The sequence below is a fragment of the Dyella sp. KRB-257 genome (assembly GCF_049445995.1).
In the GTDB taxonomy this organism is placed as follows: domain Bacteria; phylum Pseudomonadota; class Gammaproteobacteria; order Xanthomonadales; family Rhodanobacteraceae; genus Dyella_A.
The window spans coordinates 57672-239606 of the sequence record NZ_JBMSDZ010000005.1 but is presented as its reverse complement, the minus strand read 5'-3'; the positions used below and the strand labels follow the sequence as shown (position 1 = coordinate 239606).

The 181935-nt window shown below is 66.0% G+C and carries 170 protein-coding genes, 9 tRNA genes, 1 other RNA gene and 2 pseudogenes (1 of these 182 cut by a window edge); 89 read left to right on the top strand and 93 right to left on the bottom strand.

Annotated features, from left to right (window positions below; genetic code table 11):
* Positions 1–298: 298 nt before the first annotated feature.
* The 10 genes from ACO2Q2_RS06130 to cmk form a co-directional block, all read right to left on the bottom strand.
* The gene (locus ACO2Q2_RS06130; protein ID WP_423254873.1) at positions 299–649 is read right to left on the bottom strand and encodes a tRNA-binding protein; all 351 of its coding nucleotides are present in this window, start codon (positions 647–649) and stop codon (positions 299–301) included.
* A 71-nt stretch (positions 650–720) separates the two neighbouring features.
* On the bottom strand, positions 721–2010 hold the full coding sequence (locus ACO2Q2_RS06125) for an NAD(P)/FAD-dependent oxidoreductase (protein ID WP_423254872.1): 1290 nt from the start codon (positions 2008–2010) through the stop codon (positions 721–723).
* Between the two features lie 95 nt (positions 2011–2105).
* Positions 2106–2984, bottom strand: coding sequence for a UTP--glucose-1-phosphate uridylyltransferase GalU (gene galU, locus ACO2Q2_RS06120; RefSeq protein ID WP_423254871.1), 879 nt, complete (start codon positions 2982–2984; stop codon positions 2106–2108).
* The gene (locus tag ACO2Q2_RS06115) at positions 2985–4880 is read right to left on the bottom strand and encodes a polysaccharide biosynthesis protein (RefSeq protein ID WP_423254870.1); all 1896 of its coding nucleotides are present in this window, start codon (positions 4878–4880) and stop codon (positions 2985–2987) included. It lies immediately after the preceding gene.
* Positions 4867–5907 (bottom strand): MraY family glycosyltransferase, encoded by a 1041-nt coding sequence (locus ACO2Q2_RS06110; protein WP_423254869.1) that lies wholly within the window; start codon positions 5905–5907, stop codon positions 4867–4869. The genes ACO2Q2_RS06115 and ACO2Q2_RS06110 overlap by 14 nt, the downstream gene beginning before the upstream one ends.
* 1 nt (position 5908) lies before the next feature.
* Positions 5909–7081 (bottom strand): lipopolysaccharide assembly protein LapB, encoded by a 1173-nt coding sequence (lapB, locus tag ACO2Q2_RS06105; RefSeq protein ID WP_423254868.1) that lies wholly within the window; start codon positions 7079–7081, stop codon positions 5909–5911.
* Positions 7078–7329, bottom strand: a complete 252-nt coding sequence (locus tag ACO2Q2_RS06100; RefSeq protein WP_423254867.1) for a DUF1049 domain-containing protein — start codon at positions 7327–7329, stop codon at positions 7078–7080. Before ACO2Q2_RS06100 ends, lapB begins: the two co-directional genes overlap by 4 nt.
* A gap of 123 nt (positions 7330–7452) precedes the next feature.
* The gene (locus ACO2Q2_RS06095) at positions 7453–7752 is read right to left on the bottom strand and encodes an integration host factor subunit beta (RefSeq protein ID WP_423254866.1); all 300 of its coding nucleotides are present in this window, start codon (positions 7750–7752) and stop codon (positions 7453–7455) included.
* 81 nt (positions 7753–7833) lie between these two features.
* Positions 7834–9507: a 30S ribosomal protein S1 gene (gene rpsA, locus ACO2Q2_RS06090; protein ID WP_423254865.1), complete on the bottom strand. Its 1674-nt coding sequence runs from the start codon at positions 9505–9507 to the stop codon at positions 7834–7836.
* Positions 9508–9675: 168 nt separating this feature from the next.
* Complete coding sequence (gene cmk / locus ACO2Q2_RS06085; protein ID WP_423254864.1) at positions 9676–10356, bottom strand: (d)CMP kinase; 681 nt, start codon at positions 10354–10356, stop codon at positions 9676–9678.
* A gap of 256 nt (positions 10357–10612) precedes the next feature.
* On the opposite strand from cmk, the pseudogene ACO2Q2_RS06080 reads away from it, so the two are divergent.
* The 4 genes and pseudogenes from ACO2Q2_RS06080 to ykgO form a co-directional block, all read left to right on the top strand.
* Positions 10613–10768, top strand: a pseudogene (locus ACO2Q2_RS06080) (acyl-CoA-binding protein); the annotation flags it as partial.
* A gap of 87 nt (positions 10769–10855) precedes the next feature.
* Positions 10856–12874, top strand: a complete 2019-nt coding sequence (locus ACO2Q2_RS06075; RefSeq protein WP_423254877.1) for an FAD-dependent oxidoreductase — start codon at positions 10856–10858, stop codon at positions 12872–12874.
* A gap of 241 nt (positions 12875–13115) precedes the next feature.
* The gene (locus ACO2Q2_RS06070; RefSeq protein WP_423254863.1) at positions 13116–14027 is read left to right on the top strand and encodes a LysR family transcriptional regulator; all 912 of its coding nucleotides are present in this window, start codon (positions 13116–13118) and stop codon (positions 14025–14027) included.
* A gap of 61 nt (positions 14028–14088) precedes the next feature.
* On the top strand, positions 14089–14214 hold the full coding sequence (ykgO, locus tag ACO2Q2_RS06065) for a type B 50S ribosomal protein L36 (protein WP_423254862.1): 126 nt from the start codon (positions 14089–14091) through the stop codon (positions 14212–14214).
* A 135-nt stretch (positions 14215–14349) separates the two neighbouring features.
* Here the strand turns inward: ykgO and greA are convergent, their stop codons facing one another.
* Genes greA through carA form a run of 3 tightly spaced genes read right to left on the bottom strand, consistent with a single transcriptional unit; the run spans position 14350 to position 19179 of the window.
* The gene (gene greA, locus ACO2Q2_RS06060) at positions 14350–14826 is read right to left on the bottom strand and encodes a transcription elongation factor GreA (protein ID WP_423254861.1); all 477 of its coding nucleotides are present in this window, start codon (positions 14824–14826) and stop codon (positions 14350–14352) included.
* On the bottom strand, positions 14823–18050 hold the full coding sequence (gene carB / locus ACO2Q2_RS06055) for a carbamoyl-phosphate synthase large subunit (protein WP_423254860.1): 3228 nt from the start codon (positions 18048–18050) through the stop codon (positions 14823–14825). Before carB ends, greA begins: the two co-directional genes overlap by 4 nt.
* 1 nt (position 18051) lies before the next feature.
* A complete protein-coding gene (gene carA, locus ACO2Q2_RS06050) occupies positions 18052–19179 on the bottom strand; it encodes a glutamine-hydrolyzing carbamoyl-phosphate synthase small subunit (RefSeq protein ID WP_423254859.1) in 1128 nt (375 codons plus the stop codon).
* A 215-nt stretch (positions 19180–19394) separates the two neighbouring features.
* On the opposite strand from carA, the gene ACO2Q2_RS06045 reads away from it, so the two are divergent.
* A complete protein-coding gene (locus ACO2Q2_RS06045) occupies positions 19395–20090 on the top strand; it encodes a 2OG-Fe(II) oxygenase (protein ID WP_423254858.1) in 696 nt (231 codons plus the stop codon).
* Positions 20091–20096: 6 nt separating this feature from the next.
* Here ACO2Q2_RS06045 and dapB read toward each other — a convergent pair whose 3' ends face one another.
* The 6 genes from dapB to hrcA all read right to left on the bottom strand — a co-directional run bounded on the left by dapB (position 20097) and on the right by hrcA (position 26004).
* Positions 20097–20897 (bottom strand): 4-hydroxy-tetrahydrodipicolinate reductase, encoded by an 801-nt coding sequence (dapB, locus tag ACO2Q2_RS06040; protein WP_423254857.1) that lies wholly within the window; start codon positions 20895–20897, stop codon positions 20097–20099.
* 64 nt (positions 20898–20961) lie between these two features.
* Positions 20962–22086 (bottom strand): molecular chaperone DnaJ, encoded by a 1125-nt coding sequence (gene dnaJ, locus ACO2Q2_RS06035; protein ID WP_423254856.1) that lies wholly within the window; start codon positions 22084–22086, stop codon positions 20962–20964.
* Positions 22083–22253, bottom strand: a complete 171-nt coding sequence (locus ACO2Q2_RS06030) for a hypothetical protein (protein ID WP_423254855.1) — start codon at positions 22251–22253, stop codon at positions 22083–22085. The genes dnaJ and ACO2Q2_RS06030 overlap by 4 nt, the downstream gene beginning before the upstream one ends.
* 16 nt (positions 22254–22269) lie before the next feature.
* Positions 22270–24192, bottom strand: a complete 1923-nt coding sequence (gene dnaK, locus ACO2Q2_RS06025) for a molecular chaperone DnaK (protein ID WP_423254854.1) — start codon at positions 24190–24192, stop codon at positions 22270–22272.
* A 126-nt stretch (positions 24193–24318) separates the two neighbouring features.
* The gene (gene grpE, locus ACO2Q2_RS06020) at positions 24319–24861 is read right to left on the bottom strand and encodes a nucleotide exchange factor GrpE (RefSeq protein ID WP_423254853.1); all 543 of its coding nucleotides are present in this window, start codon (positions 24859–24861) and stop codon (positions 24319–24321) included.
* A gap of 81 nt (positions 24862–24942) precedes the next feature.
* Entirely contained in the window at positions 24943–26004 is a 1062-nt protein-coding gene (hrcA, locus tag ACO2Q2_RS06015; RefSeq protein ID WP_423254852.1) for a heat-inducible transcriptional repressor HrcA, read from the bottom strand.
* A 152-nt stretch (positions 26005–26156) separates the two neighbouring features.
* Here hrcA and recN point away from each other — a divergent pair, with 152 nt between their 5' ends.
* A complete protein-coding gene (gene recN / locus ACO2Q2_RS06010) occupies positions 26157–27830 on the top strand; it encodes a DNA repair protein RecN (RefSeq protein WP_423254851.1) in 1674 nt (557 codons plus the stop codon).
* Positions 27831–27884: 54 nt separating this feature from the next.
* On the opposite strand, the gene ACO2Q2_RS06005 is transcribed toward recN, so the two are convergent.
* Positions 27885–28520, bottom strand: a complete 636-nt coding sequence (locus ACO2Q2_RS06005) for a response regulator (RefSeq protein WP_423254850.1) — start codon at positions 28518–28520, stop codon at positions 27885–27887.
* Positions 28521–28587: 67 nt separating this feature from the next.
* On the opposite strand from ACO2Q2_RS06005, the gene ACO2Q2_RS06000 reads away from it, so the two are divergent.
* A complete protein-coding gene (locus tag ACO2Q2_RS06000; RefSeq protein WP_423254876.1) occupies positions 28588–30198 on the top strand; it encodes an MASE1 domain-containing sensor histidine kinase in 1611 nt (536 codons plus the stop codon).
* Positions 30199–30480: 282 nt separating this feature from the next.
* Here the strand turns inward: ACO2Q2_RS06000 and fur are convergent, their stop codons facing one another.
* Positions 30481–30903: a ferric iron uptake transcriptional regulator gene (gene fur / locus ACO2Q2_RS05995; RefSeq protein ID WP_423254849.1), complete on the bottom strand. Its 423-nt coding sequence runs from the start codon at positions 30901–30903 to the stop codon at positions 30481–30483.
* A 74-nt stretch (positions 30904–30977) separates the two neighbouring features.
* On the opposite strand from fur, the gene ACO2Q2_RS05990 reads away from it, so the two are divergent.
* A complete protein-coding gene (locus tag ACO2Q2_RS05990; RefSeq protein ID WP_423254848.1) occupies positions 30978–31421 on the top strand; it encodes an outer membrane protein assembly factor BamE in 444 nt (147 codons plus the stop codon).
* Positions 31422–31424: 3 nt separating this feature from the next.
* On the opposite strand, the gene ACO2Q2_RS05985 is transcribed toward ACO2Q2_RS05990, so the two are convergent.
* Entirely contained in the window at positions 31425–31733 is a 309-nt protein-coding gene (locus ACO2Q2_RS05985) for an RnfH family protein (protein WP_423254847.1), read from the bottom strand.
* Complete coding sequence (locus tag ACO2Q2_RS05980; RefSeq protein WP_423254846.1) at positions 31726–32157, bottom strand: type II toxin-antitoxin system RatA family toxin; 432 nt, start codon at positions 32155–32157, stop codon at positions 31726–31728. Before ACO2Q2_RS05980 ends, ACO2Q2_RS05985 begins: the two co-directional genes overlap by 8 nt.
* 84 nt (positions 32158–32241) lie before the next feature.
* On the opposite strand from ACO2Q2_RS05980, the gene smpB reads away from it, so the two are divergent.
* Positions 32242–32739 (top strand): SsrA-binding protein SmpB, encoded by a 498-nt coding sequence (gene smpB / locus ACO2Q2_RS05975; protein ID WP_423254845.1) that lies wholly within the window; start codon positions 32242–32244, stop codon positions 32737–32739.
* A 108-nt stretch (positions 32740–32847) separates the two neighbouring features.
* Positions 32848–33202: a transfer-messenger RNA gene (gene ssrA / locus ACO2Q2_RS05970) on the top strand.
* A 324-nt stretch (positions 33203–33526) separates the two neighbouring features.
* Here ssrA and ACO2Q2_RS05965 read toward each other — a convergent pair.
* From ACO2Q2_RS05965 to ACO2Q2_RS05935, 7 genes are all read right to left on the bottom strand, one after another.
* Entirely contained in the window at positions 33527–34621 is a 1095-nt protein-coding gene (locus ACO2Q2_RS05965) for a hypothetical protein (protein WP_077144379.1), read from the bottom strand.
* A 172-nt stretch (positions 34622–34793) separates the two neighbouring features.
* Complete coding sequence (locus ACO2Q2_RS05960; protein ID WP_213149016.1) at positions 34794–35222, bottom strand: LacI family transcriptional regulator; 429 nt, start codon at positions 35220–35222, stop codon at positions 34794–34796.
* The gene (locus ACO2Q2_RS05955) at positions 35219–36574 is read right to left on the bottom strand and encodes a recombinase family protein (RefSeq protein WP_077144378.1); all 1356 of its coding nucleotides are present in this window, start codon (positions 36572–36574) and stop codon (positions 35219–35221) included. The genes ACO2Q2_RS05960 and ACO2Q2_RS05955 overlap by 4 nt, the downstream gene beginning before the upstream one ends.
* Entirely contained in the window at positions 36571–37068 is a 498-nt protein-coding gene (locus ACO2Q2_RS05950; RefSeq protein WP_077144377.1) for a DUF2924 domain-containing protein, read from the bottom strand. Before ACO2Q2_RS05950 ends, ACO2Q2_RS05955 begins: the two co-directional genes overlap by 4 nt.
* Positions 37065–37283: a hypothetical protein gene (locus ACO2Q2_RS05945; protein ID WP_077144376.1), complete on the bottom strand. Its 219-nt coding sequence runs from the start codon at positions 37281–37283 to the stop codon at positions 37065–37067. Before ACO2Q2_RS05945 ends, ACO2Q2_RS05950 begins: the two co-directional genes overlap by 4 nt.
* Before the next feature lie 131 nt (positions 37284–37414).
* The gene (locus tag ACO2Q2_RS05940) at positions 37415–38308 is read right to left on the bottom strand and encodes an ImmA/IrrE family metallo-endopeptidase (RefSeq protein ID WP_423254844.1); all 894 of its coding nucleotides are present in this window, start codon (positions 38306–38308) and stop codon (positions 37415–37417) included.
* A gap of 17 nt (positions 38309–38325) precedes the next feature.
* Entirely contained in the window at positions 38326–38646 is a 321-nt protein-coding gene (locus ACO2Q2_RS05935; RefSeq protein WP_236213217.1) for a helix-turn-helix domain-containing protein, read from the bottom strand.
* Between the two features lie 222 nt (positions 38647–38868).
* Between ACO2Q2_RS05935 and ACO2Q2_RS05930 the strand changes: the two genes are divergently transcribed.
* From ACO2Q2_RS05930 to ACO2Q2_RS05855, 16 genes are all read left to right on the top strand, one after another.
* Positions 38869–40080, top strand: coding sequence for a hypothetical protein (locus tag ACO2Q2_RS05930; RefSeq protein ID WP_423254843.1), 1212 nt, complete (start codon positions 38869–38871; stop codon positions 40078–40080).
* A complete protein-coding gene (locus ACO2Q2_RS05925; RefSeq protein ID WP_423254842.1) occupies positions 40043–41047 on the top strand; it encodes a hypothetical protein in 1005 nt (334 codons plus the stop codon). Before ACO2Q2_RS05930 ends, ACO2Q2_RS05925 begins: the two co-directional genes overlap by 38 nt.
* Positions 41048–41229: 182 nt before the next feature.
* Positions 41230–41442, top strand: a complete 213-nt coding sequence (locus tag ACO2Q2_RS05920) for a helix-turn-helix transcriptional regulator (RefSeq protein WP_009521743.1) — start codon at positions 41230–41232, stop codon at positions 41440–41442.
* Complete coding sequence (locus ACO2Q2_RS05915; RefSeq protein ID WP_009521742.1) at positions 41439–41909, top strand: hypothetical protein; 471 nt, start codon at positions 41439–41441, stop codon at positions 41907–41909. The genes ACO2Q2_RS05920 and ACO2Q2_RS05915 overlap by 4 nt, the downstream gene beginning before the upstream one ends.
* Positions 41910–41914: 5 nt before the next feature.
* The gene (locus tag ACO2Q2_RS05910) at positions 41915–42286 is read left to right on the top strand and encodes a hypothetical protein (protein ID WP_423254841.1); all 372 of its coding nucleotides are present in this window, start codon (positions 41915–41917) and stop codon (positions 42284–42286) included.
* On the top strand, positions 42283–43158 hold the full coding sequence (locus tag ACO2Q2_RS05905; RefSeq protein WP_200174415.1) for an ATP-binding protein: 876 nt from the start codon (positions 42283–42285) through the stop codon (positions 43156–43158). The genes ACO2Q2_RS05910 and ACO2Q2_RS05905 overlap by 4 nt, the downstream gene beginning before the upstream one ends.
* 2 nt (positions 43159–43160) lie before the next feature.
* A complete protein-coding gene (locus tag ACO2Q2_RS05900; RefSeq protein WP_009521739.1) occupies positions 43161–43766 on the top strand; it encodes a hypothetical protein in 606 nt (201 codons plus the stop codon).
* Positions 43767–43779: 13 nt separating this feature from the next.
* Positions 43780–45456 carry a DEAD/DEAH box helicase gene (locus ACO2Q2_RS05895; protein WP_296844201.1) on the top strand — a complete coding sequence of 559 codons (1677 nt, stop codon included), beginning with the start codon at positions 43780–43782 and terminating at the stop codon, positions 45454–45456.
* Between the two features lie 155 nt (positions 45457–45611).
* Positions 45612–45875 (top strand): DUF6511 domain-containing protein, encoded by a 264-nt coding sequence (locus tag ACO2Q2_RS05890; protein ID WP_423254840.1) that lies wholly within the window; start codon positions 45612–45614, stop codon positions 45873–45875.
* Positions 45875–46630: a hypothetical protein gene (locus ACO2Q2_RS05885; protein ID WP_423254839.1), complete on the top strand. Its 756-nt coding sequence runs from the start codon at positions 45875–45877 to the stop codon at positions 46628–46630. The genes ACO2Q2_RS05890 and ACO2Q2_RS05885 overlap by 1 nt, the downstream gene beginning before the upstream one ends.
* Positions 46627–48816, top strand: coding sequence for an AAA family ATPase (locus ACO2Q2_RS05880; RefSeq protein WP_423254838.1), 2190 nt, complete (start codon positions 46627–46629; stop codon positions 48814–48816). The genes ACO2Q2_RS05885 and ACO2Q2_RS05880 overlap by 4 nt, the downstream gene beginning before the upstream one ends.
* A complete protein-coding gene (locus ACO2Q2_RS05875; protein ID WP_423254837.1) occupies positions 48813–49592 on the top strand; it encodes a crossover junction endodeoxyribonuclease RuvC in 780 nt (259 codons plus the stop codon). Before ACO2Q2_RS05880 ends, ACO2Q2_RS05875 begins: the two co-directional genes overlap by 4 nt.
* Before the next feature lies 1 nt (position 49593).
* Positions 49594–49806: a hypothetical protein gene (locus ACO2Q2_RS05870; protein WP_423254836.1), complete on the top strand. Its 213-nt coding sequence runs from the start codon at positions 49594–49596 to the stop codon at positions 49804–49806.
* The gene (locus ACO2Q2_RS05865; protein WP_324566918.1) at positions 49799–50203 is read left to right on the top strand and encodes a DUF6362 family protein; all 405 of its coding nucleotides are present in this window, start codon (positions 49799–49801) and stop codon (positions 50201–50203) included. The genes ACO2Q2_RS05870 and ACO2Q2_RS05865 overlap by 8 nt, the downstream gene beginning before the upstream one ends.
* 378 nt (positions 50204–50581) lie before the next feature.
* Positions 50582–51994 (top strand): site-specific DNA-methyltransferase, encoded by a 1413-nt coding sequence (locus tag ACO2Q2_RS05860; protein ID WP_423254835.1) that lies wholly within the window; start codon positions 50582–50584, stop codon positions 51992–51994.
* On the top strand, positions 51991–53256 hold the full coding sequence (locus ACO2Q2_RS05855; RefSeq protein ID WP_423254834.1) for a site-specific DNA-methyltransferase: 1266 nt from the start codon (positions 51991–51993) through the stop codon (positions 53254–53256). The genes ACO2Q2_RS05860 and ACO2Q2_RS05855 overlap by 4 nt, the downstream gene beginning before the upstream one ends.
* On the opposite strand, the gene ACO2Q2_RS05850 is transcribed toward ACO2Q2_RS05855, so the two are convergent.
* The 3 genes from ACO2Q2_RS05850 to ACO2Q2_RS05840 form a co-directional block, all read right to left on the bottom strand.
* Complete coding sequence (locus ACO2Q2_RS05850) at positions 53220–53588, bottom strand: hypothetical protein (RefSeq protein ID WP_325436985.1); 369 nt, start codon at positions 53586–53588, stop codon at positions 53220–53222. The genes ACO2Q2_RS05855 and ACO2Q2_RS05850 overlap by 37 nt on opposite strands.
* A gap of 97 nt (positions 53589–53685) precedes the next feature.
* Entirely contained in the window at positions 53686–54204 is a 519-nt protein-coding gene (locus ACO2Q2_RS05845) for a DUF3489 domain-containing protein (RefSeq protein WP_423254833.1), read from the bottom strand.
* A gap of 83 nt (positions 54205–54287) precedes the next feature.
* A complete protein-coding gene (locus ACO2Q2_RS05840; protein ID WP_423254832.1) occupies positions 54288–54476 on the bottom strand; it encodes a DUF6900 domain-containing protein in 189 nt (62 codons plus the stop codon).
* 118 nt (positions 54477–54594) lie between these two features.
* Here ACO2Q2_RS05840 and ACO2Q2_RS05835 point away from each other — a divergent pair, with 118 nt between their 5' ends.
* The 29 genes from ACO2Q2_RS05835 (at position 54595) to ACO2Q2_RS05695 (ending at position 76794) form a co-directional block, all read left to right on the top strand.
* The gene (locus ACO2Q2_RS05835; RefSeq protein ID WP_324566907.1) at positions 54595–55131 is read left to right on the top strand and encodes an elements of external origin; all 537 of its coding nucleotides are present in this window, start codon (positions 54595–54597) and stop codon (positions 55129–55131) included.
* On the top strand, positions 55131–57092 hold the full coding sequence (locus ACO2Q2_RS05830; protein WP_423254831.1) for a phage terminase large subunit family protein: 1962 nt from the start codon (positions 55131–55133) through the stop codon (positions 57090–57092). The genes ACO2Q2_RS05835 and ACO2Q2_RS05830 overlap by 1 nt, the downstream gene beginning before the upstream one ends.
* Positions 57093–57109: 17 nt before the next feature.
* Positions 57110–57601, top strand: coding sequence for a hypothetical protein (locus ACO2Q2_RS05825; RefSeq protein WP_296844189.1), 492 nt, complete (start codon positions 57110–57112; stop codon positions 57599–57601).
* Positions 57601–57993 carry a hypothetical protein gene (locus ACO2Q2_RS05820; RefSeq protein ID WP_423254830.1) on the top strand — a complete coding sequence of 131 codons (393 nt, stop codon included), beginning with the start codon at positions 57601–57603 and terminating at the stop codon, positions 57991–57993. Before ACO2Q2_RS05825 ends, ACO2Q2_RS05820 begins: the two co-directional genes overlap by 1 nt.
* A complete protein-coding gene (locus ACO2Q2_RS05815) occupies positions 57993–58214 on the top strand; it encodes a phage head-tail joining protein (RefSeq protein WP_324566900.1) in 222 nt (73 codons plus the stop codon). The genes ACO2Q2_RS05820 and ACO2Q2_RS05815 overlap by 1 nt, the downstream gene beginning before the upstream one ends.
* Positions 58214–59698, top strand: a complete 1485-nt coding sequence (locus tag ACO2Q2_RS05810) for a phage portal protein (protein ID WP_423254829.1) — start codon at positions 58214–58216, stop codon at positions 59696–59698. Before ACO2Q2_RS05815 ends, ACO2Q2_RS05810 begins: the two co-directional genes overlap by 1 nt.
* Before the next feature lies 1 nt (position 59699).
* On the top strand, positions 59700–61019 hold the full coding sequence (locus ACO2Q2_RS05805) for a S49 family peptidase (protein WP_423254828.1): 1320 nt from the start codon (positions 59700–59702) through the stop codon (positions 61017–61019).
* Positions 61020–61022: 3 nt separating this feature from the next.
* The gene (locus ACO2Q2_RS05800) at positions 61023–61400 is read left to right on the top strand and encodes a head decoration protein (protein WP_239901885.1); all 378 of its coding nucleotides are present in this window, start codon (positions 61023–61025) and stop codon (positions 61398–61400) included.
* Between the two features lie 14 nt (positions 61401–61414).
* A complete protein-coding gene (locus ACO2Q2_RS05795) occupies positions 61415–62416 on the top strand; it encodes a major capsid protein (RefSeq protein ID WP_423254827.1) in 1002 nt (333 codons plus the stop codon).
* Complete coding sequence (locus tag ACO2Q2_RS05790) at positions 62416–62700, top strand: head-tail joining protein (RefSeq protein WP_423254826.1); 285 nt, start codon at positions 62416–62418, stop codon at positions 62698–62700. The genes ACO2Q2_RS05795 and ACO2Q2_RS05790 overlap by 1 nt, the downstream gene beginning before the upstream one ends.
* 12 nt (positions 62701–62712) lie before the next feature.
* Positions 62713–63138 carry a hypothetical protein gene (locus ACO2Q2_RS05785; RefSeq protein ID WP_423254825.1) on the top strand — a complete coding sequence of 142 codons (426 nt, stop codon included), beginning with the start codon at positions 62713–62715 and terminating at the stop codon, positions 63136–63138.
* A gap of 6 nt (positions 63139–63144) precedes the next feature.
* The gene (locus tag ACO2Q2_RS05780; RefSeq protein WP_423254824.1) at positions 63145–63324 is read left to right on the top strand and encodes a DUF7210 family protein; all 180 of its coding nucleotides are present in this window, start codon (positions 63145–63147) and stop codon (positions 63322–63324) included.
* 2 nt (positions 63325–63326) lie between these two features.
* Positions 63327–64079, top strand: a complete 753-nt coding sequence (locus ACO2Q2_RS05775) for a hypothetical protein (protein ID WP_423254823.1) — start codon at positions 63327–63329, stop codon at positions 64077–64079.
* Between the two features lie 8 nt (positions 64080–64087).
* Positions 64088–64486 carry a hypothetical protein gene (locus tag ACO2Q2_RS05770; protein ID WP_423254822.1) on the top strand — a complete coding sequence of 133 codons (399 nt, stop codon included), beginning with the start codon at positions 64088–64090 and terminating at the stop codon, positions 64484–64486.
* Positions 64483–64674, top strand: a complete 192-nt coding sequence (locus tag ACO2Q2_RS05765) for a hypothetical protein (RefSeq protein ID WP_296844179.1) — start codon at positions 64483–64485, stop codon at positions 64672–64674. Before ACO2Q2_RS05770 ends, ACO2Q2_RS05765 begins: the two co-directional genes overlap by 4 nt.
* The gene (locus ACO2Q2_RS05760) at positions 64664–65305 is read left to right on the top strand and encodes a DUF6441 family protein (RefSeq protein ID WP_296844178.1); all 642 of its coding nucleotides are present in this window, start codon (positions 64664–64666) and stop codon (positions 65303–65305) included. Before ACO2Q2_RS05765 ends, ACO2Q2_RS05760 begins: the two co-directional genes overlap by 11 nt.
* The gene (locus tag ACO2Q2_RS05755; protein ID WP_423254821.1) at positions 65305–67812 is read left to right on the top strand and encodes a phage tail protein; all 2508 of its coding nucleotides are present in this window, start codon (positions 65305–65307) and stop codon (positions 67810–67812) included. Before ACO2Q2_RS05760 ends, ACO2Q2_RS05755 begins: the two co-directional genes overlap by 1 nt.
* 32 nt (positions 67813–67844) lie before the next feature.
* On the top strand, positions 67845–68675 hold the full coding sequence (locus tag ACO2Q2_RS05750; protein ID WP_423254820.1) for a hypothetical protein: 831 nt from the start codon (positions 67845–67847) through the stop codon (positions 68673–68675).
* Entirely contained in the window at positions 68675–69607 is a 933-nt protein-coding gene (locus tag ACO2Q2_RS05745) for a hypothetical protein (RefSeq protein ID WP_423254819.1), read from the top strand. The genes ACO2Q2_RS05750 and ACO2Q2_RS05745 overlap by 1 nt, the downstream gene beginning before the upstream one ends.
* A gap of 33 nt (positions 69608–69640) precedes the next feature.
* Positions 69641–71332, top strand: a complete 1692-nt coding sequence (locus ACO2Q2_RS05740; protein ID WP_423254818.1) for a hypothetical protein — start codon at positions 69641–69643, stop codon at positions 71330–71332.
* On the top strand, positions 71329–72138 hold the full coding sequence (locus ACO2Q2_RS05735) for a phage BR0599 family protein (protein ID WP_296844173.1): 810 nt from the start codon (positions 71329–71331) through the stop codon (positions 72136–72138). Before ACO2Q2_RS05740 ends, ACO2Q2_RS05735 begins: the two co-directional genes overlap by 4 nt.
* A gap of 9 nt (positions 72139–72147) precedes the next feature.
* Complete coding sequence (locus tag ACO2Q2_RS05730; protein WP_296844172.1) at positions 72148–72381, top strand: hypothetical protein; 234 nt, start codon at positions 72148–72150, stop codon at positions 72379–72381.
* The gene (locus ACO2Q2_RS05725; protein ID WP_296844171.1) at positions 72378–72596 is read left to right on the top strand and encodes a hypothetical protein; all 219 of its coding nucleotides are present in this window, start codon (positions 72378–72380) and stop codon (positions 72594–72596) included. The genes ACO2Q2_RS05730 and ACO2Q2_RS05725 overlap by 4 nt, the downstream gene beginning before the upstream one ends.
* Positions 72586–74772: a phage tail protein gene (locus ACO2Q2_RS05720; protein WP_423254817.1), complete on the top strand. Its 2187-nt coding sequence runs from the start codon at positions 72586–72588 to the stop codon at positions 74770–74772. The genes ACO2Q2_RS05725 and ACO2Q2_RS05720 overlap by 11 nt, the downstream gene beginning before the upstream one ends.
* On the top strand, positions 74772–75125 hold the full coding sequence (locus tag ACO2Q2_RS05715) for a DUF2793 domain-containing protein (RefSeq protein ID WP_296844169.1): 354 nt from the start codon (positions 74772–74774) through the stop codon (positions 75123–75125). The genes ACO2Q2_RS05720 and ACO2Q2_RS05715 overlap by 1 nt, the downstream gene beginning before the upstream one ends.
* 65 nt (positions 75126–75190) lie before the next feature.
* On the top strand, positions 75191–75490 hold the full coding sequence (locus tag ACO2Q2_RS05710) for a DUF6127 family protein (RefSeq protein WP_423254816.1): 300 nt from the start codon (positions 75191–75193) through the stop codon (positions 75488–75490).
* Complete coding sequence (locus ACO2Q2_RS05705) at positions 75487–75963, top strand: hypothetical protein (RefSeq protein WP_423254815.1); 477 nt, start codon at positions 75487–75489, stop codon at positions 75961–75963. Before ACO2Q2_RS05710 ends, ACO2Q2_RS05705 begins: the two co-directional genes overlap by 4 nt.
* A complete protein-coding gene (locus ACO2Q2_RS05700; RefSeq protein ID WP_423254814.1) occupies positions 75960–76427 on the top strand; it encodes a lysozyme in 468 nt (155 codons plus the stop codon). Before ACO2Q2_RS05705 ends, ACO2Q2_RS05700 begins: the two co-directional genes overlap by 4 nt.
* Positions 76428–76503: 76 nt before the next feature.
* Positions 76504–76794: a hypothetical protein gene (locus ACO2Q2_RS05695; protein ID WP_423254813.1), complete on the top strand. Its 291-nt coding sequence runs from the start codon at positions 76504–76506 to the stop codon at positions 76792–76794.
* A gap of 8 nt (positions 76795–76802) precedes the next feature.
* On the opposite strand, the gene ACO2Q2_RS05690 is transcribed toward ACO2Q2_RS05695, so the two are convergent.
* From ACO2Q2_RS05690 to ACO2Q2_RS05650, 9 genes are read right to left on the bottom strand one after another with little or no spacing between them, the layout of a single operon-like run.
* Positions 76803–77744: a COG2958 family protein gene (locus tag ACO2Q2_RS05690; protein ID WP_423254812.1), complete on the bottom strand. Its 942-nt coding sequence runs from the start codon at positions 77742–77744 to the stop codon at positions 76803–76805.
* 18 nt (positions 77745–77762) lie between these two features.
* A complete protein-coding gene (brxL, locus tag ACO2Q2_RS05685) occupies positions 77763–79811 on the bottom strand; it encodes a BREX system Lon protease-like protein BrxL (RefSeq protein WP_423254811.1) in 2049 nt (682 codons plus the stop codon).
* 3 nt (positions 79812–79814) lie between these two features.
* Positions 79815–82160: a BREX-1 system phosphatase PglZ type B gene (pglZ, locus tag ACO2Q2_RS05680; protein ID WP_423254810.1), complete on the bottom strand. Its 2346-nt coding sequence runs from the start codon at positions 82158–82160 to the stop codon at positions 79815–79817.
* Positions 82151–83983: a DUF262 domain-containing protein gene (locus ACO2Q2_RS05675; RefSeq protein WP_423254809.1), complete on the bottom strand. Its 1833-nt coding sequence runs from the start codon at positions 83981–83983 to the stop codon at positions 82151–82153. Before ACO2Q2_RS05675 ends, pglZ begins: the two co-directional genes overlap by 10 nt.
* The gene (locus ACO2Q2_RS05670; protein WP_423254808.1) at positions 83980–87336 is read right to left on the bottom strand and encodes an Eco57I restriction-modification methylase domain-containing protein; all 3357 of its coding nucleotides are present in this window, start codon (positions 87334–87336) and stop codon (positions 83980–83982) included. Before ACO2Q2_RS05670 ends, ACO2Q2_RS05675 begins: the two co-directional genes overlap by 4 nt.
* Positions 87337–87349: 13 nt before the next feature.
* Positions 87350–90790, bottom strand: a complete 3441-nt coding sequence (gene brxC / locus ACO2Q2_RS05665; RefSeq protein ID WP_423254807.1) for a BREX system P-loop protein BrxC — start codon at positions 90788–90790, stop codon at positions 87350–87352.
* A gap of 14 nt (positions 90791–90804) precedes the next feature.
* Positions 90805–91356, bottom strand: a complete 552-nt coding sequence (locus ACO2Q2_RS05660; RefSeq protein WP_423254806.1) for a BREX protein BrxB domain-containing protein — start codon at positions 91354–91356, stop codon at positions 90805–90807.
* Positions 91343–92143, bottom strand: a complete 801-nt coding sequence (locus tag ACO2Q2_RS05655; RefSeq protein ID WP_423254805.1) for a hypothetical protein — start codon at positions 92141–92143, stop codon at positions 91343–91345. The genes ACO2Q2_RS05660 and ACO2Q2_RS05655 overlap by 14 nt, the downstream gene beginning before the upstream one ends.
* A 20-nt stretch (positions 92144–92163) precedes the next feature.
* On the bottom strand, positions 92164–93078 hold the full coding sequence (locus ACO2Q2_RS05650; protein ID WP_423254804.1) for a transcriptional regulator: 915 nt from the start codon (positions 93076–93078) through the stop codon (positions 92164–92166).
* 279 nt (positions 93079–93357) lie between these two features.
* Between ACO2Q2_RS05650 and ACO2Q2_RS05645 the strand changes: the two genes are divergently transcribed.
* The 7 genes from ACO2Q2_RS05645 to ACO2Q2_RS05615 all read left to right on the top strand — a co-directional run bounded on the left by ACO2Q2_RS05645 (position 93358) and on the right by ACO2Q2_RS05615 (position 101236).
* On the top strand, positions 93358–94305 hold the full coding sequence (locus ACO2Q2_RS05645) for a patatin-like phospholipase family protein (protein ID WP_423254803.1): 948 nt from the start codon (positions 93358–93360) through the stop codon (positions 94303–94305).
* A gap of 14 nt (positions 94306–94319) precedes the next feature.
* Positions 94320–95213, top strand: coding sequence for a nucleotidyltransferase domain-containing protein (locus ACO2Q2_RS05640; RefSeq protein ID WP_423254802.1), 894 nt, complete (start codon positions 94320–94322; stop codon positions 95211–95213).
* Between the two features lie 12 nt (positions 95214–95225).
* The gene (locus ACO2Q2_RS05635) at positions 95226–95972 is read left to right on the top strand and encodes a DCL family protein (protein WP_423254801.1); all 747 of its coding nucleotides are present in this window, start codon (positions 95226–95228) and stop codon (positions 95970–95972) included.
* 366 nt (positions 95973–96338) lie between these two features.
* A complete protein-coding gene (locus ACO2Q2_RS05630) occupies positions 96339–98090 on the top strand; it encodes a phage integrase central domain-containing protein (protein WP_423254800.1) in 1752 nt (583 codons plus the stop codon).
* Positions 98091–98363: 273 nt separating this feature from the next.
* Positions 98364–98660, top strand: coding sequence for a hypothetical protein (locus ACO2Q2_RS05625; protein ID WP_423254799.1), 297 nt, complete (start codon positions 98364–98366; stop codon positions 98658–98660).
* A gap of 786 nt (positions 98661–99446) precedes the next feature.
* Entirely contained in the window at positions 99447–100433 is a 987-nt protein-coding gene (locus ACO2Q2_RS05620; protein WP_423254798.1) for an aldo/keto reductase, read from the top strand.
* On the top strand, positions 100430–101236 hold the full coding sequence (locus ACO2Q2_RS05615; protein ID WP_423254797.1) for an SDR family NAD(P)-dependent oxidoreductase: 807 nt from the start codon (positions 100430–100432) through the stop codon (positions 101234–101236). The genes ACO2Q2_RS05620 and ACO2Q2_RS05615 overlap by 4 nt, the downstream gene beginning before the upstream one ends.
* 439 nt (positions 101237–101675) lie before the next feature.
* Here the strand turns inward: ACO2Q2_RS05615 and ACO2Q2_RS05610 are convergent, their stop codons facing one another.
* The 3 genes from ACO2Q2_RS05610 to ACO2Q2_RS05600 all read right to left on the bottom strand — a co-directional run bounded on the left by ACO2Q2_RS05610 (position 101676) and on the right by ACO2Q2_RS05600 (position 102537).
* Positions 101676–101894: a hypothetical protein gene (locus tag ACO2Q2_RS05610; RefSeq protein WP_423254796.1), complete on the bottom strand. Its 219-nt coding sequence runs from the start codon at positions 101892–101894 to the stop codon at positions 101676–101678.
* Complete coding sequence (locus tag ACO2Q2_RS05605; protein WP_423254795.1) at positions 101891–102475, bottom strand: recombinase family protein; 585 nt, start codon at positions 102473–102475, stop codon at positions 101891–101893. The genes ACO2Q2_RS05610 and ACO2Q2_RS05605 overlap by 4 nt, the downstream gene beginning before the upstream one ends.
* Positions 102448–102537 (bottom strand) — tRNA-Ser (locus ACO2Q2_RS05600). The genes ACO2Q2_RS05605 and ACO2Q2_RS05600 overlap by 28 nt, the downstream gene beginning before the upstream one ends.
* A gap of 114 nt (positions 102538–102651) precedes the next feature.
* On the opposite strand from ACO2Q2_RS05600, the gene ACO2Q2_RS05595 reads away from it, so the two are divergent.
* Entirely contained in the window at positions 102652–103353 is a 702-nt protein-coding gene (locus ACO2Q2_RS05595) for a PP2C family protein-serine/threonine phosphatase (protein ID WP_423254794.1), read from the top strand.
* A 6-nt stretch (positions 103354–103359) separates the two neighbouring features.
* On the opposite strand, the gene dnaQ is transcribed toward ACO2Q2_RS05595, so the two are convergent.
* Genes dnaQ through ACO2Q2_RS05580 form a run of 3 tightly spaced genes read right to left on the bottom strand, consistent with a single transcriptional unit; the run spans position 103360 to position 105226 of the window.
* The gene (dnaQ, locus tag ACO2Q2_RS05590) at positions 103360–104079 is read right to left on the bottom strand and encodes a DNA polymerase III subunit epsilon (RefSeq protein ID WP_423254793.1); all 720 of its coding nucleotides are present in this window, start codon (positions 104077–104079) and stop codon (positions 103360–103362) included.
* Positions 104076–104519, bottom strand: a complete 444-nt coding sequence (rnhA, locus tag ACO2Q2_RS05585; RefSeq protein WP_423254792.1) for a ribonuclease HI — start codon at positions 104517–104519, stop codon at positions 104076–104078. The genes dnaQ and rnhA overlap by 4 nt, the downstream gene beginning before the upstream one ends.
* Before the next feature lie 26 nt (positions 104520–104545).
* Positions 104546–105226, bottom strand: a complete 681-nt coding sequence (locus ACO2Q2_RS05580; protein WP_423254791.1) for a methyltransferase domain-containing protein — start codon at positions 105224–105226, stop codon at positions 104546–104548.
* Between the two features lie 192 nt (positions 105227–105418).
* On the opposite strand from ACO2Q2_RS05580, the gene gloB reads away from it, so the two are divergent.
* Together gloB and ACO2Q2_RS05570 are read left to right on the top strand one after the other, a co-directional pair.
* A complete protein-coding gene (gene gloB / locus ACO2Q2_RS05575; RefSeq protein WP_423254790.1) occupies positions 105419–106186 on the top strand; it encodes a hydroxyacylglutathione hydrolase in 768 nt (255 codons plus the stop codon).
* 143 nt (positions 106187–106329) lie between these two features.
* Positions 106330–107367 (top strand): LysM peptidoglycan-binding domain-containing protein, encoded by a 1038-nt coding sequence (locus ACO2Q2_RS05570; protein WP_423254789.1) that lies wholly within the window; start codon positions 106330–106332, stop codon positions 107365–107367.
* An 88-nt stretch (positions 107368–107455) separates the two neighbouring features.
* Here the strand turns inward: ACO2Q2_RS05570 and ACO2Q2_RS05565 are convergent, their stop codons facing one another.
* From ACO2Q2_RS05565 to rlmE, 16 genes are all read right to left on the bottom strand, one after another.
* Positions 107456–109360, bottom strand: a complete 1905-nt coding sequence (locus ACO2Q2_RS05565; RefSeq protein WP_423254788.1) for a SurA N-terminal domain-containing protein — start codon at positions 109358–109360, stop codon at positions 107456–107458.
* 86 nt (positions 109361–109446) lie between these two features.
* A tRNA-Asp gene (locus ACO2Q2_RS05560) sits at positions 109447–109523 on the bottom strand.
* A gap of 10 nt (positions 109524–109533) precedes the next feature.
* Positions 109534–109608, bottom strand: a tRNA-Val gene (locus tag ACO2Q2_RS05555).
* 20 nt (positions 109609–109628) lie between these two features.
* Positions 109629–109901 carry an HU family DNA-binding protein gene (locus tag ACO2Q2_RS05550; protein ID WP_017461157.1) on the bottom strand — a complete coding sequence of 91 codons (273 nt, stop codon included), beginning with the start codon at positions 109899–109901 and terminating at the stop codon, positions 109629–109631.
* Between the two features lie 345 nt (positions 109902–110246).
* Positions 110247–112757, bottom strand: a complete 2511-nt coding sequence (lon, locus tag ACO2Q2_RS05545; RefSeq protein WP_423254787.1) for an endopeptidase La — start codon at positions 112755–112757, stop codon at positions 110247–110249.
* Positions 112758–112913: 156 nt separating this feature from the next.
* Positions 112914–114206: an ATP-dependent Clp protease ATP-binding subunit ClpX gene (gene clpX, locus ACO2Q2_RS05540; RefSeq protein ID WP_423254786.1), complete on the bottom strand. Its 1293-nt coding sequence runs from the start codon at positions 114204–114206 to the stop codon at positions 112914–112916.
* Between the two features lie 106 nt (positions 114207–114312).
* Positions 114313–114942, bottom strand: coding sequence for an ATP-dependent Clp endopeptidase proteolytic subunit ClpP (gene clpP, locus ACO2Q2_RS05535; RefSeq protein ID WP_423254785.1), 630 nt, complete (start codon positions 114940–114942; stop codon positions 114313–114315).
* Between the two features lie 52 nt (positions 114943–114994).
* A complete protein-coding gene (tig, locus tag ACO2Q2_RS05530; protein ID WP_423254784.1) occupies positions 114995–116287 on the bottom strand; it encodes a trigger factor in 1293 nt (430 codons plus the stop codon).
* Positions 116288–116378: 91 nt separating this feature from the next.
* A tRNA-Leu gene (locus tag ACO2Q2_RS05525) sits at positions 116379–116465 on the bottom strand.
* A gap of 259 nt (positions 116466–116724) precedes the next feature.
* A tRNA-Lys gene (locus ACO2Q2_RS05520) sits at positions 116725–116800 on the bottom strand.
* A 15-nt stretch (positions 116801–116815) separates the two neighbouring features.
* Positions 116816–116892, bottom strand: a tRNA-His gene (locus ACO2Q2_RS05515).
* Between the two features lie 15 nt (positions 116893–116907).
* Positions 116908–116984 (bottom strand) — tRNA-Arg (locus ACO2Q2_RS05510).
* Between the two features lie 25 nt (positions 116985–117009).
* Positions 117010–117086 (bottom strand) — tRNA-Pro (locus ACO2Q2_RS05505).
* Between the two features lie 186 nt (positions 117087–117272).
* A tRNA-Arg gene (locus tag ACO2Q2_RS05500) sits at positions 117273–117349 on the bottom strand.
* Positions 117350–117593: 244 nt separating this feature from the next.
* Complete coding sequence (gene ftsH / locus ACO2Q2_RS05495; protein ID WP_423254783.1) at positions 117594–119525, bottom strand: ATP-dependent zinc metalloprotease FtsH; 1932 nt, start codon at positions 119523–119525, stop codon at positions 117594–117596.
* The gene (rlmE, locus tag ACO2Q2_RS05490) at positions 119522–120172 is read right to left on the bottom strand and encodes a 23S rRNA (uridine(2552)-2'-O)-methyltransferase RlmE (RefSeq protein WP_423254782.1); all 651 of its coding nucleotides are present in this window, start codon (positions 120170–120172) and stop codon (positions 119522–119524) included. Before rlmE ends, ftsH begins: the two co-directional genes overlap by 4 nt.
* Positions 120173–120253: 81 nt before the next feature.
* Here rlmE and yhbY point away from each other — a divergent pair, with 81 nt between their 5' ends.
* Both yhbY and ACO2Q2_RS05480 read left to right on the top strand, forming a co-directional pair.
* Positions 120254–120550, top strand: a complete 297-nt coding sequence (yhbY, locus tag ACO2Q2_RS05485) for a ribosome assembly RNA-binding protein YhbY (protein ID WP_423254781.1) — start codon at positions 120254–120256, stop codon at positions 120548–120550.
* Positions 120551–120554: 4 nt separating this feature from the next.
* On the top strand, positions 120555–120962 hold the full coding sequence (locus ACO2Q2_RS05480) for an Mth938-like domain-containing protein (RefSeq protein ID WP_423254780.1): 408 nt from the start codon (positions 120555–120557) through the stop codon (positions 120960–120962).
* Between the two features lie 9 nt (positions 120963–120971).
* Here the strand turns inward: ACO2Q2_RS05480 and ACO2Q2_RS05475 are convergent, their stop codons facing one another.
* On the bottom strand, positions 120972–121256 hold the full coding sequence (locus ACO2Q2_RS05475) for a hypothetical protein (RefSeq protein ID WP_423254779.1): 285 nt from the start codon (positions 121254–121256) through the stop codon (positions 120972–120974).
* A gap of 36 nt (positions 121257–121292) precedes the next feature.
* Complete coding sequence (gene gltX / locus ACO2Q2_RS05470) at positions 121293–122693, bottom strand: glutamate--tRNA ligase (protein WP_423254778.1); 1401 nt, start codon at positions 122691–122693, stop codon at positions 121293–121295.
* Between the two features lie 223 nt (positions 122694–122916).
* On the opposite strand from gltX, the gene ACO2Q2_RS05465 reads away from it, so the two are divergent.
* The 3 genes from ACO2Q2_RS05465 to ACO2Q2_RS05455 all read left to right on the top strand — a co-directional run bounded on the left by ACO2Q2_RS05465 (position 122917) and on the right by ACO2Q2_RS05455 (position 126031).
* The gene (locus tag ACO2Q2_RS05465; protein WP_423254777.1) at positions 122917–124080 is read left to right on the top strand and encodes a glycosyltransferase family 4 protein; all 1164 of its coding nucleotides are present in this window, start codon (positions 122917–122919) and stop codon (positions 124078–124080) included.
* Entirely contained in the window at positions 124046–124630 is a 585-nt protein-coding gene (locus ACO2Q2_RS05460; RefSeq protein ID WP_423254775.1) for a phosphatase PAP2 family protein, read from the top strand. The genes ACO2Q2_RS05465 and ACO2Q2_RS05460 overlap by 35 nt, the downstream gene beginning before the upstream one ends.
* Positions 124631–125338: 708 nt before the next feature.
* A complete protein-coding gene (locus tag ACO2Q2_RS05455) occupies positions 125339–126031 on the top strand; it encodes a class I SAM-dependent methyltransferase (RefSeq protein WP_423254774.1) in 693 nt (230 codons plus the stop codon).
* A 187-nt stretch (positions 126032–126218) separates the two neighbouring features.
* Here the strand turns inward: ACO2Q2_RS05455 and ACO2Q2_RS05450 are convergent, their stop codons facing one another.
* The 3 genes from ACO2Q2_RS05450 to ACO2Q2_RS05440 all read right to left on the bottom strand — a co-directional run bounded on the left by ACO2Q2_RS05450 (position 126219) and on the right by ACO2Q2_RS05440 (position 128719).
* Positions 126219–126797: a TetR/AcrR family transcriptional regulator gene (locus ACO2Q2_RS05450; protein ID WP_423254773.1), complete on the bottom strand. Its 579-nt coding sequence runs from the start codon at positions 126795–126797 to the stop codon at positions 126219–126221.
* The gene (locus tag ACO2Q2_RS05445) at positions 126794–127471 is read right to left on the bottom strand and encodes a cupin domain-containing protein (protein WP_423254772.1); all 678 of its coding nucleotides are present in this window, start codon (positions 127469–127471) and stop codon (positions 126794–126796) included. Before ACO2Q2_RS05445 ends, ACO2Q2_RS05450 begins: the two co-directional genes overlap by 4 nt.
* Positions 127472–127861: 390 nt before the next feature.
* Positions 127862–128719, bottom strand: a complete 858-nt coding sequence (locus tag ACO2Q2_RS05440; protein WP_423254770.1) for a DUF3014 domain-containing protein — start codon at positions 128717–128719, stop codon at positions 127862–127864.
* Between the two features lie 236 nt (positions 128720–128955).
* Between ACO2Q2_RS05440 and ACO2Q2_RS05435 the strand changes: the two genes are divergently transcribed.
* From ACO2Q2_RS05435 to ACO2Q2_RS05415, 5 genes are all read left to right on the top strand, one after another.
* Positions 128956–131115, top strand: a complete 2160-nt coding sequence (locus tag ACO2Q2_RS05435; RefSeq protein ID WP_423254769.1) for a putative bifunctional diguanylate cyclase/phosphodiesterase — start codon at positions 128956–128958, stop codon at positions 131113–131115.
* A 197-nt stretch (positions 131116–131312) separates the two neighbouring features.
* Entirely contained in the window at positions 131313–132707 is a 1395-nt protein-coding gene (locus ACO2Q2_RS05430) for a diguanylate cyclase domain-containing protein (protein ID WP_423254767.1), read from the top strand.
* Positions 132708–132810: 103 nt separating this feature from the next.
* Positions 132811–133347 (top strand): hypothetical protein, encoded by a 537-nt coding sequence (locus ACO2Q2_RS05425; RefSeq protein ID WP_423254765.1) that lies wholly within the window; start codon positions 132811–132813, stop codon positions 133345–133347.
* 41 nt (positions 133348–133388) lie between these two features.
* Positions 133389–134429, top strand: a complete 1041-nt coding sequence (locus ACO2Q2_RS05420) for a cytochrome-c peroxidase (protein ID WP_423254763.1) — start codon at positions 133389–133391, stop codon at positions 134427–134429.
* Positions 134430–134446: 17 nt separating this feature from the next.
* A complete protein-coding gene (locus ACO2Q2_RS05415; RefSeq protein ID WP_423254762.1) occupies positions 134447–134983 on the top strand; it encodes a cytochrome b in 537 nt (178 codons plus the stop codon).
* Positions 134984–135007: 24 nt separating this feature from the next.
* On the opposite strand, the gene ACO2Q2_RS05410 is transcribed toward ACO2Q2_RS05415, so the two are convergent.
* The 12 genes from ACO2Q2_RS05410 to ACO2Q2_RS05355 form a co-directional block, all read right to left on the bottom strand.
* A complete protein-coding gene (locus tag ACO2Q2_RS05410; RefSeq protein WP_423254761.1) occupies positions 135008–135352 on the bottom strand; it encodes a zinc ribbon domain-containing protein YjdM in 345 nt (114 codons plus the stop codon).
* Between the two features lie 41 nt (positions 135353–135393).
* A complete protein-coding gene (gene panE / locus ACO2Q2_RS05405) occupies positions 135394–136338 on the bottom strand; it encodes a 2-dehydropantoate 2-reductase (RefSeq protein WP_423254759.1) in 945 nt (314 codons plus the stop codon).
* Between the two features lie 18 nt (positions 136339–136356).
* A complete protein-coding gene (bglX, locus tag ACO2Q2_RS05400) occupies positions 136357–138600 on the bottom strand; it encodes a beta-glucosidase BglX (RefSeq protein WP_423254758.1) in 2244 nt (747 codons plus the stop codon).
* Positions 138601–138939: 339 nt separating this feature from the next.
* A complete protein-coding gene (locus tag ACO2Q2_RS05395; protein WP_423254757.1) occupies positions 138940–139866 on the bottom strand; it encodes a DMT family transporter in 927 nt (308 codons plus the stop codon).
* Between the two features lie 147 nt (positions 139867–140013).
* Positions 140014–140238 (bottom strand): hypothetical protein, encoded by a 225-nt coding sequence (locus tag ACO2Q2_RS05390; RefSeq protein ID WP_423254756.1) that lies wholly within the window; start codon positions 140236–140238, stop codon positions 140014–140016.
* A 690-nt stretch (positions 140239–140928) separates the two neighbouring features.
* Positions 140929–143313 carry a glycoside hydrolase family 3 N-terminal domain-containing protein gene (locus ACO2Q2_RS05385; protein ID WP_423254755.1) on the bottom strand — a complete coding sequence of 795 codons (2385 nt, stop codon included), beginning with the start codon at positions 143311–143313 and terminating at the stop codon, positions 140929–140931.
* A gap of 234 nt (positions 143314–143547) precedes the next feature.
* Positions 143548–143814 carry a DksA/TraR family C4-type zinc finger protein gene (locus ACO2Q2_RS05380; protein WP_423254754.1) on the bottom strand — a complete coding sequence of 89 codons (267 nt, stop codon included), beginning with the start codon at positions 143812–143814 and terminating at the stop codon, positions 143548–143550.
* Positions 143815–143913: 99 nt separating this feature from the next.
* Positions 143914–145176 carry a diguanylate cyclase domain-containing protein gene (locus ACO2Q2_RS05375; RefSeq protein WP_423254753.1) on the bottom strand — a complete coding sequence of 421 codons (1263 nt, stop codon included), beginning with the start codon at positions 145174–145176 and terminating at the stop codon, positions 143914–143916.
* A gap of 200 nt (positions 145177–145376) precedes the next feature.
* Complete coding sequence (locus ACO2Q2_RS05370; protein ID WP_423254752.1) at positions 145377–146672, bottom strand: MFS transporter; 1296 nt, start codon at positions 146670–146672, stop codon at positions 145377–145379.
* Between the two features lie 154 nt (positions 146673–146826).
* Entirely contained in the window at positions 146827–148605 is a 1779-nt protein-coding gene (locus ACO2Q2_RS05365; protein WP_423254751.1) for a GGDEF domain-containing protein, read from the bottom strand.
* A 32-nt stretch (positions 148606–148637) separates the two neighbouring features.
* Complete coding sequence (locus ACO2Q2_RS05360) at positions 148638–148880, bottom strand: hypothetical protein (RefSeq protein WP_423254750.1); 243 nt, start codon at positions 148878–148880, stop codon at positions 148638–148640.
* Positions 148881–148986: 106 nt separating this feature from the next.
* Positions 148987–149802 (bottom strand): SAM-dependent methyltransferase, encoded by an 816-nt coding sequence (locus ACO2Q2_RS05355; RefSeq protein ID WP_423254749.1) that lies wholly within the window; start codon positions 149800–149802, stop codon positions 148987–148989.
* Positions 149803–149875: 73 nt separating this feature from the next.
* On the opposite strand from ACO2Q2_RS05355, the gene ACO2Q2_RS05350 reads away from it, so the two are divergent.
* Positions 149876–151003, top strand: a complete 1128-nt coding sequence (locus tag ACO2Q2_RS05350) for a PilT/PilU family type 4a pilus ATPase (protein WP_423254748.1) — start codon at positions 149876–149878, stop codon at positions 151001–151003.
* A gap of 189 nt (positions 151004–151192) precedes the next feature.
* Here the strand turns inward: ACO2Q2_RS05350 and ACO2Q2_RS05345 are convergent, their stop codons facing one another.
* Positions 151193–152758: a glucosyltransferase domain-containing protein gene (locus tag ACO2Q2_RS05345; protein ID WP_423254747.1), complete on the bottom strand. Its 1566-nt coding sequence runs from the start codon at positions 152756–152758 to the stop codon at positions 151193–151195.
* A gap of 166 nt (positions 152759–152924) precedes the next feature.
* On the opposite strand from ACO2Q2_RS05345, the gene ACO2Q2_RS05340 reads away from it, so the two are divergent.
* Positions 152925–153932: a zinc-dependent alcohol dehydrogenase family protein gene (locus ACO2Q2_RS05340; protein ID WP_423254746.1), complete on the top strand. Its 1008-nt coding sequence runs from the start codon at positions 152925–152927 to the stop codon at positions 153930–153932.
* A 3-nt stretch (positions 153933–153935) separates the two neighbouring features.
* Here ACO2Q2_RS05340 and ACO2Q2_RS05335 read toward each other — a convergent pair whose 3' ends face one another.
* From ACO2Q2_RS05335 to ACO2Q2_RS05325, 3 genes are all read right to left on the bottom strand, one after another.
* Entirely contained in the window at positions 153936–154580 is a 645-nt protein-coding gene (locus ACO2Q2_RS05335; protein WP_423254745.1) for a glutathione S-transferase N-terminal domain-containing protein, read from the bottom strand.
* 149 nt (positions 154581–154729) lie between these two features.
* Complete coding sequence (pbpC, locus tag ACO2Q2_RS05330; RefSeq protein ID WP_423254744.1) at positions 154730–157102, bottom strand: penicillin-binding protein 1C; 2373 nt, start codon at positions 157100–157102, stop codon at positions 154730–154732.
* 135 nt (positions 157103–157237) lie between these two features.
* On the bottom strand, positions 157238–162238 hold the full coding sequence (locus ACO2Q2_RS05325) for an MG2 domain-containing protein (protein WP_423254743.1): 5001 nt from the start codon (positions 162236–162238) through the stop codon (positions 157238–157240).
* A gap of 185 nt (positions 162239–162423) precedes the next feature.
* On the opposite strand from ACO2Q2_RS05325, the gene ACO2Q2_RS05320 reads away from it, so the two are divergent.
* On the top strand, positions 162424–163083 hold the full coding sequence (locus tag ACO2Q2_RS05320) for a glutathione S-transferase family protein (RefSeq protein ID WP_423254742.1): 660 nt from the start codon (positions 162424–162426) through the stop codon (positions 163081–163083).
* A 10-nt stretch (positions 163084–163093) separates the two neighbouring features.
* Here ACO2Q2_RS05320 and ACO2Q2_RS05315 read toward each other — a convergent pair whose 3' ends face one another.
* The gene (locus ACO2Q2_RS05315; protein ID WP_423254741.1) at positions 163094–163642 is read right to left on the bottom strand and encodes a hypothetical protein; all 549 of its coding nucleotides are present in this window, start codon (positions 163640–163642) and stop codon (positions 163094–163096) included.
* 173 nt (positions 163643–163815) lie between these two features.
* Here ACO2Q2_RS05315 and ACO2Q2_RS05310 point away from each other — a divergent pair, with 173 nt between their 5' ends.
* The 3 genes from ACO2Q2_RS05310 (at position 163816) to ACO2Q2_RS05300 (ending at position 166882) form a co-directional block, all read left to right on the top strand.
* A complete protein-coding gene (locus ACO2Q2_RS05310; protein ID WP_423254740.1) occupies positions 163816–164115 on the top strand; it encodes a hypothetical protein in 300 nt (99 codons plus the stop codon).
* Between the two features lie 100 nt (positions 164116–164215).
* Positions 164216–166024: a DUF885 domain-containing protein gene (locus ACO2Q2_RS05305; protein ID WP_423254739.1), complete on the top strand. Its 1809-nt coding sequence runs from the start codon at positions 164216–164218 to the stop codon at positions 166022–166024.
* Positions 166025–166423: 399 nt separating this feature from the next.
* Positions 166424–166882, top strand: coding sequence for a hypothetical protein (locus ACO2Q2_RS05300; protein WP_423254738.1), 459 nt, complete (start codon positions 166424–166426; stop codon positions 166880–166882).
* A 283-nt stretch (positions 166883–167165) separates the two neighbouring features.
* On the opposite strand, the pseudogene ACO2Q2_RS05295 reads toward ACO2Q2_RS05300, so the two are convergent.
* A pseudogene (locus ACO2Q2_RS05295) lies at positions 167166–167843 on the bottom strand (FAD-dependent oxidoreductase); the annotation flags it as partial.
* Positions 167844–167962: 119 nt separating this feature from the next.
* Between ACO2Q2_RS05295 and ACO2Q2_RS05290 the strand changes: the two are divergent.
* A complete protein-coding gene (locus tag ACO2Q2_RS05290) occupies positions 167963–168805 on the top strand; it encodes a class I SAM-dependent methyltransferase (RefSeq protein ID WP_423254737.1) in 843 nt (280 codons plus the stop codon).
* 44 nt (positions 168806–168849) lie between these two features.
* Here ACO2Q2_RS05290 and ACO2Q2_RS05285 read toward each other — a convergent pair whose 3' ends face one another.
* Both ACO2Q2_RS05285 and ACO2Q2_RS05280 read right to left on the bottom strand, forming a co-directional pair.
* On the bottom strand, positions 168850–169575 hold the full coding sequence (locus ACO2Q2_RS05285) for an anti-sigma factor family protein (protein ID WP_423254736.1): 726 nt from the start codon (positions 169573–169575) through the stop codon (positions 168850–168852).
* Positions 169572–170078 (bottom strand): RNA polymerase sigma factor, encoded by a 507-nt coding sequence (locus ACO2Q2_RS05280; protein WP_423254735.1) that lies wholly within the window; start codon positions 170076–170078, stop codon positions 169572–169574. The genes ACO2Q2_RS05285 and ACO2Q2_RS05280 overlap by 4 nt, the downstream gene beginning before the upstream one ends.
* Positions 170079–170186: 108 nt before the next feature.
* Between ACO2Q2_RS05280 and ACO2Q2_RS05275 the strand changes: the two genes are divergently transcribed.
* The 7 genes from ACO2Q2_RS05275 (at position 170187) to ACO2Q2_RS05245 (ending at position 176132) form a co-directional block, all read left to right on the top strand.
* Positions 170187–171458 (top strand): S8 family serine peptidase, encoded by a 1272-nt coding sequence (locus ACO2Q2_RS05275; protein WP_423254734.1) that lies wholly within the window; start codon positions 170187–170189, stop codon positions 171456–171458.
* Positions 171459–171559: 101 nt separating this feature from the next.
* A complete protein-coding gene (locus ACO2Q2_RS05270) occupies positions 171560–172384 on the top strand; it encodes a hypothetical protein (RefSeq protein WP_423254733.1) in 825 nt (274 codons plus the stop codon).
* A gap of 290 nt (positions 172385–172674) precedes the next feature.
* Positions 172675–173022 carry a PadR family transcriptional regulator gene (locus ACO2Q2_RS05265; protein WP_423254732.1) on the top strand — a complete coding sequence of 116 codons (348 nt, stop codon included), beginning with the start codon at positions 172675–172677 and terminating at the stop codon, positions 173020–173022.
* Positions 173019–173921, top strand: a complete 903-nt coding sequence (locus ACO2Q2_RS05260; protein ID WP_423254731.1) for an HAAS signaling domain-containing protein — start codon at positions 173019–173021, stop codon at positions 173919–173921. The genes ACO2Q2_RS05265 and ACO2Q2_RS05260 overlap by 4 nt, the downstream gene beginning before the upstream one ends.
* A gap of 88 nt (positions 173922–174009) precedes the next feature.
* Positions 174010–174564: a peroxiredoxin gene (locus ACO2Q2_RS05255; RefSeq protein WP_423254730.1), complete on the top strand. Its 555-nt coding sequence runs from the start codon at positions 174010–174012 to the stop codon at positions 174562–174564.
* A 23-nt stretch (positions 174565–174587) separates the two neighbouring features.
* The gene (locus ACO2Q2_RS05250; RefSeq protein WP_423254729.1) at positions 174588–175052 is read left to right on the top strand and encodes an NUDIX hydrolase; all 465 of its coding nucleotides are present in this window, start codon (positions 174588–174590) and stop codon (positions 175050–175052) included.
* Positions 175053–175340: 288 nt separating this feature from the next.
* Entirely contained in the window at positions 175341–176132 is a 792-nt protein-coding gene (locus ACO2Q2_RS05245) for a YiiX/YebB-like N1pC/P60 family cysteine hydrolase (protein ID WP_423254728.1), read from the top strand.
* 280 nt (positions 176133–176412) lie between these two features.
* On the opposite strand, the gene ACO2Q2_RS05240 is transcribed toward ACO2Q2_RS05245, so the two are convergent.
* The 4 genes from ACO2Q2_RS05240 to ACO2Q2_RS05225 all read right to left on the bottom strand — a co-directional run.
* On the bottom strand, positions 176413–178920 hold the full coding sequence (locus tag ACO2Q2_RS05240; RefSeq protein ID WP_423254727.1) for a heavy metal translocating P-type ATPase: 2508 nt from the start codon (positions 178918–178920) through the stop codon (positions 176413–176415).
* Positions 178920–179339: a heavy metal-responsive transcriptional regulator gene (locus ACO2Q2_RS05235; RefSeq protein WP_423254726.1), complete on the bottom strand. Its 420-nt coding sequence runs from the start codon at positions 179337–179339 to the stop codon at positions 178920–178922. The genes ACO2Q2_RS05240 and ACO2Q2_RS05235 overlap by 1 nt, the downstream gene beginning before the upstream one ends.
* Before the next feature lie 303 nt (positions 179340–179642).
* The gene (locus ACO2Q2_RS05230) at positions 179643–180749 is read right to left on the bottom strand and encodes a mannuronate-specific alginate lyase (protein ID WP_423254725.1); all 1107 of its coding nucleotides are present in this window, start codon (positions 180747–180749) and stop codon (positions 179643–179645) included.
* A gap of 5 nt (positions 180750–180754) precedes the next feature.
* Positions 180755–181935, bottom strand: partial view of an alginate O-acetyltransferase gene (locus tag ACO2Q2_RS05225; RefSeq protein WP_423254724.1) — the 3' portion only. 304 nt of this gene lie beyond the right edge of the window; the window shows 1181 of its 1485 coding nt (coding positions 305–1485); its start codon lies off the right edge, out of view; it ends in the stop codon at positions 180755–180757.

The following is a 181935-nucleotide window of genomic DNA, read 5'->3' as shown; positions in this document are numbered from 1 at the left end:
CAACGCCGGCTTGCGCCCGCGCTTTACGTCACTGCGCTTCTTTTGTTCCATGAGAACCGTCCGCTCGTGAGACCTACGGCAGATTCTACAGGTTTGTTTTATTTTGTCGACACCCTCTCAGAGGCTGAGAAAAATTCGACCGCCGTAGCGAGAGCGCCGCCAAGCGTTCGTGACAAGGTGCGTTGGGCGCCAATCCGGGGAGTTTGGTGAGCCAAATGACCCGGATTGGCGCCCAGCGCGCCGCCGGCACGGGCGTTTGGCGGCGGTCGCAGTAGGCGGGCGATTTTTTCTCGGCCTCTCAGCTCAGCCGCGCACCGTTCGGCACCGGCCGCTCGACCGTGGTGATCACCACGCCCTCGTCGGTGTGGAACCCGGTCAGCAGGAACTGCGAGCGGAACGGACCGATCTGCTTCTCGGGAAAATTGATCACCCCGACGATCTGCCGGCCCACGAGATCCTCGGCGCGATACAGCGCGGCAATCTGCGCGCTGGTCTTGCGCTCGCCGTACGGGCCGAAGTCGGCCCACACCTTCCACGCCGGTCGTCGCGCTTCGGGAAACGCTTCGACCCGGGTGACGGTGCCGGTGACGATGAGGACTTTCTCGAAATCGGACCAGGCGATTTCGGCAACGGGAGCGATGTCGGTCATGCAGGTTCGGTTGCGCCGTGGGAAGGCCGCACGTTAACCGCAATCGCGCCGGTCGCCCAGCTGGAATCGGCTCAGCCTTCCAGGCGCGTCTTCAGCCAGTCGTTGAATTCGTGCCACCAGTAGGTGGCCTGCGCGGCGGCGAAACCGGCGGGGCGACGGGTACTCGGCAGGCCGTAGCCGGCAAACTGTTTCCAGCCATCGTCGCCCTCGCCGATCGCCGCGGCCAGCAGTTCGCCGGCCGCACAGGTCGGCGCCACGCCGTGGCCACCGAATGCCTGCGCCCACCACAGGCCGCTGCCGGCGCTGCCGATCTGCGGCATCTGGTGTCGCGCATAGCTCATCAGGCCGGACCAGGCGTAATCGATGCGCACACCCTTGAGCTGGGGAAATACGCGCAGCAGGTCGCGCGTCAGCAGGCGCTGCACCGCCCGCGGCGAGCGGTTGAGCACCGAAATGCGTCCGCCCCACAGCAGCCGGCGGTCGGGCAGCGAGCGGTAGTAATCGAAGGCGAAACGGCTGTCGTAGATTGCCGCGCGGGTGTGCAGGCAGTCGTCCAGCCGCTCGCCCAGCGGCTCGGTGACCATCACGTAAGTGGCGATCGGCAGCACGGCGCGGTCGATGGTTTTCTGCAGGCCGGCCAGATAGCCGCCGCAGGCCAGCACCACCTGATCGGCCAGCACCTCGCCCCCGGCAGTGGCGATGCGCCAGCGCAGGCCCTCGCGCTCCAGCCGCCGCACGCCGCTGCCCTCGTGGATCGCCACGCCCTGCGCGGCGGCCGCCTGCGCCAGGCCGATGGCGTAATTGAGCGGATGCAGGTGCAGCGCATCGCGCTCGTACAGACCGTCGAAATAGCGCGTACTGCGCACACACTCGCGCAGCTCGTTCTGCGCCAGCCAGTCCCAGTGCACGCCGTAATGCTCGGCGAGCAACCGCTGGCGCCGGTGCAGCACGCCGGGATCGCGGAACCAGTTGGCCCAGATTACGCCCTCGTCGACCGCATCGCAGGCGATCGCATAGCGGGCCACACGTTCGCGGATGCGCTGCACCGCAGCGGTGGTGAGCCCGAACAGCGCGCGCGCGCGCGGCTCGCCGAGTTGATCGAGCAGCGACTGCTCGCCCAGCGAATAGCCGCCGAACACGAATCCGCCGTTGCGGCCGGAGGCGCCGAAGCCGACCTGTTCGCGCTCCAGCAGCACGACGTCCTTGACCCCGCGCTCGGCCAGCCCGAGCGCGGTGTTCAACCCGGCATAACCGCCGCCGACGATGGCGACCCGTGCCTCGCGCCGCCCCTGCAAGGGGGCGAAGGCCGGGTAAGCGGTGGCCGTGGCGCGGTAATACGAAGGTGCCGAGGACGGGTGCATGCGGGACGCCGAGCCGGAAACCGGAAAGGCGGCGAGCATAGCGCCGAGTGGGGACGGGCGCGACCGGAGGGCCGCGATCCGGTCGTGGTAATCGCTCAGTGCGTGGCGACGAATTCCCGCACCACCGTCGCCAGCCCGGGATCCTGCATGGCCATGTGCATGGTGGCGCGCACCAGACCGGCCTTGTTGCCGCAGTCGAAGCGCGTGCCTTCGAAGCGGTACGCCAGTACCTTGCCCTGCTCCTTCAGCAGCGCCTCGATGGCATCGGTGAGCTGGATCTCGCCGCCGGCGCCGGGCGTGGTCTGCTCCAGCAGCTGGAAGATGCGGCCCGGCAGCACGTAGCGGCCGACCACCGCCAGGTTGGACGGCGCGTCGGCCGGCTTGGGCTTCTCGACCATGTGACGGATGGCGGCGCTGCGCTCGTCGACCGGGGTGGCGGCGACGATGCCGTACTTGTCGGTCTCGTCGTGCGGGACTTCTTCCACGGCGATGACACCGGCAGCCTGCTGCGACAGCGCCAGATCGGCCATCTGACCCAGCGCACCGCGGCGGGTGCCGTTCCAGATCAGGTCGTCGGGCAGGATCACCCCGAACGGCTCGTCGCCCACCACCGGCCTGGCGCACAGCACCGCATGGCCCAGCCCCAGCGCTTCGGGCTGGGTCACGAAGATCGCGCGCACGTGCCTGGGCAGCGTGCCCTGCACCATCGCCAGCAACTCGGCCTTGCCCTTTTCCTGCAGCTTGGCCTCCAGCTCATAGGCCTTGTCGAAGTAGTCGGCGATGGCGTGCTTGTAGCGATTGGTGACGAAGATCAGCGTGTCGGCACCCGCGTCGACCGCCTCGTCCACGGCGTACTGGATCAACGGGCGATCCAGCACGGGCAGCATCTCCTTGGCCACCACCTTGGTGGCGGGCAGGAAACGCGTGCCGAGTCCGGCGACGGGAAACACGACCTTGCGCAGCGGCTTGCTCACTTACTTCTCTCCTGTTTCCTGGCGACGAATCGACACTACGTTGACCGGCTGCGCCGTATCGCTCCAGCGGAACGACGGCAGCAGGCTCGACACACAGCGGCGCAATTCTTCCTCATCGAATCGATCGACGGCTTCGGCCGCCCTGTTGATCACAGCCTGCAGCAGCTCCCACGGGACCTCGCGATGTTGCGCGAGGAAGATCTTGGCGTGGGCGGTCTCACTATAGTTTTCCAGCGCGTGGAACAGCTCCTCGAACAATTTCTCGCCGGCGCGCAGGCCGGTGTAGACGATCGGGATCTCGGTGCCCGGCTTCTTGCCGGCCAGGCGGATCATCTGCTCGGCGAGGTCGCGGATCTTGACCGGCTCGCCCATGTCCAGCGCGAAGATCTCGCCGCCCCGGCCCAGGCTGGAGGCCTGCAGGATCAGCTGGCAAGCCTCGGGGATGGTCATGAAATAGCGCGACATCTCCGGATGGGTGACGGTCACCGGTCCGCCGTCGCGGATCTGCTGGCGGAACAGCGGCACCACCGAACCGGCCGAGTCCAGCACGTTGCCGAAGCGCACGGTGATGAAGCGCGTGGTCGAGCGCGCGCCGAGGTTCTGGCACCAGATCTCGGCGATGCGCTTGCACGCACCCATCACGCTGGTGGGGTTGACCGCCTTGTCGGTGGAGATCAGCACGAAGCATTCGACGCCGTGCTCGTGCGCCAGCTCGGCGACATGGCGCGTGGCCAGCACGTTGTTGCGAAAGCCCGTGCGCAGCTGGTTCTGCAGCAGCGGCACGTGCTTGTAGGCGGCGGCATGGAACACCACCTGCGGGCGGTATTCGGCAAAGGCATGCGCCATCGCCACGCGATCGCCGCAGTCGGCCAGCACGCCGTCGAGGATCAGCTCCGGATAATCGGCCGCCAGCTCCCTGTCGATGCGGTAGAGGTTGTACTCGCTGTTTTCCACCACGGTGAGCGACTGCGCGCCCAGCCGTGCCACCTGCCGGCACAGTTCCGCGCCGATCGAGCCGCCGCCGCCGGTGACCAGCACCCGTCGCCCGGTAAGATTTTCGCGAATGGCCGTCCAGTCGAGTTCCACCGCATCGCGCCCGAGCAGGTCCTCGATCGCGACTTCCTTGATCTCGTTGAAATGCGCGCGGCCGGCGACCACGTCCTCCAGCCGGGGCACGGTACGGTAAGGCAGGCCGGTGCCGTCGCACAGTTCCACCACGTGGCGCATCTGCGCGGTCGAGGCACCGGGCAACGCGATGAGCAGCATTTCCACGCCGGTTTCGCGCGCCACGTCGGGCAGCTGGTCGAGCGTGCCCAGTACCGGGTAGCCGCCGATCTTGGCGCCGCGCAGGTTGCCCTGGTCGTCGACGAATCCCACCACCGAGTAGCGGCTGTCGCGGCGCAGGTCGCGCAGCAGTGCTTCGCCGGCGCGGTCCGCGCCCACGATGAGCACGCGCTTGACGGCCTTGGACTCGAACAGGTCCACGCGGCTGTCTTTCCAGAAGCGATACAGCAGGCGCGGACCGCCCAGGAACATCGCCAGCACGACCGGATACAGCAGCAGCACCGAGCGCGGCACACCCTCAAGGCGGTTGTAGAGAAACAGCACCAGGCCGATGGCAAAGCTGCCGAGCACCGACGCACGCAGGATGTTCCACAGGTCGGGCAGGCTGGCGAAGCGCCAGACCCCCTTGTACAGGCCGGTCCAGGCGAACAGCACCCCCTGTACCAGCAGCACCAGCGGAAATTCGAAGGCGAAGAAGGTCACCGCCACATCCGGCATCAGCGCGTAGCGCAGGGCCTTGGCGATCCACCAGGCCAAAGCCGTCACGGACAGGTCGTGCACGGCCACGGCTACGCGAGGGTGGATGGCGGCGATGGTCTTACGCATTGACATGTCGATCCCCGGTCGGCACACGACGCAGGCAGCGCCGCTTGAGCCTTGCCCATGCGGCAGCAGTCAGCGCGTACGCTGCGATGCACGGCCACCAACCCTTCCCTGACTCGCACCAAGCGAGCGCGGCCAGCGGCGCGCACACCGCCAGGTTCCACATCGCGTAGCCGATGCCCACCTGCCGGTGCGTCGCCCCCTTGCGCACCAGCCACTGGTACAGATGCTCACGGTGCGCACTGTACCAGCGCCGACCGCGCCAAATCCTGACTGCGAGGGTCAATCCCGCATCCGTGATGAAACTCGCGCTGAGCGTCGCCAGCGGCCACGCAAGGGCCGTGCGCTCGCGCCAGAGCAAGGCCGCCAGTGCGAACACGAAAAACCCGAGGGCGCCGCTGCCGACATCGCCCATGAAGATGCGCGCCGGCGGTCGATTGAACAACCAGAAGCCCAGGCACGCCGCCAACATGACCAGCGACGCCCCGGCCAGCGCCCAGGCCTGCACACCCATGGCCAGCAGGGCCGCTCCCGCGAACACGAACAGCGCCTGCTGCGCCAGCAGGCCGTCGATGCCGTCCATGAAATTGTGCAGGTTGGTGCTGCCTACGCCGGCAGCCAGCAGCAGGGGCAGCCACAAGATCGGCAGGCCATCGGCGACCATCGCCATGCCAAGGATCAGTACGGCCAGCGACTGGATGGCCAGCCGGGGCAACACCGGCAGTGGCCGGTGGTCGTCCCACCAACCCGTGCCAGCCACCAGGGCCAACCCGATGCAGAGTGCGAGCGTTTCGGCAGATGGCAGCGGCGCCGGCAGCAGGCGCAGGCAGACCGGCAAGAACACGAGCGCCGCCAGAATGATGCCGATACCGCCGCCGCGCGGCGTCGGTGCGATGTGCGAGCGGCGCTGCCCGGGTTGATCGAGCATGCCGCGTCGATGCGCGTAGCCGATCGCCCCGCGAACGACCAGGCCGGAACACAGCAGCGACAGCAGTGGGAGGATCAGCAAGGCCAGCCGTGGCACGTCCGTCGCCATGCTATTCGTTCGCCACGCCATGGATCGGGCGGATCGTGCTCCAGTTCTTGCAGCTCGGGCACTGCCAATGGTGTGCCTTGGCACCAAAGCCGCAGCGGCTGCAGCGATACATCGCCTGCCCTTCGAGCAGCTTCCTGGTGAGGTCGCGCAGGATCAGGAAATTGTCCCGCGCCTCGCCGTGAATCTTGTCCATGGTGGCGTCGATCAACGCCATCAGCCCGCGCACGGACGGACGCTGGCGCAGTTGGCCGGTGAGGAAATCCACCGCCGCGCGCTCGCCGTCGCGCTGCCGGTACAGGCGCGTCAGCGCCAGCACCGGCGAGATGCCGTGGTAACGGCCCAGCATGTCTTGCAGGAAGTGTTCCGCGCGCTCCATCTGCTGGGCGCAGGCGTAGCTGTCGAGCAGCGGCGGCAGGATATCCGGCACGAAGGCGATGTCCGCCTCCACCGCGGCCTCGTAGGCGACGATCGCCGCGGCGTGTTCGCCCTGCTCGGCGTGCAGGCGGCCGGTCAGCATGAAGGCACGCACGCAATCGGGCTGGCAATCGAAAGCCTGCTTCAGGTAGTCGGCGGCATCCTTGTGCGCGCCGTGCTGGCGCGATCGCTCGGCCAGCTCGCAGTAGAACTGCGCAACCATGGCGGACTCGTCCTCGCCGGTCATCGCCTCCAGCCGGCGCGCGTGCTCGATCGCCTTGTTCCAGTCACGCTCGTGCTGGTAGATCGAGATCAGATGGCGCAAGGCGGATGGCGCGTGAGCATCCATCGCCACCAGGTCGCAGAACAGCGCCTCCGCGCGATCCAGCAGGCCGGCACGCATGTAGTCCTCGCCGAGTTCCAGCAGCGCGACAGTCTTCATCGTGTCGGACAGGCCCGGACGCGAGACCAGATGCTGGTGCAGGCGGATCGCCCGGTCCACCTCGCCGCGCCGGCGGAACAGGTTGCCCAGCGCGAGGTGGGTTTCGACCGTGTCGCGGTTGTATTCGGCCAGCTTGAGGAATACCTCGATGGCCTTGTCCTGCTCTTCGTTGAGCAGGTAGTTCAGGCCGCGGAAATAATCTGACGACAGCTCGCTTACCTTGGCGCCGGAACGGCGCACGCCGGCGCGCCGCGCGGTCCACCAACCGCTGAGGAAAGCCACCGGCAGGAGCAGCAACAACGCGTACAGCGGATTCATGGACGATTCGCGGCCGGCCTGGAGTCGCGCCCCCGCGCCTTCTCACGCTGACGCCAGCGCATGCCCCACCAGGCGGTCAGCCCACCCAGCAGCCAGCCGATCAGCAGTGCCGCCAGCCATGCCGCCCCCTTGGGCAGAGTCAGTCGCGCGAAGGCGAAATCGTAGGTGACCAGATCGGCGTTGAGCGCCCCGAGCAGGACGCCAAGGGCAACGAAGACCAGCACGATGAGCAGGGATAGCAGGCGCATCGCGTGACTTTAACCGATCGCCCATGACCGGCACAGGCTCTCGATCATCGGATGCTCCGCCCACAAAAAAGGCAGGACCGACTTGTCGTCGCCTGCCTTCGTCCATTGCGGGTAAAGAGCCGCTCAGTCCTGCTCCAGCTCCAGCTGTTGGTTCACCCGTTCGCGCAGCTCCTTGCCGGGCTTGAAATGCGGAACGTGCTTGCCCGGCAGCGCCACCGCTTCGCCGGTCTTGGGGTTGCGCCCCATGCGCGGCGGCCGGTAATGCAGGGCGAAACTGCCGAATCCGCGAACCTCGATGCGTTCGCCGTTGGACAGGGCATGGCTCATCTGTTCGATGACGCTTTTCACCGCCAACTCGACGTCACCGAACGCAAGATGGGTCTGACGCCGTGCCAGCGCCTCGATCAATTCGGATTTGGTCATGGTCCCCAGTGTCCGCGACGTGAAACGGCGGGGCGGCCATGAAGCCGCCCCGCGTCCTGCTTGCCGACTGCTCGCCGGATTTTAGTCAGCCTTGTTGAGTTGTTCCTGCAGCAGCGCGCCGAGCTTGGTGGTGCCGGTGCTGGCTGAACCGTAGTCGGCCATCAGGTCCTGCACTTCCTCCTCGTCCTTCGCGCGGATCGAGAGTTGCAGCACACGACCCTTGCGATCCATGCCGGTGAACTTGGCCTCGACCTTGTCGCCCACCTTCAGGTGCTGGGTGGCATCGTCGATGCGCTCCTTGGCGATGTCGTTGGCGCGCAGGTAACCCTCGACGCCCTCGCCCAGATCGATCGTGGCGCCCTTCGCATCGACTTCCTTCACGGTGCCGTTGACGATGGTGCCGCGCGGATTGCTGGCCATGAACTGGCCGAACGGATCCTGCTCCATCTGCTTGATGCCCAGCGAGATGCGCTCGCGTTCCGGATCCACCGCCAGCACCACGGCCTCGATCTCGTCGCCCTTCTTGAAGTTGCGCACCAGATCCTCGCCCGAGGCCTGCCAGGAGATGTCCGACAGGTGGACCAGGCCGTCGATGCCGCCGTCCAGGCCGATGAAGATGCCGAAGTCGGTGATCGACTTGATCTGGCCGGACACCTTGTCGTTCTTCTTGTGCATCGCTGCGAACGCTTCCCACGGATTGGAGCGCGTCTGCTTGATGCCCAGCGAGATGCGGCGACGCTCTTCATCCACGTCCAGCACCATGACCTCGGTCTCGTCGCCGACCTGCACCACCTTGGCCGGGTTGACGTTCTTGTTGGTCCAGTCCATCTCGGACACGTGGACCAGGCCCTCGACGCCCGGCTCGATCTCGACGAAGCAGCCGTAGTCGGTGACGTTGGAGACCTTGCCGAACAGGCGGCTGCCGACCGGATAGCGGCGGGCGATCGCGACCCACGGGTCGTCGCCCAGCTGCTTGAGGCCCAGCGAGACGCGGTTGCGCTCCTTGTCGTACTTGAGCACGCGCACATCGAGCTCGTCGCCGACGTTGACCACCTCGGACGGGTGCCGCACGCGCTTCCACGCCATGTCGGTGATGTGCAGCAGACCGTCGATGCCGCCCAGGTCCACGAACGCGCCGTAGTCGGTGAGGTTCTTGACGGTGCCCTTGACCACCGCGCCCTCGGTCAGGCGCTCCAGCAGCTTCTCGCGCTCCTCGGAGAACTCGGTCTCGACGACGGCGCGGCGGCTGACCACCACGTTGTTGCGCTTGCGGTCGAGCTTGATGATCTTGAACTCGAGTTCCTTGCCCTCGAGGTAGACCGGATCGCGCACCGGGCGCACGTCGACCAGCGAGCCGGGCAGGAACGCGCGGACGTCCTTGATGTCGACGGTGAAACCGCCCTTGACCTTGCCCGAGATCATGCCGGTGATGGTCTCTTCCTTGTCGAACGCCTGCTCCAGGTCGTCCCACACCATCGAACGCTTGGCCTTCTCGCGCGACAGCTTGGTCTCGCCGAAACCGTCTTCCAGTGCGTCGAGGGCCACCTTCACCTCGTCGCCCACCTGCACTTCCAACTCGCCCTTCTCGTCCTTGAACTGCTCGATCGGGACGATGCCTTCGCTCTTCAGGCCGGCGTTGATCACGACAACGTCGTTGCGGATCTCCACCACGATGCCCGTGACGATGGCGCCCGGCTTGAGCTTGGAAATGGCCTGCTGGCTCTGTTCAAACAGCTCGGCAAAACTTTCAGTCATGTTGATTCCAGAAAATAAGAAAGGCCGTTGTCCCGAGCGCGCCGTCGGATGTAATGCGCAGGGAACGGATGGGCCCACCGGTTGTGGGTGATTCGGAGGAAAACCCCTTGCCACCGTTGACCAAAACCCCATGCCGCGGCTGGGGCGCTGAAGCCGTCGTCCGACCCGTTACGGTCGGACGACGGCGAGTACTTTGGCGACGACGTCGGCGATCGGCATGCCGGTGGTATCCACCAGAACCGCATCGGCGGCGGGCTTGAGCGGTGCGACGGCTCGCGAGGCATCGCGGGCGTCACGCGCTTCAATTTCGCGCTGAAGGCCCGAAAGTGTAACGCTGAGTCCCTTTTCCTTCAACTGCTTATAGCGTCTTTTTGCCCGTTCGGCGGCGCTTGCAGTGAGGAACACCTTGTGTGCGGCATCCGGGAAGATCACGGTGCCCATGTCGCGCCCGTCGGCGACCAGCCCCGGCGCCTTGCGGAACCCCAGCTGCATGTCCACAAGTGCCTGACGCACCGTGGGAATCGAGGCAATCGCGGAAGCCGCGGCGCCGGCCGTCTCGGTACGGAGCTCGTCCGTCGCATCATGGCCGTTCACCAGCACCCGGGTGTCGTGTCCGTCCGCGGAGGGCTGGAAGCGGATCCTGGTGGACTGGGCGCAGCGCGTGACCGCCTCGACGTCGGACAGGTCCAGCCCCGCCGCCCCGGCCGCGTAACCCACCGCTCGGTAGAGCGCCCCCGAGTCGAGCAGGCGCCAGCCCAGTTGTTCGGCCACCAGCCGGCTGATGGTGCCCTTGCCCGATCCCGACGGCCCGTCGATGGTGAGTACGGGCACGGTGACTGGGCGGCTCATGGACGGTTCCTGTAGGGAATCAAACGCGCATGGTACCGCGCGTTGACCCCTGCCGGGTGCGTGCCGTCAAGCCGCGCACGGTCCGTCCCGGGCCTCGGGGCAGCCATCCATGAGCGATCTGCAGCGCGCGTTCGAGCAAGCCGCGGAGGGTTTGCAGCCCGAATGGCTTCTACGGCCCACGCTCCTATAGATCCGGCCGTAAATACATCATCTCCACCGTTCGCCCTGAGCGTAGCGAAGTGAAGTCGACGGGCAGATGTCCCTCGTTATTACGGGCCCGATTTATAGGCTCTACGCCCTGTTCAAGCAGGATTTCGAGGGCGACGTGCAGGACCCGCGACCGGGTTTCTTCGATTTCGTCGGCACGGCCAAATACGGGGCATCGGCGCGGCTGCGCGGCACAGAACGCGACGAGGCCCGGCGCCGCCGAGCGCCGGCGCTTGCTTTTGGGCGGTGCTTGCAGGCAGATTCATACGATCGTTTGATCGGATTGCCACTCATGCCCTATCCGCACCTGCTGGCCCCCCTCGACCTGGGCCACGTCACCCTGCCCAACCGGGTGCTGATGGGCTCGATGCATACCGGCCTGGAAGACCGCGCGGCCGACTACGACAAGCTCGCTGCCTACTTCGCCGAGCGTGCGCGTGGCGGCGTCGGCCTGATGGTGACCGGCGGCATCGCGCCCAGCATCGAAGGCTGGCTCAAGCCGTTCGGCGGGCGCCTGTCGATGCCCTGGCACGTCGCGCGCCATCGCAAGCTCACCCGCGCCGTGCATGCGGAAGGCGGACGCATCTGCATGCAGATCCTGCACGCGGGCCGCTACGGCTATCACCCGCTCTCCGTGGCGCCATCGAAGATCAGGTCGCCGATCACCCCGTTCACCCCGCGTGCCCTGAGTGCCCGCGGGGTGGAACGCACCATCGGCGACTTCGTGCGCAGCGCACAACTGGCCCGCGAGGCCGGTTACGACGGCGTGGAAGTGATGGGCTCGGAGGGCTACCTGATCAACCAGTTCATCGCCGAACGCACCAACCATCGCAGCGACGCCTGGGGTGGCGACGCGGCAAGACGGATGCGCCTGGCGATCGAGATCGTGCGCCGCACGCGCGAGGCGGTCGGCCCGGATTTCCTGCTGATCTATCGGCTGTCGATGCTGGACCTGGTCGAGCAGGGGCAGGACTGGAGCGAGATCGTCACGCTGGCCAAGGCGATCGAGGCGGCCGGTGCCAGCCTGATCAATACCGGCATCGGCTGGCACGAGGCGCGCATCCCCACCATCGTGACCTCGGTGCCGCGCGGCGCCTTCGCCTGGGTGACCCAGCGCCTGAAAGGCGAGGTCGGCATTCCGCTGATCACCACCAACCGCATCAACATGCCCGAAGTGGCCGAGCAGATTCTCGCCAGCGGCCAGGCTGACATGGTGTCGATGGCCCGTCCGCTGCTGGCCGATCCCGACTGGGTACGCAAGGCCGTCGCCGGGCGCTCCGACCGGATCAACACCTGCATCGCCTGCAACCAGGCCTGCCTGGATCACGTGTTCCAGAACCGGCGCGCCAGCTGCCTGGTCAACCCGCGCGCCTGCCACGAGACCGAACTGGTGCTGGCGCCGACTGCTGCGGCCAGGCGCATTGCCGTGGTCGGCGCCGGGCCGGCGGGCATGGCCTGTGCCGCCACGCTGGCGGAGCGCGGTCACGCGGTGACCCTGTTCGACCAGGCCGACCGCATCGGCGGCCAGTTCAACTACGCCAAGCGGATTCCGGGCAAGGAGGAATTCCACGAGACGCTGCGCTACTTCGGCCACCGCTTGGCCGATGCCCGCGTCACGCTCTCGATGGGGACCCGCGTGAGGGCAGCGGCACTCATCGACGCCGGCTTCGACGACGTGGTGCTGGCCACCGGCATCACGCCACGCAAGGTCAGCTTCCCCGGCAGCGACGATCCTCGCGTGCTGAGCTATCTCGACGTGCTGGCGCACGACCATCCGGTCGGGGCGCGGGTGGCGATCATCGGTGCCGGGGGCATCGGCTTTGACGTTGCCGAGTTCCTGGTCGAATCGGGACCGTCGACCAGCACCGATGTCTCGCGCTGGAGCCGCGAGTGGGGCGTGGACATGCAGATGGCACATCGCGGAGGTCTGCAACCGCCGCATCCGGAACCGCCCGCGCGCCAGGTATGGCTGCTGCAGCGTAGCGAAGGCCGCCCCGGCGCGCGACTCAACAAGACCACCGGCTGGGTGCACCGGGCCACGCTCAAATCCAGGCAGGTGCAGATGCTCGGTGGCGTCGGCTACGAGCGCTTCGACGACGAGGGCCTGCATGTGCGCATCGACGGCACGCCCCGGGTGTTGCCGGTGGATCACGTGGTGGTCTGCGCCGGCCAGGAGCCGAATCGGACCCTGCTCGACGCCCTGCTCGCGGCGGGCGTGACCGCCCACGTGATCGGCGGCGCGGATGTGGCGGCCGAACTGGACGCCAAGCGCGCGATCGATCAGGGCACCCGGCTGGCAGCGCGCCTCTGATCGTTGTCGCGGGGAAGCCCGTTGGACGCACGCCGGCACGAGCGCAGAAAAGAAAGCGCCCCGCGAGGCGACGCGTCGACGGTGGCTCAGGAGGGGAAGCCGAAAGTCGCGGGATAGCGTCGCTGCGGGGCGGGGCCGCGCCACCCGGGGGGAGGGGTAGGTGACGGACATGAGCATCATAGGCTCGCCGAATACACGCTTCCAATATATATTTGGCGCTTGATTTATCGGGTTTGCCTATATGTTCGATTTCCGCCAGCTGCGTTATTACGTGGCGGTCTGCGAGGAGCTCAGTTTCACGCGGGCGGCCCGACGCCTGCATCTGTCCCAGCCGCCGCTCTCGCAGCAGATCCAGGCGCTGGAGCAGGATCTGGGCGTGCGGTTGCTGGAGCGCACCAAGCGCTCGGTGGCGCTGACCGAGCCGGGGCGGATCTTTCTCGACCACGCCAGGCAGATCCTCGCCAAGGCCGATGAGGCGCGCACCCAGGTGGCCGCGGCGGCGGCCGGGCACAGCGGCCAGCTCCGCCTCGCCTATACCGTATCGGTCTCGTTCCACCCTTCGCTGCCACGGGTGCTGCTGCGCTACGGGCAGGTGGCGCCCAACGTGCGGGTGGAGCTGTGCGAGCTCTACACCGAGCCGCAATTCGAGGCCTTGCTGGATGGCGCGATCGACGTCGGCTTCGTGCGTGACGAACCCCAGCGTCCCATCGATGCCAAGGCCCTGCGCATGACCGTGCTCGATCGCGAGCCGCTGCTGCTCGCCCTGCCCTCCGGCCACCCGCTGTCCGGGCGCAGCAGTCTGCGCATGGACGAGGTCGCCCACGAATCCTTCGTGGCCCAGCCGCACGGGGTCGCCGCCACGCTTTACGACCGGCTGGCGCTGCTGGCCAACAAGGCGGGTTTCCAGCCGCAGATCCGCCGCCATGCCCAGCAGGTCAACGGCATGCTGATGATGGTGGCGGCGGGACTCGGCCTGGCGCTGGTGCCGGCAACCATGCGCACGGTGCGCCTGGCTGGCCTCACCTACGTGCCGGTGGAGGATCCCGATGCCTACATGCTGCTGGCCGTCGCCAGCCGGGCGAACGATGACTCGCCGGTGCTGGCCCAGTTCCTGGCCGTGGTCACGGAAACGGTGGTCTCGGGCGGCTTGTGATGCCCGTGCGGGCCGGCTACACTTGCGGACTTGAATTTTCTTTTTGTATCAGGAGCTGGCCGTGAAGGTGCTTTCCTCTTTGAAGTCCGCCAAGCTGCGGCACCGTGACTGCAAGGTTGTGCGCCGTCGCGGCAAGGTGTTCGTGATCTGCAAGAGCAACCCTCGTTTCAAGGCCCGTCAGCGCTGATCGACCCGCGCTGCGTGTCACGCGAAAAGGCCGCGCAAGCGGCCTTTTTTGTTGTCTGGATTCCAGGCGCGACCCGTGCTGCCTCGTCATCCCGTGACACCTGTGGCACCGGCGGCACCACGGGATGGCGGCTGATCAGCCGTAGCGCACTGCGATGATCTCGTAGTGCTTCACGCCGTTGGGTGCGGTGAACTCGAAGCTGTCGCCGGCGCTCTTGCCGATCAGCGCGCGGGCGATCGGCGAGGAAACCGCGATCAGGCGCTTCTTGATGTCCGCTTCCAGGTCGCCGACGATCTGGTAGGTCACCGCCTCGCCGCTGTCTTCGTCCTCCAGGTCGACGGTGGCGCCAAACACCACGCGGTTACCGGCACCGAGCTTGGTGATGTCGATCACTTCGGCGGTGGACAGGGCCGCCTCCAGCTCGCCGATGCGCCCCTCGATGAAGCTTTGCTGTTCGCGTGCGGCGTGGTACTCGGCGTTTTCCTTCAGATCGCCGTGCGCACGCGCCTCGGCGATCGCCGCGATGATCTTCGGACGGTCCTGCGACTTCAGCCGGTCCAGTTCGGCGCGCAGGCGCTCGGCGCCTGCCTTGGTCATCGGTGCTCGGCTCATGCGTTCAACTCCCTGTGCAGTTCCTGCAGGCTGTGCACGTCGCCGGCGCCATGGAAATCCAGCGAATGGACGAGCGCGCGCGCGCCGGCAACGGTGGTGGAATAGGTAACGCGATGCTGCAGCGCCTCGCGCCGGATCGAGAACGAGTCGGCAATCGCCTGCTTGCCCTCGGTCGTGTTGACGATATAGACGATCTCGCCGTTCTTGATCAGGTCGACGATGTGCGGCCGGCCCTCGAGCACCTTGTTGATGCGCTCGCACGACACGCCATGCTCGCTCAGGAACGCCGCGGTACCGGCGGTGGCGACCAGGCTGAAACCGCGCTTGATCACGTCCTGTGCCACCGGCAGCAGGCGATCCTTGTCGGCGTCGCGCACCGACACGAATACCTTGCCCCTGGGCGGCGTCTTGATCCCGGCGGCGTCATGGCCGCGCGCGAACGCGGCACCGAAACTGCGGCCCACCCCCATCACCTCGCCGGTGGAACGCATCTCCGGACCGAGGATGGGATCGACGTTCTGGAACTTCAGGAACGGGAAGATCGCCTCCTTCACCGAGTAGTACGCAGGGATCACCTCGCGCGTCGCACCCTGATCGGCCAGCGAACGGCCGGCCATGCAGCGCGCCGCAATCTTGGCCAGCGGCACGCCGATCGCCTTGGACACGAACGGCACCGTGCGCGACGCGCGCGGGTTCACTTCGAGAATGAACACGGTGTCGCCCTGGATGGCGAACTGGGTATTCATCAGGCCGACGACCTTGAGCTCCCTGGCCATCGCGGTAACCTGGCGGCGCATCTCGTTCTGGATCTCGCCGGAGAGCGAGTAAGGCGGCAGCGAGCAGGACGAGTCGCCCGAGTGCACGCCGGCCTCCTCGATGTGCTCCATGATGCCGCCGATCAGCACGTTGCCCTCGGCGTCGGCAATGACGTCCACGTCCACCTCGACCGCATGGTCGAGGAAGCGGTCCAGCAGCACCGGCGAGTCGTTGGAGACCTGCACCGCCTCGCGGATGTAGCGCGCCAGATCCGCATCGTCGTAGACCACTTCCATGGCGCGGCCGCCGAGCACGTAGCTAGGGCGCACCACCAGCGGATAGCCGATCTCGCGCGCCAGCGCGAGCGCCTCGTCGGCGTTGCGCGCGGTGCGGTTCGGCGGCTGGCGCAGTCCGATCTTCTCGATCATCTGCTGGAAGCGCTCGCGGTCCTCGGCCAGGTCGATCGAGTCCGGCGAGGTGCCGATGATCGGCGCGCCGGCCGCCTCCAGCGCGCGGGCGAGCTTCAGCGGGGTCTGGCCGCCGTACTGCACGATCACGCCCTTCGGCTGCTCCAGGTCGACGATCTCCAGCACGTCTTCCAGCGTCAGCGGCTCGAAGTACAGGCGGTCGGAGGTGTCGTAGTCGGTGGAGACGGTCTCCGGGTTGCAGTTGACCATGATGGTTTCATAGCCGTCCTCGCGCAGGGCAAGCGCGGCATGCACGCAGCAGTAGTCGAACTCGATACCCTGGCCGATGCGGTTGGGGCCGCCGCCGAGCACGATGATCTTCTCGCGGTCGGTCGGCGCCGCCTCGCACTCTTCCTCGTAGGTCGAGTACATGTAGGCGGTGGTGGTGGCGAACTCGGCCGCGCAGGAGTCTACGCGCTTGTACACCGGGCGCACGCCCAGCGTGCGGCGCAGGTGGCGCACGGCGGCCTCGTCGGTGCCTACCAGTTCGGCCAGGCGCGCATCGGAAAAGCCCAAGCGCTTGAGCGCGCGCATGCGCGCTGCGTCGAGGGCGGTGATGCCCTGCGCCTGCACCTCGGCCTCGATCAGCACGATGTCCTCGAACGCGGCCAGGAACCAGGGATCGACGCGGCTGAGTGCGTGGACTTCTTCCAGCGTCATGCCGGCGCGGAACGCATCGGCCAGGTGGAACACGCGGTCCGGGCGCGGCTCGCGCAGTTCGCGCTTGAGCGTGGCCAGGCCGTCTTCGGTGCTGATATCCAGTCCGGTCGGGTTGAGGCCGTTCTTGCCGATCTCCAGGCCGCGCAGCGCCTTCTGCAGCGACTCGTGAAAGCTGCGACCGATCGCCATCACCTCGCCCACCGACTTCATCTGGGTGGTCAGGCGCGCATCGGCCGAGGGGAACTTCTCGAACGCGAAGCGCGGAATCTTGGTGACCACGTAGTCGATGGTCGGCTCGAACGAGGCCGGGGTCAGGCCACCGGTGATGTCGTTCTTCAGCTCGTCCAGCGTGTAGCCCACCGCCAGCTTGGCGGCGATCTTGGCGATCGGGAAGCCGGTAGCCTTGGACGCCAGCGCCGACGAGCGCGACACGCGCGGATTCATCTCGATCACCACCACACGGCCGTTCTCGGCGTTGATGCCGAACTGCACGTTGGAACCGCCGGTGTCCACGCCGATCTTGCGCAGCACGGCGATCGAGGCGTCGCGCAGGCGCTGGTATTCCTTGTCGGTGAGGGTCTGCGCCGGTGCCACGGTGATCGAGTCGCCGGTGTGCACGCCCATCGGATCGAGGTTCTCGATCGAGCACACGATGATGCAGTTGTCCGCCTTGTCGCGGACCACTTCCATCTCGAATTCCTTCCAGCCCAGCACCGACTCTTCCACCAGCACTTCGTGCACCGGCGAGAGCTCGAGGCCGCGCTTGACGATCTCCTCGAACTCCTCGACGTTGTAGGCGATGCCGCCGCCGGAACCGCCCAGCGTGAAGCTGGGGCGGATGACCGTGGGGAAGCCCACGGCAGCCTGCATCTCCACCGCCTGCTCGTAGGTCCGGGCCACCGCGGCCCTGGGGCAATCGAGGCCGATCTCGGCCATCGCCTGCTTGAACAGCTCGCGGTCCTCGGCCATGCGGATCGCCTCGCGCGAGGCGCCGATCAGCTCGACGTCGTATTTCTCCAGCACGCCGTTGTCGGCGAGGTCCAGCGCGCAGTTGAGGCCCGTCTGGCCGCCCATGGTTGGCAGCACCGCGTCCGGGCGCTCCTTGGCGATGATGCGCTCCACCGTCTGCCAGTTGATCGGCTCGATGTACACCGCGTCGGCGGTGTCCGGGTCGGTCATGATGGTGGCGGGGTTGGAGTTCACCAGGATCACCCGGTAGCCCTCTTCCTTCAGCGCCTTGCACGCCTGCGCGCCGGAGTAGTCGAACTCGCAGGCCTGGCCGATCACGATCGGGCCGGCGCCGATGATGAGGATGGACTTGATATCGGTACGCTTGGCCATCTCAGCGGGCCTCCTGCATCAGGGCGGCAAATCGATCGAACAGATAACCGATGTCGTGCGGTCCGGGGCTCGCCTCGGGATGCCCCTGGAAGCAGAACGCCGGGCGGTCGGTCAGGGCAAACCCCTGCAGCGAACCATCGAACAGCGAGCTGTGGGTGACGCGCACGTTGGGCGGCAGCGTCGCCGGGTCCACCGCGAAGCCGTGGTTCTGGCTGGTGATCAGCACGCGGCCGTCGTCATGGTCCTTCACCGGATGGTTGGCGCCGTGATGGCCGAACTTCATCTTCAGGGTCTTCGCGCCGAGCGCCAGGCCCATGATCTGGTGGCCCAGGCAGATGCCGAACAGCGGTAGCTTCGCATCCAGCAGCTCGCGCGTGGCGGCAATGGCGTAATCGCAGGCGGCCGGGTCACCGGGGCCGTTGGAGAGGAACACACCGTCGGGCCGCATCGCCAGCACCTCGGCGGCGGGCGTCTGCGCCGGCACCACGGTGATGTCGCAGCCCTGCTCGGCCAGCAGGCGCAGGATGTTCTGCTTCACGCCGAAGTCGTAGGCGACCACCTTGAAGCGCTTCTCCGGGCGGTTGAAGGCCGTGCGGTCCAGGTCGTAGACGCCCTCGTTCCACTCGTAGTGCTTGGCGGTGCTGACCACCTTGGCCAGGTCCATGCCGCTGAGACCGGGGAAGGCGCGGGCGGCGGCGATGGCGGCGTCCACATCGATCGATGCGCCCGCCACGATGCAGCCGCCCAGCGCCCCCTTGTCGCGCAGGATGCGCGTCAGGCGACGGGTGTCGATGCCGGCGATCGCCACGATGCCGTGGCGCCTGAGGTAATCGGGCAGGCTCTCGCTGCCGCGCCAGCTGCTCGCGCGGCGCGGCACGTCGCGCACGATCAGGCCGGCGGCGTGCACGGCGGTGGATTCGGCATCCTCGGCGTTGCAGCCGGTGTTGCCGATGTGCGGATAGGTCAGCGTGACCAGCTGCCGGGCATAGGACGGATCGGTGAGGATTTCCTGGTAACCGGTCATGGCGGTGTTGAACACCACCTCGCCCACCGTCTGGCCGGTGTCACCCACGGTGTGGCCGTGAAAAACGCTGCCGTCTTCGAGAGCAAGCAGTGCAGGAATAAGCATGGGGAAGGCCGCCTTTGGGTGCAGCAAAGCCCGCAAGCCGCAGTGAAGCTGGCTTGTGGACCTTAGGTCGTGGATGGGTCTGGGCGGGTCGCAATGATAGGCTCCGCGGCCTTTGCTGTCCACAGATCCGGGATGAACAGACGCTTCGCGCGAGTGTGCCGGTGGCCGCGACGCGGCGCTACACTGCGCCGCTGCCCGAAGGAGATTTGCCGGCCATGAACGCTGTCGTGCTGCTCGATCCCGCCCGCCTCGACCGTCCGGATACCGAGGTTCGGCTTGAGCCGTTTCCGTTCATGATCGCTCACGGCCAGCTGCCGGACGACGCGCGCGCCGATCTGGAGCGTGACTTTCCGCGCTACACCAGCGCCGGATTCTTTCCGTATGACCCGACCGACTGCGGGCCGTCGATCAACGCGCTGATCGAACACCTCACCGCGGCGGATTTCGCCCATGCGGTGGGCATGCGCCTGGGAATCGAGAACCTGGGCCAGTACCCGACCCTGGTGACGCTGTGCCGCTCATTGAACAAGCGCCACGGCACCATCCACACCGACAGCCGATCGAAAATCGCCACCGCCCTGCTCTACCTCAACGCGCAGTGGCCCGACACCAGCGACGGCTGCCTGCGCTTTCTGCACCGCATCGACAACATCGACGACGTGGTGGTGCCGGAACTCAAGCCGCTGTTCGGCGAGTTCGCGGTGTTCAAGCGCTGCGAGAACTCCTTCCACGGCCACCTGCCCTACGAGGGCGAACGGCGGGTGATCCAGGTGGCGTGGTTGACCAGCGAAGAGGAGAAGCTGCGCAAGACCAGGCGCGGCAAGTTCTCGCGCGCGTTCAAGAAGCTGTTCGGCAAGCTCGATACCCGCCTCGGCGCCGGTCGCGCACGCGACGCCTCGCACCGCGACTGACGCCGTTCAGCGTCCGCTGCGCTCGGCCAGCATCGCATCCAGGCCGTAGGCGCCGGCCGGCTTGCCGGCCAGCCAGTGTGCCGCCTCGATCGCGCCGCGCGCGAAGATCGAGCGATCGGTCGCCCGATGCGACAGCTCCAGTCGTTCACCCTGCCCGATCAGCATGGCGGTGTGCTCGCCGACGATGTCGCCGCCGCGCACGACGGCGAAACCGATCGTCCCCGGCTGGCGCGGCCCGCTGCGCCCCTCGCGGGCATACACCGCCTGTGCGTCGAGCGAGACGCCGCGCGCCGCCGCCGCGGACTCGCCGAGCAGCAAGGCCGTGCCCGAGGGCGCGTCTTCCTTGCGCCCGTGATGGGCCTCGACGATCTCGAGATCCCAGTCGGCCAGTGCAGCCGAAGCTTCCCGCAACAGGCGCGCCAGCACGGCTATGCCGAGACTGAAGCTGGCCGACCGCAGCACCGCGATACGCACCGAGGCAGCGTCGATCCGCCGAGCCAGCTGGTCGCCGTATCCGGTGGTGCCGACGACCAGTGCGACGCCGTTCGCCTCGCAATGCGCCAGCGCGGAGGCAAGCCCGTCCGGGCCGCTGAAATCGATCACCACGTCGATCGGCCCGGTGGCCGACCAGTCATGGCTGAAACACAGCTGGCTGCCGTGGGCTACCGGCGCGCCCATCTCCGGCGCATCCGGCGCGGTGATGGCCGCCACCAGGGCAAAGCGGCGATCGCGGCGCAGCAGTTCCAGCAGCGCACGCCCCATGCGGCCGGTGGCGCCGTTGACGGCAACGCGAACGATCTCACCCATCTGTCCATCCCCTTTTACGTAACGATTGCCCCGGCATTGTGCCGCCGACGTTGCAACACGCGTGTCAGGAGGTGACGCGCGACCAGAACTGCTTGACGCCGTCGACCCAGTTCTTGGCCTGCGGCGTGTGCTTCTCCGCCTCGCAGCCGGCGAAGGTGGCTTCGAGCTGCTCGAACAACTCGCGCTGCTCGCGCGTCAGGCGCACCGGTGTCTCCACCACCACGCGGCAGATCAGGTCACCGTGGCGGCCGCTGCGCACCGACTTCACGCCGCGCCCGCGCAGGCGAAGCTGATGGCCGGTCTGCGTCTCCGGGGGGATCGTGATCTCCACCTCGCCCTCCAGCGTGGGCACCGCCAGCTGCGCACCGAGCGCGGCCTGCGAGAAGCGGATCGGCACTTCGCAATACAGGTCGTTGCCGTCGCGCTGGAAGATGGCGTGTTCGCGCACCCGCACTTCCACGTACAGGTCGCCAGACTCGGCGCCGGCCGGACCGGCCTCGCCCTGCCCGGCGAGGCGGATGCGATCGCCGTTGTCCACGCCCGCGGGAATGCGTACCGCCAGCTTGCGCGTCTCTTCCAGGCGTCCTTCGCCGTGGCAGTGCCTGCAGGGCCTCTCGATGGTCTGGCCGCTGCCGCCGCAGTGCGGACAGGCCTGCTGGATCGAGAAGATGCCGTTCTGCATGCGCACCCGGCCGTGGCCGCGACACGTACGGCACTGCACGGTCCGGCCGTCGGCCGAACCGGAGCCGTTGCAGTGGTGGCAATTCACCTGGGTCGGGATCTCAATGGTGCGCTCGATGCCGAACACCGCCTCTTCCAGATCGAGCTCCATGACGTAGCGCAGGTCGGCGCCTCGGCGGGGGCGCCCGCGTCCGCCGCCACCGCCGAAGATGTCGCCGAAAATGTCGCCGAAAATGTCTCCCATGTCGCCGAAGCCGGCGCCGCCGCGGCCGCCCATGCCGGCCTCGAAGGCGGCGTGGCCGTGCTGGTCGTACATGGCGCGCTTGTGCGCGTCGGAGAGCACCTCGTAGGCCTCCTTGGCCTCCTTGAACTTCTCCTGCGCGGTGGGATCGTCCGGGCAGCGGTCGGGGTGGTACTTCATCGCCAGCCGGCGAAAGGATTTCTTCAGCTCCGCCTCGGTGACGCTGCGCTCCACGCCCAGCACTTCGTAGTAGTCACGCTTGCTCATTGCTTGATCCGCGATTCGATGCGCCGGTCGGAGATGAACCAGATCGCGGCCACCGTGGCATAAAACAGACACGACACCCACGGCGCCACGAACGCCAGCAGGATGCCCAAAAGATACATGGCGGCGGCCCCATGCACGGCGACGGCCCGCACGCCCTTGCGGGGCATGCGGGCCGCAAGGCCCTTACTTCTTGTCGCCGTCCTTGACCTCGGTGAACTCGGCGTCCACCACGTCATCGGGCTGGGCCGAACCGCCGCCCGGTGCCGACTGCCCAGTGGCGTCGCCGCCGGCGGACTGCGCCGCCGCGTAGAGCGCCTGCGCGGCCTGCTCCAGCTTCTCGACCTTGGTCTCGATGGCGGCCTTGTCATCGCTATCCTTGGCCTTTTCCAGATCCGACAGTGCGCCTTCGATGGTCGACAGCTGGTCGGCCGGAATCTTGCCGCCGTGCTCCTTCAATGCGGTGCGGGTGGCGTGCACCAGCTGGTCGGCCTTGTTGCGGGTGGCGACGAGCTCGTGGAACTTGCGGTCCTCTTCCTTGTTCGCCTCGGCATCGGCGACCATCCGCTGGATCTCTTCCTCGGACAGGCCCGAGCCGGCCTTGATCTCGATCCTCTGCTCCTTGCCGGTCTTCTTGTCCTTGGCCGACACGTGCAGGATGCCGTTGGCATCGATGTCGAAGGTGACCTCGATCTGCGGTATGCCGCGTGGCGCCGGCTCGATGCCGGCAAGATCGAACTTGCCCAGCGACTTGTTGGCACTGGCGCGCTCGCGCTCGCCCTGCAGCACGTGCACGGTCACCGCGGTCTGGTTGTCGTCGGCGGTGGAGAAGGTCTGCGAGGCCTTGGTAGGCACCGTGGTGTTCTTCTCGATCAGCTTGGTCATCACGCCGCCCATCGTCTCGATGCCCAGCGACAGCGGAGTGACGTCGAGCAGCAGCACGTCCTTGACCGAACCGCCCAGCACGCCGCCCTGGATCGCCGCGCCCACGGCCACGGCCTCGTCCGGGTTGACGTCCTTGCGCGGCTCCTTGCCGAAGAAGTCCTTCACCGATTCCTGCACCTTGGGCATGCGGGTCTGGCCACCGACGAGGATCACCTCGTTAATGTCCGACACGCGCAGGCCGGCATCATTCAGCGCGGTGCGGCACGGCTCGATGGTGCGCTTGACCAGGTCGTCCACCAAGGATTCCAGCTTGGCGCGGGTCAGCTTGATGTTGAGGTGCTTGGGACCGGACGCGTCGGCCGTCACGTATGGCAGGTTGACGTCGGTCTGGTGGCTGGAGGACAGCTCGATCTTCGCCCGCTCGGCCGCATCCTTCAGGCGCTGCAGCGCCAGGGCGTCCTTGCGCAGGTCGATACCCTGCTCCTTCTGGAACTCCTCGACGAGGTAGTCGATGACGCGCATGTCGAAGTCCTCGCCGCCGAGGAAGGTGTCGCCGTTGGTGGCCAGCACCTCGAACTGCTTCTCGCCGTCGACTTCGGCGATCTCGATGATCGAGATGTCGAAGGTGCCGCCGCCGAGGTCGTAGACGGCGATCTTGCGGTCGCCGCCCTTCTTGTCCAGGCCGTAGGCCAGTGCGGCCGCGGTCGGCTCATTGATGATGCGCTTGACCTCGAGGCCAGCGATCCTGCCGGCGTCCTTGGTGGCCTGGCGCTGACTGTCATTGAAGTAGGCCGGCACCGTGATCACCGCCTCGGTGATGGTCTCGCCGAGATAGTCCTCGGCGGTCTTCTTCATCTTCATCAGTACCTTGGCCGAGATCTCCTGGGGTGCCATCTTCTTGCCGTCGGCGGTCTGCACCCAGGCGTCGCCGTTGTCGTGCGCCACGATGCCGTACGGCACGATGTGGAGATCCTTCTGCACCTCGGCGTCGGTGAACTTGCGGCCGATCAGGCGCTTCACCGCGTAGAAGGTGTTCTTCGGATTGGTCACGCTCTGGCGCTTGGCCGAGGCGCCCACCAGCACTTCGCCATCCTTGTTGAAGGCAACGATGGACGGCGTGGTGCGATCGCCCTCCGAGTTCTCGATGACCTTGACCGAGGTGCCGTCCATCACGGCGACGCACGAGTTGGTCGTGCCCAGGTCGATGCCGATGATCTTGCCCATGTCTATGCTCCGAATCTTCCGAGCGGCTCCGCGGCCGCGAACTGGTTTTCAGAATGGGGCCCGGCCTGGGCGATTCAATGCCGACGGACCCACGGGTTTGGCAGCTGTTGCGGTCGATTGCCCGGGTCAGTCCTGGGCTACCGCCACCAGCGCCGGTCGCAGCAGGCGGTCGTTGAGCACGTAGCCCTTCTGCAGCACGCTGACCACGGTGCCCGGCGCCTGCCCCGGCGCGGCGACCATGCTCACCGCGTGGTGGCGCTCCGGATCGAGCGGCTGGCCGAGCGGATCGACCTGAACCATGCCGTTGCTCTCGGCCACCTTGAGCAGGGACTTCAGCGTCAGGCTGATGCCCTCGCGGATCGCCGCGATGTCGCCGCCTTCCACCGCCAGGCCGCGCTCCAGGCTGTCGTACACCGGCAGCAGGTCGTTGAGCAGCTTCTCGTTGGCGAAGCGCCGCGCCTGATCCAGATCACGCTGTAGCCGGCGACGCTGGTTCTCCAGGTCGGCGCGCTCGCGCAGCACCGTCTCGCGCAGCTCGGCGTTGCTGGCCTCGAGCTCGGCGATGCGCGCCTCCAGGGCCGCGGTGTCGGCGGCGTCATCGGCCGCGGCATCGCGCGGCTGGACGTGTTCGCGGCCCTGTTCCGGCGCCTGCGGATCATTGTTCTGCATACATCCACTCCAACAGAAAACCCGGGCCGGCAAGACTTGCCGGCCACCGATATGTGCGGGGAACCCCGCCTCCCGGGGCGGTTATAGGGTCGTCGCGGCCCTATTCAAGGCGTCGCTGAGCAATCCGGCAGTGGCCTGCACCACGGGAATGACCCGCTCGTAGGCCATGCGGGTCGGGCCGATCACCCCGATCGCCCCGAGCACACGGCCCTGCGCGCCGTAACTGGCGGTGACCACGCTGCAGCCATCGAGCGCGGTAAAGCCCGACTCCTCGCCGATGAACAGTCGCACGCCCGGCGCGCGGGCGCACACCTCCATCAGCTGGAGCAGTTCGCTCTTCTTCTGGAACGCTTCGAACAGCTCACGCAGGCGGTCGAGGTCGGCCAGCTCCGCGTATGCCATCAGGTTGGTCTGGCCGCTGACCAGCACGTCCTCGCCCCCGGCGTGCGGCGTGAACGAGGCGGCGGCCAGCTCGACCGAGCTGGCCAGCAGCCGGTTGAGCTCGCTGCCCGCCTCGCGGATCTCGTGCAAGAGGTGGGCACGGATATCGTCCAGCCGCAGGCCGGCGAAATGGGCATTGAGGTAATTGGCCGCCTGTTCCAGTTCGCGCGCGTCCAGCGGCTTGGCCAGGCGCACGATGCGGTTCTGCACCTGGTTGTCGGAAAACACCAGCACCACCAGCACCTGGGCATCCGGCAGCGCCACGAAATCGATGTGGCGCAACGGGAAATCGCCCTGCCGCGGCACGCTGACGACGCCCGCGAAATGGGTCATCGCCGACAACAGCGTGGACACGTTGCCAAGCAGGTCGCGCGTGGTCGACGGCTGCGGCGGCAGCTCGCGCTTGAGCCGCGCCATGTCGTCGCGCGCCACCGGCTGCAGCTCGATCAGGCTGTCGACGAACAAACGCAGGCCGCGCGGCGTGGGGATGCGACCGGCCGAGGTATGCGGCGACACCACCAGGCCGGCCTCTTCCAGATCGGCCATGATGTTGCGGATCGTGGCCGGGCTCACGTCCAGCCCCGACGAGCGCGACAGCGTGCGCGAGCCCACGGGTTCGCCATCGGCCAGGTACTGTGCGATCAGCGTGCGCAGCAGCCGCCGGGCGCGGGCGTCGAGTTCGTGGCCGTGGAGAAGAGGCATGCGCTGTGGCAATCCTTGAGACAGGCAAGAAATAAGGTGTCGCGCCCTGCTTTGCAAGCCGGCTGCGCCAGACTGCCCCGTCCTGAGACGGGGCCTCGCCGGCACCGGCGGCGCTCCCTACAATCCCCGTACTCGCCAGACACCAGGCCACCATGCTCACTTCGCTTTACGTCCGACATTTCGCCGTCGTAGAAGAAGCCGAGATCACCCTCGGCCCCGGGCTGACCGTGGTCAGCGGGGAAACCGGCGCCGGCAAATCACTGCTGGTCGACGCGCTGATGCTGCTGGCCGGGTCGCGTGCCGACAGCGGCATGGTGCGTGCTGGCAGCGACCGCGCCGAGCTGGCCGCGGAATTCGACCTGGGCGACCTGTCCGAGGCGCGTGCCTGGCTGCAGCGCGAGGAACTGGACGACGGCGGCGCCTGCCAGTTGCGCCGCGTGATCCGCGCCGAGGGCAGCTCGCGCGCCTGGATCAACGGGCGTCCGGCCAACGCCAGCCAGCTCGGCGAGCTGGCCACGCTGCTGGTGGAAATCCACGGCCAGCACGAGCATCAGGCGTTGCTGTCGCGCACCCACCAGATGACCCTGCTGGATGCCTATGCCGGCCATGAGGAAACGCTGGGCCAGGTCCGCGAGCTGGCGGTGCAGTGGCGCGAGCTCGGTGCGCGCATCCGCAAGCTCAGCGGCGGCGATGATCGCGACCGGCGTCTGGAACTGCTGCGCCACGAAGTCGGCGAACTGGAAAAGTGGGCGCTGCCGGCGGCCGAACTGGCCGAGCTGGAAGCCTCGCACAAGCGCCTGGCCAATGCCGGGCGACTGGCCGAAGGCGCTTCCGGCGTGGTCGAACTGCTCGACGGCGACAGCGAATTCGCCCTGCGCCGCGCCCTGGGGCGGGCGCATGCGGAGCTGACCCGGCTGGCCGCGCTGGACGAGCGGCTCAATCCGCTGCTGGAACTGGTCGACAATGCCGGCATCCAGCTCAGCGAGGCCTCCGACGACCTGGCGCGCTATGCGCAGGACGTCGACCTGGACCCGGATCGCTTCGCCCAGGTGGACGCCCATCTCGCCCGCCTGCACGAACTTGGCCGCCGCCACCGCCTGCCGCCGGCCGAACTCCACGACAAGCTGCTGTCCATGCGCGAGGAACTGGCCGAACTCGAAGGAGCCGGCGAGGCGCTGCAGGCCCTGGCAGCGAAGCAACAGCGGCTGCGCGCCGACTACACCGAAGCGGCAGCCCGCCTGGGCCGGCAACGCCGCGCCGCCGCCGAACGCCTCGGCGGCGAGGTGAGCGCACTGATGGGCGAGCTGGGCATGGCCGGCGGCATATTGCGGGTCGAGCTGGAACCCCTGGACGGCGACGAGCCCGACCCACAAGGGCTTGAACGCTGCGAGCTGCTCGTCAGTGCCAATCCGGGCCAGCCGCCGCGGCCACTGCGCAAGGTGGCCTCGGGCGGCGAGCTGGCGCGCATCAGCCTCGCCATCGAGGTAGCCACGCTGGGCAAGGACAGCGTGGGCACCATGGTCTTCGACGAGGTCGATGCCGGCATCGGCGGGGCGGTCGCCGAAGTGGTCGGACAGAAGCTGCGCGCGCTGGGCGCCACCCGCCAGGTGCTGTGCGTCACCCACCTGCCCCAGGTCGCCGCGCAGGGGCATGCCCACCTGCTGGTCAGCAAGCACAGCGACGAGGCTTCCACCCACACCCGCATCGAGACACTGGACGCCAACGGCCGCCGCGCCGAGCTTGCCCGCATGCTCGGTGGCCTGGAGATCACCCAGGCCACCCGCGCCCACGCCAGGCAGATGCTGGAACGCGCGCAGGCCGGCTGAACTCGGAGGCCGAGAAAAATTCGACCGCTGCAGGCGGGCGATTCTTTCTCGGCCTCAGCCGGGACCCTGCAGCAGGCCGCGCTCGGCGGCCATGCGATAGAGATCGAGTTCCGAACCGGCGCCGAGCTTGCCCATCAGGCTGCCGCGGTGGATGTAGACCGTCTTCTGGCCGATGCCCAGCTCGGCCGCCACCTGCTTGGGGGCCCGGCCGGCCGCGAGCAGCAGGAACACCTCGCGCTCGCGGGCGGTCAGGCGCTGGATCGGATCAAGCGCCTCGGCCGGCCGCTCGGCGCGGCGACGACGCAGGTCGGAGCTGAGATAGCACTCGCCGTTCATCACGGCACGCAGCCCGGCCACCAGTTCCTCCGGTGCCACGCCCTTGGTCACGTAGCCGCTGGCGCCACGGCGCAGCGCCTCGGACACATACGGCTCGCCGTCGTGCATGCTCAATACCACGATGCGACTGGACGGCGACACGCTCAGCAGGTGCTCGATCAGCGGCAGACCGCTGCCATCGGGCAGGGACAGATCCAGCGCCACCAGGTCCGGCGCGCGCCGGTTGACGGCGTCGACCGCATCGTCGGCACAGCGGCATTCCGCGACCACTTCAAGATCCGGCTCCATCTCGATCAGACGCTTGAATCCCTCGCGCACGATGGCGTGGTCATCGACCAGAACGATGCTGTACATGCCTATCTCCTGGCCGCGATGCGGCCGGCCTCATCCCGCCAAAGCATCGCACATGTACCATGCGCCGATGCGGACCCAGACCACCCGTCTCCTCACTTCAGGCCCGTTTCTCGGCGCGTGTTACCTGATGGCGTGGCTGGCGTTGTGGCCGACCGAACAACCTTACTGGATGCTGCCCTTCGGGCTGCGCTTCGGCGCACTGCTGCTTACCCCGACCCGACAATGGCCGTGGCTGCTGGGACTCGAGTTGGGCGCCAGCGCCATGCTGGAAATCCACCGCGATGCCGCCATGGGGTGGCTGGGTTTTCTGCTGGGCGATCTGCCCGACCCGCTGATCGTGGCCACCGGACTGTGGCTGCTGCGCAAGGCCAACCTGCACCCGAGCCTGCGCGTGCCCGAGGACGTCACGCGCCTGCTGCTCTCGGCGGTGCTCATCGTGACGGCGACCACCGCCATCGATGCCGCGCTGCTGGCCCTGATGCACCAGACCGCTCCGTCTACCCCGATGGTGGAGGCGCTCGGCCTGGACCTGCTGAGCAATTATCTCGGCGTACTGCTGATCGTCCCGGTGATGATCATGCTGGCGCGCGCGCGCCCTGCCCGCCGGATGTTGGCGCACCTGATCATGGACGGTCTGCTGGTGATGCTGCCGTCGATGGCAATCCTGCTGATGCTGTCCCAGCACGCCGCACCGCAACCGCAGTTCGCGCGTGTGCTGTCGCTCGCGCCGGTGATGTTCTTTGCCTTCCGGCACGGTTGGCGCGGCGCCAGCCTGGCCATGCTCACCACCAGTATCGGCATGAGCCTGGTGGATGGCGTCGTGGGCCAATCGATGCCCAGCGCCTCCGGCTACCTGTTCCTCGCGGTGGCAGGCACGGGCGCCCTGATGCTCGGCTCGGCCACCGATGCCCTGCGCCGCAGCAGCGAACGGGTCGCCGAGCAGAATGTCTACCTGGCCGCAGTAAACCGTCGGCTCGACCAGCTTGCGCGCCAACTGCGCGATGCCGCACGCGGCAACCTGCAGGCCGAGGAAAGCCAGCGGCGCTACATGGCCGCCGAACTCCACGACGAGCTGGGGCAGAACATCACCGCCATCCAGACCCACATCAAGCTGGCCCAGGACCGCCTGAAGTCGGTCGGCATGGAGGATGTGGGCCATTCGGTCAATACCATCCTGGGGCACATGCGGCGGGCCCTGCACCGCCTGCTCGACGACCTGCGGCCGGCCGTGCTGGACGAGTTCGGCCTGCTTCGCGCCCTGGAGGAAGGCCCGATCCGCGACCTGCTCGATGCCGCCGGCATCGTCTACGTGACGGACATGTACGGCGATCCCCGCCTGCTCGACGACGACACGCGCACGGCGATCTACCGTCTGGCGCAGGAAAGCGCCACCAATACCGTCAAGCATGCGCAGGCGAAACATTTCCGGTTGCGGCTGCGCATCGGCGAGCGCCATGGTGCGCCGCTGGCCCTGCTTGACATCCGCGACGATGGCGTTGGGTTGCCCAAAACCGTCCCCCGCGGCGGCCGTGGTCTGCAAGGCATGCGCGACCGGGTCACCTCGCTGGGCGGGTTGTTCCGCCTGCGGCAATCGTCCTCGGGCGTTCACCTGCGCATCTTGCTGCGTGGCAGCAATCCGCCCTCTCCCAAATCGGCGCCCTCCATACGCTTGACCTAGGAATTTTTCCAATACACGGTTCGTGAAGGCTTCGTTAGGATCATGCCCATCGATGTGGGGGAGCCGCCATCGCAAGATGGCGTGCCGAAGTCACCGTGGGGACGGTGACTTCGAAGGGTGGCAGGGATGGCCGCTCGGCCGGTACCAACGGGGTTCAGGGTCAACGCGAGCAATTCGCCCTTGATCCGGACGCCACCTGGTAACGGATAAACCGTGGGTGGACAGGAGTCCTCCTGCGGTTTTTTTTGCCCCAAATCCGTCGACTGGGCCCAGGCTGCTCTGCTAGACCAGCTTGCGGGCGCCCTTGGGCCGTACGTAGAGTACCAGACTGTGGTCTTCCAGCTCGTAACCGTGCCTGGCAGCAATCTCCTTTTGCAGCCGCTCGATCTCCTCGCTGACGAACTCGATCACCTTTCCGCTGTCCACATCGATCATATGGTCGTGATGCTTGCCGCGATCGAGCTCGTAGACCGCCTGGCCGCCCTCGAAGTTGTGCTTCATCAGGATCCCGGCGGCCTCGAACTGGGTCAGCACGCGGTAGACGGTGGCCAGCCCGATGTCCTCCTGGGAGGCGAGCAGTTTTCGGTAAATGTCCTCCGCGGAGAGGTGCTGGACGCCCTCCTCCTCGAAGATCTGCAGGATGCGCATGCGCGGGTGCGTGACCTTGAGCCCTGCCTTGCGCAGCTCCCGGGTTTCCTGATCCATTGCAAGCTCCACGCGCGGTTATCCAAGGCCGTTAGTGTATCATCCACCACCTTTACGTTCGGGACGCAACACGCATGCAAAAACTGATTCGCACGCTGGGTTTCGCCACGCTGGCGCTGTCCCTGGCCAGTTGCCGCCTTGTGTATACCCCCGACGTGCAGCAGGGCAACATCCTCACCAAGGAAGCGGTTTCGCAGCTGAAGCCCGGCATGACCAAGCGTCAGGTTCTCGTCCTCATGGGTTCCCCCTCGGTCGCCAGCCCGTTCGACCAGGACCGCTGGGACTACGTCTCCACCCAGCAGCATCGCGGCGGCGAGATCAAGGTGCGCACCTTCACCCTCACCTTCAACAACGACACGCTGGTGCGCACCGAAGGCAACTTCTTTGCGCAGGACGATCAGCAACTGCTGAACGACACCAAGAAGTACAAGGTGAATTATCCCGTCAACGAAACCCGCGGCGACAAAAGCGGCTCGCCCCCGGACGCGAGCGCCGGCGACAAGCCCTCGGGTGAGTGAGCTTCATCCATCCGCGGATCGGCGCGGATACGCGGCACGCCGGCGGCGGGCCTCCTTCGGATCCAGCTGCAGCGGCGGATAGATTTCCAACCGGTCCCCGTCGCGCAGAACATCGCCAGGCTCGATACGCCGGGAAAAGACGCCAAGCGGCCACCCTTGCAAGGCGTCCACCGGCCACCCCTCCGACCGCACGGCACGGGCCAACGCGTCGGCGGCCGTCGAACCGGCCGGCAAATGCAGCAGGCAGCGAAGCACACCCCCCGGGCGGGGCCATGCCAGTTCGATTCGGATGCCGTCGTCGCACTCAGCCATGGATGCGCTTCGCCTCGCGGCTGAAATCCTCGACCATGCGACCGGCGAGCCCCTGGAAACCGAGCTTCACAGCGCTGGCGCCGAGCCATCCGGCGTAGTCGATGTCCAGCGCGAATTCGATCTTGCATCCGCTGTCGCCCAACGCGGTAAACGACCACACGCCTTCCAGGCTGCGGAACGGGCCATCGACCAGGCTCATCTGCAGGCGATGCGGACGATCGAGCGTGTTGCGGGTGGTGAAGCTCTGGTTGAAGCCAGCCATCTTGAGATCGAGGCGCGCCACCAGCATGTTCTCCCCGCGTTCGAGAACCTGCGAGCCGGAACACCAGGCAAAGCGCTTGGGGTATGCTTCGACATCGTTGACCAGATCGAACATCTGCGCGGGCGTATACGGCACCAGCGCGCTGCGGCGAATCTCGATCACGGTAGCCTCTTCAAGAAAACATCCAGGTACGGCCCGATATGCGGCCAAGCCGGCACAGGGCAAGCGCCCGGAAGTCTAGCGGACATGGCCAAGAGCAAGGACAAGGACAAGGACACCAAGGGCGGCGGCACCATCGCGCTCAACAAGCGCGCACGCTTCGAGTACCACATTGACCAGCGCTACGAGGCGGGCATCGCCCTGCAGGGCTGGGAGCTGAAGGCGCTGCGCGCTGGGCGCATCCATTTCGGCGAGAGCTTCGCCATGATCCGCGATGGCGAGATCTTCCTGCACGGTGCATCGATCCCGCCGCTGATCAGCGCCTCCACCCACGTCATCGCCGAAGACCGCCGCACCCGCAAGCTGCTGCTGCACAAGCACGAGATCGACCAGCTGATCGGCGCGGTTGAACGCAAGGGCTACACCATCGTGCCCACCGCCATGTACTGGAAGGGCAACAAGGTGAAGGTCGAGGTCGGGGTGGCGCGCGGCAAGCAGGAGCACGACAAGCGCGATACCGAGAAAGAGCGCGACTGGCAGCGCGAAAAGCAGCGCACGATGAACGCGCACAATCGCCACGGCTGAGCGACGAAGGCTGAACAGGGTGCACTCGCGCCGCGCGGCCGGTGCGGCCGCTCATTGATGTCCGCGAAGCCGGCACCATATACTTCGTCGGCTGTCACAAGTTGCCCCGGGGGTGTCCTGGCTTCGACGGGGGTAGTGAGATGGCTTGATGCATGCCGAGGGGGCAGCTTTCCTCGTTAATCCAGCAGCAAACTCATAGTTGCCAACGACGACAACTACGCTCTCGCCGCTTAAGGCGTAAGCCCCGAACCCACTTGTGCTCGTGCTCGTCGGTGTAGGGTCATTATCACGGGATCGCCAAAGACTGCCGCCTGTCGGTCCTAGGTCAAATCAAGCAGGCTGGTTTCGCGGTGCGCCTTGCTCATCGTGCTTGTCGCGGAACGAGATCGAACGTTGAGCTACGCATGTAGATTCAGGCGTTGAACACCTTCGGACGCGGGTTCGACTCCCGCCACCTCCACCAATACTTAAGCCCCAACTGTTATCAGTTGGGGCTTTTTCTTGTCTATTTGCGCCAGTTCCCGCGTGTTGTTGGGGGTTCCTGCGGAAGCCTGCGGACTTCGCCGGCCGCCCGAATTGGCCGTTCCGGGCCACATTCCACTCTCTCCTGGCCATTCCTCGCTCCGACCTCGCTCCCTGGAACTGGCCCGAAGTCCGCAAAGGCCGCAACGCAGGCCCATACAGATCAAAGGGTTACGCGCGGACGAATCAAGCGGTTGGATTGCAGCATTGGCTACCGGAGTGGGCAAACGTCCCTAGCGCAAAGCCAGCAGTCTTACCGTGCGTTCTATTCGATCTGGTCAAACAGTTTCTGCGCAGCGAGCCTGGCAGCGGCGTCTTGCGCCGGAGCAAGCGGTTCAAGATCTACCCCGTCACGACCTGCGACATAGGCTGGACCGCCGACGTCATCGTCGTAGTCCGAACCGTCCTCGTTGATGGCGTAGTGCGCGTCCCGAGTCAGATCCGTTCCGACCAACTGCGAGAGATACACCCACGTCCAGCATCGCTGTAGGTCACCTTGATCGTGTTCCTCAATGAGCTGGAGCATGGCGTCCGTATCTCCCCTCTCGGCAGCCAGCGTCAGCCAATGCTTGGCGTCTGAAGTGCGGCCCATGCGTTCTGCGATCGCCGCAATCGCTGCTGGGTCAGCATCGACGCCGTGGCGCGACTGCTCGAAGAAGGACGGATCGTCAAATCGATCCGCCAAGTCGAGAAGTGCATCCTGATTCCCCAGTCGACTGGCCTCCCTCAGGTGCCGCGAGTACTTCTCGGCTTGAGCGAGACGAGCCTCGTGGGCTTCGGCCCACTCCTTTTCCACCCCCGTCAGGACACGGCCCTGCTGCCCCTGGGAGTACCAATAGGAACTTCCAGCGTCCGGGTCGTCTTCATCGTCAGGGGCGTGTATCAGCGCCAGCGCGTAGTGAGCCAGGGCATTGCCCTTACTAGCCGCCGCAGCCAATCCATCTAGAAGGATCGGTCCGAACGCCTCGTCGGTAGGGTCGAATAGCTCATCCTCGTCGTATTCGAGCTCTTCGTCTTGGCTGGACGACTCCCCTCTCAGGCGACTGACCAATGACGAGATGCTGGCGACACCGATCTGGCGCTCTGCCAAGAAAGATTCCAACGCCGACGACGCCAGAATCACGGTGTCAGGTTGATACCCAAGCTCGATGCAACGCCGCTTGATGAGCGCACTTTGCGGGACCACCCGCCGGTCGTTCTGGCGAAGCTCCGTGAGCACAGTGTCAACGCCAAACGCGGCGTGAGAGTTGAAGCCGAAGGAAGCTGCCAACAGCTCGTAGACGTGGGCTCGCTTGAATGAGCCACCAGTGCTGGCCTGAAGGTGCTGCTGCGCGGAATACGCGAGTTCTTTGATTGTCATGACAAACCTTTCCTCAATGCCACGCCGATTTCGGGTCAGGCGCACACGTTTAAGTCCCCGACGACGAGGCTCAAAGAGAGGTTTTCAGTGACAGTGAGGCAACGCCTTTTTTTACTCGTGTGCAAGTAAGGTGGGCACCTGGGGCAATTTTACCCCTGTGCCCCCGCTCGGTCTACATGAGCCTGGCCCGCTGTTCATCCCACAGCGCTGGCGGATCAACCGCCAGATCAAACAGCGTGACGTGGTTCGGCAATACGTCGTCCAGGATGGCGGCCACGATGTCGGGGGCCAGCGTGGTCAGGTTGACCATCCGGCTGACGTAGCTGTTGTCGATTCCTTCCCGCGTAGCGATCTCCTTCAAGGACTTCGCCTCTCCTGACTCCAGCATCGCCAGCCAGCGGTGGCCCCTGGCCAGCGCCAGTTGGATGGAGGTCGGTGCTACGTCCCACGGTCTAACCGGCGCGGTTTCGCCGTTTGGCAAGGTGACCAGCTTGCGGCCGCTGCGGCGTTTGATCTGGATCGGCACGGACAAGGTCAGCCTGCCGTCGCTGGTCTGCAGGATGTCGGGCTCGCCTGTCTTCTGGATGCGGATGTCGCTCATGCCAGTGCTTCCACTTGTTGCTCGACCGGCTCGGGGCGCAGCTCCAGCACCAAGCGTTCGATGCCATTTGCGCGAAGCCGCACTTCGAGGTCGTTGGGTGACACGATGACTTTCTCGACCAGCAGTTTCACGATCCGGGTCTGCTCGGCCGGGAAAAGTTGATCCCAAATCGCGTCGAGCCGGGTCATGGCCACGGTGATCTTCGCCTCGTCCAAGGTTGGATCGAGCTTGATCGCCTGCGGCAGCATGTCGCCGAGTAGATTCGGGGCACGCAGGATCGCGCGCAGTTGGTCGAGTACCGCCGACTCGAGTTCGGCGGCCGGCAAGCGCGGCAGGCCTGAGGCGCCCGCGTGCTCCTTGGCGTCACGCTGAGGCACGTAGTACCGGTACCGACGGCCATTCTTCTTGGTCGTGTGCCACGGCGACAGTGCTCGACCATCGTTGCCGAACACGATGCCCTTGAGCAGATACGCCACGGTTGCCCGAGTCGCGTTGCCTCGCACCCGGCCATTGGTGGCCAGGATCGCGTGGACGCTATCCCACAGTTCGCGGCTGATGATGGGCGGGTGCTCCGCCTGGTACCACTGGTCCTTGTGCCGCAACTCGCCAAGGTAGGTCCGGTTGCTGAGGAGCTTGTAGATGTGGCCCTTGTCGATCGGCCTGCCCTCGCGGGTCTTGCCGTCTTGCGTGGTCCACGCCTTCGACGTCACGCCATCCAGTTTCAGCTCCTTGACCAGCGCCGTACTGGAGCCGAGTTCAACGAAGCGCTGGAATATGTGCCGGATCAGTTTGGCCTCGCGTTCGTTGGGCACCAGTCGGCGGTTCTCGACGTCGTAGCCCAGCGGTGGCACGCCGCCCATCCACATGCCCTTGCGCTTGCTGGCTGCGATCTTGTCGCGGATGCGTTCGCCGGTGACCTCGCGCTCGAACTGGGCGAAGGACAGCAGGATGTTCAGCATCAACCGACCCATCGAGGTCGTCGTGTTGAACTGCTGGGTGACCGACACGAACGACACGCCGTAGCGCTCGAACACCTCGACCATCTTGGAGAAGTCCGCCAGGCTGCGCGTAAGGCGATCGATCTTGTAGATGACGACCACGTCGATCTTGCCGGCCTCGATGTCCGCCATCATGCGGCGCAGCGCCGGACGTTCCATGTTGCCGCCCGAGAAGGCGGGATCGTCGTAGTCGTCGGCTACTGGAATCCAGCCCTCGGCGCGCTGGCTGGCGATGTAGGCATGACCGGCGTCGCGCTGGGCATCGATGGAGTTGTATTCCTGGTCGAGTCCTTCGTCGGTGGACTTGCGCGTATAGACCGCGCAGCGCATGCGGCGCTTCAAAACGTCGCTCATCGTCCACCTCGCTTCTTGGTGGACGGCTTGGTCTTGGCATTGGATGGCGGCCTGAGCCCAAAGAACAACGGCCCCGACCAGCGCATGCCAGTGATCTCACGGGCGATCATCGAGAGGCTCGGGAACATGCGGCCGTGGAAGTCGTAATGGCCATCGGCGGTTGCGATCACCCGGTACTCGACGCCTTTGTATTCTCGGACCAGCACAGTGCCGGCGGCCGGACGGTAATCGCGGTCGCGCTTTTTCACCTTGCCGGTTTCCACCAGGGATTCGATGCGGCGCTGATTGCGATCCAGCAGGTTCGCGTCGACTTTGCGGAACTCTGCCTCCTGCAGCCGGTAGGCAATGCGGCGTTCTAGGAACTGGCGGTTGTGGGTGGGCGTGTCGCCGCCGACCAACTTCTGCCAGAGGGCCCGGATCTCTGCCATGGGTAACTCGGGCAACCTGGCGATTTGTGCTGCCACCGATGGCGGCGTTGAAAATGACGTGCTCATTTGGACTCCGTAGTTGTCTTGTTGACGGGGTCTGAATGAACGCGCTGGTTGCCAGATAAGCCAAGCTCAAACTCGCTCGCTTCGGCGATGTGTGCGGACTGTTCTGCACCGCTGATACGCAGACGGGCCAGGCCGTTGGCCAGCAGTGACGCGATCTCGTGGCGACGCTGCTCCGGCGTCATCCGCTCGGGCGGTAGATGGTTGATTTGATGCATGGGTAGCAGTCCTTTCCGTCAAAATCACATGCAGTGAAATTGTCCGGATGGACCGCCGCCGACACCATGAGGGAGTTTCGGACGCGTGCGGGCTGGTGCGGGTTGGCGCGAAAACTGAAGCGCGGTAACGCCTACTTTCTAACCGGATACTGGCCGTTGCGGATGAACCGGTCGTAGGTGTCTTCCTCCGGCTCCTCGTCGTCGTGGCGCGCTCCCTGCCACTCGGCTTCAGGCAGCAGTAGCAAGGTCAGGGTGTAGTCGTATTGGCCGGCAACCCTGATCATTTCATTGACCTGCATGCTCTCCGGTTCGCGTGGAAACCAGAGCTGCGCCTGTGCCGTCTGTTGCTGGCTGCCGACCCAGCCGTTGTTGCTGTGCGCCAGCGCATCACCCGGCAGTTCGATGGTGTTCCTGCGGGTCGCAAAGTAGGCGCCAGACTTCAGCGCCGCCTTGTTCGACTTGGCCCACAGCATGTGATCGTCGCGACTGGCCACGAGCACCGCTCGTTTGGGTGCAATCTCGGTCCAGCGCAAGGCGGCGGCCGTGAGCGATACACCATAGCGGTCTGCGCAGTGGCCCAGCAGATCGAAGCTGATCGGCTGGCCGTCGACTTGGCGCCGGAAGTCGTCCAGCGGCATCAGCAGGGTCGAAGCAAACAAGTCCGCCTCTGCCTCGATGTCGCGCTCGTTGTTGTCTCCCGTTTCGATGTCGCCGTCGCCGCACTCGAAAATGTCCTGCTGGTGACGGTGAAGGATGTAGTGACCGAACTCATGCGCAATCGTGAAGCGCTTGCGACCCTCCGACGGGGTGGCACTGTTGTAGAGGACCAGCCACTTCGACCGCGACTTATTGGCTTTCAGCAGACCATCGAAACCGTCGAGATCTTCGCCCTGGACCTTGTCGATCGGCGAGTCTGAGAAGCACTGGCGGGAATACTCCAGCGCCAGCTCATCAACCTTGACCGGAAAGCGATCCGCACCGAGAACCGTGTTGAGCATGGACGAGATGCGATTGGCCTCGGCCATGGGCTTCTTCGCATCCGTCATTCATCTTCCCAGGCATCGAGGATCTTGCGGATCTTCTTCTTGTCCGGCTCCGACATGGTTTTGTACTTGCGGAAGAAGGCCTCATCGAGCACTTGCTCGTCCGGCGTGGCGGCCGACTCGGTCAACAGGAACTCCGTGGTGACATCGAGGACGGCGGCGATCTTGCCGATCTTGTCGGCCGATGGTTTCGGATCGTCCTTGTTCTCCAGCTCCCAGATGTAGCTCTTGCTGGAGTCCGTCAGCTCGGCCAACTGCTCCAGGCTGAGCTTCTTCTGCTTCCGCAATGCGCGGATCTTGTCCCCCAGGGGCGATGGCACCGTTATCTCCTCATGTGTTCGCGTCAGGCCGAAAATAATACCACTACGCCGAACGAATTCGTACCTGCTTGACAAACCCCTAACCCCTCCGAGACAATCACAATCGTTCGGTACACCGAACGCCATCGGTCTGCACACCCCAACAAGAAGAAGGGGCCGTCGGGGCTGATACCAAGCCAATCCAAACCTTTGAGGGGTATGTAGATGAATGATGCAGAGAACTTGACCAAGCTCCTGGGACACCTGCCGCCGGCAGTGTTCCGTGAATTCATGGTGGACGAGTTCAGCCTGGCCATGCCGGACCTGGACACCAAGAAGCCGAAAAAGGAGCAGCGTGAACAGATGGAGGCCGTGCTGTCCGCCCTTGGGGTGAGTGAGCGGCAGCGGATCGAGGAAGTGGCCGAACGAATCGTGCTCTTGTCGGACGGCGCCGGCCAGGACGTCATCGACGGCTTCAAGGACGATATTTTCGATGACGCCGCCCGGGAAGCCTTCGCTGCGATCCCGAACCAGTACCAGCGGGCGCTGTGGCTTCATATCAACGAGCCCGCGCTCTTCGAGGAAGCGCTGAACGCCCGGCAGGCCGACGTGTTTCGGCAAAGCGCCTCTTGCTACTCGGGCTTCATGGCGCCCGCCAACCTTGCTGTACTCGACGATGCAGCTGCCAAGACGGCGTTCCACCAGACCGTGGCCCAACAACTCGGGTGCTCCGATGACGCCGTCGCGATCCAGATCTTCAAGCGCCTGCGGCCCGATACGCCGACCGGCGAAGACGTGGACCTCTACCAGATCAGCATCCACCACAACCGCCCACCGGAAATCATCGACTGCGTGCAGGCCAGCGAACTGGTGCCACAAGAGGTGATCCGTGCGGTTTCATCGCACATCACCTATGAGCCGGCCAATGGACACCTGGAGGTGCTGTCAAAGGATACGGGTGGGCGCGAAGCGCTGGCCCGAATCGTGGCCGACTCCCTGCTGCAATCGCCCATCACCGGCGAGAAGATCCCGCTCAAGCAGTACGACTACCAGAGCCTGGCGGCGCCGCGAAACTTCGACTCGGCTGGCGAGCCCGTGGCTCACGTCAAGGTCGTCGAGCTTGGCTACTCCGCTGCCAATGGTCGGTCGCTGCTGGTGAAGATCTGGACCAAGGACGTCGACGACATCTACGCCGCTGCTCGGTCGTTGATCAGCCCCACCTTCGACTTCCGCGATCACCACCTGAACTACGCCAAGCTGTCCATCAAGCTGAAAAAGGTCGGCAAGGACCGCGCGCGGACGATCACCGTGATCCTGCGTGACGACAACAAGTGCAACATCAAGACGAAGCGGGAAAAGGACCGGGCGCTGTGCGACCGACTGCTGGCCAAATGGCATCTGGTGAAGGAGATCGGTCATGTCGTCGAAGCCCCTGCCGACGCAGTCGCTGCTTGAACTGATCGATCTGTTCGAGCAGTCAGGGCAGCCGATTGCCGACGGTGATGGGCAGCGCCTGCACGGTGTTCCCGGCTGGGACCTATCGCGCAAACTGAGTCTTTCTGACCATGATTTGGCCGCCTGGACTGAGTGCGTCGGCTACGCGGGTTGCTACCCGGCACCTTGCCGCGACGAGCGAATCCTGGTCGATATCGAGGAGGACGCTGATCCTGCGCGGTACCGCTACCGCTGCCCGGAAACCTTTCGCGTGAAATATATCTCCGCCGAGATGGCCGCCGTCCGCGCAGTCATTGCCACGAAGCTGCTGAACTACTTGGCAGATCTCATGGAAATCCCGCAGGCGCTACGACGCGGTATCACCACCGCAGCCATCGAAGATGTCCTCTGGCATCTCGGGACGATGCGCATCGGTCAAGTCCATGTCGATACGTGGCTGGTCCGGGGCTTGGCGAATTCGATCGATGACGTATACCGGTACTTCGACCAACTATCTCTGCCCAACACCGGCGTCATTCTCACCACCGGGTCTGCGCAGCCCGCGATAGTGCGACCACCCAGGAACTATCGGCTCATCCCGCTCAACAGCGTGTTGAGCCCGAACAGCGCCAGCCCGGTGGTTGATACCGATTTGATCCACCGACTGTTGCTTGCATCCCCAGGCGGAACGATTGAGCGCTCGCCCGTTGTGAGATTCGATCATTTCAACAGCACGCTACACATCACCACTCGATCGATCGCTCCTTGGACGGTCACCGGACCTAAACAGGCAGCAGTGGTGAAGTATCTGGTCGAGCAGTTCGAGAATGGACGCCAACGAGTTTCTGCTGGCGACATCCTGGTCGCGGCACACGGATCGCGCGAGGCCGCACGCGGCAAACGGGTCCCGAGCATCTTCAGCGGGAACAGCCAATGGCTCGACTACATCGAGCATGACGATGCTGGATACGGCATCAAGCTGGAATGAGCCAACACCAATATCCATGAGCACGCACAACCGCCTTCGGGCGGTTTTTTGCTTTCTGGGCCCCGCTTTTCCCCGCAGAAGCTGCGCCCGTACATCAGCCCGTACATGGCGGCGGCAGACGCCCGCACAGGCCGACTTCGAAACTGACCTCACGAATTCGCAACAACCAGAAGGAGTGCATCGTGAGTGTCAAACATCTGAATCAAGGCCAATTGGCCGAACGTTGGGGAGTCAGCGAAGCAACGCTTGAACGCTGGCGCTCCGAAGGTATCGGCCCGGTATTCCTGAAGCTGCAGGGTCGCGTCGCTTACCGCATCGAGGACATCGAAGCCTACGAGTCCGAGAGCCTGCGCAAGAGCACCTCTGAACGCGTCAATGCGGGAGGTGCGCTGTGAACCGCATCTCCCCCGACGAAGTCCTGACCACCCCGGCCGGCGAACTGGCTGCGCTTGCCAGCGAGTCCCTGTTCCAGCTCAAGAACGACGCTGCTGATCTTCTCGCCGCTGCCAAGGCGATCGTCGAGCACGTCGATCGCGCACTGGATCTCAAGTATGCCGACCGCGCACACCAGCTCCGCCTGGCGGCAGGCAAGGACACCGGCGTCGTCCATTTCGACGACGGCCATGTCCGCATCACCGCAGATCTGCCCAAGAAGGTCGACTGGGATCAGACGCGGCTCGCCGAGATCACCCGTCGCATTGCAGCCAACGGCGACGACCCGTCCGAGTACGTGGACATCAGCTACCGGATCTCGGAAACCAAGTTCAACGCGTGGCCCGAGTCGCTGAAGAGCGCCTTCGCCCCGGCACGCACCCTCAAGACCGGCAAGCCGGGCTTTCGTCTCGCTCTGCTTCAGGAGTAATCGCCATGACAACAAACGAAGTGAAGTTGCGCGAACCGCAGGCGAGAGGTCGCGAAGCGACCGGCAAAACCAAACCTACGCTGCTCGAACTGCTGCGCAAACAACCGGAGATGTACCTCCGGGATCTGCCCGAAACCATTCGCATCCCAGCGCTGGACGGCAACCGCCCCGACGAAGTTGTGCGTCGCCTTGAGGACGCCACCATCGATGACGTGGCATTCGCGATCCAGGGCCTGGAGTCCGAAACCCGCGTTATCCATAGGCGCCTGAGTGGTCTGCGCGATCTGTACGAAATGGCCCGCAAGCGTGGCGCGCTCGGTATGACCACCGTTGCTGACGCGTTCGCCAGCATCAGCACTGAGGAGGCATGCAAATGAGCCTCCCCATCATTACTGCAGACCAGCGTCTGGCCGAGCGCCGTGGCGTGAAGGGTGTGCTCGTCGGCAAGAGCGGCATCGGCAAGACCTCGCAACTCTGGACGCTGAAACCCACGGCCACGCTGTTCTTTGATCTTGAGGCTGGTGATCTCGCGGTCGAGGGCTGGGCCGGCGACACGATCCGTCCGCGCACCTGGCAGGAGTGTCGTGACTTCGCGGTGTACATCGGCGGGCCGAACCCGGCGCTGCGCGACGACCAGCCGTTCAGCCAAGCCCACTTCGATGCCGTATGCGCGCGCTTCGGTGATCCGACGGTCCTGGACAAGTACGACACCGTGTTCGTCGACTCCATCACCGTGGCCGGTCGCCTGTGCCTGCAATGGTGCAAGGGCCAGCCACAGGCCTACTCCGAGAAGACGGGCAAACCCGACAGCCGGGGTGCATACGGGCTGATGGGCCAGGAAATGATCGCCTGGCTGACCCACCTGCAGCACACGCGCGGCAAGAACGTGTGGTTCGTCGGCATCCTCGATGAGCGGCTGGACGACTTCAATCGCCGCGTGTTCTCCCTGCAGATCGACGGCTCCAAAACCGGCCTGGAACTGCCCGGCATCGTCGATGAGGTCGTCACCTTGGCCGAGCTGAAGGCCGATGACGGCGCCAGTTACCGCGCCTTCGTCTGCCACACGCTGAACGCATGGGGCTACCCCGCCAAGGACCGCTCCGGGCGGCTCGATCCGATTGAGGAGCCGCACCTCGGCCGCCTCATGGAAAAGATCGCCGGCCCGGCCAGGCCCGCTACCGAACGGCTCGATTTCGCGCGCCCCGCGCCCGCTGCCATCCCCGAATCCACTTCGACTCAGGAGTCCTGATCATGACCTACTTCGATTTCAATTCCGCTTCCGAACAGACCTCTTTCGACCTTATCCCCAAAGGCACGCTCGTGCGTGTCCGCATGACCATCAAGCCGGGTGGCTTCGATGATCCGTCGCAGGGATGGACCGGCGGCTACGCCACCCGCAACGACAACACCGGCTCGGTGTACCTGAACTGCGAGTTCGTCGTGATGGAGGGTGAGTTCGCCCGTCGCAAGATGTGGTCGCTGATCGGCCTGCACAGCCCGAAAGGCCCTGAGTGGGCCAACATGGGCCGCACCTTCGTCAAGGCGATCCTCAACTCAGCGCGCGGCGTTCATCCTGGCGACAACAGTCCTGCCGCGCAGAACGCGCGCCGCATCAGCGGGTTTGCCGATCTCGATGGCATCGAGTTTCTCGGCAAGGTCGACTGGGACAAAGACCAGAACGGCCAAGACAAGAGCGTGATCAAGGCCGCGATCACGCCAGACCACAAGGACTACGCCGCCCTCATGGGTGGCGCGCAGGGAGCGGCGAAAGCGCCAGCACCCGCAAACGGGTCGAACGCGTATGCCCAGGCCACGGGCCGTGCCTCCGTGCCGGGTCGCCCGAGCTGGGCACAGTAAGGGGGACGCCGCCATGATGCTCCGCCCCCGCCAAGCCCTGCTGGTCGAGCGCTCTTTGGCGGCGCTCGCCCAACACGGCAACACCCTATCTGTTGGCCCCACCGGGTCGGGCAAGACCATCATGCTGTCGGCGGTGGCCGGCAGCTTGTTGGCCGAGCCAGATGCCAAGGCCTGCATCCTCGCTCATCGCGATGAACTGACCGGCCAGAACCTATCCAAGTTTGCACGGGTGAATCCGGGCGTCAGCACCTCCGTGTTCGATGCCAAGGACAAATCCTGGTCCGGGCGCGCCACGTTCGCGATGGTGCAAACGCTGTCGCGCGACAACCATCTCGCTGCCATCCCGATCCTCGATCTGCTGGTGATCGATGAAGCGCATCACGCAGCCTCGGCCTCGTACCGCCGCGTAATCGACCGGGTGCTGGACAAGAACTCGCGCGCCCAGATCTTCGGGGTGACGGCGACGCCTGCCCGCAGTGACGGCAAGGGACTGCGGGAGGTCTTCAGCAACGTCGCGGATCAAATCACCCTCGGCGAGCTGATCGCCTCCGGCCACCTCGTGCCGCCACGCACCTTTGTCATCGATGTCGGCGCCCAGGAGCAGTTGACGCGGGTCCGGCGCACGGCCACTGACTTCGACATGACGGAAGTCGAGGCGATTCTCAACAAGACTCCCATCACCGATGCCGTGATCCGTCATTGGCGTGAGAAGGCCGGCGACCGCAAGACGATCGTGTTCTGCTCGACCGTCGCCCATGCCGAATGTGTGCGCCAGGCCTTTCAGGATGCCGGTGTATCCGCCGTGATCGTGCACGGCGAGCTCTCAGAATCTGAGCGAAAGACACGCCTGGCCGAGTACGAATCCGGTACCGCGCAGGTCGTGGTCAATGTGGCTGTGCTCACGGAGGGCTATGACTTCACGCCTACCTCCTGCGTGGTTCTGCTGCGACCCAGCTCGCACAAGTCGACTCTGACCCAGATGATCGGGCGTGGCCTGCGCACCATCGACCCATCGGAGCATCCGGGCGTCATCAAGACCGATTGCGTGGTCCTGGACTTCGGCACCGCGACCTTGATGCACGGATCTCTGGAACAGGACGTAAATCTCGACGGACACCAGCATCACGGCGAAGCGCCCACCAAGGACTGCCCGTCCTGTGAAGCCACCGTCCCGCTCGGCTGCCGCGAATGCCCGCTGTGCGGCTTCGTCTGGGAGAACGAGAACACCGAAGAAGGAGATGCGCTGGCCGATTTCGTGATGACCGAGATCGATCTCCTCAAGCGCTCCAACTTCCGCTGGTGCGACCTGTTCGGCTGCGACGACGCACTGATGGCGACTGGCTTCAACGCCTGGGGTGGCGTCTTCTTCCTGAACGGCCGCTGGCACGCCGTGGGCGGAGGTAAGGATCTGCAGCCGCGCTTGTTGGCTGTCGGCGACCGCACGGTTTGCATGGCCAAAGCTGATGACTGGCTGAACGACCGCGAGTCGGCTGACTCCGCGCACAAGACCCGTCGTTGGCTGAACGAGCCGCCGACCGCGAAGCAACTCCAGTATCTGCCGCAGGCGCTGCGCGCCGACTTTGGCATGACGCGCTATCAGGCCTCGGCGCTGCTGTCCTTCCAGTTCAACAAGTCGTCGATTCAGCGCCTTGTGGTGGCTGCCAACGATGCCCACCGGGAGGCCGCGTGAAATGTGCAGTCTGCTCACGAAAGGCCAAGGGCTTCGGCTACTTCAATCCACGCCTGCCGCGCAGCGATCCACGACGTTACTCGGACCGCTGGGTGTTCTGCTCCATGCGCTGCCAGAACGCATTTTCGCGACTCATGGAGAAGACGGGAGGTCACATGATCGATCCCAGTGATATGGAGCTCGCCGCCATGGCGTCCTGCCTGGCGCCGCTTGGCGAGTATGTCGGCTCCATCGGTATGCAGAGACCGCTGGCGGACTACAGCAAAAACGAAGTGCTGATGCTGATCGACGTGGTGGTGACTGCCTACCAGGAACACATGCTCGTCGAGCACGAGCGGATGGCAGAAAAGGATCGCGCCTTTCTTGAGGAGCGGCTCGCCCGGCAAGGCAAGCCGGCTTCGACGGGAGTGCCGTTCTGATGCTGGATTTCAATCACCGTCCCAAGATCCATGAGCTGATCGGCGTGCTCATCGACGCTGCACTAAGCGCCGACCGTGACAACCAATCCCGTCGCAACTACCTCGGTGCGTCGCGATTGGGCGTCGCCTGCGAGCGCGCGCTGCAATACGAGTATCTCCAAACCCCTGTCGATCCTGGCAGGGACATCCCGGGTCGCGTGTTGCGCATCTTCGAGGTGGGACACGCTCTCGAAGATCTGGCCATTCGTTGGCTGCGCATGGCCGGATTCGATCTTTACACCCAAAAGGCCAGCGGCGGTCAGTTCGGCTTTTCCGTTGCAGGCGGCCGTATTCAAGGGCACGTCGATGGCGTCCTGAACGGCGGCCCCGCAGAGCTAGGAATGGGCTATCCGGCCCTGTGGGAGTGCAAGACCATGAACGACAAGTCCTGGCGAGATACGGTCAAGCACGGCGTCAGCAAATCCAAACCGGTCTATGCCGCGCAGATGGCCATCTATCAGGCCTACATGGAAGCCAGCATCCCGGGCATCTCCACGAACCCGGCGTTGTTTACCGCGATCAACAAGGACTCCGAGGAGATCTGGTTCGAGCTGGTGCCGTTCGACGGCGGCCTGGCGCAGCGGATGTCCGATCGCGCGGTACGGGTCATCACGGCGACAGACAGCCAGGAACTGCTGCCGCGCCATGCAACCACCCCAACGCATGTCGAGTGCAAGTTCTGCCCCTGGCAGGACCGCTGTTGGAGTTCGACATGATGGCCGACAACATCATCTGGCTCGACTTCAATGACGCGCCTGAGCAGCGCGACGAACTGACCTCTGACACCGATGCCTTGCGCGCTGGCTTGCTGGATCGACTTGAGGCGATCCTCCACTACCTGTTTCCGCAGGGGCGCATCCGGGGTGGCAAGTTCTACGTCGGTGATGTCGATGGCAACCCGGGCAAGAGTCTGGTGGTTGAGCTGGACGGACCACGGCGCGGCCTGTGGAAAGACTTCTCCACCGATGAGGGCGGCGACATCATCGATCTGTGGGCGCGCTCGCAAGGTCGATCCGCCCGCAGCGACTTCCCACGTATCGCCGCAGAGATCCGGCAGTGGCTCGGCATTGCTACCCCGGTTGGCACGCCGATGCGCCGTGATGTTCGCAGCGTGCAGATGGATGACCTCGGCGCCTACACCGGCAAATGGGATTACCTGACTCCCGATGGCGAGCTGATCGCCTGCGTCTACCGGTATGACCCGCCGACAGGCAAAGAGTACCGCCCATGGGATGTGCGAGCCCGCATGTGGCGCGCCCCCGACCCGAGGCCACTCTACAACCAGCCGGCCATCGGGAAAGCGCGAGAGGTCGTCCTGGTCGAAGGCGAGAAGTGTGCGGCTGCATTGATCGCTTGCGGTATTGCGGCCACCACCGCGATGAACGGCGCCAAGGCTCCTGTCGACAAAACCGACTGGCATCCGTTGGCGGGGAAATCCGTGGTCATCTGGCCGGACCGGGATGCACCCGGCTGGGACTACGCCGAGAGCGCAGCGCGTGCTTGCGTGGCTGCGGGCAGCACATCCGTGGCCATCCTGGTGCCGCCCACCGACAAGCCACCCAAGTGGGACGCCGCAGACGCTGTCGACGAAGGGTTCGACTGCGCCGCATTCATCGCCCAGGGCGAACGCCGCGTGGTCAAGGCGGCGGCTCCCTCCCTGCCCACCTTCACGCTCGGCGAACTGCTCGACGATAACTCACCGCTGCCACCCGATCTGATCTCTCCGCGCGTGCTGACGCCGGCTGGCATGTTGGTGTTCGGCGGTGCGCCCAAGGTCGGCAAGAGTGACTTTCTGTTGTCGTGGCTGGCGCACATGGCGGCTGGCGCTGCTTTTCTGGGCATGCATCCACCCCGTCCGCTACGTGTGTTCTACCTGCAGGCCGAGGTCCAGTACCACTACCTGCGCGAGCGCGTGAAGGATGTCCGCCTGCCGTCCCATCGGCTTCTGGACGCCCGCGCCAATTTCGTGGCCACGCCGCAGTTGCGGCTGGTGCTCGATGACGCCGGTCTGGCGCAGGTGATCCCAGCGATCGCGAAGGCTTTTGGCGGCGAGCCTCCTGACATCATCGCCATCGATCCGATCCGCAACGTGTTCGACGGCGGCGATGCCGGTGGAGAGAACGACAACGGCGCCATGCTGTTCTTCCTCTCGCAGCGGGTGGAGCGGATTCGCCAGGCGGTCAATCCCGACGCCGGGGTGATCCTCGCTCACCACACCAAGAAGCTAGGCAAGAAGCAGTTTGAGGAGGACCCGTTCCAGGCACTAGCCGGCGCAGGAAGCCTGCGCGGTTACTACTCGACCGGAATGCTGCTGTTCCGACCCGATGAAACGCGCACCACTCGCCAGCTCATCTTCGAGCTGCGCAATGGCGCGGGTATCCCGCAACGGCACGTCGACAAGATCAACGGTGAGTGGCGGGAAGTCGACGCCAACGAGCGGTTGGTGATGAAGGACTACGGCCAGCGCTTGGATGCCGAGCGCCGCCGCAAACGCGACGCGATCCTTCAGATCCTGTTCGAGGAGGCCGGCAGCGGGCGCTGCTACACAGCCAACCAGTTCGCCGAATCTTTCGAGGGCAAGGCCGGTCTGGGCGGCGAACGCACCATCCGCGAACGCGTCTCCGCGCTCTCGACGCAGGGCTACATCAAGTATTTCCGCAACGCGGCTGACTACGGTCTGCCCTCCAGCGGCCGCACCAAGTTCGGCTATCTCTGCGTCGAAGGCATGGTGCTGCGCATGCCAGCGGGCGATGTCGACACGGCCACCGGCGAGCTGCCGATGCGCGAGCACACGGTGCTCCCCACCCACTACAAGTGCCCGCATTCCGGCGCCTCGATGCCCGTCGAGAACCCAGATGTGTGGGTCTATCACGACGAACTGAACGATCCGGAGGCCCCATGAATATTGCCCAATCGGCAGTTGGCAGCGCCGTTGCCAACTGCACTCATTTCCTTGCCAACTACCCGCAGTTGGCAAACCCCTGCCAACTGGAAGTCCAGTCAGATCAAGGCATTGCAGGGAATGACCCGCAGTTGGCAGTTGGCATCGCTGCCAACTTGCCAACTGGCGCAAACCCGCGCCATTGCTGGACTTTCTCCCTTTCTCCAGTTGGCGAAAACTCCCCCTCCTACTACGTAGGAGAGGGACCAGAGGGTCCCTCTGCCCTACGTCAGGGACTTGCCGGCCAGCCGGGCTCAGATCATCGGCGGCCATCCGTGCCCTCGATCCTGGCACTGGACCTTGGCACACAGACCGGCTGGGCAGTACGCGATCGCGACGGCGCCGTGACCAGCGGAACGGAATCCTTCAAGCCGCAGCGATTTGAGGGTGGCGGCATGCGCTACCTGCGCTTCAAGCGCTGGCTCACCGAGATCAAGCAGTCCTGCGATGGCATCGAAGTGGTGTACTTCGAGGAAGTCCGCCGCCACGCCGGCGTCGATGCAGCACACGCCTACGGCGGGTTCATGGCCCACCTCACCGCATGGTGCGAGCACCACCAGATCCCGTACCAGGGCGTTCCGGTGGGCACGATCAAGAAGCACGCCACCGGCAAAGGCAATGCGAGCAAGGACCAGATGATCGGCGCCGTTCGTCTGCGTGGCCACGCGCCTGCCGACGACAACGAAGCCGACGCCATTGCCCTCCTGCACTGGGCGATCGAGACGCAGGAGGTGTGACATGAAGGTTCCGACTCCCGCATACCGCTGTGCCCTGGCTCGACTGCAACCCGATCCGCGACCCGATCCGGAGCAGATCAAGCGCGAGGGCTGGCGCGACCAACAGATCCTGGTGATATCGCCCGACGACATGCGGCTCGACTGGGTCGAACGTGAACTGCTTCGCCGTATCGGCGATCGGCTGTACGGGCCGAAGGAGCGTCGCCATGGCTGAGTGGACGATCGAGACTGTGGCGGACCGATTCATCGAGGCCGCACGAACCGCCCACCGCCTTCCTCCGGTTCGGGTGCAGGGCTACTTCAACTGCTGGCCGGCGATCAAACGCATGCCCTGGGAAAACCTGGGAGCTGAGCCACGGGTCTACCGCTTTCCTCCCGACCCTGCTGCCATCGACCGGATGCTGGAGACCATGCGGTGGGTTCAGTGGCTGGAAGAAGAACAGCGACACCTCGTCTGGATGCGAGCACAACGGTATCCGTGGAAGGATATCTGTTGCCGCTTTGCCTGTGACCGAACAACCGCCTGGCGTCGCTGGCAGACGGCACTGGAACTGGTCGCCGTGCACCTGCGGATGGAAAAGAAAACTGGGGCAGCCGGCAATTGCCGCTGACGTTGGGTGTAGTTGCGAACAGTCGCGAAGTCGTTGGGAATCCTGCGTGTCGATGCGGGTTTCAGTCACTTTTTCGCGTGCAACATCCTGAGGTTTTTTCGCTAGTATTACGGCTAATCTTGCTAGCATTGGGTGCGTGAAGGCCACGGAGCGATCTGTGGCCTTCGTCGTTTCTGGCTCGCGATGGCCACGACCCGTTGCGACGGGTCCTTCCCGGCCAGAAAGCAATGCGGGGGGCGCGAGCGCGGCGCTTTTTTAGCGTCAGGGTGCGAACCAAGGTTCGCACGGTTCGCAGTTCGCACCCCGTCAGTTCGCACCAACCCCAAAAACCCGCCCACGGTTGTCGTCGGCGGGTTTTCTATTTTCAGGACACCATCTTTGAATACGCTCAACGTCGAGTACCGCAAGGTCGAGGCGCTGATTCCCTACGCCCGCAATCCGCGCACACATTCCGATGCGCAGATCACCAAGATCGCCGCCAGCATCGTCGAATATGGCTGGACGAACCCGGTCCTGGTTGATGGCGACAACGGCATCATCGCGGGCCACGGTCGTTTGGCTGCTGCACGCAAGCTGGGGCTGGATCAGGTGCCGGTGATCGAACTGGCCCATCTCACCACCGCGCAAAAGCGCGCCTTGGTCATCGCCGACAACCGGCTGGCGCTTGACGCTGGCTGGGATGAGGAGATGTTGGCGCTCGAACTGGCGGAGCTTTCCGAAGCGGGTTTCGAACTGGCGCTGACCGGCTTCGAGAACATCGAGATCGATGCGCTGCTGGCAGATGCCCCGTCGACTGAAGGTGAACCGGCGGCGCAGGATGGTGTAGACGCCGATGAACCCGATACGACTGATGACATACCTGATACGCCAGTGGTGGCGGTGTCGCGCGAGGGCGATGTCTGGGCCATCGGCTCGCACCGGTTGATCTGTGGCGACGCCACCGACCCAGCCGTGGTCGCCACGCTGATGCAGGGTGACACCGCGCAGCTTTGCTTCACCTCGCCGCCGTATGGCAACCAGCGCGACTACACCTCCGGCGGCATTGCCGATTGGGATGTCCTGATGCGCGGTGTGTTCGCACATCTGCCGATGGCGGGCGACGGACAGGTGCTGGTCAATCTTGGGCTGATCCACCGCGACAACGAAGTCATCCCCTATTGGGACGGCTGGCTGTCCTGGATGCGTCAGCTAGGGTGGCGGCGCTTCGCGTGGTACGTCTGGGATCAGGGGCCAGGCATGCCCGGCGACTGGCAGGGCCGATTGGCTCCCAGCTTCGAGTTTGTTTTCCACTTCAATCGCAGCACCCGCAAACCCAACAAGATTGTTCCTTGCAAGCACGCAGGCCAGGAATCGCACCTGCGCGCTGACGGGTCGTCCACGGCGATGCGCGGTAAGGATGGCGAGGTCGGCGGCTGGACGCACAAGGGTCAGCCGACGCAGGACACCCGAATCCCCGACTCGGTGATTCGCGTGATGCGCCACAAGGGCAAGATCGGGCAGGACATTGATCACCCGGCCGTGTTCCCGGTCGCATTGCCTGAGTTTGCCATCGAGGCGTACACCGATTCGGGTGACGTCGTGTTCGAGCCCTTCGGTGGCAGTGGCACGACGATGCTGGCCGCGCAACGCACTGGTCGTATCTGCCGCAGTGTGGAAATTGCGCCGGAGTACGTGGACGTGGCCATCAAGCGTTTTCAGCAAAACCACCCCGGCGTGCCGGTCACGCTCATCGCCACCGGCCAATCTTTCGACGAGATCGCCACTGAACGCGAAATGGAGGTGGCGGCATGAACTGGCTGGCCGACAAGATCGAGCAGTGGCCGACGGCCAAGCTGGTGCCATACGCCCGCAATGCGCGCACCCACTCGGACGATCAGGTGGCACAGATCGCCGCGTCGATTGCCGAGTTCGGATTCACCAATCCGATTCTGGCCGGCAGCGATGGCGTCATCGTCGCCGGGCACGGACGGCTCGCCGCCGCACAGAAACTCGGGTTGGACGCAGTGCCGGTGGTCGTGCTCGATCATCTGAGCCCCACGCAGCGCCGGGCCCTGGTGATCGCGGATAACCGCATCGCCGAGAACGCCGGCTGGGATGATGCGATGCTGCGCATCGAGATCGCCGCTCTGCAGGATGATGACTTCGATCTGTCGCTGACCGGCTTCGATGCCGATGCGTTGGCGGAGCTGATGGCCGGCGACGAATCGGATGGCCAAGGCCAGACCGACGATGACGCCATGCCCGAGATGCCAGAGACGCCAGTCTCGCGTCCTGGGGATGTCTGGCTGCTCGGTGGTCACCGCCTGTTTTGCGGCGACTCTACGGTCGCCGACAGCTACGACCGCCTTCTCGATGGCGCGCCGGTGGACATGGTATTTACCGACCCGCCGTACAACGTGAACTACGCCAACAGCGCCAAGGACAAAATGCGCGGCAAGGATCGTGCGATCCTGAACGACAACCTCGGCGACGGCTTCTACGACTTCCTACTGGCGGCGCTGACGCCGACCATCGCGCATTGCCGGGGTGGCATCTACGTGGCGATGTCTTCCAGCGAACTCGACGTGCTGCAGGCAGCGTTCCGCGCCGCCGGCGGCAAGTGGTCGACCTTCATCATCTGGGCAAAAAACACCTTCACGCTGGGCCGCGCCGACTATCAGCGCCAGTACGAGCCGATCCTGTACGGATGGCCCGAGGGCGCGCAGCGTCACTGGTGCGGCGACCGCGACCAGGGCGACGTCTGGAGCATCAAGAAGCCACTGAAGAATGATCTGCACCCGACGATGAAGCCGGTGGAACTGGTTGAGCGCGCGATCCGCAACTCGAGTCGTCCTGGCAACGTGGTACTTGATCCTTTCGGCGGCTCTGGCACCACGCTAATTGCAGCCGAGAAGTCAGGCCGCATCGCGCGGCTGATCGAACTCGATCCTAAGTACGTCGATGTGATCGTGCGCCGCTGGCAGGGCTGGACCGGAAAGCAGGCCACGCGTGAGTCGGATGGCGCGTTGTTCGATGATCAGGCGACGAGCGATTCCTCGACGATCTCGCAGTGAATCACAAAGCCTGTGAGGTAAGGCAGGCCGCGCGGGATGCCGTAGTCCTTGCTGGTCTGGCGGCCAATCGTCCAGCCCATCCAGCGCTGGGTGGCGGCGTTGATCGCATCCTGCAAGGCCTGGCCTTGGTACAGGCCGTTCTGGACGTCGTCGGCAAAGTGGCGACCGTGGCGGCTGTCGAGGAAGGTCCGTACCGATTCAAGGGGCTGGTGTGTGGCGTCCGAGACGGCGGTCATCGCCAAGGGCCACGCGGCGCTGGCGTGCTCGTTCATCGTGCCCCAAAAGCCCCAGGCATCGTTCTGAGTGGCGGGAATCTGGCTGGCGGTGGTCATCGTGGCTCCTTGGGGTCTGATCTTTGCGACACCCGTAGTAACGCGCTGTTCGATTGAGAAGCCAAGCGAGTCTTGGCCTCTTTCTCGATCTTTTTGATCAGGCAATCCGGTAGATCCGCTCACCGCCCGGCGCCTTGTCCGAAACGATGGTCAGACCGAGTTTTCTCTTGAAGGCGCCGGCGAAGGTGCCGCGCACGGTGTGCGCTTGCCAGCCGGTCACGCCGCAGATCTGAGCAATCGTGGCGCCTTCGGGACGCTGCAGCATCCGGAGCACTTCGGCCTGCTTGCTGTTCTCGCGCGTGCGCGGCTTGGTCTGCTCGATGGCGTCCTTGGCCCACTCAGCCTCGGCCGACGACACGGCGGCCTCGATTTCGGGGTCTGCATCCATGGGCGCATGCGCGGGACGGGCGCGACCCATTGCGTCGTAGCCCTCGGCGGCGACGAACCAGTCGGTGCCGTTGGTGGTGATCAAAGCGCGATTGAAAAGCCCGTCGAGCACCTTCTTGCGTGCGCCGCCTTTGATGTTGTCGGGGAACCAGTCGATCTTGCCGCTGGAGTGTTCGAGTGCGTAGGCCAGGATCGCGTGCTGGGCCGGGGTGAGTTGGGTGCTGGTCATGTGCTGCTCCTTGGCAGTGGTTGATGGGGTGACGTGATGAACGCGCTGTTCGCGATTGAAGCCAAGCGTTCTCGGCTTCTTTTTCAGTCCGCCTTGGCGGCCTGTCGACCCGCCTCGTAAGCGGCCATCAGGGCACTTTTGACGGCCCATACGCTGACATCGTGGAAGTCCAGTTGGTCGCTGTTGCGGGTCTCCAAGGACTCGATGAACAGGTGGTCCAACGCTATTTTCTGAAGCAGGTTTTCCATGGCTTTGTCGGCTGGTTTAGTCATGTGCGTCTCCTTGTGACGTCGTGGATGGTGATGGCATGAACGCGCTGTTCCAGAGGGAAGCCAAGCTCAATCCAGAGGAATGACGATCAAATGATTGAAGGGGCCACCGGTTCTCACCATGGGCATTTCGATACGCGCTTACGCCCGGCACCGTGGCGTGACCGACACTGCTGTTCACAAGGCGATTCGCGCCGGGCGCATCACGCCGGAGGCTGACGGAACCATCGATGCCGACCGGGCGGATCGCGAGTGGGCGCGCAACTCCGATGTGCCCAAGGCAGGTACCCGCGCCAAGGCGGCCAAAGTGGTCGTGCCGGACGCCAGCACACCGCCGAACGATGGGCCTGCCGCCTTACCCACTGGTGGCACGTCGTTGCTCCAAGCCCGCACGGTCAATGAAGTGGTCAAGGCGCAAACTAACAAGGTGCGACTGGCCCGCCTGAAAGGTGAACTGGTCGATCGCCCACAGGCCATCGCGCATGTGTTCAAGCTGGCGCGCTCCGAGCGCGATGCCTGGCTCAACTGGCCCGCGCGAATTTCGGCGCAGATGGCTGCCAGGCTCGATGTCGATCCGCATGCCATGCACGTGGCACTGGAAGCCGCAGTGCGCGAGCACCTGCAAGAGCTGGGCGAATTGCGTCCTCGGGTGGACTGATGCTGGACGTGGATTACGAAGGCGCGGCGGAAATCGAGCGCGCCTGGCGAGAAGGACTGACGCCAGACCCACTGCTGACCGTATCCGAATGGTCGGATCGGCACCGGATGCTTTCCAGCAAAGCGTCCGCCGAACCGGGCCGCTGGCGGACCAGTCGCACGCCGTACCTAAAGGCGATCATGGACTGCCTGTCGCCGACATCCCCGGTCGAGCGCGTTGTGTTCATGAAGGCTGCTCAGCTCGGCGCGACCGAGATGGGATCAAACTGGATCGGCTACGTCATCCACCACGCGCCCGGCCCGATGATGGCGGTCTGGCCGACAGTCGAGATGGCCAAGCGCAACTCCAAGCAGCGGATCGATCCCCTGATCGAGGAGTCGGGCGTTCTTGCAGAGCTAATCGCACCGGCCAGGAGCCGGGACTCGGGCAACACCATTCTCGCGAAGGAGTTCCGGGGCGGCGTCCTGGTGATGACGGGCGCCAACAGCGCAGTCGGACTGCGGTCGATGCCAGTGCGTTACCTGTTCCTCGACGAGGTGGACGGCTATCCGCTTGACGTTGAGGGTGAAGGCGACGCGATTTCACTGGCCGAAGCGCGTACCCGAACCTTCGCGCGACGCAAGATTTTCATCGTCTCGACGCCAACAATCTCGGGCGCGAGCGCCATCGAACGGGAATATGAGGCATCCGATCAGCGCCGCTACTTTGTGCCCTGCCCACACTGCTCGCACCGGCAGTGGCTGCGCTTCGAACAACTGCGGTGGGAGAAAGGCCAGCCGGAAAGCGCCGCCTATGTTTGCGAATCCTGCGATGCGCCGATTTCCGAGCACCACAAGACCTGGATGCTGGAACACGGCGAGTGGCGCGCATTGGCACCAGAGAATGGCGCCAAGACGGCTGGCTTTCACTTGTCGTCACTCTACAGCCCGGTCGGCTGGCGCGGTTGGCGCGAGATCGCCGTCGCCTGGGAACTGGCTGTGAGCAAGGAGTCGGGTTCTGCGGCGGCCATCAAGACGTTCAAGAACACCGAACTGGGTGAGACCTGGGTCGAGGAAGGCGAAGCACCGGATTGGCAACGCCTCGTCGAGCGGCGCGAGGACTACCCGGTCGGTTCGATTCCTCCCGGTGGACTCCTGCTGGTGGGCGGCGCGGATGTCCAGAAGGATCGCATCGAAGCCTCCATCTGGGCCTTCGGGCGCGGCAAGGAATCATGGCTGATCGAGCATCGCGTCTTGATGGGCGACACCGCGCGGGATGCGGTTTGGAAACAACTGGCGGATCTGCTCGCGGAGAACTGGACCCATGCGTCCGGCGCGGCGATGCCGCTGGCACGGTTCGCCTTAGACACTGGCTTTGCCACCCAAGAGGCCTATACCTTCGTGCGGGCCAGTCGCGACCCGCGCGTCATGGCCATCAAAGGTGTCGCGCGCGGCGCGGCACTGATCGGGACCCCCACCGCCGTGGATATATCCAAGGGCGGCAAGAAGCTGCGCCGAGGCATCAAGGTGTTCTCGGTCGCCGTCGGCATTGCCAAGCTCGAGCTCTACAACAACCTGCGCAAATCGGCGGATGTGGCCGAGGACGGTATCACCGCGATCTATCCGGCCGGATTCATCCATCTGCCGCATGTGGACGCGGAGTTCATCCAGCAGCTCTGCGCGGAACAACTCATCACCCGACGCGACCGGAATGGCTTTCCCATCCGGGAGTGGCAAAAGATGCGCGAGCGTAACGAGGCGCTGGACTGCTACGTCTACGCCCGCGCAGCCGCTTCAGCGGCGGGACTGGATCGCTTCGACGAACGCCATTGGCGCGAGCTGGAGCGACAACTGGGGATGGCAGATCCGCCCGACCCCGTGACCACCACAACGACTGACGAGGCCACCCAACGCGGTGGCCTCGCCGTTTCTGGGCCAGGTCGCCGCGCACGCCAGTTGGTGCGCAGCCGCTGGCTCTCCTGATCGACAAAGGACATCCCATGAGTTTGCAGACCCGTATCGAGAGCCTGGTGATTCGCATCGCCCAGGAGTTCAACACGCTCAACGGCAAGACCGGCACGTTGGCGAGCCTGACCACGACCGACAAATCGAGTCTGGTGGCTGCCATCAATGAGCTTCAGTCGGCCGTTCTCAGCGGGACCGGTATCGACGACGCCAACGTGGCGCTGACCACCACCTACTCGTCGACCAAGATCGTCACGCTGCTCGACACGCTCAAGGCCGAGATCCTCGGTGGTGCCGATGCTGCCTACGACACGCTGGTAGAGATCCAGCAGTTGCTACAGGACGGTACCAGCGGCCTCGATGCGCTGCTTGCCGCTGTCAACAACCGCGTGCGCTTCGATGCCGCGCAGACGCTGACCGTCATTGAGCAGCAGCAGGCCAGATCGAACATCGGCGCGGTTGCATTGACGGCCATCGGCGATGCCGACACCGACTTCGTCGCCGTGTTTGAGGGAGCACTGGTCTGATGTCGCTTTCCGACCGCATCGCATCTCTCGCCGCGCGCATCGGCATCGAAGTGAAGACCAAGATCGATGCATCTCATCCAGGACTTGCTCGCGCGTGGGTGAGCTTCGGCTACGTCAACGACCAGATGGTGATGCATGGCGCTCGCAACGTGGTGAGCGTGGAACGCCTGGCGACCGGTCGTTACCGCGTCCATTTCACGCAGCCAATGCCGGATGCCGATTACTGCTGGGTTGCACTGGCCCGCAGCAGCACCGACAGCGGCACGCAGCGCATCGCAATCGCGCGTGCCAGCGCCGACCAGAAGACTGCCGAGTACGTCGATGTCTCCTGCGCCACGATGGCGACGTCGTTTGCCGACTCCACCGAGATCAACCTGGTGGTGTATCGCTGATGGCCTATACCCAGTCCCAACTCGATGCGCTTGAAGCCGCACTGGCCAAGGGCGAGCGCCGCGTGAGTTTCGGCGACAAGACCATCGAGTACCGCACCGTCGAGGAGTTGGCTACCGCCATTCGCGAAGTCAAGCGCGGCCTGTTCGAAGACGCCGTGGCCACCGGACTGTGGCCAGGTGCCCCGCGCCAGATCCGCGTCACGACCCGGAAGGCCACCTGATGAGCTGGTTCTCCAAACTTCGGCGCGGCATGTTTGGCGGCCCGTCGCCGACTTACGACGGTATCGGCGGTGGTCGACGTGCGATCGCCTGGCAGGTCGGAAATCCTGGTGCCGTTGCCGCGCTGGCCTTCACCCAGAACGAGCTCCGCGCCAAAAGCCGCGATCTGGTGCGACGCAACGCGTGGGCGGCCGCCGGCGTGGAGGCCTTCGTCGCCAACGCGATCGGCACGGGGATCAAGCCGCAGTCGATGCTTTCGGACAACGCACTGCGGGAAGCCATTCACGCCCTCTGGTGGGACTGGTGCAGCGATGCCGATGCAGCCGGCTTGACCGACTTCTACGGCATGCAAGCACTCGCCTGCCGGGCAATGCTGGAAGGCGGGGAGGCACTGGTGCGGCTGCGCTATCGCCGACCCGAAGACGGTCTGGCGGTTGGTCTCCAGCTCCAGCTGCTCGAACCCGAACACTTGCCCACGACGATGAACCTGGAGCTACCTTCCGGCAACGTGGTTCGGGCCGGCATCGAGTTCGATCGGCTCGGCCGCCGCGTCGCCTACCACCTGTATCGCTCGCACCCCGGTGATGGCGCCTTGGCGCCGATGTCCGGCACGGGTGGCATGGACACCGTGCGCGTGCCTGCCTCCGAGATCATCCACCTGTTCCGTCCGCTGCGCCCTGGCCAGATCCGGGGCGAGCCGTGGTTGGCGCGGGCGCTGGTCAAACTCAATGAGCTGGATCAGTACGACGACGCCGAACTGGTGCGCAAAAAGACGGCGGCGATGTTCGCGGGCTTCATCACCCGCCTGGCGCCCGAGGACACCCTCATGGGCGAAGGGCTGGCGGACGCCAACGGCGTGTCCCTGGCAGGACTGGAACCCGGGACCATGCAGTTACTGGAACCTGGCGAGGACGTGAAATTCAGCCAACCGGCAGACGTCGGTGCCAGCTACGCCGAATTCCTGCGCATGCAGTTCCGGGCCGTCGCTGCCGCGATGGGCATCACTTACGAGATGCTCACCGGTGATCTGACGCAGGTGAACTATTCGTCAATCCGCGCCGGATTGCTGGAGTTTCGTCGCCGCTGCGAAGCGATCCAGCATGGCGTAATCGTCCACCAGCTCTGCCGCCCGATCTGGCGCGCATGGATGGAACAGGCTGCGCTCGAAGGTGCACTCGATCTGCCGGGATTTGTCGAACGCAAGCGGGAATACCTGGCCGCGAAGTGGATTCCGCAGGGCTGGCAGTGGGTAGATCCGAAGAAGGAGTTCGACGCGATGCTCACCGCGATTCGCGCCGGACTGCTCTCACGTTCCGAAGCCATTTCCGCCTTCGGCTACGACGCTGAAGACATCGACCGGGAGATCGCGGCCGACAACCAACGCGCCGATGAGCTGGGGCTGGTCTTCGACTCCGACCCGCGCCACGACAAAGCGCCCATCGCGACGGCCGCCCCGGCTCCGGCGCAAGAACCCCAGGACAACTGACATGCAGCTCGTACACCTGGCGTCCCGTCTCTACGGGACGCCGCTTCTTATTGCTCGTTCGAAACTGGACGTGATCTTGTCCGTTCTCGGTCCACGCATCGGACTGCCCGAGATCGAGGCCGCCGTCCCGCTTCCCACTACGAAAGGCGGCACTGCGGTCGGGCAGCCCGGCATCGCGATCATTCCCGTGCACGGCACCCTGGTACGACGAGCGATGGGACTGGAGGCGGCGTCTGGCCTGACCTCCTATGGCGAGATCGCCGCACGCCTCGACGCTGCGCTGGCGGACCCACAGGTCAGCGGCATCCTGCTCGACCTCGACTCCCCTGGTGGCGAAGCGGGTGGCGTGTTTGAGCTGGCCGAGCGGATTCGCGCCGCCAACGACATCAAGCCGGTCTGGGCGCATGCCAACGACTCGGCGTACTCGGCGGCATACGCGATTGCAGCCGCCGCATCGCGCCTGACCCTGTCGCAAACCGCAGGTGTGGGCTCCATCGGTGTCATTGCGCTGCACGTCGACCAGTCCGTCAAGGATGCCAAGGACGGTGTCGACTTCACCGCGATCTACGCCGGTCACCACAAGAACGACTTTTCTCCTCATGCGCCGTTGTCGCCGCAGGCGGCTTCCACCCTGCAGTCGGAAGTGGATCGGCTCTACGGGATCTTCGTCAGCCAGGTCGCGCAAATGCGAGCTCTGGACAGCGATGCCGTGCGGGCGACCGAAGCCGGTCTGCTCTTCGGCGAGGCTGCTGTGACGGCAGGCCTGGCTGACGCGGTGATGAGTTTCGATCAGGTCCTGATCGAGTTCTCCAACGCACTGGATGCGCAACGCCGGCTGGCGACACCCAGTACGGGCGCCGCGAAGCGCGGCCCGCTCGCCCGTGCCTCGCCTGCTTCACGGAACGCACGCCCGCAGATTTCCAGCCAACAACAGTCTCATTTGGAGAGAACCATGACCGATCACGAACAGCAGCCCCCTCTGGACGAATCCGAGCCGGAGACCACGCCAGACCCGGCAGACACCCCAGCGCAAGAACCCGCTACTCCGCCCGTGTCTGCATCGCTCGTCGGTGCGCACGCCAACGGCCGGATCGAGGCACAAGCCATTGCCGAGATCTGCCTGATCGCAGGCACGCCACAGCGCACAGCGGAATTCCTCGCATCCGGCATGAACGAGGCCCAAGTCCGCCGCGCACTGCTCGAGGCTCGCGCTGAACAGCCAGAGATTACCTCGCGCATCACCGCCGATGCGGGAACCACCGTGCGACCGGAGAGCAGCCCGGTCGTTGCCGCCGTCAAGAAACTCGCCACGAAGGAGTAAGCCATGTCTGCCATTCAGGAAACCAACAACCTCGGTGATCTCCTCAAGTACGAGGCGCCGAATCTCTATTCACGCGACCTGGCCACTGTCGCTGCCGGGCAAAACCTGCAGCTCGGCGCCATCGTCGGCCGCGACAGCACGACCGGCAAGCTGAAAGCACTCGACCCGGCCGCCACCGATGGCACTGAGAACGCGGTCGGCGTGCTTGCCGCTGACGTGGACGCGACCCTGATCGACCGGGAAGACGCGCTGCTTATCTCCCGCCACGCCATCGTCGCTAGCCATGCCTTGGTGTGGCCGGTCGCCATCACCCCCACCGAGAAGGCCACTGCGATCGCTCAGATCGAAGCGCGTGGCGTCCTCGTCCGAACCGCCGCCTGAGTTAGGAGACAACCATGCAGAACCCTTTTACCAATCCCGCGTTCTCGATGGCAGCGCTCACGGCGGCCATCAACATTCTTCCCAACCGTTATGGCCGCATCGAGGATCTCGGTTTGATGCCGGCCAAGCCGGTGCGCCAGCGACAGGTCATCGTCGAGGAGATGAACGGCGTACTGAACCTGCTGCCGACCTTGCCGCCGGGCGCCCCGGGCACGATCGGTGTGCGCGGTAAGCGCACCTTGCGTTCGTTCGTGATCCCCCACATCCCGCATGACGACGTCGTCCTGCCGGAAGAGGTTCAGGGAATCCGCGCCTTTGGCTCGGAGACTGAAACGGAAGCCGTCGCGGGCGTCATCGCGCGCCACCTGGAGACCATGCGTAACAAGCACGCGATCACGCTGGAACACCTGCGCATGGGTGCACTCAAGGGCGTCATCCTGGATGCCGATAGCTCCGTGCTGTACGACCTGTTCGACGAGTTCGACATCACGCCGCAGACCATCGCCTATGACCTCGGCAATGCCGGCACCAATGTGAAGGCGAAATGCCTCGCGACCCTGGCCGCGATCGAGGACAACCTCAAGGGCGAATTCATGACCGGTGTGCACTGCCTGTGCTCACCCGAGTTCTTCGCCGCCCTGACCGGCCATGCCAAGGTCGAGAAAGCGTTCGAGAACTGGCAGCAGGGTGCCATCCTGATCAACGACGTGCGCCGTGGCTTCACCTACGCCGGCATCACCTTCGAGGAGTATCGCGGGCAGGCAACCGATCCCACCGGCACCACCCGTCGCTTTATCGCGGCTGGCGAGGCCCATGCCTTCCCGCTGGGCACGGTGGATACCTTCGGTACCTACTTCGCGCCGGCTGACTTCAACGAGACGGTCAACACCATCGGGCAGACGCTCTATGCCAAGCAGGAGCCGCGCAAGTTCGATCGCGGCACCGACCTGCATACCCAGTCCAACCCGCTGCCCATGTGCCACCGCCCGGGTGTGCTCGTGAAGCTGACGGTGTGATGGTGCGCATCGAGGACTTCTATGAGGCCGCTAGCCGGTCTGGCTTGCTGGTGGATGCGGAAATCGATAGCCACACCATCGCTGTCGATTTCCGCTCTCCGGACGAGAGCGTCCTCGACGGGCTCGCCCTGTCTGCCGACTACACGATCCGCTTTCCAGCCTCGGTGCTGCCTGCCCTGGCAGCGGGTAACACCGTGTCCATCGCTGGCAACACGTATCGCGTCCGCGATATCCGCAGCATCGGCGACGGCAGCGAACGGCGCGCTTCACTCTCTCGACTCTGAGGACTCCCGCTCATGAACTCCATCCGCGAGCGCATCTTGCGGGAGGTCGTCGCTCGTCTCGCTGCGGGAGTGGCGCCCATGCCGGTGCTGCGCTTTCCGACCGTGCCGGTGACGCGGGAAGCCAGCCCCGCGCTGCTGCTATTTGCCGAAGGCGACAGCATCACCGCGCATGCCAACAACCTCGTCGACCGGCTGCTGATGGTCCGTTTGGTAGCCGTGGCTCGTGGGGACGATGCCTTCGATCAAGCCGATCTGGCCGTCGTCGCCGCCCACGCAGCCCTAATGAGCGACACCAACCTTGGCGGTCTGGCGCTGGCCCTGCGCGAGGTGGATTGCGAGTGGGACCCGGAGGACGCCGACGCCGGAGCCGTGGCGCTGCCTGCTCGCTACGAGATCCGCTACCGCACCCACGCACTTGATCTGACCCGACCTGGATAGCCCGACATGAACATCGAACTACTGAAACCCCATACCCATGCCGGCGTCAGCTTCGCGCCGGGCGATCTGCTCGTCCTCGACGAGGCCGCTGCACGCTGGCTGATCGACGCCGGCGTCGCCAAAGCCACCGACGGACTCGATGAGCCGATCGGCACACCTCAACCCACTGCACGCAAGGGAGACTGACCATGCCTTACTTTTCTGGACAAGGGCGCGTTTACATCGGCGCCCGCGACATCACCGGCAAGCCCCAGGGTTTGAGCTACGTGGGCAATGTGCCCGAGCTCAAAGTCTCTCTCTCGGTTGAAACCTTGGAACACCAGGAGTCCACCAGCGGCCAGCGCCTGACCGACCTGCAGCTGATCAAGACCAAGAAGGGTGAGTTCGCCTGCACGCTGGAAGAGCTGATCGCGGTCAACCTGGGCTTGGCGCTGTACGGCACGACCACCGACCAGGTCAGCGGTACGGTGACCGCCGAGGTGCTGCCTAACCCCGTCACCCTTGGCAGTCTCTACCTGCTGGCCAAGCAGAACGTCTCGACAGTGGTGGTCAAGGATTCCACCGCCACCCCCAAGACGCTGCCGGCAGGCCAGTACACCCTCAACGCCAAGCATGGTTCGCTGGCGATCAACGACAAGACCACCGGCGGCCCCTACGTGGAGCCGTTCAAGGTGGACTACGCCTTCGGCGCGGCCCAGAGCACGGCGATGTTCACCCAACCGCTGCCCGAGCGCTGGCTGCGCTTCGAGGGACTGAACACGGCTGACGGCAACCGCGAAGTCGTGATCGATCTCTACCGCGTGGCAATCAATCCGGCCAAGGAGCTTTCGGTCATCACCGACGAACTGCTCAAGTTCGAGCTGTCGGGCCAGGTGCTGGCCGACACTCTGAAGCCTGCCGCCGGCGATCTTGGCCAGTTCGGCCGCATCGTGCTGCTGTGAGGTGAGTGATGAACGACTTCGACGCGTTTCCACCCACCCCGCTGACCTTGGAAATCGCGGAGATCGTGCTGGCGATCACGCCCATTCGCATCGGCGAGATCCCGGCGCTGCTCGCTGCGGTTCGACCCTTCGCGCACCGATTGGTCGACGGCGATCCGGACTGGCTGGCGCTCCTGGCGGACAACGGCGACGCGCTGATCACGGCAATCGCCGTGGCCTCACGCCGTCCCCAGGAGTGGGTCTCAGGGCTGGCGATGGACGACGCCATCCGACTGGCCACCGCCTTGTTTGAGGTGAATGCGGATTTTTTCGTGCAGCGGGTGGTGCCGACGATCCAGCACGCCGCCGCCCGGATCAACGCTCAAATGAGCGGTCCCTTGGCTGGGCTCACGCCATCCACCGTTTGATCCATGCCGGACACCGGCTGCCGGATGTCCTGGACTACACGCTCGCGCAGATGACTGCGTTTCTCGATGCCGAAATGCATCGTGACCGTGAGCACGCCAGTCTGCTTCTTGGGGTGACGGCGGTGGCCAGCCAAGGCGACAAGCGATCCATCGAACGGCTACAGCGGGAGCTCGATCGTGAAGATTGATCTGACCGCCTCAGGACTGTTCGATGCTCGGCAATTCAATGCCTGGTCCACCGAGCGCCGCGATGCCATCCGGGCGGCGCTCAAGCGCGGTATGCAATCCGGTGGCCGCGAAGTACGCGACGCGGCACGCACGCAGATGCGCGGTGCCTTCAACGTCAAGCGCAACAGCTTCGTCTCCTCAATGCAGGCCAAGGTGCTGGACAAGAAGACCGATCGCCTGCCGGCCTTGCTGGTGGGCAGCAAGATCCCCTGGCTGGGTTTGCACGAAAAAGGCGGCACGGTCTCCGGCAATCTGCTGATCCCGCTGCTTCCTGGACGGATCGGGCCTAAGCGCTTCAAGGCAGTGGTCGATGGCTTGCTGCGATCAGGCAACGCGTTCTTCGTCGAGAAGAACGGCAAGGTCATCTTGATGGCCGAGAACATCCGCGAGAACGCCTCCCAACTCACCCGCTTCAAGCGGGCCGAGCGCGCTCGCACTGGCGCCAAACAGATCAAACGCGGCCAGGAGATTCCGATCGCCGTGCTGGTCAAGTCCGTCTCCCTCAAGCGGCGGCTGGACCTGACCGGCGCTGTCCAGCGGTCCCTGCCGCGTTTGGCAGGCGCAATTCAGAAAGAACTGGCGAAATCCTGATGGCCAACAACCGCGCACAACTGCTGATCACTGCCGTCGACCAGACCCGTGGCGCCTTCGATTCCATCAAGCGCAATCTGGGTGACCTGGGCAACGCGGCGCGATCCATCAATGGATTGCTCGGCACGCTCGGACTTGCCGTATCGGCGGCCGGTCTCGGCGCGATGGTCAAGGCCTCGCTCGACTCGGCGGACTCGCTGTCCAAGCTGTCGCAGCGGGTCGGGATCACTGTCGAGTCGCTTTCCACCCTGATCCCAGTCGCGGATCTCGCCGGCGTCTCGGGAGAAAAGTTCGAAGGTGGCTTGCGCAAGCTCGCCACCCGCATGCTGGATGCGGCCACCGGATCGGACGAGGCAGCGCGAGGATTCGCTGCGGTCGGCGTCTCCATTCAGAACCAGGACGGAACGTTGCGCGCGACGGATCAGGTCCTGCTCGACCTGACCGACCGCTTCAAGGCAATGCCCGATGGTGCCCAGAAGACCGCGCTCGCGGTGGATCTCTTCGGCAAATCGGGCGCCGACCTCATCCCGTTCCTCAACCAGGGGCGTGATGGCGTCGAGGCGCTGACGACGGAGTTGCAAGCCCTGGGCGTGCAGATTGGTGGCGACACCGCTGCACAGGCCGAGGTGTTCAACGACTCGCTCGCCAAGGTGCGACTGGCGATCACCAGCATCGGCAACCGAGTGATCGAAGCATTCCTGCCGGCCATGAACGACATGGCCAACGGGATGGTGGAGTCGGCCAAACAAGGAGGCTCGCTTCGCGCGATCCTGGATGGCGTGGTGCTGGTCTTGAAAACCCTGGCGCTGGGTGCCGCCACGGTAGGCAAGGCATTCGTAGCGCTGGGCGAAGCGATCGGGGCTGGCATGGCGGCCGCTGTCGAGGCGCTATCCGGCAACGTGTCCGGTGCCAAAGCCATCATCACGGAACTCAAGGGCAGTCTGGTCCAGCGTCTGGATGAGCTAGCCAATTTCCGTGACAGCCTATTCGATCCTAAGCCAATTGAGGTACGGGCGCCGGCGATTGTTGCCGATCCCACTCTGATCGACCGGCTGCGGCCTACCGGACGGGCAAGCGGCGACAACGGGGCCGCAAGACTGGCGCTGGCCAAGGCACAGGCGGATGCCGAGCTCAAGTTGCTCAAGGACGTGCTGGATCGGCAGTCGCGTGACCTGGATGAAGCACTCGATGGGCGGCTGATATCGCTGGCGGACTACTACGCCGCCAAGACGGCCCTGGAAACGCGCGAGATCGACGCCGAGATCGCACGCACACAGACCTTGTTGGCCGAGCAGAAGCGCATCGCGGCGTCCGGTGCTGACGAAGGCGCACGGATCAAGGCCCGTGCCGAGGTGGCCAAGATCGAGGCCGACCTCATCGTGCTCAACAACAAGCGGGCCGATGTCGAGGTCGCCAACGCGCGCAAGGCCGCCGACGCCGAGCGTTCCTTGCGTGATGAACTGGCCCGCGTTCGGGAGGAGTTGCTCGATCTCACCGGTGCTGCAACCGGTCAGGACCGTCGTGCTGCGGTAGAGCGCCAGTACCAGTCACTCATCGAGCGCCTCCGAGCCGAGGGCGACACCGAGGGTGTGGCCACTGTCGCGCGCCTGATCGACGTGAAGGTTGCGGCAGCGGATCTGGCCACCTATGAACGCCAGTTCAATGACGCGCTCAGCCGCATGCGGGCCACCGAGGAATCCATCAATCTGCAGCGCCAATCGGGCCTGCTGACCGAGTCGCAGGCACGCGCACAGATACTGGCCCTGCACCGGGAAACCGGGGTGACCCTGGAATCTCTGCTGCCGCAGCTCGAGGCCAGCGCCACGGCGATCGGTCCTGACGCATTGGCGCGCGTGCAGGCGTGGAAGAACGAGATTGCCCAGGTCAAGCTGGTGGTGGACGACGTGGCTGTGGCCATCGACGGCGCAGTCCAGGATGGGTTCGCCCAGATGTTCGAGGCCATCGGCAGCGGCGCCAAGTCTGCGAAGGACGCTTTCGCCGATTTCGCGAGATCCGTGCTGGCGGCGATCAACCGCATTGCCTCGCAGAAGCTCGCCGAATCGCTATTCGGGAGTTTGTTCGGGGGCGGTGGGACGGGCGGCACGGGAGGCTTCGGCGCGCTGGTTTCATCCTTCTTCAAGGGATTTGCGACGGGCGGCTACGTGACCGGTCCGGGCACATCTACCAGCGACTCGATCCCGGCACGCCTATCCGCCGGCGAGTACGTGGTCAACGCCGCAGCCGTGAAGCGTGTCGGTGTGGCCTTTCTGAAGTCGATCAACGGCATCTCAGCCGGACCGAGAGTGGCAGGCCCGACGCTGGCATTTGCCGCCGGCGGTCTGGTGCCCGAAGCAGCCCCGGCGCAGGCCCCGGGCCAGTCAGTGCGCATCGTCAATGTCATCGATCCTGCGATGGCCGCCGATTACCTGAACTCCTCCTCAGGCGAAAAAACCATCCTCAACATCCTGCAGCGCAACGCCGGCGCCGTGCGACAGGTATTGAGCTGATCGATACACCGAATCCAGCAAGGACCAAAGACATGACGGCCTACACCGGCTTCGTCGACAACTCGACGATGCTCGCCCATTACAAGATGCTCGAAACGATCCGGGACGTCTGTCTGGCCGAGGGTTGGACCATTCTCCGCTACGACACGGCCATCACGAACCGGGAGCTGCTGATGATGGCGCCCGGACTATCGGGCACCGAGCAGATCTTCTGCGGCGTCTACTGCTACCAGGACAGCAACGCGGACTACTACAACCTGGCGGTGGCGACCATGAAGGGCTATGTCGCCGCTAACTCGTTCCTGACCCAGCCGGGTATCTCGCCCGTGCTCGGTGTGCCCGCCCACAACCAGCGCATCGATTACTGGCTCTCGGTGAACGGTCAGCGTCTGAATGTGGCGATGAAGGTCGGCACACCGGTCTACGAATCTTTCGGGATAGGCAAGTTCTTCCCCTACGCATCTCCGGGCCAATATCCCCAGCCGCTGTTTGCGGCCGGAATGCTGACCAGCGCCTCCGCCACGCGCTACTCCGAAACGACCCACACGATGCCGTGGAAAGGTAATCGCAACAACCTGCGGATGCATTTCAACGACGGCACCTGGAAAGCGCCGCTCGCTACGCCATGGGGCCAAACGACGATGGCCAACGCCTGCCGGCCGGCAGAAACCACCTACGCGCTCTACCCGGTAATGCTCTACGACTCCGCAAACATCTACGGCGCGCTGGACGGGATATTCCACATCACCGGCTTCGACAACGTCGTCGAGAACACGCTCGTCATCGACGGCAAGAACTACGTCGTCATCCAAGACGTTGGCCGCACGTCCTTTGGCGACTACATCGCACTGGAGCTCTCCTGATGCCCTACGTCACTGGGCTGGCGAACAGCGCCAGCGATCTCCTGAATGCCGTCGTCACCGCAGGGACCGACCACGGTTGGTCCTGGGACGCGAGCAACAGCATGCTCTACAAGGGGGACATCTATGGCCGCCTCACCGTCAGCGGCTTGAACCTCTTGGTACAGGCGGCGCTCGGCTACTCCGGCGCCACGCTGATCACGCCAGCGGCAAAGATGGTCGGAATCACCAACCGGCTGGGTCAAGCCGGTAATACGCTGCTGAGTTATCCGGTGACGTACCACATCTTCGTCCACACGGCGCCGGACGACATCATCGTGGCCGTGAACTATCAGGTGATGTGGTGGCAATGGCTGTCGCTTGGCCAAGCCCGCAGCTTTGGTGTGCTCGGCAACGCCATCTGGCACTGGGGTACTGCGACGTCTGATATCAGTACCGGTGCGGGCGTGGCGATCGACTCCAATGGCAGCACCGGCAGCGGTGGCGGCAACACCTCTGGCGCACCTTTCTGGCAGTCCAACGACACCACAGGCGTCCAGAACAGTTCGATCTACCTGAACTTCAACGGTCACGGCTGGTGGAACAACCCCGTGGGCGTCTCCACGGCGAATCCGAACAACGCGCGTGCCACCATTGCAGTACCAACGTTGCTGCTGACCCAGCCCAATAACTGGAACGGCGAAGCTGTGCTTACGCGCATCCACATCATGGCGTTGCAGCCCTCTAGTTTCTGGTCGCACGTCGCGGAACTGCCGCATCTACGGATGACGCGCAACGACAACATCGACGACGGGCAGATCCTCACGCTTGGGTCCGAGCGCTGGTTCATTGCACCTGTGTATCGCAAGAACACCGCGAGTCGCGCCGCATCGCCATACAACGGCGCGACTCACTCCGGGACCATCGCGATGGCTGTGCGCTACGACGGTCCCTGATCTTCCCGTTTTACCTCAACCGAGAGTTATGACATGCCGGTCTTGTCAGGCATGGTGCTCGATCGCGCCCAGGCTGGCTCACTGAACCCGCTCCTGAGCATCGACGGGTATCAGGTTGCCGCCATCTATCCGTACACCGCCAGCGATTCGCCACGGGCGGAGAATGGAGCGCGAAGCTACGCAACCGACATCACGGTTCCTGCGCAGCGGGCGCTGACCGGCATCCAGGTACCGAGCTACTTCGAGGATTACTACTTCCGGGTGCATTTGCTGCCCGGGCGCATCAACCTCGGCAGTCTGGCCTCGGAGCAGAGCCGCACGATCGAGGTCTGGAACGCACGGCTGACCCCGAACACCTTAGCGTCCCTGACCGCCACCGGCGCAGAAGGCATGACGCTGATCGGGCCGGCACCCGCGCCCACTGTGTTTGCCGCCAATGAATCGCGGCTCTATACGCTCGCGGTCACGCCGAATGGTCCGCCAACCGTGAACGCGACGTTTCTGTTCGCATTCGCTTTCGACGATGCCGCTTTGCTCGCAACCGGACGCCGTATCGTCGGATGGATCTTTGCGCCGAACTGGGTGCAACCGGTCATCGAGCGGCTGGAATGGCTCACGGATGTGATGGAGTCCCATGCCGGATTCGAGCAGCGCGTGCGCTTGCGTGCCGGTGCAAGGCGCAGCTTTGAGTACAGCGCCTTGGTCGGCTCCGACACCGAACGGGTGAAGATGGAAAACCTGCTGCTGTCATGGCAGGCGCGCGTCTTTGGCCTACCGCTCTGGACCGACGTCGCGCTGGCGGCAGGACCGATCCCAGCCGGCTCGACCTCCATTGCCGTGACGACCGCGAATCGGGACTTTGCCGTGGGCGGTTTGGTTGGACTGGTTCTGGGCATGGAGTCGGAGTTTGCCGAGATCACGGCGGTCCTGCCAACGTCCCTGACGATCAAGAGCCCGCTGGACTCTACCTGGCCGGTCGGTACCAAGATCCTGCCTGTGCGGCCCGCCCGAGTTCAGAACGACCTTGGACTGACCTACCTGAGCGATGCCATCGGCCAAGCCACGCTGCGCTTCCAGTTTGAGGACGAGTGGTTGCTTCCGGCAGCCACAGAGACATTGGACTACCGGGGCTACCCCGTCTTGCTCACCGCCACCAACTGGACCGAGGACGTCGAGACAGACTACGCCCGCAAGCTGAATGAACTGGATTTTCTGACGGGCCGACGCGTCATCGACGATCTTTCCGGTGTTGGCACGGTTCGCCGGACGCATCGGTGGCTGATCTCTGGGCGTGCCGCGATCACTGCGTTCCGCTCATGGCTGGCCGCCCGCGCCGGCAGGCTGACGGCATTCTGGATGCCCAGCTTTCAATCCGACTTAAAGGTGGTGAGCCCGATCGGGGCCTTTGACTCGGCCATCACGGTGGAGAACCGCGCCTACGCCGCCAATGTGCCAGCCGCCATCGGGCGGCGCGACATCCTGATCGCCACGACATCCGGCAGTCGCTACTACCGGCGCATCACCGGTGCCACGGCGCTTTCGCCAAGCACTGAGAGCATCGCCATCGACAGCGTGGTGGGCGCGGCGCTACTTCCCGAACAGATCCGCCATGTGTCGTTCATGAAGCTGGTGCGCTTGGACAGCGATGCCATCGAGATCGCCCATCAGACAGACGACACGGCGGAGGTATCGATCTCCGTCAGAAGCATTCGGGATGACACATGACCTACGCCAGCAGAGAAGTATCGACGGACGCCAGCAGTCCGGTCGAACTGTACGAGTTTCGCCGTGGCGGTTCTACGTGGCGCTATACCAGCGGCGCGCAGGACGCGAGCTACGCCACCTATGCCTATGTGGCCGTGCCGATGAAGCGCGGCAGCATCGAGCAGACCGGCGAGATCGGGAGGTCCGGCCTGCGGATCACGCTGGCTCGTGATGTCGAGATTGCTCAGGCATTCATCGCAACACCGCCATCGGAGGTGACCTTGCTCACCATCTATCGCCAGCACCGGAATGATCCAGAAACCGTCGCGGTGTGGATGGGACGCGTCTTGAACGTCGAGTGGCGCGGTTCCGAGGTCGAGCTCAACTGTGAGCCGGTCTACACCAGCCTGCAGCGCACCGGCTTGCGCCGCCTCTACCAACGCAATTGCCCGCATGTGCTCTACGGCACGTCTTGCCAGGCCAGTGCGGTGATCTATCGCGTGCCGGGCACCGTGGTGTCCGTCGCCGGAGTCTTGCTGAGCGTGCCGTCTGCGGCCGGATATGCCACGGGTCATTTCGCTGGCGGTTTTGCCACTTGGGCGGCCAACGGTATCACCGAGAAGCGAATGATCGTTGCCCACAACCTGGACGTCATCACGCTGTCGGCCGTGCCGCCCGGGCTCGCCGTGGGCGACACGATCTACCTGTATCCCGGTTGCGACCGGACTCTCGCGACCTGTGCGGCCAAGTTTGGCAACAGCGCCAATTTCGGCGGCTTCCCATTCATCCCGACGAAGAACCCCTTCGGCGGCAGCCCCATTTACTGAGTAGACGGTATGCCCTGGGCACAAATCATCGTCTGGATCGTCACCGCACTGATCCAGTACGCGCTCCAGCCAAAACCGCCGCAACCCCAGGCTGCTGAGCTCAAAGACTTCGATGCGCCGACTGCCGATGAGGGTCGCCCGGTGCCCGTCGTGTTCGGCACTGTGCTGGTGAAGAGCGCCAACGTGGTGTGGTACGGCGATCTGCGCACTACACCGATTAAATCGAAAGGTGGAAAGAAATGACCGACATCCTGGTGACCCACGGCGACATGCGCAGCCTGGGTTACTGCAATCGCGGCGCGCGGGAGTGGTTCGCGCGGCACCAGCTCGACTGGAGCCAATTCATCGACCAGGGATTGCCTGCGCCACTGCTGTTGGCAACCGGGGACAGCATGGCCGAAGACGTGGTTGCCGCCGCCCGCGCACGTATTGGCCTCGAGGTGAACGATGGGCGGTAGCAGCAAGTCGCAGACGGTCGGCTACCGCTACTACCTGGGAATGCATCTGGCGATCTGTCACGGGCCGGTCGATGCCATCACCGAGATCCAGGTCGGCGAGCGCCAGGCATGGAGCGGCAACCTCACCGCCAGCGGCCGGATCACGGTCAGCATGCCCGAGCTGTTCGGTGGCGAAAAGCGCGAAGGCGGGATTTCCGGCGCCATCGATGCCGCGTTCGGCCAAGCGGCGCAGACGCCGAATGATTACCTCGCGTCGAAGATCGGCTCCCCTCAACCCGCGTATCGCGGTGTGCTGAGCCTGATCCTGCGCCAGCTCTACATCGCCGCCAACAATCCTTACATCAAGCCGTGGGCCGTCCGCGTCAAACGCTGCTTCCGCGACTGGTACTCAGCAAAGGCGGAGATCAACGGCGCGGCCAACCCAGCGCACATCGTCTACGAATGCCTGACGAATGCCGCCTGGGGCATGGGATATCCAACGGCCAGCATCGACGATGCCTCGTTTCGTGCGGCGGCTGATGTGCTGTCCAACGAAGGCTTCGGGCTCAACATGATCTGGCTGCAGCAGAGCAAGATCGAGCAGTTCGTCAAAGAGGTGATGGACCACATCGGCGGTGTGCTCACGACGTCACCGTCGACGGGACGCTTCGTCCTGAAGCTGGTGCGGGCGGACTACACCGTAGCGACGCTCCCCATCCTGAACCCGGACAACGTCATCGAGCTGGAGAGCTTTCAGCGCGCTGCTTGGGGTGAGACGACCAACGAGATCGTTCTCATCTACACCAAGCCGGACACGTTCAAGGAGACCAGCATCGCGGTCCAGGATCTGGCCAATATCCAGGCTCAGGGCGCCGTGGTGTCGCAAACTCGCCGTTACCCCGGCATCACCTCAGACAACCTCGCCGCCCGCGTCGCGATGCGCGATCTGGCATCCGTGTCCACGCCGCTCGCCAAGGTGCGGCTCAAGGTGAACCGCAAGGCCTGGAATTTGTACCCGGGCGATGTCTTCAAGCTGGAGTGGCCTGCGCTCGGGATCGCCGGTCTGGTGATGCGTATCGCCGGCGTCGATGGCGGGTCACTCACCAACGGCGCCATCAGCATCGACGCTGTCGAGGATGTGTTCGGCCTGCCGTCAGCGGTCTACACCGCATCCCAGCCCACCGGTTGGACCGACCCGGTGCCAGCGCCATCCGCGACCACACCACGGCGTCTGGTCGAAGCGCCGTACTGGGACGTGGCCCGCGCGCTGTCTGCATCCGAGCTCGCCTACCTCGATGCCACCGACTGTTTCCTGCAGACCCTGGGCGGCCGCCCCGCGCCAGGGGCGCTGAACTACGACCTGTACAGCAAGACGAACTCGGCCACGACCTACAACCAGCGCGGCCAAGGCGAGTTCTGCCCCACGGCAGTTCTCGCCACCAGCCTTGCGCAAGAGGTAACGAGCACGACGACCTACAGCGGCGAACTCGACATTGATCTGGTGGCAACCGGGAGCTATGCCTACATCAACGACGAGGTCGTCCTGGTCACGGCCATCAATACGACCACGCAGAGCCTGACCCTGACCCGTGGCGTCATGGATACCGTGCCAACCAGCCACGCAGCCGGCAGCCGGATCTGGTTCGCCGATGGCGCGCAGGGCGTCGATCCGACCGAGTACGCCGCTGGCGAAACGGTCAACGCGCGACTACTCACCGTGACCGGAAAAGGCACGCTGGCGCTGGCATCGGCACCGACCGATTCCCTGGCCATGAACCGCCGGCAAAACCGGCCGTACCCGCCCGGCAATGTGAAGATCAACAACGTTGCCTACCCGGCGGTTGCCAAGGGTGACCTGGTCATCTCCTGGGCGCACCGGGACCGGCTGAGCCAGACGGTGAGCCTGGTGCCCCAGACCAACGGCAACATCGGCCCCGAAGCCAGCGTGACGTACACGCTGCGCATCTACGGGGAAGCCGGCAGCCTGCGCCGCACCTACTCTGGCCTGACCGGCGCCAGCCAGACCTACACCTTGGCAGACGACACCGCTGATTCCGCCCTTGGCCGACCCAACGCCGCGCTGCGCATCGAGCTCGAATCGAACCGCTCGGGCGTGATCAGCCTGCAGAAGCACTCGATCGCCTTCGAGCGTGCCGGCTACGGACTTCACTATGACAAGTACTACGGAGGCATCTGATGCCCGCAATCACTGACCCGAACCTGGGACTCAATTACGGCTGGACGCTCGGCGAAAGCGGCTGGGGTGCCGGCATGGATGCCAACCTGAAGCGGCTGGGCGCTGTCGTCAGCCTGTCGGTCAAAGACCGCGATCTGGCCACACCACCTGCCAGCCCGGTTAACGGCGACCGTTACCTCATTCCCGCTGGCGCAACCGGCGTCTGGAGCGGTAAGACCGATCAGATCGCGGCGCGCATCGCGGGCGTCTGGGAATACCACATCCCTAAAGTCGGTTGGCTCTGCTTCATCGAGGACGAGGCAGTGCTCTCGGCCTACAAGGCCACCGGCTGGAGTCCCGGCATCGCCATCTGATCGCTTTCCCCTGAACCCCGAAAACCCGCCCGAGTGGCGGGTTTTGCATTTCTGGAGCCCGCCCTATGACTGACCCACAAAAACCCGCACTGGTCGACAACATGCTCCTCCTGCGCAAGGAGGACTTCGAAGACCTTCTGGATCGCGCCGCCGAACGCGGTGCCAAACGTGCCCTGGCCGATGTTGGCTTGGACGGTGACGACGCCGCCCACGACATCCGCGAACTGCGCGGCCTGCTCGATGCCTTCAACACCGCCAAGCACACCGCCTGGCAGACCGTCATCAAGATGGTCACCACCGGATTCCTGCTGGCGTTGGTGGCGGGCGCCCTCATCAAGTTCAAGGTGTTCGGAGGTGGCCAATGATCGAGACCCTTCTCGGCGGCCTGCTCGGCGGCGCCTTCCGCCTGGCGCCCGAACTACTCAAGTGGCTCGACCGCAAGAGCGAACGCGGGCACGAGCTGTCGATGCAGGACAAGGCGCTCGAATTCGAGAAGCTACGCGGTGCGCAGCGCATGCACGAAATCGGCGCCGGGGCCGATGCTGCGTGGAACGTGGGCGCAATCGAAACGCTGCGCGAAGCTGTTCGCACCCAAGGCGAGAAAACTGGCGTCCGATGGGCCGACGCCCTGTCGAGCAGCGTCCGCCCCGTCATCACCTACTGGTTCATGGCGCTGTATTGCGCTGCCAAGACTGCCGCCTTCGTGGCCGCCATCGAAGGCGGTGCCGACTGGGGTGTTGCCATTCTCCACGCATGGACCGAAGCCGACCAAGCCCTGTGGGCCGGCGTGCTGAACTTCTGGTTCATCGGGCGCGTGTTCGACCGGGTGAGGCCATGAGCCAGATTCCCCAGGCAGCCATCGCTCTGGCGAAGCGCTTCGAGGGATTCCATCGAATTCCGAGGTCAGATCCTATGCGCCGGGCGCATCCCTACATCTGCCCAGCCGGCTACTGGACGATCGGCTACGGGCGTTTGTGCAAGCCAGACCATCCACCGATCAACGAGGAAGAGGGCGAGGCATACCTGCGCCAGGACCTGCGCACGGCACTCACCGCCACGCTTCGCTACTGCCCGGTGCTGGCCACCGAGCCAGAGGAGCGACTCGCTGCCGTCGTCGACTTCACCTTCAACCTCGGCGCAGGGCGGCTTCAGACATCGACCCTGAGGAGACGGATCAATCAGCGGGACTGGATCGCTGCAGGGCAGGAACTGCGGCGATGGATTTATGGCGGCGGAAAAGTGCTCCCCGGGCTGGTAACGCGACGAGAGGCTGAAGTCGCCTTGCTACTTCGCAACGCTTGAGCCGAATGCGCGCAGAAGAGCTTGGCTTTACCGCCGCACAGCGCGTTCATGTCATTCCCTCAACGGAGAAATGCCAATGACCAACAGATTCAAAAAGGCCGTGATTGAGGACATCGCTTCTCATGGCATCGACGAGAAGGAACAATCCAACCTGCTCGATCTGTTCGAGTACGCCATGAAGTCCACCGCGACGACCCTGGCTCGCGAAGCCAGATTCGACACCAGCGACTTCGCGACGGCGACAGAGCGCAACTGTGAAGGCTTTCAGTTGACGCTTCAGCGTCTGCGCATTGACGGCCGAGACGTCTGGAAAGGCCAGTTCAGCAGAGCCGAACAACAACTCGCTGTGACCGCGTCCCTCGAATAGCCTGGCGGCTACTCGGCCTCTTTTGGCACATCCCAGTCGGCCAAACGTGCTTCGCCGGTCTGATAGAACTGCTTCACCAGCTTCACGTATTCCAGGAAGTCCTTGTTCTCAGTCGCCAGCCTGTTGGCGGTGTCCCAGTCGATCTCGCCGCGCTCCCTGGCTGGAATCAAAACCTGACTTTCAGACGGGTTGTCGACATCCAGTTTGATCAGGCCAATGCCGTGGGCTGCGAACAGCATTCGCAGCTCTTTCAATGTGTCCTGGCCCTCGATCTCGGCGGCCACCAGGTAGCCGAAGTTGGCCCACGATGAGTTCGAGACGGACTGGAAGAAGCACTCTCGGACGTTGGATCGGTTGATCAGCAGCTTGACCTCGAACGACCACAGCTTGGTGCGCTTGTCGGAATACTGATTGACGCAGTCCTTGACCTCTTGGTGCCAGTCTGCACCCAAGTCTTCCATGCCGACCAGATCCGGATAGAGCCAGCGGTTGCCGTTGGGCCCGCGCTTGTTGGACGAGCGCTTCTCATCGATGCGCTTTGAGTACACCTCGAACTCTGCCCAGAGGTAGCTTGCCAGCAAGGGGTACAGGCCGTGTTCCCCGATCTTTGCCTCCTCTTTGCCGACCGGAGCCGCGACACCAACGTTTTCCGCTGCTGCGACCTCAGCGCTATCCGATTTCTCCGAGACGTAGTACTTGCGTGGGCGACCCTCGGTCGTTTTGAGGTTGGGGTGCTTCTTCTGCAGGCGCGGGCGCTGAGACCCAATCTCCGCCACCAACTGCTGCAGCAGGTCGGCATCCGTTTCCAGAGCCTGGCTGCTAGCCTTCTTGGCGTTGCACTCTTCGGGGAAGGTCGCAACGAGCCACTCGGCAATCTGTCGGGCGGAGAATTTCTCTTCAGGGTGTGCGGTCAGGAAGTCGATAACCGCCTTGCCAAGGTTAAGTGCCATGGTGTTTTTCCTCTTGGGTCATTCGGCCATGGCCTTCAACAACGCATCGCGGGCGTCGGAGTAGAACTGGATGTCGATCTTGGTCGCCATGTCGTCGGACAAGTCAACCAACTGGCGCCGACACGCCACCGGCATCAGCAGCGACGTCGCACCTTTCTCAACGGCGATCTCGGCAATCGTGACCGCGTTGTGGACAGGTTCGATCGAACCCCCGAGGTTGATCTCGCCGACGATGATCAAGCCACCACGCACGCTTCGCTTCAACAGAGACGTGCATAGGGCGACCAAAGAGGCCACACCAAGCTTGGCACCTGACTTCGCCGCGTCAAACGCCCGAAGCTGTACCGTGAACTCATGCTGCCGAGGGTCTTTGTCACCCACCAATTGCATGGACCTGGCGTATAGGTTCTGCTCGGCGAAGCCGATGCTCTCGCGGAATGCGGGTGGAATTGGCTTGTTGAGTACCTTCACACCGGAGCCTGGGCCTTCATTGACCTCGATGCGGTAGAGGCCCGAGTTTTCTTCGCCGCCACCCGGGCTGATGGTCCACACCTGACCTGGCTCCAGCGGGTCGCCGCCAATGCTGTTGTCGCTTTGCAGCTCAGGCGTCGACACAAACTTCTCCACACCGTCGGTGCCCATGATGTAGCTGAAGTGCGTATTCCGAAACTCGGCAGCGCCCACACGCTTCTGCTGCTCTTTGACTCGGCGCCGAACCTCCATGGCGATGCGAACGGCCCATTCCAGGTCTTCGTCCGGAACCGGAGTATCCGAGCTCGGGTACAACAGCTTGAGCAAGCCGCTGACCGTCTTATTGACCGCATTCGTGTCGCGGCCAGACAGGGCGCCGCCAAAGAAGACACGGTTCTGCAACTCGCTCACCCGGCTCTGGTTCCGAAGCTGGCTCCAGCACTCGGACAGGAAGTCGCTGACCAGGCCAAAATGGTTGGTGACTAAGTCCTTGTTGATCTTGGGCACGTCCCAACCCGGCAGAAACGCGTGGATGCGGTCCATGAAAGCGGTGTCGTCGCGCATCTCTGGCGGCATGGGGCCAAACAGGTGCCCCACACGCTGCTGGTGTTCCACATCGACGTCGAAGTTGCCGACCAGGACGATGCTGCCGTCCGCCCGAATGCTCTCCTTGCCACGGCTGAACTCGCCGGACTCCATGTAGCCCTTCATGATGTTCACGCCGTCCTTCTGGTCGAAGGAGATGCCTGACACCTCATCGAAGCAGACCACGTCGTACTGGCACACCAAGCCTCGACGGCCCCTGGGTGTGTTCTCCACGAACATCTTGGCCACAGTCGCCTTGCCGCCTGAAATCAGGTGGGCATAGGGCGAAACCTGCTGAAACAGATGGCTCTTGCCGGTGCCGCGCGGCCCAAGCTCCACCAGGTTGTAGTTGCGCTCCACGAAGGGCACCATGCGCAGGAGCAGGGCGTTTCGCTGGCGGTCGCTCAGCCCGCCTGACTCAATGCCGATGGATCGGAGCAAAAAGCACTTCCATTCCTCGGTGGTGAACGCCTGACGGGCCTTGGTCAGGGTGTCCAACACGTCGCGCTTGGACAGCTGAATCTCCCGCAGCGACGTGATCCCAAACGGACGCCCTTTGGCCTCCTGGGCGATGGCCACATCGAACGTCACGCCCAGTTCGGCATAGAAGCCACCGGTCAACATGCGTTCGTGCTGGTTGACCAGCTCGCTGCTGATCCGCACATCCGTCAACCGAAGGCTTGGCAGGCTGGCGACGTACTCGCCCTTGTTGTCCACTCGCGCCGTCACCAGGTCGATGATCTTCACCTCGCCGGTTTCCAGCGCCTTGGCCTTGAAAAGCTCCTCCTCGCCGGCGCGCACCGTGCGGGACTTGAGCTGGCGCTGCACGATCTCGAGTCCCTCGTCGATCTCCTCTTGATCGGTGCTGGCGCAATAGCGCCCGAGCATGAACTCGACAACGTAGGTGGGGACCGGAAACTGGCGACTGAAGGTGCGGACCAAGTCTTTCCGGACCAGGTAACCGTCCAGTACCGAGGCGGCTTTCTTGTCTATCTGATCCAGTTCAATCATGCGTCATCCTCCGCCGATCACGGTGTTTGCTTCGGCCACCAGCTCGCCGGTCGCACTGAGCAGGACCAGAAACGCCGCACGGCCTTGCAGTTCTTCGTTTTCAACAACCACCGATGCGGTGCCGTTGTCCTTGAGCGGCTTCACGCTCACGACCACGCTGGAAGCCGGGTCGCCCGCCTGGGTGCGAATGTCCAGGGACAGATTCGCGTACTGGCCGTCCACGGCCACCGTGCAGCGCAAACCCTTCCAGGCGATGTCGGTGACCTCGGCCACCTGCTTGGCCGAAGCGCTCCCGCTCCGAGTCACCACCAGATCCAAGGTCAGGCACTCTTGCAGGCTCAACCCGCCGTGGTTGTAGTCCACGGATTTGCCATAGCAGCTCACGCCGTCGGCCAGTGCGAACTGCTGATGGGGGTTCCAGAACCAGGGGTACAAGCGCTCACCGGTGGAAGCGCCGGGCTTGATCGAGGCGCAGCGCCCCCATTTGTTGTCGGTGAGGTCCTTGGACATTTGAATCGTGGGTAACTTGCCCGGCATGAGGAGCCAGCCGTGGTCGGTCACCACCCTAACGCTGTTCCAACCGGCAGCCAACAAGGCGCCGATGCGTTCTGCAATCTCAGCAAGAAGCGGGTCGATGTGCTTGGCCAGCTTCCAGCCGCGCGCATGCCCCTCGCTATCGATATCGCCGAATTCGCACCACGCGTTGCCCTGGCCGTCACCGTTCTCGGTACGGTCCAGCACCTTCCAGTGGTTGTCGTTCAGCAGCTTCTTCAAGTGGTAGCCGCCCTTGAGGGACTGGCCGGTGGCAGCGACGCAAGGTTCGAAGTCATCGCAGTCGTCGGTGCCGCTGATCTTGGTCCGCACTGGCGAAGCAGCCGCCTTGCCGGTCGCGGTCACGCTGGGCAGCGCCGTCCAGCTCATGGCTTCCGCTACCTGGCAACCGCGTGTCTCAAGGGCTGCCGAGAGACGGCGAGCCGCGTCAAAGCGCAGGCCATCCACGAACAGCACGCACTCGCCCTTGGAGGCGGCGAAGGCCTTGGCGCTGGCGATCGTTCCACCGGGGTAACTCGATCCATCGACCAGCTTTTGCAGGTAGCGCGCAGACTCCTCCAGCCAGGGCAGATAGATCGCGCGAATGGCGGCTGTCACCGCATCAACTTCGTCCGCCTTGTCAACACACGCCAGCGCTGACAGCACCGCATCGTCGGCGCGCCAGCCCTGCGTGGCATACCCGGCCTGCAAGTCCGCAACCGAGCCGGCTGCCAAGGCTGTCTTGGTCACCTCCGCAACTACTGCCAGGTGCTTAGCGGCCAGCGCCAGTGGCGATTCACCCAACTCGGCCCATACCAGCTCACGGCGTAGCGCATGGGCCTTCTCCAGTTCCAGCAACCGCTTCCTGGCTTCGTGCGCAGGCAGGTGGCTCAAACCCAGCAGTTCATGCTGGAGCGACTTCTCCTGCTCTTCGTTCCATTGCGGCCAACCGCTGAGCTTTTCTGCGGGCGTGTCGAAGATGCCCAGGTCGGGCGGCTTGCACTGGCGGATTCGGGTCGGGATGTTGGGGTAACGCTTCGGTGCTTCGCTGTACCGTTCCCACACTGAATGCCAGGGTCCCTCGCGCGTCGCCAACTTGCTGGCACCGGCCAGTACGCCATCGGCCTGGGGGTTGAACGCCAGCTGTGACTTGCATACCTCTACAAACGCCCTCCATTCGTTGGCACCGCGCGTCGTCTGGAACGCGTCGCCCAGATCCAGCCACTGCAGCAGGTCGCGCACCGGGTCGCCGCCGGTCAGCAAGGTGTTGAAGTAGTCTTTGTCCAGCCGCTTGCCCTTGAGCAGTTCAAGCTCTTCATCCAGCAGCCGGTACAGCGCCAGTTGCATGGCGTTCTTGGCATCGTTGTCCTGGGCCACATCCAAACCCATGCCACCTTGGTCGGACTTCAGGAAGGCCATGATGGTCCAGTCCTTGGCGTTCGCCTGCGACCAGATGACGCCCCGATACTGCAGCTCGGCCAAGGGCTTCAAGAGGTCCGGGCAGTCTTCGATCGCCCGCAGGTCCTGGCGGCTCACGCCAGGCAGGTAGAACACCGGCACCTGGTCGGCTGGCAGGGTGACATCGGGCGCCTTGTCCGCAATCACGCAGCGCAGCCAGATGGCCGGCCCCGTGCGGTTCTCGGGCGTGTAGTCGCCCAGCACCAGCAGTTCGGCCAGTTCGCTCTGCAGGCGCGGGATCACAGCCTCCCACTGGCGATCTTTGTCGGGCCACAGGATGCACGAGGGCGCAACTTGAACCTCGGGGTTGAAGATCGCCGAGTCGCGCAGAGTCTTGACCAGATGTTCGATCACGCGCATGGCTGGCCCTCCGTCATGGCGAAGAGGCTCATCACTTGGTCAACCAGCGTGGCGGTCCGCGCGTCGATCTGCGCCACGCTCCACGCCTCGGCCGTTGCCAATTCGGCGTTGAGCTTGAGTCCGTTCTTGTAGCCCACCTCACGGCCCTTGCTGTCGGTGCGGTCGCGCTTCTCTTGGAAGCTCTTGTTACCCAGCGCGCTGTTGAAGCCGGAGATCGTCAGGTTGCCCAGCTTGTGGACATGCGTTTCCTGAATGGCTTTGGCCTTCTTCTCGTCTCCGCCCGCGATCATCGTCACCCACGACGCGGGGATGTTGTCGCCCTGCGGGAAGATGTGCTCGATAGTCCACACGAAGAGCTTGCCTTCGTACTTCCACAGATCGACCCAGGTCTCCTTGGTCATGCTCTGCTCGGCCAAGGCGCACAGCACAAACCGGGTGACCCCGGCGTTCTCCTCGTAGATGGCGCCTTCCAGCTTGCTGCGGAAAGTCTCGTCGCTGGCTGACACCGCCAGCAGCTCGTCGCGAATCGTCGTCACCACGGCGGCACCCGACAGCTCTGCCACCTTGTCGATGGTGGCCATGAAGAGGCGCGTCAGGTCACGGGTGGGCGGCGTATCGGTGAGGTTGCGTCGAACGAAGAAGCAAACCAGCAGCCGCGCGATGTCTTCCAGCTGCGCCACGTCGATGCCCAGCGCCTCACGACGCACCAGCAGGTACAGCATCAACAGGTAAGACGGGGCGCCCTGAATGAGGTCCAGGTCCTTCAGCGGCTTGTCCAGCGGAGCCCAGGCCTCGTCGGTGTTCCGGGCCAGCATCAGTGCATACAGCTGGCCGGCGGAACGGATGGCCTGCAGGTGGTGCTTGGCGTCCTGGTTGATCAGCTTCTCGTAGATCTGGATCAGGTTGGACCTTGTGGCCACCGGGCCCAGGGGGTCCTTCTTCTTGTCCTCGTCCTTGCGGAACGGTACGTTCAGCGGGTCTTTGAATGCGTTGTAGTAGTGCCGGAAGAATCGCTCCTGGACGCTGTAATCGTCGCCCAGATACCCCAGCAGCTTGTTCCAGACGTCGAAGTAGTGGTCCACCTTGCCGGGCTCGGTGGTCTCCAGCCGTGCCAGCAGCTTGTTCTTGATCAGGTCGATGGCCGTGAGCGGCATGCCCCGGTTATTGAGCGACTCGAACAGCGTGTAGGCGTCGGCGTGGCTGGCCACCTCGATCTTCACCAGGCAGGCCTGACTCACCTTGTCGAGGAAGGCCATGATCGACGCCAGGCGATCGTTCTCGCCCTGCACCATCTCTTCGATGCGACCCTGGAAGTACCGGAAGGCGCGGAAGATCTTGCGGTTGCCCGCGTAGGCTGGCGTATCGAACGGGCTGATCACGCCCACGTCGGACAAGACGGCGCGGTAGTCGTTCTGATTGTTGTTCTGAATTTGCGGGATGACGCGCAACTGGTCGTCTCCCTTCTTCAGCACGAGCTTGCGCTTGAGGTTGATCAGCTCCACGCGCTGATCGTCATCCAGGTCCTTCTCGTGCCGCTTCAGCGACTGGTACAGCGCCGCGAACAGCAGCGACAGCGTCGTCAGCCGCTGCTGGCCGTCCACCACCTCCAGCCGCTGCACCGCCAGGGTGTCGGTGGTCTGGTTGATGCAGATGATCGAACCCAGGAAGTACCCGGGGTCGTTCTCTTCAACGTCATCGAAGAGCGACTCCCATTGGTCCATCTTCCAGGTGTATTCGCGCTGGTAGCGCGGGATCGCATAGACCACGCCCGCTTCGATGTCGAAGAGCTGCGAGACCGGGTAGTTGTTGACCGACTTGATCATTTGGCCTTCTCCCGCGCCTTGCGCTTGTCGGCCAAACTCAAGTGGTGGTCGTTGATGCGGTCGCCCACCTTGCCGCCGTACTGCAGGCCAAGCTCGTACCAAGGTGCGGACGGCACATCACTGCCACGGTCCTTTTCCCAATGGAGGCTTTTCGGTTTGTCGCGCAGCACACCTGCGCCGCGCTTGCCTACGTCCGGCACCGAAAGGAAGGGACGGATGTTCAAGCGGACCCCGTCGTTGAGATCGGGGTTCCAGCCGATGGGTTGCTCCTCGATCGGCTTCCAGCGGACGAAAATGTCGTAGGGCGCCTCACCGGCCAGGATCAACTCCAGGCGCTTCTTTAGCGCCTCAGCGGCGGCCAGCTTTTCCTGAGCGCCATCGACGCCGCTCTCGGCATCGCGCTTCTGGCGGCTGATCCAGTCACCCAGATAGGTGTAAATCAGCGCCTCCAGCGCCTTGTAGTCAAGCTTGTGGTAGTTCACTAATGCGGCGAAGCCGTCGCGCAGACCATCCCAGATGTGCCACACGAATGGCCGGTTGCCGAAAAGCGCGCAATGCTGGATGAAGAACCTGTCGCGCAGCCATGTTTCGAGCGACTTGCCAGCGTGATCGGCTGAGGTCAACAACTGAGCCAGTACGTCGTTGCTCCACTCGGTTTCGTAGGCGTCGGCCAACAGGTTGAGAAGTCGGTCGCTCGCCGATGACTCTCTCCCTACGGGGGGAATGCATACGATGCCATCCTTATCGGCATGACTCGTAAGTGCTTTGCTGCGAGCAATCCACGTACGCGCCTCATCTGACAACTCCATCTTTGCATCAATTTCAGATGGCCATTGATAACCGAGCAATCGGGCAACAGCTACTTGCAGTGGATCGGTTGCTGACTTCGGGTGACCGTGAAAAATCCACTGCGTCGGATTGTTCGAAAAAGGCTTTGGCGCCCCGGTCCTAAATTGATCGCTTGCAATGGATTGCCAATGCTTCAGGTCAAATGGGATCTTCTCAAAAGAGCCATTAGTTGGCTTTAAGGATGCGTCGATCTTGCGAACTTCCTTGGAGAGTTCGCCAGAAAGGCCGTATGCAAGCAGAGGAAGAAAATGATCCTCATTGATCGGCACAATTGCGGTCATATTGCTATCGAACTTCTCGCCTAAGTAGATGGCACTCGGCAGAGATGCCATCTGACTTACGGCCAGCCCTTTAATGCCCCAGGCTCTATTGCCTTGCCGCCTAGCGAGACCTTGACCGTCGTCACCCCAGAAGATCACACCTTCAAGGCCGCCGAATTGTTCAGAACTTGGAACAGTGCTCTGATAGTAGGTCCAGTTCGGCTTTAATTTAGCCAGTTCCCAGAAGAGCCTGCTTACGCGCCCGTCATCCCCGGATTTAATTCCTTGCACAGATTTGGCGAACTTGCCTAGCAATGTTCCAGCCGCCAGCGTCTGAAGTGACACACGAGTATCTGGATTCTTTAATTGCTCAGTCTGTGATATGCACTGAACTTCCTGGGTTTGCACTCGCAGAGACTTTTCTTCTGAACTCCTAAATGAGCTAACGTCAATGCCGCATATTTGATTTGATGCGATATTCGCCTCGCCTCCATCCTTGGAAGGGTTGCTTACGATCAGCATCTGGACATTGAAGTCCCACATTGGCGTCTGGAAAGCTTTTGGCCCCAGGAGAGCAATGAATCCCCATACCTTTTCAGTGAGCAACCCCTTTCGCATTTCCTCATAGGAGGTTTTGAATAGCCAATCTTGTGGTAGGACGAGACAGGATGTTCCCCCATCGGTGCACAGCTCCAGGCATCTGAGCAGAAATACGGTCTCAATCGCGGTTCGTGCTTCCGGGTAATTCTTGATGAAATACTCGTTGAGCACCGGATCGAGATCATTGCTACTTCTGTAGGGAACGTTTGTAGCTACGAGGTGATATTTGGCGCTCAATAACCGAGCTGATTCCAGAAGGCCTTGTGCGCTAAGAGCCAACTCCCAACGTTCGTGAAGGTCACTGGTCGAGCCGGTCTGTCGCTCGGTTGCCAACGCTCTATCCAACAGCGCAGTGAGAGTCTCGTGGCTTGAGGTCGCCAAGTCGTTCTTCAGACTGCGCGAGGGATCAAGCAAACTACCCAGCAGTGGCGCCCGGGCGAAGCTCGCGTGAAGCTGTCGCAACTCCTGCCGGACGTACTCCGCATTGGGTGCTTCGTCAGGCACCAGTGCCTCCCAGTCCTGCGCCTTTGCCGCGACCTTAAGGCCGCAACAAGCGATCTTGGGCGGCGGAATCTCCCGCACTCCAAGCGGCTTACCGGATGCATCCGGATAGCGCCAGGCTTCCAAGGCCACCGCAAATACGGCGATCTCTACGCAGCGCTGGTCCAGCTCCAGCCCATGGATGTTCTCGGCCAGGACGCGATTTACCGCTTCCTTAGTGGTCAGGCCCTCCGCTGCCATGCGCATTGGCACCAGCATCAGGAAGGCGGCCACCAGAAAGTGACCCGAACCGCAGCACGGGTCCAGCATTTTGAAGTCCGCTAGAGACTCAGGCCAGCCTTCAAATTTTCCTGCTGCCGGCGTGCCGTCTTCCAGGGTGCGGAAGTAGTCGAGGTTGACCGGACATGGCTTGCCCGGATGCCGGGTGGCCCACCAGGCGCCGAGCGAGTTGTGCAGTAAGAAGGCCACCATGTACGGCTCGGTGAAGAGCTGGGTGACGGCGGGCAGCTCGTCTGCGCCGATCTTCACCTCCGACTTGTTGATGCGGTCCTTGTTGTCGGTCTGCCAGAACTGGTACACCCAGCCCAGGCTGTCGCTGGCCTTGAACACCGCGTCGGGCAGGTCCTTGAGCAAGCGTTCCAGCTCGCTCTGGTGCTCGGGCGCAAAGGTCAGCTCGAACACTGGTGAGCCGGGCTTGAACACCTGCGGCAGCATGCGGGCGGCCAGCTTGCCCGCCAGCTCCCAGCCACTCTTGGCACCTTCGTCGGGGGCCAACTCATCGCACTCTTCGATGGTGACGGCCACGCCGTCGTACATCAGCAGGTTGTTGTCGGCCAGGAAGCGCGCGAACAGCATACGGTGCCACTGCTGGTAGGCCACCTCTTGCGCCAGGTGCTGCACCTCTTGCTTGCCATAGGTCGGGTTGGTGCTCTTCGAGTCGCGGGCGTCACCGAGCTGCTTGCCGTGGGTGCGCAGGCGGTTGCGCAGCGCCTTCTCGGCATCGCTCAGAAACGCTTCCGGCTTGTCGTGGCCAACGCCCAGTTGGTCTACCGCCGCGTGCGCAGCAGCTTCAGCGACCGAGCGGGCCGCTTTGACGGTCTTCTCCAGCGCACCGCGCAGGTCTTTGTTGAGTGCTTGCATCATCGGGAATCAGGCCTCAGTGAAGGATGACAGGGCCATTTTTCAGGGCCTGTGCGATGGTCTGCTTGGCATCCTGCAGCCAGGCATCGATGTCTTCGTCGGTCTTGATGGTGCGGCTGGGCAGCTTGACGAACTGGGCCTTGGGCTCCATCAACTCCGCAGCAGCCACCAGCACAGCGTCAAAGCGCGAATCGATGGCGGCCACGCGGTCGGCGAACGAAGACAGCGACAAACGATCGACCGTAGCTAGCACCTCGTCGGTGTTGGCCACTTGCACCTTGGGTGCGTCGGTGAGAGTGAGTTTCTGGGCGGCCAGCAGGCTGTTGCGCTGCTCAGGCTCCAGCTGCTGCCAGTTGGTGTCGGCGTCCAGGCGCGCCATGCCATTCTTGTGGCGGGTCTGGTAATCGGTGTGCAGGCGGTTCAGCTCGTCGCGCAGTAACTGAGTGAGGCTGGCCACCAGCGGCGTGACGGGATCAGGTTCCTCCAACAACTGGCGCTGCTGCTCCAGGTGCGTGACCTGTGCCACCAAGAACTCAGCCCCCGACAGCCCATTGGCCTGAGCCAGCAGGCGCTTGAGGGTGTTCCAAGCCGGCAGGCGCTTGTCGATGCGCTCTGCCAGATCCGTCCATGTGTCGATAGCGGCGCTGAGTTCGTCGCGCTGGTTGTAGAGGGCCAACAGCTGCTCGTTGCCGGCGGTGAGGCGGATTTCCTCCAGCCCCTTCGTTTCCGGGCGAGCCGGACGTGGGGCCTCGCCCCCGGCACGGTTGGCCAGCTCTTGCGCGCTGACCAGGAACTGCGGCACGTGGGCCAGCTCTTCGCCTTGCTTCGCTGTGAGGCCGACCTTCTGCAGCACCTTGCGAATCTGGATGCGCTGCGCCGCCGAGACGGTTGCCGATTCGACCTTGAACATGGTCTTGCCAATGACCTTGCGTTCCAGGTCTTTCGGGTCGATGGTTTGGCCCTTTTCGTCCTGGGCGCGGATCAGCCCGGCCACCAGCAGCACCTGCAAGCCACCGTCCACCGCGTCCCCCGGCCAGCCGTAGGTGGCGCCTTCGAAGTTCTTGCGGATGTCGATGCCCTTCTTGCCGCCGGCAATGAAGGCGAGGATGGCTTTGCACACCGGGTTCTTGGCGGGCTCGCCGTCGTCGCCCACACTCTTGAGTGCGTCCGGTGCCCCTTTCTGGGCTTTCTCGTAGACCTTGGGCCAACCGGCGTGGTCGGCGATGTGAAACTGCGGGTAGAGTCGTTGCAACGCGTTGGTGGCGGCCTCCAGCGTCATCTCCTGCAGGTCGGTGCCAAGGATCTCGTTGCCACCGCCTTGGAAAACACGGGCGCCAGAGAAGGCCTCTTGCAGCAGTTCGCGGATCTTGCCTTCAGCGGTCTGCTTGGTGGTCTCCATGGCCGAGCGGGCCTCGGTGCCCTCGGCGGTGTTGGGCACGCCGCGCTTGTCCAGCGTGGCGCTGGCGGCTTTAAAGTCGATCAGGTAGTGCCGCAGGTCATCAGCCGAGCGCTTGGGGATGAACACGAACACGGTGGGCGACTGGTTGCCCGCCTGGCGAGCGTCGGCACGCACAGAGTTTTCGTCGATGCTCCAGCCATCGCGCACCCAGACGCAGACCTTCTCGGCGGCGTCGCCCGGCAATTGGGCATCGAACACCGGGAAGATGTCGCGCGTGACCTTGGATGTGCCTTGGGTCAGCGACAGCTTGCGCACCATCTCGCCGAAGCGGCGCCGGATGCGATCGTCGCGCTCTGCGTCCACGCGGTGGGCTTCGTTGGCCAGGCTGTTGCGCTGGCTGAGGAACTCATCGTTCCAGGCAGCGCTTTCTTCGGTTTGGATGCGGTACTCGTCACCGACCTTCATCAGTAGCTCGCACTTGTCGAGCACGCTCGGGAGCTTGCTGCGCAGCGAGCTGGAGCCTTTGGTGAGGTCTTCCACCAACAGGTCGGCCAGGGTGTCGACGGTGGCACGAATGCCGATTTCGTTGTTGCTGCTGGCCAGCTTGTTGATGAGAAAAACCAGGCCGCAGGACCGTGCCATCAGACGCTGGTCGTCTGTGCCCTTGGCCCAGACCATGGTCTTCTCATGCACCTTGCGAGGCAGGATGCGCGACTGCAGCAGCTTGTCGGCTGCGTCAAAGTACAGATAGTCCGCTGGCACCACGCTGCCGACCGGCGCGTCCACATTGGTCTGGATGACCTTGTGGATCATGGAGAGCTGGTTGCGCAGCTGGCTGTCGGTGCCGGTCTGGTCCAGCACGCGCAGGGTGTTCTCCCAAAAGCGACGGCGCACCGGCAGGATCGGGTAGTCCTGCGGGAAGAATTGAATGTCGTCGGCGCGGTGGCCGATGGTGGTGCCGGCCAGGTGGCGCGAGATTTCGCCCAAGTTGGTCTGCATCACCTGCTCAACCGGCGCCTTTGCCTCGGGCTTTTTGGCCAGGATGACCTGACGGATCACGGCATCGACGTCAGCGTCGGACAACTCCACACGCACAGTGAAGCGGCCTTCGAGCTTCTTGAGGTTGGAGGTACCGGTGACAGCTGTTTGGCCGGTGCCGATGAACAGCATCTTGGCGCCGATGTTCTTGCAGCAGGCCTCGACCACTTCCTGCACATCAATGGAGCGCTGGCTGTCTTCGCCGATGTACTGCTGCACCTCGTCGAGCACCACCAGGGTGAGAGGGAACTTGCCGTCGCGGGTCAGCGCCTGGCGAATGGCCTTGAGCATGTCGCCACTGGAGACGTCCTGCACATAGGGGTACAGGTTGTTCAGGGTCTCGACGCAGGATGCTGGCGATGTGAACAGGTTGGGCTTGGCCTTGACCAGGGCCTCGTGCAGGCCCTCGGCCACGTAGAAGTTGTCGAGCTCTTCGTTCCAGTCAAAGCCGCTCTTCTCAACATGACCCCGCACCGCGTCGTAAATGCCTTCGTGCTGGAGCCACATGACAAAGCGTGCAACTGGGTACTGCTCGGGCAGGCCAACGGACTTGAACAAAATGCCCAGCAGGGCCATGCGGACAGACTTGTCGCGCGAGCTGGAACCCAGCGTGCCAGATGCTGCGTGCAAGCCGCCGTGTCGTTTGGCCTGGGTGCTGAGTTCCTTGAGCTGATCGCTCACGCCTTGTGGCAGGTTCGCGATACCCCGCGCGGTAGCGCCGTCGTCAAACGCGCTGTCGACCCAGAGGGCCCGCAGCATCTTGACCAGGTGCGATTTGCCCGAGCCATAGAAGCCGCTGACCCAAACGGCGGGCTGTTCGGCCTGTTCGATGTTCTTCAGGTAGACGTCGAGGATGTGCTCAAGGCCCTTTTCGTACTGGCCATCGCAGACGAATGTTTCGAGCTCGTACCGCAGGACGGACAGTGCCTGGTTGGTTTTTTCGTCGTTGACGCTGGCCACGCCCTCGTTGACCAGCTTGCGAGTCGACGGGTCCTTTTGGTAAATGTCGCGATTGAGCATGTGCTTCCCCTTAGTCAGAATTCTTTGTCTGCGGTGATCGGTACAGCGAGGTAGTTCCACCCGTCGTACCCATCCAGCAAGCGGTAGTTGTTGTCTTCGTAGCTGCCAGGGAAGAACACCAGCAGACGGCCCTTCACTTTGGGAGCGAGCTTGTCCACGACCTCTTTGACCTTCAGGAAGCCGAACAGAGTGCCCACACCTTGGAGCGCCACGACAAACTCTTCGCCGACGTTCTTGTCTTGCAGGAAGGTCTCGAACTCGGCTTCGATGTAGCTCAGGTACTTGGGCAGCAGCGTGGACAGCAGATTGGGCTTTTGGAAGTAGCTCTTGGCGTACCGCTGGGACGCCAGCCAATTCGGGAACGAATTGGTCAAGTCGAACAATGCCCAGTCATGGCCTGCCGCCCGGGTGGCGATCTCGAACTCGTCGACTTTGGCCCGCAGGCGCAGCTCTTCTGTCTCGTGGTAGACGCAGAAAATTACGCGCTGGGCGGCGGCAGCGTCATCGCGCCATGGCACAGCCACGTACTTGCTGTAAGACTGGGTCAATCGCTTAATTCTGCTCACGGAGCCACTCCATTTCCTGCGCAGTGATCAGGTTCGGGAAAAGCACTTCGACCACCTGGCCGACGCGCTTGAGCGAGATCCAGCCCCGGCGCGAGGCGTCCTCGGCCAGCTCAATCGTCTTTTCGTAGGAGCAGTCAAGGATTCGGGTGAAATCACTCTTGAGCAGCGATTCGCCGCGAAGACCGCTGACATAGCCAAGAAGCAGCGCAAACGACACCGCACCTGGCGTCGCCACAGCGCGGGCCCGCACCTTGCGGACGCGGCCAGCCAGATGACCTGATTGGGTCCAGGACGAATTGATGTTCTGCGCAGTGGACTTGAGCGTGGCCTTGCTGAAGCGCCCCGGCTCTTGTGCATCGATGAACTCCTCCATCGCCTCACGGGTGACGGTTGCCCCTTCCTGGAAGCCCAAGACAAAGGGAGCCGTGGCCCGAAGCATGGGATCACGCGAGTAGGCACACAGCGCTGCTAACAGCGGCTGTCCGTCCATATCACGCTGCCAGAAGAAACGCAGGGCGCGGAACACCAACAAGCTGGGATCGAGCGCGTAGAGGTCGGCCAGGTGCCGGAAGGTCAACGTACGCGTCTTGCCCGAGCGTTTGCCCAGGCAATTGGCAGTCTGGATGGCTTCCAGATAGTCGGCCCGTGTCGCGTCGGCCACGTCCACAAAGGACAGCAGAGCGCGCAGCTCGGCGAGCATCATCGTCCGGGCGGTATGGACGCCGCCGCGCTCATAACTGAACCCGAGTCGCTCCAGCTTTTTGTTGTGTTTGTTCTCTACGTTCACGTTAGGGTCAGTCCTGGTGGTCAGTCGGCATCGGCGTCGATCCGTTGTTGATCGGGAGAGAGGTAGCCAGGAGCCAAAACGGCGTTCTTCACTCCGTAAATAGCTAGGTGGTCCTTCAGCCACAGCCGGTACTCGTGCCCGCGCAGGTTGTGGTCAGGTGAACAGTCCACGCTCCACTGCCGCAAGATGTATCCGGCGGTGGCCGCCCGTAGCTTCATCTTCAGTGCCCCCTTAACCATCCCGTAGTCCATCTCGGTGATCTCTGGCCGAGGTTGATCCGGGTGCGGCACCAGCTCCAGCTCGACGATCCGGGTCCACTGAATGTCCTGATCGCTGGCCTCGTGGGGCGAGACGGGCTGCCCCTTGAGCAGCACGGGGCGTTTGATCCGGGTGATGACGAAATCCCGGAACTCCTGCGACTTCCGGTCGAAGGCGCGGACGTGCCAGCGCAGACCGTTGTCGATCAGCGCGAACGGGACGATCTCCCGCTCGGTGCGGCCACTGGAGATGGAGTGGTACTCGATGCCGAGCGGACACTCTTGGTGGATCGCCCGGGTCACGCTCGCCAGCACATCCAGATCCGGATGCGTGAGCCGTGACGGGCTCTCGCTGGCTACCCACGCCTTGAGCCGCATCGGCTCACCATCGCCAAAGCCCTGGGTCAGCCACGACAGCACCCGCTCTGGGGGAAAGTCGAATACGGGCCGGAAGTCCGGCCCCAAGACGTAGGACTTGCCCTTGGGGTCGTAGTCGATGTTGCCCGGGGCCAACTCCTTGTACAGCGCCAGATCCCTGGATGCGGCGGCGGACTGGATGCCAAACCGCGTGACCAAGTCCTGACGGCGTATCTCCCCAATGAAGCGCACGCGCAACTCCACGAACGCGAGCCGGTCGCGTTGTGGCTGGGTTAGATCTGCAAGCTGTTCGTTCGACATCCTGGCTGGCTCGTTCGGGTTAGCGAATGCTTGTACGGGTTATTGTGGAAAGTATATAAGCTGCTCTAGAATCTGTCCATGACTCTATTTTGATTTGTGTGTGCGTCGTATTGTGATAACCACAAGCGGCGCAGCGACAAGAGGATCGGTACAGAGGTCATGCAGAACTTCACCCAGCTTCACCTGAAGCCAAGGACGATGGAGCGGCCTCATGCTCAGGGCTGAGCCGATGATCATCGGCGTTGCGTCCGCTCTTGATCGGTGGGGAGGATATTGAAAATGATGGAATCGAAAAATGAGCCTGGGGCGTCCGCCTTACTGCGTGTCCTTACGCTGGACGGCGGCGGCGCGAAGGGCTTTTACACGCTGGGTGTACTCAAGGAAATCGAGGCGATGGTCGGGTGCCCTCTGCACCAGAAGTTTGATCTGGTTTTCGGTACCAGTACGGGCGCGATCATCGCGTCACTGATCGCGCTCGGTCACAGCGTCGATTCCATCCTGGAGCTGTACCGCAAGCACGTGCCTACCGTGATGTCGCAGAAAACCGCTCCGGCCAGGTCGCAGGCCTTGAAGAAGCTAGCGAGCGAGGTCTTCGGCGATGCAACGTTCAGTGATGTGAAGACCGACATCGGGATCGTCACGGCCAAGTGGCTGACCGAGCGCCCAATGATCTTCAAGGGCAGCGTCGCGCAGGCGCACGGCCAAGTCGGCACGTTCGTCCCGGGTTTTGGCGTGAGCATCGCAGACGCCGTCAAGGCATCGTGCTCAGCCTATCCGTTCTTCGAGCGGACGATCGTCAGGACTTCAATGGGTGAGGACATCGAGCTGATCGACGGCGGGTACTGCGCAAACAACCCGACCCTGTACGCGATCGCCGATGCGGTCCAGGCACTTCGGAGTGATCGCAAGGACATCCGGCTGGTGAGCGTCGGCGTGGGCATCTACCCCGACCCGAAGCCGAGCCTGTTGATGTGGCTGGCGAAGAAATATCTCGTCAGCGTCCAGTTGCTGCAGAAGACCCTGGAGATCAACACGCAGTCGATGGATCAGCTGCGGCAGATTCTGTTCCCTGACTTACTGACCATCCGTATCAACGACTCCTACGTCACGCCTGAAATGGCGACCGATCTGCTGGAGCACGACCTCAAGAAGCTGGGCATCTTGTTTCAGCGAGGACGGGAGTCGTTCGCGTCGCGGGAGAAGCAACTTCGCGAGCATTTGATCTAGCCAGGGGAAAGAAGATGCCAATTTCAGAATCGCAGCTCGAAACGTGGTCCCACCAGGGATCGATCACACAGTCGAGTAACACCTACAACACGATCAAGAGCGTTCTGGAGGCCAGCACCACGCCGTATGCCAGCAAGAACTTCAAGGTGTTCCTTCAAGGCTCGTACGGCAACGACACGAATATTTACGCCGAGAGCGATGTGGACATCGTCATCCGGCTCGACGACTGCTTTCACAGCGATCTCGAATCTTTGTCCGATGACGAAAAGTCAGTCTACAAGGAGGCATTCAGCGACGCGACTTACACCCATACCGATTTCAAACGAGACGTGCTGTCAGTGCTTGAGCGGCAATACGGCTCGGCCGTGAAAGCCGGCGATAAGGCGATTGCCATCGACGCAAGCGGTTCACGGCGCAAGTCAGACGTGATTGTCGCGACGCAATTCCGGCGCTACTTCAAATTCCGGTCAGCGAGCGACTCTGAGTACGTCGAAGGCATCTGCTTCTTCAACGCCGCCGGCGAGCGAATCGCGAACTATCCGAAGCAGCACTCGGCCAATCTGACGGCAAAGCATCAGGCATCATCGAAGTGGCTAAAACCTATGGTGCGCGTGCTCAAGAACATGCGCAGCCGGATGGTCGAAGATGGCTTGATCAAAACTGGTATCGCGCCTTCGTACTACATCGAGGGCTTTCTGTACAACGTACCAAACGAGAAGTTCACGACCAGCTATCAGGACTGCGTGGCCAACATCTTGAATTGGTATCGGCAGGATGCTGGCAAAACAGACTTGGTTTGCGCGAACGAACAGTACTACTTGCTGCGTGATGGTTACCACACCTGCTGGTCTCAAACGGACTGTGATGCACTTGTCGAAGCAGCGGTTGATCTCTGGAATCAGTGGTGAGGAGAAGAAGGCATGGCAAAACCAGTCGAGATCGGAACCCGCAGCTTCCGGACCCAGAAAAGCGCACTGGACCATTACAAGGCCCTGCTACACCGGTACCAGGACGGGGATCGCATCTCTGAACCAGAGGACCACGCCGACCTCGTGGCGCTCATCGAACGATACGACCCGATTCTTGACGAGGTCGGTGAACCGGCGAAGGGTTGCGGCCAGATCGATCACTTCGAGCGGCGCCTGAATACCGGGACCGGCTGGAGCAACTCCGGATTCTGGGTGGTCCGCCAGGACGGGTCCGCCACGGACTTTTCGTACATCTGGGCCGTCAAAGGCCTACCAGGGGACCGGTCGAAGGACTTCTACGGGGCATGCCGGGAGGCTGTGGCACTCGATCTCGTTCTGGCCAAGAAGCGTGCCTTCGCAGAGCATGGGGACGCTCATGGGCTGGTTGCGTGCGAACTTACTGGCGTGATGGTCAGCATCGACGACTCCCATCTGGATCATGCTTGGCCCAACTTCTCGCACATCGTCAGTGGCTTTCGGGCAGCCAGGGGCTGGTCAGGTGACATCCCAGACGGAATCGTGTCCGCCCCGGCTGACGGGCAGACGACGCCCACCTTCGTCGACAAGGCAGTTGCGGACGCCTTCCGGGACTACCATCACAACCAGGCGATGCTGCGAATCCTCTCCAAGTCGGCCAACCTCCAGACCGCCAGCCAAGCTCGAAGACCGAAGATTGCACGCCCAGTGCGGCTGGCTTGACTGGTTTCGGACGCGGGTTCAATTCCTCAAATGGGAATCGAACTAGCGTCCTGCACGATGCATTTGTCTGGTGACCTCGGACGGGCAGAACTGATAGGATTCTCAGCAGTAGGGGCTGGATTCCGCACCTTTCCGCAGGAGTTCGCAGCGGCTCTAAGGCGCTGAGTTACATAGGTTTGGCGCAGGGTTCCACCCCACCACCATTACAAGCTCCAACGCAGTCCAACGAAGGCCGGCAACCCTAGCAACAGCAACGGTTCCGGCCTTTTTTGTGCCCAATGCTGTCCAAGCCCGTCCATTGCCATTCGGGGGTAACAGGGGGTAACTTCAGGGGTAACAGGCCTGCCCTCGCATGGTGTTACCCCCATGCCGCTGTCTGATACCGCCATCCGCAATGCCAAGCCCGCAGACAAGCCGCAGAAGCTCGCGGACGGCGGTGGCCTGTACCTGCTGCTGAATCCGAACGGCTCGCGCTGGTGGCGTTTGAAGTACCGCACCGGGGGTAAGGAAAAGCTGCTGTCACTGGGGACTTATCCCGACACCGGCCTGAAAGATGCTCGCGACAAGCGCGACGCGGCGCGCAAGTTGCTGGCTGCTGGCGTCGATCCGGGCGAGCAGCGCAAGGCCGCGAAAGCTGCCGGCGAGGAACGCGCGGCGAACAGCTTTGAAGTGGTGGCGCGCGAGTGGCACGCGAAGCAGTCGGCAACATGGGTGGAGTTGCACGCCAGCCGGATCATGCTGCGATTGGAGAACGACGTGTTCCCGTGGCTGGGCAAGCGGCCGATTGCCGACGTCACGGCAAAGGAACTGCTGACGATGGTCAATCGCATTGTCGACCGTGGCGCGGTCGAGTCCGCGCACCGCGTGTTGCAGAACTGCGGGCAGGTATTGCGTTATGCCATCGCCACCGGACGTGCCGAACGCAATCCCGCTGCTGATCTGCGCGGCGCATTGCCGCCGGTCAAGCAGATCCATCTTGCGGCCATCATCGAGCCGGCCGCCATCGGCGGACTGCTGCGCGCGATGGACGCTTATAACGGCTCGCTGGTGACGAAGTGCGCGTTAAGGCTGGCCCCGCTGGTGTTCGTGCGACCGGGCGAACTACGGCAAGCCGAGTGGGCCGAGTTCGACCTGGACAAAGCACAGTGGAACATCCCCGCCGAAAAAATGAAGATGCGCGAGCCGCACCTTGTACCGCTGTCGCCGCAAGCCGTGGCGATCCTGCGCGAGCTGCATCCGCTGACCGGGCGCGGGCGCGGGCGTTACGTTTTCCCCAGTGCGCGCAGCCCGCAACGGCCCATGAGCAACAACGCGGTGTTGTCCGCCTTGCGCCGCATGGGTTACGCCACCAATGAGATGAGCGGCCACGGCTTCCGGGCCATGGCGCGCACGGTGCTGGACGAAGTGCTGCATTTCCGGCCGGATTACATCGAGCACCAGCTGGCCTACGCAGTCAAAGACCCTAACCCGCGCCGCTTCGATGTCGAGGGGTGTGCCGCTGACAAGCGCGCCGACACGAGCGCAGAGTGGGACATGCCGCGCCCCGGCAAACGCACCACCACATGGGTGACCGAAGGACGCGTCATCACGCTGGAGGACGACCGCAAGGTCGCCTTGCGCCGCGTGCTGCGCCTGACCGAGCGCACCCGCAAGGCCGATGGCACCGTGCTGCTGTTCCCGGAGGTCACCATCGAGGGCTGGGAAACCACGCTCGACCTGCCGGCTGAGGCCATCATCGCGCTGTACGAAGCCCATGGCACCCACGAACAGTTCCACAGCGAGTTCAAAACCGACCTCGATCTGGAGCGCCTGCCCAGCGGCAAGTTCGACACCAATACGCTGGTGCTCAGCCTTGCCGCCGTGGCCTACAACATCCTGCGCCTGATCGGCCAGCAAGCCTTGCTGACGAAGGCTGCACCCCTGCGCCACCCGGCCAAGCGGCGCCGACTGAAAACCGTCATGCAGGAAACGATGCGCGTGGCGGCGCAGCTGGCTGTCCATGCGCGTCGCATCGCGCTGAACTTCGGCCAGCACTGCCCGGCGCTGGTCGTATGGCGCGCGTTGTACGACGACTGGACGCGCACCGAGCCGCCGGCGCTCGACGCCGTCCCGGCATAGCGGCACCACGCGCGAACAACGCCACCCGCCCGCCGCGCGCTCCACCGCGAGGACGCTGCATGCGTGGCCGCTGAAAATCCGGCCTTCCATCGCCTCATCCCGCCACGCTGACTGCCCCGACCCCTCCGTCGAGCCCAGTCTCGCCGGTCAAAATGACCGCGGCCAGGCCACTTTCTTGCTTTGGACGTATGGACGTCCAAAGGTAGCGGCGGCGTGGTTACCTGATTCACGGAATCAGGTATAACAAATGGGCTCCGCTGCTGGAGTACACCGATGACCACCAATTCACCCCTCGCCGCCGAGATCACGCCTGACCCGCGACTGGAAAAACGTACCCGCCGCCGCTTCAGCGCGGCTGAGAAACAGCGCTTGCTGACCGAAGCTGACGCCCTGGCCCATGGCGAGCAAGGGGCTTGGCTACGCCGCAATGGCCTCTATGCCGCCCAGCTTTCCGACTGGCGTAAGCATGAAAGTCACGCGTCTTACCCTGGGAGATCTGCCTCTCTGCCGAAAGGCTATCGTCATCGCGAGGTGAGGGGATGGAGGGGCAGAAGTCAGCAGGCGCCGTAGTAGTCGCTGAGACCGGAGCGATGAAGGGCAGAACCTGTCACAGTGGCAAGTCAGGAGTGATCTCTGCGCGTTCAGAACAGAAGCCGCAAGGACGATGAGGGCCTGCGATCGAGACTGGAAGGGACGGCATCCCGGAAGGTGATCGAGGTGTTCGAAAGACGACAGGCGACACATCGAACGAAACAAGCTCAAGGTCACTGTGTTCGCGTGAACATTGGAGATCGACAGGAACCGCCGTATGCGGAACCGCACGTACGGTGGTGTGGGAGGGCGGCCGGGGCAACCCGGCCCCCTACCCGATCCTGATCTCGCCGACTTCCGCGTGTTCTTCGGAGGGTTCTTGCGGAAAACCTGCGGACTTCGGCATCCGGCCCAGGCTGCTTACCTCACTCTCCTGCCCATTTTTCTCTCTGGTCTCGCTCCCCCCCCCGGATGCGCCCGAAGTCCGCAAGGGCCGTGGTGACGACGCCTACAAATCAACGGCGGACGAGTTAAGCGGTTGGATTGCAGCATTGGCAGGGGCACGAAATTCAGAAGACCGACTTACATCCCCCTTTGGCATGCAGATGTGCAAGCACAGTACACACGGGCAGGCTCTTTCAGTGTCCGGATACCAGACCCACGGCCGCTCGGGCGGCGGGCTCCGTATCGCAGTCCAACGACCGTGTTCGTGCGTTCGTGCGTGCTTGCTTGCTTGCGAACACCCCAGAACTGCCCCATCCTGTTCGTTTCATACTGCAATCGCTCTGATGCAAGGGCAGCAAGCGAACAGCGAGGTACCTGCAGATGCACACGCGTAAACTTGGCCGGGAGGGTCTCGAGGTCTCCGCTCTCGGCTTGGGCTGTATGGGCATGTCGGAGTTCTACGCCGGCCGCGACGAAGCCGAGGCGGTGGCGACGATCCACCGCGCCATCGAGCTGGGCGTCACCTTCCTCGACACCGCCGACATGTACGGCCCGTTCACCAACGAGGTGCTGGTCGGCAAGGCGATCGCGGGCCGCCGTCACCAGGTCGTGCTGGCCACCAAGTTCGGCAATGTCCGCAACGAGAAAGGCGAGTTTCTCGGCATTCGCGGGGACGCCGCCTACGTGCGGCAAGCCTGCGAGGCTTCGCTCAAGCGCCTCGGTGTCGACCACATCGACCTCTACTACCAGCACCGCGTCGACCCGAACACGCCGATCGAGGCAACCGTGGGCGCCATGGCCGAGCTGGTGAAAGCCGGCAAGGTCCGCTACCTCGGGCTGTCGGAAGCGGCGCCGCAGACGATCCGCCGCGCCCACGCCGTGCACCCGATCAGCGCGCTGCAGACCGAATACTCGCTGTGGAGCCGCGAGCCGGAGGCGGAAATCCTGCCGACGGTGCGCGAGCTGGGCATCGGCTATGTCGCCTACAGCCCGCTCGGGCGCGGCTTCCTCACCGGGCAGATCCGCCGCATCGAGGATCTGCCCGAGGACGACTACCGCCGCCACTCGCCGCGCTTCCAGGGCGAGAATTTCCAGAAGAACCTCGACCTGGTGCGGGAGATCGAGGCGATGGCGCGGGAGAAGGGCTGCACGCCGGCCCAGCTCGCGCTGGCCTGGCTGCTGGCGCAGGGCGAGGACATCGTGCCCATCCCGGGGACCAAGAAGCGCAGCCGGTTGGAGGAGAATGTCGGCGCGCTCGAGGTGCGCATCAGCGCCGAGGATCGCGCCCGCATCGACCGCATCCTGCCGCCGGGTGCCGCCGCAGGCCCGCGCTACGCCGCGCCGCAGATGCAGGCGCTGAACCGGTGAGCGCAGGGCGGCTCGAGGGCCAGGTGGCCATCGTCACCGGCGGCGGGCGCGGGCTCGGCCGCGCGATGGTGCTGGGTCTCGCCGCGGCGGGCGCGCGGGTGATCGCCACCGCCGCGCGTGAAACGACCGAAGTCGAAGCCGTCGCCGCAGAGGATGCCAGCGGCCGTATCGTCCCGATGATCGCCGATGTGACGCGCGAGCAGGACTGCGCGCGCGTGGTGGCGCTGGCGCAGGAGCGCTTGGGCCGGCTCGACCTGCTGGTCAACAACGCCGGCCGCGGCATGAAATACGTCAGCGAGCGCTTTCTGACCGAGCCGACCCGCTTCTGGCAGACCGACCCCGAGGTCTGGCGCCTGGTGATCGACACCAACGTCAACGGGCCGTTCCTGATGGCGCGCGCGGCCGTGCCGGGCATGATCGCCGCCGGCCGCGGGCGCATCGTCAACATCACCATGAACCACGCCACCATGCGCCGGCGCGGCTTCTCGCCCTACGGCCCGTCGAAAGCGGCGCTGGAGTCGGAAACCATCATCTGGGCGCAGGATCTGGACGGCACCGGAGTGACGGTCAACGCGTTGCTCCCGGGCGGCGCCACGGCAACCGGCATGATCCCGGACGGCCTCCCCGCCGAAGCGCGCGCCCATCTGCTCGATCCCGCCATCGTCGTGCCACCGCTGCTTTGGCTGGCCTCGGACGCCTCGTCCGGGGTCACCGGGCGCCGGCTCGATGCTTCCCGCTGGCAGCCTGGGGTTCCGGAGGCCGCGGCCGCGGCGATGGACGATGCCGGCTGGGCCGTTGCCTGATACGTAGACAGGGCCGATGGTATTTGAGCTAAAACCAAGAGGTCACAAACACAGTCGCTCCCGCTGATCATCCACAGCGTAGGCGGGTCAATCGCCAGATCAAACAGCGTGAGGTGGTTCGGCAATGCGTCGTCCAGGATGGCCGCCACGATGTCGGGTGCCAGCGTGGTCAGGTTGACCATCCGGCTCACGTAGCTGTTATCGATCCCTTCCCGCGTGGCGATGTCCTTCAAGGATTTCGCCTCTCCTGATTCCAGCATCGTCAGCCAGCGGTGGCCCCTGGCCAGCTCCAGTGCAATGGCGTCGGTGCCACATCCCACGGCCTGACTGGTGCGATTTCCCCGTTTGCAGGGTGACCAACTTGCGGCCACTGCAGTGCTTGATCTGAATCGGCACGGACAAGGGCAGCCTGCGGTCGCCGGTCTGCAGGATGTCCGGCTCACCGGTCTTCTGGATACGGATGTCTCATGCCATTGCCTCCGCTTGTTGCTCGACCGGCTCTGGGGCGCAGTTCCAACACTTGGCGTTCGATGCCGTTGGCACGCAGCCGCACTTCGAGGTCGTTGGGTGACACGATGACTTCCTCAACCAGCAATTTCACGGTTCGGGTCTGCTTGGCCGGGAAAAGTTGATCCCAAATCGCGTCGAGCCTGGTCATGACCACGGTGATCTTCGCCTCGTCCAAGGTTGGATCAGCTTGATCGCCTGCGGCAACATCTCACCCAGGAGATTCGGGGCACGCAGGATCGCGCGCAGTTGGTCGAGCACGGCTGACTCGAGTTCGGCGGCCGGCAGTCGCGGCAGGCCTGAGGCACCCATGTGCTCCTTGGCGGCGCCCTGAGGCACGTCGTACCGGTGCCGACGGCCATTCTTCCTGGTCGTGTGCCAAGGCGACAGTGCCCGGCCATCGTTGCCGAACACGATGCCCTTGAGCAGATACGCCACGGTTGCCCAGGTCGCGTTGCCGCGCACCTGGCTATTGGTGGCCAGGATCGCGTGGACGCCATCCCACAGTTCGCGGCTGATGATGGGCGGGTGCTCCGCCTGGTACCACTGCTCCTTGTGCCGCAACTCACCGAGGTAGGTTCGGTTGCTGAGGAGCTTGTAGATGTGGCCCTTGTCGATAGGTTGGAATTGACCAACCGGTTTGACCAACCGCCCAAACTTGCAGAAACAAAAAAAGCCCTGAAAAATCAGGGCATTAGTACAACTGGCGGAGAGGGTGGGATTCGAACCCACGGTACGCTTACACGTACGCCTGATTTCGAGTCAGGTACATTCGACCACTCTGCCACCTCTCCAAAGGGGTCACACGGTGGTCCGCGCGAGCCGGTGATCATACGCATGCCCGCGAGCCGTGACAACAGGCGGCCGCATCCGGCATGCTGCCCTGATTGACCGGCAGCCCAGCCCCCATGATCGAATTCGGACACGGAACCCACGTCGGATTGCGCCGCTCGCGCAATGAGGACGCCTATTACGCCGACCCTGCGCTGGGCCTGTTCCTGGTGGCCGACGGCATGGGCGGACACCAGCACGGAGAAGTGGCGTCGGCATTGGCGCGCGACGCGGTGGTCGAGGAGATCCGCGGCGGCGCCCCACTCATCGACGCCGTGCGCAGGGCCGCCGTTCAGCTGGAATCGCACGCCCGGCGCAGTCACGATGCGCTGCCGATGGGCACCACCCTGGCCGCGCTGAAGATTGACCAGGAAACCTACGAGCTGGTGTGGGTCGGCGACAGCCGCATCTACGCGTTCGGCGAGCATTTCAGGCAGGTCAGCCACGACCACTCCCTGGTGCAGGAACTGATCAGCGCCGGCCGTCTCGATCCTGCACTGGCCGCACGCCATCCCCAGCGCAACGTGCTGACGCAGGCGCTGGGAATCACCACGGCCGAGCAGATCCATGTTGGCGTGGCACGCGGCGCATGCCGGGCCGGCACCGGTTTCCTGCTGTGCACCGACGGGCTGACCGAGGGGCTGGATGATGCGGCCCTCGCCCGCACGGCTCGGCGAACCGACCTGGCCGCCCAGGAGTGCGTCGACCACCTGCTGCTGGATGGGCTGGAAGCCAGCGGCAACGACAACCTTACCGTGATCCTCGTACGCCTCAGCTGAGCACGGTCATCCAACCGAAGGCGATTCTCGCCGCCACACGCTGGTGCCGCCGGCACTCTTGTCCAGCGCATCCAGCCGCTTCTCGTGGGCCATCAGTTCGTCCGCATCGGCGCGCAACACGCGCGGACGGCGCCGCAGTTCGACCGGGACGATGATGGCGGCGCGCTGTTCCTCTCGCGGCTTGTCCAAGCCCAGGTCGAGCGCGACCTGCCCCGAGGTCATCGCGATATAGACGTCCGCCAACAGGTGGCAGTCGATCAATCCGCCGTGCAACTCGCGCGCGGAGTTGTCCACGCCCAGGCGCTTGCACAACGCATCGAGGCTGTTGCGCTGGCCGGGGTAGCGTTCGCGCGCCAGCGCCAGTGTGTCCAGTACGGTGCAGCGCTGCTGGATCGTGCCCGGCGGTTCGGGCAGGCGCGCCAGTTCGGCATTGAGAAAGCCGAGATCGAACGCCGCGTTGTGGATGATCAGTTCGGCGCCGTCGATGAAGGCCAGGAAGTCCTCCGCCACGTCGGCGAAACGCGGCTTGTCGAGCAGGAAATCGTCCTCGATGCCGGTGACCTGGCGAGCACCCTCGTCGATCGCGCGATCGGGATTGAGATAGGTCTGGTAGCGACGCCCGGTCAGCCGCCGCTCCACCATTTCCAGACCGGCGATTTCGATCAGCCGGTGCCCCTGGCGTACTTCCAGGCCGGTGGTTTCGGTATCGAGAACAATCTGCCTCATGCCTTGCTCCGGTAGTGTTCGGCCTGCTCGCGGGCCGCCACGTCGACACGCTCGTTCTCGACATGCCCGTTGTGTCCACGCACCCACTGCCAGCGGACCGCGTGCGGCGCGGTCGCCTCCGACAGGCGCTGCCACAGATCCTGGTTCTTCACCGGCTTGCAATCGGCCGTGCGCCAGCCGTTGGCGCGCCACTTCGGCACCCATTCCTCGATGCCCTGCATCACGTAGCGCGAGTCAGTGGTGAGATGGACCTTGCAGGGGCGCTTCAGGGCTTCCAGCGCCGCGATCGCGGCCATGAGTTCCATGCGGTTGTTGGTGGTATCGGGCTCGCCACCGGCCAGCATGCGCTCGGTGCCCCTGGAGCGCAGCAGCGCGGCCCAGCCGCCGGGTCCGGGATTGCCCAGACAGGCGCCATCGGTAAATGCTTCCACTTCGGTCAACGTCGATCCTCGTTCATGCCGGCCAATCAGGCCGAGTTGCGTCGTGCGCCGGGGGCGAGCCCGGCATCGGCAGGAGCGCGCAGCGGACGCGGCACCAGCCGGATCGGCGTGACGGCCCGGCGCCGCTTGCGCGCCAGCAGCACATAGCCGCCACCGATCGCCTCGGACCAGCGCGAGGTCCCTGCCCCGCCGGGCAGCACGTGGCCGACGCGGCGCACACATTCCACCTGCATCGCGCTGCGGCGCAGCCACTCGCCTACCTGCAGGGGCATGCGCGGGCGCCATGACTGGCGCCGGCCGTGCCAGACGAGCCACGGCATCCACAGACTGAGCGGATGCACCCCGCTCAGTACCAGCAGACCGCCGGGAGACAGCACGCGAATCGCCTCTTCCAGCAACGGCTGAGGAAACGCTGCCGCCTCCAGCGCATGGCGCAGGATCACCAGTTCGAAGGCATCGTCCAGAAACGGCAGCGGTTCGTCGGTGCGACCGAGCAGATCGCCAGCGTAACGTTCGCCAGCCAGGTGCAGGTGCGTCCAGCACGCCAGCAGCGGAAGCCCTGGCGGCGGGTCTTGCGGGGCGGCCGTCACCAGCAGTCCATGACTGCCGGTACAGCGCTGGAGTTCCGGCGACAGGTCGCGTGCTTCGTCCTCCAGCAATCGCCGCAGGGGCGCGCTGACATAGATGTCGGGACAGGTTGCGGACATGCGCTATATCCGATCGTGGGCCACAGGAGTGTAGCCGCTGGCGCAATGCATCGGCAGCCGCCGACAGCCGCCATCCGATGCCGACCGGATTAACACGCCACTAACGAGCACCCCGAAAGCCACGGTTATAGTCGGCGGTCCGACGCGCCCGGCTGACGATGGATGGCCGTGCAACATCATGCGGAGACGGACGTGCACCTGCTTGCGCTACCGGCCCTGGCCGACAACTACATCTGGCTGCTGTACGACGAGACCGGTGACGCGATCGTGGTGGACCCCGGCGAGAGTGCAGCGGTGGAGCGCGCGCTGGCCGAATGTCGCCTGCGGCTTCGGGCCATTCTGCTGACCCACCACCATCACGATCACATAGGGGGAGTGGCTGACTTGCGCCATCGCCATGGCGCCACCGTGCATGCGCCGCACGATCCGCGCATCCCCGCGGTCGACGTCCGGGTCGCTGACGGCGACAGCGTGGTGTTCTCGGCACCTGCCGCACGCTTCCAGGTGCTGGCCGTCCCCGGGCATACACTCAGCCACATCGCCTATGCCGGCGAGGGCTGCCTCTTCTGTGGCGACACGCTTTTCAGCCTCGGCTGCGGCCGCCTCTTCGAGGGCACTCCCGCGCAGATGCTCGCCTCGCTCGACCGCCTCGGCCAGCTGCCCGAACAAACCCTGGTGTGCTGCGCCCACGAGTACACCGCCGCCAACGGTCGCTTCGCGGCAACCGTCGATGGCGACAATCCGGCACTGTCGGCACGACTGGCCGAGGTCGCGCGCCTGCGTGAAGGGGGCCAGCCCACCTTGCCGGCATCGTTGGGTGGCGAGTTGGCGACCAATCCTTTCCTGCGCGTGGATCAACCCGCGCTGGTGGCGTGGGCGACGGCATGGGGCATGGCCGGCGGCGATCGCATCGCCCGTTTCGCAGCGCTGCGCGCGGCCAAGGACCAGTTCCGCGGATGACCCTGGCCCGGACCCGGCTGCACCGTCCGCTGGCCACGCTGCTGGCGGCCCTGCTGGCGGCGTGTGCGGCTCCCATGCCCAAACCTTTGCCGGTACCGCCTCCGGCCGCCACGATCCCCGGCGCCACGGCGACAACGGAGCCCGTGCAGGCGGTGGTCACGCCCTCCGACACGCCCGCTGCCGATGCATGGTCGCGGCTGCGCGCCAGTTTTGCCATGGCCGACTGCGACAGTGATCCGGCCGTGCAACGCTGGGCTCATCGCTTTACCGCCAATCCCCGCGGGTTCGAACAACGTCTGGCACATTCGCTGCCGCGGCTGCGTTTCATCCAGGGAATCGCCGAGAAGCATCGGGTGGCGGGTGAATTCGTGCTGCTGCCCTGGGTCGAGAGTCGCTACCTGCCCGTGCGCGGCCGCGGACGGCAACCAGCCGGCATGTGGCAGATCGTGCCGATCACGGCAGGATCGCTGGGGCTGCCCGTCAACCGCCATTTCGACGGGCGCTTGGACATGGCGACAGCGACCGAAGCGGTGATGACGATGCTTCGTCGCTACCAGGACCAGTTCCACGATTGGCGGTTGACCGACTACGCCTACAACGCCGGCGAGTTCGCTGTGCGCAGGCTGCTTGCCAGGTTCGGAACGCCCCCGGAACAACCGGTGATCCCCGGTCTGCCGGTGAGGAAGGTGACCCGCGAGCACCTCGTCAAACTGCTCGCCATCGCCTGCGTGGTACGCGAACCCGATCGCTTCCATGTGCAGCTTCCGACGCTGCCGGCGGACCAGCGGCTGGTCGCGGTGCCGATCGAGCATCCGATGTCGCTGGAGACCGCGGCCAGGCATGCAGGCATGTCGATCGATGCGCTGCGCGACTACAACGCGGGCTTCCTGAACCATCGCATCGATCCGAGCATGGCGCCGACGCTGATGCTCCCGGGCAATCGGGTCGATCGCTTTGTCGAGGCGATGCACGAGGTCAGCGCGTCGGATGCTGTATCCGGTTCGGGCAAAGTCCCCGCACGGGCGCAAACCTATCCAAACCACACGGTGAAGCCCGGCGAGAACCTGTGGGTGATTGCCCGGCGCGCCGGCGTGGGCGTGCTGCAGCTGAAGCGATGGAATGGACTGCGCGACGACCAGGTACATCCCGGCCAGGTGCTGCGACTGCACGCCCCCGACTAGCCGCGCCTCGCCTTCGCAGCCTCCGGCCAGACAGCAAGCGGCCCGATGGCCGCTTGCTGTCATTTGGTACGGAATCGAACGCCAGGGATCAGAGCCGGTCCTTGGCAATGGTGATCTCGCTCCTGGCCTTCACCTGCTCGATGAACTCATGGGCGGCCTCGTTGCCATAGGCCTTCACCATCTGGCCGTGCAGCATCTTGAGGTCCTCGGGGCGAATCTTGCTCATGTCCGCCCCTTCCACCTTGTCCAGCGCCAGCAGCGCGAAGCTTCCATCGGCCATCTTCACCGCGGCGAACCGGGGCTTGCCATCGACCGGATGCGGCATCAGGAATGCCTTTTGCTCAAGCTCTGGCGGCAGCCCGGGCTGAGTGCGAACGATGCCTTCCACCCTCTTCACGGTCGCCTGGACCGAACTCGTCACCGTGTTGAAGGATTCGCCTTTGTCGAGACGGGCAAGCAAGGTGTCCGCCTGCTTCTTCGCGGCCGCAGTCTCGCGCTCGGCCAGCACCAGCTGACGCACGCGGTCCTTCACTTCGGCCAACGGCTTGGTTGCCGCCGGGATGTGCTTGTCCACGCGAATCACCACCGCATGACCGGTGCCCAGCTCGATCAGGTTCGAGTTGTTGCCCTGTGCCAGCACGTCGTCGCTGAAGGCTGCCTTGAGGACCTTCGGATCTGCGGCGATGCCCTTGCCGCCAGCGCGCGAAAACAGCTCGGTGGACTTGATCGCCAGGCCGAGCTCCTGCGCAGCAGGTTCGAGCGACGCGGGGCTCTGGTAGGTCATGTCGGTCAGCTTGCCGGCCAGCTTGTTGAAGGCGCGCTCGCGCGACCCGGACTGCGCCTCCTTGGCCAGCTCGTCGCGAACCTCCTCGAACGGCTTGGCGGTGCCGCTGCGCACGTCGCGCAGCCAGATGATGTGGTAACCCTCGTCGGAGAGCACGGGCTGGGAGATCTGACCCTTCTGCATCCGGAACAGGGCATCGTCGAACGCCGCGTTGGCCACACCCTTTTCAAGCCAGCCGAGATCACCACCGGCGCGCCTGGAGCCCAGATCATCCGAATACTTCCGCGCCAACTGCGCGAAATCGGTGGGATTGGCTTCCGCGGCAATCTTCTGGACCTTGGCCAGTGCGGCCTTCTGCTGGTCCGGCGTGGCGTTCTTGGGTACGTCGACCAGGATGTGCGAGACGAGGCGCTGTTCGGGTTGCACGAACTTCTGCTTTTCATCCTCGTAGCGCTTGCGCAGTTCATCGTCGGTGGGCTGCGCCTCGGGCTTGACGTCCGCCTGGTTGATTTCGATGTATTGCAGCGACACCTGCTCCGGCGTCACGAACTCGCCCTTGTGCTGCGCGTAATAATTGCCGATCTGCTCATCGGTCACCGGCGCATCATCGATCTTCGGCTGCGGCAGTGGGGCGTAACGCACGGTGCGGCGTTGCAGACGCAGATTGATGTAACGATCCAGATCACTATCGGTGACGATCGTGCCGGCTGTGATCGCTTCGGGAATCAACCCCGGTTCGAGCGACGCGCGAATCTCGCTCTCGAACATGGCAGGCGTCTTGCCCTGCATGGAGAGCACGGTGCGATAGGTCGTGGGATCGAACTGGCCGTCGAGCTGGAAGGACGGGATCGAGGCAATGACATCGCGCACCGCCTGATCGGACACCACCAGGCCGAGATCGGCGTTGGCCTTGTCCAGGACTTTCTCATCGATCATCTGGTTGAGGATCTGCAGCTTGGTCGCCGGCTGCTCGAACACGCTGCCATCGAAGCTGTCGCCCTGCTCGGCGCTGGCGCGCTGGCGCAGCTGGTTCACGCGCTCGGTAAACTGCTGCTGGCTGATTTCCTGCTTGCCCACTTTCGCCACGAAGGTGTCGTTGCGCGACATGAAGTAGGACTCGATGCCGAAGAAGGAGATGGCGAATACGCAGATGCCCAGAATGACGATGGACGGCCACCCGTGAAGCTTGGTACGCAGTGCCTGCAGCATGGAAGACTTTCCCGGTTACGTGAGACTTGCGCGCTGAGCGCATCCTGTAAACGACAAGGGCGCCACGCGGGCGCCCTTGCTAACTCTGGCGGAGCGGACGGGACTCGAACCCGCGACCTCCGGCGTGACAGGCCAGCATTCTAACCGACTGAACTACCGCTCCGCATTTTTTCTGGTGGGTGCTGTAGGGTTCGAACCTACGACCCTCGCCTTGTAAGGGCGACGCTCTACCGCTGAGCTAAGCACCCGAAACCAAGCAGCGAGCCGCTTAGTTTAGGGCATCCTTCAGGGTCTTGCCAGCTTTGAAAGCCGGAACCTTCGAGGCCTTGATCTTGATCGTCTCGTTGGTGCGCGGGTTGCGACCCGTGCGAGCAGCGCGCTTGCGGACAGTGAAGGTGCCAAAGCCGACGACGGACACGTCGTCACCTTTCTTGAGAGCCTTCTGGACGGTTTCAAAGAACGCCTCGAGGGCGCGACCGGCATCGGCCTTGGTCAGCTCGGCCTTGTCGGCAATCGCATTGATCAGATCGGTTTTATTCATTGAGACACTCCCTTAAACGGTTTGCGGCCCGCGTGGTCAGTTGGGACTGAGACGACGCCGACATGGATGATTGGCTCCGCTAGGCGCCGTCCGCTATCCCGCATCACTGCGCGAAAAACGAAGGCGCGGGGATTGCGGTACGCCTTTATACCAGTGGCTCACGCGAATCCGCAATACAAGTTGCAGCAAGGCTTTGCGGCGATATCGCCGGGTTCGCGAACCAGTCCGCCGGTGCTTGACACGCAAGATGGAAATGCCGTCGGAAACGCGGCCATGTTGCAATCGCAGCAAATGAAAACGCCCGGACCAGCCGGGCGTTTTCCGCATCATCGGGATTGTTCCGGATCAGTGCGTTCGCGACGGACTGCCGGCAGGATCTTCGGATTTGACCTCGACCTTGGTGATCTCCCCGGTCGGTAGCGCAACCGGCTGCAGGGGACGCTCCAGCGCAATGTCGAGCACCTCGTCGATCCAGCGCACCGGGTGGATGTCCAGCGAGCCGGTGATGTTGTCGGGGATGTCGGTCAGATCCTTCTTGTTTTCCTCGGGAATGATCACCGTGGTGATGCCGCCGCGATGGGCTGCCAGCAGCTTCTCTTTCAGACCGCCGATCGGCAGCACACGTCCACGCAAGGTGATCTCGCCGGTCATCGCCACCTCCGAGCGCACCGGCACGCGCGTCAGCACGGACACCAGCGCGGTGCACATGGCGATGCCCGCGCTCGGTCCATCCTTCGGCGTGGCACCCTCGGGCACGTGGATATGCATGTCGAGCTTCTGGTGGAACTCGGGGTCGATGCCCAGGGCCTCGGTGCGCGCACGCACCACCGAGAGCGCCGCCTGGATCGATTCCTTCATCACGTCGCCGAGCTGGCCGGTGTGCACCAGCTTGCCCTTGCCGGGTACCACCGAAGCCTCGATGCTGAGCAGGTCGCCACCGACCTGGGTCCAGGCCAGGCCGGTCACCAGGCCTACCTCGTTCTGCAATTCCTTCCGGCCGAAGTCGAAGCGGCGCACGCCCAGGTAGTGCTCCAGGTTTTCACCCGTCACGACCACGCCAGTAGGCGCTTTTCCGGTCCTCACTCTGGCCGACTTGGCCTTCGCGGTGCCCGCCTTGCTGGCGACCGCCTCGACCTCACCCAGCGTGATCTCCTTCACCACCTTGCGGCAGATCTTGGAGATCTCGCGCTCAAGGTTGCGCACGCCGGATTCGCGCGTGTAGTAACGCACGATGTCGCGCACCGCGGTCGCGTCCACGCTGAGCTCTTCCGCTTTCAGGCCATTGGCCTTCAGCTGCTTGGGCAACAGGTAGCGCTGGGCGATGGCCAGCTTCTCGTCCTCGGTGTAGCCCGGGATGCGGATCACTTCCATGCGATCGAGGAGCGGGCCGGGGATGTTCAGCGAATTGGCCGTGGCGATCCACATCACCTCGGAAAGATCCAGATCGACCTCCAGGTAGTGGTCGTTGAACGCATGGTTCTGCTCCGGGTCGAGCACTTCCAGCAGGGCCGAAGACGGATCGCCGCGGAAGTCCATCGACATCTTGTCGATCTCGTCGAGCACGAACAGCGGGTTCCTGGCGCCGACCTTGTTCAAGTTCTGCACGATGCGCCCGGGCATCGAGCCGATATAGGTGCGGCGATGGCCGCGGATCTCCGCCTCGTCGCGCACGCCGCCGAGGCTCATGCGCACGAATTTTCGATTGGTCGCCTTGGCGATCGACTGGCCCAGCGACGTCTTGCCCACGCCCGGCGGCCCCACCAGGCAGAGGATCGGCCCCTTCATGGCGTTCACACGCTGCTGTACGGCGAGGTATTCCAGGATGCGCTCCTTGACCTTTTCCAGGCCGAAGTGATCGGCATCGAGCACCTCCTGGGCGAGCTGAAGATCCTTGCGCACCTTGGAGCGCTTTTTCCACGGCACGCCCACCAGCCAGTCGAGATAATTGCGCACCACGGTCGCCTCGGCCGACATCGGCGACATCTGCCTGAGCTTGTTGAACTCCTGGCGCGCCTTGGCCAGCACCGCCCTGGGCATGCCGGCAGCATCGATCTTGCGCTGCAGCTCCTCCACTTCGCTGGAGCCTTCCTCGCCCTCGCCGAGTTCCTTCTGGATCGCCTTCATCTGCTCGTTGAGGTAGTACTCGCGCTGGCTCTTCTCCATTTGCGACTTCACGCGTCCGCGGATGCGCTTTTCCACCTGCTGCAGGTCCATTTCGCCGTCGACCAGGCCGATCAGCAGCTCAAGGCGTTGCCCGACATCAGCCGTTTCCAGCACTTTCTGCTTGTCGGCCATGCGTACTGACAGATGGGCCGCAATCGAATCCGCCAGACGTGAGGGATCCTCGATCCCGGACAGGGTGGCGAGTACCTCAGGAGGCAGTTTCCGGCTCTGCTTGACCAGCTGCTCGAACAACGACGTCAGGGTACGGGAGACCACGTCGAGCTCGCGCTCCTTCGAGCTGTATACCGGCTCGATCACGTGCGAACGGGCCGTCAGCATGCCGCCGTCGTCCCGGTAATCCTCGATGGCAGCACGGGCCTGGCCTTCGACCAGCACCTTCACGGTGCCGTCGGGCAGCTTGAGCAGTTGCAGCACGCCGGCGAGCGTGCCGACCTGATGCAGATCGGCGATCCCCGGGTCGTCGATGTCGGGACTCTTCTGGGCCACCAGCAGGATCTGGCGCTCGCCTTCCATGGCGCGCTCGAGCGCGCGCATGGATTTGTCGCGGCCGACAAACAGCGGAATCACCATGTGCGGATAAACCACCACGTCGCGCAGCGGCAGCACCGGCAGCGCATCGAGCGGTGCCGGAGTTCCGGCGGTCACGGTGGTCGAAGAGGCGTTCTTTGCCATGAAAATTTCTCAAATCAGACCTGTCCCCGACACTGCGCCGGAGACACCATCCCGTCAAGTGGAGGCAGCAAGCCACCCGCTCAAGGCCGCGACAGGCGTTGGAAAAAGGAAAAAGCCCGGCACGGGCCGGGCTCTTCCATCAGGCTGCCGATGCATTCAGGCTGCGCCGCCACCATCCCCCACCGCCCGCTGCTGCAGGTTGCCGCGATAGATCAGATAGGGCTCGGCCTGACCATCGATCACGGTATCATCGACGACCACCTTGCTGACGTGCTCAAGCGACGGCAATTCGTACATGGTATCGAGCAGCACCTGCTCCAGAATGGTGCGCAGACCGCGTGCTCCCGTCTTGCGCTTGAGCGCCTTGCGAGCGATGGCCTGCAGGGCTTCCGGACGGAACTCCAGCTCGGCGCCCTCCATCTCGAACAACTTGCGGAACTGCTTGGTGACTGCGTTCTTGGGCTCGGTGAGAATCTTCACCAGCGCCGGTTCGTCCAGCTCGTCGAGCGTCGCCACCACGGGCAGGCGACCCACGAATTCCGGAATGAGACCGAAGCGGACGAGATCGGCCGGCTCGACTTCCGCCAGTACCTTGCCCAGATTGGTGGTGCGCTCCTTGGACCGCACTTCGGCGGAAAAGCCGATGCCGGTAGTCTCCGAACGCTGCTGGATCACCTTCTCCAGACCGGCAAACGCACCGCCGCAAATGAACAGGATGTTCTTGGTGTCGACCTGCAGGAACTCCTGTTGCGGATGCTTGCGCCCGCCCTGCGGCGGCACCGAGGCCAGCGTACCCTCGATCAGCTTGAGCAGGGCCTGCTGCACGCCCTCTCCCGACACGTCGCGGGTGATCGACGGGTTCTCGCTCTTGCGCGAGATCTTGTCGATCTCGTCGATGTAGACGATGCCGGACTGTGCCTTCTCGACGTCGTAGTCGCACTTCTGCAGGAGCTTCTGGATGATGTTCTCGACATCCTCGCCAACGTAACCGGCCTCGGTGAGCGTGGTTGCGTCGGCGATGGTGAAAGGCACGTTCAACAGCCGCGCCAGCGTCTCCGCCAGCAGCGTCTTGCCCGAGCCGGTCGGTCCGATCAGCAGGATGTTGGACTTGCCCAGTTCGATCTCGTCGCTCTTCTGGCGCGACTCCATCCGCTTGTAATGGTTGTAGACCGCTACGGCCAGCGACTTCTTGGCGCGCGTCTGCCCGACCACGTACTGGTCCAGCGTTTCCATGATCTCGCGGGGCTTCGGCAGCTGCGTGCGCCCGGAGGCTGCCTTCTCTTCCAGCTCTTCGCGGATGATGTCGTTGCAGAGCTCCACGCACTCGTCGCAGATGAACACGGAGGGACCCGCGATCAGCTTGCGCACCTCATGCTGGCTCTTGCCGCAGAAGGAGCAGTAGAGAATCTTGCCGCTGTCGGTGGAACGCCCCTGCCGCTCGTCGCTCATGCTCGTGATCCTGCCTGTAACTCGGTTTTCGGTCCGAGAATAACACAGGGCTCCGCGCCTGAATCCAGACGCGGAACCCGGGAAAAACAGCCTGGCAACTGCTCGATCAGGCCGACTTGACGCTGTCGACTGCCCGACGATCCAGCACGGAATCGATCAGCCCATACTCCTTGGCCGCCTCGGCGCTCATGAAGCGGTCGCGCTCCATGTCCCGCTCGATCTTTTCGAGCGGCTGGCCGGTATGGTCGACATAGATCTGGTTCAGGCGACGGCGCAGGTAAAGGATTTCCTGGGCCTGGATCTCGATATCCGTCGCCTGGCCACGGGCACCGCCGGACGGCTGGTGGATCATCACGCGGGAATTGGGCAGCGAGTACCGCTTGCCCTTGGCGCCCGCCATCAACAGCAACGACGCCGCACTGCAGGCCTGGCCGATGCACATGGTGCTGACGTCGGGCTTGACGAACTGCATCGTGTCGTAGATCGCAAGGCCTGCGGTCACCGCGCCACCGGGGCTGTTGATGTACAGATGGATGTCCTTTTCGGGATTCTCCGACTCGAGGAACAGCATCTGCGCCACCAGCAGGTTGGCAACGTGATCGTTCACCTCGCCCACCAGGAAGATCACCCGCTCCTTCAGCAGGCGGGAGTAGATGTCGTACGAACGCTCGCCGCGGGCCGTCTGCTCGACGACCATGGGAATCAGGTTGAGGTTGGTGATCGTGTCCATGGTCATCTGTGCGGCACTCCGGTGATTGGCCTTGTGAAACAACCCGAGCATACGCGGCTCAGGCACCCGCCGGACGCATGACCTCGTCAAAGCTCAGATTCTGGATCGTGGTGTTGGCGTGTTGCGCTACCCACTCGGCCACCTGGTCTTCCATCACGCGGTTCTGCAGTCCCTGCATCAATTGGGGATCGGAGTTGTACAGTTCAATGACCTGCTCGGGCTCCTCGTAGGTCGAGGCAATCGCCGCCAACTGCTCGGCCACGCGCTTGCGATCGATCACCAGCGACTGCTTGCGGGCGATCTCGCCCATCAGCAGGCCGGCCAGGACGCGCTTGCGCGCCATCGGCGCCGCGGCCTCGATCAGTTGCGGCGGGGGCTGCTGGCCCTGCGGAACGCTGCCCGCGGCCAGGGCGCGAGCCTCGGACTGCACCATCAGGTTCGGCACGTCGACATCGGCATAGGTCTCGGCAAGCTTCTCCGCCACCTCGGACTTCAGGCGCGCCATGAGCGTAGCTTTCAGTTCGCGCTCCAGGTTGGCCCGGACTTCCTTGCGGAACGTGTCCAGATCGCCGTCGACAATACCGAACAGCTTGGCGAACGCGGCGTCGACTTCCGGCAGCGCCGGCTCCTGCACCTTGATGATGCTGAAGCTGACCCTGGCCGTCTTGCCGGCCAGTTGTTCGTTGCGGAAATCGGCCGGGAAATCGATGTCCGCCTCGAACGACTCATCGCCCTTGCGACCGGTCAGCGCCTCGTCCAGCGCCTTGAACAGCGTGCCCGAACCCAGCACGCTTCCGGCACGCTCCAGGCCCTCGGCCGGAAAGCGGTAGTCGCCTGCCTGGGCGGCGTACTCGAACATCACGAAATCGCCTTCCTTCGAGGCACGGTCCACGGCGTCGAAGGTGCGCCGCTGCTGGCGCAAGGTCTCGATCATCTTTCCGATGTCCGCATCGGACACTTCGGCCACCGGGCGCTGGATCGCCAGCGTGGAGACGTCGATGGCCGGGAACTCGGGCATCACCTCGAAAGTGGCCGTGTAGGCGATCTCGCCATTCTCCGGCTTGCCTGTGGTATCGATGGCCGGATTCGCCACCGGACGCAGGTTCTCCTTGTCGAAGGCCTCACGCAGCGTGCTGCCGATCAGATCCGAGAGCACTTCGCCACGCACCTGTGCACCGAATCGCTGCTGGATGATGGTCGTCGGCACCCTGCCCGGACGGAAACCCTTGAGACGGACCGTGCGGCCCATCTCCGCGATGCGCGCGCTGACCTGCGACTCGTAGCGCTCGGCAGGAAACCTCACCGTGAGCTTGCGCTCGAGCTTGCCGACGTTTTCAACCGAAACCTGCATGACGACTCCTGAGTGACCTCTGTATGACGCCCCCGGTAGGGGCACCGCGGCGGCGCATGGGCCACCGGCAACGTGAAAACAGCAAGGGAATTGGTGCGAAAGGCGGGACTCGAACCCGCACGAGGAGTACCCCGCCAGAACCTAAATCTGGTGCGTCTACCAGTTCCGCCACTTTCGCCTGGCTACCGTCGAAGTGCCGTAAGCGGCAGATTTCACGAACAATTCACCGCGGCAAGGCAACTGCGGCGAGCGGTTCGTGCACTCTGCAGAACGGCTCTAAGTCGATGATTCCCTTACACGAAAGCCCCGTATTCTAGGGTCGCGCCAGCCTGCAGCACAAGCGCTCCGGAACCGCGGCCGACGCTCCGCCCTGACGGAAAAAATACTTGCCTGGAACGCAAAACGCCGGTCGAGATCGACCGGCGTCCTGGTTTCACTGGTGGGCCGTGTAGGATTCGAACCTACGACCAATTGATTAAGAGTCAACTGCTCTACCAGCTGAGCTAACGGCCCTGAAACTTTCCAATTTGGGGTGAGCGATGGGATTCGAACCCACGACATCCGGAATCACAATCCGGGACTCTAACCAGCTGAGCTACGCCCACCGTAAAACTTGTTGTTGGCGCGCCCGACAGGACTCGAACCTGCAACCGTCGGCTTAGAAGGCCGATGCTCTATCCGGTTGAGCTACAGGCGCAGTCACCGCGCGGAAGAGCCTAGCGTGGTCGGGGCAGAGGGATTCGAACCCCCGACTTTTGCGTCCCAAACGCAACGCTCTACCAGACTGAGCTATACCCCGCCGAAAACATCGATCACATCGATCGATCACATCGCCGCGCGAAGCTTTCAAATGTACGGGTGACATGCAGCCCAGTCAATCCGTATACGAACATACCGAACCTAATAAACGCTGTCCGGCCTGCAGGCGCAACCCGCTGCCCTGCAGATCGAATCTGCCCGCTGGCGGACGATTCCCGGATGAAGGTGGCGCGCCCGGAGAGATTCGAACTCCCGACCGCCTGGTTCGTAGCCAGGTACTCTATCCAGCTGAGCTACGGGCGCACACTTCAAACCTGTTGCCTTGACGCCCTTCACCTGTACGAAGAGAGCCGAAGCAAGAAGCGGAATTATTCAGATAGAGCCGCCGGGCGTCAACACCTTTTTTGATTTTTTTGCGGGACCGTCGTACTTCGTCGCGGCGGACGGCCGGCGTCATCGGAGCCGGCGCCTGTCGTTTGGCCATCCAAACGAGAGCGCCGCGGACGAGCCGCGGCGCCATGCCTCGTGATCCGTGGACGACCGCCAGTCAGTTCTGCACCGCCGGGTTGCCCAGCTTGCTCGATCCGGTATCGCCACGTGGCGGCAATGGGGGCACCGGACCTCCCGAGCCGCTCTTGGACCAGTCGGCGGGTGGTCCCGGTATGTGTCCGGCCATGATCTCGTCAATCTGGTGCGCGTCGATCGTCTCGTACTGCAGCAGCGCCTCGGCCATCACGTGCAGCTTGTCGATGTTGTCGGTGAGCAACTGCTTGCTGCGTGCGTAGGCCCGGTCGAGGATGCCGCGCACCACCGCATCGATCTTGCTTGCCGTCTCGTTCGAGATGCTCTTGTGCTGGGTGACCGAACGGCCGAGGAACACCTCGTCTTCGTCCTCGCCGTAGGTGATCGGCCCGAGTTCGTCGGACAGGCCCCACTTGGTCACCATGTTGCGTGCCATCTTGGTGGCGCGCTCGATATCGTTGGAAGCCCCCGTGGTGACCTTGTCGGCACCGAAGATCAGCTCCTCCGCCACCCGCCCGCCATACAGAGAGCACAGCTGCGACTGGATCGCCACGCGGTTGATGCTGTACTTGTCGCTCTCGGGCAGGTACATCGTCACGCCGAGCGCGCGACCGCGCGGAATGATGGTCACCTTGTAGACCGGGTCGTGCTCCGGCACCAGGCGACCCACGATGGCATGGCCGGCCTCGTGATAGGCGGTGAGCTTCTTTTCGTCCTCGCTCATGGCCATCGAGCGGCGTTCGGCACCCATCAGGATCTTGTCGCGCGCCTTGTCCAGATGGCTCATGCGCACTTCGCGCGCATTTTCCCGGGCTGCGAACAGCGCCGCCTCGTTGACGAGGTTGGCCAGGTCCGCTCCGGAGAAACCCGGCGTGCCGCGCGCGATCACCATGGCGTTGACGTCGCTCGCCATCGGTACCTTGCGCAGGTGCACCTGCAGGATCTGCTCACGCCCCTTCACGTCGGGCAGCCCGACGACCACCTGGCGATCGAAACGACCCGGACGCAGCAGCGCCGGATCGAGCACGTCGGGGCGATTGGTGGCGGCAATGACGATGATGCCCTCGGTGCCCTCGAAGCCGTCCATCTCCACCAGCAACTGGTTGAGGGTCTGCTCGCGCTCGTCGTGACCGCCGCCCAGCCCGGCACCGCGATGACGGCCGACCGCATCGATCTCGTCGATGAAGATGATGCACGGCGCATGCTTCTTGGCCTGCTCGAACATGTCGCGCACGCGCGAGGCGCCGACGCCCACGAACATCTCGACGAAATCCGAACCGGAGATCGAGAAGAACGGCACTTTCGCCTCGCCGGCGATCGCCTTGGCGAGCAGCGTCTTGCCGGTGCCCGGCGGGCCGACCATCAGCACGCCGCGCGGAATCTTGCCGCCCAGCTTCTGGAACTTGCCCGGATCGCGCAGGAACTCGACCAGTTCGCCGACCTCCTCCTTGGCCTCGTCGCAACCGGCCACGTCGCTGAAGTTGACCTTCACCTGGTCCTCGCCCTGCAGCTTGGCACGCGAACGACCGAAGCTCATCGCGCCGCGCCCGCCGGCGCCCGACTGCATCTGGCGCATGAACCAGATGAACACGCCCGCGATCAGGATCACCGGCAGCCAGCTCACCAGCAGGTTGACCAGCGAGAACCCCGGAGCCGACTCCTGGCGGACCTCGACCCCCTTGTCCTGCATCTGCTTGATCACGGTGTTGGTGGAGAAGCCCAGCACCGGAGCCACCGTGCGGAAGGTGCTGCCGTCCTTCAGCTTGCCGCTGATGGTGGCCGGGTTCTCCGCACTGATGTTGGCACTGGACACGTTGCCGTTTTCCACGTTCTGCACGAACGCGCTGTAGGGCAGATCGGACGAGGCGACGCCGTGCGGATTGAAGCTCTGGAACACGGCGATGAGCACCACCGCGATGATCAGCCAGAGCAGGAGGTTTTTAGCCATCTCGTTCATACACGGTTTCCGCCCGGTTGCGCTCCGTCGGACTTGAGCCCGACGGCCAGCGCGTACACCTCCCGCGAACGCGCGCGGGAGGCCTTAGGTTTACGCATACTCACGCGCGAAAAGTCCGCGCGCAAGCTGCGAAGGTAATCGTCGAAGCCCGTTCCCTGGAACAGCTTGATCAGGAACGAACCGCCCGGCTTGAGCCACTGCCGGCTGAAATCCAGCGCCAGCTCGGCCAGATCCATCGAACGGATCTGGTCGGCCAGCGCCACGCCACTCATATTGGGGGCCATGTCCGACAGCACAAGATCGACCTTGCGGTTGTCCAGTCGCACTTCCAGCTGCGACAACACGTCCGCCTCGCGGAAGTCGCCTTGCAGAAAATCCACGCCGGCAATGCCCTGCATGGGAAGAATGTCCAGCGCCACCACCTTGCCGGTATCGCCCAGGCGCTGGCGCACCAGCTGCGACCAGCCTCCCGGAGCCGCACCCAGATCGACCACGGTGATGCCCGGCCTGAGCAGGCGATCGCGCTCGATCAGTTCCTCCAGCTTGTAGACCGCGCGCGAGCGCACGCCCTCGGCCTGGGCCTTTTTCACGTAGACGTCGTCGAAGTGTTCCCGCAGCCAGCGGGAACTGCTTTTGCTGCGGGGCATGGCGGCAGGATCACAGATACGGGGAATGGTCCGCATGATACCCTTTGCGGTCCGTCGTCCGCGAATAGAGCGTTTCCCCGCATGGCCCTCTCCGCTTCCCAGCGCCGCTATCTGCGCAGCCTCGCCCACGACCTGAGCCCGGTGATCCTGCTCGGCGCCAAGGGCGCCACCGACGCGGTGCTGAAGGAGCTGGACCTCGCCCTCACCCATCACGAACTGGTGAAAGTGAAGCTGTCCGGCGGCAACAAGGACGAGCGTCAGGCCCAGCTCCGTTTCCTCGCCGACGGCACCGGCGCCGAGAGCGTGCAGGAGATCGGGCACATCGTGGTGATGTTCCGTCGCAATACCGACGATCCAAAGCTCGCCCTGCCACGCTGATCCGATGGACCTGTCGCTCGACCGCCCCGAATCGTTCCTGTTCGTGCGCCGCACGGCACGCGACAGTGTCACCGTGGTCGACCGGGAGGTCACGGCGAGCTTCCTGCTGGCGCCCGATCGCCTCATCGAAGGCTGGCTCGCAACGGATGCCAGGGCCCTGAACAAGGAGCTCGCCGAGGCGTTCTTCCAATTGCAGCCCGAGCTGGTGCTGCTCGGTACCGGCGAACGGCAGAGCTTTCCGCCGCACGAGTTCCTTGCCGCCTTCCTGCGCCGCGGCGTGGGCATCGAAGTGATGGACAACGCCGCCGCCGCGCGCACCTATGACCTGCTCGCCGGCGAAGGTCGGCGCGTGGTGGTGGGTTTCATCCTGCCGGGCGATCCGGCCGGCGACCGAGCCCCTAGGATACTCTGACCCACGCTCCTAGCGGCGCCGCGGCGGCAACGGCGGCGGTACGCTGCACCCCGCGCGCGGCAGGCGCAGCACCACCAGCCAGCCGATCGGCCCCAGCGCCAGCGCCCACAGCACGCCGGCGCGGGTGTGCCCGCGCCACCAGCCGAGCCCCGCGCCCACGACCACGAAGAACACGCTCCACAGGGTCAGCGCGGTCCACGGCACCAGCGCCATCAGGTTGGCGAACACTTGCCAGAAAGCGCCCGGAGCCTGCAGGTCGACGCCCTGCAGCGCCTTGCTCAGCAGCTCATCCATGCCGATCGCTGCCGCGTGCTGGCATGGGGAGCACGATCATTCCTGCGCCCGTGCGATCGCGTCGTCGATGCGCTGCAGCGCCACGTCGCGTCCGGCCAGGTAGATGGTGTGGTCGATCGACGGCGACACCTGGGTGCCGGTCATCGCCACGCGCAGCGGTTGGGCGATCTTGCCCATGCCCAGCTCCAGCTTGGCGGCGATCTGCTCGATCACCGCGTGGATCGGCGCGGGCTTCCACTCGCAGCCGGCCAGCAGCGCCTTCGCTTCGTTGAGCACGACGACCGCGCTGTCGTTCTTCAGGTGCCTGGTGACTGCCTTCTCGTCCCACTCGACGATGGGACCGAACCAGATCGCCGCGCGCTCGGCCATTTCCTTGAGCGTCTGCACGCGGTCGCGCAGCGCCACGATCAGGTCGGCCGGCGCCGGCCCCCTGGCCAGGTCGTAGCCGGCGCGCTGCAGGTGCCATTCGAATTCGGGCGCGATCGCCGCCGGATCGTCGGTCTTGAGGTAGTGCTGGTTGAGCCAGGCCAGCTTCTCAGTATCGAAGCGCGAGGCCGCCTTGTTGACGTCGGCGATGTCGAACAACTGGACCATCTCCTCGCGCGAGAAGATCTCCTGGTCGCCGTGCGACCAGCCCAGCCGCACCAGGTAGTTGAGCAGCGCGTGCGGCAGGTAGCCGTCGGCGCGGTACTCCATGACGCTCACCGAATGGGTGCGCTTGGAGAGCTTCTTGCCCTCCTTGTCCAGGATCATCGGCAGGTGCGCGAACGCCGGCACCGGGGCGCCCAGCGCGCGGTAGATGTTGATCTGCCGCGGCGTGTTGTTGACGTGGTCGTCGCCGCGGATCACCTCGGTGATGCCCATGTCGATGTCGTCCACCACCACGGCGAAGTTGTAGGTGGGCCAGCCGTCGGAGCGGAAGATCACCAGGTCGTCCAGCTCGCTGTTGGCGATCTCGATGCGGCCCTTGACCTTGTCCTCGAACACCACCGAGCCCTCGGTGGGATTGCGGAAGCGGATCACCCGGTTCGGGTCGTCGCGGTACGGCTCGTTGCGGTCGCGGTAATAGCGGTTGTAGCGCGGCTTCTCGCCGGCGGCCATGGCCGCCTCGCGCATCGCCTCGATTTCCTCCTTGCTCTCGTAGGCGTAGTACGCCTTGCCCTCGGCGACGAGGCGATCGGCCACTTCCCGATAACGCGCCAGACGATGGGTCTGGTAGACCGGCGGCGCGTCGGCGTCGAGGTCCAGCCAGTGCATCGCGTCGAGGATCGCCTGCACGGCCTCGTCGGTGGACCGCTCGCGATCGGTGTCCTCAATGCGCAGCACGAACTCGCCACCGCGACGACGCGCCTCCAGCCAGCAGTACAGCGCGGTGCGCGCGCCGCCGATGTGCAGGAAGCCGGTGGGGCTGGGGGCGAAGCGGGTGCGGAAAGTCATGGGGATACTGGCTGCATGCGAAATGGAACCGCGCATTTTAGACCATCCGGCCACGCGCGCCCGGCGCTCCCGGCCGCCGTCGCGCTGGCCATGGTGCTGTTCGCCGCGGGAGCGTACGGACAACCGTACAACCCCGGCCAGACCGTCACCGCCACGTCATGCCGACGCCATGCCGGCGCAACGCGCCGGACCGAAGCTGGGTCAAGCCAGCCAGGGTGTAGCCATGCGCATCGGCATCGTCAGCGAAACCTATCCTCCCGAGATCAACGGCGTCGCGCTGACCGTGCACAGCCTCGCTGCCGGACTCGCCGCGCTCGGCCACACGGTGGAAGTGATCCGCCCGCGCCAGCCGGTGCCGTTCGTCGACGAACCCGGGATGCTGCCGGTGGAGACCCGCGGCGCGGCCCTGCCCCGCTACCCGGGCCTGCGCTTTGGCCTGCCCAGCGGCCGCATGCTGCGCAAGCGCTGGAACCGCTTACGGCCGGACGCCATCTATGTGGCCACGGAAGGCCCCCTGGGGTGGTCGGCCATGCGCACCGCGCAGCAGTTGGGCATCCCCGCCGCGACCGGCTTCCACACGCGCTTCGACACCTACGCCGCGCACTACGGCGTGGGCTTGCTCACCGCGGCGGTGCGCGGCTATCTGCGCCGTTTCCACAACCGCGGCGGCGCCACGCTGGTGCCCACCGACGCGCTCAAGCGCGAGCTGGATGCGCTGGGCGTGAGCAATGCCCGCATCCTGCGCCGAGCGGTGGACACGACGCAGTTCCATCCGCGCCACCGCGACGTCGAACTGCGTCGGCGGTGGGGTGCCGACGGCCACGCGCCGGTAGTGCTCTATGTCGGACGCATCGCGGCGGAAAAGAATCTCGATCTGGCCGTGCGCGCCTTCCGCGCCGTGCAGCAGCAGGTGCCCGACGCGCGCTGCGTGTGGGTGGGCGACGGCCCGGCGCGCGCGGCGCTGCAGGCGGCGAACCCGGACTTCATCTTCACCGGCATGCAGCGCGGCGAATCGCTGGCGCGGCACGTGGCGAGCGCCGACGTGTTTCCCTTCCCCAGCCTCAGCGAGACCTTCGGCAACGTGATCCTCGAAGCGCTCGCCGCGGGACTGCCGGTGGTGGCCTACCGCGAGGGCGCCGCCCGCGAGCACATGAAGCACGGCAGCAACGGCTACGTGATCGAGCCTGGCGACGAGGCCGGCTTCATCGATGCCACTGCCACCCTGGCCGGCAACCCCAGCCTGATCCGCCACATGGGCCGCGCCGCGCATGCCAGCGTCGCGGCGCTGTCGCCGGATGCGGTGATCCGCGATTTCGAATCCCTGCTGATGCAGCTCGCCCGTGAGAACCACCATGTCCAGCCTGCCGCCGCTCATACCCACGCCTGAATTTTCCGCGCCGGAATGTTCCGGCCCGCGCTTCGCGATCGACCGCCGCATGTGCGTGGCGGCCAACCGCTGGGGCGCGCGTCGCGCCGTGGGCGTGTTCTTCGGCATCGTGAGCCGGCTGGGCGACGGCGTGTTCTGGTATGCGCTGATGCTGACGCTCGCCCTGTTCGACGGCCGGCGCGGCATGCTCGCCGCCGCGCACATGGCGCTCACCGGCCTTGCCGCACTGGCGCTGTATCGGTGGCTGAAGCGCTGGACGAAACGGCCGCGGCCGTTCCGCGTGTACGCAGGGGTGATCGCCCACGTGCCGCCGCTGGACGAGTTCAGCTTCCCCTCCGGCCACACGCTGCAGGCGGTGGGCTTCACCGTGGTGGCACTGGCCTGGTATCCGCTGCTGGCGCCGCTGCTGCTGGGCTTCACCGCGCTGGTCGCCGCCTCGCGGGTGGTGCTGGGCCTGCACTATCCGAGCGACGTGCTCGCCGCGATCGGCATCGGCAGCACACTGGGCGCGCTCGCGCTGTGGCTGATGCCGGCAGCGATGTTCGCCTGAGCAGTTTCTGCGCAGGCCGTGTGGATGTGCTGTGCGATCAGCACGATAGGAGATCTATCCACAGGCTTTTCCCGTCTGCCTCCACAGAGGCTGTGGACAACGCACGCGGCGGCTTCTCTCGACCAGGGGCGGGCCAACCCGGATGAGCGCGGCGTGCGCGGGGTGCCCTGGCCGACGGACGCGTACCCGTCGAGTGCTGCGCACGGATGACGTTCGCTGTTGCTCCCCAGGCGGGAGGCCATAGGCAAGCAGTCAAGGTGGACTCCCGCCTTCGCGGAAGTGACGGCAGTGGAAGATGCCGCCAAACGCCGCACATGCCGCCACTGCGGCCTTCTGCAGCGACGGTTGTGCGGAGGCCTGAAGAATCGCCCGCCGGGTGCCGACGGCCTCGCCTCCTGGCAGCCTGTCGGGCTTTGCTCGGCCGGGCTGCGAATCCGGCGGTGCGGTCCCTGTTTCCGCCGCTTCGCCGACCCATGGAACCACTATGGGCCGACGAAACGTCGAAAATCTGTCCTCGCCCAGCCGACTTCTCGTCTCGACCAGCAAAGCCCGGCAGCTGCTAGGCGCCGCGCTTCAGCTCCGACCCGCTAAGCTGCCGACCATCCACCGAAAACCCTCCGCGTCCCGTCCGACACCGCCCCGTCGCCGCTGCGCTTCCCTTTCCGATCCGGTCGCCCATCGCGCCTCCGCGTCACCCTGGAGCGCCCCATGCCGGGTTACACCACGCGTCAGCTCACCGTCCTGCTCGGTGGGCACGGTTTTCGCATTCGCGCCTTGAGCGATCGCCAGCAGTTCGCCGATCCGGACGGGCTGGCCGAGCGTGCGGGCATTGCGCCGGCGCTGTGGTCGCTGTTCGGGCAGGTGTGGCCGGCGGGTCGATTGCTGGCGCAGACCATGAGCACGCACGAGGTGGCGGGCAAGCGCGTGCTGGAGCTTGGTTGCGGGCTGGGCCTGTCGAGCCTGGTGCTGCAGCGGCGCAAGGCGGACATCACCGCCAGCGACCATCACCCGCTGGCGGAGCTGTTCCTGCGCCGCAACGCCATGCAGAACCAGCTGCCGTTCGTCGCCTACCGCGACCTGCCGTGGGAGATTCCCGACGCCACGCTGGGCCGCTTCGACCTGATCATCGGCAGCGACATCCTTTACGAACGCGGCCACGCCGAACTGCTGGCCGGCATCATGCAGCGGCACGCCGGCGCGCACGCGGAAATCCTGATCACCGATCCGGGCCGCGGCAACAGCGCGCGCTTCAGCAAGGCGATGGCGCTGCAGGGCTATGGCGTGGAGGAACAGCGCAGCCGCTTCGACGCGAACGACCTGCCGCCGTTCCGCGGCCGCCTGCTCAGCTACCGGCGCGACGTCTTGATCGACATCGTCGAGGAACCGCCGCCGCACCCGTAGCAAGACCGCGCTGATCCAGCTGCCGGAAGCGAAGTGACCAAGCGACAAGGAAGCGGCGACGGATCGCTCCGTCCCCTGTGGGAGAGGCTCAGCCCCGACACCCCGCCATGGCGCAGCGGAAGTGTCGCGACTGAAGTCACTCCCACAACCATGCACGCAACAGCGCGAGCGCGCCGCCGGAGCCGCCTCACCCCGCAACAGTGGCCAGCAGGTTCTTCCCCACAGCGGAGGGGCCGGTGCCGGAGCGACCACCGCGCCCCACCACCATCGCGCCCTCCAGCGCCGACAGCATCAGCTCGGCGAGATTCGCCGCGCGCTGCGCCGTGGTCACCTGCCCGCTGCGCTGCGCGTCGCGGAAGGCCGCGGTGAGCCAGGCGAGGTTGAGCCGGAAGAAACCGGCGACGGCGTCGGCCACGTCGGCGGGCAGGGCGTCCGCCTCGGCGCCGAGCATGCCGCATACACACAGGCGGCCGTCCTGCGCATAGGTGGTGGTGAACAGCCGCACGTACGCCTTCAGCCGTGCCAGCGGATCGCGTCGTGCCACGTCGATCGCCGCCAGCGCGGACTCGAAGCGCCCGGTGTAGCGCCGCGCCAGCGTGGCGACGAGCTCGGCCTTGGTGCGGAAGTGGTGATGCACGCTGGGCTTGCGGATGCCCACCGCCTGCGCCACGTCGTCGAAGGAGAAGCCGCCGTAACCGCGTTGCTGGATCAGCGCCTCGGCCACGTCCATCACCCGTTCGGCGGTCCCTGCCGGTGCGTGGTTCATGCGGCGGCGTCCTCGGTGTGGGCGATCAGGTGGCCGGTCTTGACCAGGATGGTGCAGCCCTCGCGGCTGAAGGGCCGGTGCTGGCTCATGTGCGGGCTGCGCAGCCAGCTGCCGGCCGGATAGCGGCCGTGCTCGTCCTCGAACACGCCGTCGACCACCAGGATCTCCTCGCCGCCGTAGTGGCGGTGCGGATTGAAATACGTGCCCGGTGCCCAGCGCACCAGCGCGGTGTGCTCGGCGCGGAAGTCGTGCAGCGGCATCACCGACAGGCCCGGCACCAGCCCCGGCAGCCACGGCTCGTCGCGGGTGTGCACCACCACGCGCGCCTGGTCGGTCGGATCGAAATAGCGCAGCTTGACGAACAGCACGCAGCCGCCGTCGGACCACGGCGCGTGCGCCGAGCCGGGCGGATTGCGGATGTACGAGCCGGGGCCGAAGCGGCCGCTCTCGTCGCAGAACTCGCCCTCCAGCACGAACAGTTCCTCGCCCATGGCGTGCACGTGGCGCGGAAAGTGCGACCCTGGCGCGTAGCGCACGATGGAAGTGGCGCGGGCTACTTCGTCGCCGTCGCGCTCGAGCATCTTGCGCTGCACGCCGGCGGAGGGCGATTCCACCCAGTCCATCGCGGAGGAATCGACGACGGCGCGTTCGGACCAGTCGGAACGGAGTTGCATGACAGCTACCTACCTATTGGAAGGTAGACAGGATCACGCCGCGCTGCCCCGCGGTCAAGCGCGGCACGACACCGCGGCCGCACAATGGCCCGCGCTGGGAAGCGACGGGCGCCGCAGGCAGATTGGCGGCTCGCCCAGGGAGCCATTCCCACGATCCCTCGCTTCATAGATCGCGCCGCCAACGAACGCACCTGCTGGCGTGAGTGCGCACGGCGATCACGGTGATGGCGTTCGGCGCGCTGCCGGTGCTGCTGGCGGCGATGCGTTTCCACCGCAACCGCGTAGCGATCGACCGCGACGGCACCGAGCTTTACCGCACGGACACCGGCAGCTCGCGCTGCGCAGTGGAAGGGCCGCGCCGTCTACTGGAGCGTGCGCGACGACGATGGCTTACCTGGCGGCCGACGTCGCGGCGGCCGGAGCCGCATGCAGGCCGCTGCCGACGAGGCGGGTGCGCAGGTCGCGCAGCCTGGCTTTCACCGCGGCCTCGTTGGCCGGGCCGATGCGCAACATCGCCTTCTGCCCCACCGACAGCCCCTGCAGCGCCGGATCGGCGAACGCATAGCCCTGCTTGTACGGCGCCACGATCAGCGGCTGGGTCGGTTCGGGGGCGGCGAGCAGGTGGTCGATCACCGCGATCAGCCGGTCGTTGAAATAGGCACTGGGATAGCCCAGCTCCGCGTACGCCTGCTGGAACAGCGGGTAGTAGTGCACGTACCAGTCGACCAGCGCCTGCGCATCCACGCTGGCCAGCGCCTGCATGTACGGCGCATAGCGCGCCGCGTTGGCCGCACCGATCATGCTCTGGCCGTCGGCCTGCTCCACCACCAGGCTGCCCTTGGCGGGCTTCACCGGCAGGATGAAGCGGCCCATGTCCGCATGCGGCAGCGCATCCACGGTGGCGACGATGCGCGGGATGATCGACTGGCGCACCAGCCACGCGCCGATGTCGCCGCCGCTGGCCAGCGCGATCAGGCTGTCGGCCACGTTCGCATCGCTGTCGGCCAGGGCTGGCAGCGGCGCCGTGCTGGCCGTGGCGGGGCCGCTGTCGGCCTGCGCGATCGGGTGAGCGATGGCAGGCGCAGTGCTGGCGGGCGCGGGCGATGAGGCGGCCGGCGCAACCGATGCCGTCGGCCTGGTATCGGCCTGCCGCGCGCGCTGCATGAGGAAGTAGGCGGCAGCGGCGATGACCACCAGGGCGATGACGGCGGCGAGCCAACCGCCGACGCTGGAAGAACGCTTGCTCATGATGTGGGCACCTCATTGAAAACCGATATCAGGGGACCCGGCCCGGCCGGGATCGTTCACTCAAGTCCCGGCCGCGGCGGTCGAGACAGGGGGAATCGCCACGTGCCGAGAGCCCGATCTCCGCGCCCCGGGCAGTCGCGGCATTTTTCCCGTAGCTTGGGCTATCGTGGCACGACGGGGCGGCGATGCCGGCCATGGTAACAACCGGGGACGCATCGGGGGGGGGCGCATCGGGTATGGGTGGAACGGAGGCACACGCGGTATTCGGCTACTACACCGCCGCGCTGGTGGCGACGGCGTGCATCGCGGTCACGTCGAGCATCCAGTTCATCCTGATCGGCATGCGCCAGCGGTGCGACCGGCTCTATCTTTCCTACGCGATGCTGTGCCTGTGCATCGCCGGGCTCGCCTTCTTCAACGCGCTGCTCGGCCTGGCACAGACGCAGCACCGCGCGGTGGAGATGCTGCGCGCCATGTGCGCCGCGGCAGCGCTGTCGTTTCCGTTCTTCTTCACCTTCGTGGGTTGCTATGCCGGCCGTCCGCTGCGGCCGCGGACGCTGGCGATCATCACGGCGGTATGTGTCGCCTTTTTCCTGGTCAACCAGTTTTCGCCCGGCACGATGTTCTATTCGCGCATCAGCGGCATGCAGGCGTCCGAACTGCCGTGGGGCGAGTGGGTGACCAGGCTCAACGGCATCCCCTCGCCGCTGGGCTGGACCTTCCATCTGCTCACCTACCTGGCGTTCGCCTGGGCGCTGGCGATGATGACGATGCAGTTCCGCCGCGGCGACCGGGTGCCGGCGATGCTGCTGGGGCTGTGCCTGTCGATCCAGTTCGCCGCGCTGCTGTGGGGCGATATCGTGATCGACCTGATGGGCATGCCCTATCCGTACGTGGATGCGTTCTCGTTCCTGCCGTTCGTGCTGCTGATGGGCCTGTCGATGGCCAGCCAGCTGCACCAGCGCACGCTGCAGCTGGAGCAGACCACGCGCCGCCTGCGCGCCGAGGCCAGCACGCGCGAAGAGGCCGAACTGAGCCTGCGCCACCTCGCCTACCACGACCCGCTCACCGGCCTGCCCAACCGCCTGCGCATCCTGGACATGATCGCCGAGAGCGCCACCGGCGCCCGCCGCACGCGCAGCCATTGCGCGGCGATGGTGATCGACCTGGACAACTTCAAGACGATCAACGATGCGCTCGGCCACCACGTCGGCGACCGCATGCTCGAAGCGGTGGCCGACCGCCTGCTCGCCGCCGCACCCGCGGAAGCGGCGCTGGGCCGACTCGGCGGCGACGAGTTCATGGTGGTGGTGGAGCATCTGCCGGCCGACCCCGAAGAGGCCGGCACGCAGGCGCAGCAGATCGCCCACGACGTGCGCGCCCGGCTCGCCGCGCCGATCAACGTGGACAGCAACGTGCTGTCGGTGGGTGCCAGCGTGGGTGTGGCACTGTTTTCCGGTCGCGACGGCGATGCGCCCAGCGTGATCCGCCGCGCCGACATCGCGCTCTATCGCGCCAAGGCCGCCGGCCGCAACGCGGTGCGCCTGTTCGAGCCGGAGATGCAGAGCGTGGCCGACGAGCGCCTGGAGCTGGAGCGCGGCCTGCGCGCGGCGGTGGAGAGCCTGGGCAGCGAGACCCCGTTCCAGCTGCATTTCCAGCCGCAGGTTGGCGTGGATGGCCGGCTGCTCGGCGCCGAGGCGCTGCTGCGCTGGCGCCATCCCGTGCTGGGCGAGGTGGCGCCGGACGTGTTCATTCCCATCGCCGAGGAAACCGGGCTGATCCACGCGCTCGGCGCATGGGTGATCGGCGAGGCGTGCGCGCGCATCCGCGAGTGGGACGCGCGCCGGGTGGACTTCGGCGAGCATCTGGCGGTGAACGTGAGTCCGTGGCAGCTGGCGCATCCCGACTTCGTCGATCGCACCGAGAAGCTGGTGCGCGAGTCCGGCGTGCAGCCCGGCCGCATCACGCTGGAACTGACCGAGAGCGCGCTGCTGCAGGGCTTCGAGGCGGCCCTGCAGACCATGTATGCGCTGGCGGGCATCGGCTTCCGGCTGGCGCTGGACGATTTCGGTACCGGCTACTCCTCGCTGAGCTACCTCAGCCAGCTGCCGCTGCACGAGCTGAAGATCGACCGCTCCTTCATCTGCGGCCTGCGCCCGGAAGCGCACAGTCCGCTGGCCAGCTTCATCGTCGACGTGGGCCGCCGGCTCGGCATGACCACCATCGCCGAGGGCGTGGAAAGCGAAAGCCAGCGCGCCACGCTCGATGCGCTAGGCTGCGACGGCCTGCAGGGCTACCTGATCTGCCCGCCGCTGCCGGCCGCCGCCTTCGTGGTCTGGCTGGCGCAGCGCGAACGCGCCACCACCCCCCTGCGCACGGAAAAACGCGGCGCCTGAGCCCGTGCGCATCGGGCAGGATGTGTCATGTTTGGTCCGGCAGCGGCCATACCGACCCACCCAGCACATGGACGAGGATGCTCTGATCAACCCTGCTCTACGACCATGCCTGCTCCACGACCAGACCCATCCGGGCATGGCACGGAATATGCTGAACACCAGTCACTGCATCTGCATGCGTCCCACATTCCATACCGATGACTCCTGAGCAATACCCGGTTCCCCTGGCCAACGTGATCGACCTGCTGGTCGACGCGGTCTGCGTGGTGCGCGCGGACACCGAGATCGTGTTCGTAAGCGCGGCCAGCGAACGCATCTTCGGCTACCGGCCCGAGGAGATGATCGGCCGCCGCATGAGCGAGTTCATGCATCCGGACGACCGCGAGCGCACGCTGCGGCACGCGCAAAAGCTGATGACCGACGATACGCCGGGGTATTTCGAAAACCGCTACGTGCGCAAGGACGGCAGCGTGGTCGACCTGATGTGGGCCGCGCGCTGGTCGCAGGAAGCCGGCGTACGCGTGGCCGTGGCGCGCGACATCACCGGGCGCAAGCGCGCCGAGTCGATGCAGGCGGCGCTTTACGACATCTCCGAGGCCGCCCACGCCGCAGCCGACCTGGACGCGCTGTTCCGGCGCGTGCACGAGATCATCGCCGGGCTGCTGCCGGCACGGAATTTCTTCGTGGCGCTGTACGACGCCGAGCGCGACGCATTGAGCTTTCCCTATTGCGTGGATGACCACGACATCGCGCCGGAACCGCTTCCGCTCGATTCGGGCACGCTCAGCGCCGAGGTCGTGCGCAGCGGACGCCCGCTGCTGCTGCGCTCCGACGACGTGGCCAGCGTCAGCGAGCGCGTGCGGGCGATCGTGGCGCAGGCGCCGCCCGGCCACGCGCCGCTGGCCTGGCTGGGCGTGCCGCTGGTGGCCCAGCACGGCGTGATCGGCGCACTGGTGGTACAGAGCTACACCGGGGACGTGACCTACGGCGAGGACGACATCCATCTGCTGCAGTTCGTGTCGACCCAGGTGGCGGCGGCGATCGAGCGCAAGCAGGTCGAGGCTCGGCTCAACCACATGGCCCGCTATGACCAGCTTACCGACCTGCCCAATCGCGCGCTGTTCCACGACCGCCTGCAGAACGCGCTCGCGCGCGCACGACGCGACCTTGAGCGCGTGGGCATCCTGTTCCTGGACCTGGACCGGTTCAAGGAGATCAACGACCGGCGCGGCCATGCCGTCGGCGACCGTCTGCTGTGCGAAGTCGCGCGGCGACTGAGCGCCTGCGTGCGCGAATCGGACACGGTAGGCCGGCTCGGTGGCGACGAGTTCGCCGTGCTGCTGCCGCGCATCGTCAAGCCGGAAGGCGCGATGGCGGTTGCCGAGAAAATCCGCCGCGCGCTGCATCAGCCGATCGATCTTGACGGCCAGCCGGCCACGATTTCGGCCAGCATCGGCATCGCGCTTTATCCGGACCACGGCGAAAGCGAGGACGTACTGCTCAAGCTGGCCGATGACGCCATGTACGCCGCCAAGCGCTGCGGCGGCAACCGCCTGCTGATGTCCGCCACGCCGCCGTCGGCGGGGCCATGAGCAGGCAGCAGTACAAAGCTCTCCGTTGACGAAGATCAATTCGACCCGATGACCCGAGCACTAAGGTGTAGTCCCAACATCGCTCAGATCCGGAGAACTCGTCATGCGCCACACTGCCTTGCTTGCTCTCGCTGCAGCCGTTTCCCTCACCTGCGGCCTCTCATCGCCCGCCTTTTCCGCGGAACAACAGGGCCGCTCGACTGGCGGCGGTGCCGCGCGCGGCGACGTGCAGCGCGATCGACTGTATGACCAGGATCGCCTGAGGGACCGCGACACCATCTACGGCTCCCAGCTGATGACCCCGGCCGAGCGCAATACCTATCGAAACAAGATGCGCAACCTGCGGACGGTGCAGGAACGCGAGGCATTCCGCACCCAGCATCATCAGGAGATGCAGCAGCGCGCGCAGGAACGCGGACTGCGTCTGCCCGACAGCCCGCCGGCCCAGGGTGCGCGCGGCGGCATGGGTCCCGGCCCGGCCATGCAGCAGCAGCGCATGCGCGAGCAGACGGAGCAGGAAACCCGTCAGCGCACGCAGCAGGGGACGCCGTCATCGTCCGGCCAGGGCACGCCGGCGCGCACCCAGACCGAGCAGGAGCAACGCGAGCGCAGCACCGGCGACCAGGACGGCGGCAACTGATACCGCGCATCGCCCCTCCCTGTCGCTACAGGAGAAGCACCATGCGACGATTCCACCTCGTGGCATCGCTGTCGCTGGCCAGCCTGCTGGCCGCGCCTGCATGGTCGCAGTCCGACCTGCAGAAACAGGCGCAGCAGCTGTTCCGGCCGATCCCGACGGCTCCGCCGGCACTGCCGGGCAATCCGGCGTCGCCCGAGCGCGTCGCGCTAGGCAAGATGCTGTACTTCGACCCGCGGCTGTCCGAGAGCCATGCGATCAGCTGCAACTCCTGCCATCTGATCGGCCTGGGCGGCGTGGACCTGCAGGAGACCTCGCTCGGCCATCGCTGGCAGCGCGGCGGGCGCAATGCACCCACCGTCTACAACGCGGTGTTCGACGTCGCCCAGTTCTGGGACGGCCGCGCCAAGGACCTCGAGCAGCAGGCCGGCGGGCCGCTGGTCAACCCGGTGGAAATGGACACCACCGAGGCCCACACGGTCGAGCAGCTGCGCGCCATCCCGGGCTATGTACAGGCGTTCGCCAAGGCCTTTCCCGGTCGTGGCGAAGCGCTCACCTTCGACAACATCCGCCGTGCCATCGCGCTGTTCGAAGCCACGCTGATCACCCCGAACGCGCCGTTCGACCGCTACCTGAAAGGCGATGCCGGTGCGCTGGACGCCGCCCAGACCGAGGGCCTGGCGCTGTTCGTCGGCAAGGGTTGCGCGGCATGCCACGCGGGCATCAACGTGGGCGGTGCCATGTACGCGCCGTTCGGCGTGGTGGAACGCCCTGGCGCGGACATCCTTCCGCCCGGCGATCGCGGCCGCTTCGCGGTGACCAAGACGGTGAGCGACGCCTACGTGTTCCGCGTACCGTCGCTGCGCAACGTGGCGCTGACGCCGCCGTACTTCCATTCGGGCAAGGTATGGGACCTGCGCCAGGCCGTGGCGGTGATGGGCAGCAGCCAGCTCGGTGCACAACTCACTGATGCGGAGATCGATCGCATCACCGCCTTCCTTGGCAGCCTCACTGGTGAGCAGCCACAGGTCATGTTGCCGATATTGCCTCCCAGCGTGACCGCCACGCCGCGGCCCAAGCCCTGAGTCAGGGGTCACCCACGATGAACACGATTGCGCGCAGCCGCTATTCCATCACCGTCCGGCTCGCCCATTGGCTCACCGTGCTCGCCATCGTGGCCGCCTACTTGCTGGTGGAACTGGACGAGGACGACGAGCGCGGCGACACACCTACGCTGGCCATACAGGGCCACTACCTTGCCGGGCTGGCGGTGCTGGCGCTGCTGGTGGTGCGCCTGGTCGGCATGGCACGCGGCCACCGCCCGCCCGTCGTCCCCGCGCCCGGCCGCCTCTCCATGCTGGCGGCAGGCATCACGCACGCGGCGCTGTACCTGTTCCTGCTGGGGGAGCCGATCCTCGGCATCCTCTCGGTGAACTACGCCGGCGAAGCGGTTACCCTGCCGTGGTCGGGCGTAGCGCTGCCGATGCTGGTGCATGCCGACCCCGGTGCGCGCGAGGTGGCGGAGGAACTGCACGAGTCGCTCGGCGAGATCTTCTACTGGGTGATCGGCCTGCACGTGGCGGCGGCGCTGTGGCACCACGTGGTGAAACGCGACAACACGCTGCGCCGGATGCTGTGAACCCGCCGCAGCCGGGTGCGACGCTCAGGCCTTGCGCAGGAAACAGGTCTTGAGCACCAGTCCCTTGATCTTGTCCGAGCTGCCTTCGATGTGCTCGGGGTCGCCATCGACCAGGCGGATGTTGCGGATCGCCGCGCCCTGCTTGAGCGGGATCGACGAGCCCTTCACCTTCAGATCCTTGATCACCAGCACGGTGTCGCCGTTGCTCAGTGCCTGGCCATTGACGTCGCGCACCACCACGGCCGGCTCTTGCACGGCCCCGTCGGACTGCAGCGGCCATTCGTGGCCGCAGTCGGGACAGATCCAGCTGGCGCCATCCGGATAGGTGTTTTCCATGCCGCAACGCGGACACGCGGGGAGATCGAACATCGGAGCGACTCGGCCAGTGGGCGGGCCAGTATAAGCGGTCGCTACGCTCGGCCGCTGCGGCGCCCCTCGTAAGCCTGCAGGTGGATCCAGGCCAGATCCAGCAGCGGCGCGGGCAATCCGGCATCGTGCGCGCGCTGGCGCATGTCGCCCACGATGTGCGCACCCTCGATGCGCTGACCCGACTCCAGGTCGCGCAGCATCGAGGCGGTGACGCTGGAGCCGGCCTGGGTAAGCATGCGCCGCGCGTCGTCCTGCGCCTCGTGCGGGATCGGCTGCCCCGCTGCCGCAGCCACCGCCACGCATTCGTCGTACAGCGCCTCGATGAAGGCCTGTCCGCCCCCGGCGGCCACGATGGCGCCGATGCTCGCGCGCATCAGGCAGGTGGCGCCCGCCAGCGTGGTGAGGAAGCTGAACTTGATCCACAGGTCCTGCGCGATGTCCGGCGAATGGCGGTGATCCACGCCGGCGGCGGCGAACGCGGCGGCGAGCGCCGCGCATCGCGCGCCGGATGCGCGGCCGTCGCGCTCGCCGAAGGTCACCGAGGCCGGCTTGCCCAGGTGCAGCACCTCGCCGCGCTCGCCCTTCATGGCGCCGATGAAGCACAGCCCACCCAGCACGCGGCGGGCGCCGAAACGCGCATCCAGTGCCGCGTAGTGGCGCAGGCCATTGAGGATCGGCAGCACGGCGGTGCCCTCGCCGATCGCCGGCGCGATGGCCTCGATCGAGCTGTCCAGGTCGTAGGCCTTGCAGCTGAGCAGCACCACGTCGAACGACCGGGCCGCGGCGACGTCGGCCAGTTGCGGGGCAGTGAGGTGTTGCACCGGAAACTGCGCGTCGCCCAGCGGACTGCGGATCACCAGGCCGTCGCGGTCCAGCTGCGCGGCGCGCATCTCGCGCACCAGAAACGTGACGTCGGCGCCGGCCTGGGCCAGGCGACCTCCGAAATAACCGCCGGTACCGCCGGCGCCAAGGACGAGCATGCGCATGGAAACTCCGGATGGGGATCAGGGCCCTGTGAGGGTAAACGCCGCGGCTGCCGTCGCCGTGGCGTCGTCACCCACGTAGACGTCGAAATCGCCCGGCTCGGCGCCCCAGCTGCCGTCGCCGCGACGGAAAGCAAGATCCGCCGGCCGCAGCGTGAAGCGCACCTCGGCCTGCGCGCCCGCGGGCAGGCTGACCCGCTGGAAGCCCTTCAGCAACCGCACCGGCGGGCTGACGCTGGCCACCCGATCGTGCACATACAGCTGCACGACATCGGTGCCGGCCCGCTGGCCGGTGTTGCGCACGCGGGCCCGCACGATCAGCACGCCAGACGGCGCCAGCGGACTGCCCTCGACCCGCACCCGGTCGATCGCGAACGTGGTGTAGGCAAGGCCGTAGCCGAACGGATACAGCGGCGTGTTGGCGACGTCGACGTAATGCGTCGAGTAGTGCAGCGCGAGCTTGTTGGTGTCGTCGCAGGGGCGGCCGGTTTCCCGGTGCGCATAGTAGATCGGCACCTGGCCGACCGTGCGCGGGAAGCTCATCGGCAGCTTGCCGGATGGGCCGGCATCGCCGAACAGCAGGTCGGCCACCGCATGGCCGGCCTCGTCGCCCGGCACCCAGGCTTCGAGGATCGCATCCGCGTGCGCGTCCAGCCACGGGATCGACAGCGGCCGCCCGTTCACCAGCACGGCCACCACCGGCCTGCCGGTGGCGACCACCGCCTCGGCCAGCGCCCGCTGTCGTCCCGGCAGGTCCAGCGTGCTGCGGCTGTGGCCCTCGCCGATCAGGTCGATGTCCTCGCCCAGCACCAGCACGACCACGTCGGCCGTGCGCGCAGCCGCCACCGCCGCGGGGATGCCCGCGGTATCGTCGCTGTCGACGTCGACGCCACGGACATAGCTGACGCTCGCCGCCTTGCCCACCGCCTGCCGGATGCCGTCGAGGATCGGCACCACGTCCCGCGCCTGCCCCTCGGCAGCCATCTGGCCAAGCATGTCGGCGCGGTCGTCGGCCAGCGGACCGATCACCGCGATGCGTCCGCTGCGGGCAAGCGGCAGTGTGCCGTGCGCATTCTTCAACAGCACCATCGACGTGCGCGCCACCTCGCGCGCGAGTGCGCGCTGCGGTGCCGACAACGGCAGGCTCGCCGCCAGTTGCCGGTTGCCGTAGCGGAACGGATCGTCGAACAACCCCAGCCGGTACTTTGCCTCCAGCACGCGCCGCACCGCCGCATCCACCCGTGACGGGTCGACCTGCCCGCTGCGCACCAGCGCCGGCAACTGATCCAGATAGGTGCCGCTGTGCAGGTCGATGTCCACCCCGGCGTCCAGTGCCAGTCGCGCGGCATCCGCCGGCGTGGCGGCCAGGCCGTGCTGCTGCAGCTGGGCGACCGCGTCGAAGTCCGACACCACCAGCCCGCGGAAACCCCACTGCTGCCGCAGCACGCCCTGCAGCAGGGTGGCATCCGCCGTCGCCGGGACATCGTTGAGCGTGCTGAGCGAGGGCATGATCGCGCCGATGCCCGCCTTCACCAGCGCGTGGAACGGTGGCAGGTAGACGTCGTCCAGCTCTCCCTGCGAAAGATAGGTGGCGTTGTAGTCGCGCCCCGCCTCGACCGCACCGTAGCCGACGAAATGCTTGGCGGTCGCCATCATCGTGTCACGCGCGGCGAGGTCGTCGCGCTGGAAACCCTCGAGCTGGGCCACCGCCATCGCGCTGCCGAGATACGGATCTTCGCCGGCACCTTCCGCCACCCGGCCCCAGCGCGGGTCGCGGCTGATGTCGACCATCGGGCTGAAGCTCCAGTCCACGCCGGCGGCGGTCGCCTCGCGGGCCGCGGCACGGTGCACGCGGCGCACGAGGTCGGGATCCCACGTGGACGCGAGGGCCAGCGGAATCGGGAAGATCGTGCGGAAGCCGTGGCTGACGTCACCCATGAACCACAGCGGGATCTTCAGTCGCGACTGCATCGCCAGTTGCTGCATGTGGCGCGTGTAGGCCGCCACGTCGCGCCCCGGCAGCACGCCGTTGGTGCCGCCGACACGGCCTTCGCGGATCAGTGCCTCCAGGTCGCCGCGGTCGGCGCCCAGGATGCTCAACTGGCCGACCTTTTCCTCCAGCGTCATGCGTGAGAGCAGGCCGTCGACGACGCGATGCATCTTCGCCTCGCCCCCGGCGTCGCCGGCATGCGCCAGCGGGCACGCCAGGCCCCATGCCAGGCCCAGCATCGCAAACAATCGGCTGCAGACGCATACCCGCTTCATCGACGAGCTCCCCACGAAAGCGAACGCCCCATGATCCCACAGGCCGGATTCGCCGGGATGCGCACGGGGGCGGAAGATCGCGCCTCGCTCACGGCTGGCAGGCATCTTCAGCCGGGTCGCTTGCCATGCCCTGCGCAACCGGCGCGACGCGCGCAAGCTTGCGCAAGGCGACCACGCCCAGTTCTCGCTTGAGCAACGCCGCGCGGGCCGTCCGGCGATCGTCCGGGCCAGGGGTCCTGAGGGGGCAAGAAGGCCACCCTGGTGGCCTCGCCGATGGCCACGCCGAAGCGGTAGCCGACTGGCTGCGCGCGCGACGGGTCGCCTGGCACGAGGCTCCCGTCAGGCCGGCGCCCGGTTCACCAGCCACAGGCCCACGCCGATCAGCGCGCCGCCGCACAGCTGCAACGGCGACAGCGCCGTGTGCAGCACCACGAACGACAGCAGCACGGCGAACAACGGCGTGAGAAACAGCCAGCCGCTGGCGTGGGTGGCGCCGCCACGACGCAGGGCCACGAACCACAGCCCGAACGACCCGGTGGAGGCCGGCACCGCCAGCCACACGAACCACAGCCACTCGCGCGCGCCGATATCCGTCGGCCATCGTTCGCCGCCGGACCAGGCCAGTGCCAGCAGCACCAGCGCGCCGATCAGCATCTGCCAGAAATTGAGCGCCAGTCCGCCGATCGGCAGCGCGGCGCGCTTGTTGATGATGGTGGCCACCGCCCAGCACAGCGCCGACGCCAGGCAGCACAGCTCGCCGAACAAGGCATCGTGCTGCCCCGTCAGCAAGGCGCCGGGCCCGATCGCCAGCGCCACGCCGAGCATGCCCAGCAGCAGTCCCGCCACGCGCACCGGCCCCAGCGATTCGTGCAGGAACAGCCGCCCCAGCAACGCCACCCAGATCGGATTGCTGAACAGCAGGATCGCCGCCGCCGCGGCCGGGATGCTGCGCATGCCGACAAACAGCAGCCCCATCACCGCCGCCGTCTGCAGCAACCCGATCGCGCCAACCACCCATGCCTGCCGCGGCGCCATCGCCGGCGGCCACAACTGCGCACGCAGCGGAACGCGCGCCATCGCCAGCAGCGGCAGCGTGGCAAACGCCGCCAGCAGGAACCGCCAGCCCACCAGCAGGATCGCCGGCACGCCGTGACCGAGCAGAATCTTGCCGGCGATGAAGCTCGACCCCATCAGGAAGGTGGCACCGAGCAGGGTCGCGTAGAACCCGGCGTCCACGCTGGCACGGCCTGGGGCGGCGCGGGTCATCGGCGGGCGCGGGCGAAAGGCATGCCCGCACGCTAGCGAGTGCAGCGGCCGCTTGTCGACACGGCCTTGGTCGAACCCGCCGGAACGCATGCCCGGCCAGCCTCGGTGGTTTCCCGTACGAGGTAGCGACCGATGCGCAAGTGGCTGTCACTGGAAGTGTTCGTGCTGCTGGCGTTTGCCGCCGGCTTCGTACACCACCTGCATGCCCGACACCGGACACCGCAACCGCGCCAGCGCCGCATCCAGCACCGGCAGGTCGCCGTCGATCCGGCCCACGTGGCAGACCTCGCCGCCATCCGCGTCCGCCCTTGCAACCTCGATCGATTCCTTGTGGACGTCCAACCCGATATGCACGGTGATACAGTCGCTCATGCCCTGCCTCCGCGAAAGTTCTCGTCGCCGTCCCATCGCCAACGAGGTGGCTCGGCGCACTACCCGCGCGCAACCCACGGTACGCGCGAAGACCGGCCGCTCCAACGAGAGCCATTCTGTCTAGACCTACAGGGAAGTTACCCACGTGTATTTGTCAAAAGCGCCTACTGCACTGATTATCCTTGTCTCCATTGGGTGGTTTGCGCCTTATGGTGGCAACAGCACAGTCAGAGCTAGCTCGCCACCCAATTTCGGTCCAGCTACATATCCAATGACACGTTCTGAATTCTTTGGGCGCATAAATTCCAAGTTGCTTGCAAGCTGCGATACCTCTCGTGAGGAATACAACCTTAGCCGAGACAGGTGCCTGCAACTCATGGCCCAAAGAACGGCCTCTTGTGCCAAATCCGTTTCTGTAGCCAGCACCATCGTGGATAAGACCCAGTTCAAAACTTACGGCAGGGAATACCTGGGTTGTGCCAAACCGTATTTCTTCTGTAACGGCACCGAGGTCAAGACACTCGGGGCCACAATTGATCAGTGCAGGTAGGCCTGACTCGTTCAACCTGCCCGACAGCGTGTTCGCGCCGGTAGGGGGCGCGGTGATACATGCAGGAAAGCCGGGGAACCGCTGGCGATCCGACCCGAACGGACGCGGCGACGGGTTCGTTCGCCGCGTCCGTTGCCGCCTCAGGGCGTGACGTCGAAGTCCGCCTGCTGCGTGGCCAGCGAGCTGCCGCCGACCCACACGGTGTAATGCGTGGGCTCGATCACCGGCCGGCTCTTCACGTTGTAGAACGACAGCTCCGGAAAACCGAGCTGGAACGTCAGCTGCCTCGATTCGCCCGGCTTGAGCGTCACCCGCTGGAAGCCCTGCAGGCTGCGCACCGGCTGCTCGACGCTGGCGCCAAGGTTGCGCACGTACAGCTGCACCACCTCGGTGCCGGCACGCTTTCCGGTGTTCTTCACCGTGGCGGTGACGGTCACCAGGTTCTTCGCATCCGGGCGGTTGGCCTCGGCCAGCGGCACGCGCGGGCGCGACACGTGCACGCCCGAATAGCCGAAGGTGGTGTAGCTCAGGCCCCAGCCGAACGGATACAGCGCGCTGTTGGGCACGTCGATGTAGCGCGAGATGAAGCGCGTGTCGCCGGCCGGTGGTTTGGTGAGATCGGCATCGCCGGCGGGACGGCCGGTCGGGAACTGGTTGTAGTACAGCGGCTCCTGGCCCACCGCGCGCGGGAAGCTCATGGTCAGCTTGCCGCTGGGCGCCACGTCGCCGAACAGCACGTTGGCCACCGCGTTGCCGGCCTCGGTGCCGGGGAACCAGGTTTCCATGATCGCGCCCACGTGCTGGTCGGCCCAGTCCAGCACCAGCGGGCGGCCGGAGAACACCAGCAGCACCACCGGCTTGCCGGTGGCGACGATGGCCTGAAGCAACTGCTGCTGGTTGCCCGGCAGGTCCAGATGCGCGCGCGAGCCCGCCTCGCCGCTCATGCCGGACGACTCGCCCAGCGCCATCACCACCACGTCGGCCTGCGCGGCGGCCTGCTTCGCCGCGGCGAAGCCGGCCTGCGAGTCGGTCAGCACGTCGGTGCCCTTGGCGTACAGCAACTCGCCGCCGAGCTTCTTCATGCGCGCCGCCAGGCCGCTGCGCAGGGTGACCACGTCTGGCAGGTGCTGCGCGCCGCCCCAGGCGCCCTGCATCTCGCTGGCGTCGTCGGCCAGCGGGCCGATCAGGGCGAGCTTCTTCACGGCGGAGGACAGCGGCAGCACCGGCGCGGCACCGTTGCCGCCGTTTTTCAGCAGCACGAAGGATTCCTCCGCCGCGCGGCGCGCCAGCGGCCGGTGCGCATCCACCGCGCGGGTCACCTCGGTGCCGCGCGCGTACGGATGCTCGAACAGGCCCAGCGCGAACTTCACCCGCAGCACGCGGCGCACGGCCTCGTCCACGGTCGTCATCGACAGCTTGCCCTCCTTCAGCAGCTTCGGGATCTGGGTGTCGTAGAAGTGGCTCATCATGTCCACCTCCACCCCGGCTTCCAGCGCCTTCTCGGTGGCGGTGGTGGCGTCCAGCGCGATGCCGTGGTGGGTCAGCTCCATGATCGCGGTGTAGTCGCTGACCACGAAGCCGTCGAAGCCCCATTCCTTGCGCAGGATGTCGGTCATCAGGTACGGATCGGCGGTGGCCGGCACGCCGTTGAGCGCATTGAACGAGCTCATCATCGTGGCCGCGCCCGCTTCCACCGCGGCCTTGTACGGCGGCAGGTAGACCTGGCGCAGGCGGATGTCGGACATGTCGGTGGTGTTGTATTCGCGCCCGGCTTCAGCCGCGCCGTAGGCGGCGAAGTGCTTGACCGACGCGGCCACGCTCTTGGGATCGGACAGGTCGGTGCCCTGGTAGCCGCGGATGTATGCGCGCGCCATCACGGAGCCCAGGTAGGCGTCCTCGCCGGCGCCTTCGGTGGAGCGCCCCCAGCGCGCGTCGCGCGAGATGTCCACCATCGGCGAGTAGAACCACTTCACACCACCCGTGGTGGCCTCCACCGCGGCCATGTGCGAGACGTCCTGCACCAGCCGTGGATCCCACGAGGCGGCCAGGCCCAGCGGCACCGGATAGATCGTGCGGTAGCCGTGGATCACGTCGGCGCCGAACAGGATCGGGATGCCCAGGCGGCTGTGCATCGCCGCTTGCTGGAAGCGGCGGGTCTTCCCGGCGCCGATCACGTTGAGCATGGAGCCCAGCTCGCCTTTTTTCGCCAACTCGTAGGCATCGACGTGGTCGCGGGTCTCGGGATTGTCGGCGATCGCCGCGCCCGCATCGGCCGCCGTCGGCGCCGAGGAACCCTGGTCGTTGTACTGCACCAGCTGGCCGATCTTCTCGGCCAGCGTCATCTTCGCCAGCAGCGCGTCGACCCTGCGCTCGATCCGTGGCGAGGCCAGTTGGGCGTTGGACGGGGCGACCGCCGCGCGGGCATCGGCGGGTGCGGCGACGGCGACTCCGGCCACGGCCAGCGCGATGGCGGTGCACAGGAGCATGGAACGGGAATACAAGCCGGATCGGGGCTGGAAGTTCATCGATTCTCCGGGGGTGGCGGGCGCCGGCGAGCCGTCGCCCGGATCAGGGACGGCAGGAATGTAAACGTTTACGCACCGTTCCGTAAATGCGCGCTGCAATATCCGGCCGACGTGGACGTGGCTCCGTGGGCCGCCGGGGCGCGAGCGCTGTCTCAGAGGTCGAGAAAAATTCGACCGCTGCAGCGAGGGCGCCGCCAAACATTCGTGGCAGGCGGGCGATTTTTTCTCGGCCGCTCAGCGCAGCTGGCTGTCCTTGCTGCCACGGCGGTTGTACGGGCCGACCGCGCGCCGTTCGTGGTCGTGCGCCTCTTGGCAGCTCACGCACAGACGTACGCCGGGCACGGCCTGGCGCCGCGCCGCGGGAATCGGCGCATCGCACGCTTCGCAGCGCTCCCGGCCGGGGCCCTGGCGCAACTGCTGGCGCGCGCGCTGCACGGCGTCGTTCACCGTCGCGTCGATCTGCTCCTGCACGGCGCCGTCGCCGGCCCAACCGGTAGCCATGGCCTGTCCTCCGAATCGCTGCTTCCGGTCCGCAGGAGCCGGAAGCTGTCTGCCCTGCGGATGCAGGGTGGTGCCGCGCGACGCGCAACACAAGCGATCTCAGTCCGCTTGCGGCTCGCGTGCGCCCAGCTTGTGGGCATACATGGCGCGGTCGGCAGCAACGTAAAGGCTGGCTTCGTCCGAGCCGTCGTCGGGGTAGAAGGCCGCACCGATGCTGGCATGCACGGCGATGCGTTCGCCCTGCACGTCCAGGCCGTGGTGCAGTGCCGCCTGCAGTTTCCTCACCAGCGCAGCCACCGCTTCGCGGCTATCCACGTCGGGAAGGATGGCGGCGAACTCGTCTCCACCGATGCGGGCCAGCGTGTCGGTACCACGCAGGCGTGCACGCAAGCACTCGGCGGCCGCGGCCAGCAGCGCATCGCCGGTGGCGTGGCCGCGGGTGTCGTTGATCTGCTTGAAGTCGTCCATGTCGATCACCAGCACCACCAGTCTCTCGCTGCGCTGGCGCGCGCGGCTCAGGGCGGCATCGAGACGCCGCGCAAACAGCCGGCGATTGGGCAGGCCAGTGAGCTCATCGTGCATGGCGTCGTGCTTGGCCTCGCCCAGTTGCTCTTCCAGCACGGTGAAGATCATGCCGGTGGCCACGAGGAATTTGGGCAGGTTCCAGGCTCCACTCTGGATCTGCAGACCCGGCGCCCAGCGATCCAGCACCGCAGCAACCGGAAACACCAATGCCCATGCGACGAAGCTGACGGTGGTGAACCACACGCCGCGCGTGCGCGAGGTGGCGCCGTGCCAGAAGAAGTACGCCACCAGCAGGTAGTGCCAGTACAGCATCCAGATCAGCGCCCACTCGATCGTGGCGAACTGCACCAGCAGCGCCTGGACGACGTAGGCCAGCACGATGCCGGCGGTCAGCGGCCAGCGATCCCGCCGCACGGAGCTGCGGCGATCGGCGCGAAACAACTCCAGGGCGGCAGCGGCGGCCAGCACGGTCAGGCCCAGGAAGACCCGGTGGTCTTCGACTCCCCCCGCCAGCAGCACCACGAACAGCACGTCCGGGGTGGAGGCCAGCAGGGTGCCGACGAAACTGCTGCTCCGTCCCGCGTGGCGATCGTGCCCGGCCCAGATGAACGCCACGCTGGTGAGCAGCAGCATCGAGAGCGATACCGCCTCGCCCGGTTGCGCCAGCATCGGCACGTTGAGGTAGACCAGTTGGGCAATGATGTGCACCAGGATCATCACCCAGCCCACCAGCCAGTAGCGCAACCGCGTCTGCTGCGTGCGTCGCAGCAGCGCGGCAAACACCGTCACCAGCCCGCCGATGGCAAGCAGATCGGGCAAGACGGAAAGGTTCAGCATGGGCCATGCGCGCGCGGGCAGAAATGGCGCGCGGAGCCGCCGTGCGCGTCATCGCGGGGCGAGGCATCGACGCGGACGGATGATCTGTTCACGCAGGGATAGCGACCCGGTTCGTGCAGACTTGAGTGAGCGCCGCTTACTCCGAGGAGCGTGGACCATAGAAGCCATTCGGGCTGCAAAGCTCTTCGTCGCGAACGTTTCTACGGCCCACGCTCCTCGGCCTCGGCCGCCACCGCCGGCATCGCCCACAATGCCAGCAGGGTCAGCAGCGCCGAGCCGGCCAGATAGTAGCCCACCGACGCCAACCCGTGACGCGCCGCCAGCCACGTCGCCAGATACGGCGCCAGCGAGGCGCCGAAGATGCCGGCCAGGTTGAACGCCAGCGAGGCGCCGGTATAGCGCACCGGCACCGGAAACAGCCGCGCCAGCACCGTGCCCAGCGGCCCGTAGGTCAGCCCCATCACACCCAGCCCCAGCGCCAGGAACAGCAGCACCCGCAGCGCACTGCCGGCGGCGAACAGCGGCGCGAACAGCAGGCCGAACGCAAGGATCAGCGCGGTGGACAGCACCATCATGTAGCGCGCCCCGCGGCGATCGGCCAGCCACGCCGACAGGGGAATCGTCAACGCGAAAAACAGCACGCCCACCATCTGCAGCAGCAGGAATTCCTCGCGCGAGTAGCCCAGGCGGCTGGTGGCCCAGCTGAGGCTGAATACGGTCATCAGGTAGAACAGCACGAAGGTGGCCAGCGCCACGAAGGTGCCGGCGATCAACGCGCGCGTGTGGCGCGTCACCACCGCCAGCATCGGCAGCCGCACGCGCTCGTGCCGCGCCATGGCGCGGGCGAAGGCCGGCGTCTCGTGCAGCCTCAGGCGTATCCACAGGCCCACCGCCACCAGCACCGCACTGGCGAGGAACGGTACGCGCCAGCCCCAGGCGAGGAACGCCGCCTCGCCGATACCCTGGGTCAGCCACAGGAACAGCCCGGCGGAGAGGAAGAACCCGATCGGCGCACCGAGCTGCGGAAACATGCCGTACCAGGCGCGCCTGCCCGGCGGCGCGTTCTCGATCGCCAGCAGCACCGCCCCGCCCCACTCGCCGCCCAGCCCCAGGCCCTGCCCGAAGCGGCACAGCGCCAGCAGCGCCGGGGCCGCCACGCCGATGCTCGCGTAGGTGGGCAGCAGTCCGATGGTGACCGTGGAGATGCCCATCGTCAGCAAGGCGGCCACCAGCGTGGCCTTGCGCCCGATGCGGTCGCCGAAGTGGCCGAACACCGCCGAGCCCACCGGCCGCGCGAAGAACGCCAGCGCGAACGTGGCCAGCGACTGCAGCGTCGCCGAGGTGGCATCGGACGACGGGAAGAACAGCGCCGGGAACACCAGCACCGCCGCGGTGGCGTAGATGTAGAAGTCGAAAAACTCGATGGTGGTGCCGATCAGGCTGGCGAGCAGCACGCGGCGCGTCGAGGCGGACGGCGCGGATGCGGCACGAGTCATGGATGTTCCCTTGGGACGGATGGACGTCCGATTCTGCCAGAGTGGCGGCCCACCGACGCCAGCCGCGCCGGAAGCGATGCGAGCGACAGGTCGATGGGAAAGGTTGCGCGACCGCGTGATCGATCCAATCGGTCCGGCAACGGCACGGAATGCGTCAGGTCGCGACCTGCTGGCCGAACGCCAGCATGTCCAGCTCGACGCGGTTGCGGCCGCTGCGCTTGGCGCGATACAGCGCGTTGTCCGCGTCGGCCAGCAGTTGCCGCAGGTCATAGCCGGCATGTTCGGTGGAGGCCACGCCGAGACTGGCGGAAATCACCACCCCGCGGGTGTCTTCGTCGTCCGAGGTGGCCGCGATGGTGCTGCGGATGGCTTCGGCGCGCTGCCGGACGGTGGTCAACGACACTCCCGGCAGCAGGATGCCGAACTCCTCGCCGCCGAGTCGACCGAAGATGTCGCTGTTGCGCAGGTGGTCGTGGCACACCGCCACCGCACGCTTGAGCACCAGGTCGCCGAAAGCGTGCCCATGGGCGTCGTTGATCAGCTTGAAATGGTCCAGGTCCAGCAGCAGCAGGCAGAGGTGACTGCCTTCGCGCTGTGCCGCCGCCAGCATCCGTTCGGCCTGCTCCACGAAGTGTTGGCGGTTGAAGATGCCGGTGAGGCCGTCGTGGCGCGCCAGTCGCATGAAGCGCTTCTGCGAGCGCTTGAGCCGGACCAGCCAGAACACCACCGAAGCCAGCACGGTGAGCAGCAGGATGATCGAGAGCCGGCTGGCCTGCACCGCCTTGCGGTCCAGCGCCTGCTGCAGCTGCAGGATGCGGTTGCTGTCCTCCGCCTTCTGCAGTTGCCTCAACTTGCCGTCAACTTCCTGCTTCACCCGCTGGTAGGCCAGCGACGAGGCACTGACCGTGTCGAGATAATGCTTGTCGGCATCCACGTAGCGCTCGTGCCAGTCCAGCGCCTCGGCCATGTCGCCTCGCCGCTTGGCCACCTCGTAAAGTACTTGGTAGGCCCGCGCCAGCAGAGGCGTCGGTACGGCAGGCAACTGCTCGGGTACGGACTGTCGCGCACGCCGATACGCGCCATCGAGGTCGCCGCTGCGGTACAGGGCATCGGCCCAGGTCGCCGCCCAGTCGTGGGTGAGGGCTCCGTAGCCTGATGACGCCACCTCGGCCTGGAATCGCTGCAGGATCGTCAGGGCCGGCCGGATCTGCTCCAGCCGGATGAGCGTCTGGGCATGGATGAGGCGAATCGCGTCCGCCCAGAACAGATTGTCCGAGGCCACGCAGGCATCGATCCCTTGCTCATAGCCGGGATCATCAGGGGGCAGCGTGTGTGCCGAGGACATCGCCATGATCAGCAGATAGCTGGCCTGACAGGCGCTGATGCCTTGCGGCTCCAAGGCGACTCCAAGGCGCGCGTAATGGGTGGCGAGGTCCGCCTGGCCCGCGGCCACGAGCAGCTGCGTGGCCTCGCCGATGCCCTGGAATCGCACGGCAGGATCGTCGATCGACGGCAGATCCTTGAGCAGACGGTCCAGTTCTCGGTATGCCGGCTCGTACTGGTGAGTTGCGGCCAGAGGGTTGATCAGGGTGGCGCGGGCGCGGAAACGCAGGGTGGGGTCCGGCGCACCGTCGAGCACCTTCCTCAGTACGGCCGCGCTCGCCTCGTATTCGCCCCGATATACGTCCTGCCAACCTTGCAGGTAGGCCAGGTGCCAGCGCTGCGCGTCATTCATGCCAGCGCGGCGCGCGGACAAGTCGACAAGCAACTGCCTGAAGCCGGTATTGTCCGAGACCTTGATCGCCTCGGCCCGGGCGAACAACGCCTCGGCCGCCGGGTCACGCGTTGCTTCAGCCTCGGCATGGGCTGCGCCAGCGCAAGACAAAAGGACACCGAGCAGCCACCGCGAGGCGGTGGCTGCTTTCCGCTTCATGCAGGCGCTTCCCTTGGACACCACCAGCGCGATTACTCCGACGGTGCCGCTGGCGGCGACTGCTCGTCTTCGCCGCCCTGTTCTTCCTGCTCCTCTTCTTCTTCTGCCGGGAAGACCATGCCATTGAGCGGCTGACCGCCCGTGGCATATGCCATCGGCCCAGCCGGCATCCCCTTGCGCGACAGCACGCCGGCATCATCTGCACCGGCCTCCTCGACCGCGCCCCACGGCGCTTGCGCGCCGAGCCGTTCCAGCGTTTCGACGATATCGTCCATCTCCCCCCCCCCTTCGACGCCCGGCAAACTGAACAAGCGAAATGCGAATCCATCCTGGGCGCCCGGCCAAGCATAGCGCCGACTCCGTTACTCGTTTAACGCCCCCTCATGTCGTACCCCCTGATGGGATGGGCGATGCCGCCAACCCGGCAAGGCGGCGCGCCACCTGGGGACCGGGCAGGAGCGTCTCGACGGGGGGCATGACCAGGGTGTCAAGCGGATCGACCGCTGCGTGCGGCAACCGCGACAACGGCATTCGACGAATCAAGGGTTGCTGCGTCGGGAGCGTGGCCGCCCGGTACAGGATGACCTCATGCTCGGGTGGGTAGTCCGCCTCCAAAAGGTCGACCAGCACCCTTCGATGCGCCTCACCCGTGATCGGGCGAGCCAAAGAGCGATCGCCGGCCACCCCGACCTGCCACAACACCAGCCATGCAGCCGGATCGATGCGCCGTCGATAGAGCATGAAGCGGGTTGCTTCGTAGTGCTGGCAGCCAACGGTTCCGGGGTCTACCCCGAGGTCCGCGTAAAGGCAATCCTCAGCCGATATGCCCGGCTCCATCCATCCGGAGTGGCCCTGAGCCCTGGCCTGCGCAATGGCGCGATGCGGCACCCACGCAAACACGCCCGGATGCCCATAGAACGCCCCGCACACCCGCTTGCCGGCACGCACTTCGGCCAGCATCGCCTCGACCATGCCGCGGTAGCTGTGCATGCGCGACATGCCTTCGCGATAGAACGGCTGCAGGCTGCGCACGTCGGGATTCATCCGGCGCACCCATTCCTCCATCAGCGCGTCGGCGACCAGCACGAACACCACGTCCGCCTGCTCGATACAGCTGCGCGCCCGCGGTGTCAGGTGCGCGCCCAGCATCATGCCCACGCCTACGCAGGCCAGGCTGCCGGCCTTGTGCTCTTCCACGTCGATATCCCCGCCTGATCGCCGGATGCGGCCCGCGCAGTAGCATGCACCATCTGCCGCGGGAGAACCGAGCATGTCGACCGAGCTGACGCAGTTCCTGCACGGGATGGCCGAGAAGAAGGCTTCGGACCTGTTCTTTTCGGTGGGCGCGCCGCCGAACATCAAGATCGACGGCGAAACCCGCCACCTGGGCGAGGCGCCGCTGTCGGCCGAGACGGTGCGCGACCTCGCCTATTCGGTGATGAGCGACAAACAGCAGCGCGAGTTCGAGGCCACGATGGAGATGAACCTCGCCATCGGCGTGGCCGACGCCGGCCGCTTCCGCGTCAACGTCTACCGCCAGCGCGGGCACGTGGCGCTGGCGGTGCGCTACATCACCAGCGAGATTCCCTCGATCGAATCGCTCAACCTGCCACCGATCCTGCGCGAGCTGATCATGCAGCCGCGCGGGCTGATCCTGGTGGTGGGCTCCACCGGCTCGGGCAAGTCGACCACGCTGGCCTCGATGATCGACTACCGCAACCAGCACAAGACCGGCCACATGCTCACGGTGGAGGAGCCGATCGAGTTCCTGCACACGCACAAGCAGTCGATGGTGGACCAGCGTGAGGTGGGGCTGGACACGCTGAGCTATGCCAGCGCGCTGAAGAACGCCATGCGCCAGGCGCCGGACGTGATCATGATCGGCGAGATCCGTGATCGCGAGACCATGCAGGCGGCCATCGCCTATGCCGAAACCGGCCACCTGTGCCTGTCCACCCTGCATGCGAACAACGCCAACCAGACGCTGGACCGCATCATCAATTTCTTCCCCGATTCGTCCCGTCACCAGCTGTTGATCGACCTCTCGCTCAACCTCAAGGGCGTGGTGTCGCAGCGCCTTCTGCGCAGCGTGGAGGGCAGGCGCGTGCCGGCGGTGGAGATCCTCTTGTCCACGCCGTACGTGGCCGACCTGATCGAGAAGGGCGAGATCTACACCATCAAGGAAGCGATGAAGCAGAGCCTGGAGCACGGCATGCTCACCTTCGACGAATCGCTCTACCGGCTCTACGCCACCGGCCGCATCGGCTACGCCGAGGCGATCGAGCACGCCGACTCGCAGACCGACCTGGCCCTGCGCATCCGCCTGCAGGGGCCCGAGCCGCAGAACGCCTCGCACCACGACCTGGACGGCGCGCGCATCGACGGCCCCGGGCGCTGAGCACTCATGCGTCATTCAAGCCGGCGACATTGTGTGCTCTGCGCCGTGATCGCGATGGCCGGACATGCGCCAGCAAGCGGAGCCGCAGCGCCCGCCTCCATGCAGCCTTCGGCTCCGGCCCTGCGGCCCAACGCCGGGGGGCGAACGCGCATTGGGCTGACTGAGCGTCGGGGCTGATCGGGTGCGCGCTCAGCGCCGCTCGTCCGCCGTCGGCAACGCAGGCGGCTGGAACTGCACCAGCGCGGTGCCGTCCTGCACGCACAGGCGGTAGCCGACCGCCACGCGATCGGGCGCGGTGGCGCAGCGCGCTGCCAGGGCGGCGTCGCCAGCCAGCGGCCGGTTGAGCTGCGGGTGACGCGCATCCACCCACTGCGGCAGGTAGAACATCAGCCAGCCGCTGGTGGCGAAGCGGTGGGTGGCATCGAGGTAGGTCGGCACCAGCGTGTGCATCAGCGGAAATTCGCCGGCCACGTGCTCGGCCAGCGGCGCGAAACCGGTCGATCCGGTCACCACCAGACGACGAATCGATGTCGCCGCCGGCCACGCGGCCAGATCGTCCGCCAGATGCGCGGCGACGTGCCGCTCGAAGCGCTGCTGGTCGGCCATTGCGCTGCCGTAGGCACTGGCGATCACCCCCATGCCGAGCGCGAACGCGCCGGCCACCGCGGCGCAGGCGCGATCGCCCCACGCCCACGCCCACGGACGCAGTGCCACGCGCAGCACCAGCAGGCCCGAGGCCAGCAGCGCGCCGATGCCGATCAGCACGCGCGGCTGGATCTCCGGGGCGCGCAGCAGCAGCATCGGCCCCAGCGCAGCGATCATCGCGACCAACGGCATGGCGAACGCCAGCGCCACCAGCAGCGCGCGCTGCCCGTGCGGTCGATGCGGGTCTCGCGGCCGGGCATGGCGCACACCCACCATCACGCAGGCCAGCGCGAGCAGCATCGCCAGGATTCCGAAGACCGCCCACCAGTGGCCGTTGAACGAGCGGCCGATAAAGCCATGGAACGCGACAAAGTTGTCGGCGATGCGCGGAATCTCGCGCCAGCCGTGGATGGGCGCCGCTTGCTGCTTCACCCAACCGCTGATGTGCATGCCCACCAGCAGCTCGTAGACCGCCATCGCCACCGTAACCTGCACGGCGCGACGGAGCAGCGTGCGCAGCCCCGAGACCGCCGCGGCGGCGGCAGCCTGCGTGAGCACCAGCTCGGCCAGCGCCAGCACCAGGAACACGTTGATCGCCGGCTGGTAGAGGCACAGCGCGCCGAACAGGCTCGCGATGCCCCAGCCGCTGCCGCGCCGCGTCGTGGGCATCAGCAGTGGCCACACAGCCAGCCAGATCGCCAGCGCCATGCTCAGCGCATCGAACTGGTAGGACAGGTTTTCCAGGAAAAACGGCTGGGCGCCCAGCGGAAACACCAGCAGCGCAGCCAGCCACGGCGAGGCGTCGGTGAAGCGCCGCGCCAGCCGCGCGCCGGTCCAGGCGAGCAGCACGATCGCGCCGATCTGCGGCAGCGGCGCGATGTCGACCATGGTGTGGTCGTAGCACTGCAGGGCGCGCATCAGTAGCGTGGTCAGCGGACGGCCGTTGGAATCCCAACTGGCCCGGCCCAGCAGCGCACGCTTGAGATCGTCGTTGTAGGGACGATCGGCGTGCAGGAGCGGATACAGCAGCAGTGCGTACAGCCCGAGCAGCCGCGCGAACACGGCGCGCACGCCGGAGCCTGGATCGTCCTGTGGAGATGGAACGGCCACCGAATCGACTCCTGACATCCGCCCTCGATGGCGGCCTCAGCATGCTTGCAGGCGCATCTTGCAGGCTGCTTTCAGCGCCGGGCGATGCGCTGCATACGGCCGGTCCCTTGGCACGCGCCGGACGCGACCGCATGTCTGATGGTTCAACCCGCAACGAGGCATCCCCATGAAACAGATCGTGCTGAAGCGCCCCGGCGGGCTGGCGCAGCTGGCCCTGGTAGACGCCGCCGACCCGGGAGCGCCCGGCCCCGGCGAGATCCGCGTGCGAGTGCACGCCAGCTCGCTCAATTTCCACGACTACGCGGTGGTGGCCGGCATGATCCCCACCGCCGACGGCCGTATCCCGATGGCCGACGGCGCGGGCGTGGTGGAGGCGGTGGGTGCGGGCGCGGAGGAGTTCCGCACGGGCGATGCGGTGGTATCGACCTTCTTCCCGCACTGGCTGGACGGCCCCGCGCGCATCGACAACTTTGCCGGTACGCCCGGCGACGGCGTCGACGGCTATGCGCGCGAGGCCGTGGTGCGGCCGGCGGCCTGGTTCACACATGCACCGCGCCACTGGAGTCACGCCGAGGCGAGCACGCTCACCACCGCCGCCGTCACCGCATGGCGCGCGCTGGTGGTGGAAGGCGGCCTCAAGGCCGGCGACACCGTACTCACGCTGGGCACCGGCGGCGTGTCGATCTTCGCGCTGCAGTTCGCCCGGCTGATGGGCGCGCGGGTAATCGCCACCTCCTCCTCCGACGCCAAGCTCGAACGGCTGGCTGCGCTGGGTGCCGAGCACGTCATCAACTACACAAGTGAACCCGCGTGGGGCCGGCGCGTGCGCGAGCTCACCGCCGGGCGCGGCGTGGACCACGTGATCGAGGTCGGCGGCCCCGGCACGCTGCCGCAGTCGATCGAGGCGGTGCGCATCGGCGGGCACATCTCGCTTATCGGCGTGCTCACCGGCCGTGGCGGCGAGATTCCCACCGCGGCGCTGATGGCCAGGCAGGCGCGACTGCAGGGCATCATCGTGGGCAGCCGCACGCACCAGCAGGAGATGATCGCCGCCATCGACGCGGGCGCGCTGCGCCCGGTGATCGACCGCGCGTTCGCGCTGGAGGAGATCGCCGACGCGTTCCGCCACGAGGCCTCGGGCCAGCACTTCGGCAAGATCGTGCTGACGTTCTAGCCCTTACGCAGCCGGCGGCGTATCGAAGCGGTACGTCGTCTGCTGCGCCGAGGCGCGCTGGCCGAAGGTGTCGGTGAAGCGCGCCAGGGTCGGGTACACGTCCAGTGTCACGGTGGGACGGAAGCGCAGATGCTCGATCAGGCAGAACAGGGTGAGTTCGAGCAGGCTCAGGCTGCGCGACGCCGGCAGCGTGGCGAGCACCGCGTCGATGCGCGCATCCAGCCACGCCAGCACGTTGGCCATGCCATCGGCGGCCTTGGCGAAATACAGGTTGTCGGCCGGCAGCTTGGCCGCCTGCGTGCCGAACACCAGCTGCACCTGCGCGGCCATCGCGTGCCACACCAGCTCCTGTGCGTTGCGCGCCTCGACCCCCGGCAACTGCTCGGTCCACACCACGGGCAGCCGACCCGGCGCGAGCTCCGCCAGGGTGCGGGCGATGTTCTCCGCACCAAACGCCACCTGCCCGTCCGCCAGCCGCAACACGGGCAGCTTCATGGCCGGGTTGCCGCCGTAGTCGGCGGCGTGGCGCGAGCCCAGGTCGTAGACGGGCTGGAACGCGCAGTCGATGCCCAGCTCCAGCGCCAGCATGCGCGGCACGCGGGTGAAGTGGGAGCTGCTGCGGCCGATCAGGCAGGGCGTGGCGGTCATGGCGTTCTCCGAAGGAGGGATGCATGAGCTTATCGATCGCGCGCGGGCTTGAAACCCCCCACGGGGAGAGCAAGAAGAAATGCCGGGCCTGCGGCGCTGCCTTGAACCTTTTCTCCCCATGGAATGGAGAAGCCGACATCTCGCCGGATTCAGCGCGCCGCCACGCTGACCCGCAGCGAACTCCACGCACCACGCGCGGTGAGCGCCGTGATGGTGTGCGCGCCCGGCTGCTCAAGCGCCAGCGCGATGGAATGCGCATCCTCGGTGGTGCCCTGCAGTCGGCCGTCGAGCAACCACTGCACGGTGCCCGTCGCCCCCAACGCCTTGAGCGTGACGCGCAGCGGCTGGCTGCTGTGGGGCGCGCGGCGCAGGCGCACGCCGTCGGCGAGGCCCGCGATGCGGATGGCGCTGGCGTTGTCCAGCGAGTCGGCCGGGCAACCCGGTGCCTGCGGCGGCAGCGCGGAGGCGGCGCGGTCGTCCTGGCCCAGCCACGGTGTGGCCAGCGCCGGCCAGCGCGCCAGCTGCACCGCGTGCTCGCCCGCGCCGTGGCAGGTGGCGCTCAGTCGCCGACCTTGCGCATCGACCCGCAGCGTCACCAGCCCGGCCGACCACGCACCGAGGTCGCGCTCGGCGAAGGTGGGCGGCAGCGCGTCGTCCAGCACCCAGGCGCTGCGGTGCTGCCGACACAGCGCCGGATCGGTCGCCGCCCGCGCGCCGCCCAGCGGCCAGCAGATCTCCACCGAGCGCACGCTGGGCGGCTGCGCGAAACGGGTGGCCGGGCCGCGTGCGGGCAGCATGTCGGCGATCTGGAACAGCAGCGGCAGCGCGGTGATCGCGCCGTACTGGCCGGGCGACGGCGTGCCATCCGGGCGGCCGATCCATACGCCGATGGTGAACCGGTCGGCAACGCCCACCGCCCACGCGTCGCGGTAGCCGTAGCTGGTGCCGGTCTTCCAGGCCACCGCGGCGTGGCGGTTGACCGCGCCTTCCAGCGGCGCGCCCTCGACGTCGGCCGGGTTGTGCGCCAGCACGTCGCGGATGATCCAGGCCGCACCCGGCGACAGCAGGCGCCGCGGTCGTGCCGGCTGCTGCGGCGTGTAGCGCGGCGCCACCGCGATGCCGCGGTTGGCCAGCGCCGCATAGGCCCCCACCAGATCCTCCAGCCGTGTCGAGGCACCGCCCAGGATGATCGACAGATTCGGCTGCGCGCCGGCCGGCAGGCCCAGATCCAGGCCGCCCGCGGCGAGCCGCGCCACGAAGCGATTCGGCCCCACCCGGTCGAGCACGTCGACCGCCGGCACGTTGAGCGAGCGCTGCAGCGCCTCGGCCACGCCGACCGGGCCGGAGAACGCCTCGTCGAAGTTGCCCGGCCGATAGCCGCCGAAATCCTGCGGCGCGTCCACCAGCAGGCTCTCGGAGGTGATCAGGCCGTCGTCCAGCGCCAGCCCGTAAAGGAAGGGCTTGAGCGTGGACCCGGGCGAGCGCGGCGCCTGCACCATGTCGATGTAGCCGTGCCGGTCCGGATCGGCAAAGTCGCTGGTGCCCAGATAAATGCGCGCCGCGTGGCTGGCGTTGTCCACCACCAGCAGCGCGGCGCTGGTGTGCCGCGGCAACCGCGCGAGGTAGCTGCTCACGCGCTCCTCGGCGGCGCGCTGCAGGTTGGCGTCGATGGTGGTGCTGATCCGCCGCATACCGGGCTGCTCGCGATGCAGCCGCTCGGCCAGCAGCGCGGCCGACAGCGGCGCGCGCAGCGAACGGGCGACCACCGGCTCGATCCGCGCATCGCGCACTTGTCTGGCCGTCCAGATGCCCTCGTCGCGCAGGCGCGTGAGCACCTTGTCGCGCGCGGCGCGCGCCGCTTCGGGATGGCGGTCCGGCCGCAGCCGGCTCGGCGCCTGCGGCAACACCGCCAGCAGCGCCGCCTCGGCCCGCGAGAGGTTCTTCGCCGGCTTGCCCAGGTAGGCCCAGGACGCCGCCTCGACGCCTTCGATCGGCCCGCCGAACGGCGCGTGGTTGAGGTACAGGTCGAGAATCTGCCGCTTGCTCAGGTGCGCTTCCAGCTGCAGCGCGTGCAGGATCTGGATCGCCTTGCCGCCGACCGTGTGCGGGATCGGATCGATGATGCGCGCCACCTGCATGGTGAGCGTGGAGCCGCCCGAGACGATGCGCCCGTGCAGCACGCCGCCGGCCATGCCGCGCGCCAGCGCGTACGGATTCACGCCGGGGTGACGGTAGAACCAGCGGTCCTCGTAGCCCAGCAGCGCGGTGAGATACAGCGGCGACACGGTGTCGACCGTGGCCGGATAGCGCCACACCCCGTCGCTGTCGGCGAACGCGCGCAGCGGCGTGCCGTCGCGTGCCAGCACCACGGTGCTGCCGCCGTCCGGGGGCGGCAGATGCAGCGGGAACAGGCGGTCGAGCAGCAGCGCCAGCAGCAGCACACCGAGGGGGATGACGGCACGGCGCAGCCAGCGTCGGAGGCGACGATGCCTCGATGGCGATACGGCAGGGTCGTCGGTCATATCCGTCGCGTACGCCCGACCGTAGGAGCGCACCCTGTGCGCGACAGCTCTTTGCGGGTAGCCGCCAGAGGCGGTCGCGCACAGAGCCTGCCCTCGACTCGATCGAGGGGTGCGCTCCTACAGGGCATCATGGGGTCAGGGCTCGACTACGGTGACTTTCACCGGCTCGGCCTTGCCGATGCCGCGCAGGGCCGGGCGGTACATGTCTTCCACCAGCGGCGGCGGCACGGTGTAGGTGCCCGGTGTCACGGCGCGCACGAGGTAGAACACATGGGCCGCGTCGCCGCGATCGAGCTTCAGCGCAGCGGCGTAGCGGTCGTCGCGGTATTCCTCATGCACCACGTTGGCGGCCGAGTCGTGCTGGTCCAGCGCGATGCCGTCGATGACCACGCCGGCCCACTGCTGCGCGCCGGAGAGGTTGAGGTTCTCCACTTCCAGCCCGCCCGGCAGCAGGTCGGTGACCAGCGCGTCGGGGATGTCCATGCGCGCCTCGATGGTGAGCTCGGCGATCAGCGTGTCGCCCTCCTTGAGCGTGTCGCCTTCCCAGGGCTTGCCGTCGGTGGTGAACCAGCTGCGGCGCACGTCGATCTGGCTGTCGTCGGCGGGCGGCGCCTGCTGGGTGACGCCGGCGACGTCGAGCGTGGCGAAGATGGTGGCGCTGCCGGTGGACTGCAGGCTGACGCCGGACTTCAACTCGGCGGCGGTGAGATCACGGCTCCACACGCGGCGATCGGGCGCGGCCTCCGCCTTGCCGCCCACGCTCAGCGTGGCGGCGAGCGGTGCCGCCTCGCCGGCACCGAAGGCCTTGGCGACACGGGCGATCGCCGACTGCTCCTGCGTACTGAGGTACGACCACGACCAGCGGTACAGCGCATCCTGCTTCTGGCGCTCGCGCACGTGGCTGTCCACGTTGCGCGCCCAGTCGATCAGCTTGGCGTCGTACTCGGGCTTGTTGAGGCCGTAGGTGTGGGTGAGCGCCACCATCAGCGCGAGGTCGCGCAGGTCCGAGCCGTAGTCGCCCACGTACCACGGGCGCTCCTTGGTCCAGGCGAACGCCTCGGCGATCGCCTTCTGCGCGCGCTCGTTGTCGCCCATCAGCTTGAACGCCACGCCCAGGTGCACCAGCGGCAGCGGCGCCACCAGCTTGCTGCGCTCGTTGTCGAAGATCGCGCGCAGCGTGCCCAGCGGCGCGCGGTTGACGCGGGCCAGCACGAAGCCGGAATACGCCTCGTCAGCGAGGCGCATGTGGTCGTGCTGCTCGTAGCCGTAGTACGGATGGCCACCGGCCAGCAGGTCGTCGCTCAGGCGCTGCAGCGCTTTCTGCAGCACGTCCTGCGGCACGGCGAAACCGGCGTCGCGGGCGTCGAGCAGGAAGTCGACCACATACGGCGTGGTGAAGGTGACGATCGGGCTGGTGCCGCCCCAGAAGCTGAAGTGGCCGTTGCTGGCCTGGAACGAGGCGATGCGGTCCATCGCGCTGTCCACGGCCGCCTTGCGCACCGCGTCGTCCATCGGTGTCACGCCCAGCGCCTTGGCCGTGGCGGTGTCCATGATCAGCGCGGCGTAGCCCTTGCTGGTGGTCTGCTCGATGCAGCCGTAGGGATAGCGCAGCATGTCGCGCAGCGCCGCACCGTAGGGCAACGGCGGCAGCGTGCTCAGGCTCAGGCGCGCGCGCACGGTGTCGGGGATGAGCCCGGCCAGCAGCTCGCTGCCGATGCTCAGTGCCTTGCCCGCTTCCAGCGCCAGCGGCTGGTTGCGCAGCACCTCCGGCCAGGCCGGGCGGACGGCGAACTCGAAGTGGCGATCGACCTGGTAGTCGTTGAGCTGGGCATGGATGTCCACCCCCGCCACGGCCGCACCGGCGCCGGCGGTCACCGGCAGGGTCAGCGTGGTGCCGGCGCCGTCCTTCAGCGCGAGGGTCTGCTCGCCGTGCTCGATGCGGATGGGGCCGGTGCCGGTGACGCGCACCTTGGCCATGCCGTCCTTGCCGGAGAGGTTCTTCAGATCCAGGCTGATCACCGCCTTGTCGCCGCCGGCCATCACCCGCGGCGTGCTCGGCTCCACCACCAGCGGCGCGCGCACGGTAACCGCGCCGTCGGCGTTGCCGAAGCGGCTGTCGGTGTAGGCCAGCGCGCTCACGCGCAGGCTGCCGTTGAAGTCGGGCACGTCCAGGTGCACTTGCGCGTTGCCCTGCGCGTCGAAGGCGACCGGGCCGGCGAACAGGTCCACGATCTGCACCTTCGGGTTGATCCGGGCGGCCTTGGGCAGCGCATCGCCGCTCATGTCGCCGCCGTAACGCAGGCGCGCGGTGTCGCCGTCCATCGCCTCGATCAGGCGGCTGTAGAGGTCGTAGGCCTCGGTGGCGAGCGCGCGCTTGGCGAACATCCACGACCATGCATCGGGCACCGCGTAGTCGGTGATGTTGATCACGCCCTGGTCCACCGCCGACACCGTCACGTAGGCCTGCTTGCCGGCCAGCCCGGTGGCCTGCACGGTGACGTCCAGCGGGTTGCCCGGACGCATCAGCGTGGGCGCCTTGAGGGTGAGCGGAATGCGCCGGTCAGTGCGGTCCATCGCCACGTATTCCACGCCCATCGCGCGCGCCGGCGTGGCGTGCTCCACCGCCTCGCCGCCGCGGAACACCAGCGCCACCACGTACACGTCGTGGCGCTCCCAGTCCCTGGTGACGGGAATCTCGAAGGTGGCGCCGGCCCTGGCGTCGATGTTCCTGGTGTAGAGCAGGTGGTCGGACTCGACCAGCAGCACGCCGGGGCCGTCGTGCGGCGGGGTGACGGTGACCTTCATGGTGTCGCCGGCGCGGTAGCGCGCCTTGTCCAGCGCCAGTTTCACCTTGTCCGGGCGCGCTTCCTTGCCGAGGTTCTCGTCGTCCCAGCTGTAGCCGGCGAAGAACGGGAACACGGTGGTGAGCTTGGTCTCGGGGTCGTACACCTCGACGCGGTAGCTGCCCCACTCCACCGGGAACTCCACGCGGGTGTGGGCGCTGGCACTGACGTCGACGTCCTTCTCGTCGATCAGCTGCAGGCGCTGGTTGGCGTCGGATTTCCAGCCACCGCCGCGCTCGTACAGCCAGTAGAAGTCGCGCAGCTCGCGCTGCAGGCGCACCTTGAGGTGGCTGCCGGCGACGCGCTTGCCGTCGGCGTCCACGCGCACGATCTCGAAGCCGACCGGGCTCTCGCTCTCCGCGCCCTGCCTGGGATCGAACTCCGGCCGCACGCCGACCAGCGCGTCGGCCGGCCAGTAGCTGCGCTTGAGCAGGCGCGTCACCGCGCGGCCGCCGCTCTCGTACACGCTGCCGGACAGCGTCACGGCCAGCGGGGCCACCGGCTTGACGTCGTCGGGCAGCGGCACGTCCTGGGCAAGCTGGCCCTGCGCGTCGAGCCTGGCGTCGATCACGTCGGCGGCGGACCTGGGCAGGTCCACCGTGGGATCGCCGAAGAAGGTGTCCTTCATGGCATCCACCGGATGCACCTCAGGCGCCACCAGCAGCTTGGCGGTGAAGCGATTGCCGTCGGCCGGCGCGCCGTAGAGATAGCTCGACGCCACCTCCAGCTGCAGCGGCTCGCTCGGCGCCAGCCGCGGCTGCGGACTGTCCAGCGCCACCTTCAGCCGCTCGGGCAGGAACTCCTCCACATGGAAGGGGAACGCCTGCACCGACGCCTTGCTGGCCGGGTCGAGGTGGAACTCCAGCTGCCACAGGCCGGTGGGCGCGTCGGCCGGAATCGCCTCGCTGAGTTCGAAGTAGTTGAGCTGCCTGGGCTCCAGCCGGGTGTCCTGCAAGGTGCGACCGTCCGGCTGGCGCACGCGCACGAACAGCGACTGGGCCTTCATCGGCCGACCGTCGGCATCGCGCAGCAGCGCCGAGGCGCGCAGCGTCTCGCCGGGGCGATACAGGTCGCGGCCGGACCACGCGTACACCTCGAACGGCGCCTGCTTGCGTCCGGTGATGTCGAAGTTGGACACGTCCAGCGCCGGCCGGTTGAACGGCAGCACCGAAATGTCCTTGCCGTGGCGCGCCACCAGCACGTCCGAGTCGCGCACCTTGTAGGCGATCAACGCGTTGCCGGCGTCGTCGGTGGCGGCCTTGAGCGTGGGGTTGCCGGCCTCGTCGCGGATCTCCACGTCAACCCCGCCCACCGGCGTGCCGTCGCGCAGCGAGGCCACGTGCAGCAGCACGTTGTCGCGATAGACCCGCAGGTGCAGGCCCAGATCGCTGACGAAGAAGGTCGCCGTGTCGTAGCCGCCCTTGAACGTGCCGGCGGCCTTGACCACCGCCATGTACACGCCCGGCTCGGCCAGCTCGCGGATGTGCTGCACCGGCAGGTAGGTCACCGTGCGCTCGTTCGGCGCACCCTTCAGCGCGTAGTGGTTGGCATAGACCGAGTCGGCCATGTCGGTGAGCGCGCGCTTGCTGCGGCGGCGGTTCGGGCCGCAGGCGTCGTAGGTGTAGGGGTCGTGGTCCAGCTCGTAGCTGTCGCGATGGCCGTTGCGCGGGTAGGCGCAGAACAGGTCCGACAGCGCGTCCTCGTGCACGCGGAAAAACTCCACGTCGGCGTCGTGCACGTTCACCGACACCAGCGGCAGGCCGCGCGTGCCGCGCGCCGGCAGCACGCTGCCGTGCGAGGCGAAGCCCACCGCGCCGGGCAGGTTGCCGGAATAGATGTCGCGCTTGACCGCGTGGCCGAGCGTGCGCCCGTCCGCCGCCAGCAGGCCGGGCTTGATCGCCACCGCGTAGCGCGTATTGGCGGCCACGTAGGGAAAGCTCAGCGTGGTGCCGTCGTCGCTCAGGCCCCAGCTGCCGCTCACCGGCTCGCCGGAGGGGCCGGTCACCGCGAGCACGTCGTCGAAGGCCTGCGCCGAGGCCAGCCTGGTGTTGAACACCAGGTCGAGCTGGGTGCGGTCGTTGCGCACCGAGGAGCTGCCGGACATCAGCATGAAGCCGGCCTTGTCGCCGGCCTGCACGGAGGCGGATGAGCCTGCCGGCGCACCCTGCAGGGTTGGCTTGTCGCCCTCGTGGCCGCGGCCGCAGGCGGCGAGCAACAGCAGGCACAGCGTCGGGACAAGCAGATCCCGCGGCCAGCGGGCAGACCGGCGCCGCGCAATCGACAGACGTGACATGAGAACCTCTCCCTGGATGTGGCAGCAGTATGGCGTCCATTCGTGGCGGCCGGATGGCGCCCGCGGGGCGCCCCGCCTCGGGAATTCTGGCACGGCGGAGCGCGACGACGGGGTCGGCGGGCGGCACGCTGTCGATCCGCGATGCCACCGCTCGTCGTCAGCGAAACCTGCCGGAGAAACACCCCATGCCCGCCCTGCCCCGCCTCTACGCCCACCCTTTCTCGTCCTATTGCCAGAAGGTGCTGGTGGCGCTCTACGAGAACGGCACGCCATTCGAGCTGCGCATGCTGGAAGACCCGCAGGCGCAGGCCGAGCTGACCGCGCTGTGGCCGATCAAGCGCTTCCCCGTGCTGGTCGACGGCGAGCGAACGATCCTGGAGGCCACCTGCATCATCGAGCACCTGGACCTGCACTACCCCGGCGCCACCCGCTTCCTGCCGGACGATGCCGACGCCGAGTTGGACGTGCGCATGCTCGACCGCTTCTTCGACAACTACATTTCCACACCGCAGCAGAAGGTGGTGTTCGACCGCATGCGGCCAGAAGACCAGCGCGATCCGTTCGGCGTGACCGAGGCCCGCGCCATGCTCGACACCGCCTATGCGTGGCTGGACCGGCGCATGGCCGGGCGCACGTGGGCCGTGGGCGAATGCTTCAGCCTGGCCGACTGCGGTGCCGCCCCGTTCCTGTTCTATGCGGACTGGACGCATCCGATCGATGCGACCTTCGCCAACGTGCACGCCTACCGGCGGCGCCTGCTGGCGCGGCCGTCGTTCGCCCGCGCGGTGGACGAGGCGCGCCCGTATCGCCACTACTTTCCGCTGGGCGCGCCGGGTCGGGATTGAGCCGGATCGGTCAGCGGCCGGGGCGGCTGTTCGGCGCGGCCTGCGCCGGGGTCGGCGGGGGCGGCTGGCGCATCGGCCGGTTGCCGATCCACGGGTCGCGCCAGGCGGGGAAGTCGTGGTGCCGATAGCGCGGGCCGCGGTAGTTCAGCCCGTCGGCCCGCACCAGGGCGAGGCGGTGGCCGTCCTCGTTCTGCCAGATCCATTCGCCGGAAGGCACCGGCGAGCTGGACAGGTAGACGAAGCGCGCGTCGTATTCGCCGTCCGGCCGTGGCGTGGCCTGCATGCCCAGCTTCATCACGAACTGGCTGGCCATGGGCTTGCCGTGGTCCATGGCCGGCCCGGTGATCATCCGGCCCACCGTCTGCCGCAGCAGGCGGTCGAAGCGCGGCGTCAGCTCGATCGCCGACGACAGGCGCGTCACCTTGCCGTGCGTGTCGACCTTCACCAGCACCGGCAGCACGCGGTCGCGGAAACGGTTGAGCGACATCGACTCGACGCCGGCGGCACCGGCCGCCAGCGCGAGCGCTGCGGCAACGACAAGCGTGGTCATCGATTTCATGGCGGACTCCTCCCGGACGGTCGCCGATGCGCGTGGCATCGCTGCCGCCATTGAGCGCCGCCGCGCGCACAACCGCAACTGCCGCACCGCCGCGCCGGGCGCGATGCAGCGTGCGTTCGGCACCGATAAAGCCGTAGCCGCTAACCTCGTTCTGCAACCACAGGGAGTGACCGGTGAACCGCGACGAGCAACGGCTGAACCATCAACTGGACCGCCTCGGGCGGGTGCTTCCGCGCTGGCTGTACCGAATCGTGCGCTGGCTGCGCGCGCCCGGTGCGATGTGGCTGCGCATCCCGCTCGGCCTGATGCTGGTGTTCGCCGGGCTGCTCAGCTTCCTTCCCGTACTGGGCATATGGATGCTGCCGCTGGGCCTGCTGCTGCTCGCGCAGGATCTGCCGTTTCTCCGCCGCCCGGTCCGGCGCGCGCTGATCTGGGCGGAGCGCCGCTGGATCCGCTGGAAGCAGCGGCGCTGATCGCGACGGCAGAGACGATGCGGGCGCCGCGCATCCGTCGATTGCCGCCTGCCGCGGCAACGCCTACTCTCGGGCACTCAGTCTTCAAGGGGAGTCGACCATGCGAGCGTTGCGCGTTCTCACGCTGTCCGCCGTCATCACCGCCGCCCTGCTGGCCGGCTGTTCGAAGGAACAGGCCGCACCATCGGGTGACGCTGCCGCCCCGGCGCCCGCCGCCACGGCAGCCAGGGCCAGCACCGACAAGACGGTGGCGCTCGGCACCGCCGTGGATGCCTTCATCCAGGGCATGTTCGAGCACAACCCGGTGTTCGCCGCCAACGCCGGCAAGCACGAGTACGACGGCAAGCTGCCCGACTACAGCCCCGCAGGCCTCAAGGCCACGGCCGACTGGCTGCATGCCCAGCACGACGCGTTTGCCGCGTTCACCGACGACACGCTCGACGCGACCGGTCGCTTCCAGCGCGACTACGTACTCGCCGTGATCGACGGCCAGTTGTTCTGGCTGGAGCAGTCGGGCTTTCCCTATTCCAACCCGGCCTACTACACCGGCGACCTCTCGCCGAGCATGTACCTGACCCGCCCCTACGCGCCGCTGGCCGAGCGCATGGCGGCCTTCGTCAGCTACGAGGAGGCGCTGCCCAAGGCGCTGGCGCAGGTGAAGGCCAATCTCAAGACGCCGCTGCCGGCGTCGTACATCGACCTGGGCGTGAATTCGTTCGGCGGCTTCGCGGCGTTCTTCAAGAACGACGTGCCGGGCATCTTCGCCGGCGTGAAGGACCCGGCCCTGCAGGCGCGCTTCAAGGCCGCCAACGCTGCGGCCATCTCGGCCACGCAGGAGCTGGCCGACTGGCTGAAAGCGCAAAAGCCGCAGGCCACGCAGAACTACGCGCTGGGCGCGGACAAGTTCGCCGCCATGCTGCACGCCACCGAACGCGTCGACGTACCGCTGGATCGCCTCAAGGCGATCGGCGAGGCGGACCTGCAGCGCAACCTCGATGCGCTGAAGCAAGCCTGCGACCAGTTCGCCCCCAACAAGCCGCTGGCCGACTGCGTGGCCAAGGAAGCCGCTGACAAGCCCGAAGGCGGCGCGGTGGAAGGCGCGCGCAAGCAGCTCGCCACGCTGCGCCAGTTCGTGGTCGACAAGAACCTCGTCACCATCCCCGGTACCGAGCAGGCCAAGGTGGAAGAGGCCCCGCCGTTCAACCGCTGGAACTTCGCCTACATCGAGATCCCCGGCCCGTACGAGAAGAACCTGCCGTCGGTCTACTACATTGCCCCACCCGATCCGCACTGGAGCAAGGCCGACCAGGCCGCCTATGTGCCGGGCAAGGCGGCGCTGGAGTTCGTCTCCGCGCACGAGGTGTGGCCGGGCCACTTCCTGCAGTTCCTGCACGCCAACCGCGCCAAGTGGATGTTCGGCCGGCTGTTCGTCGGCTACGCCTATGCCGAGGGCTGGGCGCACTACGCCGAGGAGATGATGTTCGACCAGGGCGTCGACGGCGCCACCCCGGAAGTACACATCGGCCAGCTCACCAACGCGCTGCTGCGCGACGTGCGCTACCTCTCGGCGATCGGCCTGCACACCGGCGGCATGACCATGGCGCAGTCCGAGCAGATGTTCAAAGACAAGGCCTTCCAGGATCCGGGCAGCGCCCGCCAGCAGGCGGCCCGCGGCACCTACGACCCGGCCTATCTCAACTACACGCTGGGCAAGCTGATGATCATGCAGCTGCGCCAGGACTGGATCGCCAGGCATCCCGGCACCGACGCGCTGAAGGCGTTCCACGACCAGTTCCTCAGCTACGGCGGGCCGCCGATCCCGCTGGTGCGCGCGCAGATGCTGGGCGGCCCGGTGGAAGCGAGGTTGTGGACCCAGCCAGCGGCCGCAGGCACCGCCGCGGCGCCCTGACCGGCTGACCGACGCAAACCAGGCGAGGGGGGCCTCCCACCGTGGCGCCCCTCGCCGTTTGCGCCACCGGCGTGGCGGAAGGTGCGCCGGCGAAAAAGTGGGGTGGAGCCCCGCCACACCGGAACCGCCTGTCGGCACGCCCCCTGCCCGGCTGCCGGGCGTCGTGCGAAACGCCGCGCCAGCAGCCCGACAGGCTGGTCTAGAGCGTGGGCCGTAGAAACTTTGGATAGCGAGATTAGGCTATCGCCATAGGATGCGTCTATCGGAGGGTACGCATAGTCATACTATGTAAGCCCGACGAGAGGCGCAGCCTATGGATGAGAGCACAATCGCAGCCCAAAGATTTCTACGGCCCACGCTCTTGGGCTGGCATCGTCGACGACCGAGAGGGTGGACGACATGATCGACAGGTTTCAGCATGGCACGCCGATGCAGTTGTGGCAGGCACTGGTGCAGGAGGCCGGCCAGCGCGCCGGCCATCCGCTCGACGAGACGCGCGAGAGCTATCTGGTGTTCGTGCTGCTGCGTTTCCAGCGCGACGCACAGCTGCTCGCGCACACCCACGGCGTGGACTGGCTCGACGCGCTCGAACTGGTCGGCACCGCGCGCGGCGACGCGTTGCGCGACGTCGGCGACCGCTGCCTGCTCGTCGCCGGCCTGTTCCCCGACGTGGCCGAACGCCGCCGCGTCAGCGTGGGCTACTACATCGACATCGGCCGCGCCGCCTACCAGGGCGTGGCCGACGTCGGCCGCCGCGCCACCGCCGCGCTCTACGAACAGCTCGCCGCCAGCTACCGCGAACTGGTGCGCACGCTGGCAGCGATGCGCCGGCTCGATCCGCCGATGTTGCTGCGCTGAGGCTGGACTGCCAGGGCACGCGCCATCGCCTCCGGCGCCAGGCAGGTGGGTGGACGAGCGAAGTGGTCCGCACGGAAGACGGCTTTCTCGCTGGGCGCGTGCCCGTACATGTCGATGCGCGCAGGAGGTGTCAAAGCTGGCGTCGACAAGTCCCGACGAATGTCGGTGCAAGGGCGCGCCTCATGCCGCTCGCGGCGTCAGAAGCCGTTGACCTCGCCGCGGCAGGATCCACGTGACACCTCGTCACTGCCGCTCCGTGACGCAGCGAGCTGCGCCTCCAGCTGCTCCAGAAAAAACTCATCCTTGGCACCGGATCATCCGGGCGCGTGCCCACCGGCAGCATGCCCGCCATGCGGCGTGCACCCACGTAGCGCTGGCGCAATTCGCCTGGCCACGGCCAGTGCGCCTGCTCCACCAGGCACCACTGCGCGCCCCACGAATACGGTCGATCGAACGCCGCGGGCGCGACCTGCGCGCGCAGCGCCGAAGCCGAGCCATCAGCCACCACGATCAGGTCGAAGCCGTCATGCACCTGCCCCGCATCGTCGACGAGCCGCCCTCTCTCGGCATCGACCTGCACGATGGCGCAGCCGGCGTGCAGACACCGCCCGGACTGCCACGCGGCATTCAGCAACTGGAACAAGGCACCGCGCTGCAGGCCCACGCCGCACAGGCGGCGATCCAGTTCGGCATAGCGCATGTCCATCACCGCACGTCCGCCCGCGGTTTCGCCAAACAGGCGGGTGATCGGCATTCCGTGCGCCAGCACCGCATCGAGCAGGCTCAGCTCCCACAGCACATGCAGGCCGATCGGCTGCAGCAGGAAGCCCGCGCCGACCGGGCCCGGATGCGGCACCCGCTCAAACACCTCCACCGCATGACCATCGCGCGACAGCAGCAGCGCCGCTGCCTGGCCGCCGCTGCCGTAGCCCACCACCGCAATCCGTAGACGCTTGCCCATCCGTGCCCCTTAGCATCCTGACCATCACAACACGCGCCCGTGCCGTCGCGCAGCCTGGGCTACCATGCCGGCCCCTCCCGCCTTGCCACGTGCCGAGCTTATCGGCCCCGGAGTCCTTCTTGGCGCACTACACCGGCCCCCTGCTGACCCACGACACCGGCGCGGCCCTGCTCGACGCCGCCCGCCGCGGCGCCGCGTCGTGGCAGGGCTCGCTGGATCTGGGCCGCTCCAGTGACGAGGCCGTGCTCGACGCCGACGCCTGGCACTGGCGCGGCCAGCGCTACCCGTACCCCGGCAAGCTCAAGGAGCGCACGGTCTACTGGTGGGACGGCGAGGAATTCGCGCCGGTGATGCGCTTCTCCGGTTCGCTGATCAAGCTGGTGCCCACCGAGTGGGGCGCACCCACGTTCGAGATCGACGGCATCAAGATGCTGCCGACATCGAAGGAGTCGCCGTACGAGGATGCGCGCCGCAAGGTGGCGCTGGTCGAACCGCACGGAAAATCCGTGCTCGACACCTGCGGCGGCCTCGGCTATTTCGCCGCCTGCTGCCTGGACGCCGGCGTGGCCCGCATCCAGTCGTTCGAGAAGAACGCCGACGTGCTGTGGCTGCGTACGCTCAATCCGTGGTCGCCCGACCCGGACGCGCCGGAGCACGGCGGTCGCCTGCAGCTCGCCCATGCCGACGTGTCCGAGGCGATCGCGCGGATCGCCGACGCCTCGGTGGATGCCCTGCTGCACGATCCGCCGCGCTTCGGCATCGCCGGCGAGCTGTACTCGCGGGCTTTCTACGATCAACTCGCCCGCGTGCTGCGCCGGGGCGGCCGGCTGTTCCACTACACCGGCAGCCCGAACAAGCTCACCAGCGGCCGCGACGTGCCGCGCGAGGTGGCCAGGCGGCTGGAAAAAGCCGGCTTCAAGGCGCAGCTCGCGCTCGATGGCGTGCTCGCCACGCGGTGCTGAGCATGGAGCGCGCCGGGCAGCGGCGGTGAACGCCCACGGCTCGGTCAGCGCCAGCCCGCGGCGCGCGCGGCGCGCTCCTGGCTGGCATCGAACACGTCGCCCTGCCGGCGCGCGTCGATCGCCCGCTGCACGGCCGGCGGCAGCGCGCTGGCGGCCTGGCGCATGTCGCCCTCGGCCGGCACGCCCACCGGCACCACCACCGGCACCTGCCAGCCCTGCTCGTCGTGGCAGGCCAGCCCGGCCCGTGCCGGCGCGGCGTGCCGCACGAAACTGCGGCAGATGCGGCCGTCGGTCGCGCGGAAGGTGAGGCCGACAGTGATCGGCGCGCCGGGCTCGGGGGCGCTGGCGAGCTGGTCGTCCAGCGCGCGCGACAACGCGCCGCCGGCAAACGTCTCGCCATCGCGCAGGCGCACCAGGTCATGCGCCGAGGACTGCCACAGCAGCACCGCCAGCGCGGCGATCGAGGCGGCCATCGCCAGCGCGGGCATCGCCCAGCGACGAGGCGGGCGGCGCGCAGGCAGTGCGGTCACCGAGACGAGAGGCGCTTCGGCCACCGGCGCCTGCAGCAGCGCCGCCAACCGCGCAGGGATCGGCTCGTCCAGCACCGGATCGAAGGCCCCGCGCAGCGCGGCACGCAGCGCGCGCTCGCGCTGCACGCGCGCGGCGAGCAGCGGATCGGTCGCCAGCAATGCGTCGATGCGCGCGGTGGCTTCGGCGTCGAGCTGGCCGTCCACGTAGGCCTGCAGGGTGTCGTCGTCGATCGGGTTCATGCCTCGGATCCAAGATGGTTTTGCAGTGCGGCGCGTGCACGCGCCAACCGGCTGGTGACGGTGCCGACCGGCACGTCGAGCAGTTCGGCAGCCTCGGCGTAGGACAGTCCTTCCACCAGCACCAGGGCCACCACTTCGCGATGCTCCGGCGGCAGCGCCGCCATGGCGGCAGCCACGGCGAGTTGCTCGACCGGCGGGGCGACGCTGTCGTCGACCGTCGCCATGCCCGCCTCCTCCGGCAGGAACACGGCCTGCGTGCGGCCGCGCGAGCGCAGCTCGTCGCGCCAGGCGTTGCGCGCGATCGCGAACACCCACTTGTCCAGCGCACCGTCCGGCCGCCACTGGTCGGCGCGGCTCAAGGCACGCTCCAGCACCAGTTGCACAAGATCGTCGGCGTCGTCGACGTGTCCGGCGAGCGCCCGGGCCAGTCGCCGCAGCCGCGGCAGAATTGCGAGCAGTCCATCACGCACCGTCTGTTGGGAATCACGGGTATCTGATGACATGACGTTCGAGCGCGGCCGATCCTTCCATTTCCCGTCACCGCGCAGTGCGGCAGGGTAAATTTTGCGGATGCTAGCATCCGTGCCGCTCCTGGCTGTCCGGACCGCTCGATGCCCCGCCTGCGCCTGTCCTGGTTGTGTTGCATGGCCTGCGCCGCGCTGGCCGCGACGACGGCCGCGCGCGCGCAACTGCTCGGCGGCCATCCGCTGCCCAAGCCGCCCGCCCTGCCGGTACGCCTGCCGGCGAACGTCGACGTGGCCGCCCGCGTGAAGACCCCGCGGATCGACGAGTTGCTGCGTGCCACCACCACCCATATCCCGCGCACGCTGCAGATCCGCGCGCTGCTGCGCGACCCGTCGCAGCGGGTGGCCCTGGACCCGCACGGCGACCCGGTGCTGCGCGGCGAATTTCTTGCCACCGGACTGACCACCGCGCAGATCGCCGACCTGCAGCGCGAGGGATTCACCGTCGAGCGCGCGCCGCCGGACACGGACAACCTTGGCCTGGGCATGGCGATCGTGCGCGACACGCGCCGTCGCGGCGAGGCGCAGGCGCTGCGCGCCTTGCAGCGACACGCGCCGGGCGCGGCCTTCACCTACCAGCATCTGTATCTGTCGGCTGGAGCGACGACCGCCGGCACCGCGCCGACCGCCGCCACCACGAACACCGCGACGCCCCGCGAAGGCGACCTGCGCATCGGCCTCATCGACGGCGGTGTGGACGGCAGTGATCCATCGTTGGCGCACGCCCGCATCGTTACGCACGGCTGTGCCCGGTCAGTGGCCTCGCGCCATGGCACGGTGGTCGCCTCGCGTCTGGTGGCCGGCGACAGCGACCAGTTGTATGTCGCCGACCTGTGGTGCGGCGACGCCGTCGGCGGCGCCACCTCCACCCTGATCGACGCGCTGGCGTGGATGGACCGCGAGCACGTGCCGGTGATCAACATCAGCCTGGTCGGACCGGACAACCCGCTGCTGGCGCGCGCGGTGCAGGCGATGATCGATCGCGGCCACGTGCTGGTCGCCGCCGTCGGCAACGAGGGGCCGGCCGCACCGCCGCTGTATCCGGCCTCCTATGCCGGGGTGATCGGCGTCAGCGGCGTGGATGGCCGGCGACACGTGCTGCCCGAATCCGGCGCCGGCCCGCAGGTGGCCTTCTGTGCGCTGGGCGTGGTGGGCGACGGACGCGACGGACGCGATGCACTGCGCGGCACCTCGTTCGCCTCGCCCATCGTCGCCCGGCGTGCCGCCCGCCATGTGCCGGCGGCGCATCCCGGTGCCGCCGCCGAGGTGATGCGGCAACTGGCCGGTGAGGCGATCGATCTCGGCCGCCCGGGGCGCGACACGCGCTACGGCTACGGCCTGCTTGTGCCGCAAGACTGAACCGCTCCGCAATACGACCGGAGCGGCCGGGAAGGATGCTTCGCGCCACGACGTACTGGACGCTGGAAGCCGCGGATTCCCCGCCGGCCGGAGGTCCCACCATGAAGCTCTCGAACCGTTCGCTCAGTCCCCTTCGCTCGACCCTGATCGCCAGTGCGCTCGCCCTGGCCTCCACGGCCACGCTGCATGCGCAGGTGATCGGCGGTGCGTTGAACGGCGGCCTCGCCGGTCGACTCGACGCGCCGACCCCGCACGTCATCGATCAGATCGGCCCGCGTGCCCGTGGCGTGACCGACCGCACCACCCACGGTCTGGATCGCGCCAGGACCGCCATACAGAGCCACGCCTCGCAGGCGGCCGAGAAGGGCACATCCATTGCCGGCAGCGCACTCGATCGCGCCACCAGCCGCGTACCGACCGGCAGCGCCAGTGGCGCCGTCAACGGTGCCGCCAACGCCTCCGGCGCGATCGACAGCCAGGCCGTCTCGGGCCGTGCCAGCGGCATGGCGTCCGGCGGCGCGGACGTGGTCGGCAGCGCCATGAACGGCAGCGACGTCGGCGCGATTCGCGGCACGGCCCAGCAGGCCGCCGCCAGCGCCGCCGCACAGGGTCGCAACACCGCCGCCAGCACGCGCCAGCGCGTGTCCAACGGCCTGGATCGCGCCACCGGCGTGGCGGCCACGGCAGGCCGGCAGGGCCTGGACAAGGCCAGGTCCGCCGTCTCGCGGGCTGGCGCGATGGGTAACGGCAGCATCGGTGCCAATGCCAGCGGCAGTGCGGTGGGGTCGTCCAGCGCGAACGGTGGCAACGGCGTGTCCGCCTCCGGCAACGCGCAGGTCAGCGGCTCGGTCAGCCGCAGCGGCGCCTCGGCCTCCGCTCAGGCCGGCGGCAACGTGGACGCGCAGGTCGGCAGCGACGGTCACTGATCGGACAGTCGCTGATCGGACGGTCACTGATCGATCGCGCCGCCTGACCCCAGGAAAGCCCCCGCACGGGGGCTTTCCTTTTTTCGCGCAATGCGCAGGGTTGGCACAGGCCGGTTTCGACGCACACTTCGCGCAGGACGGCGTCTTCGCCACGCGCCGCTGACCCGGCACCGTCGGACTTTCCCACCACGAACCCACTGCCGTGCAGACCTTAGCGCCGCGGATGGCGAACGACTGTTGATTAACTGTGTATCACACAGTACATTTCGGCACACGTTACGAGGTGATGCATGGCCAATGCCCGCGAATCCACCACCGCGAAGCTGGAACTCGAGTTGCGCCGCGGCGCCCTGGTGCTGGCCGTGCTCACCCAATTGCGCCAGGCGCAGTACGGCTACTCGCTGCGCCAGGCCCTGGCTCAGCGCGGCATGACCATCGAGGAAGGCACGCTCTATCCGCTGCTCCGCCGCCTGGAGAGCCAGGGTCTGCTGGCTTCCGAATGGCGCATCGAGGAAGGCCCGCCGCGTCGCTATTACCGACTCAACGACGCCGGCGAGGCGCTGCTCGCCGAACTGACCGCCAGCTGGAACTCGCTCGTGGGGACCATGGCCGGACTTCTGCAAGGGGATGGGACATGAATGCGAACGACGTGATCGAGGCATACGTGGCGGACGTCATGCGGCGCCTGCCGCGCAGGGACCGCCGCGAGATCGGACTGGAACTGCGCGGCCTGCTGGCCGAAATGCTCGCCGGGCGCAGCGCCGGCGAGGTCCCGACCGATGCACAAGTGCTGGCCATGCTGCAGTCGTTCGGCACCCCGGCCGACGTGGCTGCGCGCTACCGGCCACCGGGCATGCTGATCATCCCGGCCGAACAGAGCCGCTCGTTCGCGGTGATGTCGCTGGTGGGCATCGCACTGCAATGGGCGCTGACCCTGCCGCGCGTCTTCCAGGATCAGCCGCTGGTGACGTGGTGGTTCAGCTGGGGCCTGGGCGCGCTCTGGTGGCCCGGCTTTCTGGCGATGAGCGCGCTGGCGGCGGCCTGGCTGCGCCAGACCGGAGTGACGCGCGATAACTGGCGACCGCGCGTGGTCGATCCGGACCGGGTGAATCGCGCAGCGATGGCCTTCGGCCTGGCCGGCTTCGCCGTGGGCGTGGCCTGCATGGTCGCCCTGCCGTGGATCGTGCGGGTGATGCCGCAGCCCTGGCCGCAGCGGTTCGCGTTCGCGCCGGAGTTCCTTGAAAGCCGCGCTTGGCCGGTACTGGTGCTGTGGCTGGGCAACTTCGCCCTGCTCGCCGGCGTGCTCTCCCGGGGACGCTGGTCGGCGACGACGCGCTGGCTAGAGCTGGGTTTCGATATCGCGTGGCTGGCCCTGCTCGGCTGGTGGCTCGCCGGGGGCGCCATCTTCCAGGCGGCGGCCGCCGACGAGGGCGCGCGGGCCGGCCTGGGGCTGGTCATGCTGTTCGTCGCCGCGGATCTCATCCTCAAGCTGTATCGCTGGCAGCGCCGGCTCCGCCCGCCGCTGCCAGCGGGCTGACCTGCCGGCAACACGAGGCGGTGTACATCCCTCGCCATGGCTCTGGCGTATAACCACGGTTTGCAAATTCCCCGCTCGGAGCCCACCCATGCGATTCCCTGCCAAGTTCGCCGCCTTCGCCTTCGCCCTGGCCGGCGCCGCCACGCTCTCCACCCCGGCCTCGGCCGTGCTGAAGGAAGGTGCGCAGGCCCCGGATTTCACCCTGCCCGCCTACCTGGCCGGCAAGCCGTTCACCTTCAGGCTCGCCGATGCGCTGAAGAACGGCCCGGTGGTGGTGTATTTCTTCCCCGCCCCGCACACCTCCGGCTGCAATGTGGAGGCGCATCTGTTCTCCCAGGCGATCGACCAGTTCAAGGCGCTGCACGCCACGGTGATCGGCGTCACCGCCGGCAATCTCGACCAGCTGGCGGCCTTCTCCGCGGAAACCGAGCACTGCGGCGGCAAGTTCCCGGTGGCCGCCGACAAGGGCGCCGTCATCGCCAGAAAATACGACGCCACGCTGCTGATGCGCCCGGGCTGGTCGGACCGCACCTCCTACGTGATCGCCCCCAACGGCAAGATCACCCACGTCTACTCGGCGCTCAATCCGGACAAGCACGTGGAAGAGACGCTGGCCGCGGTGAAGGCGCTCGAGGCGAAGTAAGCCGCTGCCCACGGAGAACCGCGATGCCGGACCTTCCCCTGCGCTGCTCGATGGTTTCGGTGGTGGTCGTGCGCGGCCGCGGCGGGCACGCGCGCACCCTGCTCGTGCACCGCGCCAGAGCGCACCTGCACGGCCTGTGGACCTACGTGGCCGGACACCTCGAAGCGGGCGAAACCGCCTGGCAGGCGGCGCGGCGCGAACTGCACGAGGAAACCGGCCTGCGCGCCGCCAGCCTGTATTCGGCCGACCGCTGCGAGACGTTCTACGACGCGCGCGAGGAATGCATCGCCGTGGTGCCGGCCTTCGTGGCGCTGGTCGACGCCGGTGTCGAGGTCCGCCTCAACCACGAGCACGACGACCACACGTGGCTGTCGTTTGACGAGGCCATCGCGCGGCTGCCCTTCAGCGGACAGCGCGAGCTGTACGCGGACATCCAGCGCGCCTTCGTGCTGCAACCGCCGCCGGAGGCGCTGCGCATGCCCGGCTGACCCGCGCGCTGGCTTCAGCGCAGCCTGCCAGGGTCGACCCTCATCCGGCCGGGCACACGATCGCTGCACGCCCCGGCGGCACGGCAAACCACCGGGGCGATGCCGCCGCCTCGGCCGCCGACCAGTTGCCGCAATGCCTGCACGGCCTGCTCCACGCGCCAGCGATCGCTGGCAGGGCCGACCCGGATCTCCGCCATGATTCGCGTCACGGCGGCGACGGCGACCGCGCCGATGCACGACGGTGCCGGTTTGCCTATGCTCGGCCTATTCCATCGCCGGAGCGCCCCCGTGTTCCATCCCATGGCCTGGCTCGGCCGCCGCCTCGCGGACTTCCTGTCCAAGCCGCGTGCCTCGGAAACGCACGTGGGCACCAGCCGTTTCGAACTGCTGCGCGCCACGCTGCGTCCGGGCGATGTGCTGCTGGTGGAAGGCAGCAGCCGCTTCAGCACCGCCATCAAATACCTCACCCAGTCCAGCTGGTCGCATGCGGCCCTGTACGTGGGCCACGCGCTGCGGGCCAGTCATCCCGAACTGGGCGTGCACGTGCTGGTCGAGGCGGACGTGCGCGAAGGCGTACGCGCGGTCGCGCTGGAGGCCTATCGCGGCATGCACACGCGCATCTGTCGCCCGGTGGGGCTGACCGCGGCGGAGATCGGTACCTTGATCGAGCACGCGACCCGCCGCATCGGGCAACAGTACGACATGCGCAACATCATCGACCTGCTGCGCTACCTGCTGCCCACGCCGCCTGTGCCGGGCCACTGGCGGCGCCGGCTGCTGGCGCTGGGCAGCGGCGACCCCACGCGCGCGATCTGCTCGTCGCTGATCGCCGACGCCTTCCAGAAGGTGCGCTACCCCATTCTCCCGCGCATCGAATCGCACGATCGCCCGCGCCAGGACGTCCGCCGCGCCCGCCGCGAGATCCTGCACATCCGCAGCTCGCGCCTGTACACGCCGCGCGACTTCGACATCTCGCCGTACTTCCTCATCGTCAAGCCGTTGCTGGAACACCACTTCGACGTGCACGCGCTGCGCTGGGCCGAACCGTCCCCGTCGGACTGCGGCGAGCAGGCGCACTGAGCGCGGAGCCGCCCGGCGTGGTGCGCCGACCTGACCGGGGAAGATGGCGCCGGGGCGTGCACGCGCGGAGTCCCCCCGCCACGTTCCGCCCAGGGGGAGCCAGGGCGCGGCGTACCAGCACGCGTGGTAGAACACCTTGCCGCCCGCCCATGCCGGGATACGTCTTGCTGCGCATGCAGGCCGGTCATCGCTGCTCCATCGCCCAAAAACCCGAGAACGTGATCGATCGCGGTATCTTGGAGGTGAAACAACGTCAGCAGAAAGGCCGCTGGCACGCCAGTTACAGCGCCACCCGCCGCAGCCGCAGCGCGTTGCTCACCACCGACACCGAGCTGAAGCTCATCGCCAGCGCGGCGATCATCGGCGACAGCATCCAGCCCAGCCACGGATACAGCGCGCCAGCCGCCAGCGGTACGCCGACCGCGTTGTAGATGAAGGCGAAGAACAGGTTCTGGTGGATGTTGCGCACGGTGGCACGCGACAGCGCGCGTGCCCGCACGATGCCGGCCAGGTCACCCTTCACCAGCGTCACTTGCGCGCTTTCCATCGCCACGTCGGTGCCGGTGCCCATGGCGATGCCGACGTCCGCCGCGGCCAGTGCGGGGGCGTCGTTGATGCCGTCGCCGGCCATCGCCACCCGGCGACCGTCCTTCTTCAGCGACTGCACCACGTCCGCCTTATCGGCCGGCGACACCTCGGCGTGCACTTCGTCGATGCCCAATTCGCGCGCCACCGCCTGCGCGCTCAGGGCGTGGTCGCCGGTGAGCATCACCAGCCGCAGTCCGTCCGCATGCAGCCGGCGGATGGCGTCGGCCGCGCCGTCCTTGAGGCGGTCGGCCACGGCCAGCAGCGCGGCTAACGCACCGTCCATGGCGAGGTACATCACCGTGGCGCCGTCGCCACGCAGCGCGTCGGCGCGCGCGGCGGTGTCCGCATCGAGCTCGACCGACAGCGCCCGCATCATGGCCGCGTTGCCCAGCGCCACCGCCTGGCCGTCGATGAGGCCCTGCACGCCCTGCCCGGTCACGCTGCGAAAATCCTCGACCGACGGCAGCGCCCGCGCTCCGGCCGCCTGCACGATGGCGCGCGCCAGCGGATGCTCGCTCGGCGCTTCCAGCGCGGCGGCGAAGCGCAGCAACGTCCCGTGCGAGCGCCCGCCCAGCGGCAGCAGCTCGCGCAGGGTCGGCCTGCCTTCGGTGAGCGTGCCGGTCTTGTCCACCACCAGCGTGTCGATGTCGCGCATCGCCTCGATGCTGCCGGCATCCTTGAACAGCACGCCCAGGTGCGCGCCGCGGCCGCTGGCCACCATGATCGAGATCGGCGTGGCCAGCCCCAGCGCACAGGGACAGGCGATGATCAGCACCGACACCGCGGCAATCAGCGCGTGCGCCAGCTTCGGGTCCGGCCCCAGCCACGCCCACAGCGCGAACGCCAGCACCGCCGAGCCGACCACCGCCGGCACGAACCACGCCGCCACCTGGTCCGCCACGCGCTGCAGCGGCGCGCGGCTGCGCTGGGCCGCGGCCACCAGCGCCACGATCTGCGACAGCACCGTTTCGCTGCCCACCTTCTCGGCACGCATCAGCACGCTGCCATCCTGGTTGACCGTGCCGCCGGTGAGCGGCGCGCCGGCTGCCTTCGCCACCGGCATCGGCTCGCCGGTGAGCATGGATTCGTCAACGTGGCTTTCGCCCTCCAGCACCTTGCCGTCCACCGGCACCTTTTCGCCCGGCCGCACGCGCAGCGCGTCGCCCGGCTGCACCGCGTCCAGCGGCACATCGGCTTCGCGGCCGTCCGCATCCACGCGATGGGCGGTTTTCGGCGCCAACCCGAGCAGCGCCTTCAGCGCCTCGCCGGTGCGCCGGCGCGCGCGCAGTTCGAGAAAGTCGCCCAGCATCACCAGCGTGACGATCACCGCCGCCGACTCGAAGTACACCGCCACCTGCCCGTGCACGCCGCGAAAACTCGCCGGGAACAGCCCCGGCGCGAGGAAGGCCACCGCGCTGTACCCCCACGCCACGCCGGTGCCCAGCGCGATCAGCGTGTACATGTTGGGCGACCAGGGTCGGTGGGCTCGCGCCGGCGCCGCGGACGCCTCGCGCGGCTCTGCCGCCCTGCGGGCCGGGGCGGCCTCGCCGTGGTGCGGCGTCATCGCTCGATCGCGTATCGACATACGCTCACTCGCTCTTCCTTGCTCCACAGCGAGGCCGCCTCCGGCGCGAGCCGCCCGCGGCACCGGCGCGAGCCCAAGCGAATTCCAGCCGCGCCGGAAGAACGGCGCGCCGCCCCACAGCACCACCACGCTCGACAGCAACGCCTCGATCCATCCCGCCACGCGATCCCACGGCGACGGCAGGTGCCAGCCGAACAGATGCGGCCCCATCGCCACCAGCAGCACCGGCACGGTCAGCACCACCAGCGTCCAGAAACGGCGCGCCATCGCCTTCAGCTCGCCGCCGTCGTCCTCGTCGGCCGTCGGCATCATCGGCTCCAGCGCCATGCCGCACTTGGGGCAATCGCCGGGGCCGACCTGCTGCACCTCCGGGTGCATCGGACAGGTGTAGATCGCGCCCGCCGGCGCCGGCGGCGCGCTCTTGCGCTCGCCCAGACAGGCCGCCGGATCGGCCACGAACTTCTCGCGGCAACGCGCGGAGCAGAAGTAGTAGGTGTGCCCCTCGTGCTCCGCGCGGTGCTTCGTGGTGTGCGGGTCTACCGTCATGCCGCAAACTGGGTCGATGGCCGTGGCGGAAGGAGTGCCGCCGTGGCAGCAGGAGGCTGCATATTCCATCAGACGTTCTCCTCGTCGTTGAGCGCGCGCAGGATCGGGCAATGCTCCGGCGCGCCATGGCCGGGACACGAAGCCACCAGTTCCACCAGCCCATCGCGCACCCGCTGCAGCTCGGCGATGCGTGTCTCGATCGCCGCCAACCGCTGCTCGGCGCGCTTCTTCACCGCCTTCACTCCGCGCCGGCGATCGGCGGACAGCGCCAGCAGGTCGCGGATTTCTTCCAGCGTGAAGCCCAGCGCCTTGGCGCGGCGGATGAAGCGCAGCTGCGTCACCGCGCCCTCGCCGTAGCTGCGATAGCCCGACGCACGACGCAACGGCTCGGGCAGCAGGCCCTCGCGCTCGTAGTAGCGGATGGTGTCGATGGGAACCCCGGCGCGCTTGGCGACGGCACCGATGGTGAGAGAGGCGGGTGTGTTCATGCCGTCACTCTAGACCCTTGATGTTGGTCCAGAGTCAAGTATGGGCGAAGCCTTCAGACTAATGCCGGCGTTGACATGACCGCGTAAACGGCAAGCGCCGTGCTCCCGCATCCTGGCCTGTCCCAGGCCGAACCGTCGCGAATCGGAGTGCGGCAGGCCTTCAGCGCATCCGCATCCTTCGCCGTGGCGCGCTGCTCGGCGCGCCATCGAGAGCGTGCACCGCCGTTCGACACCGCTGCGGGAGGGCGACCACGTCGGGCACGTGCAGCGCGTACCCGATGACGCGTCGATGCGCGTGCCTGCTCACTTCCCCAGATGAAACACGGCGGTGACGTTGCCACCCAGCCGGGTGTTCTTCATGGGGCGCAGCGAATCGGCCTTGCGCGCGATATCGCCCCCGCAGTGGACGGTCCAGCAGTACGGCTCCAGCCATGCCAGTTCGGTGGGCTGCTTGCGGACGTTCTCCAGTTCCTGCTTGAAGCCGCCGCTCCTGGCGGCGAACACGGCCGGATCGGCGATGCCCTGCAGGGTGCGTCGGGCCACGCGCGTTAGCGCACCGTTGCCCTCGCTGGCCAGGTCGACGCCATTGGCCTTGCCGAAGGCGGCGATCATCGCGATCGGGGTGATCGCGAAGTTGTGGTAGCCCAGCGCGCGCGTCTGCCGCTTCAGTTCGTTCGGCAGGTAGCCGTCGGCATCGGCCTGGTCCGCGAAGATGCGGTAGACCTTCATCGCCCAGTCGAACTCGTCGCGGCGGTTCTCCACCACGCTGGTCGCCATGATCGCCCATGCGGCCCAGTAGAAGTGGTTGTTGATCTTCTTGCGCGGTGAGGTGAGATCCCACTCGGTCTGCACCTTGTCACCGACGCGGTCGAGCCAGTCCTTGATCCGCTGCGTCTGCGCCGGATACGCGGCCAGCGGCTGCGAGCGCGAGAACTGCAGGTGCAGGAACGATCCGCTCAGGCTGGCCAGCGCCCACTTGCGCATCGCCTTGCCGGAGTACGAGGTGGACGGACCCAGCAGCGCGTTCGCATCGGCCCAGGCGGCGTACCAGCCGACCACGCATTCCAGCGTTGCCGGCGTTCCGGTACGCATGTACTTGTCGACCATCTTGGCGACGCCCTTTTCCAGCCGGCTTATCGGCTGGCTGCGCGCCTTGTAGATGGCGTTGGCACTGGCGTTGAACTGATCCCGCGCCTTGCCCGAGCCCTGGTATTTGCTGGGGAAATCGAGCGTGCCGGTGTACGGCGCCGGCGGCGGCTCGCATTCGAAATCGTCGTCCGGCTTGTGCACCACAGCGGCGTCGTAACCGGGCGGCGGCACCAGTGCCTGCGACGCCTGCGCGCCCAGTGGCGCCGACCCCAGTGCGGCCGCCAGCAGCCACCCGCAGCGACATCGGAAAGAAGCACTCATCGTCGTCACCTCTGCGTACCGGCCATCGCTGGCGCTGTATCGGCCCGTGGGCACACCGTTGCGGTCACGCTCAGCGGCTTGGCCGGCGCTTGGTCCATCTGCAGCGTCACGCCCATCAGCGTCGCCGCGGCGTAGTCCGGCCGGTCCGAGCGCAGCTCGCTATTGAAGCGCCCGCCGTTGTCCACGTACTGCTTGAAGTGCAGCTTCAGCGACTCCTTCAAGCCGCTGAAGTAGAGCACCTGCGCGTCGAGGTCCTTGATGCCTGGGTCGCTGAACTGGAACTCCAACTGGTAGTCGCGCCCGACCAGCGGCAGGATGCGGCCGCCGCCGTTGAACAGCAAGTCGTTGCTGCCCTGGTGCAGGGTCACCGTGCGCGTCAGCACCGCCGGTTTGCCATGGCAGCCGCCGGTCACCAGTGGCACCGCCTGCCGGTAGATCTTGTACGGGTTATGCTCGGAGCTGGGGTAATCCTGGTAGGGCGTCTCCCAGATCAGGTACTTCGGCGGATGCTGCTGGAACTCCTTGCTCGCCAGGTAATGCAGCAACGAGCCCTCGAACGAGCCGCCGGTGATCGCCACGTCGAGCACGTCCACGCCTAGGTACTGCTCCAGGTAACCAGGGAAGTTGTAGCCGCCCTTGGTATCGCTGTTGCTGGTGCCGACCAGCACCACCTCCGGCTGCGTCTCGTCGCCAAGCAGGCTGCCGCCGCCTTCCTGCTCGGTGACGAACGCCGATTCGTACTGCAGCGAATAGCCGCCGCCGCACAGTTGCGAGGCGACCTTCTGCAGCGTGCCTGGCTTGCCGATCACGCCGTCGCTGCGGGTGGTGAACTGCTTGCGCGGGACCGAAGAGAAACCGGGCAGCCGGCGCATCGTCTGCGCGATCACCTCGGCGGTGTGCTGTGCGCCAGCGGCGGTCCAGTGGTGGTCGCGGCGGAAGTAGTAGTCGTAGCCCTTGTGCTCGTCCACCAGTTGGTCCAGCGGCGGCACGATGACGCCGCCGCGGCGCAGGCGCTGCAACGCCAGCGCATAGTTTCGGCGTGCCGCGTCGACGTCGTAGCGCCGCCGCTCCTTCGGGGTCAGTTCATCGAAATCCATCAGTCCGCGCGGCGGCTGGTAGATCATCACGATCTGCGTGCCGCGCCGGCGCAGCGCATCGCTGAGCCGGCGCAGCTGTTCGATGCTGG

Bases quoted from the DNA above. Each gene is read 5' to 3' on its own strand.
- ACO2Q2_RS06130 (WP_423254873.1), bottom strand. From the start codon at position 649: ATGACCGACATCGCTCCCGTTGCCGAAATCGCCTGGTCCGATTTCGAG.
- ACO2Q2_RS06125 (WP_423254872.1), bottom strand. From the start codon at position 2,010: ATGCACCCGTCCTCGGCACCTTCGTATTACCGCGCCACGGCCACCGCT.
- ACO2Q2_RS06115 (WP_423254870.1), bottom strand. From the start codon at position 4,880: ATGTCAATGCGTAAGACCATCGCCGCCATCCACCCTCGCGTAGCCGTG.
- ACO2Q2_RS06110 (WP_423254869.1), bottom strand. From the start codon at position 5,907: ATGGCGACGGACGTGCCACGGCTGGCCTTGCTGATCCTCCCACTGCTG.
- lapB (WP_423254868.1), bottom strand. From the start codon at position 7,081: ATGAATCCGCTGTACGCGTTGTTGCTGCTCCTGCCGGTGGCTTTCCTC.
- ACO2Q2_RS06100 (WP_423254867.1), bottom strand. From the start codon at position 7,329: ATGCGCCTGCTATCCCTGCTCATCGTGCTGGTCTTCGTTGCCCTTGGC.
- ACO2Q2_RS06095 (WP_423254866.1), bottom strand. From the start codon at position 7,752: ATGACCAAATCCGAATTGATCGAGGCGCTGGCACGGCGTCAGACCCAT.
- rpsA (WP_423254865.1), bottom strand. From the start codon at position 9,507: ATGACTGAAAGTTTTGCCGAGCTGTTTGAACAGAGCCAGCAGGCCATT.
- cmk (WP_423254864.1), bottom strand. From the start codon at position 10,356: ATGAGCCGCCCAGTCACCGTGCCCGTACTCACCATCGACGGGCCGTCG.
- ACO2Q2_RS06075 (WP_423254877.1), top strand. From the start codon at position 10,856: ATGCCCTATCCGCACCTGCTGGCCCCCCTCGACCTGGGCCACGTCACC.
- ACO2Q2_RS06070 (WP_423254863.1), top strand. From the start codon at position 13,116: ATGTTCGATTTCCGCCAGCTGCGTTATTACGTGGCGGTCTGCGAGGAG.
- greA (WP_423254861.1), bottom strand. From the start codon at position 14,826: ATGAGCCGAGCACCGATGACCAAGGCAGGCGCCGAGCGCCTGCGCGCC.
- carB (WP_423254860.1), bottom strand. From the start codon at position 18,050: ATGGCCAAGCGTACCGATATCAAGTCCATCCTCATCATCGGCGCCGGC.
- carA (WP_423254859.1), bottom strand. From the start codon at position 19,179: ATGCTTATTCCTGCACTGCTTGCTCTCGAAGACGGCAGCGTTTTTCAC.
- ACO2Q2_RS06045 (WP_423254858.1), top strand. From the start codon at position 19,395: ATGAACGCTGTCGTGCTGCTCGATCCCGCCCGCCTCGACCGTCCGGAT.
- dapB (WP_423254857.1), bottom strand. From the start codon at position 20,897: ATGGGTGAGATCGTTCGCGTTGCCGTCAACGGCGCCACCGGCCGCATG.
- dnaJ (WP_423254856.1), bottom strand. From the start codon at position 22,086: ATGAGCAAGCGTGACTACTACGAAGTGCTGGGCGTGGAGCGCAGCGTC.
- ACO2Q2_RS06030 (WP_423254855.1), bottom strand. From the start codon at position 22,253: ATGCCCCGCAAGGGCGTGCGGGCCGTCGCCGTGCATGGGGCCGCCGCC.
- dnaK (WP_423254854.1), bottom strand. From the start codon at position 24,192: ATGGGCAAGATCATCGGCATCGACCTGGGCACGACCAACTCGTGCGTC.
- grpE (WP_423254853.1), bottom strand. From the start codon at position 24,861: ATGCAGAACAATGATCCGCAGGCGCCGGAACAGGGCCGCGAACACGTC.
- hrcA (WP_423254852.1), bottom strand. From the start codon at position 26,004: ATGCCTCTTCTCCACGGCCACGAACTCGACGCCCGCGCCCGGCGGCTG.
- recN (WP_423254851.1), top strand. From the start codon at position 26,157: ATGCTCACTTCGCTTTACGTCCGACATTTCGCCGTCGTAGAAGAAGCC.
- ACO2Q2_RS06005 (WP_423254850.1), bottom strand. From the start codon at position 28,520: ATGTACAGCATCGTTCTGGTCGATGACCACGCCATCGTGCGCGAGGGA.
- ACO2Q2_RS06000 (WP_423254876.1), top strand. From the start codon at position 28,588: ATGCGGACCCAGACCACCCGTCTCCTCACTTCAGGCCCGTTTCTCGGC.
- fur (WP_423254849.1), bottom strand. From the start codon at position 30,903: ATGGATCAGGAAACCCGGGAGCTGCGCAAGGCAGGGCTCAAGGTCACG.
- ACO2Q2_RS05990 (WP_423254848.1), top strand. From the start codon at position 30,978: ATGCAAAAACTGATTCGCACGCTGGGTTTCGCCACGCTGGCGCTGTCC.
- ACO2Q2_RS05985 (WP_423254847.1), bottom strand. From the start codon at position 31,733: ATGGCTGAGTGCGACGACGGCATCCGAATCGAACTGGCATGGCCCCGC.
- smpB (WP_423254845.1), top strand. From the start codon at position 32,242: ATGGCCAAGAGCAAGGACAAGGACAAGGACACCAAGGGCGGCGGCACC.
- ACO2Q2_RS05965 (WP_077144379.1), bottom strand. From the start codon at position 34,621: ATGACAATCAAAGAACTCGCGTATTCCGCGCAGCAGCACCTTCAGGCC.
- ACO2Q2_RS05960 (WP_213149016.1), bottom strand. From the start codon at position 35,222: ATGAGCGACATCCGCATCCAGAAGACAGGCGAGCCCGACATCCTGCAG.
- ACO2Q2_RS05955 (WP_077144378.1), bottom strand. From the start codon at position 36,574: ATGAGCGACGTTTTGAAGCGCCGCATGCGCTGCGCGGTCTATACGCGC.
- ACO2Q2_RS05950 (WP_077144377.1), bottom strand. From the start codon at position 37,068: ATGAGCACGTCATTTTCAACGCCGCCATCGGTGGCAGCACAAATCGCC.
- ACO2Q2_RS05945 (WP_077144376.1), bottom strand. From the start codon at position 37,283: ATGCATCAAATCAACCATCTACCGCCCGAGCGGATGACGCCGGAGCAG.
- ACO2Q2_RS05940 (WP_423254844.1), bottom strand. From the start codon at position 38,308: ATGGCCGAGGCCAATCGCATCTCGTCCATGCTCAACACGGTTCTCGGT.
- ACO2Q2_RS05925 (WP_423254842.1), top strand. From the start codon at position 40,043: ATGTCGTCGAAGCCCCTGCCGACGCAGTCGCTGCTTGAACTGATCGAT.
- ACO2Q2_RS05910 (WP_423254841.1), top strand. From the start codon at position 41,915: ATGACAACAAACGAAGTGAAGTTGCGCGAACCGCAGGCGAGAGGTCGC.
- ACO2Q2_RS05905 (WP_200174415.1), top strand. From the start codon at position 42,283: ATGAGCCTCCCCATCATTACTGCAGACCAGCGTCTGGCCGAGCGCCGT.
- ACO2Q2_RS05900 (WP_009521739.1), top strand. From the start codon at position 43,161: ATGACCTACTTCGATTTCAATTCCGCTTCCGAACAGACCTCTTTCGAC.
- ACO2Q2_RS05895 (WP_296844201.1), top strand. From the start codon at position 43,780: ATGATGCTCCGCCCCCGCCAAGCCCTGCTGGTCGAGCGCTCTTTGGCG.
- ACO2Q2_RS05890 (WP_423254840.1), top strand. From the start codon at position 45,612: ATGATCGATCCCAGTGATATGGAGCTCGCCGCCATGGCGTCCTGCCTG.
- ACO2Q2_RS05885 (WP_423254839.1), top strand. From the start codon at position 45,875: ATGCTGGATTTCAATCACCGTCCCAAGATCCATGAGCTGATCGGCGTG.
- ACO2Q2_RS05880 (WP_423254838.1), top strand. From the start codon at position 46,627: ATGATGGCCGACAACATCATCTGGCTCGACTTCAATGACGCGCCTGAG.
- ACO2Q2_RS05875 (WP_423254837.1), top strand. From the start codon at position 48,813: ATGAATATTGCCCAATCGGCAGTTGGCAGCGCCGTTGCCAACTGCACT.
- ACO2Q2_RS05870 (WP_423254836.1), top strand. From the start codon at position 49,594: ATGAAGGTTCCGACTCCCGCATACCGCTGTGCCCTGGCTCGACTGCAA.
- ACO2Q2_RS05865 (WP_324566918.1), top strand. From the start codon at position 49,799: ATGGCTGAGTGGACGATCGAGACTGTGGCGGACCGATTCATCGAGGCC.
- ACO2Q2_RS05855 (WP_423254834.1), top strand. From the start codon at position 51,991: ATGAACTGGCTGGCCGACAAGATCGAGCAGTGGCCGACGGCCAAGCTG.
- ACO2Q2_RS05850 (WP_325436985.1), bottom strand. From the start codon at position 53,588: ATGACCACCGCCAGCCAGATTCCCGCCACTCAGAACGATGCCTGGGGC.
- ACO2Q2_RS05845 (WP_423254833.1), bottom strand. From the start codon at position 54,204: ATGACCAGCACCCAACTCACCCCGGCCCAGCACGCGATCCTGGCCTAC.
- ACO2Q2_RS05840 (WP_423254832.1), bottom strand. From the start codon at position 54,476: ATGACTAAACCAGCCGACAAAGCCATGGAAAACCTGCTTCAGAAAATA.
- ACO2Q2_RS05835 (WP_324566907.1), top strand. From the start codon at position 54,595: ATGGGCATTTCGATACGCGCTTACGCCCGGCACCGTGGCGTGACCGAC.
- ACO2Q2_RS05830 (WP_423254831.1), top strand. From the start codon at position 55,131: ATGCTGGACGTGGATTACGAAGGCGCGGCGGAAATCGAGCGCGCCTGG.
- ACO2Q2_RS05825 (WP_296844189.1), top strand. From the start codon at position 57,110: ATGAGTTTGCAGACCCGTATCGAGAGCCTGGTGATTCGCATCGCCCAG.
- ACO2Q2_RS05820 (WP_423254830.1), top strand. From the start codon at position 57,601: ATGTCGCTTTCCGACCGCATCGCATCTCTCGCCGCGCGCATCGGCATC.
- ACO2Q2_RS05815 (WP_324566900.1), top strand. From the start codon at position 57,993: ATGGCCTATACCCAGTCCCAACTCGATGCGCTTGAAGCCGCACTGGCC.
- ACO2Q2_RS05810 (WP_423254829.1), top strand. From the start codon at position 58,214: ATGAGCTGGTTCTCCAAACTTCGGCGCGGCATGTTTGGCGGCCCGTCG.
- ACO2Q2_RS05805 (WP_423254828.1), top strand. From the start codon at position 59,700: ATGCAGCTCGTACACCTGGCGTCCCGTCTCTACGGGACGCCGCTTCTT.
- ACO2Q2_RS05800 (WP_239901885.1), top strand. From the start codon at position 61,023: ATGTCTGCCATTCAGGAAACCAACAACCTCGGTGATCTCCTCAAGTAC.
- ACO2Q2_RS05795 (WP_423254827.1), top strand. From the start codon at position 61,415: ATGCAGAACCCTTTTACCAATCCCGCGTTCTCGATGGCAGCGCTCACG.
- ACO2Q2_RS05790 (WP_423254826.1), top strand. From the start codon at position 62,416: ATGGTGCGCATCGAGGACTTCTATGAGGCCGCTAGCCGGTCTGGCTTG.
- ACO2Q2_RS05785 (WP_423254825.1), top strand. From the start codon at position 62,713: ATGAACTCCATCCGCGAGCGCATCTTGCGGGAGGTCGTCGCTCGTCTC.
- ACO2Q2_RS05780 (WP_423254824.1), top strand. From the start codon at position 63,145: ATGAACATCGAACTACTGAAACCCCATACCCATGCCGGCGTCAGCTTC.
- ACO2Q2_RS05775 (WP_423254823.1), top strand. From the start codon at position 63,327: ATGCCTTACTTTTCTGGACAAGGGCGCGTTTACATCGGCGCCCGCGAC.
- ACO2Q2_RS05770 (WP_423254822.1), top strand. From the start codon at position 64,088: ATGAACGACTTCGACGCGTTTCCACCCACCCCGCTGACCTTGGAAATC.
- ACO2Q2_RS05755 (WP_423254821.1), top strand. From the start codon at position 65,305: ATGGCCAACAACCGCGCACAACTGCTGATCACTGCCGTCGACCAGACC.
- ACO2Q2_RS05750 (WP_423254820.1), top strand. From the start codon at position 67,845: ATGACGGCCTACACCGGCTTCGTCGACAACTCGACGATGCTCGCCCAT.
- ACO2Q2_RS05745 (WP_423254819.1), top strand. From the start codon at position 68,675: ATGCCCTACGTCACTGGGCTGGCGAACAGCGCCAGCGATCTCCTGAAT.
- ACO2Q2_RS05740 (WP_423254818.1), top strand. From the start codon at position 69,641: ATGCCGGTCTTGTCAGGCATGGTGCTCGATCGCGCCCAGGCTGGCTCA.
- ACO2Q2_RS05735 (WP_296844173.1), top strand. From the start codon at position 71,329: ATGACCTACGCCAGCAGAGAAGTATCGACGGACGCCAGCAGTCCGGTC.
- ACO2Q2_RS05730 (WP_296844172.1), top strand. From the start codon at position 72,148: ATGCCCTGGGCACAAATCATCGTCTGGATCGTCACCGCACTGATCCAG.
- ACO2Q2_RS05725 (WP_296844171.1), top strand. From the start codon at position 72,378: ATGACCGACATCCTGGTGACCCACGGCGACATGCGCAGCCTGGGTTAC.
- ACO2Q2_RS05720 (WP_423254817.1), top strand. From the start codon at position 72,586: ATGGGCGGTAGCAGCAAGTCGCAGACGGTCGGCTACCGCTACTACCTG.
- ACO2Q2_RS05715 (WP_296844169.1), top strand. From the start codon at position 74,772: ATGCCCGCAATCACTGACCCGAACCTGGGACTCAATTACGGCTGGACG.
- ACO2Q2_RS05710 (WP_423254816.1), top strand. From the start codon at position 75,191: ATGACTGACCCACAAAAACCCGCACTGGTCGACAACATGCTCCTCCTG.
- ACO2Q2_RS05705 (WP_423254815.1), top strand. From the start codon at position 75,487: ATGATCGAGACCCTTCTCGGCGGCCTGCTCGGCGGCGCCTTCCGCCTG.
- ACO2Q2_RS05700 (WP_423254814.1), top strand. From the start codon at position 75,960: ATGAGCCAGATTCCCCAGGCAGCCATCGCTCTGGCGAAGCGCTTCGAG.
- ACO2Q2_RS05695 (WP_423254813.1), top strand. From the start codon at position 76,504: ATGACCAACAGATTCAAAAAGGCCGTGATTGAGGACATCGCTTCTCAT.
- ACO2Q2_RS05690 (WP_423254812.1), bottom strand. From the start codon at position 77,744: ATGGCACTTAACCTTGGCAAGGCGGTTATCGACTTCCTGACCGCACAC.
- brxL (WP_423254811.1), bottom strand. From the start codon at position 79,811: ATGATTGAACTGGATCAGATAGACAAGAAAGCCGCCTCGGTACTGGAC.
- pglZ (WP_423254810.1), bottom strand. From the start codon at position 82,160: ATGCGCGTGATCGAACATCTGGTCAAGACTCTGCGCGACTCGGCGATC.
- ACO2Q2_RS05675 (WP_423254809.1), bottom strand. From the start codon at position 83,983: ATGATCAAGTCGGTCAACAACTACCCGGTCTCGCAGCTCTTCGACATC.
- ACO2Q2_RS05670 (WP_423254808.1), bottom strand. From the start codon at position 87,336: ATGATGCAAGCACTCAACAAAGACCTGCGCGGTGCGCTGGAGAAGACC.
- brxC (WP_423254807.1), bottom strand. From the start codon at position 90,790: ATGCTCAATCGCGACATTTACCAAAAGGACCCGTCGACTCGCAAGCTG.
- ACO2Q2_RS05650 (WP_423254804.1), bottom strand. From the start codon at position 93,078: ATGTCGAACGAACAGCTTGCAGATCTAACCCAGCCACAACGCGACCGG.
- ACO2Q2_RS05645 (WP_423254803.1), top strand. From the start codon at position 93,358: ATGATGGAATCGAAAAATGAGCCTGGGGCGTCCGCCTTACTGCGTGTC.
- ACO2Q2_RS05640 (WP_423254802.1), top strand. From the start codon at position 94,320: ATGCCAATTTCAGAATCGCAGCTCGAAACGTGGTCCCACCAGGGATCG.
- ACO2Q2_RS05635 (WP_423254801.1), top strand. From the start codon at position 95,226: ATGGCAAAACCAGTCGAGATCGGAACCCGCAGCTTCCGGACCCAGAAA.
- ACO2Q2_RS05630 (WP_423254800.1), top strand. From the start codon at position 96,339: ATGCCGCTGTCTGATACCGCCATCCGCAATGCCAAGCCCGCAGACAAG.
- ACO2Q2_RS05625 (WP_423254799.1), top strand. From the start codon at position 98,364: ATGACCACCAATTCACCCCTCGCCGCCGAGATCACGCCTGACCCGCGA.
- ACO2Q2_RS05620 (WP_423254798.1), top strand. From the start codon at position 99,447: ATGCACACGCGTAAACTTGGCCGGGAGGGTCTCGAGGTCTCCGCTCTC.
- ACO2Q2_RS05610 (WP_423254796.1), bottom strand. From the start codon at position 101,894: ATGACCAGGCTCGACGCGATTTGGGATCAACTTTTCCCGGCCAAGCAG.
- ACO2Q2_RS05595 (WP_423254794.1), top strand. From the start codon at position 102,652: ATGATCGAATTCGGACACGGAACCCACGTCGGATTGCGCCGCTCGCGC.
- dnaQ (WP_423254793.1), bottom strand. From the start codon at position 104,079: ATGAGGCAGATTGTTCTCGATACCGAAACCACCGGCCTGGAAGTACGC.
- ACO2Q2_RS05580 (WP_423254791.1), bottom strand. From the start codon at position 105,226: ATGTCCGCAACCTGTCCCGACATCTATGTCAGCGCGCCCCTGCGGCGA.
- ACO2Q2_RS05565 (WP_423254788.1), bottom strand. From the start codon at position 109,360: ATGCTGCAGGCACTGCGTACCAAGCTTCACGGGTGGCCGTCCATCGTC.
- ACO2Q2_RS05550 (WP_017461157.1), bottom strand. From the start codon at position 109,901: ATGAATAAAACCGATCTGATCAATGCGATTGCCGACAAGGCCGAGCTG.
- lon (WP_423254787.1), bottom strand. From the start codon at position 112,757: ATGGCAAAGAACGCCTCTTCGACCACCGTGACCGCCGGAACTCCGGCA.
- clpX (WP_423254786.1), bottom strand. From the start codon at position 114,206: ATGAGCGACGAGCGGCAGGGGCGTTCCACCGACAGCGGCAAGATTCTC.
- clpP (WP_423254785.1), bottom strand. From the start codon at position 114,942: ATGACCATGGACACGATCACCAACCTCAACCTGATTCCCATGGTCGTC.
- tig (WP_423254784.1), bottom strand. From the start codon at position 116,287: ATGCAGGTTTCGGTTGAAAACGTCGGCAAGCTCGAGCGCAAGCTCACG.
- ftsH (WP_423254783.1), bottom strand. From the start codon at position 119,525: ATGAACGAGATGGCTAAAAACCTCCTGCTCTGGCTGATCATCGCGGTG.
- rlmE (WP_423254782.1), bottom strand. From the start codon at position 120,172: ATGCCCCGCAGCAAAAGCAGTTCCCGCTGGCTGCGGGAACACTTCGAC.
- yhbY (WP_423254781.1), top strand. From the start codon at position 120,254: ATGGCCCTCTCCGCTTCCCAGCGCCGCTATCTGCGCAGCCTCGCCCAC.
- ACO2Q2_RS05480 (WP_423254780.1), top strand. From the start codon at position 120,555: ATGGACCTGTCGCTCGACCGCCCCGAATCGTTCCTGTTCGTGCGCCGC.
- ACO2Q2_RS05475 (WP_423254779.1), bottom strand. From the start codon at position 121,256: ATGGATGAGCTGCTGAGCAAGGCGCTGCAGGGCGTCGACCTGCAGGCT.
- gltX (WP_423254778.1), bottom strand. From the start codon at position 122,693: ATGACTTTCCGCACCCGCTTCGCCCCCAGCCCCACCGGCTTCCTGCAC.
- ACO2Q2_RS05465 (WP_423254777.1), top strand. From the start codon at position 122,917: ATGCGCATCGGCATCGTCAGCGAAACCTATCCTCCCGAGATCAACGGC.
- ACO2Q2_RS05460 (WP_423254775.1), top strand. From the start codon at position 124,046: ATGTCCAGCCTGCCGCCGCTCATACCCACGCCTGAATTTTCCGCGCCG.
- ACO2Q2_RS05455 (WP_423254774.1), top strand. From the start codon at position 125,339: ATGCCGGGTTACACCACGCGTCAGCTCACCGTCCTGCTCGGTGGGCAC.
- ACO2Q2_RS05450 (WP_423254773.1), bottom strand. From the start codon at position 126,797: ATGAACCACGCACCGGCAGGGACCGCCGAACGGGTGATGGACGTGGCC.
- ACO2Q2_RS05445 (WP_423254772.1), bottom strand. From the start codon at position 127,471: ATGCAACTCCGTTCCGACTGGTCCGAACGCGCCGTCGTCGATTCCTCC.
- ACO2Q2_RS05440 (WP_423254770.1), bottom strand. From the start codon at position 128,719: ATGAGCAAGCGTTCTTCCAGCGTCGGCGGTTGGCTCGCCGCCGTCATC.
- ACO2Q2_RS05435 (WP_423254769.1), top strand. From the start codon at position 128,956: ATGGGTGGAACGGAGGCACACGCGGTATTCGGCTACTACACCGCCGCG.
- ACO2Q2_RS05430 (WP_423254767.1), top strand. From the start codon at position 131,313: ATGACTCCTGAGCAATACCCGGTTCCCCTGGCCAACGTGATCGACCTG.
- ACO2Q2_RS05425 (WP_423254765.1), top strand. From the start codon at position 132,811: ATGCGCCACACTGCCTTGCTTGCTCTCGCTGCAGCCGTTTCCCTCACC.
- ACO2Q2_RS05420 (WP_423254763.1), top strand. From the start codon at position 133,389: ATGCGACGATTCCACCTCGTGGCATCGCTGTCGCTGGCCAGCCTGCTG.
- ACO2Q2_RS05415 (WP_423254762.1), top strand. From the start codon at position 134,447: ATGAACACGATTGCGCGCAGCCGCTATTCCATCACCGTCCGGCTCGCC.
- ACO2Q2_RS05410 (WP_423254761.1), bottom strand. From the start codon at position 135,352: ATGTTCGATCTCCCCGCGTGTCCGCGTTGCGGCATGGAAAACACCTAT.
- panE (WP_423254759.1), bottom strand. From the start codon at position 136,338: ATGCGCATGCTCGTCCTTGGCGCCGGCGGTACCGGCGGTTATTTCGGA.
- bglX (WP_423254758.1), bottom strand. From the start codon at position 138,600: ATGAAGCGGGTATGCGTCTGCAGCCGATTGTTTGCGATGCTGGGCCTG.
- ACO2Q2_RS05395 (WP_423254757.1), bottom strand. From the start codon at position 139,866: ATGACCCGCGCCGCCCCAGGCCGTGCCAGCGTGGACGCCGGGTTCTAC.
- ACO2Q2_RS05390 (WP_423254756.1), bottom strand. From the start codon at position 140,238: ATGAGCGACTGTATCACCGTGCATATCGGGTTGGACGTCCACAAGGAA.
- ACO2Q2_RS05385 (WP_423254755.1), bottom strand. From the start codon at position 143,313: ATGAACTTCCAGCCCCGATCCGGCTTGTATTCCCGTTCCATGCTCCTG.
- ACO2Q2_RS05380 (WP_423254754.1), bottom strand. From the start codon at position 143,814: ATGGCTACCGGTTGGGCCGGCGACGGCGCCGTGCAGGAGCAGATCGAC.
- ACO2Q2_RS05375 (WP_423254753.1), bottom strand. From the start codon at position 145,176: ATGCTGAACCTTTCCGTCTTGCCCGATCTGCTTGCCATCGGCGGGCTG.
- ACO2Q2_RS05370 (WP_423254752.1), bottom strand. From the start codon at position 146,672: ATGACTCGTGCCGCATCCGCGCCGTCCGCCTCGACGCGCCGCGTGCTG.
- ACO2Q2_RS05365 (WP_423254751.1), bottom strand. From the start codon at position 148,605: ATGAAGCGGAAAGCAGCCACCGCCTCGCGGTGGCTGCTCGGTGTCCTT.
- ACO2Q2_RS05360 (WP_423254750.1), bottom strand. From the start codon at position 148,880: ATGGACGATATCGTCGAAACGCTGGAACGGCTCGGCGCGCAAGCGCCG.
- ACO2Q2_RS05350 (WP_423254748.1), top strand. From the start codon at position 149,876: ATGTCGACCGAGCTGACGCAGTTCCTGCACGGGATGGCCGAGAAGAAG.
- ACO2Q2_RS05340 (WP_423254746.1), top strand. From the start codon at position 152,925: ATGAAACAGATCGTGCTGAAGCGCCCCGGCGGGCTGGCGCAGCTGGCC.
- ACO2Q2_RS05335 (WP_423254745.1), bottom strand. From the start codon at position 154,580: ATGACCGCCACGCCCTGCCTGATCGGCCGCAGCAGCTCCCACTTCACC.
- pbpC (WP_423254744.1), bottom strand. From the start codon at position 157,102: ATGACCGACGACCCTGCCGTATCGCCATCGAGGCATCGTCGCCTCCGA.
- ACO2Q2_RS05325 (WP_423254743.1), bottom strand. From the start codon at position 162,238: ATGTCACGTCTGTCGATTGCGCGGCGCCGGTCTGCCCGCTGGCCGCGG.
- ACO2Q2_RS05320 (WP_423254742.1), top strand. From the start codon at position 162,424: ATGCCCGCCCTGCCCCGCCTCTACGCCCACCCTTTCTCGTCCTATTGC.
- ACO2Q2_RS05315 (WP_423254741.1), bottom strand. From the start codon at position 163,642: ATGAAATCGATGACCACGCTTGTCGTTGCCGCAGCGCTCGCGCTGGCG.
- ACO2Q2_RS05305 (WP_423254739.1), top strand. From the start codon at position 164,216: ATGCGAGCGTTGCGCGTTCTCACGCTGTCCGCCGTCATCACCGCCGCC.
- ACO2Q2_RS05300 (WP_423254738.1), top strand. From the start codon at position 166,424: ATGATCGACAGGTTTCAGCATGGCACGCCGATGCAGTTGTGGCAGGCA.
- ACO2Q2_RS05285 (WP_423254736.1), bottom strand. From the start codon at position 169,575: ATGAACCCGATCGACGACGACACCCTGCAGGCCTACGTGGACGGCCAG.
- ACO2Q2_RS05280 (WP_423254735.1), bottom strand. From the start codon at position 170,078: ATGTCATCAGATACCCGTGATTCCCAACAGACGGTGCGTGATGGACTG.
- ACO2Q2_RS05275 (WP_423254734.1), top strand. From the start codon at position 170,187: ATGCCCCGCCTGCGCCTGTCCTGGTTGTGTTGCATGGCCTGCGCCGCG.
- ACO2Q2_RS05270 (WP_423254733.1), top strand. From the start codon at position 171,560: ATGAAGCTCTCGAACCGTTCGCTCAGTCCCCTTCGCTCGACCCTGATC.
- ACO2Q2_RS05265 (WP_423254732.1), top strand. From the start codon at position 172,675: ATGGCCAATGCCCGCGAATCCACCACCGCGAAGCTGGAACTCGAGTTG.
- ACO2Q2_RS05260 (WP_423254731.1), top strand. From the start codon at position 173,019: ATGAATGCGAACGACGTGATCGAGGCATACGTGGCGGACGTCATGCGG.
- ACO2Q2_RS05255 (WP_423254730.1), top strand. From the start codon at position 174,010: ATGCGATTCCCTGCCAAGTTCGCCGCCTTCGCCTTCGCCCTGGCCGGC.
- ACO2Q2_RS05250 (WP_423254729.1), top strand. From the start codon at position 174,588: ATGCCGGACCTTCCCCTGCGCTGCTCGATGGTTTCGGTGGTGGTCGTG.
- ACO2Q2_RS05240 (WP_423254727.1), bottom strand. From the start codon at position 178,920: ATGGAATATGCAGCCTCCTGCTGCCACGGCGGCACTCCTTCCGCCACG.
- ACO2Q2_RS05235 (WP_423254726.1), bottom strand. From the start codon at position 179,339: ATGAACACACCCGCCTCTCTCACCATCGGTGCCGTCGCCAAGCGCGCC.
- ACO2Q2_RS05230 (WP_423254725.1), bottom strand. From the start codon at position 180,749: ATGAGTGCTTCTTTCCGATGTCGCTGCGGGTGGCTGCTGGCGGCCGCA.